The organism is Flavobacterium facile (assembly GCF_036321945.1).
GTDB classification, from domain to species: domain Bacteria; phylum Bacteroidota; class Bacteroidia; order Flavobacteriales; family Flavobacteriaceae; genus Flavobacterium; species Flavobacterium facile.
The window spans coordinates 57,672-288,357 of the sequence record NZ_JAZAYT010000032.1; the positions used below are offsets into that span (position 1 = coordinate 57,672).

Annotated in this window: 194 protein-coding genes, 1 tRNA gene and 1 pseudogene (2 of these 196 only partly in view); 95 read left to right on the forward strand and 101 right to left on the reverse strand. The window is 31.8% G+C overall.

Going from position 1 to position 230,686, the window contains the following annotated elements:
* The 3 genes in view from UEQ13_RS08075 to UEQ13_RS08085 are tightly spaced (at most 27 nt apart) and all read left to right on the forward strand, a layout consistent with a single transcriptional unit that may run on beyond the window.
* Positions 1–1,884 carry the 3' portion of a peptidoglycan D,D-transpeptidase FtsI family protein gene (locus UEQ13_RS08075; RefSeq protein ID WP_329805848.1) on the forward strand. Its footprint begins 84 nt before the window's first position, so only the last 1,884 of its 1,968 coding nucleotides appear in the window; the start codon falls outside the window, past its left edge; the stop codon is at positions 1,882–1,884.
* Position 1,885: 1 nt separating this feature from the next.
* Positions 1,886–3,142, forward strand: a complete 1,257-nt coding sequence (rodA, locus tag UEQ13_RS08080; protein ID WP_329805849.1) for a rod shape-determining protein RodA — start codon at positions 1,886–1,888, stop codon at positions 3,140–3,142.
* 27 nt (positions 3,143–3,169) lie between these two features.
* Entirely contained in the window at positions 3,170–3,856 is a 687-nt protein-coding gene (locus tag UEQ13_RS08085) for a hypothetical protein (RefSeq protein ID WP_329805850.1), read from the forward strand.
* On the opposite strand, the gene UEQ13_RS08090 is transcribed toward UEQ13_RS08085, so the two are convergent.
* Positions 3,853–4,650, reverse strand: coding sequence for a DNA/RNA non-specific endonuclease (locus UEQ13_RS08090; protein WP_329805851.1), 798 nt, complete (start codon positions 4,648–4,650; stop codon positions 3,853–3,855). The two genes, UEQ13_RS08085 and UEQ13_RS08090, sit on opposite strands and share 4 nt — an antisense overlap.
* A gap of 61 nt (positions 4,651–4,711) precedes the next feature.
* Here UEQ13_RS08090 and UEQ13_RS08095 point away from each other — a divergent pair, with 61 nt between their 5' ends.
* On the forward strand, positions 4,712–5,275 hold the full coding sequence (locus UEQ13_RS08095; protein WP_329805852.1) for a hypothetical protein: 564 nt from the start codon (positions 4,712–4,714) through the stop codon (positions 5,273–5,275).
* Between the two features lie 71 nt (positions 5,276–5,346).
* On the opposite strand, the gene UEQ13_RS08100 is transcribed toward UEQ13_RS08095, so the two are convergent.
* Complete coding sequence (locus UEQ13_RS08100) at positions 5,347–7,578, reverse strand: carboxy terminal-processing peptidase (RefSeq protein WP_329805853.1); 2,232 nt, start codon at positions 7,576–7,578, stop codon at positions 5,347–5,349.
* A 133-nt stretch (positions 7,579–7,711) separates the two neighbouring features.
* Here UEQ13_RS08100 and surE point away from each other — a divergent pair, with 133 nt between their 5' ends.
* Positions 7,712–8,467 (forward strand): 5'/3'-nucleotidase SurE, encoded by a 756-nt coding sequence (gene surE / locus UEQ13_RS08105; protein ID WP_329805854.1) that lies wholly within the window; start codon positions 7,712–7,714, stop codon positions 8,465–8,467.
* Between the two features lie 50 nt (positions 8,468–8,517).
* Here surE and UEQ13_RS08110 read toward each other — a convergent pair whose 3' ends face one another.
* A complete protein-coding gene (locus tag UEQ13_RS08110; RefSeq protein ID WP_329805855.1) occupies positions 8,518–9,552 on the reverse strand; it encodes a LacI family DNA-binding transcriptional regulator in 1,035 nt (344 codons plus the stop codon).
* A gap of 212 nt (positions 9,553–9,764) precedes the next feature.
* On the opposite strand from UEQ13_RS08110, the gene rplM reads away from it, so the two are divergent.
* From rplM to UEQ13_RS08145, 7 genes are all read left to right on the forward strand, one after another.
* Positions 9,765–10,220, forward strand: coding sequence for a 50S ribosomal protein L13 (gene rplM, locus UEQ13_RS08115; RefSeq protein ID WP_166129790.1), 456 nt, complete (start codon positions 9,765–9,767; stop codon positions 10,218–10,220).
* The gene (rpsI, locus tag UEQ13_RS08120; RefSeq protein WP_091310242.1) at positions 10,220–10,606 is read left to right on the forward strand and encodes a 30S ribosomal protein S9; all 387 of its coding nucleotides are present in this window, start codon (positions 10,220–10,222) and stop codon (positions 10,604–10,606) included. Before rplM ends, rpsI begins: the two co-directional genes overlap by 1 nt.
* A 180-nt stretch (positions 10,607–10,786) precedes the next feature.
* Positions 10,787–11,554, forward strand: a complete 768-nt coding sequence (rpsB, locus tag UEQ13_RS08125) for a 30S ribosomal protein S2 (protein WP_166129794.1) — start codon at positions 10,787–10,789, stop codon at positions 11,552–11,554.
* A 138-nt stretch (positions 11,555–11,692) separates the two neighbouring features.
* On the forward strand, positions 11,693–12,517 hold the full coding sequence (gene tsf, locus UEQ13_RS08130; protein WP_166129796.1) for a translation elongation factor Ts: 825 nt from the start codon (positions 11,693–11,695) through the stop codon (positions 12,515–12,517).
* Positions 12,518–12,585: 68 nt separating this feature from the next.
* Positions 12,586–13,479, forward strand: a complete 894-nt coding sequence (locus UEQ13_RS08135; protein ID WP_329805856.1) for a DMT family transporter — start codon at positions 12,586–12,588, stop codon at positions 13,477–13,479.
* 20 nt (positions 13,480–13,499) lie between these two features.
* Positions 13,500–15,296, forward strand: coding sequence for a hypothetical protein (locus UEQ13_RS08140; protein WP_329805857.1), 1,797 nt, complete (start codon positions 13,500–13,502; stop codon positions 15,294–15,296).
* Positions 15,297–15,507: 211 nt separating this feature from the next.
* Positions 15,508–18,393: a T9SS sorting signal type C domain-containing protein gene (locus UEQ13_RS08145; RefSeq protein WP_329805858.1), complete on the forward strand. Its 2,886-nt coding sequence runs from the start codon at positions 15,508–15,510 to the stop codon at positions 18,391–18,393.
* A gap of 87 nt (positions 18,394–18,480) precedes the next feature.
* On the opposite strand, the gene UEQ13_RS08150 is transcribed toward UEQ13_RS08145, so the two are convergent.
* Together UEQ13_RS08150 and UEQ13_RS08155 are read right to left on the reverse strand one after the other, a co-directional pair.
* Positions 18,481–20,541: an insulinase family protein gene (locus UEQ13_RS08150; RefSeq protein ID WP_329805859.1), complete on the reverse strand. Its 2,061-nt coding sequence runs from the start codon at positions 20,539–20,541 to the stop codon at positions 18,481–18,483.
* 11 nt (positions 20,542–20,552) lie between these two features.
* Complete coding sequence (locus UEQ13_RS08155; RefSeq protein WP_329805860.1) at positions 20,553–21,878, reverse strand: M16 family metallopeptidase; 1,326 nt, start codon at positions 21,876–21,878, stop codon at positions 20,553–20,555.
* A 179-nt stretch (positions 21,879–22,057) separates the two neighbouring features.
* On the opposite strand from UEQ13_RS08155, the gene rplU reads away from it, so the two are divergent.
* Positions 22,058–22,732, forward strand: coding sequence for a 50S ribosomal protein L21 (gene rplU / locus UEQ13_RS08160; RefSeq protein ID WP_329805861.1), 675 nt, complete (start codon positions 22,058–22,060; stop codon positions 22,730–22,732).
* A gap of 31 nt (positions 22,733–22,763) precedes the next feature.
* Positions 22,764–23,024 (forward strand): 50S ribosomal protein L27, encoded by a 261-nt coding sequence (gene rpmA / locus UEQ13_RS08165; RefSeq protein ID WP_091310265.1) that lies wholly within the window; start codon positions 22,764–22,766, stop codon positions 23,022–23,024.
* 179 nt (positions 23,025–23,203) lie between these two features.
* On the opposite strand, the gene UEQ13_RS08170 is transcribed toward rpmA, so the two are convergent.
* The 6 genes and pseudogenes from UEQ13_RS08170 to ahcY form a co-directional block, all read right to left on the reverse strand.
* Positions 23,204–24,298 (reverse strand): DUF4407 domain-containing protein, encoded by a 1,095-nt coding sequence (locus UEQ13_RS08170; RefSeq protein WP_329805863.1) that lies wholly within the window; start codon positions 24,296–24,298, stop codon positions 23,204–23,206.
* A gap of 252 nt (positions 24,299–24,550) precedes the next feature.
* Positions 24,551–26,485, reverse strand: a complete 1,935-nt coding sequence (locus UEQ13_RS08175; protein WP_329805864.1) for a M56 family metallopeptidase — start codon at positions 26,483–26,485, stop codon at positions 24,551–24,553.
* Positions 26,482–26,853, reverse strand: coding sequence for a BlaI/MecI/CopY family transcriptional regulator (locus tag UEQ13_RS08180; RefSeq protein ID WP_329805865.1), 372 nt, complete (start codon positions 26,851–26,853; stop codon positions 26,482–26,484). Before UEQ13_RS08180 ends, UEQ13_RS08175 begins: the two co-directional genes overlap by 4 nt.
* A 148-nt stretch (positions 26,854–27,001) precedes the next feature.
* Positions 27,002–27,259, reverse strand: a pseudogene (locus UEQ13_RS08185) (adenosylhomocysteinase); the annotation flags it as partial.
* A gap of 114 nt (positions 27,260–27,373) precedes the next feature.
* Positions 27,374–28,039, reverse strand: a complete 666-nt coding sequence (locus UEQ13_RS08190; protein WP_329805866.1) for a hypothetical protein — start codon at positions 28,037–28,039, stop codon at positions 27,374–27,376.
* Between the two features lie 304 nt (positions 28,040–28,343).
* The gene (ahcY, locus tag UEQ13_RS08195) at positions 28,344–29,660 is read right to left on the reverse strand and encodes an adenosylhomocysteinase (RefSeq protein WP_166129845.1); all 1,317 of its coding nucleotides are present in this window, start codon (positions 29,658–29,660) and stop codon (positions 28,344–28,346) included.
* 147 nt (positions 29,661–29,807) lie between these two features.
* Here ahcY and UEQ13_RS08200 point away from each other — a divergent pair, with 147 nt between their 5' ends.
* From UEQ13_RS08200 to UEQ13_RS08225, 6 genes are all read left to right on the forward strand, one after another.
* Positions 29,808–30,467, forward strand: coding sequence for a 4'-phosphopantetheinyl transferase family protein (locus UEQ13_RS08200; protein ID WP_329805868.1), 660 nt, complete (start codon positions 29,808–29,810; stop codon positions 30,465–30,467).
* 118 nt (positions 30,468–30,585) lie between these two features.
* Positions 30,586–31,302 carry a phosphoglycerol geranylgeranyltransferase gene (locus UEQ13_RS08205; RefSeq protein WP_329805869.1) on the forward strand — a complete coding sequence of 239 codons (717 nt, stop codon included), beginning with the start codon at positions 30,586–30,588 and terminating at the stop codon, positions 31,300–31,302.
* Between the two features lies 1 nt (position 31,303).
* Positions 31,304–31,909: a nicotinamide riboside transporter PnuC gene (gene pnuC, locus UEQ13_RS08210; RefSeq protein WP_329805870.1), complete on the forward strand. Its 606-nt coding sequence runs from the start codon at positions 31,304–31,306 to the stop codon at positions 31,907–31,909.
* Positions 31,885–33,438 carry a DUF4301 family protein gene (locus tag UEQ13_RS08215; RefSeq protein ID WP_329805871.1) on the forward strand — a complete coding sequence of 518 codons (1,554 nt, stop codon included), beginning with the start codon at positions 31,885–31,887 and terminating at the stop codon, positions 33,436–33,438. Before pnuC ends, UEQ13_RS08215 begins: the two co-directional genes overlap by 25 nt.
* Positions 33,438–33,839, forward strand: a complete 402-nt coding sequence (gene arfB / locus UEQ13_RS08220) for an alternative ribosome rescue aminoacyl-tRNA hydrolase ArfB (protein WP_329805872.1) — start codon at positions 33,438–33,440, stop codon at positions 33,837–33,839. The genes UEQ13_RS08215 and arfB overlap by 1 nt, the downstream gene beginning before the upstream one ends.
* 282 nt (positions 33,840–34,121) lie before the next feature.
* Positions 34,122–36,227 carry a TonB-dependent receptor gene (locus UEQ13_RS08225; RefSeq protein ID WP_329805873.1) on the forward strand — a complete coding sequence of 702 codons (2,106 nt, stop codon included), beginning with the start codon at positions 34,122–34,124 and terminating at the stop codon, positions 36,225–36,227.
* Positions 36,228–36,279: 52 nt separating this feature from the next.
* On the opposite strand, the gene UEQ13_RS08230 is transcribed toward UEQ13_RS08225, so the two are convergent.
* Genes UEQ13_RS08230 through UEQ13_RS08240 form a run of 3 tightly spaced genes read right to left on the reverse strand, consistent with a single transcriptional unit; the run spans position 36,280 to position 38,092 of the window.
* Complete coding sequence (locus UEQ13_RS08230) at positions 36,280–36,816, reverse strand: glutathione peroxidase (RefSeq protein WP_329805874.1); 537 nt, start codon at positions 36,814–36,816, stop codon at positions 36,280–36,282.
* 2 nt (positions 36,817–36,818) lie between these two features.
* The gene (locus UEQ13_RS08235) at positions 36,819–37,625 is read right to left on the reverse strand and encodes a hypothetical protein (RefSeq protein WP_329805875.1); all 807 of its coding nucleotides are present in this window, start codon (positions 37,623–37,625) and stop codon (positions 36,819–36,821) included.
* 35 nt (positions 37,626–37,660) lie between these two features.
* Positions 37,661–38,092: a Rieske (2Fe-2S) protein gene (locus UEQ13_RS08240; RefSeq protein ID WP_329805876.1), complete on the reverse strand. Its 432-nt coding sequence runs from the start codon at positions 38,090–38,092 to the stop codon at positions 37,661–37,663.
* A gap of 149 nt (positions 38,093–38,241) precedes the next feature.
* Here UEQ13_RS08240 and greA point away from each other — a divergent pair, with 149 nt between their 5' ends.
* From greA to UEQ13_RS08255, 3 genes are all read left to right on the forward strand, one after another.
* Positions 38,242–38,718: a transcription elongation factor GreA gene (gene greA / locus UEQ13_RS08245; RefSeq protein WP_329805877.1), complete on the forward strand. Its 477-nt coding sequence runs from the start codon at positions 38,242–38,244 to the stop codon at positions 38,716–38,718.
* A gap of 79 nt (positions 38,719–38,797) precedes the next feature.
* A complete protein-coding gene (locus UEQ13_RS08250; protein ID WP_329805878.1) occupies positions 38,798–39,187 on the forward strand; it encodes an HIT family protein in 390 nt (129 codons plus the stop codon).
* A 51-nt stretch (positions 39,188–39,238) separates the two neighbouring features.
* Positions 39,239–40,132, forward strand: a complete 894-nt coding sequence (locus UEQ13_RS08255) for a hypothetical protein (RefSeq protein ID WP_329805879.1) — start codon at positions 39,239–39,241, stop codon at positions 40,130–40,132.
* Here UEQ13_RS08255 and UEQ13_RS08260 read toward each other — a convergent pair.
* Positions 40,129–41,277: a sensor histidine kinase gene (locus UEQ13_RS08260; protein WP_329805880.1), complete on the reverse strand. Its 1,149-nt coding sequence runs from the start codon at positions 41,275–41,277 to the stop codon at positions 40,129–40,131. The genes UEQ13_RS08255 and UEQ13_RS08260 overlap by 4 nt on opposite strands.
* A 104-nt stretch (positions 41,278–41,381) precedes the next feature.
* On the opposite strand from UEQ13_RS08260, the gene UEQ13_RS08265 reads away from it, so the two are divergent.
* The 3 genes from UEQ13_RS08265 (at position 41,382) to aat (ending at position 43,390) form a co-directional block, all read left to right on the forward strand.
* The gene (locus tag UEQ13_RS08265) at positions 41,382–42,257 is read left to right on the forward strand and encodes a flavin reductase family protein (protein ID WP_329805881.1); all 876 of its coding nucleotides are present in this window, start codon (positions 41,382–41,384) and stop codon (positions 42,255–42,257) included.
* 12 nt (positions 42,258–42,269) lie between these two features.
* Complete coding sequence (locus UEQ13_RS08270) at positions 42,270–42,650, forward strand: DUF3127 domain-containing protein (protein ID WP_166129896.1); 381 nt, start codon at positions 42,270–42,272, stop codon at positions 42,648–42,650.
* A gap of 104 nt (positions 42,651–42,754) precedes the next feature.
* On the forward strand, positions 42,755–43,390 hold the full coding sequence (gene aat, locus UEQ13_RS08275; RefSeq protein ID WP_329805882.1) for a leucyl/phenylalanyl-tRNA--protein transferase: 636 nt from the start codon (positions 42,755–42,757) through the stop codon (positions 43,388–43,390).
* 61 nt (positions 43,391–43,451) lie between these two features.
* Here the strand turns inward: aat and UEQ13_RS08280 are convergent, their stop codons facing one another.
* The 4 genes from UEQ13_RS08280 to UEQ13_RS08295 form a co-directional block, all read right to left on the reverse strand.
* Entirely contained in the window at positions 43,452–43,667 is a 216-nt protein-coding gene (locus UEQ13_RS08280) for a VF530 family protein (RefSeq protein WP_329805883.1), read from the reverse strand.
* A 90-nt stretch (positions 43,668–43,757) separates the two neighbouring features.
* Entirely contained in the window at positions 43,758–44,315 is a 558-nt protein-coding gene (locus tag UEQ13_RS08285) for a DNA-3-methyladenine glycosylase I (protein ID WP_329805884.1), read from the reverse strand.
* Positions 44,308–44,976, reverse strand: coding sequence for a queuosine precursor transporter (locus UEQ13_RS08290; RefSeq protein WP_329805885.1), 669 nt, complete (start codon positions 44,974–44,976; stop codon positions 44,308–44,310). The genes UEQ13_RS08285 and UEQ13_RS08290 overlap by 8 nt, the downstream gene beginning before the upstream one ends.
* Complete coding sequence (locus tag UEQ13_RS08295) at positions 44,977–48,744, reverse strand: TraB/GumN family protein (RefSeq protein WP_329805886.1); 3,768 nt, start codon at positions 48,742–48,744, stop codon at positions 44,977–44,979.
* A 195-nt stretch (positions 48,745–48,939) separates the two neighbouring features.
* On the opposite strand from UEQ13_RS08295, the gene UEQ13_RS08300 reads away from it, so the two are divergent.
* Positions 48,940–49,737: a TIGR00266 family protein gene (locus tag UEQ13_RS08300; protein ID WP_329805887.1), complete on the forward strand. Its 798-nt coding sequence runs from the start codon at positions 48,940–48,942 to the stop codon at positions 49,735–49,737.
* A gap of 45 nt (positions 49,738–49,782) precedes the next feature.
* Here UEQ13_RS08300 and UEQ13_RS08305 read toward each other — a convergent pair whose 3' ends face one another.
* The 5 genes from UEQ13_RS08305 to UEQ13_RS08325 form a co-directional block, all read right to left on the reverse strand.
* A complete protein-coding gene (locus UEQ13_RS08305; protein ID WP_329805888.1) occupies positions 49,783–51,888 on the reverse strand; it encodes a prolyl oligopeptidase family serine peptidase in 2,106 nt (701 codons plus the stop codon).
* A 73-nt stretch (positions 51,889–51,961) separates the two neighbouring features.
* Complete coding sequence (locus UEQ13_RS08310; protein ID WP_329805889.1) at positions 51,962–54,172, reverse strand: TonB-dependent receptor; 2,211 nt, start codon at positions 54,170–54,172, stop codon at positions 51,962–51,964.
* A 217-nt stretch (positions 54,173–54,389) separates the two neighbouring features.
* Positions 54,390–54,722 carry a hypothetical protein gene (locus UEQ13_RS08315; protein ID WP_329805890.1) on the reverse strand — a complete coding sequence of 111 codons (333 nt, stop codon included), beginning with the start codon at positions 54,720–54,722 and terminating at the stop codon, positions 54,390–54,392.
* Positions 54,722–55,711, reverse strand: a complete 990-nt coding sequence (locus tag UEQ13_RS08320; protein ID WP_329805891.1) for an aspartate-semialdehyde dehydrogenase — start codon at positions 55,709–55,711, stop codon at positions 54,722–54,724. The genes UEQ13_RS08315 and UEQ13_RS08320 overlap by 1 nt, the downstream gene beginning before the upstream one ends.
* Positions 55,712–55,919: 208 nt before the next feature.
* Complete coding sequence (locus UEQ13_RS08325) at positions 55,920–56,915, reverse strand: TlpA family protein disulfide reductase (protein WP_329805892.1); 996 nt, start codon at positions 56,913–56,915, stop codon at positions 55,920–55,922.
* Positions 56,916–57,051: 136 nt separating this feature from the next.
* Here UEQ13_RS08325 and aspS point away from each other — a divergent pair, with 136 nt between their 5' ends.
* The 16 genes from aspS to UEQ13_RS08405 all read left to right on the forward strand — a co-directional run bounded on the left by aspS (position 57,052) and on the right by UEQ13_RS08405 (position 72,083).
* A complete protein-coding gene (gene aspS / locus UEQ13_RS08330; RefSeq protein WP_329805893.1) occupies positions 57,052–58,806 on the forward strand; it encodes an aspartate--tRNA ligase in 1,755 nt (584 codons plus the stop codon).
* A gap of 72 nt (positions 58,807–58,878) precedes the next feature.
* On the forward strand, positions 58,879–59,079 hold the full coding sequence (locus tag UEQ13_RS08335; protein ID WP_291241430.1) for a cold-shock protein: 201 nt from the start codon (positions 58,879–58,881) through the stop codon (positions 59,077–59,079).
* A 177-nt stretch (positions 59,080–59,256) separates the two neighbouring features.
* Entirely contained in the window at positions 59,257–59,622 is a 366-nt protein-coding gene (locus UEQ13_RS08340; RefSeq protein WP_166129930.1) for an NADH-quinone oxidoreductase subunit A, read from the forward strand.
* A 13-nt stretch (positions 59,623–59,635) separates the two neighbouring features.
* Positions 59,636–60,184 carry an NADH-quinone oxidoreductase subunit B gene (locus UEQ13_RS08345; RefSeq protein ID WP_166129933.1) on the forward strand — a complete coding sequence of 183 codons (549 nt, stop codon included), beginning with the start codon at positions 59,636–59,638 and terminating at the stop codon, positions 60,182–60,184.
* Positions 60,185–60,186: 2 nt separating this feature from the next.
* Positions 60,187–60,714, forward strand: coding sequence for an NADH-quinone oxidoreductase subunit C (locus tag UEQ13_RS08350; protein WP_166129935.1), 528 nt, complete (start codon positions 60,187–60,189; stop codon positions 60,712–60,714).
* A 1-nt stretch (position 60,715) separates the two neighbouring features.
* A complete protein-coding gene (locus UEQ13_RS08355; protein ID WP_329805894.1) occupies positions 60,716–61,954 on the forward strand; it encodes an NADH-quinone oxidoreductase subunit D in 1,239 nt (412 codons plus the stop codon).
* A 56-nt stretch (positions 61,955–62,010) separates the two neighbouring features.
* Positions 62,011–62,541: an NADH-quinone oxidoreductase subunit NuoE family protein gene (locus UEQ13_RS08360; RefSeq protein ID WP_166129939.1), complete on the forward strand. Its 531-nt coding sequence runs from the start codon at positions 62,011–62,013 to the stop codon at positions 62,539–62,541.
* A gap of 4 nt (positions 62,542–62,545) precedes the next feature.
* Complete coding sequence (gene nuoF, locus UEQ13_RS08365) at positions 62,546–63,910, forward strand: NADH-quinone oxidoreductase subunit NuoF (protein ID WP_329805895.1); 1,365 nt, start codon at positions 62,546–62,548, stop codon at positions 63,908–63,910.
* Positions 63,911–63,954: 44 nt separating this feature from the next.
* Positions 63,955–64,974, forward strand: a complete 1,020-nt coding sequence (locus UEQ13_RS08370; RefSeq protein ID WP_329805896.1) for a 2Fe-2S iron-sulfur cluster-binding protein — start codon at positions 63,955–63,957, stop codon at positions 64,972–64,974.
* Complete coding sequence (nuoH, locus tag UEQ13_RS08375; protein WP_329805897.1) at positions 64,974–66,005, forward strand: NADH-quinone oxidoreductase subunit NuoH; 1,032 nt, start codon at positions 64,974–64,976, stop codon at positions 66,003–66,005. The genes UEQ13_RS08370 and nuoH overlap by 1 nt, the downstream gene beginning before the upstream one ends.
* A 7-nt stretch (positions 66,006–66,012) precedes the next feature.
* Positions 66,013–66,558: a NuoI/complex I 23 kDa subunit family protein gene (locus UEQ13_RS08380; RefSeq protein WP_329805898.1), complete on the forward strand. Its 546-nt coding sequence runs from the start codon at positions 66,013–66,015 to the stop codon at positions 66,556–66,558.
* Positions 66,559–66,560: 2 nt separating this feature from the next.
* Positions 66,561–67,064, forward strand: a complete 504-nt coding sequence (locus UEQ13_RS08385; RefSeq protein ID WP_166129952.1) for an NADH-quinone oxidoreductase subunit J family protein — start codon at positions 66,561–66,563, stop codon at positions 67,062–67,064.
* Positions 67,064–67,384, forward strand: a complete 321-nt coding sequence (nuoK, locus tag UEQ13_RS08390; protein WP_091310402.1) for an NADH-quinone oxidoreductase subunit NuoK — start codon at positions 67,064–67,066, stop codon at positions 67,382–67,384. Before UEQ13_RS08385 ends, nuoK begins: the two co-directional genes overlap by 1 nt.
* Before the next feature lie 7 nt (positions 67,385–67,391).
* Positions 67,392–69,272, forward strand: a complete 1,881-nt coding sequence (gene nuoL / locus UEQ13_RS08395) for an NADH-quinone oxidoreductase subunit L (RefSeq protein WP_329805899.1) — start codon at positions 67,392–67,394, stop codon at positions 69,270–69,272.
* Entirely contained in the window at positions 69,272–70,702 is a 1,431-nt protein-coding gene (locus UEQ13_RS08400) for a complex I subunit 4 family protein (RefSeq protein WP_329805900.1), read from the forward strand. The genes nuoL and UEQ13_RS08400 overlap by 1 nt, the downstream gene beginning before the upstream one ends.
* A gap of 13 nt (positions 70,703–70,715) precedes the next feature.
* Complete coding sequence (locus UEQ13_RS08405) at positions 70,716–72,083, forward strand: NADH-quinone oxidoreductase subunit N (RefSeq protein ID WP_329805901.1); 1,368 nt, start codon at positions 70,716–70,718, stop codon at positions 72,081–72,083.
* 260 nt (positions 72,084–72,343) lie between these two features.
* Here the strand turns inward: UEQ13_RS08405 and UEQ13_RS08410 are convergent, their stop codons facing one another.
* From UEQ13_RS08410 to UEQ13_RS08435, 6 genes are all read right to left on the reverse strand, one after another.
* Complete coding sequence (locus UEQ13_RS08410) at positions 72,344–77,188, reverse strand: choice-of-anchor D domain-containing protein (protein ID WP_329805902.1); 4,845 nt, start codon at positions 77,186–77,188, stop codon at positions 72,344–72,346.
* A 374-nt stretch (positions 77,189–77,562) separates the two neighbouring features.
* Entirely contained in the window at positions 77,563–78,711 is a 1,149-nt protein-coding gene (locus UEQ13_RS08415) for a beta-ketoacyl synthase N-terminal-like domain-containing protein (protein WP_329805903.1), read from the reverse strand.
* Positions 78,705–79,982 (reverse strand): adenosylmethionine--8-amino-7-oxononanoate transaminase, encoded by a 1,278-nt coding sequence (bioA, locus tag UEQ13_RS08420; RefSeq protein ID WP_329805904.1) that lies wholly within the window; start codon positions 79,980–79,982, stop codon positions 78,705–78,707. The genes UEQ13_RS08415 and bioA overlap by 7 nt, the downstream gene beginning before the upstream one ends.
* 94 nt (positions 79,983–80,076) lie before the next feature.
* Positions 80,077–80,697 (reverse strand): dethiobiotin synthase, encoded by a 621-nt coding sequence (gene bioD / locus UEQ13_RS08425; RefSeq protein WP_329805905.1) that lies wholly within the window; start codon positions 80,695–80,697, stop codon positions 80,077–80,079.
* An 88-nt stretch (positions 80,698–80,785) separates the two neighbouring features.
* Entirely contained in the window at positions 80,786–81,193 is a 408-nt protein-coding gene (locus tag UEQ13_RS08430; protein ID WP_329805906.1) for a putative signal transducing protein, read from the reverse strand.
* 12 nt (positions 81,194–81,205) lie between these two features.
* Positions 81,206–82,393: an aminotransferase class I/II-fold pyridoxal phosphate-dependent enzyme gene (locus tag UEQ13_RS08435; protein ID WP_329805907.1), complete on the reverse strand. Its 1,188-nt coding sequence runs from the start codon at positions 82,391–82,393 to the stop codon at positions 81,206–81,208.
* A gap of 103 nt (positions 82,394–82,496) precedes the next feature.
* Between UEQ13_RS08435 and UEQ13_RS08440 the strand changes: the two genes are divergently transcribed.
* Together UEQ13_RS08440 and UEQ13_RS08445 are read left to right on the forward strand one after the other, a co-directional pair.
* Positions 82,497–83,000, forward strand: coding sequence for a DUF2975 domain-containing protein (locus tag UEQ13_RS08440; RefSeq protein ID WP_329805908.1), 504 nt, complete (start codon positions 82,497–82,499; stop codon positions 82,998–83,000).
* Positions 83,001–83,002: 2 nt separating this feature from the next.
* Complete coding sequence (locus UEQ13_RS08445) at positions 83,003–83,209, forward strand: helix-turn-helix domain-containing protein (protein ID WP_329805909.1); 207 nt, start codon at positions 83,003–83,005, stop codon at positions 83,207–83,209.
* Between the two features lie 118 nt (positions 83,210–83,327).
* Here UEQ13_RS08445 and UEQ13_RS08450 read toward each other — a convergent pair whose 3' ends face one another.
* From UEQ13_RS08450 to UEQ13_RS08470, 5 genes are all read right to left on the reverse strand, one after another.
* Positions 83,328–83,609 (reverse strand): F0F1 ATP synthase subunit epsilon, encoded by a 282-nt coding sequence (locus UEQ13_RS08450; RefSeq protein WP_329805910.1) that lies wholly within the window; start codon positions 83,607–83,609, stop codon positions 83,328–83,330.
* Between the two features lie 74 nt (positions 83,610–83,683).
* A complete protein-coding gene (gene atpD, locus UEQ13_RS08455) occupies positions 83,684–85,195 on the reverse strand; it encodes a F0F1 ATP synthase subunit beta (protein WP_166130007.1) in 1,512 nt (503 codons plus the stop codon).
* A 152-nt stretch (positions 85,196–85,347) separates the two neighbouring features.
* A complete protein-coding gene (gene glmS / locus UEQ13_RS08460; protein WP_329805911.1) occupies positions 85,348–87,195 on the reverse strand; it encodes a glutamine--fructose-6-phosphate transaminase (isomerizing) in 1,848 nt (615 codons plus the stop codon).
* 12 nt (positions 87,196–87,207) lie between these two features.
* Positions 87,208–89,013 (reverse strand): DUF4270 domain-containing protein, encoded by a 1,806-nt coding sequence (locus UEQ13_RS08465; RefSeq protein ID WP_329805912.1) that lies wholly within the window; start codon positions 89,011–89,013, stop codon positions 87,208–87,210.
* A gap of 5 nt (positions 89,014–89,018) precedes the next feature.
* Complete coding sequence (locus tag UEQ13_RS08470; protein ID WP_329805913.1) at positions 89,019–89,825, reverse strand: glycogen/starch synthase; 807 nt, start codon at positions 89,823–89,825, stop codon at positions 89,019–89,021.
* Positions 89,826–89,921: 96 nt separating this feature from the next.
* Between UEQ13_RS08470 and panC the strand changes: the two genes are divergently transcribed.
* The 10 genes from panC (at position 89,922) to UEQ13_RS08520 (ending at position 98,757) form a co-directional block, all read left to right on the forward strand.
* Positions 89,922–90,770, forward strand: a complete 849-nt coding sequence (panC, locus tag UEQ13_RS08475; RefSeq protein WP_329805915.1) for a pantoate--beta-alanine ligase — start codon at positions 89,922–89,924, stop codon at positions 90,768–90,770.
* Positions 90,771–90,806: 36 nt separating this feature from the next.
* On the forward strand, positions 90,807–91,157 hold the full coding sequence (panD, locus tag UEQ13_RS08480; protein ID WP_166075636.1) for an aspartate 1-decarboxylase: 351 nt from the start codon (positions 90,807–90,809) through the stop codon (positions 91,155–91,157).
* Between the two features lie 2 nt (positions 91,158–91,159).
* The gene (locus UEQ13_RS08485; RefSeq protein ID WP_329805916.1) at positions 91,160–92,119 is read left to right on the forward strand and encodes a lysylphosphatidylglycerol synthase transmembrane domain-containing protein; all 960 of its coding nucleotides are present in this window, start codon (positions 91,160–91,162) and stop codon (positions 92,117–92,119) included.
* A gap of 40 nt (positions 92,120–92,159) precedes the next feature.
* Positions 92,160–93,380 carry an alpha/beta hydrolase gene (locus UEQ13_RS08490; RefSeq protein ID WP_329805917.1) on the forward strand — a complete coding sequence of 407 codons (1,221 nt, stop codon included), beginning with the start codon at positions 92,160–92,162 and terminating at the stop codon, positions 93,378–93,380.
* A 55-nt stretch (positions 93,381–93,435) separates the two neighbouring features.
* Positions 93,436–94,797 (forward strand): DNA repair protein RadA, encoded by a 1,362-nt coding sequence (gene radA / locus UEQ13_RS08495; protein WP_329805918.1) that lies wholly within the window; start codon positions 93,436–93,438, stop codon positions 94,795–94,797.
* 11 nt (positions 94,798–94,808) lie between these two features.
* Positions 94,809–95,324 carry a hypothetical protein gene (locus UEQ13_RS08500; protein WP_329805919.1) on the forward strand — a complete coding sequence of 172 codons (516 nt, stop codon included), beginning with the start codon at positions 94,809–94,811 and terminating at the stop codon, positions 95,322–95,324.
* 88 nt (positions 95,325–95,412) lie between these two features.
* On the forward strand, positions 95,413–96,177 hold the full coding sequence (locus tag UEQ13_RS08505) for a hypothetical protein (RefSeq protein ID WP_329805920.1): 765 nt from the start codon (positions 95,413–95,415) through the stop codon (positions 96,175–96,177).
* Between the two features lie 11 nt (positions 96,178–96,188).
* Positions 96,189–97,802, forward strand: a complete 1,614-nt coding sequence (locus UEQ13_RS08510) for a DUF4139 domain-containing protein (protein ID WP_329805921.1) — start codon at positions 96,189–96,191, stop codon at positions 97,800–97,802.
* Between the two features lie 25 nt (positions 97,803–97,827).
* Complete coding sequence (locus UEQ13_RS08515) at positions 97,828–98,256, forward strand: hypothetical protein (protein ID WP_329805922.1); 429 nt, start codon at positions 97,828–97,830, stop codon at positions 98,254–98,256.
* A gap of 111 nt (positions 98,257–98,367) precedes the next feature.
* Positions 98,368–98,757 (forward strand): hypothetical protein, encoded by a 390-nt coding sequence (locus tag UEQ13_RS08520; RefSeq protein ID WP_329805923.1) that lies wholly within the window; start codon positions 98,368–98,370, stop codon positions 98,755–98,757.
* 60 nt (positions 98,758–98,817) lie between these two features.
* Here the strand turns inward: UEQ13_RS08520 and UEQ13_RS08525 are convergent, their stop codons facing one another.
* The 5 genes from UEQ13_RS08525 to UEQ13_RS08545 all read right to left on the reverse strand — a co-directional run bounded on the left by UEQ13_RS08525 (position 98,818) and on the right by UEQ13_RS08545 (position 103,222).
* A complete protein-coding gene (locus UEQ13_RS08525; protein ID WP_329805924.1) occupies positions 98,818–99,855 on the reverse strand; it encodes an aldo/keto reductase in 1,038 nt (345 codons plus the stop codon).
* 78 nt (positions 99,856–99,933) lie between these two features.
* The gene (locus UEQ13_RS08530) at positions 99,934–100,389 is read right to left on the reverse strand and encodes a DUF1569 domain-containing protein (protein ID WP_329805925.1); all 456 of its coding nucleotides are present in this window, start codon (positions 100,387–100,389) and stop codon (positions 99,934–99,936) included.
* A gap of 18 nt (positions 100,390–100,407) precedes the next feature.
* On the reverse strand, positions 100,408–101,184 hold the full coding sequence (locus UEQ13_RS08535) for a peroxiredoxin family protein (RefSeq protein WP_329805926.1): 777 nt from the start codon (positions 101,182–101,184) through the stop codon (positions 100,408–100,410).
* A gap of 67 nt (positions 101,185–101,251) precedes the next feature.
* Positions 101,252–102,217: an OmpA family protein gene (locus tag UEQ13_RS08540; protein ID WP_329805927.1), complete on the reverse strand. Its 966-nt coding sequence runs from the start codon at positions 102,215–102,217 to the stop codon at positions 101,252–101,254.
* A 240-nt stretch (positions 102,218–102,457) separates the two neighbouring features.
* Complete coding sequence (locus UEQ13_RS08545) at positions 102,458–103,222, reverse strand: exodeoxyribonuclease III (protein WP_329805928.1); 765 nt, start codon at positions 103,220–103,222, stop codon at positions 102,458–102,460.
* 182 nt (positions 103,223–103,404) lie between these two features.
* On the opposite strand from UEQ13_RS08545, the gene UEQ13_RS08550 reads away from it, so the two are divergent.
* On the forward strand, positions 103,405–105,210 hold the full coding sequence (locus UEQ13_RS08550) for a lysophospholipid acyltransferase family protein (RefSeq protein WP_329805929.1): 1,806 nt from the start codon (positions 103,405–103,407) through the stop codon (positions 105,208–105,210).
* An 85-nt stretch (positions 105,211–105,295) separates the two neighbouring features.
* On the opposite strand, the gene UEQ13_RS08555 is transcribed toward UEQ13_RS08550, so the two are convergent.
* The 26 genes from UEQ13_RS08555 to UEQ13_RS08680 all read right to left on the reverse strand — a co-directional run bounded on the left by UEQ13_RS08555 (position 105,296) and on the right by UEQ13_RS08680 (position 133,196).
* Entirely contained in the window at positions 105,296–105,694 is a 399-nt protein-coding gene (locus tag UEQ13_RS08555; protein WP_329805930.1) for a DUF2752 domain-containing protein, read from the reverse strand.
* Between the two features lie 37 nt (positions 105,695–105,731).
* Positions 105,732–106,115: a DUF4234 domain-containing protein gene (locus UEQ13_RS08560; protein WP_166130083.1), complete on the reverse strand. Its 384-nt coding sequence runs from the start codon at positions 106,113–106,115 to the stop codon at positions 105,732–105,734.
* A 55-nt stretch (positions 106,116–106,170) separates the two neighbouring features.
* The gene (locus UEQ13_RS08565; protein WP_329805932.1) at positions 106,171–107,124 is read right to left on the reverse strand and encodes a 2-hydroxyacid dehydrogenase; all 954 of its coding nucleotides are present in this window, start codon (positions 107,122–107,124) and stop codon (positions 106,171–106,173) included.
* A 218-nt stretch (positions 107,125–107,342) separates the two neighbouring features.
* Positions 107,343–108,347 (reverse strand): tRNA dihydrouridine synthase DusB, encoded by a 1,005-nt coding sequence (dusB, locus tag UEQ13_RS08570; protein ID WP_329805933.1) that lies wholly within the window; start codon positions 108,345–108,347, stop codon positions 107,343–107,345.
* 310 nt (positions 108,348–108,657) lie between these two features.
* The gene (locus tag UEQ13_RS08575; RefSeq protein ID WP_329805934.1) at positions 108,658–109,923 is read right to left on the reverse strand and encodes a murein hydrolase activator EnvC family protein; all 1,266 of its coding nucleotides are present in this window, start codon (positions 109,921–109,923) and stop codon (positions 108,658–108,660) included.
* Between the two features lie 22 nt (positions 109,924–109,945).
* Positions 109,946–110,710 carry a DUF4292 domain-containing protein gene (locus UEQ13_RS08580; protein WP_329805935.1) on the reverse strand — a complete coding sequence of 255 codons (765 nt, stop codon included), beginning with the start codon at positions 110,708–110,710 and terminating at the stop codon, positions 109,946–109,948.
* 94 nt (positions 110,711–110,804) lie between these two features.
* Positions 110,805–112,118 carry a tetratricopeptide repeat protein gene (locus tag UEQ13_RS08585; RefSeq protein ID WP_329805936.1) on the reverse strand — a complete coding sequence of 438 codons (1,314 nt, stop codon included), beginning with the start codon at positions 112,116–112,118 and terminating at the stop codon, positions 110,805–110,807.
* A gap of 43 nt (positions 112,119–112,161) precedes the next feature.
* Positions 112,162–112,704, reverse strand: a complete 543-nt coding sequence (locus tag UEQ13_RS08590) for a hypothetical protein (RefSeq protein WP_329805938.1) — start codon at positions 112,702–112,704, stop codon at positions 112,162–112,164.
* Between the two features lie 113 nt (positions 112,705–112,817).
* Positions 112,818–113,828, reverse strand: coding sequence for a sugar phosphate nucleotidyltransferase (locus UEQ13_RS08595; protein WP_329805940.1), 1,011 nt, complete (start codon positions 113,826–113,828; stop codon positions 112,818–112,820).
* 100 nt (positions 113,829–113,928) lie between these two features.
* The gene (dut, locus tag UEQ13_RS08600) at positions 113,929–114,363 is read right to left on the reverse strand and encodes a dUTP diphosphatase (RefSeq protein WP_329805941.1); all 435 of its coding nucleotides are present in this window, start codon (positions 114,361–114,363) and stop codon (positions 113,929–113,931) included.
* Between the two features lie 54 nt (positions 114,364–114,417).
* Positions 114,418–115,893, reverse strand: a complete 1,476-nt coding sequence (locus tag UEQ13_RS08605) for a lipopolysaccharide biosynthesis protein (protein ID WP_329805942.1) — start codon at positions 115,891–115,893, stop codon at positions 114,418–114,420.
* A 28-nt stretch (positions 115,894–115,921) separates the two neighbouring features.
* Complete coding sequence (locus UEQ13_RS08610; protein ID WP_329805944.1) at positions 115,922–116,365, reverse strand: hypothetical protein; 444 nt, start codon at positions 116,363–116,365, stop codon at positions 115,922–115,924.
* A 2-nt stretch (positions 116,366–116,367) separates the two neighbouring features.
* On the reverse strand, positions 116,368–116,793 hold the full coding sequence (locus UEQ13_RS08615) for a GNAT family N-acetyltransferase (protein ID WP_329805945.1): 426 nt from the start codon (positions 116,791–116,793) through the stop codon (positions 116,368–116,370).
* Positions 116,793–119,138 (reverse strand): S9 family peptidase, encoded by a 2,346-nt coding sequence (locus UEQ13_RS08620; protein WP_329805946.1) that lies wholly within the window; start codon positions 119,136–119,138, stop codon positions 116,793–116,795. Before UEQ13_RS08620 ends, UEQ13_RS08615 begins: the two co-directional genes overlap by 1 nt.
* Before the next feature lie 99 nt (positions 119,139–119,237).
* Complete coding sequence (gene atpG / locus UEQ13_RS08625; protein WP_329805947.1) at positions 119,238–120,095, reverse strand: ATP synthase F1 subunit gamma; 858 nt, start codon at positions 120,093–120,095, stop codon at positions 119,238–119,240.
* A 78-nt stretch (positions 120,096–120,173) separates the two neighbouring features.
* Positions 120,174–121,748: a F0F1 ATP synthase subunit alpha gene (gene atpA / locus UEQ13_RS08630; RefSeq protein WP_329805948.1), complete on the reverse strand. Its 1,575-nt coding sequence runs from the start codon at positions 121,746–121,748 to the stop codon at positions 120,174–120,176.
* Between the two features lie 25 nt (positions 121,749–121,773).
* Positions 121,774–122,301, reverse strand: a complete 528-nt coding sequence (atpH, locus tag UEQ13_RS08635; RefSeq protein ID WP_166130140.1) for an ATP synthase F1 subunit delta — start codon at positions 122,299–122,301, stop codon at positions 121,774–121,776.
* Between the two features lie 9 nt (positions 122,302–122,310).
* Positions 122,311–122,811 (reverse strand): F0F1 ATP synthase subunit B, encoded by a 501-nt coding sequence (locus UEQ13_RS08640; RefSeq protein ID WP_329805949.1) that lies wholly within the window; start codon positions 122,809–122,811, stop codon positions 122,311–122,313.
* 83 nt (positions 122,812–122,894) lie between these two features.
* Complete coding sequence (gene atpE / locus UEQ13_RS08645; RefSeq protein WP_014082777.1) at positions 122,895–123,092, reverse strand: ATP synthase F0 subunit C; 198 nt, start codon at positions 123,090–123,092, stop codon at positions 122,895–122,897.
* A 38-nt stretch (positions 123,093–123,130) separates the two neighbouring features.
* Complete coding sequence (gene atpB, locus UEQ13_RS08650; RefSeq protein ID WP_329805950.1) at positions 123,131–124,282, reverse strand: F0F1 ATP synthase subunit A; 1,152 nt, start codon at positions 124,280–124,282, stop codon at positions 123,131–123,133.
* 386 nt (positions 124,283–124,668) lie between these two features.
* The gene (locus UEQ13_RS08655) at positions 124,669–124,884 is read right to left on the reverse strand and encodes an AtpZ/AtpI family protein (RefSeq protein WP_329805951.1); all 216 of its coding nucleotides are present in this window, start codon (positions 124,882–124,884) and stop codon (positions 124,669–124,671) included.
* A gap of 2 nt (positions 124,885–124,886) precedes the next feature.
* Positions 124,887–126,113 carry an alpha/beta fold hydrolase gene (locus UEQ13_RS08660; RefSeq protein WP_329805952.1) on the reverse strand — a complete coding sequence of 409 codons (1,227 nt, stop codon included), beginning with the start codon at positions 126,111–126,113 and terminating at the stop codon, positions 124,887–124,889.
* A gap of 10 nt (positions 126,114–126,123) precedes the next feature.
* The gene (locus UEQ13_RS08665; RefSeq protein WP_329805953.1) at positions 126,124–126,480 is read right to left on the reverse strand and encodes a bactofilin family protein; all 357 of its coding nucleotides are present in this window, start codon (positions 126,478–126,480) and stop codon (positions 126,124–126,126) included.
* A 3-nt stretch (positions 126,481–126,483) separates the two neighbouring features.
* A complete protein-coding gene (porW, locus tag UEQ13_RS08670; protein WP_329805954.1) occupies positions 126,484–129,159 on the reverse strand; it encodes a type IX secretion system periplasmic lipoprotein PorW/SprE in 2,676 nt (891 codons plus the stop codon).
* 99 nt (positions 129,160–129,258) lie between these two features.
* The gene (gene mfd, locus UEQ13_RS08675) at positions 129,259–132,612 is read right to left on the reverse strand and encodes a transcription-repair coupling factor (protein ID WP_407934655.1); all 3,354 of its coding nucleotides are present in this window, start codon (positions 132,610–132,612) and stop codon (positions 129,259–129,261) included.
* Positions 132,613–132,644: 32 nt separating this feature from the next.
* Positions 132,645–133,196: a hypothetical protein gene (locus UEQ13_RS08680; RefSeq protein ID WP_329805955.1), complete on the reverse strand. Its 552-nt coding sequence runs from the start codon at positions 133,194–133,196 to the stop codon at positions 132,645–132,647.
* Between the two features lie 254 nt (positions 133,197–133,450).
* Here UEQ13_RS08680 and UEQ13_RS08685 point away from each other — a divergent pair, with 254 nt between their 5' ends.
* Positions 133,451–134,404, forward strand: coding sequence for an NAD-dependent epimerase/dehydratase family protein (locus UEQ13_RS08685; protein ID WP_329805956.1), 954 nt, complete (start codon positions 133,451–133,453; stop codon positions 134,402–134,404).
* Positions 134,405–134,439: 35 nt separating this feature from the next.
* Here UEQ13_RS08685 and UEQ13_RS08690 read toward each other — a convergent pair whose 3' ends face one another.
* The 4 genes from UEQ13_RS08690 to rbfA all read right to left on the reverse strand — a co-directional run bounded on the left by UEQ13_RS08690 (position 134,440) and on the right by rbfA (position 137,126).
* Positions 134,440–134,919 (reverse strand): hypothetical protein, encoded by a 480-nt coding sequence (locus UEQ13_RS08690; protein ID WP_329805957.1) that lies wholly within the window; start codon positions 134,917–134,919, stop codon positions 134,440–134,442.
* A 101-nt stretch (positions 134,920–135,020) separates the two neighbouring features.
* Positions 135,021–135,536: a nuclear transport factor 2 family protein gene (locus UEQ13_RS08695; RefSeq protein ID WP_329805958.1), complete on the reverse strand. Its 516-nt coding sequence runs from the start codon at positions 135,534–135,536 to the stop codon at positions 135,021–135,023.
* Complete coding sequence (locus UEQ13_RS08700) at positions 135,533–136,732, reverse strand: ABC transporter permease (protein ID WP_329805959.1); 1,200 nt, start codon at positions 136,730–136,732, stop codon at positions 135,533–135,535. The genes UEQ13_RS08695 and UEQ13_RS08700 overlap by 4 nt, the downstream gene beginning before the upstream one ends.
* Position 136,733: 1 nt before the next feature.
* Positions 136,734–137,126 (reverse strand): 30S ribosome-binding factor RbfA, encoded by a 393-nt coding sequence (gene rbfA / locus UEQ13_RS08705; RefSeq protein ID WP_166130182.1) that lies wholly within the window; start codon positions 137,124–137,126, stop codon positions 136,734–136,736.
* Positions 137,127–137,209: 83 nt separating this feature from the next.
* Between rbfA and mce the strand changes: the two genes are divergently transcribed.
* The 4 genes from mce to UEQ13_RS08725 all read left to right on the forward strand — a co-directional run bounded on the left by mce (position 137,210) and on the right by UEQ13_RS08725 (position 139,378).
* Positions 137,210–137,614 carry a methylmalonyl-CoA epimerase gene (mce, locus tag UEQ13_RS08710; protein WP_329805960.1) on the forward strand — a complete coding sequence of 135 codons (405 nt, stop codon included), beginning with the start codon at positions 137,210–137,212 and terminating at the stop codon, positions 137,612–137,614.
* Between the two features lie 86 nt (positions 137,615–137,700).
* Positions 137,701–137,774: transfer RNA gene (locus tag UEQ13_RS08715), tRNA-Ile, on the forward strand.
* A gap of 69 nt (positions 137,775–137,843) precedes the next feature.
* On the forward strand, positions 137,844–138,077 hold the full coding sequence (locus UEQ13_RS08720; protein WP_329805961.1) for a hypothetical protein: 234 nt from the start codon (positions 137,844–137,846) through the stop codon (positions 138,075–138,077).
* Positions 138,078–138,106: 29 nt separating this feature from the next.
* Positions 138,107–139,378 (forward strand): T9SS type A sorting domain-containing protein, encoded by a 1,272-nt coding sequence (locus UEQ13_RS08725; protein ID WP_329805962.1) that lies wholly within the window; start codon positions 138,107–138,109, stop codon positions 139,376–139,378.
* Between the two features lies 1 nt (position 139,379).
* Here the strand turns inward: UEQ13_RS08725 and UEQ13_RS08730 are convergent, their stop codons facing one another.
* Entirely contained in the window at positions 139,380–139,970 is a 591-nt protein-coding gene (locus UEQ13_RS08730; protein ID WP_329805963.1) for a riboflavin synthase, read from the reverse strand.
* A gap of 46 nt (positions 139,971–140,016) precedes the next feature.
* Between UEQ13_RS08730 and pdxA the strand changes: the two genes are divergently transcribed.
* The 6 genes from pdxA to accC all read left to right on the forward strand — a co-directional run bounded on the left by pdxA (position 140,017) and on the right by accC (position 145,082).
* Positions 140,017–141,066 carry a 4-hydroxythreonine-4-phosphate dehydrogenase PdxA gene (gene pdxA / locus UEQ13_RS08735; RefSeq protein ID WP_329805964.1) on the forward strand — a complete coding sequence of 350 codons (1,050 nt, stop codon included), beginning with the start codon at positions 140,017–140,019 and terminating at the stop codon, positions 141,064–141,066.
* 84 nt (positions 141,067–141,150) lie between these two features.
* Positions 141,151–141,687 carry a YceD family protein gene (locus tag UEQ13_RS08740; protein ID WP_329805965.1) on the forward strand — a complete coding sequence of 179 codons (537 nt, stop codon included), beginning with the start codon at positions 141,151–141,153 and terminating at the stop codon, positions 141,685–141,687.
* A gap of 9 nt (positions 141,688–141,696) precedes the next feature.
* Positions 141,697–141,891, forward strand: a complete 195-nt coding sequence (gene rpmF / locus UEQ13_RS08745) for a 50S ribosomal protein L32 (protein WP_329805966.1) — start codon at positions 141,697–141,699, stop codon at positions 141,889–141,891.
* Between the two features lie 237 nt (positions 141,892–142,128).
* A complete protein-coding gene (locus tag UEQ13_RS08750) occupies positions 142,129–143,118 on the forward strand; it encodes a beta-ketoacyl-ACP synthase III (RefSeq protein WP_329805967.1) in 990 nt (329 codons plus the stop codon).
* Between the two features lie 31 nt (positions 143,119–143,149).
* Positions 143,150–143,638: an acetyl-CoA carboxylase biotin carboxyl carrier protein gene (gene accB / locus UEQ13_RS08755; RefSeq protein ID WP_329805968.1), complete on the forward strand. Its 489-nt coding sequence runs from the start codon at positions 143,150–143,152 to the stop codon at positions 143,636–143,638.
* Between the two features lie 91 nt (positions 143,639–143,729).
* Positions 143,730–145,082, forward strand: coding sequence for an acetyl-CoA carboxylase biotin carboxylase subunit (accC, locus tag UEQ13_RS08760; RefSeq protein ID WP_329805969.1), 1,353 nt, complete (start codon positions 143,730–143,732; stop codon positions 145,080–145,082).
* Positions 145,083–145,128: 46 nt separating this feature from the next.
* Here the strand turns inward: accC and UEQ13_RS08765 are convergent, their stop codons facing one another.
* From UEQ13_RS08765 to UEQ13_RS08775, 3 genes are read right to left on the reverse strand one after another with little or no spacing between them, the layout of a single operon-like run.
* Positions 145,129–145,785, reverse strand: a complete 657-nt coding sequence (locus tag UEQ13_RS08765) for an aspartate kinase (RefSeq protein WP_329805970.1) — start codon at positions 145,783–145,785, stop codon at positions 145,129–145,131.
* 51 nt (positions 145,786–145,836) lie between these two features.
* Positions 145,837–146,202: a YraN family protein gene (locus UEQ13_RS08770; RefSeq protein ID WP_329805971.1), complete on the reverse strand. Its 366-nt coding sequence runs from the start codon at positions 146,200–146,202 to the stop codon at positions 145,837–145,839.
* Between the two features lie 41 nt (positions 146,203–146,243).
* Positions 146,244–147,140, reverse strand: coding sequence for a S66 peptidase family protein (locus UEQ13_RS08775; RefSeq protein WP_329805972.1), 897 nt, complete (start codon positions 147,138–147,140; stop codon positions 146,244–146,246).
* Between the two features lie 154 nt (positions 147,141–147,294).
* Here UEQ13_RS08775 and metG point away from each other — a divergent pair, with 154 nt between their 5' ends.
* Genes metG through UEQ13_RS08790 form a run of 3 tightly spaced genes read left to right on the forward strand, consistent with a single transcriptional unit; the run spans position 147,295 to position 150,678 of the window.
* Positions 147,295–149,352 (forward strand): methionine--tRNA ligase, encoded by a 2,058-nt coding sequence (gene metG / locus UEQ13_RS08780; RefSeq protein ID WP_329805973.1) that lies wholly within the window; start codon positions 147,295–147,297, stop codon positions 149,350–149,352.
* Between the two features lie 11 nt (positions 149,353–149,363).
* Positions 149,364–150,047 (forward strand): HAD family hydrolase, encoded by a 684-nt coding sequence (locus tag UEQ13_RS08785; protein ID WP_329805974.1) that lies wholly within the window; start codon positions 149,364–149,366, stop codon positions 150,045–150,047.
* 7 nt (positions 150,048–150,054) lie between these two features.
* Positions 150,055–150,678 (forward strand): chloramphenicol acetyltransferase, encoded by a 624-nt coding sequence (locus UEQ13_RS08790; protein ID WP_329805975.1) that lies wholly within the window; start codon positions 150,055–150,057, stop codon positions 150,676–150,678.
* 49 nt (positions 150,679–150,727) lie between these two features.
* On the opposite strand, the gene UEQ13_RS08795 is transcribed toward UEQ13_RS08790, so the two are convergent.
* From UEQ13_RS08795 to UEQ13_RS08805, 3 genes are all read right to left on the reverse strand, one after another.
* Positions 150,728–151,162 carry an HRDC domain-containing protein gene (locus UEQ13_RS08795; protein ID WP_329805976.1) on the reverse strand — a complete coding sequence of 145 codons (435 nt, stop codon included), beginning with the start codon at positions 151,160–151,162 and terminating at the stop codon, positions 150,728–150,730.
* Positions 151,163–151,169: 7 nt separating this feature from the next.
* Positions 151,170–151,493 (reverse strand): single-stranded DNA-binding protein, encoded by a 324-nt coding sequence (locus UEQ13_RS08800; RefSeq protein ID WP_329806029.1) that lies wholly within the window; start codon positions 151,491–151,493, stop codon positions 151,170–151,172.
* Positions 151,494–151,613: 120 nt separating this feature from the next.
* Positions 151,614–151,937 (reverse strand): single-stranded DNA-binding protein, encoded by a 324-nt coding sequence (locus tag UEQ13_RS08805; protein ID WP_329805977.1) that lies wholly within the window; start codon positions 151,935–151,937, stop codon positions 151,614–151,616.
* A gap of 363 nt (positions 151,938–152,300) precedes the next feature.
* On the opposite strand from UEQ13_RS08805, the gene UEQ13_RS08810 reads away from it, so the two are divergent.
* From UEQ13_RS08810 to UEQ13_RS08820, 3 genes are read left to right on the forward strand one after another with little or no spacing between them, the layout of a single operon-like run.
* Positions 152,301–152,795, forward strand: a complete 495-nt coding sequence (locus UEQ13_RS08810) for a DUF6265 family protein (RefSeq protein ID WP_329805978.1) — start codon at positions 152,301–152,303, stop codon at positions 152,793–152,795.
* A 15-nt stretch (positions 152,796–152,810) separates the two neighbouring features.
* Positions 152,811–153,158, forward strand: coding sequence for a hypothetical protein (locus UEQ13_RS08815; RefSeq protein ID WP_166130258.1), 348 nt, complete (start codon positions 152,811–152,813; stop codon positions 153,156–153,158).
* Entirely contained in the window at positions 153,159–153,980 is an 822-nt protein-coding gene (locus UEQ13_RS08820) for an NAD(P)H-binding protein (protein ID WP_329805979.1), read from the forward strand. It abuts the gene before it with no gap.
* Here UEQ13_RS08820 and UEQ13_RS08825 read toward each other — a convergent pair.
* The 3 genes from UEQ13_RS08825 to UEQ13_RS08835 form a co-directional block, all read right to left on the reverse strand.
* Positions 153,972–154,892: a GYDIA family GHMP kinase gene (locus UEQ13_RS08825; RefSeq protein ID WP_329805980.1), complete on the reverse strand. Its 921-nt coding sequence runs from the start codon at positions 154,890–154,892 to the stop codon at positions 153,972–153,974. The genes UEQ13_RS08820 and UEQ13_RS08825 overlap by 9 nt on opposite strands.
* Before the next feature lie 235 nt (positions 154,893–155,127).
* Positions 155,128–156,432 (reverse strand): hydroxymethylglutaryl-CoA reductase, degradative, encoded by a 1,305-nt coding sequence (locus tag UEQ13_RS08830; RefSeq protein WP_329805981.1) that lies wholly within the window; start codon positions 156,430–156,432, stop codon positions 155,128–155,130.
* A gap of 39 nt (positions 156,433–156,471) precedes the next feature.
* Positions 156,472–162,939 carry a PAS domain S-box protein gene (locus UEQ13_RS08835; RefSeq protein ID WP_329805982.1) on the reverse strand — a complete coding sequence of 2,156 codons (6,468 nt, stop codon included), beginning with the start codon at positions 162,937–162,939 and terminating at the stop codon, positions 156,472–156,474.
* 124 nt (positions 162,940–163,063) lie between these two features.
* Here UEQ13_RS08835 and UEQ13_RS08840 point away from each other — a divergent pair, with 124 nt between their 5' ends.
* The 5 genes from UEQ13_RS08840 (at position 163,064) to UEQ13_RS08860 (ending at position 170,708) form a co-directional block, all read left to right on the forward strand.
* Entirely contained in the window at positions 163,064–165,235 is a 2,172-nt protein-coding gene (locus UEQ13_RS08840; protein ID WP_329805983.1) for a S9 family peptidase, read from the forward strand.
* Positions 165,236–165,272: 37 nt separating this feature from the next.
* Entirely contained in the window at positions 165,273–166,946 is a 1,674-nt protein-coding gene (locus UEQ13_RS08845; RefSeq protein WP_329805984.1) for a peptide MFS transporter, read from the forward strand.
* A gap of 78 nt (positions 166,947–167,024) precedes the next feature.
* On the forward strand, positions 167,025–168,683 hold the full coding sequence (locus tag UEQ13_RS08850) for a peptide MFS transporter (protein WP_329805985.1): 1,659 nt from the start codon (positions 167,025–167,027) through the stop codon (positions 168,681–168,683).
* The gene (locus UEQ13_RS08855) at positions 168,670–170,187 is read left to right on the forward strand and encodes a peptide MFS transporter (protein WP_329805986.1); all 1,518 of its coding nucleotides are present in this window, start codon (positions 168,670–168,672) and stop codon (positions 170,185–170,187) included. Before UEQ13_RS08850 ends, UEQ13_RS08855 begins: the two co-directional genes overlap by 14 nt.
* A gap of 59 nt (positions 170,188–170,246) precedes the next feature.
* A complete protein-coding gene (locus UEQ13_RS08860) occupies positions 170,247–170,708 on the forward strand; it encodes a thioredoxin family protein (protein ID WP_329805987.1) in 462 nt (153 codons plus the stop codon).
* Between the two features lie 4 nt (positions 170,709–170,712).
* Here UEQ13_RS08860 and UEQ13_RS08865 read toward each other — a convergent pair whose 3' ends face one another.
* Genes UEQ13_RS08865 through UEQ13_RS08880 form a run of 4 tightly spaced genes read right to left on the reverse strand, consistent with a single transcriptional unit; the run spans position 170,713 to position 175,903 of the window.
* Positions 170,713–172,722, reverse strand: coding sequence for a ComEC/Rec2 family competence protein (locus UEQ13_RS08865; RefSeq protein WP_329805988.1), 2,010 nt, complete (start codon positions 172,720–172,722; stop codon positions 170,713–170,715).
* Between the two features lie 6 nt (positions 172,723–172,728).
* A complete protein-coding gene (locus tag UEQ13_RS08870) occupies positions 172,729–173,400 on the reverse strand; it encodes a C40 family peptidase (RefSeq protein ID WP_329805989.1) in 672 nt (223 codons plus the stop codon).
* A gap of 35 nt (positions 173,401–173,435) precedes the next feature.
* Positions 173,436–174,551, reverse strand: coding sequence for a lipid-A-disaccharide synthase (gene lpxB, locus UEQ13_RS08875; RefSeq protein WP_329805990.1), 1,116 nt, complete (start codon positions 174,549–174,551; stop codon positions 173,436–173,438).
* Between the two features lie 38 nt (positions 174,552–174,589).
* Positions 174,590–175,903, reverse strand: coding sequence for a serine hydrolase domain-containing protein (locus UEQ13_RS08880; protein WP_329805991.1), 1,314 nt, complete (start codon positions 175,901–175,903; stop codon positions 174,590–174,592).
* 153 nt (positions 175,904–176,056) lie between these two features.
* On the opposite strand from UEQ13_RS08880, the gene UEQ13_RS08885 reads away from it, so the two are divergent.
* From UEQ13_RS08885 to UEQ13_RS08895, 3 genes are all read left to right on the forward strand, one after another.
* Positions 176,057–179,464: a hypothetical protein gene (locus tag UEQ13_RS08885; RefSeq protein ID WP_329805992.1), complete on the forward strand. Its 3,408-nt coding sequence runs from the start codon at positions 176,057–176,059 to the stop codon at positions 179,462–179,464.
* A 137-nt stretch (positions 179,465–179,601) separates the two neighbouring features.
* Positions 179,602–183,177: a T9SS type B sorting domain-containing protein gene (locus tag UEQ13_RS08890; RefSeq protein ID WP_329805993.1), complete on the forward strand. Its 3,576-nt coding sequence runs from the start codon at positions 179,602–179,604 to the stop codon at positions 183,175–183,177.
* A gap of 79 nt (positions 183,178–183,256) precedes the next feature.
* On the forward strand, positions 183,257–184,003 hold the full coding sequence (locus tag UEQ13_RS08895; RefSeq protein ID WP_329805994.1) for an enoyl-CoA hydratase/isomerase family protein: 747 nt from the start codon (positions 183,257–183,259) through the stop codon (positions 184,001–184,003).
* Between the two features lie 130 nt (positions 184,004–184,133).
* Here the strand turns inward: UEQ13_RS08895 and UEQ13_RS08900 are convergent, their stop codons facing one another.
* Positions 184,134–184,736 carry a 2OG-Fe(II) oxygenase gene (locus tag UEQ13_RS08900; RefSeq protein ID WP_329805995.1) on the reverse strand — a complete coding sequence of 201 codons (603 nt, stop codon included), beginning with the start codon at positions 184,734–184,736 and terminating at the stop codon, positions 184,134–184,136.
* Between the two features lie 266 nt (positions 184,737–185,002).
* Between UEQ13_RS08900 and UEQ13_RS08905 the strand changes: the two genes are divergently transcribed.
* Positions 185,003–185,455 (forward strand): 6-pyruvoyl trahydropterin synthase family protein, encoded by a 453-nt coding sequence (locus UEQ13_RS08905; protein WP_329805996.1) that lies wholly within the window; start codon positions 185,003–185,005, stop codon positions 185,453–185,455.
* Positions 185,456–185,687: 232 nt separating this feature from the next.
* The gene (locus UEQ13_RS08910; protein WP_329805997.1) at positions 185,688–186,632 is read left to right on the forward strand and encodes a tRNA dihydrouridine synthase; all 945 of its coding nucleotides are present in this window, start codon (positions 185,688–185,690) and stop codon (positions 186,630–186,632) included.
* A 104-nt stretch (positions 186,633–186,736) separates the two neighbouring features.
* Here UEQ13_RS08910 and UEQ13_RS08915 read toward each other — a convergent pair whose 3' ends face one another.
* The 4 genes from UEQ13_RS08915 to UEQ13_RS08930 form a co-directional block, all read right to left on the reverse strand.
* Positions 186,737–193,300, reverse strand: a complete 6,564-nt coding sequence (locus UEQ13_RS08915) for an Ig-like domain-containing protein (RefSeq protein WP_329805998.1) — start codon at positions 193,298–193,300, stop codon at positions 186,737–186,739.
* A 368-nt stretch (positions 193,301–193,668) separates the two neighbouring features.
* Positions 193,669–195,534, reverse strand: a complete 1,866-nt coding sequence (locus tag UEQ13_RS08920; RefSeq protein ID WP_329805999.1) for an OmpA family protein — start codon at positions 195,532–195,534, stop codon at positions 193,669–193,671.
* Positions 195,535–195,558: 24 nt separating this feature from the next.
* The gene (locus UEQ13_RS08925) at positions 195,559–196,479 is read right to left on the reverse strand and encodes a PorP/SprF family type IX secretion system membrane protein (RefSeq protein WP_329806000.1); all 921 of its coding nucleotides are present in this window, start codon (positions 196,477–196,479) and stop codon (positions 195,559–195,561) included.
* 65 nt (positions 196,480–196,544) lie between these two features.
* Positions 196,545–202,907, reverse strand: coding sequence for a fibronectin type III domain-containing protein (locus UEQ13_RS08930; RefSeq protein ID WP_329806001.1), 6,363 nt, complete (start codon positions 202,905–202,907; stop codon positions 196,545–196,547).
* Positions 202,908–203,052: 145 nt separating this feature from the next.
* On the opposite strand from UEQ13_RS08930, the gene UEQ13_RS08935 reads away from it, so the two are divergent.
* Entirely contained in the window at positions 203,053–203,808 is a 756-nt protein-coding gene (locus UEQ13_RS08935; protein ID WP_329806030.1) for a UDP-2,3-diacylglucosamine diphosphatase, read from the forward strand.
* A 167-nt stretch (positions 203,809–203,975) separates the two neighbouring features.
* On the opposite strand, the gene UEQ13_RS08940 is transcribed toward UEQ13_RS08935, so the two are convergent.
* The 5 genes from UEQ13_RS08940 to UEQ13_RS08960 all read right to left on the reverse strand — a co-directional run bounded on the left by UEQ13_RS08940 (position 203,976) and on the right by UEQ13_RS08960 (position 209,387).
* Complete coding sequence (locus UEQ13_RS08940; protein WP_329806002.1) at positions 203,976–205,217, reverse strand: MFS transporter; 1,242 nt, start codon at positions 205,215–205,217, stop codon at positions 203,976–203,978.
* A gap of 89 nt (positions 205,218–205,306) precedes the next feature.
* Positions 205,307–207,001, reverse strand: coding sequence for a single-stranded-DNA-specific exonuclease RecJ (gene recJ / locus UEQ13_RS08945; RefSeq protein WP_329806003.1), 1,695 nt, complete (start codon positions 206,999–207,001; stop codon positions 205,307–205,309).
* A 179-nt stretch (positions 207,002–207,180) separates the two neighbouring features.
* Positions 207,181–207,522: a HopJ type III effector protein gene (locus UEQ13_RS08950; RefSeq protein ID WP_329806004.1), complete on the reverse strand. Its 342-nt coding sequence runs from the start codon at positions 207,520–207,522 to the stop codon at positions 207,181–207,183.
* The gene (gene rsmI / locus UEQ13_RS08955) at positions 207,515–208,216 is read right to left on the reverse strand and encodes a 16S rRNA (cytidine(1402)-2'-O)-methyltransferase (RefSeq protein ID WP_329806005.1); all 702 of its coding nucleotides are present in this window, start codon (positions 208,214–208,216) and stop codon (positions 207,515–207,517) included. Before rsmI ends, UEQ13_RS08950 begins: the two co-directional genes overlap by 8 nt.
* A gap of 169 nt (positions 208,217–208,385) precedes the next feature.
* Positions 208,386–209,387 (reverse strand): hypothetical protein, encoded by a 1,002-nt coding sequence (locus UEQ13_RS08960; protein WP_329806006.1) that lies wholly within the window; start codon positions 209,385–209,387, stop codon positions 208,386–208,388.
* A gap of 281 nt (positions 209,388–209,668) precedes the next feature.
* Here UEQ13_RS08960 and UEQ13_RS08965 point away from each other — a divergent pair, with 281 nt between their 5' ends.
* The 5 genes from UEQ13_RS08965 (at position 209,669) to mscL (ending at position 213,736) form a co-directional block, all read left to right on the forward strand.
* Positions 209,669–210,259 carry a thymidine kinase gene (locus UEQ13_RS08965; protein ID WP_166078171.1) on the forward strand — a complete coding sequence of 197 codons (591 nt, stop codon included), beginning with the start codon at positions 209,669–209,671 and terminating at the stop codon, positions 210,257–210,259.
* Between the two features lie 53 nt (positions 210,260–210,312).
* Positions 210,313–210,552, forward strand: a complete 240-nt coding sequence (locus tag UEQ13_RS08970; protein WP_329806007.1) for a hypothetical protein — start codon at positions 210,313–210,315, stop codon at positions 210,550–210,552.
* Positions 210,543–210,860 (forward strand): type II toxin-antitoxin system RelE/ParE family toxin, encoded by a 318-nt coding sequence (locus UEQ13_RS08975; RefSeq protein WP_329806008.1) that lies wholly within the window; start codon positions 210,543–210,545, stop codon positions 210,858–210,860. Before UEQ13_RS08970 ends, UEQ13_RS08975 begins: the two co-directional genes overlap by 10 nt.
* Before the next feature lie 5 nt (positions 210,861–210,865).
* Entirely contained in the window at positions 210,866–213,298 is a 2,433-nt protein-coding gene (locus tag UEQ13_RS08980; protein ID WP_329806009.1) for a bifunctional UDP-N-acetylmuramoyl-tripeptide:D-alanyl-D-alanine ligase/alanine racemase, read from the forward strand.
* Between the two features lie 66 nt (positions 213,299–213,364).
* Positions 213,365–213,736 carry a large conductance mechanosensitive channel protein MscL gene (gene mscL / locus UEQ13_RS08985; protein ID WP_329806010.1) on the forward strand — a complete coding sequence of 124 codons (372 nt, stop codon included), beginning with the start codon at positions 213,365–213,367 and terminating at the stop codon, positions 213,734–213,736.
* Positions 213,737–213,982: 246 nt separating this feature from the next.
* Here the strand turns inward: mscL and UEQ13_RS08990 are convergent, their stop codons facing one another.
* The 5 genes from UEQ13_RS08990 to UEQ13_RS09010 all read right to left on the reverse strand — a co-directional run bounded on the left by UEQ13_RS08990 (position 213,983) and on the right by UEQ13_RS09010 (position 220,868).
* Positions 213,983–217,159, reverse strand: coding sequence for an efflux RND transporter permease subunit (locus tag UEQ13_RS08990; protein ID WP_329806011.1), 3,177 nt, complete (start codon positions 217,157–217,159; stop codon positions 213,983–213,985).
* Between the two features lie 31 nt (positions 217,160–217,190).
* On the reverse strand, positions 217,191–218,258 hold the full coding sequence (locus tag UEQ13_RS08995; protein WP_329806012.1) for an efflux RND transporter periplasmic adaptor subunit: 1,068 nt from the start codon (positions 218,256–218,258) through the stop codon (positions 217,191–217,193).
* Between the two features lie 9 nt (positions 218,259–218,267).
* Positions 218,268–219,605, reverse strand: coding sequence for a TolC family protein (locus UEQ13_RS09000; protein WP_329806013.1), 1,338 nt, complete (start codon positions 219,603–219,605; stop codon positions 218,268–218,270).
* A gap of 12 nt (positions 219,606–219,617) precedes the next feature.
* On the reverse strand, positions 219,618–220,214 hold the full coding sequence (locus UEQ13_RS09005) for a TetR/AcrR family transcriptional regulator (protein ID WP_329806014.1): 597 nt from the start codon (positions 220,212–220,214) through the stop codon (positions 219,618–219,620).
* Positions 220,215–220,331: 117 nt separating this feature from the next.
* Positions 220,332–220,868: a YceI family protein gene (locus UEQ13_RS09010; protein WP_329806016.1), complete on the reverse strand. Its 537-nt coding sequence runs from the start codon at positions 220,866–220,868 to the stop codon at positions 220,332–220,334.
* 146 nt (positions 220,869–221,014) lie between these two features.
* Between UEQ13_RS09010 and UEQ13_RS09015 the strand changes: the two genes are divergently transcribed.
* Together UEQ13_RS09015 and UEQ13_RS09020 are read left to right on the forward strand one after the other, a co-directional pair.
* A complete protein-coding gene (locus tag UEQ13_RS09015; protein ID WP_329806017.1) occupies positions 221,015–221,989 on the forward strand; it encodes a polyprenyl synthetase family protein in 975 nt (324 codons plus the stop codon).
* A gap of 43 nt (positions 221,990–222,032) precedes the next feature.
* Positions 222,033–222,386 (forward strand): hypothetical protein, encoded by a 354-nt coding sequence (locus tag UEQ13_RS09020; protein WP_329806018.1) that lies wholly within the window; start codon positions 222,033–222,035, stop codon positions 222,384–222,386.
* 1 nt (position 222,387) lies between these two features.
* Here UEQ13_RS09020 and UEQ13_RS09025 read toward each other — a convergent pair whose 3' ends face one another.
* Both UEQ13_RS09025 and UEQ13_RS09030 read right to left on the reverse strand, forming a co-directional pair.
* Positions 222,388–223,713 carry an alkaline phosphatase D family protein gene (locus UEQ13_RS09025; protein WP_329806019.1) on the reverse strand — a complete coding sequence of 442 codons (1,326 nt, stop codon included), beginning with the start codon at positions 223,711–223,713 and terminating at the stop codon, positions 222,388–222,390.
* A 62-nt stretch (positions 223,714–223,775) separates the two neighbouring features.
* Positions 223,776–224,336: a hypothetical protein gene (locus UEQ13_RS09030; protein WP_329806020.1), complete on the reverse strand. Its 561-nt coding sequence runs from the start codon at positions 224,334–224,336 to the stop codon at positions 223,776–223,778.
* Positions 224,337–224,455: 119 nt separating this feature from the next.
* Between UEQ13_RS09030 and UEQ13_RS09035 the strand changes: the two genes are divergently transcribed.
* The 4 genes from UEQ13_RS09035 to UEQ13_RS09050 form a co-directional block, all read left to right on the forward strand.
* Entirely contained in the window at positions 224,456–227,224 is a 2,769-nt protein-coding gene (locus UEQ13_RS09035) for a 2-oxoglutarate dehydrogenase E1 component (RefSeq protein WP_329806021.1), read from the forward strand.
* A gap of 62 nt (positions 227,225–227,286) precedes the next feature.
* Complete coding sequence (gene odhB, locus UEQ13_RS09040; protein WP_329806022.1) at positions 227,287–228,501, forward strand: 2-oxoglutarate dehydrogenase complex dihydrolipoyllysine-residue succinyltransferase; 1,215 nt, start codon at positions 227,287–227,289, stop codon at positions 228,499–228,501.
* A gap of 209 nt (positions 228,502–228,710) precedes the next feature.
* Positions 228,711–230,417, forward strand: coding sequence for a helix-turn-helix domain-containing protein (locus tag UEQ13_RS09045; RefSeq protein ID WP_329806023.1), 1,707 nt, complete (start codon positions 228,711–228,713; stop codon positions 230,415–230,417).
* A 137-nt stretch (positions 230,418–230,554) separates the two neighbouring features.
* Positions 230,555–230,686: the 5' end (the start) of a T9SS type A sorting domain-containing protein gene (locus UEQ13_RS09050; protein WP_329806024.1), read on the forward strand. 1,236 nt of this gene lie beyond the right edge of the window; the window shows 132 of its 1,368 coding nt (coding positions 1–132); it begins with the start codon at positions 230,555–230,557; the stop codon falls past the right edge of the window.

Consider the following 230,686-nt stretch of genomic DNA (forward strand, 5'->3'; position numbering starts at 1 on the left):
GACACTTTAAAAATCAAATCGGAAAACAACGCTATAAAAATCAAATACGACTTCCCAGAAAGAGGTTATATTTATGATAGAAATGGTAAACTTTTAGTTGCCAATCAACCATCTTATGATATTATGGTTGTCCCGAACGAAGTTAAAGAAATTGACACGCTTGAATTTTGCAGAATTCTTCAAATCACAAAACCTGAGTTTTTAGAGAAAATTGCTAAAGCAAAAGTTTACAGTCCAAGATTACCCTCTTTATTTCTTCCGCAATTAAATAAAATGGAATTTGCTGGTTTTCAAGAAAAAATCAGAAAATACAACGGATTTTACATTCAAAAACGTGCATTAAGAGAATACCAAACCAAAAATGGTGCAAACGTATTTGGGTTTATCACACAAGTAAACGACAACATTATCGCTAAAAAACCTTACTATAAAAGTGGTGATTTAATTGGAATGCAAGGTGTTGAAGAAGCTTATGAAGAAATTTTACGAGGTGTAAAAGGCGTAAGATATATTTTAAAAGACAAACATAATAAAGAAATCGGTTCTTATAAAGAAGGAAAATTTGATACGATTGCCAAACAAGGAAGTGATTTAACGTTATCTATTGACGGAGAACTTCAAAAATATGGCGAAGAATTGATGATTAATAAGCGAGGTGGTATTGTTGCCATCGAACCAAGTACGGGTGAAATTTTAGCACTTGTTACTGCTCCAACTTACGATCCAGCTTTATTAGTTGGAAGACAACGTTCCAAAAATTACACCAAACTTTATAACGACTCTATCGCGAAACCTTTATACGACAGAGGTTTGTTAGGAGAATTTCCTCCTGGTTCTCCATTTAAAATTTTAACTGGATTAATTGGATTACAAGAAGGCGTAATTAATGAAGAAACTTCATTTAGTTGCGGACCAGGTTTTTATTATGGTCGTGGTGCCTTTATGAAATGTCACTGTCCGGGCGGTCATATTAAACTAAATTTCGGAATTTATAAATCGTGTAATACTTATTTCGCAAATACTTATAAACGAACCATAGAAAAATACAAAAAACCAAAAGACGGAGTTAACGCTTGGGCAAACCATTTAAAAAGTTTCGGATTAGGTAATTTTATGGGTTATGATTTACCTACTGGTAGAAAAGGCCATATTCCAACTTCTAAGTTTTATGAACGTTTTTATCCAAATGGTGGTTGGCGTTCTACAACTATTATTTCCAATTCAATTGGACAAGGAGAAGTTTCTATGACCCCTATTCAATTAGCAAATATGATGGCAACTATTGCTAATAGAGGATATTATTATACACCTCACATCATCAAACAAATTAAAGGCAGAAAAATTGATGCCAAATACACTACTAAACACGTTACTACAATTAACAGTAAATATTTTGACCCAATAGTTAATGGCTTATTTGATGTTTACAATAGAGGGACAGCTTCAGGTTTAGGAGTAGTAGGTTTGGAAATTTGTGGAAAAACAGGTACAGCAGAAAACTTCGCTAAAATAAATGGAAAACGAGTGCAATTAGAAGATCACTCTGAGTTTGTGGCTTTCGCACCAAGAATGCAACCTAAAATTGCTATTGCGGTAATTGTAGAAAACGGACATTATGGAAATACTTGGGCTGGACCAATTGCAACTTTAATGATTGAAAAATATTTGAACAAAAAAATTACCCGAAAAGATTTGGAAAAACGAATGTTAGAAGGAAATTTAAATTGGCAATATCGAAAATTATATCCAGCTAAAGACTCTATAAACAAACCTAAATTAACTAAAGTAGATTCGCTTCGAATGAAGTTAAAATCGAAAAAAGAAATTGAGGAAGAAAAAAAGAATAAAGCAGCAGGTAAGAAAAAAGATTCAGTAAAAAAATAAAATGAAGAACCAAGATATAAGTAATTCCATCGATTGGATAACAATTTTGTTATACATCATCCTTGTTGTTTTTGGATGGATGACTATTTATTCTGTAACGGTTCCGCCAGATCAAGAATATACTTTTGATTTTAGTTTAAATTACGGAAGACAAATGATCTTTATGATCATTGCCATTCCAATTATTTTTGCTATTTTATTTGTCGATTCAAAAATATTCGAACGGTTTTCCTTTGTGTTTTATGGTGTTGGAATCGCGCTACTTTTAGGATTATTTGTATTTGGAGTTTCCAAAAAAGGACAAACCAACTGGTATCAATTTGGCGGATTTGGTTTCCAACCTTCCGAATTTGTAAAAACCGCAGTGGCCTTATTATTGTCTAAATATTTGAGTGATGCACAAGTAAACTTAGGAAAGAAAAACTTTCAATACATTGCTTTTGCTATAATTGGTTTACCTGTTTTTTTAATATTAATGCAACCAGATGCTGGAAGTGCGATGATATTTTTATCACTAATTTTTGTATTGTTTAGAGAAGGATTACCTGGTTGGTATTTATGGACAGGTGCTATTGCTATTGCTACATTCCTTTTGGCCTTAATTATAAAACCCATATTTCTGATTTCATTTATTGGGATTTTCATGGTGATTCATTATATTTTTAATCGATTAATCTCTCGAAATCCAATTGTTTATGGCTTGCTATTTATTGCCATATCCAGTTTTGCTTTTTCGGTAAGTTATATGTACGATAAAGTTTTAGAACCACATCAAAAAGATCGTATTAACGTGCTTTTAGGAAAAGATGTGAATATGAAAAAAGAAGGTTATAATCTAAATCAATCAATGATTGCTATTGGTTCTGGCGGTTTATTAGGAAAAGGTTATTTAGAAGGCACCCAAACTAAAGGTGGTTTCGTACCGGAACAACACACTGATTATATTTTTACAACAGTTGGTGAAGAATGGGGATTTCTTGGAAACTTATTAGTCATGAGTTTATTCGTAAGCTTATTTATTAGAATTTTATACTTAGCCGAAAGGCAAAAAACCAGATTTAGTCGTGTCTACGGTTATTGTGTCGCCACGTATTTATTTACTCACTTTTTTGTAAACATCGCGATGTTAATTCGTTTGTTCCCAACCATTGGTGTACCACTACCCTTTTTCTCTTATGGTGGCTCTAGTTTATGGGCGTTTACCATAATGCTTTTTATCTTTATTAAGTTGGATGCGAATAAAGTGAATGAGTGGTAGAATTTATATCTTATAAAGATGTTTAATATGAAAATAGCCTTAACTATCTTTTTGAGTTTAATTATTAATACTATTTATTCTCAAAAAAATTCAACTGATACAATATCTATTACTTCAAAAAACAAGTACAAGATTGAAGAGCTTTATAATGATTTAAAACAAAAATACAATTACACCTTAGAATATTTAAAAACCGATAATGACCTAACACAATTTAATTGTGATTATATCACAAAATATAATTATGATTCACTTGTAATTAAAGAAATCCCTGTTTTTAAAATCAAAAAAAATATTAATCTTAAAAAAAATATTTTAACTCAAATCGATTTTAAAAACACGAATACTTTCATATATAACATATACACAACTAAAGAATATATAACTACTGCATTTTTCTTTAAATCCTCATACAACGAAATAATAGGTTATAATTGTGAGCCTCTTAATCCATTAGATAGTAATATCATGACTATGATGAAATTAAAACTTCAAGAAAAATATTATATTTTTAAGATTGAAGAATTCTCAAATCTTTTATTTATTATTAATAATGGAATTGTGCATGTAATTACTGAACCAAAACTAAACGGAGATTACAAAAAAACAGAAATAAATCAGTTTTTCAGAGAAAATTATAAATCCAAAAAAACAATCGATAAATCATTATACTACTCTGAAAAATATTTTTTCTCAATAAAACAATCAAACTAAAAACTCCAACCTTTATAATCTCTACTTGCTTCTAATTTATTTTCTGTAGCATCGTCTAATTTAGGAAAAAAGTCAATTCCGGTTTTCTTTTCTAATTCGTCAACAGAAACTACAAATTCATATAACGGTTTATTAGACTTTTCGTGTGGCACTAAAAAAGCAATCATTCTGGTTTTGTCTTTCGTTAATAAAACTTTGTAGAAGTATTTCGGCACAGAAACGTCTTCTTTACCGATAGTTTTTAAATCATCGGTTAAAACACCTCCAGTTACAACATAAATACCGTCATATTTTCCGGCCCAATAACGTACTTTATTTTCTAAACGATTCCAAACTCCAGCATTAAAATCGTATAATTGTGGTGAAGCATTACTTGTAAAAAAGGTTTCATCATACAACTCTTGACTTTGTTTTCTATCACCAGCCGGACACAAATGTCCTTTTGTATACCCTGATTTTTTATAATTTCCCCAATGCGCTGATTCGGTTTTAACTATTGGATCTTGTTCAAAAAGTGGACGTTCTAATTCAGAATATTTCCATTTTCCGTCTTCTAATTCATAGGCCACCCATTCGCTTTGTTCGTGCGATTCTGAATATGAAAACGTATAGCCTTTATGTTCATAAATAGCATTTGTGGTTGAAGTTGGTAAATACGAAAAATCAGTATTATTTGAAGTTGCCTCAAAAGTTGGTACAGTTGTTGCATCAGTGGTTTCTGTTTTGCTTTCATTTTTAATTTGACAAGATGAAAAAGCCAAAACAACAAATATATTTAAAAAGAATTTTCGCATAATTAAGTTTATTATCTTTGTAAAAGTAAACAAAAATATGTTGAACTAAAAAATTGAAATTATGAAAAAAATGTTAATGCTAATGGCATTCGGTTTGTTTGCTACAAACGTAAATTCGCAAGAAATTAAAACTGATTCTATTACCAGAGCAAATGATTCTATTAAAAAAATAGAATTTGCAAAAATTGAAAAAGAAAGATTAGAAGCTTTAAAAAATCAAGAAAAAGCAGCAAAAGATGCTCAAAAAGAAGCTAAAGAGCAACAAAAAGATTTAGAAAAAGCAAAAAAAGAAGCTGAAAAAGAAAAGGAAGCTTTAGCAAAAGAACTTAAAGCTTCAGAAAAAGCAAGAAAAGAAGCAGACAAAGAGCGAAAAAGAATTGAAAAAGAAAGAGAAAAACTGACTGACGCAAGAAATAAAGTTGCCGATTTAAAAAAGGATGTACTTAAAAACAAAGAGAAATTAGATAACGAAAAAACTAAGTTTGAGAAAGACAAAAGGAAAGGAAAATTATCTCCTAATGATGAAATCAAACGTCAGGAAAAAATAGAAAAACTTCTTGAAAAAAGCACAGAATTACAAAATAAATTGGAAAAAGCTCAAATTAAATTAGACAAAATAAGATAAGCAGTTACCAACATATAAAAACAAAAATGCCATTCAAATTGAATGGCATTTTTTATATCTAATTACTTGATTTATTTTGAAGCTAATTTTTTCTCTTTAGTTTTCTTAGCTTTTTTACCTTTCACTAAAGTTGTATTTACATCTTTAGAAGTCAAATCATTTAATACATTTAATGTTTCAGTCATGTACACGTCTTTTACTAATTCAGCGTGCCATCTGTCACGTTTTTCTTTTAGTAATTCATCTTTAGCCATTATTTCTAATTCGTATGGTAAAGAAGTAAATGTTAAGTTGTTTTTAAACTTTTCAATGTCTTTAAATTTCTTAGTTTGAGTTTCAATTTCGGCTAACTCTTTTTTGTAAGCCGTATAATTTAAACTAATTGTATTGTCTTCTTTTCTGTTGTTAATCCATTTTGCATTTTCAGTAATTAAATTGAAACTTTCATTTGAAGCAATCCTGTTTTTACTGTTTGCAATTACTTTATCAAAACTTACATTTAATGGTGTATAAATTGCTGGTTCAATTTTATCCCAAGGCAAAGCGCTTTTTTCATCTTTTTCCCCAGTTTCCATAAAACTAAAACGATCCGGCATAACAATATCACTTTTTACACCTTCTAATTGAGTTGAACCTCCGTTAACTCTGTAAAATTTTTGAGTAGTTGTTTTTAAAGCTCCTAAATCTCCATATTGATTACCGCGAACAAATTCGTTTAATTCAAATACATTTTGAACGGTTCCTTTTCCGTAAGACTGCTTACTTCCGATGATAATTCCTCTTTTATAATCTTGAATTGCAGCTGCAAAAATTTCTGAAGCTGAAGCCGAATAATTATTAATCATTACTACTAACGGACCATCCCATTGTACTTTTGGATCTGTATCTGGAAGAACTTGCGCTTTTCCATTTGCGGGTTTCACTTGCACCACTGGACCTTTATCAATAAACAAACCTGTCATTTTCACTACTGTTTCTAAAGAACCACCGCCATTATCACGTAAATCCATCACAATTCCAGAAACATTCAAGGCTTTTAATCTTTCTACTTCTTGAGCAACATCTTTAAAAGCATCTCTTTCCGATTTGTTATCAAAGGATTGGTAGAATTTAGGCAAGTAGATTACACCAAACAATTTTCCATCTTTATTAACTACTGTTGATTTTGCGAAAGTTTCTTCTGTTTCCACTTCATCACGCATAATTGGAATTACTTTCACACTACCGTCCACTTTTTTAACAGTAAGTTTTACTAAAGTACCTTTTGGTCCTTTAATTTTTTTGATTACATCGTCTAAACGCATTCCAGAAATATCAATTGGTTCTTCGTTACCTTGACCAACTTTTATGATTACATCTCCTTGTTCTAGTAATTTTCCTCTCCAAGCTGGTCCACCACTGATTAATTCAGAAACTTCAATTCCTTCATTTTTCTTTTGTAAACGAGCACCAATTCCTTCGAATTTTCCACTCATACTTACATCAAATTTCTCTTTATCTTCAGGAGAAAAATAATAGGTATGTGGATCATATTGGGTTACAATCGCATTAATATAAATTGAAAACCAATCCTCACGAGTTAATTCTGCAATGAAACTGAAATTATTATTTAGGTTACTTTCTGTGTTTTTTCTTGCCGTTTTTTCTAATTCTTCAAAAGATTTTGGTTCTGATTTAACAGTTTCTTTTTCTTCTTTTATAACAACAGTTTCCCCAATAGTTCCGTCTGTATTTTTTGTTTTTAATGCTTCTTGAATTTCTTCTTTATCCGTAATATCACTCAAAATCGCAAACTCCAATTGCTTTCTCCATCTTGCATTTAAATCAGCTTTTGAAGAAGCGTAAGGCAATTTTTCATAATCCACACTAATGGTTTCCTCATCATTTAAGTTTAATGGTTTCGAAAGAATATTGGTATAAATATCTTTAGACTCTTTCATTCTTTGCATTAATCTTTTGTATGTTAAATCGAAAAAAGACAAATCTTTACTTCTAATCATATCATCAATTGAATTTTCATATTTTTGAAATTCATTAATGTCAGATTGAATGAAATATCTTTTTGTTGGATCTAACGATTCAATATAAGATGCGTACGCTTTTTTAGAGAAATTATCGTTCAATTCAATAGGCGAAAAATGCCCTTTTTCTAACACAAAAGACAAAAGTTCAATTAACATTTTATCTTTATCGTCACCAGATGCCTTCTTAGACGGAATAAAACTCCACAATCCTGCAGCTAATATTCCTACAACCAGTAAAACTCTATAATTTCTTTTCATAAATTCTATTATATTTTTCATTTCTAATTTCTAAAATCGTGCCAAAAGTGCAATCACATCATCATTTAAAATAATGAAAACAAATTTAATATTTTTATCTACAATAAAATCATAAAATATGATAATTTAGCAAATAATTTAACACTTCAACCAAATGAAAAAAATTCTAATTACCAATGACGACGGTATCGCCGCTCCTGGAATAAAAGCCTTAACAGAAGTCATGCACGAATTAGGTGAAATTTATATTATTGCTCCAGATAGCGCGCAAAGCGGAATGGGTCACGCTATAACTATAAATAGCACATTAGAATTAAAACATATACCTGGATTTTTAGGAACTGAAAACGCTTATAGTTGTTCAGGAACACCTGTCGATTGTGTGAAAATGGGCGTACACGAAGTCATGAAAACCAGACCAGACTTATGTGTTTCGGGTGTAAATCATGGTTCGAATTCCTCTATAAATGTGATTTATTCAGGTACGATGAGTGCTGCAGTTGAAGGTGGAATAGAAGGCATTCCGTCTATCGGATTTTCATTATGTGATTATAGTTGGGATGCGAATTTTGAATACATTAAACCTTTCATCAAAAAAATTGCGTTAGAAGTTTTAGAAAAAGGACTGCCAGAAGGCGTGATATTAAATGTAAATTTTCCGAAAACGGATAACATAAAAGGAATCAAAATTTGTCGTCAAGCGAAAGCGGCTTGGGAAGAAGAATTTGACAAGCGCACGAATCCAATGGGAAAAGAATACTATTGGTTAACTGGGAAATTTGTAAACCACGACCATGGCGAAGACACAGACGAATGGGCTTTAGCCAACGATTACATCTCCATTGTTCCTGTTCATTTTGATTTAACTGCTTATCACGCGATTCAGCAATTAAATAGTTGGGATTTATAGTTTATTAAACATAGTTACATAGTTTATTTTCTTTCTATGTGACTATGTGTTTAAGATAATTTTCTAACCGAATCTCTTTTTCTTAATTCCGTTTTAATTACTGCGGTTTCAAATATTTTTTCTGATTCAGAATCCGGAATTTCTTCAATGCGCTTGATGATTAATTCAGCTGTTTTTTGTCCGATTTCTGGCGCGTGCTGACTAATTGTTGATAAACTTGGCGTCATTCGGCGCGACCATAAACCATCGGCAAAACCAATTATTGATACATCATCAGGAACGTGTAATCCATTTTTCAAACAAAATTTCATCGCAGTAACAACGGCATATTCGTCAATAGCAAAAATAGCATCTGGTTTTTTTTCTAAAATAAGTGTACCCATTTTTTCATCGAAACCTTCATCTGAATCCGTTAACAAAGCTAAACTTTCCTCAAATTTGATATTGTTTTTTCGCAAAGCTTCTTTGTAACCGTTTTCTCTTAAATCGCCAACACTTAAGTTATTTATAGTAGAAAATAAAGCGATTTTTTTACAATTCGTATCAATTAAATACTGAGTCGCATTCACTGCAGAATCAAAATCATCCACAATTACTTTATCGCATTTTAATTCTTCAGCAATTCTATCAAACAAAACAATAGGTGTTCCGTGACGTAATACATCATATATATGTGTAAAATTATTTTCTTTTTGTGTTTCTTCGGCCAAAGCCAAAATAAAACCATCAATCGCACCATTGTCTAACATTTCAATCATTTGTTTTTCTTTTTCCAAAGATTCGTTAGAAGTACAAGTAATCAAATTATAGCCTTTTTCATTCGCATACAATTCGATACCTGAAAAAACTTTAGCAAAAAAAGGGTTTAATATGTTTGGCAAAACGACACCAATCGTATAAGAACGTTGATTTTTTAAATTTTTAGCAATACTATTGGGCTTATAATTTTTAAGAAGTGCAAATTCCTTTATTTTAATTTTAGTTTGCTCGCTAATTTCTGGACTATTACTTAACGCTTTTGAAACTGTTGAAGTAGAAACGCCTAATTCTTTCGCTAATTCTTTTAAAGTGGCTTTTGCTTTCATTTTTAGAAGTATATCAGATTCAAAAATATAAAAATAGACTATAAAAAACCTATAAAAACGAATATAAATTTGGAAAGTAATTCAATGAGTTCAAAATCAATACAAAAGAAATTTAGGTTAGAGTTTGTAATTTTAATAATTAATTGTACTTTTGCACCCCTAAACCCGAAGTTCGGGAATAGGAATGGAATGTTTAATTAAAAATTAGTATTGTGAACACATTAAGCTACAAGACAATTTCGGCAAACAAGGCTACTGCAGACAAGCAGTGGATTGTTGTAGATGCTGAAGGTCATAACTTAGGTCGTTTTGCTTCTAAAGTAGCTATGCTATTAAGAGGTAAGTACAAGCCAAGTTATACGCCGCATGTTGACTGTGGAGATAACGTGATTGTTATTAACGCAGAAAAAATCAATCTTACTGGAAACAAAATGGATGAGAAAACTTACATCCGCCACACAGGTTATCCAGGAGGACAAAGAAGTCTAACTGCAAAAGTAATGAAGGAAAAAAATCCTGCATTATTAGTAGAAAAAGCAGTTAAAGGAATGTTGCCTAAAAACAAATTAGGGGCTCAATTATTCCGTAATTTAAATGTTAACGTAGGAGATGCTCATAAACATGCAGCACAAACTCCTAAAACTGTTAACCTAAACGATCTTAAGTAATGGGAGTAATTCACAAAATCGGAAGAAGAAAATGTGCAGTTGCACGTGTTTATGTTTCAGAAGGAACTGGTAACATTACAGTTAACAAAAGAGAGTTTGCTGTTTACTTTCCAACTGCTACATTGCAGTACAAAGTGAAACAAGCTTTAACATTAACTAACAACGAAAACAATTTCGACGTTAAAATTAATGTTTATGGTGGTGGAGCAACTGGTCAAGCAGAAGCTGTAAGAATGGCTATTGCAAGAGCAATGTGTGAAGTAGAAGCAGAAAACAGATTGGTTTTAAAACCAGAAGGATTACTAACAAGAGATCCAAGAATGGTAGAACGTAAAAAATTCGGTCAGAAGAAAGCACGTAAGAGATTCCAATTCTCGAAACGTTAATATTGGATTTATTCCTGTATTATTTTTCAGATACATTTTTACAACAAAATTAGAATTTAAAAACAAGTTGTCGATATTTCTTTTTATTGAAAAAGAAATTAGTTTAGCATCTAAATTTTTAAGACATACGCAAGTTACTACTTAAAGATTGCTAGAACACGGAACGTAAACTATTACAAAATGGCAAACAAAATTGACGTTAAAGAGTTATTAGAGGCTGGTGTTCATTTTGGACACATGACTCGTAAGTGGGATCCAAACATGGCTCCTTACATTTATATGGAACGTAATGGTATTCATATCATTAACCTATATAAAACTGCTGCAAAAATTGAAGAAGCGAATGACGCTTTGAAAAAAATTGCTGCATCTGGTAGAAAAATACTTTTCGTAGCTACCAAAAAACAAGCAAAAGATATCGTTGCTGAAAAAGCTGCTGCTTGTAACATGCCTTACATCACTGAAAGATGGCCAGGTGGTATGTTAACAAACTTCATCACTATCAGAAAAGCTATTAAAAAAATGGCTTCTATTGACAGAATGAAAAAAGACGGTACTTTCATGACGCTTTCTAAAAAAGAACGTTTACAAGTTGATCGTTTAAGAGCAAAATTAGACAAGAACTTAGGTTCGATTGCTGACATGTCAAGAATTCCTGCTGCATTATTCGTAGTAGATATTAAAGCTGAACATATCGCGGTAAAAGAAGCAAAAAAGTTAAACATTCCAGTATTCGCAATGGTTGATACAAACTCTGACCCTCGTTTGGTTGAGTACGTTATCCCAGCTAACGATGATGCTTCTAAATCAATCGATAAAATTTTATCTTTAGTAACTGCTTCTATTACAGAAGGTTTATCTGAGAGAAAATCAGACAAAGAAGAAACTACAGATTCTACAACTGAAGCTCCAGTAGCTGAAGCTGAAGAAACTTCTTCTGAAGCATAAATAATATAAATTCCGAAAGTAAAATTCCAAATTCCAAATTAATTTATTAACTATTTGTTGTAAATTATATAAAACTGGAATTTGGATTTTTACGATTGGAATTTCTTTTTTTACATTAATAATCTAAAATAAAATAAAATGTCAAATATAACTGCTGCTGAAGTTAACAAATTAAGAACTACAACTGGTGCTGGTATGATGGATTGCAAAAAAGCTTTAGTTGAAGCTGAAGGTGATTTTGAATTAGCAATTGAAATTTTAAGAAAAAAAGGTCAAAAAGTTGCTGCTAACCGTTCTGACAGAGAATCTACAGAAGGTGCTGTTATTGCTGTTGTTAATGGTGATAATACTGCTGGTGTTGTTGTTTCTTTAAATTGTGAAACTGATTTCGTAGGTAAAAACGAAGGTTTCGTAAAATTAGCAAATGATTTCGCAAACTTAGCATTAAATTTTTCTGATAAAGACGCTTTCTTAGCTGCTGACTTCGGTGGAATCACTGTTGCTGAAAAATTAATTGAGCAAACTGGTGTAATTGGAGAAAAAATTGAAATTGGTTCTTTCGAAAGATTAGAAGGTGCTTTTGTTAATTCTTACATTCACGCTGGAAATGGTATCGCTACTTTAGTAGCTTTATCTGCAAATGTTGAAGGTGGTGCTGAAGCTGCTAGAAACGTTGCAATGCAAGCTGCTGCAATGGCGCCAATCGCTTTAGACGAAGCTGGTGTTGATGCTGCAACTATCGAAAAAGAAATCGAAATCGCAAAAGATATGTTACGTACTGAAGGTAAACCAGAAGCTATGATTGAAAACATCGCGAAAGGTAAATTAGGACGTTTCTTTAAAGATAACACTTTAGTAAACCAAGATTACATTAAAGATAGTTCAATGAGTGTAGCTGCTTACATTAAATCTGTAGATTCAGGTTTAACTGTAACAGGATTCAAAAGAGCTGCTTTAGGATAATATATCTTAAAAATATCTATACCTTTAAGGCTGTCAAATTTGACAGCCTTATTTTTTTATACGCATTTATGGAAAACAAAAATTCAAAATGGTTTATCCTGCTAGTATTAGCAGTAGTTTGGGGAAGTTCATTTATATTAATGAAAAAAGGTTTAGATGGCGGAATGAACGCCTATCAATTAGGCGCTTACCGCATACTCTTCACTTCACTTTTTTTAGGCGTATTTTTCGGTAAAGAATTTTTTAAAATACCGAGTACAAAATTTAAATACATTTTCTTAGCCGGATTACTCGGCAACTTCTTCCCTATTTTCTTATTTGCATTAGCACAAACTGAAATTAGTAGCTCAATTAGTTCTACATTAAATTCGTTTACCCCTTTAAACACTTTAATAATCGGAAGTTTATTTTTCGGATTAACATTTAGCAGAAAACAAATTCTCGGCTTAATGATTGGAATTATAGGTTGCTTAGTACTAGTTTATGCTGGCGCTTCAGGCAATCCATCCAAAAATTATTGGTTTGCACTTTTAGTAATTATAGCATCTTGGTGTTATGCTGCAAATATTAATTTGGTAAAAAAATATTTATCTGATGTTTCACCACTTTCCATTACGGTAGGAAATTTTGCATTTTTACTGATTCCAGCTTTAGTAATTTTACTTTATAACGGATTTGATTTCCAAACCATTCATCCAATATCTGATGGATTAGGTTTTACAGATAACATTCATCCCTTAGTTTATGTTGGGATTTTAGGAATTGTTGGCACGGGAATAGCCAATATTTATTTTTACAGATTAATACAAATGTCGTCACCTATTTTCGCTTCTAATGTAACTTACTTAATACCTATAGTAGCTACTATTTGGAGTATGATTTTTAATGAAGGCGTTACTTTATTACAAATAGCAGGAACTGTAATTATTTTATTTGGAGTTTATATTACGAATAGAAAGTAGACTATTAAAAAAACATGATTATGAATTTAAAAAAAACATTAGTACTAATATTATTTATTACAAATTTCTCTAATGCTCAAGTTGCATTTCCAAAATACAGAGAAGTTATTAATAAACTATTTCTAGAATATGACATAACTGAACTAGATAAAGAAAATGAAGTAATTTTAGAAAAAAGAGAATCTGGATGGTTTGTAAAAACAATAAATAGACACGATACAATTCAACAACTTTATTGGAATAAAATTAAAAATGAATATGAAGAATTAAATCTTCCAACAAAACCTGTCGCAATTTCAGTTTCTGAATTTAACACAGATCATGAAAAAGAAGAAAATGAAGCTGAAATAAAAAAACAACTATTAAACACATATCCCGAATTAAATTACGATATTTTTCCTTACTTCGGCTATGATGGTTGCTTCTATGACAACATCAAATTACTTGAAAAAAAGCCCGAATTAAACGATAATGAAATATACACTTTGGGTTATTCCTATTCGCAATTAGCTTCAAATTTAATTAATTACAATTATGAATTTTACTTAAAAGATTTAAATTACAATTTACAGTTTATTAAAAATTCGATGACTAAAAATCAATTAGAAAAGTTTTTAGAATATTCCGAAAAAGCAATAAACTATCATAGAATCTTATCGCAAAAATCTCCAAATTATAACGCAATTTCTGGTTCAATTAACATTAAATACCAAAACGAGATTGTTTCACTTTATCTCAATTTATTAATTTATCAAAATGAAGAAATTGCTTCAAAATATTTATTACATCACAGTCTTTATTCAGAAAATATAAATTTATATTCTAAACTGATGTTAGATTCTTGCGAAAAAAATGCAATCCTTTTTACAGCTGGAGATAATGACACATTTCCGATATTATTTTATCAATTAAAAAATAATTACAGAAAAGACATACTCATAATTAATACCAGTTTGTTAAATGACCCAAGATACTGTATAATGATAAAAAACGGAGTTTATAACAATCTTGCCAAATATTCTTTCGATGAAGAATTTATTAAGAGTAAATTATCTCAAGTAGTTCTATTCAACTTAAAAAACAATAAATTGATTGACATAGTTCAAATAAAAGATATTATTTCAAAAAACAACATAGAAACAGAATCCGGAACCTACTTAACATTAATTTCGAATAATTTTTCATTTAAACATAAGAACAATAAAATTACATGGAATTTTAAAAATGAAGCATTATACAGAAATCATTTATTACTGATGGACATTATTGCAAAAAATAATTGGGAAAGACCTATATATTTTACTGACTATAATAATGAGGATAATTACTTAGGCTTAGACAACTATTTACAATACGAAGGATTAGTATATAAAATGACTTCCGATTATCAACAAACAGAAAACAGTATAGGCTACATAAAAAAACCTGAATTAATTGAACAATTTTTAGATAAAATTGAGCTAAAAAACACAAATTTATTACCTGTAGAAGAAAAAGAATTAGTAGACCAAATAAGAACAATTTATTTAAGATTATCTAAATATTATTTAGACAACAAATCAAATAGTAAAACATTAATTACTTTGAATAATTGCTTAACCAAATATAACAACAATATTTCACCACTAAATTTTTATAGTCTTGATTTTATAGATTTATACAAATCATTAAATGAAAACGAAAAATCAAAAAACATTAAAAATGAAATATTAAAAAATCTTGAAAATAAAATTCATATCTATCACTATAAAAGTGAAGAATATATAAATGAAAAACTTCAATCTCATATAGAGTACATAAAAAACAACTATAATTAAAAACAAATAGAATAGTTCTTAAAACTCCCAAAAAAGGAAACAAATTCATATTTAAATAAAACAGAGAGCCCGAAATAATATTGGGCTCATTTTATTTCAATTCATCTATAACTTTTCGACTAACTGCCTGATTTACATGACTAAAAGATAAGCATATTTTAAACTAGCAACAGATTATGAGCTATCTTTGTAATAGCTAAATGAAATTGTTATGTGTAAAATTTACTCGACTTCAGGAAAGCCCCTCCACAATCACAACCTATTTAATAAAATTAACAACAGAACAAAACTTTTTAAGTTATTCTGGATATTATTTTTATTGTTTTCATTTCAAATTTCTGGCCAAACTATTGGCGACTATAGGTCTGTCAATCCTGGCGGCCCATGGACAACTTTAAGCAGTTGGCAATACTACAATGGTAGTAGTTGGATAGCCGCCACAACCTATCCCGGGCAAAATCCAACAGGAACAGGTGTCGTTACCATTCTTGGAAGACATTCTATCACAATCGGAAATGCAGGAATAAACACTGGAATAATAAGTTCCATTACCATTGACGGAAATTTAACCCTTTCAGGAATCAATACCGGATCCAATGGAACAGATTATATTTTTAATACGCAATTGATAACTGTCACACCCTATTTAGGCACCATAACATTTATCAATAAGACTGATTTAATGTTACCAAATAATGCAGTACTTTCTGTAACCTCTGACACCATTACAAACCCAGATTATTTCGGACTCATTGGAGATTGTAATCACAATCAAGATATTCATATTGGTTCCTCCGTTTACACCTATTGCAATGGAGGTAGAACAACCGCACTGACTTTTGATGAAGTTATGGTTGGAGATGGTACGTTAAATGCAATACCAAAATCAAACACACCTGTATGTGAAGGTGGTACAATTAATCTTTTAGGAAGTTATGCTGGCACATTTGGAACTACAGTTACATATAGCTGGGCAATAGTGGCGCCTGGAGGGGGAAACAGTACTTCATCTGTACAAAATCCTACTATACCAAATGCAATAGTGGGTGCTTATAACGCTACACTTACTTGTTCAACAACTTACAGTGGAAATACATACAACAATTATGAAACCATTTCAATTGTTGTAAGTCCGAAACCAAGCACTATTACAATAGGTACAATTACTCAGCCAACTTGTGCAATACCAAATGGAAGCGTACAATTAAACAACTTACCATCAAGTAATTGGACCATAAATCCAGGAGCTATTTCAGGAAGTGGAAGTAGCTATACAGTTAGTGGATTAGCTCCAGGAAGTTATTCTTTCACAGTTACCAATAGTAGCGGTTGTATTTCGAGTTCAAGTGTTAATGTTAATTTCACATCTTCAGGTAAAACTTGGAATGGATTAAGTTCTGACTGGTTTTTAGCTTCAAATTGGACACCAAATGGCGTACCAACCGCAACAGAATGTGTAACAATAAGTAATATTGGATTCAGCCCAATAATTTCTGGTCCTTCAGTTGCCTATGCATATGCAGTAAATATCCCAAGTAACGGGAATTTGGAAATAGCCTCTAACGGCACATTAGTCGTAACAGATATTATAAACGTGAATGCTAGTGGTACTTTCGAAATTAAAAACAATGGAAATCTAATTCAAATAAACAATGTAAGTAATACCGGAAATATTTCTATGGAAAGAACAGCCTTTGTTGATACTACTGATTATGTATATTGGTCGAGTCCAGTTGCTGGATTTAGTTCTACAAATATTTCAACTTATTCAAACAATGCTAATTTATATAAATGGGTTCCGACGATTCCTGGAAACGGTATTGGTGAATTTGGAAATTGGGTAAACACAACAGAAACAATGGTACTTGGAAAAGGATATATTGAAAGAGGACTTAATAATGCGGCTATGAATTCACCTGCGAATTTCACCTCAACATTTATTGGCGTACCAAATAATGGAAACATAACCACTCCTATTTCAAGAGGAACTTATAATACTGTTGGGACTTATCCTTCTCCATATTCACAAACAAATGCTACTCAAGATGATGACAATTGGAATTTATTAGGAAACCCATATCCATCTTCTATATCTGCCAATGCATTTTTAACAGCAAACGCCACCAAAATTTCAGGTTTTATAAATATTTGGAGACATGGAATTACGCCAAATACAAATACTTTAGACCCTTTCTACAATAACTATGCATACAATTATGATCCGACTGATTATTTGACGTATAATCTTTCTGGACCTTCTTCTCCATTAGGGTTTGATGGTTACATTGCAGCCGGACAAGGATTTATAGTATTAATGAACCCTTTAAGCGCCTCATCTTCTATGACTGCATCGTTTAACAATTCTATGCGAAGCAGTGGCTACCGAAATGATCAGTTTTACAGAACCGAAAACACCAATATGGACACTTTTCCTGAGGGAAGAATTTGGTTAGATTTAGTATCTTCTAGATCGAGTTGTTCCATGCTTGTAGCTTATGTTAATGGGGCAACCAATCAAAAAGACCAAATGTATGATGCTCAAGCTGATTTAAAAGCTAGTTTCAATATCTATTCTTTATTAGACGGTTATGACAGAAACACCATACAAGGAAGAAGCGTACCGTTTGATCAGAATGACCTGATACCTTTAGCGGTTAAAGTTCCAACTTCCGGTAGTTTTACCATCTTCATTAAAGGAATAGACGGGTTACTGAGTAATCAAAATATATTTTTGGAAGACAAACTATTAAATTTAATTCACAACTTAAGAACTGTTCCTTATACATTCACAGCAAATCAAGGTGAAATTTTAGATAGATTTATATTACGTTTTACAAATCAAACATTATCTACAAATGACAATGTGTACGCGGATCAAGTAACAATTTTTGTGAACAATCACATCAATGTAAAATCGTTAGGTGAATCGATTCAAGAAATCAGTGTCTATGATGTTTTAGGAAAAACAGTTTTGGATAGAAAAAACATCAACCAACAAGAAATCATTTTATCTGAATTAAAAGCTACAACAGACATGTTAATTGTTAAAGTCAAACTTGATAACGATGTGGTTATCACTAAAAAAGTCATTCATTAATATATTCCAAAGCAGAAATTAGAAAATACATAAAACAAAAAAAAGGATTGCTTTCGCAATCCTTTTTTTAATAATCAAATTAAAAATTTATTCAAAATCTTTATCTGTAACACCTTCGTTAATTTTTACATCCTGTGTAATAAATTCTAATGGCATACCTACATCCATAGTTGTTTTATAAGGAACTTTCACTCCTTTAACATCTACGTAATCTGCATAAGAAGTCATTACTTTACGTTTTTGAGCACCTTCACCAGCTTCGCTTTCAGAGGCTGCTCTTAAACCCGTTTTTACATCATAAAAATACTTAGTAGAACCAACTTGAATAACATAAGCATCTTGACCATTAATTGTTTCGATCCCGCTTAAAACTAAAGTTTTATCCGTTAATAAACTTAATTCAACAAACGGAACTGCTTCTTTTTTCTCTTTCGCTAATTCAGCGCCTTCAATATTTTTTTTCTGACCTTGAGCTGACTGGTAACCTGTTTTATCACCAATAACTTGTTTCATAACAGACATTCCCATCATAGATACATCAGTAGAAGCCATTCCTTTGTTAGATACTTTTGAAACCATATCTAAAGTTTGCCCTTGAATAGTTCCTTTTGAAGACACCAACATTGTTTTAACTGCTTTTAAAGCCTTTTCACCACCAATTAAATCAATGTGTTTTTTAATTACAGTTTGAGCGGTTACACCTGCTGGAATTTCTTTTTTTACAACTGGTTTTTCTGCTTTGTTTCCGTATTTATCAAAATAGAAGATTGGCATTTTTTCTTTAGCGCTCATAGCTTCTAATCCTGGTAATACATCTGCAGCTTTACCAACAATTACAACTCTTGTATTATTTGCTAAGAAATATTTGTTAGCTGCATTTCTGATATCTTCTGGAGTTACCGCATTGATGTTTCTTACATAATTTTCGTAAAAATCTTCTGGCAAACCTAAGGTTTTAATGTTTAAGGCATAACGAGCAATAGTTGCTGGTTTTTCAATTTGCATTACGAAGTTACCAATGTATTTTGCTTTTGCATTTTTTAAATCTTCAGCAGAAACTAAATCCGTTCTAATTTTTTTCAATTCGTTGAAAATTTCAACAACTGCACTATCAGTAACCGCATTTCTTACAGAAGCTGTAGAAGAAAATTTAGAAACATATTTACTTGCTCCTAAATTAGAATACGAACCATATGTCCAACCGTGTTTTTCTCTTAAGTTTAAGAATAGACGACCTTCACCACCACCACCAAGAATTTGGTTAGCTAAAAGAGCAGCGAAATAATCTTTATCATTCATTTTTAATTTTGACAAGTTGATTAAAGCAATTTCAGATTGAACTGCATTTGGCACATCAACAAAATTAATTTGAGAATATTGCAAATCTTTTGGATCATTATACGTTAAATTTGGTGCTGTTGCTTTTTTCCAAACATCTGCTCCAAATAATTGCTCTACTTTTTTCTTAACATCTTTCGTTTTAACATCTCCAATAATAACTAAATAAGCATTAGCTGGGACGAAATATGTATTATAATGATTGATTACATCTTGTAAAGTCACATTTTTTAAAGTTTCTTCAGAAGTAAACTCACCGTTATAGTGCTCTTTTCCGTAAGTTAAAACATTTTGAACTCTTGCTGCAATGGCAGAAGCGCTTTTTTCGTCAGATTTCAAACCTTCGATTAACTTCGCTCTTTCCGCATCAAAATCAGCTTGAGTAAATAACGGATTTAAAGCTCCGTCTGCTAATAATTCTAAAATTCTTGCAGAATATCTAGACAAACCATTTGCAGAAGCACCTGATTCGTAAAAGTTAATATTAGCTCCTAAAAAGTCAATTTCTTCATTAAATTTCTCTTTAGAAATAGTTTCAGTTGCGTTACCAATCATAGCACTTACTAAATCAGTAACTCCTTTTTTGTTTCCTTCCGCGAAAGGCGCATTATCTAAACTAAGGTTGTAAGAAACTCTTGGTAATTTATTGTTTTCAACCACTAATACTTTTAAACCATTTTCTAAAACGAAAGTAACTGGTTTTTTAATATTAATACTTGGTGCCGGCCCTTGTTTAGGCATTGGTCTGTCTTGTGCTTGCATAGTTATTGTTAGTAATAAACTGGCTGCGATATATAAATACTTTTTCATTTTTTTAAAAATTATTTAGCTGTTTTTTCTTTTGCAGGACCATAATTCAAAATCAAACGTTGGTTTGGATTTAAATATTTTTTTGCAACTTCTTTAATATCTTCTCTTGTGATAGAACGGTAGATTTCAATTTCAGTGTTTACTAAATTAATATCCCCATATAATAAATAAAAGGAAGCTAAATTTTCTGCGATTCCTTCCACTGTAGAATTTGAACTCACATAATTGTTTTCAAATTTATTTTGAAGTTTTTGAAAATCATTTTCAGAAATTAAATTGTTTTGCATGTTTACAATTTCTTCGTCAATTTCTTTTAATAAACTTTCAGAAGACACATCGCCTAATGGCAAACTGTAAATAATGTACTGACCATAATCTTCTTGAGAATTACTAAAAGCTCCAACTTGCAGTGCAACTTTTTTCTCATCCACCATTTTCTTGTACAATTTAGAACTTTTACCATCAGATAAATAAGAAGAAATCATGTCTAAAACACGTGCATCTTTAGTTTTCATTGAAGGCGTTCTGTAAGCTGCTAATGTCATTGGTAATTGTACATTAGGATCTTCCCAAGTTGCATTAATTGTAGCAGTAATTGGCGCTTCTTCAAATTTTTGTCTTTGAACTGGAGCACCTTTAGGAATTGCACCAAAATATTTTTTAATCCATTCTTTAGCTTGTGCATTGTCAAATTGACCTGCTACAACAAGTACCGCATTATTTGGTACATAGAATTTTTTATTAAACGCTTGAAACTCTTCTAAAGTTGCAGAATCTAAATGTTCCATTTCACCAATTGTTGTCCAACGGTAAGGGTGGTTTTTAAATAAATTTTGTTTAATTGCTTTGAAGATATTTCCGTAAGGTTGGTTGTCAATTCTTAAACGTTTTTCTTCTTTAACTACTTCGTTTTGAGTATCCACACCAATTTGGTTGATTACAGGATGCATTAATCGTTCTGATTCCATCCAAATAGCTAATTCTAAATTGTTCGATGGAAAAACTTCATAATAATACGTTCTGTCATCAGAAGTGTTTGCATTATTTTGTCCACCATTTGCTGTAACTATTTTAAACCACTCTCCTCTTTCGATATTTTTTGTTCCTTCAAACAATAAATGTTCAAAAAAGTGAGCAAAACCAGTACGATTTGGTTGTTCATCTTTTGCGCCCACATGATACATTACTGAAGTAATTATCACTGGAGCAGAATTGTCTTGATGTAAAACAACGTGTAATCCGTTATCTAAATCAAATTCTTCGAATGCTACTTTTTGCGCATTTGCTGTGCTTCCTAACATTGCCATTGTTCCTAAAGCCATTAAAGTTTTTTTCATACGTAAATTTATAATTATAAATGGTGATAATTAGTCGATGAAAGATATCAATTGTTACACAAAAAGTGAAAAACTTCTATTTTATATTTAAATTAAAGAAAAAAGAAAAGTTATGTTGTGTGATTAATAAATAATTGTATATTTGCAAACTGAAAAAATAATAATCTAAACACATTGTTATGTACGCAATCGTAGAGATAGCAGGGCAACAGTTCAAAGTAAGCAAAGACCAAAGGTTATTTGTTCACCGTTTAGCAAGTGATGTAGACGCAAAAGTTTCTTTTGACAAAGTCTTATTAATTGATAACGGAGGAGCATTAACATTAGGCGCCCCAGCTATAGAAGGAGCTTCTGTTGAAGCCAAAGTATTAAAACACCTTAAAGGTGACAAAGTAATCGTCTTCAAAAAGAAAAGAAGAAAAGGATACAAAAAGAAAAACGGTCACCGTCAATCTTTTACACAAATTATCATTGAAAGCATTGTTGCTTCTGGTTCTGTAAAAAAAGAAGCTGCTCCTAAGAAAGAAGCTGCTCCAAAAGCGGAAAAATTAGTTGATGCTCCTGCTGCACCAAAAGCTACTAAAGCTAAAGCTGCAAAAGGTGATGATTTAAAAATTATCGAAGGTATTGGACCTAAAGCTGCTGATGTATTAGTTGCTGCTGGAATTGACACTTTTGCAAAATTAGCTGCTACTGCTGCTTCTGATGTAAATGCAATTTTAGACGGAGCTGAAGCTAAAGTACAACATTTAGATCCTACTACTTGGGCACAACAAGCTCAATTAGCTGCTGATGGTAAAATGGATGAATTAAAAAAATTACAAGATGAATTAAACGGCGGTAAAGCAGTTTAATTTTAGTATTAACTTATAAAACCAAAACGTCATGGCTCATAAAAAAGGTGTCGGTAGTTCGAAAAATGGTAGAGAATCAGAATCAAAACGTTTAGGCGTTAAGATTTATGGTGGTCAAGCTGCAATTGCAGGGAATATCATTGTTAGACAAAGAGGTTCAAAACACAACCCAGGTGAAAATGTTTACATGGGAAAAGATCATACTTTACATGCTAAAGTTGATGGAATTGTAAAATTCCAGAAAAAAGGTGAGAACAAATCTTGGGTTTCTATTCTTCCATTCGAAGCATAATCTTAAGATTACAAATACAAAACCCGTCTTGTTTTAAAACTTGACGGGTTTTTTGTGTTTACATTTTAACACAGAGTTTCGAAAAGATTACCACAGAGAAACACAAATCATTTAAGTTTAACTAATAGAAAGTCTTTAAAATCTGCGTTGCGAAGCATCTGCTAAATCCGCGTACCTAATTAAGATTTAAACTTCGCCAAATAATTCTCCGATTGAATTTTCATTATCTCAGTTGCATTTTTCTTCTTCAAATTATATAGTTCTTTGTCGGTTTTGATTTCCGCATATACTTCATCATAAATAGAAGCATCTGTTTTCTTTTGCAAATCGCGTTGGTAACTATTTTGTTCGATTAATGTTTTATAACTAATTTCAGCATCTTCAACTTTAAAATCGTATTCACTTTTACTAGCTAATAATTTAGCAATAATTGGCGAAGTTTCAATAGCTAAGAATAACAACATAATAAACAAAGAAGGTAAAAATGGTAATTTATCTAACGCATTAATTCTTGCCATTAAACCGTCGAAACTATCAATTATAGGTTGCGAATCGGTAACTTTCTTATCCAAATCAGCTTGTAATGTTTTACTTTTTGTTTCTTTTTCAGCAATTAATTTTCCATTAGAAACTTTTAAAGAATCCAATTGTTTCGAAACCAAATCGTAAGCATCACGCTTTTCCTTGTAAATTGGTCCTTTACCCATTTTCTTGGTTCCGGCCGTTCCTTCCGCTTCAGTAATGTACGATTGATACAAAGCTGACACTTCTTTTTCTTTAACGGTTAATTGACTTTTTAAACTATCAATTGATGCTTGATTTTTATCTACATCTGTTTTAAAGAAATTAGCGACTTGTTTTTTATTCGCAATTGCCATTTCGTTTTTCTCTTTTAATAAAACGGTATCAATTTCTTTTTTGAAGATTTTAATTTCTAAGGGTTTTGAAATTACGATTGCGATAATCATAGCTAACACAATTCGCGGAGACGCTTGAATGAATTCATCCATAAAACTATCACGCTTTTTGATGGTTGAAACAATAAATCGGTCTAAGTTAAAAATTAATAAACCCCAAATTAATCCGAAGAGTGTCGCCATATATACATTGTCAAAAACCGCATATAAAGCGTAAGAACAGGCCACGAAAGCCATAATTGCAGTAAAGAAAACAGTTGCGCCAATTCCGGCATATTTATTCTGTTCTCCGTTGGAGCAAGAGGTAACAATATCTTTGTCCGCTCCAGAACAAAGGATAAAAAATGATTTTAGCATAACAATTCGTTTTACAACCAAAAGCATACACTTATGGTTAGTTGATGATTGATGATGATGATTACAAATTTGTTGCCAAAAATGGTTTTTTGTTACAGGTTTTTGGATTTATTATTGAATAGCTAGACAGAGATGTGCAAAATAGCACAGAGAATCTATTATTTTAAACACAGATTATCACAAATTTTCACAGATTACTATCGATTGTTTTAGAATAAAAAATCCCCAATAAGAATGGGGATTTTAAGTAATTTATTTTTTCTTTTGAGAATTTTTAGCTCTAGAACTTGACATCACGATTGAGTCTCCAGGACATCTTCTCAAATATTTATCCATATTATTATCTTTATAATACTTATGAGTATAAAACCAGTATTGAAATGGTTGCGGATGAGTTTTTGTACGCGCGTTTTTCAAGATAACACTTCCACTAAAATGCACAAAATCAGATGGCTTATAATCCTTTAACTTACTATTAGATACATTTAGACCATCAATCCAAATAGCATACTTTTTAGAATTCTTAAATCCTTCAAACTCTTTAATTGTTGGAGAAATTCTTTTTAAAGGACCTGGTCTACAATATTTAATAAATGTAAATTTTTTAATTTCCTCAGAAGTTAAATCTTCGTATTTCTTATCTAACAATAATTTACCACTTACTAGTTTAGCTTTTACAAATTTTGCATTTTCATAATATAAAAATCGTACACCTTTATAATATTCTGCATCAGATGTTTTATACGTTACATATTCAACTTTTCTTTCTTGCTTATTTCTAACAACTAATTTTTTACTTTTTTTTGGTGATTCAATTTCATAAGCAATGTATGATTTTGCATCCTTATAATTTGCACTTAATATCTTAATAGTATCATTACCAAATTTTAAATGACTGTTTTTTAAATGTTTATCAAAATAAGCATTCGTATATAGTGTGTAATAATAGTCGTTTTTAAATTCCCCTAAATCAGCTCTTCTGTACATTTTAGTATAAGTTTGATGTTTAAAATCAGAAGGTTTATAATTTGCTAATTCTGTGTTTTTAATAAACTTATCATTAATTTTTACAGCTATATCATGGTTTGAAACTAATTTATTATACAATTCATTAGTAACTTTTCTTTCTACTATTGGCTCTTGAATATAATCTAAGAATTGTCTTTTTTCTTCTAAAGTTAACTCTTCATACATTTTATCAATTACCACCTTTTTTTTACTTTCATCTTTCATTATCACTCTTACATTAGAGTAGTAACGATCTCTTTGTTTGTCTTTTAAAGTTGGAGTTATTTTCTCCTTTGCCACAACTTCAATACAGAAAAAATAAATCAATCCAGCAAGAATTGGAACTACAGCAATTTTTTTCAAAACAGCTAATTTTTGTGATGTGTTTTTTGTCATCATAATCAATCTTTTTTTGGTTACTAAATAATTCAAATTACTGGCTAAGTAAACTGTTTGGTTGTCGCTACCTTTTTGTAAAAGCAAATTCTGATAAAACGGAACATTATCATAGGTTTTTACAATTTCTTCATCGGCCAAAAATTCATGATTGAGTTGAATGGCTTTTTTATATAAGATGAATATTGGATTGAACCAAAAAACAACTTTTAAGAACTCAATTAATAAAACATCTAATGTGTGCTTTTGAGTTACGTGAACTAACTCGTGCGCAAACAATTCTTCTTCAATATTTCTGTTTTTATAATCTTCTGAATTAACAAATATCGCATTCAAAAATGTATGCGGAAGTGTTTTTTCTTCCATCAAAACCAATGTGGTGTTTTTATACTTTACTTTAGGATTTGATTTAATTTTAGAAATTAATTTGAGATAATTTTTTCCAAATCGAACAAATAAAAACAAAGTTCCCAATAAATAAGCACTCCAAATTAGATACGGAATGTAGTTTACAGTTTCTTCTACTTGAATATCATTTTCATTAAAAATTATTTTCTCCGGAGATTTCGAAATCGAATAAATATTTTCTGGTTTGATATTCTCTACAACTGGGATAACCTTAATAAATTCAAAAGTCACAAACGGAATTACTAAAGAAATCAAAATTGAAATCAAAAGATAAAACCGATTGAATTGATGCATTTTTTCTCGTTCTAAAACCAAATGATAAAAACCAAGAAACACAATTAAACTAATAGTAGATTTTAATAAGAAGTCGATCATTTTTTCTTTTTTTGAAGTTCAACGTCAATTATTTTTTTCAATTCTTCCAATTCAGATTCCGTTAAATTGGTTTCTCTTGTAAAAAAAGAAGCAAATTGAGAAGATGAATCGTTAAAGAAATTTTTAATTAATCCATTTACATGTTTCGAAAAATAGTCGGTTTTTTTTACCAATGGATAATATTCTCGTGAATTCCCAAATTCATTATAAGCCACAAATTTTTTATCAATCATTCGTTTTAAAAGCGTTGCCACAGTTGTTGTTGCAGGTTTAGGTTCTGGATAAACTTCTAACAAATCTTTCATGAAAGCTTTTTCTAGCTTCCAAAGATGTTCCATTAATTGTTCTTCTGTATTTGATAAAGTCATTTGTTCTACGAATTTAGAATTAACTCTACAAATGTAGAATAATATTTTTATTCTACAAACATAGAGCAAAAATTTAACAAAAAATCCGCAATCTTTCGATTGAGGATTTACTATATTTAAAAATGACTATTTACTAATAACGGTAGTATTATGGCTTAATTGGTCCAGCCACTTCAACCTCAATATATGCAGCTTGATCGTCACGTAACATTTCTAATTCTACTCCAAATTTAGAAAGGTGTAAAGCAGCCACTTTATCTATATGTTTAGGCAACATATACACTTCATTTTTGAAGTTGGCACTGTTTGCCCACAACTCTAACTGCGCTTAAGTTTGGTTTGTTAACGAGTTACTCAATACAAAAATTGGGTGACCTGTAGCACAACTTAAGCTCACTAAACGTCCTATTGAAAAATAACAGATTTAGCCCATTTTTATTTATCCTAGCAATATATTATAATATAAATTTGACAAGTATATTCAAAACTAAAAATAAATTTATGAAAACAGAAGTACTTATTACCTTATTTGATTAATGGTAAAATTACAATCTTCTCTTGCCCCAAGCAGATTCAAACTCACCAAAGTACTTAATACATTAAAACTAATTTTATCACCAGTATTTAGACTTACTAGTGTTGTTACCGTTCTAACAGGAGGCGTAACATTTACCAATGTTACTCCAACGTTAGCAAACGAAGTTCTATTAATTACCGTTCCATTTTTCAAAATGGCTACTCCAAAATTTGTAGCAACCGCAATAAGCGCAGTAGCTTTGATTTGAATCGAAACTTGATAAATCCCATCTTGTTTAGCAGTAAACTCTGATAGCGTTGTATTGAACTCATTGTTTAAGTCGAATTCAACAAAATCAAACCCAATCTTACAAGCATCCGCCAATAAAGTTAGAGTCACATCACTTGAACTATTGAAGCTACCTTTTACACATGATTTTAAATTGCTTTCAAATACCATTTTGGAAGATACTCTTTTTACATTTCCAATATTATCAACCACTAAGATTGAATCTTTAGCAGCGCTAATGTTATTAGTTAAAACTGTTGTTCGAACTCTTAAAGTCCCATTAACATCTAATTGAGCGGTTGGTGTTGTAGTGCCAATACCTACTTGCGCAACTATTACTCTCACCGAAAGTAACAATAAAATTGTTGAAAGTTTTTTCATAATAGTTAAATTTAGTTTAATATAAATTTACTGAATTCAAACTTTATAAAAACAAAACAAATGTTAAATTTTACTTATTTTGTTAAATTTATACTTTATAAACATTAATATAGTTAAAATATTAGTGTATAAATATATAAAACGCAATATTACAACGTATTTATCAAAATCTAAATAAAAAATAAATAATATATTTCAAATACTATCAATAAAAAACCCTCACATTTCTGTGAGGGTTTTAGTATCAAAAAATAAACGGATTACTTATCTCGAAATTTCAGGACTGTAAACTATTTACCAATTTTTAGTATCTGTAGTATTCTGGCTTGAATGGACCAGCCACTTCAACTCCAATATATGCAGCTTGATCGTCACGTAATGTTTCTAACTCTACTCCTAATTTAGAAAGGTGTAAAGCAGCCACTTTTTCATCTAAATGTTTAGGTAACATGTACACTTCATTTTTGTAGTTGGCACTGTTAGCCCATAACTCTAACTGCGCTAAAGTTTGGTTAGTAAACGAGTTACTCATTACAAAACTTGGGTGACCTGTAGCACAACCTAAGTTTACTAAACGTCCTTCAGCTAAAATAATAACTTCTTTTCCGTTTACTGTATAAATATCAACTTGTGGTTTTACTTCGTTTTTAGTGTGTCCGAAGTTTCCGTTTAACCAAGCCATATCAATTTCGTTATCGAAGTGACCGATGTTACAAACGATAGCTTTATCTTTCATTGCTTCAAAGTGACGACCTAAAACGATGTCTTTATTTCCAGTTGTAGTAATTATGATATCAGCATTAGCAACCACTGAATCTAATTTTTTAACTTCGAAACCATCCATTGCTGCTTGTAAAGCACAAATTGGGTCAATTTCGGTTACAGTTACAATAGAACCAGCTCCACGGAATGAAGCTGCAGTACCTTTACCAACATCTCCATATCCACAAACTACTACTCTTTTTCCTGCTAACATTACGTCAGTTGCTCTACGAACTGCATCTACTGCAGATTCTTTACAACCATATTTGTTATCAAATTTAGATTTAGTAACTGAATCATTTACGTTGATAGCTGGCATATATAAAGTTCCTGCTTTCATTCTTTCGTATAAACGGTGAACTCCAGTTGTAGTTTCTTCAGATAAACCTTTAATTCCTTTTACTAATTCAGTGTATTTATCAAACACTAAGTTTGTTAAATCTCCACCATCATCTAAAATCATATTTAAAGGCGCACGCTCTTCACCAAAGAATAACGTTTGCTCAATACACCAATCAAATTCTTCTTCATTCATACCTTTCCAAGCATAAACCGGAATTCCAGCAGCAGCAATTGCAGCAGCAGCGTGATCTTGAGTTGAGAAAATATTACAAGAAGACCAAGTAACATCAGCTCCTAAAGCCACTAACGTTTCAATTAAAACCGCAGTTTGAATTGTCATGTGTAAACATCCAGCAATACGAGCACCTTTTAAAGGCTGGCTTGCACCAAACTCTTCTCTAAGCGCCATTAATCCTGGCATTTCAGCTTCTGCTAATAAAATTTCTTTTCTTCCCCATGCTGCTAAAGAAATATCTTTAACTTTGTATGGTACGTAAGGAATTGTTGTTGTACTCATTATATTTGTATATTTATTTTAATTTAAGTCCGCAAAGGTACAACATAAGTTTTAAATTCAGAAATAAATAATTGATATTTATGTTTTATCCACATCGCTAAACCACTGAATAACAATTATATAAAATTTTCATAACTCAAAAGAAATATGCCTTTTTTTCAAGAAATCAAGATTAACGAACAAACAACCGCTTATTTTTGGAAAATTTCCGAAGATATCGATTGGCTTTTTGAGAATGTTCCACTTAATGAAAAGTCAAGTTCTAGATTGGAAACGATGAGTTCCATCGAACACAAAAAAGGATTTTTAGCGGTGAGAATGCTGTTGCAACATGTTGGTTTTACAGATTTTGATTTGTTTTATGATGCATTCGGGAAACCGCATTTAAAAGATAAAAGTAAAAAGGTAAAAGGTAAAAGTACACTAACTCAACACATCTCAATATCCCATTCCCATGAGTTTTCTTGTATTTGTATTAGCAATCAGTCAATTGGAATTGATTTAGAAAAACGCAAAGAAAAAACCCTAAAAATCGCACCCCGATTTATGGATATTTCGCATTTAGAAAACCTTTCAGAAGCAGATAAAATTGCAAAAGCAACTGTTGTTTGGGGCGTAAAAGAGAGTGTTTTTAAATTGAAAAACGAAAAAGGCATTAGCTTTCCAAATCATATTTCCGAATCGCCTTTTCATCTTGAAGACAAAAAAGGAAAGGCTCATTTGAATTTTAATAACGCATCAGAAGATTTTCAATTTCAGTTTGATTTTGTAGACGATTATGTTTTCGTTTGTGTCATGAATGTTTAGCTATTTCACAGAGTTACGCAGAGTCAACACAGAGATTCACAAAAATTAAAAAACTTCGTGAATCTTTGCGAAATCTCTTTGCGAATCTTTGCGTTATAATTCTTACTTTCGCAAAGCAATGAAAAACATCTACCAAAATATTTTAGCTACCAAACAAGTAAACAAAAAATTGTTGGCTATTTTGATTGATCCAGATAAGACTAAAGTCGGCGAAATTGAAAATTTATCTCAAAAAATCAATGAATCTCCAGCCACTCATATTTTTATCGGCGGTAGCATCGTAGAACAAATTTGTATCGATTCTCTAATTATCGAAATCAAAAAATATTGCCACTTACCTATTCTTATTTTTCCAGGTCATCCATCTCAAATTTCAAATGAAGCGGATGGGATTTTATTTTTAAGTTTACTTTCAGGCAGAAATCCCGATTATTTAATTGAACATCATATTAATTCGGTAGACATTTTAACCAATTCAACTTTAGAAATTATTTCAACCGGTTACATTTTAATCGATGGCGGAAACGAAACGGCTGTACAACGCGTTAGTCAAACTTTACCTATCGAAAATACGAATATCGAGTTGGCATACAAAACCGCAAAAGCAGGTGAATATTTAGGCAAAAAACTCATTTATCTAGAAGCTGGAAGTGGCGCCAATCATCATGTTTCAATAGAAATGGTTTCATTTGTTGCTAAAAACATTTCTGTTCCTTTAATAGTTGGTGGCGGTATTAGAAATCTAACAAAAATAGAAGAAATTTTTAAAGCTGGTGCTGATTTAGTAGTAATTGGAACAGCTTTTGAAAATGATTCTAACTTTTTTACTACATAACATGTTCGAAACCATAATCAATCAATACAAAAGCATTCCAAATTGGCAAATTGGCATTGAAATTATCGTATTTATATTCGGAATTTTAAGCGTTTATTTTGCTAAAAAAGAAAATATCTTAGTGTATCCAACCGGAATTATCGCAACAGTTATTTCTATATATATTATGTTCAATGCTAAATATTTTGCCGATATGAGCATTAATATTTATTATTCCGTAATGAGCATTTACGGCTGGTATGAATGGAAAAAAGTCACAAATGGAACTACGCTTTCAATTTCCAGAACCAACACTAAAGAAAAAATTATTGGGGTCATACTGTTTATAATAACAGCAATAGTTTGCGTTTTTATTTATCAATTTTTCGATTATAAACTACAGACTAACAATTATTTAGACATTTTTACAACAGCATTATTTTTCTCAGCTATGTGGTATATGGCTCGTAAAAAAATAGAAAATTGGACACTTTGGATAATTGGTGATGCGATTTGTGTTTATATATTTTTCGATAGACAACTCTATATAATTGCCTTTCAATACATAATTTTTACTATTTTAGCCATCTCAGCTTACTTAGAATGGAAAAAATATTTAGCGAAATAGATTTAAAACAAATAGTTACACGCGGAAATTCTCTTGAAAAAATCATGCAACAATTGCATTATTTCAAAAACGGAATTCCAAATATAAACTTATATAAAATTGCATCATTAAAAGATGGAATTTTTCAATTTTCTGAATCGGAAATAGAAGAATTTTGTACCTATTTCGACAAACACAAAGACAAATATACTATAGAAAAATTTGTTCCTGCAAGTGGCGCAGCAACGAGAATGTTTAATTCTTTAAACGAATTTCTAAACGCTTTTAATCCAAAAAAAGACACGATAAATTCTTATGTTAATCTTAATAAAGACAAGGATTTAAGCTTATTTATTGTCGGCTTAAGAAGTTTTCCTTTTTATAAAGATTTAAAAGAAAAAACAAAAGCACTTTTTACAGATTATCCAAGCTACAATTCCGATCAAAAAGTGTATGTGATTGTCAAAACATTACTCACAGAAGACGGCTTAAATTTCGCCAATAAACCAAAGGGGATTTTACCATTTCACATTCAGAATAATGAAATTTTAACACCAATAGATGAACACGTTTTTGAAACCGATTTCTATAAGAAACCGAATGAGAAATCGAAAATACATTTCACCATTTCAAAAGAATTTGAAAACGATTTTTTGAACATCACCAATAAATATGACAACCTAGAAATTACGTTTTCCTATCAAAATGAAACTTCCGATACGATAGCCGTAAATGCCGATAACTCTCCATTTCGTACGGAAGAAAATGAGTTGTTTTTTCGCCCTGGCGGACATGGCGCTTTGATTGAAAATCTTAACCAATTGCAATCAGATGTAGTTTTTATCAAGAATATTGATAATGTTTCGCAAAATAATAGAGAACTTATTCTAAGTTATAAAAAATTAATTGGCGGGATTTTACTTTACACCAAACGCCAAGTCGAAATCTCATTAAAAAAACTAGTAAACAACGAAATCAACGAAAACAATATTAAAGAAATTATTGCTTTTGTTGAAGAAAAAATGTCGTTTCCATTACCAGAAGAAATTAAAATGTTTCAATTTGAATACCAAAAAGAATATTTAATTAAAATCCTAAACCGACCGATTCGTGTTTGTGGAATGGTAAGAAACGAAGGAGAACCTGGTGGCGGACCATTTTGGGTTCAAGACGAAAAAGGACGTCATAATTTACAAATTGTGGAATCTTCTCAGGTAGATTTAACAAATGAAAACCAACGCAAAATTTTTAAAAATTCCACACATTTTAACCCTGTTGATATCGTTTGTAGTATCAAAGATTTTGAAAACAACAAGTTTGATTTAACCAAATTCGTAGATGACAAAGCCGCTTTTATTACGGAAAAAACAAAAAACGGAAAACCTATAAAAGCCTTTGAATTACCGGGATTATGGAATGGTGCCATGGCAAAATGGACGACTATTTTTGTCGAAGTTCCTATTGAAACCTTCAATCCTGTGAAAAAAGTAAACGACTTATTAAAGCCAGCACACCAACCTAATAATTTAGATACTAATTCTGCTTTATAATGAAAGTTGAAATATTAAATTCTGAACTTAATTTTAAAGCCGTAAGAAGCAGTGGCGCTGGTGGACAAAACGTAAATAAAGTTTCCTCAAAAATGGTTTTAATATTTGATGTAGCGACTTCACAAGGTTTAGATGATGCTGAAAAACTTCTACTTCAAACCAAATTAAAAACAAAAATTTCTCAAGAAAATTTACTGATTTTAACCTGCGATGAAGACCGAAGCCAACTCAAAAACAAACGAATTATCATCAAACGATTTTTCGAAATTTTAGAAAAAGCATTAGTAAAACCTAAAAAAAGAATAGCTACAAAATCAACAAAAGGCGCTAACGAAAGACGCATTCAAGAAAAGAAAAAAGCCGGAGAAATTAAGGCTGGTAGAAAAAAATTAGATTTTTAAACTTTTAACTTGGAAGTTTAAAATAAAGAGTCATATCTTTGCCCCGTCTCAAAGGGGTGCTTGTTTTTACAGGCTGAGATTATACCCATAGAACCTGAGCAGGTAATGCTGCTAAGGAAAATAGAGAAAACAAACTTTTGTAATTCCGAACGGAGTGCGAATTCTCACCAACATTTATTAACTAATTATTTTTAACCAAGAGTAATTACCCCTTTTATTCGTATTTTTTTACGAATTATGTTTTCATTTAAAAAGAGTTTTACACTCACTGCATTTTGCCTTTTGCCACTCGCATTAAGCGCTCAAGAACAACCAAAAGATTCTGTTAAATCAATTGAAGAAGTCTTGATTTCTGGCGTTAGAGCCAAAGACAAAAGCCCAATTACCTTTACCAACGTTTCCAAAGCACAAATTGCTCCGAGAAACTTAGGTCAAGACATTCCCATTTTATTAAATTATTTACCTTCTGTAGTGACCTCAACCGATGCTGGTGCTGGAGTTGGTTACACTTCCATGCGTGTTCGTGGTTCTGATGGTTCTCGAATTAACGTGACTTTAAATGGTGTGCCGTTTAATGATAGCGAAAGTCAAGGAACGTATTTTGTAAATTTACCTGATTTTGCTTCTTCATTAGAAAGTATTCAGTTACAACGTGGTGTTGGAACATCTACAAGTGGAGCTGGTGCATTTGGGGCGAGTTTAAATTTACAAACCAAAGCCTCTCAACCAAATGGTTATGCAGAATTAGCCAATTCAGCAGGAAGTTTCGGGACAAGAAAACACACGTTAGCTTTCGGAACAGGTTTACATGATAATTTCGAAATGAACGCTCGTGTTTCAAAAATTGATTCAGATGGTTTTATTGATAGAGCTTCTTCTAATTTATTTGGTTATTATTTCGATGCCAATTATATCACAAAATCTACTATTATTAAAGCGATTGCATTTGGTGGAAAAGAAAAAACGTATCAATCTTGGAATGGTTTAGAAGATGAAGAAAAGCTAAGAAACGATAGAACGTATAATTCGGCCGGACAATATACTGATGCAAATGGAGAAACACAATTTTACGGAAATGAAGTCGATAATTACGGTCAAAATCATTTTCAATTGCATTGGAATCAAAAATTAGCTTCAAAATGGCAATCAAATGTGGCGCTACATTACACTTCAGGAAAAGGTTATTTTGAACAATATAAAGAAGATGAAGCTTTTGCAGATTACTTTTTACCAGATTTTGGAGCAGTAACCACAACAGATTTAGTTAGAAAACGTTGGTTAGACAATGACTTTTTCGGAACTACTTTCTCTTTAAATTATAAAACAGAAAAAACAGATGTAATTATTGGTGGAGCGGCTAACAAATACCAAGGCAAGCATTTTGGAGAAGTCGTTTGGACACAATATTACATTCCAACAACCAACAAATATTACGATAATTTTGGTAATAAAAACGATGTGAATTTCTATTCAAAAGCATCGCAACAAATAGGAAAAATTAATGTATTTGCCGATTTACAATATCGAATGGTTTTCTATCAAGCGAATAGTATCAAATTTAATGATGTAAATGACACGTTTCGTTTCTTCAATCCGAAAGCGGGAATTACTTACACATTAAACACAGCAAGTTCTATTTATGGTTATTTCGGAATTGCTAATAAAGAACCAAGAAGAGATGATTATGAAGATAAGGCTAGCAAACCTAAAGCTGAAAACTTACAAGATTTCGAATTGGGTTATAAATTCAAAAACAATAAAGCTACCGTAAACATCAATGCTTTCTACATGAAATACAAAGATCAATTGGTAGCCACTGGTGCGTTAAATGATGTTGGAAGTCCAGTTTTTGAAAATAGCGGAAAAAGTTACCGTTTAGGTATAGAAATAGAATCGGCAATTAAGCCTTTAAAATGGTTAACTGTTGCACCGAACATTACTTTAAGCACCAATAAAAATGAAGATTTCGAATTTAAAAGAGATGGTGTTTTAACCAATTTAGGAAACACTAACATTGCGTATTCTCCAAATTTAGTTGTTGGAAATAATATCACATTTACACCAGTTAACGATTTACAAATTTCTTTCTTAACGAAGTTTGTAGGCGAACAATATATGGGAAATATTGATGCTAAAAAATCAGTTTTAGCTGATTATACCACATCAGATTTTAATATTACTTACGAATTGAAAATTAACGAAGGAATCAAATCTATTGTGTTTTCGGGAATGATAAATAATATTTTCGATAGAGTTTACGAATCAAACGGATATTTTTATACGTATGATGACAACTGGAGTGGCCCAGGCATTACAACCATTGAAGGCGTTGGATATTATCCGCAAGCAGGAATCAATCTCTTATTTGGAATCAACTTGAAGTTTTAAGTATTTTTATATAGTTATGTTTTTAGAAAGGTTAGAAGAAATTCTAGCCTTTTTATTTTCCTTCAATCCAAGCCGTAATACTTCTGTCGTCTGGTTGCGTTTTTGGCGAAATGACTTTTTCTAATTCGCCATTTTCATTTAGCAAATACTTTTGAAAATTCCATTTTACAGTAGAATCTTTCACACCATTTTTCGATTTCTTAGTTAAGAATTCATAAACAGGATGCATAGAACTTCCTTTTACAGAAATTTTCTCCATCATTGGAAAAGTAACGCCATAATTGATACTACAAAATTCCTGAATATCGTTGGAATTTCCTGGTTCTTGCCACAAAAAATTATTGGCTGGAAAACCAATTATTTCAAAATTTTCAGATTTATATTTATCGTAAATTTTCTGTAGTTTTTCGTACTGAGGCGTTAACCCACATTTTGAAGCTGTATTTACAATCATCACTTTTTTTCCTTTTAAAGTGGAGAAATCAAACTCGTTGCCTTGTAAATTCTTAACTACAAAAGAATGAATGGAACCTTTTGGATAGGATTTGGTATCTTTTTTGAAAAAAGAAAATAATTTTAGAAAATTCATGTCTAGTTATTGATATACGAATCGAAAAAATAATCTGCTCTAACAAATACATTTTCAACATTTTTAGTTGCGCTTTCAAATTGCACTAAGTAAAAAACATTATTTGTTTTAATTATTTTAGCTTTTCCATTAATTGTCATTACTTTATTTTGTATTTTATACTTAAACATATCATTATTTATAGAATAAGCATTAACATTAGAATCAATTAAATCTTTAGTATTGTTTTCCCTGATCTTTTTCCAATCTTCTTGTAGTTTTTCTATAGAAGTTTTCATTTTATAAATAACAACGCTTTCGTTTTGGGTTGATCTCAAAAACAAGACAACTGTTTTATCGTCATTCAAGTTACTTAAAGAATAATATTCATTGGGAATTGTAACAGAAAATCCTTTGTCAATTTTTACAATTGAATCTTTTGTAGTTTGAATTATTCCAAGTTCTTTAGCATCTTCTGAAGAAATTAAACTCATTTGATCAACCTCTTGCATCTCTTCTTGAGTTGGCATCTGGCTTTCAGTTTGTTCAAATTGATTCATTTCTAAAAGATTATTTTGTTCAACCTCTTTTCTTTTGGAACAAGAATTCGATATTCGAACTATAGAAAAAACGATAATTGCTATGGAAAGTAAAATTCTCCAAACGGGAGTATTTGAGCTATTTGATTTTGAACTGGTTGCTCCATAGGAAGCTTCTGGACGACTTTCATCGTATTCAAAAGTAGGACATTGATTTTCAAAATTAGGAATATCATCCGTTAGTTTACAAACCATTCCTCTAGCTACAGTTAGATTTCTATGTTTGCACATTCTGCAAACTTTCAATTGAGTTTCATTAATCATTATTAATTATATACTTTAATTGTTGTTGCATCTATCACTTGAACTCTATAGGCTTTCATAGGATATTGTTTTCCTGCAGACAAACCTGTGAATAAACTATATTCAGCGTTATCACAAGCACATTTTGCATTAATTCCATTAATTGTCATGGTAGAACAATCGGTTAATGCCTGATTTGGACAAGCCGCATCATAAGCCAAATAATTTCCACTTCCTGCATTAAAAACAATTACACCTCTAATTCCAGCTCCAGCTGAATTCACATAAACAGCACTTGAAGGAAAAGCTAAAGTTGCATATTGAGGAAAACTCATATTCAACGTAACTTCAAACGAATAATTTGGCAAATACGGATTGCTAGTGTTTGTTTGCTTATCCTTTTCACAAGATAAACTAGCTAGAAACAAAACAAGTAAGCAAAAAAATCTTTTCATTTTTTATTTTTATTTGAATTATCAAATTTAATTTATTTATATTTGACAAACTAATATAGTAAACGAAAAATAGTTAAATAAATTATATCTTTGCAAAAAGGGAATCCCATAGTTGTGGGATTTTTTCTATTTTATAAATTAATGAAGTTATGAGTACAGTATCTTACTACACAGCAGAAGGATTAAAACATTTAAAAGACGAGTTAGACCAACTTAAATCTATAGAACGCCCCAAAGCATCACAAGCCATCGCAGAAGCAAGAGATAAAGGCGATTTATCTGAAAATGCAGAATACGATGCAGCCAAAGAAGCACAAGGTTTATTAGAAATGCGTATTTCAAAAATGGAAGAAGTGGTGTCTAATGCAAGAATTATAGACGAATCAACTTTAGATGTTTCAAAAGCATTGGTTTTATCGAACGTAAAAATCAAAAATCAATCTAACGGAATGGAACTTCAATATAAATTAGTTGCAGAAAGTGAAGCCGATTTAAAAACAGGAAAAATATCAGTAACCTCTCCAATTGGAAAAGGATTATTAGGTAAAAAAGTAGGTCAAATTGCAGAAATTAATGTACCAAATGGTGTATTAAAATTTGAAGTTTTAGAAATTACACGCGACTAATTTAATGTGTCGATTAGTCAATTGGTCAATGTGCCAAAAAAATGACTAATTGAAAATTGGCTAATTGAAAATTAAAAAAATGAGTTCTATTTTCACAAAAATAATCAACGGAGAAATCCCTTGTTATAAAATTACAGAAAACGAAGATTTTATTGCTTTTTTAGATGTGAATCCGAATGCAAAAGGACATACTTTATGTGTGCCAAAGCAAGAAATTAATAAAATTTTCGACATGGAAGAAGATTTGTTTTTAAGGCTAATGGCGTTTTCAAGAAAAGTAGCCATTGCTTTAGAAAAAACGGTTCCTTGTAAGCGAATTGGTGTGGCAGTTGTAGGTTTAGAAGTACCACACACTCACGTGCATTTGATTCCGTTGCAAGATATGGACGATATGCGTTTCCAACGAAAAACAACTTTAACACCAGAAGAATTTTCAACACTAGCAGAACAGATTGCTGAAAATTTATAAAACATATCTCCACAAATTCTAAATGAGTTTGTGGTTTTTTTTTGCTGACTTATGAAAAAAATCATCTTCCTATTACTATTCACAAATCTTATCTTTTCACAAGAAATTGCCTCTGAAAATTATTTTTGGTCGTTTAATTACGAAGGAAAAACAGAAGCAGCAATAGGTGTGAAAAATTGCTATGTCCGACAAGACTCCACCACAAACAGTCAATTATTAGATTCTTTACAAATTGGAAATAAAATAAAAGTCTTAAAAAACACAACAGAAAACTTAAACATTAAAGGACTGAATTTATCTTGGGTGGAAATTGAGTATTCCAAAAACAATCAAATTAAAACCGGTTTTCTTTGGAAAGGATTCATCGCTGTTGGAAATGCAACTAAAGGAAACACCACGTTCTTAACCACAATAGATTCCAAATACAGCAAAAAAGTACAACGAGATGATTACGAATACGAGAGAGATTTTTATAAAATTTCTGTAAAAGCTATAAATTCAGAAAATCAAATTATAAGCGAAAAATCATTTTCAAAAGAACTTACCGAAAGTCATTTTTTCCAAAACTCCGCTATAAGTAGTTGGGGCTTAAAAGATTTAAATTCTATTTACAGAATTTCGTTTAGCGGTGAAGCTTGTGGCATTCCAACTTTGTATTATTATTTCGGGTGGAACGAAAAAGAATTCTTAGAACTTCCTGAAAAATATGATATGGGGGACGCCGGCGTTTTTTATCATTCAGAAGAATTTGTTTTCCCAAAAGAGAAAGGCGGACAAACGAACACCATAATTAAAACCATTAAAGAAGCTGAAAACACAGATGAGAATTCAAATACTTATGATTTCTTAGTTACAAAAACAACGGAATATTATTCTTGGGATGGAAAAAATTTCAAACTAATTAAGACCAAAAAATTAAAACCTTACATTGAAAAAGAAAATTAACTTTCTTTCTTAAAACTGATTTGCATCGTAGTTCCTTTTCCAATTTCTGAATTCACGACTCTAATTCTACCTTTGTGATATTCTTGTACAATTCGTTTAGTAAGTGACAAACCTAATCCCCAACCACGTTTTTTCGACGTGTAACCTGGTTCAAAAACGGTTTTAAATTTATTTTTCGGAATACCACTTCCACTATCGGTAACGGTGATATAAATAAATGAATCGCCTTCCACAATTTCTATAGAAAGTTTTCCTTTTCCTTTCATCGCATCTATTGAATTCTTTACTAAATTTTCAATCGTCCAACTGTGTAAAGTAGGATTTAGTGAAACATAAAGTGGTTTGCTTGGTGCTCTAAATTCGAAACTAACTTGCTTTGATGTTCTTGCTTGTAAATATTCGAATGATGATTTTGTTTCTTCAACAATGTCTCTTTTTTCTAAAATAGGCTCGCTTCCAATTTTTGAAAACCTATCGGTAATGGTTTGCAAACGATTGATGTCTTTTTGAATTTCTTCAATCGTACTTTCATCAATATTTTCTAATTTCAACAATTCTAACCAACCAATTAAAGATGATAACGGCGTACCGATTTGATGCGCGGTTTCCTTTGCCATTCCAGCCCAAAGTTTGTTTTGCGTAGCCATTTTCGTAGCGCGGTAGAAATTATATACTACGCCACCAAATAAAAACGCCACCAACAATAAAGCGATTGGATAGTATTTTAGTTTATTTAACATAGGAGAATCGCCATAATATACCAAATTGTAATCGTCCGCAGCGAATTGTACTTTTATTGGATTATTCTGATTTTTAATTGAGTTTAGAAATTCTTTGACTTTAATGCTATCATTCGTAATCTCTCCAAGATTCAAATCACTTAAGATTTTTCCTTTTTTATCGGTAAGAATTAATGGAATATTTTTATTGTTTTCCATTATAAAAGTTGGCAATTCTAAGTCGGCATCAAGTTCTGCATTTCTTACATTTTTCAAAGCAGTAGCCCATAATTCCATTTTATTACGTTCTTCTTCTTTAAACGTTTGGAAAAAGATATAGGTATTCCATAAAATTAAGGAAGCAATTAAAAACGAGGAAATAATGATAATCCAACGTGTAAGATTTCTTTTTTCAGAAAACTGCATATAAAGTATTTTGAGTAAAAATAGTGAAATTTTAGAATTAAGAACAAAGTAAAAAGTAAAAAGATAAAAGGAAATTCGACTATATTTGTAAAAAATTAGAATTTATGTTAAGCATTGATCCAAAAGAAATTTCACCAGCAAAATTACAAGGGTATTTACAAAGTGCTGTAGCGCCTAGACCAATTGCTTTTGCTAGTACTTTAGACATTCACGGAAATCCGAATTTGTCGCCATTTAGTTTTTTTAATGTGTTTAGCAGCAATCCGCCGATATTGATTTTTTCGCCTGCGCGAAGAGTTCGAGACAATACGATTAAGCATACTTTAATCAATGCTCAAAACACAAATGAAGTTGTAATCAATATTGTAAATTACGATATTGTACAACAAATGAGTTTGTCGAGTACGGAATATCCTGATGGTGTAAATGAGTTTGAAAAAGCTGGATTTACGATGCTGCCTTCGGATATTGTAAAACCATTTAGAGTAGCTGAAAGCCCGGTTCAATTTGAATGTAAAATTAACGATATTATTGCTTTGGGAGACCAAGGAGGAGCTGGAAATTTAGTGATTTGTGAAGTAGTAAAAATACATATTCACGAAAGTATCTTAGACGAAAACCAAATGATTGACCAACATAAAATTGATGTGGTTTCTCGTTTAGGAGGAAATTGGTATAGCCGAGCAAATGCTGGATTGTTTGAAGTCGAAAAACCCTTAACAACTTTAGGAATTGGTGTAGATTCGATTCCGAATTTCATTAAAGAAAGTGTTTATTTCAATGGAAATGATTTAGGAAAATTAGGAAATATAGAAGCTATTCCAAATGAAGAAGAAATTACTATATTTGTAAAAGAAAATTTTGAAGTCAAAGCCGTTTTAAGTTCTGACGATTTAGATACAAAATTCGCGAAAGCAAAAGAATATTTAGACAACAATCAAGTTTTAAACGCTTGGAAGTTATTATTAGCAGAAAAATAAATTATAGAGATTATGGAAGTTATTGGAAAAATCAAAATGATTGGCGCTACTCAAGACGTTAGTGCATCATTCAAAAAAAGAGAATTAGTTGTTACTACTGAAGAGCAGTATCCACAACATATTATGGTTGAATTTACGCAAGCAAAAGTGGACGATTTAAATTCATATCAAGTTGGAGAACAAGTGAAAGTTTCTATCAATTTAAGAGGAAGAGAATGGGTAAATCCTCAAGGTGAAACTAAATATTTTAACTCAATACAAGGTTGGAGAATTGAAAGAATGGCTGCTGCTGCACCTGCTGGAGCTCCAGAAATGCCTCCGATGCCAGCTGCTGAAGCTTTTGCGCCTGCCACTAACTTTAAAGAAGAAGAACACGACGATTTACCTTTCTAAAAGATAAACGTTAGATATCAAAAGTCAGAAGTTAAGAGTTTACTTAATTTCTGGCTTTTTTTAATATTTCTAATTTGAAATTGATTTTTTTTGAAATTAACAAGATGTATTTTTTAACACCCGAACTTTATTTTCCACCAGCTTCTGAAACTTCACCAGAAGGCATAATTGCTGTTGGCGGCGATTTGTCTCCAGAAAGATTATTATTGGCGTACCAAAACGGAATTTTTCCATGGTATAATAACGACGAACCGAAACTTTGGTGGTGTCCGGAAGAAAGAATGGTATTGTTTTTCGAAAATTTACGAATTACGAAAAGCATGAGAAACGTTTTAAATAGAAACGAATTTCAAATCACTTTTAATACCGCTTTTAGAGACGTAATTTCCAATTGTCAGCAATCACCAAGAAAAGACCAAGACGGCACTTGGATTTCCGATGAAATTATAGAAGCGTATTGCAAACTACACGAATTAGGTCATGCCAAAAGCATAGAAGTTTGGCAAAATAAAGAATTAGTTGGCGGTTTATACGGCATTGATTTAGGCGATGTATTTTGCGGAGAAAGTATGTTTTCTAAAGTTCCAAATGCGAGTAAAGTGGCTTTTATTCATTTAGCAAAACAATTAGAAATTGCGAATTATAAACTGTTAGATTGTCAAGTTTATAACGATCATTTAAATAGTTTAGGCTGTATTGAAATTGATAGAGACGAATTTTTAGCGATTCTGAAAAGTTAAATATTACGCAGAGATGCGTGAAGTTATATTTAAACACAGATTATCACAAATTGGCACAGATTTATCTTGCATCAAATTTCTTCAAACTTCTTACATATAATTCTTCGACTTTTTTACGCGCCCATTCGGTTTTTCGTAAAAAAGTTAAACTTGATTTTATCGATGGGTTTTCTTTAAAACATTTGATATTTATCAATTCACCAAGCGTATCAAAACCATAGAAATCAACAAGTTTTTCTAGTATTACTTTTAACGTTATGCCGTGAAGTGGATCCATTTATTTACGATTTTTGATTTGGGATTTACGATTAAATGTAAATACTAATATTTTTTTTAACTATTTTTTTTTGAAAACTACAACTGATCACTAACCTCTCACCCAACAATCTTCCACATGATCATTAACCATTCCGGTGGCTTGCATGTGTGCATAAACTACGGTTGAACCCACGAATTTGAATCCGCGTTTTTTCAAATCTTTACTTAGTTTATCTGAAACTTCAGTCGTTGCTGGAACGTCACTTAATGTTTTTCGATTATTATCAATTGGTTTTCCATCTACAAAAGCCCAAATATATTTAGAAAAACTTCCAAATTCTTCTTGTACTTTTATGAAAGCTTGTGCATTAGTAACCGATGCTTTTATCTTTAATTTATTTCTGATAATTCCAGTATCTTCCGCTAAAACTTGCAATTTTGCATCGGTAAATTTCGCTACTTTTTGTACATCAAAACCAGCAAAAGCTTTTCTGAAATTATCTCGTTTGACCAAAACCGTATACCAACTTAAACCTGCTTGAAACGTTTCTAAAATTAGAAATTCAAATAAAGTCGCATCATCATAAACGGGTTTTCCCCATTCGTTATCGTGATAGTCTTTATATAAATCGGTTTTTTCGCACCAAGCGCAACGTTTCTTAGTCATTTACTATTGGTTTTTCGTTGTTGTGAATGTATTTATTAATCAAAAAATGACCTAAATAGATTAATGGCGTTAAGCAAATTGCGATGATTAATTTAAAAGAATAACCTGTTAAAGAAAATTCTATATATTGTTTAGTGTTCCAAATTCCGGGTAAATAAAACGCAATTCCGCCCACAATAAAAGAATCGATTAATTGAGAAAATACGGTTGAACCTGTGCTTCTCAACCAAATCATTTTTTCGCCCGTTTTCTTTTTGAAATAACTAAAAATAGTTACATCTAAAAATTGTGAGACCAAAAACGCAATAATCGAACCTACAATAATTAAATTACTTTGTCCGAAAACGGCAATAAATTGTTCATTAGAAACTGGACTTATTCCTTTGGCTTCAGGAATTTTCATCGAAAAAAACAAAACTACGAAACAATAAGCAATTAAGCCAGCAGTAATATAACTTAATCTTTTTACGCCTTGTTTTCCGAAATATTCATTTATTAAATCGGTAGTAATAAACACAATTGGCCATGGTAAAATCCCCATACTTAATACAAAAGGACCAACTTGAATGAGTTTTCCTCCAATAAGTTCGGCAGTGATGGCATTAGTTATAAAAATTCCTGCCAATACAACATATACTATTTCCTTTTTGGTTCTTAGCATTTATTCTTCGTAATACATTTCTTCATCATAACCATCACCACGACCGTTAGAGAAACTCACACGCAAATGATTGTCGTTTAACGATTCGTTAATCATCGTTTTCATGATGTGCTCTATTTCTTTGTCTTCGATGAATTTTTCTTTGTCGAATCTTCTAAACGCTTTTAAATTTAGCTTATTATTTTCATCGTGAACAAAAGCTATTGCGGTTAACTTTTCAGAATTTTTACCGTAAGAATCCTTTTCAATATCAATTTTTTTATAGAAGAAATAAGAGATTTTTTTATCTTTTACCGTGATTACTTTTTCTTCTAACATTACAATTGAATCGTTTTTCTCATTGAAATCCTCGTAAAAATGAATGGCCATTTTTACAATTGAATCTCTATTAAACTTATTTAATTCGTCGTTTTGTTTGTTATGGTACAACATTTGAAAAGCCGTGTATTTTGTTTTCGGATTTTCAATTAATTTTTGAATACTGTTTTTATCTAATTTTTTATTTCTGGCCAATTCTCTGTTAGCAATCGCAACATTTAAATCGTCGATATCTAATTTTTCCGCTTTTTGATACAACTGACTGATATCTTTTTCGTTTTTAAACGGATATAAAATAGACAAATAACTATTTAAAGCATCGACTGGCGCACCATCTTCGTCGCTATAATCATATTCATCTTCTTCACTTGCTTCGTCTTCAGATTTCCAACTTAATAAACGCTTGTATTCTAATTTTGCATTTGTCAACAACATTTTCTTGTACGATTTCAGCTTTTTAGATTGTGCTTTTTCTGAATTCAATAACACTTTTACGAAATCAACAATCGGTTCATGAAACTCATTAATACTGTAATATTCTAAAATATTTGGATATAAAACTTGTGAATTTTCAAGATCTGAAGTAAACAAATTAAACAATCCAGAAATCACATACTTATCAGAAATTGGTAAATCGTACTCTAACAATTCTGCAATTTTTTTGTAGGCCGTTTTGCTTTTTTGAAATGTTAATGCTTTTAATATTGAAAATTGCGTTTGAGTAGAAACATCTTGTGCTTTATAGGCTTGCTCTAAAAACGGAATTACTTCTGCTGATTTTAACGCACCAATGCTTTCGTATAACTCGCCTTTGAATTCCATTTCTTCTTTACGGAATTCGAAGTTTTCAATCAAGGCTTTCAATTTAGAAAAATCCGTTTCTTCAATTCTTAAATTATCAAATGATTTTATTGCCGAATATCTAATACTGTCGTGTTCGCTATTTAAATCTTCTTCAAAAAGACTGAATTTATTTTCAAAAAAGGTTCTCGATGTAATTTTATCGTCCACTTTAAACGTGGTAAACACTTTTTCTACAAACGGATTGTCATTTTTATAATTCTTATCCACTAAAGTTGCTAGCGTATAATATTCTCCTTTTTTAAGTACAATTTTATATTTTATGGCTTGTGTACTTTTGGGTTTAGTTGCTAAAACTTCGTACACATAATAATCATTCGCTGCGTCCTTTGTGAATTTTTCATTGGTTAATTCTAATTTTTGATTAGAAGATAAAGTCAATGTTTTATCCCAAGTTGTCGATTTATAATCTAACGGATTAAATTTTTCTTCCTCTTTTTCTTCGTTTAAAGTGGCTACAGAAGTTAGATTTAAAGCATCAGTTGCAGCTACATCAACTACAGTCGCCACATCTAAGTCTGCATAATCATTATTTCTAGAATAATTTTTTGCTTCAAAATCTGTAGAAATGTTTTTCTTAACTTTATTAAAAAGCGAATCTAAAACCGCATAACTTTCATATCTATGTGGTTGAGAATAAGTAATTTCAACTGCATTTTTATTTGGAGAAAATATTTCGAACGTTTTAAATTTAACTTCAAAATGATTGGTTTTATCAGCATCATCATATCGTTTTTTTCTATCGAATTTAAAATCTAAATATTCGTTTTGTTGTTTCGGAACTTCTACTGAAAAATGAGCCGTAGAATCTTTAAACGTTTTGTATACAATTTGTTCTTTTGCATTGGTAATTTCAAACGAATTGAAAAAGGTGTCCACTTTATTTTTAGATGCATTTACGGTTCCTAACAAATAATATTTATTGCCTTTTAATACCGATTTCAAGTGAATATTTTTATCTTTTAATTTAGATTGAGAAGTAAATTCGAACTTGTTTTTATCGAAATGTGTTTGTGTAGAATCTAATTCGTGAGTAGTATAAAATTCATAATGCATTCTTTTCAATTCGTATTCTGAATCTTCCAAATTAGAAATATCCATTAACGTGCTTTCCATTAAGAAATAGTGTGCATTTTCTTGCTCATCGAACGCGTAAATCTCCGTATCTTCTAGTTTTTTATTATCATTTTTATTTCCCACAAACGCATAATACGAAGGCATTTTAACTTTAAAATTTTGTTTGTTTGGTACAATAGTTACAAATTCTTGTTTGTACGATTTGATTTTTATATTGTTATAAACCTCATCTTCGTATTTTCTCACATAATCGCCTTCACCGCTCATAATTACAGCAATAATTTCTAGTGGTGTAATGTAATATCTGTATCTTTCGTTTTTACCCGTTTTGGTTTTACTTTTAATATCGTACACAAAATTATTTTTTTCTTGGTACGCTTTTTTCTCCAAAATTTCACCTGGTATGTTTTCGAAAAACAAACTGTCTAATGTTTTATGATTGAATTTTTCATCTTTTTTACTGATGAAATCTTTTAACAACATGCGTTTTACGTTGATATATCCACCATTTCCTAAATCTGGAGATTCTAAATTTTCATCATTTTTCAATACCAAAGGAAATAAAGGCAATGAAACCATTTCGTCTGAAGTCGTATTCACTTCAAAAACGGGTTTTACAAAATACTCTTCAATTTGTTTTTTAAGTTTTTTTCCTTTTTCCGTATAATCAGAAATAATTGGCGTTACCGTATATCCTTTTTTACGTAACATTTCAATCATACCGTTTTTCCCTGGTAAATGTGCGGCACCAACTGCTGCGAACAAACTTCCTGTTTTCATGATGGAATCCATACTTTTAGACATGATATCATTTCTATCAAAAAGCATCGCTTTATTGTATGATTTTGGAGAAGAAAGCATGTTTAACGTATCAATTAAATCTAAATCTTTTTCTCTATAAGCATCACGTAAAACCTCAGCATAAGAACGTTTTTTTAAGATTTTTAAAAAGGCTTGTTTATTTCCGTCAATTTCACTGATATCCATTTGAGATTGCGCTCTCTCTATATTTAATGTTGTCGTTTTTACGTTTTCTAAACCTAATGTTTTTTTACCATATTTTCTTCCTGTTCTGTAAATGAACATGTCTAAATACGTTTCTTCTTGGTATTCTTGATTTGCTTGATTAGTTCGAGATAATAAGCCAATTAAATTATAATTAGAACCTCTAAAAAGAGAAGACAAATTATCTTTTTCAACAGGTGAAGTATAAAAATTAGAGTAGAAATTTCCACTAGTTTTTGTTGATCTGTAAAATCCAAATAAATCGTATAATTCGGTCCAAGTATTCGGTTCGCTTTCGTTAGCGATAAAATCTGAAGCTAATAATTTTTCGAAAAACGAATCGGATAAATGAAAAGAAACCTTGTCAGAAACGTGCATGGTTCCATACATATATGATTTTTTGGTTAATCCGTTTCCAGAAATTTCCCAAAATAAACTTTGATATTTTTTTTCTTGTGCTGAGGCAGAAATCGACAAAAATGTCAGTAAAAATAAAATCTTCTTCAAAACGAATGATTATTAAGTTAAGTTCCTTCAAATATAACAAATAGAAATAAACTTTTTGAGGATTTAACACTTGTTATGTTGAAAGTTTTTCATTTAATACAATTCCGTGTTTTTACAGATCGAATAATCTAATTTAAAAGTGTAACATTTTAAAAATTCTTCTACTAATTTAAAAAAACTAAAAACTTGAAAATTATGAATGCTCACGAGATAGATTACCATATTTATGGTGAAGAAATGCAATATGTAGAAATTGAATTAGATCCACAAGAAGTTGTAATTGCTGAAGCTGGCGGATTTATGATGATGGAAGATGGTATCAAAATGGAAACGATTTTTGGTGATGGGAGTCAACAACAACAAGCTGGTTTTATGGGAAAATTACTTTCCGCTGGAAAACGTGTTTTAACAGGCGAAAGTTTGTTTATGACCGCTTTTCAAAACCAAGCTTCTGGAAAAAAGAAAGTTTCTTTTGCTGCTCCTTATCCAGGAAAAATTATAGCTATTGATTTAAAAGCGTATCACGGAAAATTCATTTGTCAGAAAGATGCTTTCTTGTGTGCGGCGAAAGGTGTTTCAGTTGGGATTGAGTTTTCTAAAAAAATTGGAAGAGCTTTATTTGGAGGTGAAGGTTTTATCATGCAAAAAATTGAAGGCGATGGAATGGCTTTCGTACATTCTGGCGGAACATTAGCTAAAAAAGAATTAGCACCTGGTGAAGTGATGCGAATTGACACAGGTTGTGTGGTTGGTTATACACAAGATATAGATTTTGATATTGAAATGGTTGGCGGTGTAAAAAACACCATTTTTGGTGGAGAAGGAATGTTTTACGCTACACTTCGCGGACCAGGAACTGTATTCATACAATCCTTACCTTTTAGTCGATTAGCTGGAAGAATTTTAGCTAATGCACCACAAAATGGCGGCGGAAAAGAAGAAGGAAGTGTATTAGGTGGTGTAGGAAGATTATTAAACGGAGATAATTTTTAAAATAGAAAAGGCGGCCAATGGCCGCCTTTTTCAATAGCTGTATTTTTATTTCTTTACTTTTTTGATTCCCATATTGAACAACGTAAACGCTTGCATATCTACTTGTTCGTTAATAATTGCATCAGTTGATTTTCCTGCTCCGTGTCCGGCATTCACATCAATTCGAATTAACATAGGTTGAGAACCTGAATATTTATCTTGTAATTCAGCAGCGAATTTAAAACTATGCGCTGGCACTACTCTATCATCATGATCACCAGTAGTTACCATTGTTGCTGGATAATTCACCCCTGATTTCACATTATGAACTGGCGAATATTTTTTAATGTATTGAAACATTTCTTCACTTTGTTCTGATGTTCCATAATCGTATGCCCAACCTGCTCCGGCTGTAAAAGTATGGTAACGTAACATATCTAAAACACCAACGGCAGGCAATGCGACTTTAAATAAATCTGGACGTTGTAACATCGTTGCTCCAACTAACAAACCGCCATTCGAACCACCTTTTATGGCTAAAAATTCTGATGAAGTATATTTTTCTGCGATTAAATATTCGGCAGCAGCTATGAAATCGTCAAACACATTTTGTTTTTTCAATTGAATTCCTCCATTATGCCATTGTTTTCCGTATTCTCCGCCACCGCGTAAATTCGCCACTACATAAACACCACCATTTTCCAACCAAACGGCATTTGAAATACTAAAAGCCGGTGTTAAACTCACATTAAATCCACCATAACCGTATAAAATAGTTGGATTTTTTCCGTTTAATTTCAATCCTTTTTTATGAGTGATTATCATTGGGATTTTAGTTCCGTCATTTGAAGTATAAAACACTTGTTTCGATTCGTATTTCTCTGATTTGAAATCCACTTTTGGTTTTTGATAAACGGCAGAATTTCCTGTTTTTACATCAAATGAATAAATTGAACTTGGAGTTGTATAATTCGTAAAAGAATAATATAACGTTTTCTCTTCTTTTTTTCCTCCAAAACCTGAAGCTGTTCCTATTCCTGGTAATTTAACTTCTGTGATTAAAGCGCCATCATAATCGTATTGTTTCACAACAGAAATGGCGTCTTTCATATAATTCGCAAAAATATAATTTCCACCTGTTGAAACCGATAAAACGTTCTCCGTTTCAGGAATAACTTCTAACCAATTTGGTAATTCTGGATTATTCGCGTCAATAATCATTAATTTCTTATTTGGCGCGTTGTTGTTGGTAATCACATATAACTTGCTTCCGCGATTGTCGATAATATCATAATCATAAACCATGTTATCAACTAACGTTTTAATCTCAAATTTTGGTTTTGTTAAATCTACTAAATACAGTTCGTTAGAACTTGTGGCATTAGCAGCAGAAATTACCAAATACATATTATCTTCCGTTACACTTCCACCAACATATCTTCTTTTTATATCACCACCAAAAACCACTTTATCTTCCGATTGAGCTGTTCCTAATTTATGATAATATAATTTATGTTGATCTGTTTTGGCAGATAATTCGCTACCTGTTGGTTTGTCGTAACTTGAATAATAAAAGCCTTCATTTTTATACCAAGAAACGCCGCTAAATTTCACATCGACTAACGTTTCGCCAATTTTTTCTTTCGTTACGGCATTCAAAACAATTACTTTTCGCCAATCGGAACCTGCTTCTGAAATTTGATAGGCTAATAAACTTCCATCTTGGGTAAAATTGATTCCGGCTAAAGATGTCGAACCATCTTTTGAAAACGTATTCGGATCTAAAAAAACTTCTTCTTTTCCAGACACGTCTTTTCTAAACAAAACCGATTGATTTTGAAGTCCGTTATTTTTATAGAAATAGGTGAATTTTCCTTCTACAAATGGTGCAGAAATTTTTTCATAATTCCACAGTTTTTCCATTCTGTCTTTTATATCTTTTCTGAATGGAATTTGATCTAAATACTTATACGTTACTACATTTTGAGCCTTTACCCAACTTTCCGTTTCTGCACTTCTATCGTCTTCTAACCAACGATACACATCGGTAACTTCAGTGTTGAAATAAACATCTTTATGGTCTATTTTTTTTGTTTTTGGATAGGTAATTTTATTTTGAGCCATAATTCCGACTGAACTAATTAAAGTTGCAAAAATGATTGATTTTTTCATTCAAATTGTGTTTTGTTGTATTACAAATATAAGTAAACCTACAAGATTTTGTGCTTGTAGGTTTAATTTAGATTTAAAGGTTAAAGTTAACTCCTAAAACAATATTTCTTCCCATATTATATATTCCGTCCGCTTTTAAACGAGACAAATGCGATACATACACTTTGTTCAAGAGGTTTGTAGCTGTTAAATACAGATTGAATTTCGATTTAATCATCTGAATATCTGTTCCAATTCCTGATGAAAGGAGTAAATAATCGTTCGTTTTTGTTTCAAATTCGCTAATATTGTTTTGGTTAAATGTGTAATTCGCTTGTAAGAAAACAAAACTATTTTTTAGGCTTTTCGAAATATCAAAATTCGCTCTAAAATTATTTTTCCATTGGTTAGCAGGAATTAAAGGCAAACTCGAATTATTGTTTAATTGTCCAATTACCATTTCATAACTGCTGGTCATGTGTAACCAATCTATTTCATGCAAATGCAAGTGAATTCCAGTTTCACCACCATATAAAACGGCATTATTTTGTAAATAATCGTACACAAAATTACCGTCAATGGTATTTCCGTTTGGCGAAATAAAAATATAATTATTGATGTTATTGTAAAATCCGTTCGCAAAGAAATCGAAATGTTCCGCGTTATAATCGACATTCAAATCGACTTGAAAATTTTGTTCGTTTTTTAAGTTTGGATTTCCAATTTCGTAACGATTGCTTCCTTCATGTACACCGTTTGAAGATAATTCTGATAAATTTGGTGCTCTGAAACCGGTTGCGATGTTAATTCTTGTCGTAATTTTTTCTGTAATTTCTGTTTTAAATCCGAAGGAAGCATTGATACTTTCGAAATTTTTATCCGATTTTTGAAACGAACCTTCTGTACCGATTTCACCAAATTCTTCAATATTTACGTTTCTAAAATCGTATCGTACCCCAAATTGTAATAGATTTTTATTGAACTTATATTGCGAAGTTCCAAAGAAACCAATGTCTGCAATTTTAGCATCTGGAATCAATCTTTCTTCTCCAAAATTTCTGTTTTCTTGGTTCATTCCTTGAAAACCGATTATCGTTTCAAACTTCCCGAAATCTGGCAAATAATATCTCACATTATAATTAAACGTTTTCAACTTCATAAAAAGAGCAATTTCATCAATGCTTTCTAATTCCTTTCTGTTATTAAAAACATAACCAGCTGTGGCTTCTAATTTAGAGTTTTTAAAGAATACTTTCTGATTAAAACTCAACAAATGATTTTCAATTTTCTGACTTGGAAATAAAGGTGTTCTGAATCTTGAATCTTCAATTTCTTCTTCTGGTAAGCCTAAATTTAAATCGTTATAGTTGTAACGAAAATCGGCTACATAACGTGAAGTGGCAAAAGAAGTTCCGACTTTAAAATCTTTTTCAATGAACCGCGTATTGACTACCGTTTCACCATTTGGAGTTTTATAATCGGCGTGAGTGGTATAATTATTTTGAACTAAAAACTTAAATTTATCTTCCGAAGCTTTTACCGTTACCGAACTATTTGAGCCTTGCGTATTGCTATTTACAACCTGATTGACAGACAATTCCGTTTTATTATTTGCTGCATATTTTTCAGGATTGAAATACAAAACGCCACCCATAGCATCCGAACCATATAATAAAGAAGCTGGTCCTTTTATGATTTCTACACTTTCTTGTCCGTTCGCGTTCAATCCTAAACCGTGTTCTTCACCAAATTGTTGGTTTTCTAATCTGATTCCTTGTGCGTAAGTCAAAACTCTGTTTCCGCTTAATCCACGAATGACGGGTTTTCCAATTGAAACTCCAGTTGAAACTACACTTACACCAGGATTTGTAGCCAAAGCATCTGAAAGATTTATGGCGCCTTCATTCTGAATTTGTTTTAAATTAATGTGATCAATTTTCACCACATTTTCGTTTTGTGTTTTATTAAAAACAGAAGAAACTAAGATTTCATCTATGTGATGTTCTTCATCTTCTAAGATAATATCTAGAATTTTTTGTTCTTGATTTCCGATAGAAATGGCTTCAGATTTAATTTCGAATTTATCTTTTTTGAAAACTAAAATTAATTTTCCAATGGGTAAATTCTTGATTTCAAACTGCCCTTTTTCATTAGATTTTGTTTGAATGGCCGCATCGGAAACCGAAATTTCAACGTTAGAAATAGTTTCGTTGTTTTCGTTTTTAATTGTTCCAGAAACAGAGTTTTGAGCAAAGCCCACGATTGTAAAGCCCATCAAGATGATGAGAAAAATATATTTTTTCATTTTTGTAAAGTTTATTATTAAGTGGTCAAAAATGTATCGCCTATTTTTTATCTGTGTTTATTACACAAACTTTTTTTTGTGGCGATTTCATGTGTATAAGTTTAAAATAAATAGAAATAAACCGTTCTCGATACATTCCGATGAAAAATCGGAACACTCGAACTGACGATTAATAATTAGATTCTAATCCCGAAATTCGGAACAGAATGACAAAAACTTATACTGCAGGTGGACCTCGATGTGAGAAATATAAAAATTCCTTTTCTTTTACAATAGATTCGTAAGTATTCGAAAAATGGAATTTTGGTTGAGGAAAAAATAAATTTAAAACATAAATATCTGAAGACAAAAAGGCTGCGAATTGGAAATCACAGACTGGACAATCTGTATGATTATCAGCTGATATATTCGTTTTAGAAGTATGTTCTTGAGTAACCTCATCATGAAAATGATGGGCTTCATCTGTAAAAATATGTAACGACTGATAGCATATGGCAAAAAGTATTGCCAATGCCATCAGAACATTATATTTTACATAGTTTTTTTGCATTATACTAAGTTATTCGCTACTAAATACTCTGCAATTTGAACGGTATTTGTAGCTGCGCCTTTACGTAAGTTATCGGCAACAATCCACATATTTAAAGTGTTGGGTTGACTTCCATCTCTACGGATTCTTCCCACAAAAACATCGTCTTTACCTTCTGCATAAAATGGCATTGGATAGGTAAATGTATCAATATTATCTTGAACTGTAATTCCAGGTGTGTTATGCAAAAGTGTACGTACTTCGTTCACATCAAAATCGTTATGAAACTCAACGTTTACCGCTTCACTGTGTCCACCAACAACTGGAATTCTTACTGCAGTTGCTGTAATGCCAATCGTTTTGTCGTTTAATATTTTTTGCGTTTCACGTACCAATTTCATTTCTTCTTTGGTGTAATCGTTTTCTTCAAACACATCACATTGTGGAATCGCATTTCTGTGAATTTGGTATTTGTAAGCCATTTCGCCTTTAATACCTGCATATTCGTTTTCTAATTGTTGCACACCTTTTACACCTGTTCCAGTGATAGATTGGTAAGTAGAAACAATAACACGTTTGATTTTATATTTCTTATGTAATGGTGCTAATGCCATCACTAATTGAATAGTTGAACAATTCGCATTTGGAATAATTTTATCATCTTTAGTTAAGATGTCGGCATTGATTTCTGGAACTACTAATTTCTTAGTTTCGTCCATTCTCCATGCTGAAGAATTATCAATAACTGTAGTTCCCGCTGCAGCAAATTTTGGTGCCCAAGCTAAAGAAGTTTCACCACCTGCAGAAAACAAAGCAATATCAGCTTTCATATCTACAGCGGTTTGTAAACCAACTACTTTATATGTTTTTCCGTTGAATTCAATTTCCTTGCCCACAGATTTTTCTGAAGCAACAGGAATTAATTCCGTAACTGGAAAATTTCTTTCTTTTAATATTTGAAGCATTACTTCTCCCACCATTCCAGTGGCTCCAACAACGGCTACTTTCATTTGTTTAGATATTATTTTTTAGAGGTAACAGATATATCACTTTTATAATAATAGGAACTAGCTTTCACAAACCCTTTTTATTAGTGATTTCATCTGAATTTATTTTTTTAACTATGCAAAAGTATAAAACTTATTGTTAACATTTTTTATAAAAAAAGTTAATACTCATAAAAAAACTGCCCGAAAGCAGTTCTTTTATTTTGAAGTCTTATTTTACTAATGAATCTAATAAAGTCACTAATTCTGGTGATGAAGGTCTTGGCGCATCAGCGTTTACAATTTTTCCTTCTGGACTAATTAAAATAAATCTTGGAATTCCGTTGATTTTATATCCTTGTACAAAATCAGATTTCCAATCTTTATCTGCTAATAATTGGATTCCACCTAAGTTTTTATCCTTTACAAATTGATTCCATTTTTCATGATTTTTTTGCTCGTCAATAGAAATACTTACGAATTCAATATTTTTTCCATGATAAGCTTCTTCCGTTTTTTGTAAAAAAGGAATTTCTTGACGACAAGGTCCACACCAAGTTGCCCAAACATCAATATACACATATTTCCCTTTTAAATCTTCCAAAGAAGTAAAACCACCTTTGTGATTTTCATATTTAAAGGAAGGCGAAGCTGATCCGTTTAATTTTTTCAATTCAAAAGCAGCAGATAAATATTGAACCATACCTTTCATACCGTTTTCCACATCTCCTTTATATTTAGCTACAAAACCAGCATCTAAACCTTGAGGCATTGCTGCAAAAATACTTTCTTTGTATTTGGCAATTTCTGCATTTAAAGCTTCTAAATTTTCAGCTTTCATCATTGGATCAAAAGCAGTTTGATCCGCTTGTTTTAAAGTTTCAGCAGCTAAAAAAGTATTTTCATTTGCGCCTTTACCTTTAAATTTAATCGTATTATCAAAATCTTTATAATCTAAAGCAACTTGAATATCAGATGAGTTTGTTAGATATAAATCTGCATATTGCTCATCCACTTCCAATTTAAACATTCCATCAGTAACTTTGAAAGTAGCATTGAAATTTCCTTTTTTATCAGCCACAATCATTTGACTAAAACCTCTCGATTTTACGTAAATTGTATCTGTTGGTTTGTTCGCAATTTTTGCTAAAAATTTAACTTGAGCACTAGCTGTTAATGAAAAAACTCCAGCTACTACTGATAATAAAAATGTCTTGTTGTGTGTCATTTTAGTAATTTTTAAAAATATAAAGCGTAAATATAAAAGATTTAAATATATAAATACCTAAAAAATTGTTAAGATTATTAGCCATTAAACTTAATAAAATTTAAAATTATTATACTTTTGCAAAAAATAAAAAACAATGTTTAGAAGTTTTACTTGTGGCGAATTAAATGCTACACATATTAATCAGGAAGTTACATTAGCAGGTTGGGTTCAAAAAACGCGTGATAAAGGCTTTATGATTTGGATTGATTTGCGTGACCGATATGGAATTACGCAATTAATTTTAGACGAAACTAGAACAGATAAAGCTATTTTTGATAAAGCAAAATCTTTAGGTCGTGAATTCGTAGTTCAAGTAAAAGGAACGGTGATTGAGCGCGAATCTAAAAACAAAAACATACCAACTGGCGATATTGAAATTTTAGTTTCTGAATTAAATATTCTAAACGATTCTTTAACACCTCCATTTACAATTGAAGATGAAACGGACGGTGGTGAAGACATCCGAATGAAATATCGTTATTTAGATATTCGTAGAAATCCAGTTAAAAACAGTTTATTATTCCGTCATAAAGTGGCACAAGAAGTAAGAAACTATTTATCTAACCAAGGTTTTTGTGAAGTTGAAACACCATATTTAATTAAATCTACTCCAGAAGGTGCTCGTGATTTCGTAGTACCAAGTAGAATGAATGAAGGTCAATTTTACGCCTTACCACAATCGCCACAAACTTTCAAACAATTGTTGATGGTTGGTGGAATGGATAAATATTTCCAAATTGTGAAATGTTTCCGTGATGAAGATTTACGTGCAGATAGACAACCAGAATTTACACAAATTGACTGCGAAATGGCTTTCGTAGAACAAGAAGATATTTTAAATCAGTTTGAAGGATTAACACGTCATTTACTGAAAGAAGTAAAAGGTATTGAAGTAGAAAAATTCCCTCGTATCACTTACGAATACGCAATGAAAACGTATGGTAATGACAAGCCAGATATTCGTTTTGGAATGGAATTTGGTGAGTTAAACGAAGTAACCAAGCATAAAGATTTTCCTGTATTTAATGCCGCTGAATTTGTAGTTGGAATTGCAGCTCCAGGTTGTGCATCGTACACAAGAAAAGAAATTGACGCCTTAATTGATTGGGTAAAACGCCCACAAATTGGAGCAACAGGAATGATTTATTGTAAATATGAATTAGACGGAAGTTTAAAATCATCTGTAGATAAATTTTTCGATCAAGAAGACTTGAAAAAATGGGCAGAAATTACAGGCGCAAAACCTGGCGATATGATTTTTGTTTTATGTGGAAATACCGATAAAACAAGAACTCAGCTTTCTGCATTACGTATGGAATTAGCAACCCGTTTAGGTTTGAGAAATCCAAACGAATTTGCACCACTTTGGGTTTTAGATTTCCCTTTATTAGAATGGGATGAAGAATCGGAAAGATACCACGCGATGCACCATCCATTTACATCTCCAAAACCAGAAGACATGCATTTAATTACTACCGAACCAGGTAAAATTAGAGCCAATGCTTACGATATGGTTTTAAATGGAAATGAAATTGGTGGAGGTTCTATTCGTATTCATGATAGAGATTTACAAGCTAGAATGTTCGAATTATTAGGTTTCTCAAAAGAAGAAGCAGAAAATCAATTTGGATTCTTAATGAATGCTTTCCAATACGGCGCACCACCTCATGGAGGATTAGCTTTTGGATTAGACAGATTGGTTGCTATTTTAGGCGGACAAGAGACCATTAGAGACTTTATTGCGTTCCCGAAAAACAATTCCGGAAGAGATGTAATGATTGATGCGCCATCACAAATTGACGATAAACAATTAGAAGAATTAAGTATTAAGTTAAATATCACAAAATAAAAAGACATTTTTCTTGCTTGTGTCAAATAAATTTATATATTTGCTCATTATTAATAATTAAATACGCATATAATGCAAACAGGAACAGTAAAATTCTTCAATGAGACTAAAGGTTTTGGTTTCATCACTAACGAAGATACAGGTAAGGACATTTTTGTTCACGCTACAGGAATCAATGTTGAAAACTTAAACGAGGGAGACCGCGTTAGTTATGAAGAAGAAGAAGGAAGAAAAGGAATTGTAGCAACTAAAGTTGTAATATTAAACGATTAATTTATTACCGTCTAAAAACGCTCCCCATAAAGGAGCGTTTTTTTTGTGCCTTATTCTTTATTTAGAATGATTATAAATGTATTCATTTTAATGAAATTACTATTCTTATTAGGGTTTAAATTTTGATAATACCACAATACAAATTATTTTTGTAGCTATTTTCAAATCAACACTAAAATGCAAAATTCTCAAATCGATTTTATACCTATTCTAATGCAAGTTGTTCTTGCTGTAGGGTTTGTTGCTTTAACTATATTTGGCTCAAGCCTTTTAGGTCCAAAAAGATCCTCTGCAAACAAAGATAAAAGTTTCGAATGCGGAATTGAATCTGTTGGAAACGCACGTATTCCTTTTTCTGTAAAATACTTTTTAGTAGCTATTTTATTTGTTCTTTTTGACGTGGAAGTAATTTTCATGTATCCTTGGGCTGTAAATTTCAAAGAAATGGGCGTTGATGGATTAATTAAAATGAGCATTTTCATGATTTTATTACTAATTGGTTTCTTCTATGTAATTAAGAAGAAAGCATTAGTTTGGGAATAACAAATTGGAACGTATGGAAAAGAATAAAGTAAATATGGTTGACGCTCCAGAAGGGCACGTTGGTGAAGGTTTTTTCGCTACGAAATTAGACCAAGTAGTTGGTTTAGCTCGTGCGAATTCATTATGGCCATTGCCATTTGCTACTTCATGTTGCGGTATTGAATTTATGGCAACAATGGCTTCACATTACGATTTAGCTCGTTTTGGCTCTGAACGTGTGAGTTTTTCTCCTCGTCAGGCAGATATGTTGCTAGTAATGGGAACTATCTCTAAAAAAATGGCGCCAATTTTACGTCAAGTTTACGAACAAATGTCAGAACCACGTTGGGTGATTGCCGTTGGAGCTTGCGCTTCTTCAGGTGGTATTTTTGATACGTACTCAGTACTACAAGGAATTGACAAAGTAATCCCAGTAGACGTTTATGTACCTGGTTGCCCACCACGTCCAGAACAAATCGTAGATGGCGTAATGCAATTACAAGAACTAGTGAAAAGTGAATCTCAAAGAAGAAGACATTCTGCAGAATACAAAGAATTGTTAGCTTCCTATAACATAGAATAATAATGGCTTTAGAATCATTAGACATACAAAACAAATTGCAAGAAACTTTCGGTGAGCATGTAAAGTATTTCAGAACAGAATACGACATGTTTGTTTTAGAAGCAAATGCAGATGTAGTGTATAACGTAATCAAGTTTTTAAAAGAAGAACCTTCTTTGAACTTTAATTTTCTTACTGACCTTTGTGGTGTTCATTATCCAGATAGTGAAGAAAACGAACAATTTTGTGTCGTATATCATTTACACAATTGGTACGAAAACAAAAGAATTAGAGTGAAAACTTTTTTAAACGGAACCACTCCTGAAGTAAAATCTGTAACTTCTTTATACAATTGTGCAGATTGGATGGAAAGAGAAACTTTCGATTTCTACGGAATCATTTTCAAAGGGCATCCAAATTTAGTTCGTATTTTAAATATGGACGAAATGGTTTCTTTCCCAATGAGAAAAGAATTCCCAATGGAAGATTCAGGAAGAACAGACAAAGACGACCGTTTCTTTGGTAGAACCATTAACAATTCAACAATTTAAGATGGGAACAGTAGCATTACCAGCAGATCACAGATATTACAAATACATAGAGGAACGTCATAACGAAGACGGAAGCGAATTAGCTATCCTAAACTTAGGACCTACTCACCCTGCCACTCACGGGATTTTTCAAAACATCTTATTAATGGATGGTGAAAGAATTTTAGATGCAGAACCTACAATCGGATACATTCATAGAGCTTTTGAAAAAATTGCTGAAAACCGTCCGTTTTATCAAATTACTCCTTTAACAGACCGTATGAACTATTGCTCATCGCCAATCAATAACATGGCTTGGTGGATGACTTTAGAAAAATTATTAGACATCGAAGTTCCAAAACGTGCACAATATTTACGTGTGATTGTGATGGAATTAGCTCGCATTACAGACCATTTAATTTGTAACTCTATTTTAGGAGTGGATACTGGCGCGTATACAGGATTCTTATATGTTTTTCAATTCCGTGAAAAGGTTTATGAAATTTACGAAGAAATTTGTGGTGCTCGTTTAACTACAAATATGGGAAGAATTGGTGGTTTCGAAAGAGATTGGTCGCCAAGAGCTTTTGAATTATTAGATACTTTCTTAAAAGACTTCCCAGTTGCTTGGAAAGAATTTGAAGATTTATTTACAAGAAATAGAATTTTTATTGACAGAACAGTTAACGTTGGACCAATTTCAGCGGAACAAGCAATGTCTTACGGATTTACTGGTCCGAATTTAAGAGCAGCAGGTGTGGATTACGATGTTCGTGTCGCACAACCTTATTCTTCTTATGAAGATTTCGAATTTAATATTCCTGTTGGAAAATCAGGTGATACTTATGACAGATTCTGTGTTAGAAACGCGGAAGTTTGGGAAAGTTTAAGCATTATACGTCAGGCTTTAGAAAAAATGCCAGAAGGAAATGTATTCCACGCAGATGTTCCTGATTATTACCTTCCTCCAAAAGAAGACGTATACAATAACATGGAAGCTTTAATTTATCACTTTAAAATTGTAATGGGTGAAGTTCCTGTTCCAGTTGCCGAAGTGTATCATCCTGTTGAAGGTGGTAATGGTGAATTAGGTTTTTATTTAATTACAGACGGAAGTAGAACACCATATAGATTACATTTCAGAAGACCAAGTTTTATATATTATCAAGCTTACCCTGAAATGATTAAAGGTTCAATGTTGTCAGATGCCATTGTAATCTTATCAAGTTTAAATGTAATTGCTGGCGAATTAGACGCTTAATAAATTATAAATGATGAGTTTTAAAATCTTAAAATTCAAAATTTAAAATAAGACAAATGGAAATATCAAATATCAAACAAGAGATAAATATAACTGAAGCGTTAATGACTCGTATTAACGAATTAATCAGTCATTATCCTGCAGATAAAAAGAAATCGGCATTAATCCCAGTTTTGCATGAAGTACAAGATGCTCATGACAATTGGTTAAGTGTAGAATTACAACAAAAAGTCGCAGAAATTTTGGAAATTCTTCCAATTGAAGTGTACGAAGTAGTAACTTTCTATACGATGTTTAACACAAAACCTGTGGCTAAATATATGTTCGAGTTTTGTAGAACCTCTTGTTGTGCTACTCGTGGTGTAGAAGATTTAATGGATTACGCTTGTTCTAAATTGGGCGTGAAAGAAGGAGAAATTACTTCAGACGGCTTGTTTCAAGTAGTTGGTGTAGAATGTTTAGGCGCTTGTGGATATGCTCCAATGTTGCAATTAGGCGATTTTTATCACGAAAAACTATCAAAGGAATCCTTCGATAATTTGATTGAAGATTGCAAAGCAGAAAAAATAACTTTACACGATAAATAATATCATGGGAAAGAAAATATTATTAGACAAAATAAATATTCCAGGAATAAAAACCTATGAAGTATACCGCGAAAATGGCGGTTATAAATCAGTGGAAAAAGCATTAACCATGCAACCAGACGATATTACGGAAGAAGTAAAAGCTTCAGGACTTCGTGGTCGTGGTGGTGCCGGTTTCCCAGTAGGAATGAAATGGAGTTTTATCGATAAGAAATCCGGAAAACCTCGTCACTTAGTTTGTAATGCAGACGAATCTGAACCAGGTACATTCAAAGACCGTTTCTTAATGGAATATATTCCTCACCTTTTAATTGAAGGAATGATTACTTCAAGTTTCGCACTTGGCGCTAATCTTTCTTACATATATATTAGAGGTGAATATATGTGGGTTTACAAAATTTTAGAAAAAGCCATCAAAGAAGCTTATGCTGCTGGTTGGTTAGGAAAAAATATTAAAGGTTCTGGTTTCGATTTAGATTTATACGTTCATGTTGGTGCAGGAGCTTATATTTGTGGAGAAGAAACTGCCTTAATTGAATCTTTAGAAGGAAAAAGAGGAAATCCTCGTATAAAACCACCGTTTCCTGCAATCTCAGGATTATGGGCAAACCCAACTGTGGTAAATAATGTAGAATCAATTGCTGCTGTGCCTTGGATTGTAATGAATTCTGGTGCAGAATATGCAAAAATTGGTTTAGAAAGATCTACGGGTACCAAATTAATTTCAGCTTCTGGACATATTAAAAATCCAGGTGTGTACGAAATTGAAATGGGAATTACAGTAGAAGAATTTATGAATTCTGACGAATACTGTGGCGGTATGATTGACGACAGACCTTTAAAGGCTTTAGTTCCTGGAGGTTCTTCTGTGCCAATTTTACCAGCACATTTAATATACAAAACTGCTGCCGGAACAGACCGATTAATGACTTACGAGTCTTTATCAGACGGAGGTTTCGCAACTGGTTCAATGTTAGGTTCTGGAGGTTTCATCGTTTATAATGATACAACTTGTATAGTTAGAAATACATGGAATTTCTCACGTTTCTACCACCATGAAAGTTGTGGACAATGTACACCATGTCGTGAAGGAACAGGTTGGTTAGAAAAAATCTTATGGAGAATTGAAAACGGTCAAGGTCGTGAAGAAGATATCGACTTATTATGGAACATTCAATCTAAAATTGAAGGAAACACCATTTGCCCATTAGGTGATGCTGCTTCTTGGCCAGTAGCTGCTGCTATTCGTCACTTCAGAGAAGAATTTGAATACCATGTAAGATTCCCAGAAAAAATTAAAGATAGAAACCATTTTGTGAACGAACCTTTTGAAAAAGTACGTCACTTAATTGGAAAACAAACTGTTTAATAAAAATTCAAAAATGATTCCGATAGGAATCAAACATTTATAACATGAAAGTAACCATAGACGGACAAAGCGTTGAAGTAGAACCGGGAACAACGATCCTGCAAGCTGCGCGTATGATTGGAGGCGATTTAGTGCCACCAGCCATGTGTTATTATTCTAAATTAAAAGGAAGCGGTGGAAAATGTCGTTGCTGTTTAGTCGAAGTGGCTAAAGGTAGCGAAGCCGATCCAAGACCAATGCCAAAATTAATGGCATCTTGTGTAACAGGATGTATGGATGGTATGGAAGTGAATAGTAAAAATTCGGACAGAGTAACTGAAGCAAGAAAATCAGTAACGGAATTCTTATTAATCAACCACCCTTTAGATTGTCCAGTTTGTGACCAAGCCGGAGAATGTAATTTACAAGATTTAAGTTTCGAACACGGAAAATCAGAAACACGTTTCATTGAAGAAAAAAGAACTTTTGAACCAGAAAATATTGGTGACAAAATTCAATTACACATGAACCGTTGTATTTTATGTCAACGTTGTACAACTTTAGCTGACCAATTAACAGATAAGAGAGTTCACGGAGTTTTAAACCGTGGAGATCATGCACAAATTTCAACTTGTGTTTCTGCTGCGATTGACAATGAATTTTCTGGAAACATGATTGATGTTTGTCCTGTTGGAGCTTTAACAGACAAAACATTCCGTTTTAAAAGTAGAGTTTGGTTTAACAAACCTTTCAATGCTCACAGAGAATGTACAACTTGTTGTGGAAAAACTACAGTTTGGATGTTCGGAAACGAAATTCAAAGAGTTACAGGTAGAAAAGACCAATATGGTGAAGTAGAAGAATTCATTTGTAATACGTGTCGTTTCGATAAAAAAGAAGTATCAGATTGGACAATTGAAGGTCCGAAAGTATTCAATAAAGATTCAGTTATCAACCAAAATAATTACACGCGTCCTTTGGAAAAAGTAATTATTGATACAGAGAAAAACATATTATTAGGACGTGATGAAGATCGTGTAAAAATTAGTATGTCAGGTGTTCCATTAAAAAATACTCAAAAATAATGGATAGTGCATTTATCATAGAAAAAAGTGTTGTAATTGTAGCCGTTTTTGCATTAACCATGTTTATGGCGATGTATTCAACTTGGGCGGAACGTAAAGTTGCCGCATTTTTACAAGACCGTGTTGGACCAAACCGTGCAGGTTGGGGTGGATTATTACAACCACTTGCCGATGGAGCCAAATTATTTACAAAAGAAGAATTTTTCCCAAATACACCGAATAGATTCCTATTTATTTTAGGACCGGCTATTGCCATGAGTACCGCATTAATTACGAGTGCTGTAATTCCTTGGGGAGATAAAATTCATGTTTTCGGAAGAGATGTAGTGCTTCAAGCAACAGATATTGATGTTTCAATTTTGTATGTTTTTGGAGTTTTATCAATCGGAGTTTACGGAATTATGATTGGTGCTTGGGCATCTAACAACAAATACTCGTTAATGTCTGCGGTTCGTGCTTCTTCACAAATGATTTCTTATGAAGTTGCGATGGGATTAGCGATCATTTCCATCTTAATGATGTCTGGTTCTTTATCTTTAAAAGCCATTACAGAAATGCAAACAACAGGTGGTTGGAATGTTTTGTATCAACCCTTAGCTTTTTTAATTTTCTTAATTTGTTCGTTTGCAGAAACTAATAGAACACCTTTCGATTTAGCAGAATGTGAATCAGAATTAATTGGTGGATATCATACAGAATATTCATCTATGAAAATGGGATTTTATTTATTTGCTGAATATGCGAATATGTTTATTTCGGCAACAATTATTTCAGTTATATTCTTTGGTGGTTACCACTTCCCATTTATGGCAGAATGTAAAGAAGCGATTGGAATGAATTTAACAGCACTAATTGGTTTCTTAGCTTTATTTGCAAAAATATGTTTCTTCATCTTTTTCTATATGTGGGTAAGATGGACGATTCCACGTTTCAGATACGATCAATTAATGCATTTAGGTTGGAAAATATTAATTCCGTTAGCTGTTATCAATATTATTGTAACAGGAATTGTAATGGTTATATTTAATTAGTAAGAAAATGTCAGTACAACAAATATCATTATCAGGAAGAAAAATTGAAGTTTCCAACAAGGAAATGACATTTTTAGAACGAATTTACGTTTGGACGATTCTGAAAGGTTTATGGACCACTTTAAAACATTTGTTTAGAAGAAAAGTGACCATAAAATACCCGGAAGAAGTACGTGAAATGAGTCCAGTAGCACGTTTACAACATATGTTAATGCGTGACGATCAAGGCAGAGAAAGATGTACCGCTTGCGGATTATGTGCTTTATCTTGCCCGGCTGAAGCTATTACAATGAAAGCTGCTGAAAGAAAACCAGAAGAAAAAAACTTATATAGAGAAGAAAAATACGCGGAGATTTATGAAATAAATATGTTGCGTTGTATTTTCTGTGGTTTATGTGAAGAAGCTTGTCCAAAAGAAGCTATTTACTTAACAACATCTAAAAAAATTGTAGCTTCAGGTTATAATAGAGAAGATTTTATCTATGGAAAAGACAAATTGGTTATGCCTTTAGACATGGCTATTAAAAACACCCAATCTAATACAGTAAATTAATCATGTTAGAAATAGTTTTTTATATATTATCAGCCATTACACTAGGAACTGCTTTCTTAACAGTTTTTAGTAAAAACGCTATTCATAGTGCGATTTATTTAGTGATTTGCTTCTTTTCATTAGCAGGTCATTACTTAATGTTCAATGCGCAATTTTTAGCCATCGTTCACATTATTGTATATGCTGGAGCCATTATGGTATTGTTATTATTTACCTTAATGTTAATGAATCTAGACCATGAAGATGAAACTTCAAAACCCTTATTGGCAAAATTCGCAGCTGTTTTTTCTGCTGGAATTTTAGGTTTAGTTTTAATTGCTGCTTTACGTAAGGCACAACCAGAAAATATTGAATATGTGAATTCTGGAGTAGATTATCAATCGATAAAAGTATTAGGAAAAGTGTTATTAAACGAGTATCAAGTTCCTTTTGAATTTGCCTCTATCCTACTTTTAGTTTCTATGATTGGTGCCGTTTTAATTTCTAAAAAAGAAGAAAAAATATAATTATGAATATTTTAGAACACGTTGGTATTGAAAACTACCTTACACTTTCAGCTTTGCTATTTTGTATTGGTGCGTTTGGTCTTTTATACAGAAGAAATGCCATAATCATGTTTATGTCTATTGAAATTATGCTAAATGCCGTAAACTTACTTTTAGTTGCTTTTTCTTCTTATCATGAAGATCCATCTGGGCAAGTTTTCGTATTTTTTACTATGGCAGTTGCCGCAGCTGAAGTTGCTGTAGGATTAGCTATATTAGTTTCGGTATTTAGAAATATTGGAAATATTGACATCGATAATTTAAAAAATCTAAAAGGATAATTCTGAAATGAATACTACTATATTACTCTTATTATTTGCACCACTTGTAGGTTTTTTAACTACGCTTTTCTTAGGAAAAAAGTTAGGAAAAACAGTTTCTGGGGCAATTGGAACTTTAGCCGTTGCACTTTCATTTGTTGCAACTCTAACATTATTTTTCAGCATTAACGCTGACGGAAAAGCAATTACTTTCCATTTAGCAGATTGGTTTTCAATCGGAAATATAAAAATTAATTTCTCCTTCTTATTCGATCAATTATCAGTTTTATGGTTATTGTTTGTAACTGGAATTGGAACTTTAATTCACATCTACTCTATCAGCTATATGCATGAAGACGAAAATATGCACAAATTTTTCTCTTATTTAAATTTGTTCGTATTCTTCATGATCACTTTAGTAGCTGGAAGTAACTTACTAATTATGTTCATTGGTTGGGAAGGCGTTGGATTATGTTCTTACTTACTAATCGGATTTTGGTATAAAAACCAAGATTATAATGATGCTGCGAAAAAAGCATTCATTATGAACCGTATTGGAGATTTAGGTTTCTTAATTGGAATTTTCATCTTAGGTCATACATTTGGTACTTTAGAATTTTTAGAAATAAAAGCCTTATTAGGAAAAGATGTCATCTCTCCTAGCCTATTATCAATCGCAGCTTTATGTTTATTCATTGGAGCTTGTGGTAAATCAGCACAATTACCTTTGGCAACTTGGTTACCAGACGCAATGGCTGGACCAACGCCTGTTTCTGCATTAATTCACGCAGCAACAATGGTAACGGCTGGTATCTTTATGATTACTAGAATGAATTTCTTATTCGACTTAACTCCAGATATTCAAAACGTAATTGCAATTGTTGGTGCTATCACAGCAATAGTTGCAGCATCAATTGGTTTAGTTCAAAACGATATTAAAAAAGTATTAGCTTATTCTACTGTTTCGCAATTAGGTTTAATGTTTTTAGCATTAGGTTTAGGTGCTTATGAAGTAGCCGTATTCCACGTAATAACTCACGCTTTCTTTAAAGCTTGTTTGTTCTTAGGTTCAGGTTCTGTAATTCACGCGTTACACGGAGAACAAGACATGAGAAATATGGGTGGTTTAAGAAAAGTGATGCCAATTACTTTCTGGACGATGATGATTTCTACCTTAGCGATTTCAGGAATTTTCCCATTCTCAGGATTCTGGTCTAAAGACGAAATTTTAATGACAGCTTTCCACGGAAATATTCCATTATGGATTATTGGTTCGATTGCTTCTATTATGACTGCATTTTATATGTTCCGATTGATGTATTTAACTTTCTTCAACGACTTTAGAGGAACTGAAGAACAAAAACATCACTTACACGAAAGTCCAGCATTAATTACTATTCCTTTAGTAATTTTAGCAACATTAGCTGCAATTGGCGGAGCTATTAGCTTACCAGGAAACAGTTGGTTAAATCATTATTTAGCACCATTATTCAAAAAACATGAAGCGCATCATTTAGATGGTCAAGCTTATATGTTAATGGCTATTGCAACTGTTGGAGCTTTAGTTGGAATTGGTATTGCTTATTCTAAATATTTGAAGAAAAAAGAAATTCCAGTAGCAGATTCAGAAGTACAAGGTTTACACAAAGTTTTATCGAACAAGTATTATTTAGATGAAATTTATATGGCAACAATTGTGAAACCAATCTATATGATTTCTAGTTTTGCTAAAAAATATGTGGAGAAATTCATTTCTAAAGCAGTTATTGGTTTAGGTGGTGCCACTTATGCATTATCTATAAAAGGGAAGAAAATTCAAAATGGTAATATTGGTGTGTATTTATTCGCATTCATATTCGGAATGGTTGGGTTTTTAGTTTATGTATTTATAATTCGAGATTTAAAATAATGGATATTAGTATCGTTTTAATTGTATTATTAGTTGGCGCTTTTGTCACCTATTTATCTGGAAACAAGTTCGCTTCTAAAATAGCTTTAGTTTCAAGTATTGCTGCTTTCGGAGCATCACTATTGGCTTTAAATGCTTATCAAGCTGGCGAAAATTTAGATGTAAATTTACCTTGGATTACACAACTAAACATAAACTTCGCTTTACATGTTGATGGTTTATCTTTAGTGATGTTATTATTAACAACAGGTTTGTTACCACTAATTATCTTATCTGGATTTATCACAAAATTTGAAAATTCAAAATCAATATATGCCTTAATGTTGTTCATGGGATTTGCTATGGCAGGAACATTCTTAGCATCAGACGGGTTTTTATATTATATCTTTTGGGAAATTGCTTTAATTCCGATTTATTTCATCGCCTTAAATTGGGGTAACGGAGATTTAGAAGAACGTAAAAAAGCGATTTTAAAATTCTTCATTTACACGTTTGCAGGTTCGTTATTTATGCTTTTAGCATTCATTTACTTATACACAAAAGGGGGAAGTTTTGACATCAATAAATTATATGCTTTACCATTAACTCATGTTGAAAAAACATATATTTTCTTCGCGTTCTTTTTAGCGTATGCGATTAAAATTCCATTAATTCCTTTCCATACTTGGCAAGCTAATACCTATAGCAAAGCACCAGCAGTTGGTACCATGTTATTATCTGGAATTATGTTGAAAATGGGATTATATAGTGTTTTAAGATGGCAATTACCATTGTCTGATAGTGCTGCTAAAGAATATATGCCAATTATTTTGGCATTATCAATTGCTGGAATTATTTACGGTGCTATTGTAACTTTAAAACAAAAAGACATTAAGAAATTCTTAGCGTATTCTTCTTTATCACACGTTGGATTAATTGCTGCAGGTTTATATTCTTTAACTATTGAAGGATTTCAAGGTGCGGTTTTACAAATGGTTTCTCACGGTATTGTAATTGTTGGATTATTTTATGTTGTAGAATTGATTTACAGCAGATATAACACGTACGAAATTAAACAAATGGGTGGAATCAGAATTCAAGACACGTATTTCGCCTCATTATTTATGATTATCATGTTGGCTTCTGTGGCTTTACCAACAACTTTCAACTTTATTGGTGAATTCAATTTACTATATAGTTTATTTAAAGTAAACATTTGGTATGCCGTAATTGCAGGAACAACTATTATTTTAGGAGCGTTTTATATGTTAAGAATGTTTCAAAAAGTAATGTTAGGTTCAGAAACAAAAACGTTTCATAAAATATCAAAACAAGAAAGTATTGTTTTAGTAATTGTAGTAGGTTTAACTATTTTCTTCGGATTATTTCCACAACCAATTATCGATCTAATTACGCCAAGTTTACAATCAATTTTAACACAAATTAAATAATAATCAATTTAAAATGACTACATTAATTGCTATAATAGGAATCGGAATATTTTGTTTATTAGCAGAAATAATGAATCTAAAAAAGATTATTATTCCTGTGTCAATTGTGTCTTTGATGGCATTATTTGGTTTAAATATTACTGGTCAATTACCTGAAATAACAGGCTACGAATCTATGATTGAGGTGAATAAATTCTCAGTTGCCTTTTCAAGTTTGTTCATATTATTAACGGCTCTTTTAATTTTAATGAGTGCGCCGAGTTACGCTAAAAGTTCAAAATTATCTGACTTCATTTCTATAAAAGTATTTATGCTTTCTGGAGCTGTGGCTATGGTAAGTTTCAGTAATATGGCAATGTTTTTCTTAGGTATTGAAGTGTTATCTATTGGATTATACGTGTTAGCGGGAAGCGACAGATTAAACATTAAAAGTAACGAAGCCGGAATGAAATATTTCCTAATGGGTTCTTTTGCATCAGGAATTTTATTATTCGGAATTACGATGTTATATGGTGCTACAGGAACTTTTGATGTAGGAACTTTATACGAAGCTTCTATTTCTGCAAGTACAGAATTTTGGTTTTACATTGGTGTGATTTTAATTACCATTGGAATGTTATTTAAAGTTGCGGCTACTCCAATGCACTTTTGGGCTCCAGATGTTTATGAAGGTGCGCCAACTCAAGTAACGGCTATAATGAGTACGCTTGCAAAAGTGGCGGCTATGGCTTCTTTCTTTAAATTGATTACGATTTTAAACAGTCAAATGTTATACAGTTATACACAAGTAATAGTAGTTGTAGTAATTGCAACGATGTTATTTGGTAACGTAATGGCTTTACGTCAGAAAAAAGTAAAACGTGTTATTGCATATTCTGGTATTTCTCATACTGGGTTTATGTTAATGACATTATTAAATATTAACTCTGCAGAAAACAACCTTCTTTTTTACGCTACTTCTTATGCGATTGCAGGTTTAGCAGCGTTTTCAGTAATTTTATTCGTGGTTAAAAACGAAGACAACGACTTTATTGATAACTTCAATGGATTAGGTAAAAAACATCCTTTAATGGCTTTCGTAATGACAATTGCTTTATTGTCTATGGCAGGAATTCCGATTTTAGCAGGTTTCTTTGCGAAGTTTTTCTTATTGAATCAAATTATTTCAAGCGGATTTATTGGTTTAGCAATTGTAGCGATTATCAACTCGATGATTGCAGTATTTTACTACTTCAAAATTGTGGTGGCGATGTACACGAAAGAACCAACTTACGGTAAAGTTTACGCCAACCATTCTGAATATTATATTGTAGGAATTGTAGCTACTGTTTTATTAGTGCTTATTGGTATCTTCCCAGATGCGATTATGAATTTGATTTAAGACTAAAATAATTTTATAGAAAATCCCAACTTTTAGAAATTAGAAGTTGGGATTTTTATTTTAAAGATCGTGCTGAAAGGCACGCAGCTTTAAAGGATTTGAAGGATTAATTCGAAATGGATTAGTGATGTGGATGGTGTGAGATGCTTACAGCATGACAAGAATGAATTGAACTCTTAAGAAAGACAAACCAATTATAACCAAAAATCCCAACCTGCTTACCAAGTTGGGATTAATTATTAGAATTATAAATCATCTTTTTATTTTATACTTATTTTTTTACTAAAACTTCCGTTAGAAGTTTCCACTTTTACAATATAAACTCCTGTACTGTTTGAAGTCATTGGAATTTGAATGTTAGCTTGATTTTCATTTCTCACATCCCAAGTATTTACCAATTGTCCTACTAAATTATATAAATACACATTCTTTACCGTTACGTTAATGTCTTCATTTGAAATTTGTACTACTTGATTGGTGTTTTCGTAATTTACAACAAGTGTTTCATTTGTATTTTCTTCTTTATTTAAACTATCGTTACTTTGTTTAGCTATAACATTTGATGAACTTCTGTTTGTAAAAGTTAAATAAAATCTATCATTATGAACTCCTACTTCTAACTTAACTTTAAAAGGTTGAGTTTTAATATTATGAAAAATTCCAGTTTCATTATCAAAAATGAATATTTTTCTATTTAAATCAAAATTTTCAACATCATCTAAAACAATTTCTACATAACCATCTTGATTGGTTTTTATACTGATTGGATGTCTTTTTAAAGGATTGAAAAAACCTACACCTTGTATAATTAAATTTGTTTCTTGGCTTCTAAAAAACATATCGTTGGGTTGATCATCTAAATGTATACCATCATAACCAGGATCAAAATTATCTGAAGCTCTTTCATTCATAAATCCTAATAAGATTTGTCTGTGGAAATTATTCGTTGAATTAAATCCTAAACGAATTTTTCCAAATTTACGAACTGAATAAGCATCATTTGCATTTGTTACAACATTCGGATTAGCATGTACACTTTGATTACTATTTTTGAATATCTCAAAAGATGATGGATCATTTTCTTTCACAAATAATCTTTGAGAATTATTAAATGTAATAGTTCCACCTGTAGCACTTCCGAAAACAAAAAACGATTGTCCTACTGGAATAAAACGTTGTGCGATTTTAGTATTTCCTCCTAAACCACTAATTCCAGGTGGTGCAATTGGAGGAGTTCCACCAACTTTTGTATAAGCTGCGTATCCACCTTGATAACCTTGTAATACATGTGTATTATTTAACGCTGACTGTTCCCAGAAATATAAAGTTCCGTTAGTCGCCCCTGAAGGTCCGGCTAAAGAACTTACATTGTCATCAATAAACTTATCTGCATCCAAAGCAGAAGCATAAGGATTGCCACTTAAATTTAAATTATTTGCTGAAATTGGGTTAGTAATTGTACCATTAAATGGTTTTCCTACGAATGTATAATTTTGTTTTGGTGTTAAAGCTCCACTTCCTTTCATTGTAAAACCTTGAGAAGGTCTTAATGTACCTGTTTCTAAAACTTGAGACCAGTTTGCATAAACTCCCGTAACATTTTGAAATGTCCATATCCAAAAACGCGCTACACTTATTGGACTTGTTGGTGCACCATTATAACCACCTACCCAATTGATTGGAGTTGGACTTGCAGGATTGGTACCATCTCTCATTACAGAAGCTACCGTGTAATTATTATTATTAACACTACCGTTAATTGGCCCTACTGGAGAAGACCAGTAATTATAGTTGAATAAGTTTGAAACTCCTTGTTGGTCTCTTTCAATCCAACCATCACTTGTTGGTTCTAAATCACTTTGAGTAGTTTGTACCAATTGTGAACGACCCACTAAATCAACTACTCCATCTAGTAATAAATACCAATCGTTTTGTAATTTGTTATCGTTAGTCATATTAATCGAAACTCCTGGATTTAAAAATAATCCTAAATCTGTTGAATTTGAAGTTTCTGTAATATTATGCGCTACGTTTACAATTGACCAATCGTAATCCATAATATCCATGCCTCTAATTTCTTTTGTTGGACTATTTACAGCTGTTGCGAAATCTCCAGTTCTTTCGGTTAAGAATGGCATAGGCGCTTGTTGTAAATTAATCACTTTATGGTTGAAAATTTTTGTTCCTACCAAATCAATTGCTGGCGTAGATAAATCATCAATAATGTCATCTTTATAAACATCCATTCTGTAATATCTTACCAAATTAACAAATGGTAAAGTCCCTACATCTTTTGGCACTACCTCTCCTCTAAGTTGAGTCGCGTTATTTCTAACTTCTTGGTACACCATTCTTTGTAATTGCGCATCTGTTAATCCGATATTGAAAACACGAACTTCATCCATTTTTCCTCTGAAATAGTTGGTAGCACTAATAGGATTTTTTCCTAACGTTAGTACAGAAACATCTACAGCAATGTTTCCCGCTAATGCTTGAGAAGCTACTTGTAATCCGTTTAAATATAATCTCACACTTCCGCCAGAATAAATGGCTGCCACATGATACCATTGATTGGTATTTAAAGCCGTATTGAATGTAACCGTAGTTCCATTTACAGTAGCTTGTAATCTTTTAATGTTAGATACTTTTAATTGGAAATTATTTTGTCCGACAATTACACCATCAGCATTATATCCGTTAGCTAAATTCACCCACGACATTAAAGTTGCAGAAGGCAAACCACCTAAAACAGGAGTACTTTGAGCGTAATCGTTTCTACCATCAAATTCTAATAATAGTTTTCTGTTTAAATCCCTTGGTGAACCGAAATAAGCCGTGTTGGTATCAAATGCATCAACAATTCCGTCTTTATCAACATCTGTGTTACCATCAATGATCCCGTCGCTATTAGCGTCTAAAGAAGCATAAAGTGTATTGGCAATATCAAAACTTCCGTTGCTTGTTACATCTAAATAATTTGGAGAACCGTCACCATCAGTATCTAAAACATAGTTTAAAAATGGAGCGCTATTTAATCCTTGATCTAAGTTACCATAGACATTAAAACCATAATCGTATAAATCTAAAATTCCATCTCCATAACCTTCATCTACACCATCGCCGTTAGTATCTTTGCTTCTGAAAGTTTCTGTGTCGGCACCATCGCCTTTTCCATCTCCAGTAATATCTCCATCACCATTCACAAAACCTGAAACCGCATTCGCATTTCCAGCACCAGATTCATCTACATCAAAAATGGCATCATTATCAGAATCTAAATCCATATAATTTGCAGCACCATCACCATCAAAATCAGGAGCAGATAAAATTCCTTCGGCACTATCATGTAAACCATTAGCATTAGCATCCATCCAAGCTACATCCATTCTTCCTTTTGCATTGCTTAAATTCCCTAAACCTACTTCAATAATATCTTCAATTCCGTCGTTATCAGAATCTAAATCGAAAACATCCGCCACACCATCTAAGTCTAGATCACATAAAGCTTGTGTAATTAAAATATCATCTAAAGCTAAGTCGTTTCCTAAACCACCCGTTTCGTTATTGATAAAAGTCACGTTAAAAGCATCCACGTTTAAGTTTAAACTTGCTGTAAACTGTACCCAATCTCCAGCTAAATTAGTTGCTGTTGTTGGTGCAATATTACCTGTACTAATTGAAGTTAATAGATTATTATTTGCATCTCTGAATTCTACTCTTACGTTTGGACGTAATCTTGTAGCGATACCAGGCGCATTTGTTCTATCAATATTTAACACCCAAAAACTATAGGTAATTGGAATATTTGGTAAAGCGCCAGTAATAGAAGCCGTGTAAAAAATTCCAGGAGTATAAGAAGCATTAAAAATAGCCATTCTTCCGTTTACATCACCCGTGTGATCTCCACCCATGTGCCAATAGCTTGGTGCCCAAGATGCGATTTGACAACTTGATGCTACGGCATATTCTCCATCATTTAAATCAATTGAACTTAAAGTTGGACAAGCAGCTGTGTTAGGCGCGCCTATTCCGTTTTCATAGCAATAAGTAGTAATAGCGTTATAAGTTGTATTAATTGTTGTTCTTGTTCCTGCGCCAAAACTTTCATTTAAAAATTTATAGTTTACTTTTGGGCCATTGGCATTATTACAGTTTGTTTCTTCAATTGTATCTCGAATCCCGTCATTATCATCATCGATATCTACATTATCAAATATTCCATCTCCATCACTATCAAAAAAAGTTTGAATACAAGTTCCGATTAAACTATAGTTGTATGGATTTTCATTTGAATCGTCATTTACAATTGAAATAGTTGCTGTTTTTGTTCCTATCACCAAAGGATTGAATGTTACTACAAAAGAAGTGTTTCCTCCCGGAGCGACAATTGCAGCAGGAGCAGTTGTAATAGAAAAATCTCCAGGATTAGCTCCTGAAAATGTTATCGCACCTAAATTTAAATTAGCAGCCCCTGTATTGTGTACAAAATAAGTTCTCATTATGCTTCCACCAACAGATGTTGAACCAAAATCAGTAAAATCTACTATTGATGGAGTGATATCCCCATCAACAATAGAATTCCCATTTCCTCGAACATCCATTTCTGGAGCAGAAATAGCATTTCCTCTGATTGCATATACGTAAGTTAAAGCACCTCCATTATTTGTATATCTAACAGTAATAGTAGCGTTTTTGAATCCTGCTGGAGCAGTTGGGGTAAAACGAATTACTAAATTTGGAGAAAAAACAGCTCCTAAACCATTTAACAAACTTCCTCCTGTTGGACCTGAAATAATAGAAAATTGAGCCGCACCTGTACCCGAAATAACAACTGCCGGATTAGCGAAAGTAATTCTTCGCGAACTACTTGTTCCGCCAACTCCATCATTTCTTAAGACAAAAGTATTATCTTGAGTAGAACCAATATTTACATTTCCGAAATCAGTAAAATCTGCTAGACTTGGAGTGATATCACCATTCGCAATAATAGCACCATTTCCAGATATCACTAAATTTGCATTTTGAGAAAAACTTACTGAAGTAAGTAAAAAGAAAACTATTGTAGTTAATAGAAATCTTGTAAAAGGAGTATTTTTTTTAATCATATCCGGGGAAGATTTGAGGTTAAACTAAAGTCAATGCATTTTCTATTATTTTATTGTTACTGAATTATTATTTTATTTCTATTTAAATTAAAAATATTTTAGTTATTATGTTAAAAGTATGTATTTTATTCTATTAAAAAAAGTTAATTCTGTTAAATATTTATATTTTGAATGTTTTGTTTGAATTTTTAATAATTTAATTGTGTTTTGTTAAGATTTTATCTGCTAAAATTTTATAATAGAAAAGAATCGATAATTTGTTTTAGAAATCGAAATAAAACAAATAAAAGATTGATAAAATAAAGAAGTTTATTTTATCAAAGAAAAAGAATCACAACAAAGAGTTGCATTAAAAAAAAATTAAGAGTAAAAAACTATAATTCTATTAAAACAGAAACTGCATTTCCGCCAAAACCAACTGCATTTACCAATATTTTTTTAAGTTTTTTTGAATTAGAATTTTTATAAAAAGGAGAATTTATAAAATGCTGATTTTGTAACATTAAAATAGCTAATTCAATGCTTAATAATCCGGAAGTGGCAAAAGTATGTCCCACTTTCCATTTGTTTGAAGTTAACATAGGTAAGTTATTTCCAAAAATGATTTTTATGGCTTCGAATTCTGTACTATCCCCTTTAATTGTTCCAGGTGCGTGCATCACAATTGCATCAATTTCTTCCAATACATTAGAACCAATAGCCATTTTCATAGATTTTTGAAAACATTTAGCATCTGAAGAAATGGACGTACTACTTGATAAAACTTCCGTTGCAAAACCAATACCTGTAATTTTTGCAACAGCGTTTTCTGAAGAAAGAGACAAAGACAAACAAGCTGCCGCCTCACCTAAAACCATAGTGTTCATGGTTTTTTCAAAATCTAAACTTCTGTTAGCTAAAGCATTTTCTTCATTAGAATAGACTTTTAAAGCAGATAATTGACTTAAGGTAAATGGTGTTAATGGCGCTTCACTTGCTCCAACCAAAAACTGATTGGACATTCCAGATTGCAACCAAGCAATACCATTTAATAAGGCATGCAATCCAGTTGAACACGTTATAGAATGTGAAATTTCTGGACCATCCGTTTGTAAATCGTGTGAAACCCAACTAGAAATATTCCCTAAAGTTGTGGCTGGAGAAGTAAACGTAGAAACGGTTCCTTCATTTATAAAATCAGAATGATGTTTTTCAAATAAAGTCGTAGCACCACGTGATGAACCAAAATTAATTCCGACATTTTTATCTGAAAAATGACTGTTTTCGAAACACTTTCTAGCCACCAAAATAGCCATAACGACTGATTTATCTAGATGTTTGTATTTAGAATCAGAAGTTATTATTTCTTCCAGAAGTTGATTTTCATTTTCTGAAAACTTAGAAACCCAATAGTGTTTCTGGTTGGCATCCATTTTTTGAAACAAAGAATTTTCATGTAAATAATTGTTCCAAATCTCAGCAGAAGTAGTTCCTAAAGCAGAAATGGAAGCAATTGAATTAATAAAAACAGGTTGTTTTAACATGGAATCTCGTTTAATGCTTGTTCGATGGTGTTGTAAATTTGTTGTAAACTTTCTTCAGAAATAATATAAGAAGGTAAAATATAAATGATATTTCCCACTGGGCGCAAAATTACACCTTTCTCAATGAAAAAATTATAAAATTGATTACGTAAATTACTATAATAGTCTTGTTTTTGGGAAACTTGAACTTCTAAAGCAAAAATAACACCTAAAACTCGAGTAGTTTTTACTTTATGATGTTGTGAAATATGTTTTTCAAATTGAAGATGCGAAGCGTTAATCTTAGCTATATTTTCAAAAATTTCTGGATTCTTCAATAATGAAATACTTGCCAAAGCTGCCGCACAACCTGTTGGATTAGCCGTAAAAGTATGCCCGTGAAACAACGCATGATTGACATTATCGCTCACAAATCCATCAAATATTTCTTGTGTAAAAGAGGTAATTGCCATTGGAATGGTTCCACCAGTTAGTGCTTTACTCAAACACATCATGTCTGGCTGGTTTTCCAAATAATCACATGCGAATAGTTTTCCTGTTTTTCCGAAACCTGTCATCACTTCATCTGCGATAGCAAACACATCGTTTTCTTTACAAATTGAAAGCAATTTATCTAATTCCGAAGCTTCGTACATAACCATTCCGGCTGCTCCTAAAACCAAAGGTTCAAAAATAAAAGCTGCAACTTCATTCTCTGAAATTGCTTTTTGTAAAGCTAGTTTAGAAATTTCTTCATTCCCTTTTGTTGGAACTGGAATTCTGATTACATTAATTAAAGCATCTTGAAAAGCTTCTGTAAACAAACCAATTCCACTTACTGCCATCGCTCCGAAAGTATCGCCGTGAAAAGCATCTTCAAAAGCAATAATGGTATTTTTCATTACACCTTTATTATAATGAAATTGAAAAGAAGCTTTTATCGCCACTTCCACCGCAGTCGAACCATTATCAGAATAGAAAAACTTTCTTTGATTGGAAGGTAAAATTTCGACTAATTTCTCTGCTAATTCTACCACAACATTATGTGTAAAACCGCCAAATAAAACGTGTTCTAAAGTGGTAAGTTGTTTATAAATCGCATCGGCAATAAATGTATTACTATGTCCGAACGGATTCACCCACCAAGAAGCAATCGCATCAATATATTGTTTTCCGTTTTCATCCCACAAAAACTCATCTTTACCTTTTACGATGGCTGGAAAATGAGAATGAATTTTATGTTGTGTATAGGGATGCCAGTTGTATAAACTATCTTTTTCTGAAAGTGTCATAGTAATTTTTAGAAAATAGAAAATAGAGGCAAGAAAAAATACTCCTGTAAATTCTAAAATTATTTTGCAAAGATAAAGGCTATTTTTCTATAATCTATCCTATTTTTTGAAGATTTTCTCTAAACAAATCGGCGTAATATTTTATTACATTTTGGTCGAAATACGGTTCGTTGTCAATTCTTCCAATCATAGGAACATTTGTTTTTTCAAGAATAATAGTTTCTGTAGCTTTATTTTCGTCTCCAGAAAAAACAATTCCTGCTACATCTAAATTTCTTGATTTTAATATTTCGATAGTCATTAACGTATGATTGATACTTCCCAAATAATGGCGAGAAACCACAATGACTTTATAATCAGGCTGAATTAAATCGATGACACAATCTGCATTATTTAAAGGAACATAAATTCCACCAGCGCCTTCAACTACTAAATGATTTGAAGTTGTTGGTTCGATAATTTTCTTTAATTCAATTGTAATTCCATCAATTTCAGCAGCTAAATGCGGACTTGCAGGCGTTTGCAAAGCATAAGCGTTTTTATGGAATTTTGTAGTGGTATTTGAGACATACTTTTCTACTTTATTCGTATCGGAATTATCTAAATCGCCAGCTTGAATTGGTTTCCAATAATCGGCTTCTAAAGCTTCTACAATAATTGAAGAGGCGATGGTTTTGCCTACATCAGTTCCAATTCCTGTTATAAATAGTTTCATAAGTTTTATTTAAACGCAAAGTTCGCAAAGAATTCGCAAGGTTCGCAAAGAAGTGTCTTAATGTTTTGTGAAAATTTGGATAATAAATTTAAAATTCAAAATTACAGCTTTCGCATTTGTATTTTTGCTTCGAAAATAATGGCATTGACAGGGTGAGAAGTCCATAAACAAAAGCAAAAAAAGATTTCACATCTTTAATACTAGTTACCATTGTAATGGTAGTAGAGCCACAATTCGGACAAGATAATAATTCACCTTTATCATTAACAGAATATTCCGGAATAGCATCTAAAATTTGTTTGGCTTTCATGACATCTTCAGATTTCACAAATAACTTTACGCCACCAAGAGCATTACTTAATAATGGATCGGTGTTAATTGTGTTTTCATTTTGCAAAAAAACTTCTACACCTTCAGATTCTAATTTTCCTTTAAATAAATACGCTTCAGAAGTGTATTGGTAATTAGCAATTTTGTGAAATTTAGAATTTTCCATAAATAGTTTTCATTAAAAGACTAAGTTACTCAATTCTATCAACACATCTTGCATTTCTTTTTCTGTATTATACGAATGCAAACAAAAACGCAATCTTTCTTGTCCTTCCGGAACAGTTGGTGAAAGAATGGCTTTCACTTCAAAACCTTTTTCTTGTAATTGAGAAGCGATGTGTTTCACTTTTTCATTTCCTGGAATAATAGCAGAATGAATCGCCGACTTACTATATACAAATAAAGGTTTAATACCTAATAATTGCTTTTGTTGATTGAAAAAATTGATATTTTCTTTTAATTTTTGAAGTTCTGTCAATTGATTCAAATTTTGATATGCTACTAAAATTGTTGCTACTGAATGCGGTGAAAGTCCGGTTGTATAAATAAAACTTCTAGCGAAATTGACTAAATATTCTTTTAAACTAGCACTTCCTAAAATTGCGGCGCCGTGACAACCCAAACCTTTTCCGAAAGTCATGATTCTGGCAAATATTTTATCTTGAAGATTTTGAGATTGCACTAAACCTTCCCCTTTATCTCCAAAAACACCTAAAGCGTGCGCTTCATCTACCACTAAAAATACTTTATATTTTTCTGAAAGTTGCACTAAAGTTTCCATATTTGGAGCATCGCCATCCATGGAGAAAACGGATTCTGTGACGATATAAATAGTTTGAAGCTGGAAGCTGGAAGTTGGAAGTTCCCCTTCAACAAGCTCAGGGTGAGAAGTCTGAAATTTACTTAATAAAACTTCTAAATCTTCATAATCATTATGTTGAAATTTGTATGATTTGGCATGACTCATTTGAATGCCATCACGAATAGAAGCGTGACACAATTCGTCATACAGTATAATATCATTTCTTTGTGGAACAGCGCTAAAAAAACCGACATTCGTATCGTAACCTGAATTAAAAATTAAAGCAGTTTCCGATTGATGAAATTCAGCAATATAATTTTCTGTAATAGTATATAGATTATGATTTCCAGAAATTAATCGAGAACCTGTTGCGCCATTAATTTTTATGTCGTTATCTACTAAATATTGGTGAGTCACATCAAATATTTGATCGTTTTTAGCGAAACCTAAATAGTCGTTGGATGAAAAATCGATTCCATTTGTGGGAACAGGCAATTTTCGTAAAGCGTTTGTTTCTGTACGAAGGTTTAATTTATGTTGAAGTGCATTTGGGATTTTTTTCATGAAGTAAAAATACGAAAACGAAAATTAAAAACATAAAATTTAAATTTTTATTGTTATTCGATAATTTTTTATTATTTTTGAATATTAATTTAAACTAAAAATCATGAGAAAACTAAATTTCCTAAAAACAATTGTTGATTATTTGTGGATGATTTCATTAATAACATATCCTCTTTTACTACTATTTTCAATAATTACAATTTTCAATAATGAAGTGTTTGATGTTCCAATAAAACTATATGGTAACGAAGTAATATTAGATTCTGTTATTCATAAAATAGGCTTCCTAATTTTAGTAAGTGGCTTCAGTTTAGTTATCCTAGCAATTTATAATTTCAGAAAATTATTAAGACTATTACAAGAAAAGAAAATATTTGAAACTGAAACTTCTTCCTTGTTTTATAAAATTGGACAATTAATTATTTACTTTTCATTTATAGACATTATTGTTGAGACAATTTTAAATTTATCAAAAAACAATGTGATTCTAAATATTGGTTTTGGAACTTTCTTAAGTTTTCTTTCATTAGGATTGTTTTTTATTGTGTTAAGTGAAGTTTTTAAAATTGGACAAAAAATAAAAGAGCAAAACGAACTAACCATATAGCTATGGCAATTATAATTAATTTAGATGTAATGCTTGCCAAACGAAAAATGCGTTCTAACGAATTGGCAGAAAAGTTAGATATGACTTTAGCGAATTTATCAATATTAAAAACAGGTAAAGCAAAGGCAATTAAATTTTCGACATTAAATTCAATTTGTAAAATTTTGGATTGTAAACCCGAAGATATTATTGAATATATAGAAGATTAGATAATCTCATAGAATTATAAAAAACACCCCATCCTAAGGGCAACCCTCTAAAAAAGGGGAATAAAAAATCCCGATAAGAAAACACTTATCGGGATTGTTATTTTAATAAAAAACTGAATTAGTCTGCTAAAACAATTACTTTATTGTTATTCATTTCTATAGTACCAGAGTTAATTGCTAACCAATATGTTTGCTCGTTTACTTTAGTAAATTTAGCTAAATTGGCTTTATCAATATTAAAACTAGTTGCATTAATTTTTACGTTTCCTTTTTGAAGAATCGAAACTACTGCAGCGTGATTATTTAACATTTGAAACTCGCCATTGATTCCTGGAACCGATACAGATGTAACTTCTCCTGAAAATAAGGTTGCTTCTGGTGATACTATTTCTAAAATCATAATTTTATTAGTTTTCAGTCTCAGTTTTCAGTCTCAGTTACTGCTAACTGATACTGTTTACTGAATACTTATTATTAAGCTTCTGCTAACATTTTTTCTCCAGCTTCGATAGCTTCTTGAATACTTCCTTTAAGGTTGAAAGCTGATTCTGGGATACGGTCTAATTCACCATCCATAATCATATTAAATCCTTTGATAGTATCTTTAATATCTACTAAAACACCTGGAATTCCTGTAAACTGTTCTGCTACGTGGAAAGGTTGAGATAAGAAACGTTGTACTTTACGAGCACGAGATACGACTAATTTATCTTCTTCAGATAATTCTTCCATACCTAAAATCGCGATAATATCTTGTAATTGTTTGTAACGTTGTAAAATTTCTTTTACTCTTTGTGCACAATCATAGTGCTCATCACCTAAAACATCTGGAGTTAAGATACGAGAAGTAGAATCTAATGGATCTACCGCTGGATAAATACCTAACTCAGCAATTTTACGAGACAATACTGTTGTAGCATCTAAGTGAGCAAATGTTGTTGCTGGAGCAGGGTCAGTTAAATCATCCGCAGGTACGTAAACCGCTTGTACAGATGTAATAGATCCTGTTTTTGTTGAAGTAATACGCTCTTGCATTACCCCCATCTCTGTTGCCAAAGTTGGTTGGTAACCTACTGCAGAAGGCATACGTCCTAAAAGTGCAGATACTTCAGAACCCGCTTGAGTAAAACGGAAAATGTTATCTACGAAGAAAAGTACGTCTTTTCCTTGTCCAGTTCCAGCTCCATCACGGAAATATTCCGCAATAGATAATCCTGATAAGGCTACACGAGCACGAGCACCAGGAGGCTCATTCATTTGTCCGAAAACGAAAGTAGCTTTAGACTCTCTCATTCCTGGCATATCTACTTTAGATAAATCCCATCCTCCATTTTCCATAGAGTGCATGAAATCATCACCATATTTAATAATACCTGACTCTAACATCTCACGAAGTAAGTCATTTCCTTCACGTGTTCTTTCTCCTACTCCTGCGAATACTGAAAGTCCACCGTGACCTTTTGCGATATTGTTAATTAATTCTTGAATCAATACTGTTTTACCCACTCCAGCACCACCGAATAAACCAATTTTACCTCCTTTTGCATAAGGCTCAATTAAGTCAATTACTTTAATACCTGTGAATAAAACTTCAGAAGAAGTAGCTAAATCTTCAAATCTTGGTGCAGCACGGTGAATAGACATTCCGTTATCTCCGTCTTTAGGTAATTCCCCTAAACCATCGATAGCATCACCAATAACGTTGAATAAACGACCATAAACATCTGGTCCAATTGGCATTTTGATTGGATTTCCTGTTCCAACCACTTCAGTACCTCTTGATAAACCATCAGAAGAGTCCATTGAGATAGTACGTACTGTATTTTCCCCAATGTGAGATTGTACTTCTAATACTAATTTAGTACCGTCTTTTTTAGTAATTTCTAATGAATCATAAATTTTTGGAAGTTCACCGTTAGTAGTGTCAAACACTACATCTACAACCGGTCCAATAATTTGTGCAACTTTTCCTGTAACTTTAGACATTGCTTATGTATTTATTTAATAGCTATTTATATTTGAAAAAAACATACTTTTTTCAGAGTGCAAAGATAGTTTTTTTAGATGCAATTATGCAATATGTTTTTTAAATTTTTTTCAATAAAAAAGCGAAATAATTAATATTTCGCTTTTTTAGGTTATTCTACGGTCACTGATTTTGCCAAATTCCTAGGCTGATCCACATTACAACCTCTCAATACTGCAATATGATAGGATAGCAATTGCAATGGAATTGTAGTTAATAATGGTGTTAACGGTTCTGAAGTTTCTGGAATTTCAATTACGTGATCTGCTAAAGCTTTAACTTGAGTATCTCCTTTAGTGACTACGGCAATAATTTTTCCGCTTCTTGATTTAATTTCTTGAATATTACTTACAACTTTGTCGTAATGTCCTTTATTTGGCGCAATAACTATAACTGGCATTTGTTCGTCAATTAAAGCAATTGGTCCGTGTTTCATTTCGGCAGCAGGATAACCTTCTGCGTGAATGTATGATATTTCTTTTAATTTTAACGCACCTTCTAATGCAACTGGAAAATTAAATCCACGACCCAAATACAAAGCATTTGGCACATCTTTATAAATTTCAGCAATGATTTTAGCTACATCATTAGTTTGTAAAGCTTCTTGCACTTTTTCAGGAATCATTTCTAATTCTAACAAATAACGTTGGTAATCAGACTGATTCATTGTTCCTTTTGCTTTTGCTAAACGTAATGCAATAAGTGTAAGAATTGTAATTTGAGTAGTAAAAGCTTTTGTTGACGCTACGCCAATTTCTGGCCCAGCATGCGTATAAGCACCTGCATCCGTTTCTCTAGAAATAGAAGAACCAACTACGTTACACACTCCAAAAACGAATGCTCCGTTTTCTTTTGCTAATTTGATTGCTGCTAAAGTATCAGCCGTTTCACCAGATTGTGAAATTGCAATAACTACATCATCTTTATTTATAATCGGATTTCTGTATCTGAATTCTGAAGCATATTCTACTTCAACAGGAATTCTTGCAAATTCTTCGATCACATATTCGGCAACTAAACCGGCATGCCATGAAGTTCCGCAAGCGATAATTATTATTCTTTTCGCATTCGTGAATTTTTCTAAATTATCTTCCACACCAGACATTTGAATAATGCCTTTATTAGCTAATAATCTTCCTCTATATGTATCTTTAATTACGTTAGGTTGTTCGTAAATTTCTTTTAACATGAAATGTTCGTAACCACCTTTTTCGATTTGCTCTAAATTCATTTGCAATTCTTGAACGTAAGGATCTACTAAAGAATCATCTTTAATTTTACGAACTTTCATTGGTTTATTCAAACGAATAATAGCCATTTCTTCATCTTCTAAATAAATAGCATTTGAAGTAAATTCAATAAACGGAGAAGCATCTGAAGCTACAAAATATTCATCTTCACCAATACCAATTGCTAAAGGAGAACCTAAACGCGCACAAACTAACTCGTCTGGCTTATTTACATCAAACACTACAATCGCATAAGCACCAACCACCTGATTTAAGGCAACTTGAACTGCTTTTCCTAATTTCAAATCATCTGTTTTCTGAACGTCTTCAATTAAGTTAATTAAAACTTCCGTATCTGTATCAGAATGAAAAACATACCCTCTTTTAATTAATTCTTTTTTTAATGGCTCATAATTTTCAATAATCCCATTATGAACAATTGCTAATTTTCCAGAATTTGAAAAATGTGGATGCGAGTTTACATCATTTGGTACACCATGAGTAGCCCAACGCGTATGTCCAAATCCAATATGTCCTTCTGTAGATATTTCTTTAGCAACTTTTTCTTCTAAATCGGAAACTTTCCCTTTAGTTTTACAAAGTTTCAAATCTTTACCATCATATAAAACAAGTCCAGCACTATCGTATCCACGATATTCTAATCTTTTTAATCCTTTAATAATAATTGGATATGCTTCTCTATGACCAATATAACCTACGATTCCACACATATATATAAGAGTTTAGTTTGGTTTTGTATAATGAATTGTTAATTTTAGTTTTTTATCTGCATCAGCAGGAGAAGCTGGATTTGTTCCATGTAAAACAACACCTTCTTGTGACATTATTGAAGAAACAGGAAAATATGGAATATTTGGACCAAAAGGAAATGACACAGGAGTTTTATAATAAAAATTAGATGTTAGCGTAATACTTTCAGTAATACAAAGTCCTAATTTTACATTTTTATTTACATTAACATTACTACTATTAATAAGGTTATTAATATGTTGTGTAATTCTAATCTTGTATTTTATTCCTTTTTTAGTTATAGCATCTCTTTTGATTATACCTCCAAAACTCAACTTATTTCTTTTTGGGTTTGAATTGTTACTCGTATCAAAAGAATAATCAATTAAAGCTCTTTGATTGGTTGCGTCAAATAAATATAACCTTTCAGCCTCAACTTGATTCGCACCACCCATAGCTGTTTGATCTATATAAAATTCTAAATATGCATCATTAATCAACCAACCTTTTAATCTTAAAACATCTAATTCATCTGGAACACCATTTCCTGGGAGACCTGTACTTGGGTTTGTATATGGTAACCCATCTTTCCCTAACACATCAGCATCACCAAAAACATCCATATACACTACCGAACCCTTGCCACCTTTTAAAAACAAATTAGAATCTGAACCAAAAGTAGGATTTGTTGCTGACGCAGTTAACCCTGTATCGTAAGCACCTGAATAAGAATAATCTTGCAAGGAAACTGAATTTCCTCCTACATTCGTTCCTAAAGTCATGACAAGTGTTTTAGAAGTTGCAGCTGTTCCAGCAATTGCTCCAACATCAACAGAACTATAAAATAAATTTAATTTGGCATTATTAAAATTTAACATAGCCATAGCTCCTTCTTCACCAACAACTTGTTCTGTTTTGAAAAACAAACCTTTAAAATATTGTCTAAAATTATTATTATTAAACAAACTACTTGCTGACGCATCTAATATTTTCTTTTTGAAAAATTCTTTATTTAATGTTAGATAAATTCCTGGAGACAAACGTTCTTTAACAATTCTTAGAGATACATTATTTTGATCAGCTAAGACAACATCATTAGCATCCACGTATTCTTGAACTAAAGTCGTTGTATTAAATTTAGTTTTATAAATTACAATTTCTTCTTTATTAAAAAAGAATTGATCATTCTCCGCAAGATTTGGACTGTCATTTAATCGTGTTCCATTTTGAACAGAATTACCGCTACCATCATTCCCTCTTTTTAAATTATCAAAATCAATAGCACCGTTATTAGATGAACCATCCGTATGATAACGCTGATTAGTTTGAAAATCAGTATTTGAATCAAAACTATTTAAAAAATATCCGTTTTCGTATACACTTAATTTTATTTTACTTTCATTATCAGTACCAAAAATTGAATCTAAAGCATATTCTTTTGAACCGTCAGAATTTACAGTTTTAACACTACTAAAATAAGGAACATACAAAGTTACTTTTTCAACTTGCACACTTGTTCCAAATTTAGGTTGCGGACTTGCTAAAGACAATTGCGTTACGAAATTTGCCTTTGTTTCTCCAAAAAATGGATTTTTATAAATTCCAATTGGATTAATTGGCAAATTATTAGTTTGCACCTCATTTGTACGAATAGAATAAGCTTTTAAACCTACTTCATGCGTATCAAAATCAAAATGTTCATCGCCCACTAAATCCGCTCCAATTGTATTAAAATCTTGATCACAAGAAATAAATACCGTTGAAAAAACTAAAAATAAAACTGCTATTTTCTTTTTCATTATAATTATTGTACTTTATTTTTTAAAAACTCTAAATATGCTTCTTTAAACATTTCTTTCGGGGTGAAAGGTAAAAAAGGTTTTTTCGAAGTTTCTATATATTTTGTTAAATCTGCTGACAAGTCATTTGAAGCAATAATAATTCCATCAGAATGATCAATTGTAGCTTTCATTAAATTATTAAAAACCGGTTCTTTGTATACAGAAATAGCATCCGCAGGTAAATTATCAAAAGCTAATTTATTAATCATTTCTACGTCTAAAGTTCCTTCAAAATCATTATTGTATACCGATGTGATAATTTTTGTATCTTCAAAAATACCTTCGTCTTTATAGTAATGTTTTAAATAAACAGGTAATAAAGAAGCCATCCAACCGTGAACGTGGATAATATCTGGAACCCAATTTAATTTTTTTACGGTTTCAACTACACCTTTTGCAAAGAAAATCGCTCTTTCGTCGTTATCCGGATACAACACACCTTCTTCGTCAGAAAAAGTAGCTTTTCTTTTAAAATATTCATCATTATCTATAAAATAAACCTGAATTCTTTCTTTTGGGATAGACGCAACCTTAATAATTAAAGGCATATCCATGTCATTTACAACCAAATTCATCCCAGAAAGTCGAATTACTTCGTGTAATTGATGTCTGCGTTCATTGATATTTCCATATCTTGGCATAAAGATTCTTATCTGCCCTCCTACTTCATTTATCATTTTTGGCAGTTCATAAGAATGTAATGACACTTCATTTTCAGCTAAATAAGGCACTACTTCAGATGATACATATAATATCCTCTTGTCATTCATATAATAAATGTTATATTTTTGTTTAATATGCAAAATTATAAAAATTTATGGACTTATCTACTAAAATAGTAAGTTTGCACTTTATAATAATATCTTATGCACGTTTTTCAGACACAAATAGAGCTTCAATTCGAACTAAATAAAGCAAAAAATCAATCTAAAAATATAGGTTTCGTGCCTACTATGGGAGCTTTACACGAAGGACATCTGTCTTTACTAGAACAATCTTTAGCAGAAAATGAAATTACTGTTTTAAGTATTTTTGTAAATCCAACTCAGTTTAATAATGCCGATGATTTAAAAAAATACCCGAGAACTTTAGAAAAAGATGTAGAATTAGTAAAAAAATTAAATGAAAACATACTAGTTTACGCACCAAGTGTGACAGATATTTACGAAGGAAACACTATTTCTACTTCTTTTAATTACGATGGATTAGAAAATCAAATGGAAGGCAAACATCGTCCAGGACATTTTGATGGCGTAGGAACAATCGTAAAAAAATTATTCGAAATTGTAAAACCTACAAATGCCTATTTTGGCGAAAAGGATTTTCAACAACTTCAAATTGTAAAAAAACTAGTTTCCAAATACAAAATTCCAGTTAACATTGTTGGTTGTGATATTTTTAGAGAAACGACTGGTTTAGCAATGAGTAGCAGAAACGAAAGACTTTCTGAAAGCGCGAGAAATGAATCGAAATTAATTTATCAAATTCTTTCAAAAGCCAAAGAAAAATTTATTTCAAAATCAGCCAATGAAGTGGTTTTGTTTGTGGAAAATGAATTCAAAAAACATTCTAATTTTACACTAGAATATTTTGAAATTGCAGCCGAAGACACGCTTTTAACCTGCAAAAGAAAAGCAAAAAATAAAAAATATAGAGGTTTTATAGCCGTTTTTATTGAAAATATAAGATTGATTGATAATATTTCGTTAAAATAAATTATAAAATTTATTTGAATTAATTAACTTTGCAAAATGCAAATACAAGTAGTAAAATCCAAGATACACAGAGTTTCTGTTACTGGAGCCGATTTAAATTATATTGGAAGTATTACAATTGACGAAGCTTTACTAGAAGCGGCCAATATTGTGGAAGGCGAAAAAGTGGCCATTGTTAACGTGAACAACGGAGAACGTTTGGAAACTTATGCTATCAAAGGACCAAGAAATACAGGAGAAATAACTTTAAACGGACCAGCAGCCAGAAAAGTACATCGCGGTGATATTATTATCATTATCGCATACGGAATTATCGACTTTGAAGAAGCTAAAACATTCAAACCATGCTTGGTTTTTCCTAACGAAAAAGACAATTCTTTAACGTAGTTTTGAAAGCGAAATTAAGCAAAATTGCCTCTTTATTTATTCCGTTACTATTAGGTTTCGGACTTATTTATTATCAATACACCACATTATCCGTTGAAGAATTAAACAAAATTAAATCGTGTTTTCAACAAGCCGATTATTTTTATATTTTTCTATCTTTATTTATTGCCTTATTCGGATATTGGGCAAGAGCTTATCGTTGGAAATATTCCTTACAACATTTGGGTTACCAAACAGATTTTAAAAATGATTTAATGTCGGTTTGCGTTTCCTATTTTATGAATTTAACTATTCCAAGATCAGGAGAAATTACTCGAGCAGCTTTATTAAAAAGGTACGAAAATGTACCATTTGATAAAGGCTTCGGAACAATCGTAGCTGAAAGAATTGTCGATTTACTTATCTTTTTATTATTTGTTGGATTAGCATTTGTATTGCAATTTGAAAAACTATATGGCTTCATTAAACAAAAAATTGCCTTCGAAAAAATAATACTTTTCGGAATCCTCGGATTGATTTTAAGTATCATTTTTCTTTTAGTTTGGATTTATGCCGAATGGGAAATCATCAAAAAACTAAAAAACAAATTATCCGGATTAATTGAAGGGATGTCGAGTATCCTAAAAATGAAAGATAAATGGAAATATATTTTCTTTTCTTTCTTCATTTGGTTTTCGTATTTAGTGATGTTTTATGTCACTATTTTTGCTTTACCAGAAACTTCAAACATTGGTTTTGACATTATAATTATGGGCTTCATCTTTGGAAGTTTAGCAGTAGGCTTCACTAATGGTGGTTTAGGTGCTTATCCTTTAGCCATTGCTATGATTTTTTCTTTATACGGAATTTCGAATGACATAGGAACTGCATTTGGTTGGTTGGTTTGGACTTCACAAACTATTTTAACCATATTACTAGGTTTGTTATCTTACGCTTTTTTACCGCTCTACAATAAAAAATAATTAGTATATTGCTACATTATTTTTATTAAATCAATTTATTATGAAGATTAAATCTATCCTACTATTTTTAATGATTTCTATTGCTGCTTTTGCTCAAAAAGTGGACGAAAAAATTCATTCTAAAAAACTAAATGAAGAAAGAACTTTTTCAGTAATCACACCTGCTTCATATGAAAGTAATCCAACGAAAAAATATCCTGTTTTATTTTTATTAGATGGGGAATATTTAGCAGATCCTTTTTCTGGAATTTTAAAATACGGAAACTATTGGGATGATTTACCAGAAATGATAATTGTTGCCGTAAATCAAAATTATGGCGAAACACGTTTTAACGATAGCAACTACGGAGAAGACGGTTTACCAGCTGAATCTGGCGCGAAATTTTTCGAATTTATTGGTTTCGAATTGCTACCATACGTACAACAAAAATACAGAACGCTACCTTTCAGAATGATTGCCGGACATGATACTACAGCAGGATTTTTAAATTTCTATTTATATAAAGACGATCCAATTTTCAATGCTTTTATCTCGTTAGCTCCAGAAATGGCTCCAGCTATGGAAGATAGAATTGCGGAAAGATTAGGTAAAATTCAAAAACCAATTTTTTATTACCATGCTACTTCTACAGGCGATTTAGAAGAAATACAAGAAAAAACTAAGAAACTAGATGATGTGGCAAAAGATATCAAAAATCCAAATATGATTTACAGATATGATGTCTTCAAAAACACCTCTCACTATTCGTTAGTAGCAGAAGCTATTCCAAGTGCTTTTTACTTTATTTTCAACGGATATCAACCAATTTCAAAATTAGAATTCACTGAAAAAATTCTGAAATTAGACAAAGGATACGCCCAATATTTAATTGACAAATACGATTATATCGAAAAGAAAATCGGTATAAAAATACAACCCAGAATGTCTGATTTCAAAGCGATTGAAGCGGCAATTCTAAAAAATAAAGCCTACGATGAGTTTCAATTATTAGCAGAATATTCAGACAAGCAATATCCAAAAACGATGCTTGGAACCTATCAACGTGGTATGTATTTTGAAAAAACAGGTGATAGTAAAAGAGCCGCTAAAGAATACATGAAAGCGTATACACAAGAACCAATTGGCGATTTAACTAAAGACTATTTACTAGACAGAGCGGAAGCTTTAAAAGGTAAAAAAGACGAACCTAAAGTGGAAGAAGTTCCAACTGATGCGCCCGTTGAACCCGTTCCAACAGAAGCACCAAAAAAAGACGAATAATTCTGAAATAAAATATTATCAAGATTCTGAAATTAATTCAGAATAAATAAAAAAAATGGCTAAACTTAAAACTTCTTTCTTTTGTCAAAGTTGTGGGACTAACTATGCGAAATGGCTAGGACAATGTACATCATGTAAACAATGGAATACAATCGTAGAAGAAATTATTCAAAAAGAAGAAAAACAAGCATGGCGAAGTCCTTCATCTGAAGCTAAAAAAGTTGCCAAACCATTAAAAATAAATGAGATTTCCACTTCGGAAGAAGTACGAATGAACACCACTGACGGCGAATTAAATCGCGTTTTAGGTGGCGGATTAGTACCGGGCTCGTTAACGCTTTTAGGTGGCGAACCTGGAATTGGAAAAAGTACGCTATTACTTCAAATTTCATTAAAATTACCCTACAAAACCTTATATGTTTCGGGAGAAGAAAGTCAGAAACAAATAAAAATGCGTGCCGAAAGAATTACAGGTCAAACCGATAATTGTTTCATTTTAACCGAAACCAAAACACAAAATATCTTTCGTCAAATTGAAGAAATTAAGCCAGAAGTGGTGATTATTGATTCGATTCAAACCTTACATACTGAATATATTGAATCTTCAGCAGGAAGTATTTCTCAAATTAGAGAATGTACCGCTGAACTGATAAAATTCGCTAAAGAAACCAACGTTCCAGTGATTTTAATCGGGCATATTACGAAAGACGGAACCATCGCTGGTCCGAAAATTTTGGAGCACATGGTCGACACTGTTTTGCAATTTGAAGGCGACCGAAATCACGTATACAGAATTCTTCGCGCACTAAAAAACCGTTTTGGTTCAACCGCAGAACTAGGTATTTATGAAATGCTAGGAAACGGATTAAGAGAAGTAAGTAATCCATCAGAAATACTAATTTCTAACAAAGACAATTATTTATCAGGAACTGCAATTGCTACTACAATCGAAGGTATGCGTCCGTTAATGATTGAAATTCAAGCCTTAGTCTCAACAGCAGTTTACGGCACACCTCAACGCAGTACAACAGGTTATAATCTGAAAAGATTAAACATGATTTTAGCTGTTTTAGAAAAACGTGCTGGTTTCCGCTTAGGCGCGAAAGACGTGTTTTTAAATATCACTGGTGGAATTAACGTAGACGATCCTGCGATTGATTTAGCAGTTGTTGCCGCCATTTTATCTTCTAACGAAGACATTACCATTGATAAAGATTTCTGTTTTGCTGGAGAAGTTGGTTTAACTGGTGAAATTCGTCCGGTTAATAAAGTCGAGCAACGCATTCATGAAGCAGAAAAATTAGGTTTCTCCACTATTTTCGTATCAAAACACAATAAAATCAACCCAAAAGATTTTAAAATTGATGTTCGAATGGTCAGTAAAATTGAAGATTTAGTGGAACAATTGTTTGGGTAAATTATTTCAAAATGAAATCTAAATCAGAAATAGTTCAACTACTACAATCTTATCACGAATTAGGTGAAACAGAAGCCGCTGCCTTATTTTTATTAGAAGAATTCGACATCAAACATCCTAATTTTAAAGGTTTTGCCTTTAGAGAAAAAGCAGAACCCAATTTCATTTTATTCACAGCTGAAGGCGAAATTGGCGACCCACAAATCATACGAATTCCAGAAAATGCTTTCGAGTTTCCGTTTGAATTAGTCATTAATTTGTTGGCTCACGAAATGGTTCATGTTATTCAGAAATCAGCCGCATATAAAATTCAAGATCGAAACGAACGCGAATGGCAAGCGTATTATGAAATGTGTTTTCACGAAATTTTCCCAAAAGTTCCAAATGCTTCCAAATTCCAAAGAAATTTTTTCGCAAACAAAGCTTTAGAATATTATAATCGAATGGAAAAAGATGGTGAATTACAAAAAAAATACTTCAATCAAAAGATTGAAATTGAGCAGTTTATAAAAAATATAGAAAAATAATTCAATCCCTTTCCAACCTTTTCATTCGAATTGTAATCTATATAATTAGAACTTCAATTTAATGAGTTTTAATTTGAAAACAAGTATTATGAAAAAACAATTTTCCCTAGAAATACAAAATCCGTGTGAAGCGAAATTTAGTGAAATGACTCCAAATGCTCAAGGCTCATTTTGCAGTTCATGCGCAAAAAATGTAATCGATTTAAGTCGAAAAACCAATTCTGAAGTTGCGAAAATTTTAGCCAATTCAGAAGATTCTTCTATTTGTGCGCGTTTAAAAACTTCGCAACTAGAACAAGTTTTTGAACATAATGAAGCTTCAAAATTAACTACTTTCAAATATGCATATGCTATTGCTGCTTCAGTTTTATTGACTTCAAATATAGTAGCTCAAGAAAAAGAACCTGTGAAAATTGAAGTAGATTCTACCAAACCTCAACGAGTTATTATGGGGAAAATCGCTTACAGAGAACCTGTAAATAAGGTAATCTCAGTTACAATTCATGGAAAATTGTTAGATAGTAAAACCAAAAAACCTATTTCTGAAAAATTATATCCGAACTTATCCATTTACATCAATGGTGCTTCAAAAAACATAAAAATTGATGCGAAAACGGGCAAATTTGAAATTCCGGTTTTACTAAACGATGATACGAAAGAAATTAGCGTTCACATTAGTAATGATGATAAAAATTATAACAATACGTTTCAAATAGATTTGAAAGCAATTAAAAACAACAAATTGAATTTAAATATCAATATCAAACCCGAAGAAGAATTACAAAACTATATGATCATGGGTGGTTTAGGTATCAAAAATCACACATCCAAAAATAACAATTCAGAATCTTAAAAGTATCACTCATGAAAAAACTAATCTTATCCCTAACCTTTTTGGTCACAGCAATTTCATTTGCACAAAAACCAATTTTCACTTCAGCAAAAACAAAAGCGGCAACGGTTTATTTTTCTGGAGCTGAATTGTCTCAAACTACATCGGTAAACTTACCTGTAGGAACTAGCGAAATCGTAATTAAAAACGTAGCCGATTATTTAAATGAAAGTACGGTGCAAATTGGCGCACCAAATAGCTTAACGGTTTTATCCGTTCAGTTTACACAAAATTATATTTCGGAATATGAAATCGATGAGAGCAATCCAGCAATTAAACGTGTTCGAGATAGTATTACTTACGTTCAAAAAGAAATTAAGAAAATACAAATCGATAAATATTCGCACCAACAAACCATTGAAATGTTAGACCAAAACAAAGCCGTTGGTGGCGCTAACACAGGTTTAAATGTTGCGGAATTAATGAAATTGGTAGAATACTACAAAGCCAAAAGAACGGAGTTAGACAATGCCATTGTGACGTTATCAGAAAGAGAAACCAAATGGAACAAAACGCTTACGGACTTAAACAATAAATTAGTAATTAACACTCAAAAAGAAGACAAATCATCTAAAGGAAAACTGATTTTACAAGTCATGAATGAAGTGGCTGGAAATGTAAATTTAGATGTGACGTATATTACGAATTCCGCATCATGGCAACCTTTTTACGATTTACGTGCGGAAAATATCAACTCGCCAATTAATTTAATGTACAAAGCCAAAGTCGTACAAAGCACAGGAATCGATTGGAAAAAAGTAAAACTAACACTTTCAAGTGGCAATCCAAATCAAAACAATGTTGCGCCGTTGTTACAAGCTTGGTTTTTAAGATATGGTTATCCTGCGAATTATGGATATCAGAATTTTGACGCTCAGTCAAATCAATTAGAGGCAGTTACAATTCAAGCCAATGGAATTAAAAGAAAAAAAGCAGAAGTATCATCTGTTTCAAATTACACAGAAATCATTGAAAATCAACTTAATGTTTCCTTCGATATTGATATTCCTTACGATATTTTATCTAACGGAAAAGCACACAGTGTTGCGTTAAAAGATTTGAAATTACCAGCGACTTACAAATATTACGCGGTTCCAAAAGTAGAAAAAGAAGCCTTTTTATTAGCTGAGTTGAACGATTATTCAAAATACAATTTATTACCTGGTGAAGCAAATATTATTTTCGAAGGTATGTATGTAGGAAAAACGATGATTAATCCAAATCAAACGCAAGACACGTTGAATTTAAGTATGGGAAGAGATAAAAAAATCTCGATTAAACGTGAAAAAGTGGTAGATAAATCGGGAACAAAATTCTTATCTTCATACAAAGAACAAACGTTTACATACGATATTATTGTTCGAAACAACAAAAAAGAAGAAATCAATATGTTGTTAAAAGACCAATATCCGTTAAGCACAGATAAAGAAATGACGGTGGAACTTTTAGATAAAGATGGCGCAAAAGCCAATGAAGAAACAGGCGTTTTAACTTGGGAAATTAAACTAAAACCTAACGAAACCAAGAAATACAGAATCAGTTATAAAATTAAATATCCGAAAGATAAAGTGATAGGGAATCTATAGAAAACCACATATTAAAACCAATCCTATGAAAACGATTTATACAATTTTAATCTTACTATCTAATTTGACGTTATTCTCTCAAGTAGATAAAGTTATTGGCGATTACCAACTTTTATTTAAATATAAAGAAGGTGATTTAAAAGAATGGAAATTGACTTTAAACGAAGATGGAACATTTTTCTTCCACTATTATTCAAACGTAAAATTTGACGTTCCGACAGAAAAAAACATATATGGTAAAGGGACGTGGACTATGGAAAACAATGTGATTTCTTTCTTTTCCGATAAACAAAAAGACATGGATAAAAAAAACACTTTGGACTTTACAAATTCCAAAGCAAGATTTATAACAAAGTCTCCTAAAAACAAAACGGATCAAATAATTAAAACAAGACTTCAATTCTTAAAATCAGATATATTTTGGATGAAAAGAACTGAATTATTTAAGATCTAAAAGTTAGCACGCCTCACAACAGCAACCGAAACGTTAAACCGATTTTTCAACTAACCCAATAAGTTTTACTACTTGTTGGGTTTTTTATTACTTTTGAAAGAAATTCCACTCATGAACCAACCTTTTATCATTCCAACCATAACCACAAATGAAAATGGGATTTCTATTTTTAAAGATATAGACTTTTCTGTACAACAACGTGGTGGTTTATTTATAAGTGATCAAATTGGCGCACAAAATTTCCGATTACGAAAAAGTGATGTAGGTTATACCACAGATTTTCATTTAGCTGGTGATGCGACTTTTATTAGTATCCAAAAAGGAAGTTTAAAAATAGAATTGCAAAATGGCGATTTTAAAATTTTTATGCCTGGAGATTGTTTTATTGCGAAAGACAATTTACCAGAAAACATAGAATTCAATAGTGAAATTCACGGACATAAGGCGAGTGTTGTTGGCAACGAATCGCTTCAAGCTATTCATATTAAATTGAGTATTTAAAAACACCTCAACTAACACTAAAAAAACTCTAAACTAAAAACTAACAACTATTAACTCTTTTTAAGGTGCCGGATTTGGAATTAATTCCTGTATTTTATTAATTTCTTCTAAAACCGCATCCGTTAGCATCACATCAAAAGCATTAATATTTTCTTCTAATTGATCGATGGTTGTTGCACCAATAATAGTAGAACAAACAAATTCTTGATGGTTGACAAATGCGATAGCCATTTCAGTAATCGTTAAACCTAAACTATGGGCTAAATCTTGGTATAATTTTGTGGCTTTGTAGCAGTTTTCATTTGTGTATCTTACGAAATTCGGAAATAATTTCATTCGAGAATTTTCTGGAGTCCCATTTAAATATTTTCCAGATAAAAATCCGAAACCTAAAGGAGAATAGGCTAATAAACCTACATTTTCTCGCAATCCAATTTCTGATAAACCGACTTCGTACAATCTGTTTAATAAAGAAAACGGATTTTGAATCGTAGCAATTCTTGGTAAATTGTGTTTCTCGCTTTCGTTTAAAAACTTCATCACGCCCCATGGATTTTCGTTAGAAAGGCCAATGTGTTTTATTTTTCCTTCTTTGATTAATCCGTCAAAAATAGTTAAGACTTCAAAAATATTTTCTTGCCAATTCGTGTCAATTTTTTCCAAACCTCTTTTTTGAAACATATTCATCACACGTTCTGGCCAATGTGTTTGGTACAAATCGATATAATCTGTTTGTAGATTTTTTAAACTTAATTCGACAGCTTCCGTGATACTTTTCTTAGAAAAATCAAGTGGTTGACGAATGTATGTCATCCCTCTATTTGGTCCAGCAATTTTCGTAGCTACTACCAAATCGTCTCTTTTATGTTTGTTTTTCGCTAACCAAGTTCCGATATACCGTTCCGTGCTTCCAAAAATATGTTCGTTTCCGCCAATTGGATACATTTCTGCTGTATCAATAAAATTAATGCCACGTTCTACGGCATAATCCAACTGAAAATGCGATTCCGCTTCAGAGTTTTGATTTCCGAAGGTCATGGTTCCTAAACAGGCTTTACTAACTTTTAAATGGGTATTTGGAAGGGTTGTGAATTTCATTTTGTTATTCTGATTTTTTTTGAATGGCGAAGTTACGAAGATTCGTAAAAAGAAAAATCGAAGTCGTATAGATTTTATTTATCTCAAAATATCTTCAATAATTTTTAAGTGGTGTTTGGTATGAATGGATAAGAATTTTTCCGTTTTAGAAGCATTAATATCACCAAAAAAAGGATGCTTGAAATGCGCATTTATTGGAAAAGAACTTAGTTTTAAAATGTTAGTTTTAGCCAATTCTATTTTCGATTTCAATTCATTTGCTGTTGCCACATCAACGGGCATTACAATTTTAGGTGCTCTGGCTTTTCCACGTGGAATTTTACCTGTTGTAAAGACTATAAACTTGGGTAAATTAAATTTAGGTTGAAATGCTGACGGATTAGACACTTCTAATTGATCAACAATTCCGTTTATGACTAACAAACAATGATCAATTTGCCAACCAATAGAACTGCTTGAAATTTTAGAATTGGTTTTTTCCAAATTTGGAATGTGACTTTCTAATTGCAGAAGTAACTTGTGAAGTGGGTTCATGATTTTAGCGTTTAAAGATTATTTTAAATATTCATTTATCATTTTTTCAATTTTATTCATTAAATCAAAAACTAATAAATCATCAACAAGATGTATTTTTCTCTCTTTATCAATTATAATAGTTGTAGGATAAGCATTAACATAAAATTGCCTAATAACATCTCTACTGTTAGGTACTAAAGTAAAATTAAACTGCTTTTTTTTACCAAATTCCTCTAATTTTTTTTTCGAATCGAAGGTAATTGCAAAAAAAGCAACATCTTTATCTTTAAATTTTTCATGAATTTTATTTAAATCCGGAATTTCTTCCACACAAGGTTTACAGCCTATAAACCAAAAATTTAGCACAATTACTTTTCCTTTTAAGCTATCCAAAGTAAAATTATTTTCGGCAATATCTTTAAAGTTTAATTTTTCTAAAACAGTTTCGTGTTGTGACTTATACTTTTTCCGATCGTTAGTGATTTCATTTTTTCGGCTTACTTCTAACTGTTTTTTTTCCTTTGTAGAAAGTTTTTTATAAACTATATAAAACTGTTTTTTATTTTCACTTAGAAAATATTTCTTAGAATAAAAACCCAACAACTTATTGGTTTCTAAAGAATCTTTTATTTGTTTATTAAATTCAATGCCATTTTCCAAAAACATTTTTACTAATCTAAGTGTATCAGAAGTGGCGGTTTTTAAAAAAGCTTCTCTTTTTGTTTCCTTAAATTCTTTTGGTATAAAATTATATTCTTGTGACAAGCAATTATAACTAGAAAATAAAAACAAAAAAAATATTAATCTATTCATATAAATTTAGATATTAAAAAACCTAACAACTCGAAAATTGTTAGGTTTAATGATTTCAATTTGAAAATTAAATTTCGTTTAACAACTTAGACAATTCGTCTAATTTTGGCTCTAAAATAATTTCAATTCTACGATTTTTTGCTTTCCCTTCAGCTGAATCATTACTTAACAAAGGCGCAAATTCACTCCTTCCAGCAGCTGTTAAATTCGCTTTATTTACTTTAGGATTTCCAATTAATATATTTACAATTGACGTTGCACGTTTTGTAGATAAATCCCAGTTATTTTCGATACCACCAGCTAAAGTTCCTGTTATTTTATCATTATCCGTATGCCCTTCAATTAAAACTGATAAATCAGGATTATCACCTAAAACTTTACCTACTAAATCAACAGCTTTTTTTCCTTCACTTCCTACAGTATAGCTTCCTGATTCGAAAAGTAATTTGTTTTCCATAGAAACGTAAACTTTTCCATCTTTTTCAGTAACTGTTAATCCTTTTCCTTCGAAAGCTTTTAACGATTTAGATAACGTCTCTCTTAATTTTTTCATAGCTGCTTCTTTGTCAGCCATAATTTTTTCTAATTCTGCTAAACGCGTAGATGATTTTAATAAATCGGCTTTCAATTTATTTAATTTGTCTTGCTCCGCAGTCATCGCTTTTTGTTTGGCTTCTAATTCTGCTAACAACTCACGATTTTTCTTAATATTCGCATCTAAAGCTTCATTACTGTCTTTTTCAAGCGCCGCATATGACGACTTTAAATTGTCTAAACTCTTTTTAGTTGCTGCATAATCTGCGGCTAATTTATCGCGTTCCGCTTTTAATTTTTCTGCTTCGGTTTTATATTTATCTAAATCGGTTTTTAAAGTTCCGTTTTCTGTTTTTAAACCATCATTTTCATCTGATAACGTATTACGTTCTTTTTTAAGTTCGGCAAACTTATTTTCTAAATCTTGATAGATTTTTTTAGAAACACATGATGTACTCACGGTTAATACCAATACGGCTAGGGCTACTCTTCTTATCATGTTATAAATGTTATAAATATATGATTCCGCTAAAAATATGTGATTCCGCTGGAATCTGGTTTGTGAATAATTGATTTTGTTTATAAATATATGATTCCGCTGGAATCTGGTTTGGTGACTTAGGCTTACGAAGTCACTTTTGTTTATCTGTTAGACGTTTATTTTTTCTATTTGGTTGGTTATAAATATGTGATTCCGCAGGAATCGGTTTTATTAATTGTTAATCTCTTTATTCTAATTCTAAAATTCTAATTCTACTAAAACTGGGCAATGGTCTGAATGTTTGGCTTCTGGTAAAATTAAGGCTCTTTTGATTTTATCTTTTAACGGTTCGGCGGCTAAACAATAGTCGATTCTCCAACCTTTATTATTATTTCGGGCATTCGCTCGATAACTCCACCAGCTGTAATTATGTGGTTCTTTATTTAAATGACGAAACGTATCAATCATTCCTGTTTTCATAAAACCATCTAACCAAGCGCGTTCTTCTGGCAAAAATCCAGAAGTTTTTTCATTTCCTTTTGGGTTATGAATATCAATCGCTTCGTGACAAATATTATAATCGCCACAAACTACCAAATGGGGAAGTTCTTGTCGCAAATTCACGATATATTGTTGAATATCATCCATGTATTGAAACTTATATCCCAATCTATCATTATTTGTTCCCGAAGGCAAATACATGCTCATTACAGACAAATTATCATAATCGACACGTAAATTTCTACCTTCAAAATCCATTGCATCCAATCCGGTTCCGAAAACTACATTTTTTGGTTCGGTTTTACATAAAATAGCGACACCACTATATCCTTTTTTCTGTGCGGAAAAATAATATTGAAAGGGATAACCAGCAGCTGTAATTTCTTCTGTAGGAATTTGATCCTCAGTCGCTTTAATTTCTTGTAAACAAATCACATCTGGATTCGCGCTTTGTAACCATTCAATAAATCCTTTGGTTATTGCGGCTCTAATACCATTTACATTATAGGAAATAATCTTCATTTTTATTTTTTCTAATTCTCAAAAATAGAAAAAGTTTTCAATAAAACGGCTTATTGAAGAAGTATTTTATAAATATTTTAGCAAACCCTACTTATTTTTAAATTGTTAGCAATTGTGCATTTTTGATGGCACAAAATTCAATAGAATTGTTATCTTTGTTACTTGCTCAAAACACAAAATAGATGGGATTAGTTACTGCAAAAGAAGTAGCCAAAGCAATAAATACGGACAAATACGGAATTTTCGGAACATTTTCTGGGTGGTTACTCATGAAAGTACTTAAAATTTCCACACTTAATAAAATCTATAATCGAAATAAGCACTTAAGCGATTTGGAGTTTTTAAATGCGATTTTAGATGAGTTTCAAATTAAGTTTGAAATTCCCGAAGAAGATTTAAAACGCTTACCAAAAGACGGCGCTTATATTACCATTTCAAACCATCCTTTAGGTGGAATTGATGGTATTTTATTATTGAAATTAATGCTAGAACGCGAGCCGAATTTCAAAATAATTGCTAACTTTTTATTACACAGAATTGAACCGATGAAACCGTATATTATGCCGGTAAATCCGTTTGAAGATCACAAAGATGCTAAATCTAGCGTGGTTGGAATTAAAGAAACCTTACGTCATTTAAGTGACGGAAAACCATTAGGGATTTTTCCTGCTGGAGAAGTTTCAACTTATAAAGACGGGAAATTAATTGTAGACAAACCTTGGGAAGAAGGCGCTTTGAAAATTATCAAAAAAGCTAAAGTTCCTGTGGTGCCAATTTATTTTCATGCACACAACAGTAAATTATTTTATCGTTTGTCTAAACTAAACGACACATTGCGTACTGCAAAATTACCAAGTGAATTGTTAACTCAAAAACACCGAGTAATTAAAGTTCGAATTGGTAAACCGATTTCTGTAAACGAGTTAAACGAACATGAAACGATTCCAGAATTTGGAGAGTTTTTAAGAAAGAAAACCTATATGCTTTCTAAATCTTTTGAAGAAAAAGAAGAAGAAAACTTTAAATTAACTTTTCCGAAATTTACTAGTAGTCCAAAAGCTGCTAAACAAATTGTAAAACCTGCTAATCACGAACAAATTATTGAAGAAATTAATTTCTTAAAAGAAGGCGATTATCAATTATTACAAAGTAAAAACTACAGAGTATTTTTAGTAACCGCTGAAAAAATTCCAAATATTTTACACGAAATTGGCCGTTTACGTGAAATTACATTTAGAGAAGTTGGCGAAGGAACTAACGAAGCGATTGACTTAGATAAATACGACCAATATTACCACCATATGTTTTTATGGGACGAAGATGCCCAAATGATTGCTGGTGCCTACAGAATGGGATTTGGTTCAAAAATATTTCCAAAATACGGTTTAGAAGGTTTCTATTTAAATGAACTTTTTAAATTCGAACCAGAATTAAACGACATGATGAGCCAATCTATTGAAATGGGTCGTGCTTTTATCATCTCGGAATACCAACAAAAACCAATGCCTTTGTTTTTACTTTGGAAAGGAATTGTACATACGACTTTACATTATCCAGAACATAAATTTTTAATTGGTGGCGTGAGTATTAGTAATCAGTTTTCAGAATTTTCTAAATCGTTAATGATTGAATTCATGAAGTCTAATTATTACGATCCGTATGTGGCGCAATATATCAAACCTAAAAAAGAATACAAGGTAAAACTAAAAGATGCCGATAAAGATTTCGTATTTAATGAAGCGGAAGCCGATTTAAATAAATTCGATAAAATTATTGATGAAATCGAACCAGGTTCTTTACGATTACCTGTTTTAATTAAGAAATATATCAAGCAAAACGCTCGAGTTGTAGCTTTTAACGTAGATCCAATGTTCAACAATGCCATTGACGGATTGATGTATATTAAAATTTCGGATATTCCTGAAAGTACCGTAAAACCAGTAATGGAAGAATTTCAAGCAGAATTAGAAAGAAAGCACAAAGGGTAATTTTTCGGATGGAGAAATGAGCGATTTGAGTAAATTATATGATACTTACTTAACACTCGACTCTTTTTACTTGGCTCTTTATAAATTACCTCCAAATAGATTCTTTTAAAATAGAATCCCACGAATTATTTTTTATAAAAAGTACAATTCTAATTAAATGATATACAATTAAAAGTGCGACAAAAACATACGTCCACTTTTTTTTGTTGAATGTATTTGCGAAAAACGGTTTCTTGTAATATAATTCTAAACTTAATTTGATTAAGAAGTATATTGATAAAACCAATACTACTGGTCCAAACAAGTGAAAAGTAATGCTTTTAAGTAAATCTCCTTCGTATAAATACACTAAAGATTTCGTAATTCCACAACCTGGACAAGGAAAACCCGTTAGCATTTTAAACGGACAAAAAGATTGTTCGCTTTCTAAACTTCCATTATTGGTTAGGAGTATAAAAAAAGGAATAATTAGTACGAGTAACACACTAATTATCCCTATAATTCTATATTGAATAAATTTATTAATTGTATAATTTATTTAATTCCGATTGTACAATCATGGCAGCAATCATAGGAAAGAAAAATCCTAAAATTAATAACAAAACCGAATCATCTTTTTGTGGTTGCCCTGTTAATTGGTAAATTCTTGGTAAACCATCTCTACCAACTAACCAGTAAAAAAACAAGTTTAATCCACAACATCCTGTAATTAATGCTATTGTTGGCGACACTACTTCTTTTTCATTAGCGGCGTTAATTACTTCTGCTGCTTTCACATTCCAGTAAATCAAATACAATCCACAGGTTAAAAATCCAAAAATAAGAACCATTACTGGATCTACTTTAAAAAAAGGAAGATTTGGCTTTTGCGTATTCCATTCTTCTTGTTTAGTAACTTCATGCATAATTTTATAGTTTTAGTTTTTAGTTATAATGTTAGTAGTGAATTATTAACATTTGTTACAAATACAAACTAATTATTTTATTTACAATGACTTGTGCTAATTTTTCTTTACTTTCAATTGTCCAACCCGCAATATGTGGAGTTAATATTACATTATTTGCATGAAGTAAATATTCGAAAGCTTCTGGTTTCTCGCCCTCAAATAAAGTTTCGAAAGATAATTTTTCGTATTCTAACACATCTAAACCCACTCCTAAAATTTTTCCAGATTGTAAGGCAGCTACTAAATCGGCAGTAACTACACTTTTTCCTCTTGCTGTATTAATCAACCAAAATGGTTTAGCAAATTGATTGATAAAGGTTGCATTTACCATTTTATCCGTTTCTGGTGTCCAAGGAATGTGCAAACTCAATACATCTGCTTTTTGTTGTATTTCTTCCAGAGAAACTTGTTTCGCATTTTCATCACCCACATTTGGCAAAATATCATAGCCTAAAACTTCCACATCAAAACCTCGTAGTTTTTTGGCGAAAGATTTCCCCATATTTCCGTAACCGATAATTCCGATAGTTTTTCCGTCTAATTCGGTTCCACGATTACTTTCTCGGTTCCAATGTCCGGATTTGACTTCTTTATCCGCAATATTTAATTTATTAAAAAGTGACAAAATCATTCCTAAAGCGTGTTCACCAACTGCATTACAATTTCCTTCTGGTGCTGCAATAAGTTTGATGTTTTTACTTACTGCGTACTCACAATCGATGCTTTCTAAACCTGCTCCAACTCGGGCAATAAATTGTAAGTTTATTGCTTTATCTATAAAGTTTTTATCAATTTTAAATCGGCTTCTAATGACAATTCCGTGGTAGTTTTCAATTTTGTTTTCCACTTCTTCTTTGGTGGAAGTGAAATCGGCTTCGTTACTGAAACCTGCTTTTTCTAATTGCTCCCAAAGTAAAGGATGATTAGAATCGATATGAAGAATTTTAACTTTTGACAAATCTGACATGGCGTTGTGTTTTAAAACGGAAAGTTAGATTATTTCGCAGAGAAACGCAAAGATTCAGAGAAAAACGCGAAGATTTGAACACAAATTATCACAGATTTCACAAATTGATTAGTTTGTAAAGTTTGCGTAAGATCCTTTCAGGATGACAAACTAAGTGGTGAGTTTTAACTGAAAGAATAGTAGAGAATCTGAAACGAGTTTAGATTGACAAAAAAATCTTATTGCCCAGTTAAAGCATTATCGTAATTCGCGTACACTTCTTTTATTTCATTAAAAACATCAAATAATTCGTTGTGTCCGTCGGAAGTTACTAAGCGTTGCTTGTATTGTTTGAAGTCTTGAATACCTTTGAAGTAATTAGTGTAGTGACGGCGCATTTCTACGATTCCCACGCGTTCCCCTTTCCATTCCATTGACCAGATTAAGTGGTTTTGAGCCGCTTCTACTCTGTCCGCAACGGTTGGTGGCGCTAATTTTTCACCGGTTTTGAAAAAATGTTTGATTTCGTTAAAAATCCAAGGATAACCGATGGCAGCACGACCAATCATCATTCCGTCTAAACCGAATTTGTTTTTATATTCTAAAGCTTTTTCTGGAGAATCGATATCACCATTTCCGAAAATCGGCATGGAGATTCGAGGATTGTTTTTGATGCGTTCAATATGTGTCCAATCGGAATGACCTTTATACATTTGAGCACGCGTTCTGGCGTGAACTGTTAAAGCTTGCACACCAATATCTTGTAAACGTTCAGCGACTTCATCAATATTGATAGAACTTTCGTCCCAACCTAAACGGGTTTTCACCGTTACTGGAAGACTTGTTCCTTTAATAACTGCTTTTGTTAAGCGCACCATTAAATCGATGTCTTTTAAAACTCCAGCACCAGCGCCTTTACAAACTACTTTTTTTACGGGACAACCAAAATTAATATCTACTAAATCAGGTTGAACGGTGTCTACAATTTTAGCAGACATTTCCATAGCTTCTTCATCACCACCAAAAATTTGAATACCAACTGGACGTTCGTAATCGAAAATGTCTAATTTCATTTTGCTTTTCATGGCATCACGAATTAAACCTTCTGATGATATAAATTCAGAATACATCAAATCGGCTCCGTGCATTTTACACAAACGGCGAAATGGCGGATCGCTTACATCTTCCATTGGAGCAAGAAGTAAGGGATAATCGGGCAAAATGATGTTTCCTATTTTTGGCATGGTGCAAAGATAATATAAAGTTGGAAGTTGGAAGTTGGAAGTTGGGATTTTTTTTAAAAACACATAGGCACATAGATTTTTAGAAATCGTTTAGACGCTTCGTTTAAAATAAGAGCATATAGAAAACTGCCGATTGAACGAATTTTGTAAAAAAGTATTCTGAAAATGATAGTTGTAATCTAGCCCCGATAGTAGCGGCATCTTTTTTAAAATTGTTCCTTTAGATTCACGAAAGGAACAATTTTAAAAAAATATAGCGGATAGCGGGACGTTTAGTCTTTTGAAAAGAAATGTGCTGCTTCTAAAAAAATTATTTAGGTGCAATCCAACTTTTAGGATTTAATACGGTAGTATTTTGATTGATAACAAATTTTAATACAGAATTTCCTTTAGCATTAGTTTTGATTTTACCTAAAACTTGTTTGGCTGACACTTTATTTCCAACCGAAACCGAAACGTTACTTAAGTTACTATATGCCGTGAAGAAATCTCCGTGACGCACAAGAACCGTATAAGTATTAGTAGTTTGAGACACTTGAACTCCAGATACTTCACCACTAAAAACGGCCATTGCAGAAGAACCCGGATCAGTTGTAATATCGATTCCACTGTTATGAATGACGATATTTTTATAATCTGGATGCGGGACATCTCCGTAACCTGTTGAAATATAACCTTTAGCAACTGGCCAAGGTAATCTACCTTTATTAGCTTTAAAACTGTCTGAAGATAATTTACCTTCTGGTGTTAATTCAATTTTTGTAGAAGAAACAGGTGTTACTTTTACAGGAGTTGTAACGCCGTTCTTTTTAGCTGCTGCTTGTTGTTCTGCTTTTCTTTTTTTATTTTCTGCGGCAATCGCATCGTTAATCATTTTTTTGATTTTCTTATCGATAGCTTTACGCTCTTTATCCATTTTAGCAATTTCTGCTGCAATTTTTTTCTTGTCTTTTTGGATTAATTTTGCGGTTTGTTCTTTTTCTTGCTTTAGTTTTTCATGTTCCGCTTTGATTTTTGTTTTTTCAACAATCACCACTTCTTTCTCCTTTTTGTTGGTTTGTAAACTAGTAACCGCAACACCTAATCTGGTTTGTTTGATTTTAATTTCTTCCGCTTGACGTTTTCTATACCCTGCATATTGCTTCATATATTGCATGCGCTTGTAGGCTTGCAAAAAACTATTTGAAGACAACACGAACATAATTCGGCTTTGTTCTGAACGGCTTTTATACGATTTTACCATCATTTTCGCATAATCTTCTTTCATGATTTTCAAATCCTTATTCAACTTATTAATTTCTAATTGCGTTAAATAAATATTGTCATCTAAAATTCGAGCTTGTTTGGCGATAGTAGAAATGATTTTTTCAGAAATTTTAATTTGCGCTTCCTGACCAGCAATTTCTTTTAAAACTGATTTCTCTTTCTTCTTTTCGTTCTGAAGTTTAGTTTTGGCTTCAGACAATTCTCTTTGTAATTGTTCTTTTCTTTGTTCCAACTTTTCTTTCTCGTCAATTTGCGCAGAAACGGACAAGGTGAAAAACACAACGAATAGGGTTAAAAGAAATTTGTTCATGCTAGAATTTTTTTTTGCGAAATTAATCTATTTTTATTTTAGAATACCCATCTGGAATAGAATAAGGATACGATAATGCTTCATTAAACGTAATTTTTTTATATTCTACCTCAATTTTCACCTGATCTTGCTGATTGGCTAAAATAGAAACGCCAGTTGGTAGGAACATATTGTCCTGATTCGTAAAAGACGGATAATTTACCAATACATTTCTGTTTTTAGAAGTTTGGTTGATGAATTGCTTCTTTAATAAATAATTTGCAGTTTCAAAACTGAATGCTTTTTCGATATCTGTTTTATTTTTCGATTTCAATTGAAATAAATTATCGGCAATTTCTGCGATAAATTCTTCTTTCGTTAAATTATCAATTGGTCTTCCTAAAAGTAAATTTTGCACTTTTTGAAAATCTAAATCGGTACCTAACATTTTAGTTAAGATAGAATAATCTCCATCAAAATACGTGTTGTTTATTTTTTCATAATAACTCACACGTGTTGGTGTGATATATGCTTTTGCCATTGGAATTCCGAAAAATTTCAGGTTAATCCAAATGATTTCATCTTTTTTAATTCTGATATCCGCATTAATGGAAATAGATTGTTTTTTATCCTGATATTCTGCAGAAGAACGAATAGAAGCGGTTTGAAAATTCAGCACATTTTCATAATGTTTTTGAATGATTTCTTTGGCTCTGTTTTTTGATACTGCTTGTTCTGCAACTGCTTGTTCTGCAACTGTTTTTTTTGTTTTGCAAGAAAAAGAAAGACTTGCTACTACAACAAGCAATAAAAATCTATTCTCGATACATTTTTTACTCCTTCCAAAAAAGGAATAAATAATACTCGAACTGACGTTTTTTATTTTATTTGAATTTTTCATATTATTTTTTAGATAAGGCATCTAATCTTTTTTGATAGGTTTGTTTCATTTTTGTGTCTGATAATCCGTCGGCACAAATTATAAATTGTTTGCAAAATCCGGCATCTAAATTTGGGTTATCAATTACGTATTCAATTCCCATTTCTAAAAAGTCTTTTGCTTTTTTAAAGTTTTTCAAGTTGTTATTTCCTTTTCCTGCGTAATAATACAAATTGGCTTTGGTTGGAAATAAGTCGATATATTCTTCAGATTTCTTGGCCATTTTTTCATATTGCTTGTTGAAATCGTAAATATTCAAAAGCAAATCGATGGCTTCAATATCATTCCCATTTGACTTTTCCACGTATTTTTGAGCCAATTCGAAATTATTTTTATTGTAAAAAAACTTTCCTAATTCTTTGTTGACATCCATTCCAATAGTATTGTCGAAATACGTTAACGTATTGTCAATTTCTGTTAGCAATTGTGGGTTTTTTGTCGCAAAAATCAAAAACTCGTTTAATACTCGGTGTTTGATTTTAAAGTCGATTTTATTGCTTTTCACTACTCTTTTATACGATTCTGTAGCTTTCGGAATATCGTTGGCATTGATGTGGAATTTGATTAGACTTACGTGTACTAAATCGGAATTTGGTATTTCTTTTTCTAGTAATAAAGCCGTTTCAAATGCTTTTTGTTCTTGATTTTCTGTGGAATATTGATAAATTAAATCGATATAATTTTGCTCCGATTTTGGATTGCTTTTTATGGCGGCTTCTAAGTCGGCAACTTTTGGTTTTACACCATTCGACATACTTTGAATTTGCATTTGGTAGGTTTCCATGGCTTTAGTCAAAGTTCCTTTGCTTTCAATATCGTCAATTACGATTTTGGCTTTATCAAATTGCTGCGTAGTCATGTACAACGACACCAAATCTTCTTTCATATTTGCATCGAAAGTTACTAGTTTTTCGACAATTGGAATAGATTTATTGAAATTTTTAGTTTGGTAATAGACGTCGTACAAACCGTTCCAGTACCAACGTTGTTTGGGTTCTAAATCGACTGCTTTTTGAAAGGCCGCTTCCGCTTCCACATAATTTCTTTGGTTCAAATAATTAACCCCTAATTGATAGTGAACTTCTGGATTATTGGGTTCTTTTTGCAAACATTTCTCTAATGAAATAATGGCTTTGTCGTAATTTTCAATCGCTTTTTGTTTTAAAGCTTCATAAAAATTAGTTTCAAATTCATTTTCCGCAGTTTCCACTTCTTCTGGATTGACTTGTCCGAAAGAAAGTTGAAAAAGAAAAAGAAATGCTATTATTTTTTTCATGTTTTGTTGTTACGCAGATATTACTAAAACTTCAAAGCGTTGATTAATTTAACTTAATTTTTAATTTTTTAATAATTCCTTTTTTAGCAAGTTCATAGTCGTCGCCTACAAGAAAATATTTTCCGTTTTTATTTATTACTCTATTTTCAAAATCTTCATTAACAGAACAGAAACCTTTTGTTTTAGCCACTTCTTCCCATTCTTTATTTTTGAAAGTCCAAATATAAATATCATACCACCAACCTTCATGCGTTTTTGAAAATATTATGATTTCATTACTTCCATCTTCATTGACATCAATTGTTTTTGCAATACAAATTGCTTCACAAGGATAAAAACCCATTTCGAAATCATTATTTGAAAACTTGATGTTTATAATATACTCAACAACTTCATTTGGATCTGCATCTTTATCTTTATACATATCAATAATAGCATAATCATTTATTTTATTATTATCCACATCACCAATATCAAACTTTACGGTTTTATGAATTGAATCTTTATATGCGATTTCCACTTCCTCCAGATTGACTTGTCCGAAAGAAAGTTGAAAAAGAAAAAGAAATGCTATTATTTTTTTCATTTGTTTATAGGCACGCTGATTTTACTGATGCTTCGCAACGCTGATTTATTGGATTTTATTTTTTATTCGGATTATGAGATTGCTTCGTTCCTCGCAATGACAAGTATCAAAAATTATTCCATTGTTGAATAGTCGCCTAAACTTACGCTGGTGAAATCGCCATTATAGTTTACGTGATTTCCAATCATGGCGTTATCTAACTTTGCATTTTTAATATGTGCGTGTGTCTGAATTAAGCTGTTTTTGATTTTACTATTCTGAATATGTGAACCTTTTCCGATAGAAACATTTGGCCCAACAACTGAATCAATGATATACACATCTTCATCAATAAAACAAGGTTGAATGATTTGAGAATTGTCTAAACGAACATCTACAGCCACTAAATCTTCACCATCTTCTTGTAAAAATCCTAACATTCTGTTATTCGTATCAACAGTAACATCTTTATTTCCACAATCCATCCATTCATCTACTTTTCCTGGTACGAATTTCATTCCTTTCGCCATCATTTGTTTGATACCATCATTAATTTGGTATTCGCCACCGTGAATAATGTTGTTATCTAAAACCGCTTGCAATTCATTTTTTAAAACCGCAACATCTTTGAAATAGTAAATTCCAATTACGGCTAAATCCGATACAAATTCTTTTGGTTTTTCAACTAATTCTACAATTTCGTTGGCTTCATTTAAGTTGATTACACCAAACGCTTCTGGTTGCTCTACTTGTTTCACCCAAATTACAGAATCTGCTGTAGCATCTAATTCGAAATCTGCACGAATTAAAGTATCTGCATAAGCGATAACAGCTGGTCCGGATAAAGAATCTTTCGCACACATGATGGCGTGACCAGTTCCTAAAGCTTCGTTTTGGTAATAAATAGTTCCTTTTGCTCCAATTTTTGTAGCAATTGCCAGTAAATTTTTTTCTACAATTTCACCAAAACTTTCGTGAATGATAAACGCTACTTCCTCAATAGGTTGATTAATCACCTTGGCAATATCTTCCACCAAACGATGTACGATTGGTTTTCCTGCGATTGGAATTAATGGTTTTGGAATAGTTAAAGTATGAGGACGAAGACGAGATCCACGGCCTGCCATTGGTACGATTATTTTCATATGTTTTTTATTTTTTTACCGCAAAGTCACAAAGATTTTTCGCAAAGTTCGCAAGGTTTTGTTTATTTGTTTAAGACGTTAAGTCTTTTAAACTGAACACTTATTTAATTCCAGTACTTCCAAATCCGCCTTCGCCACGAGAAGTTTCTGTTAGTTCGATAGTTTCTTGCCATTCGGCGCGTTCGTGTTTGGCGATGATAAGTTGTGCAATTCTTTCTCCGTTTTCAATTACGAAATCTTCATTTGATAAATTTACTAAAATCACACCAATTTCACCACGATAATCGGCATCAACTGTTCCTGGAGAATTCAAAACGGTGATTCCTTTTTTGAAGGCTAAACCACTTCTTGGTCGTACTTGAGCTTCGAAACCAATTGGTAATTCAATAAAAAGTCCGGTTTTCACTAACGTTCTTTCTAATGGTTTAAGTGTGATTGATTCGGTTAAATTGGCACGTAAATCCATTCCAGCTGAAGCGTTAGTTTCGTAATTTGGCAATGGATGTTGCGATTTATTTATGATTTTTATTTGCATGATTCTTGAATTAAAATCTGACAGGTCATGAATACCTTTCAGGTTTATTTGATATTATTTTCGTTTAATAATTCTTAAAATTACTTCTCTTTCGTTTTTGTAAATATAATAACTAAACCCAATGATTGCAAGTATTCCGAAAATGTAGGTTTGTCTTAAAATATCTACATAAAATGAAATACAAGCCAAAGTTATCGAAGCAAAAAGGTAGATTAAAATCTTTTTCATTTCGAAAGGAATTGGATATTTTTCTCTTCCTAAATACCAAGAAATGACCATCATGCTTCCATACGCACAAATGGTTGCAATGGCAGAACCTACGTAGCTCATGTCGAATTTTACAATTAAAACATAGTTCAAACTTAAAGTAATTACGGCTCCAACTACTGAAATATAAGCCCCAATTATAGTTTTATCAATTAACTTATACCAAACGGATAAACTCGTGTAAATCCCTAAAAAGAAATTGGCAATGATGATTAATGGAACAATATTCATAGCTTCCCAATATTCTGGTTGTCTGACTAAAAAAAATTTCACAACATCTGCAAAAACAACGACAACTAATAAAATCAAAGAACCTAAAATGACAAAATATTTTGTTACTGTGGCGTAAGTTTGTGGTGCATTCGCATTTCCAGCTTGACTGAAGAAAAAAGGTTCGATACCCAAAGTATAAGCGGTTCGAAACAAAACCATAAACAAACCAATTTTATAACAAGCGGAATAGGCTCCAACCGCAGCTTTTGCAGTAGCTGGATCTAACCATTCTGACAATAAAATTTTATCTAAATGTTCGTTAATTCCGAAAGCCAAACCTGCGAATAAAATAGGCCAACCATATTTAAGCATTTGTTGCCAAAGCTCTTTATTAAACAACCAATTCGGTTGAAAATAATGTGGCATAAACAACACAAAAGTGAATAAACTTGCAATTAAATTCGCTAAAAAAACATAACCAATTTGATAGTCTTCAGAGTAAAAAGTACTCCAAAATCCTTGCGGATTAGCATGTGCTAATTTTGGTAAAATGGCCAATAAAAATACGTTCAACAACATATTAATAATGACATTTGAAATTTTTAAAACCGAATATTTGATTGGTCTTTGCTCTGCTCGAAGTTTGGAAAAAGGAATGATCACTAAGGCATCGAAAGCTAAAATCCAAATGGCGTAGTTGACGTATTCTTTATCTACGTTTAACAATCCTGCAAGTGTTTTTTGGAATAAAAGTGTGATGCATAAAAACAAAATCGTACTCCAAAATATAGAAACAGTTGCTGTGCTGATTACTTCTTTTTTGTTTTCTTGTTTATGATAAAATCTAAAAAAAGCAGTTTCCATTCCGTAAGACAATACAATATTAAAAAATATCATATAAGCATACAAAATTGTAACCTCTCCATACATTTCAGGTTTAGGCATGTAATTTGTATGCAAACCCACCAATAAAAAACTGATTACACGAGGCAATACAGTTGCAATACCGTAAATAAGGGTTTGTTTTAAAAGATTTTTATTAGCGCTCAATTTTTATTTTTTAGAACAACAAAAATAGTTAATTATTTCTTGGTTTTGCAGACGGATACACTAACATTGGTAATTCTTTTACATCATCTAAAATCACGCTACTTTCTTTTCCATCAATTTTAAAAAACACTTTGGCTTGGTTGTGTTTTAAATCGGTTATGATTGTTGGTGTAGGGACAGTTTCTTTCATATTATCAAATCGTCTGATTGAGGCTTGATAGGATAAATCTTCTACTTTTGTAATAATTCCTTCTCTTTCTTGAAATTGAATTTTTATTAATTCAATATTTGATGGTAAACTTTTCAATAGAGAAATATTTAAAATAGTTCCGCCACCAGCACCTTTTACGCCTCCAACCCAATTTTGATAGGTTATTTTTTCTATATATTGTTTTCCTTCTTGACTCAATTTTTCTGAAGAACAAGAATTCATATTTAAAAAAGCTACTATAATTAAGACGAATATTTTCATAATTATGAATTTAAAACTTTAACAAAATGAAAACCTTTTGGTTCAAATCCGTGATTGATGTAAAATTTTCCTGCTGCGAAATTGGTTGTAAACGCATCTAATACAATCTGATTTGCGTTAACTTTTTTCGCAATTTTATGTACTTCTTCAATTAAAATATCACCAATTTTTTGACCTCTAAAAGCTTCATGAACCACAAAACTGTCGATTTCAATATATTTCCCTGACCATAATTTCGTTCCAATCCAAACTCCTGTTAAAGCAATCGTTTGGTTGTTTTTTGTAACGATAATTTGTTGGTAATTAGCATTTAACATATCGTCTAAAAGCCTGCCATATTTTTCAATCGTAAAATCAGGATATAATTGTTTTACCATATCCAAATGTTGTAACATTTCTGTTTTTTGAGTTAAAATACGAATTTCCATTACTTTTTATCTAATAAATTTTCATTAAATAATTCTAAAATTCTTCTGTATTCATCTGTCCAAGAATACGATTTTAGAAAACCATGTGCTTCCACAGGAAAAACAGCTAAATCCCAATCTTTTTTTCCTAGTTCAATAAAACGTTGAGTGATTCTTACAATATCTTGAAATTGTACGTTGTCATCCACCATTCCATGAAGCATTAATAATTTGTCTTGTAAGTTATTAGCAAAATAAATGGGAGAACTTTTTTTATAAGCATCTGCATCTGTTTCTGGAAAATTTAAAATATTTGCCGTGTAACCTTGGTTATAATGTGCCCAATCGGTAACTGAACGTAAAGCTGCACCTGCTTTGAATTCTCCTGGTTTAGTTAACAATCCCATTAAAGTTATAAATCCACCATATGAACCGCCGTAAATTCCGACTTTATTCGCATCAATTCCTAATTTTTCCACTAAATATTTTTTTCCATCTAATTGATCTGATAAATCTTTTCCACCCATATGACGGTAAATTCCTGTTCTGAAATCGCGTCCGTAACCATCACTTGCTCGGTAATCGATATCTAAAACCGTATAACCTAAATCGGATAACATATTGTGAAACATGTATTCTCTGTGATACGTACTCCAATACTTGTGGGCGTTTTGTAAATATCCTGCGCCGTGAACAAAGATGATAGCCGCTTTATTTTTAGTTTCTACTTTCGGATTATAGACTCTTGCATAAACATCAGTTCCATCAGTGGCTTTAAAAGAGATAACTTCTGGTGTTTTCCAATTGTATTTTTTGAAGGCATCAGAAGTTGAAAACGTAATTTGTTTTAAAGTTGGATTCGATTTATTTTCAGCCACATAAATTTCCCAAGGTTTATTGATGTACGAATAACGTATTGCCAATTTGGTTTCATCTGGTGATAATTCAATTTCAAAAGCTCCGTCATTGGTTAGAATTGGTGTTTTCTTACCCAAATTAATATCCAATTTATAAAAAGACCGATTTCCTGGATGTGTTTCTGTAGTTGTAATGTAAAATGAATTAGACAATTTTGATAAAACTACCTCACGTACTTCCCATTTCCCATTGGTTAGTTGGGTTTTCTTTTTAGTTTCTAAATTATAAGTGTACAAGTGAGAAAACCCTGTGGCTTCTGATTGAAAATAAATCGTTTTGTTATCTGCTAAAAAACCTAAAGTTCCGTTACTGAAATTGTATCCTGGAATTCCTGGACCACCAATCCATGCTTCGTCGTGTTGGTACTCTAATTCTGTTATTGTAGCATTTTCTAGGTTTAATTGAAGAATCCAACGGTCTTTATTGTCTAAACTTCTCGCTTCAAAAACCGCTAAATTACCAGTGGCGTTATACACTGGAGCTTGCATAGTTATAGCTTTTTCAACCGGTTCCAAATCCTTTAAATTTTCATATTCTTGATAATACTTTGGAAAAGTTTTAATTCCAGTTAATTTAGAAAATGAGATTTGAAAAAAAGTATCTTTTTCTACATTATAGACATACATTTTGTGTTTACTAATGTTATTTACTGAAACCTTTTCACGTGCCGATTTATTTTTGGTATACCCATCACTTGTAATAAAATGTTCAACTTTTGTGTCTTTAGAAGTTGGATAATCCGATAATCTATAGGTTACGAATTTTCCGTTTGGATTGATTTTAATAGCTTCTACTGTATTAGAACCATAAAAAATCTCAGAAGGGAATTTTAATTTATTTTCTTCCGATTGCTTTTCGTTCCATTTTGATTTGGCGTTTTCTTCGTTTACAAATTGGAACAATTCCTTTTGTTGTAAGTTTAGAAAATTGTCTTTACTCGCATCGGAAGAAGCTGTACCGCTTTTGAAGTTAGTCAGTTGTAATAATTGAAAATTAACAACATTCAATTGATACATGTTTCTGTTTTGTTGAAAATAAATGATATTCGGGTTGACACTTCTTTGAATCGAATTGATAGTAGAAGTGGTTTGATAGATAACTTTATTTTCTTTTGTCTTTTTATGGTACGAAAACAAAGCGCCTTGATTGGTGTAATACACAACATCAAACTTCTCTTGTCCTTGATACTGAATTTCAGAAAAATTAATATCTGATTTTGGAAGCAATTTTGGTTCAGTGAAACCGTGTTGCCAATAATACGTTTGATCGCCAATTTGATTTTTTGGATTCCAATCGAAATAAATGGTTTTTCCATCTACCGACCAACGTGGATTAGAAGGTTGTTGTCCAATAAATTCATTGCCTTTCATAATTTCTTCTAATTGAAGATTTTGTGAAGATAATATTGAAGTAAATGCGAAAAGAAAAGCTGTAAAAAAATATTTCATAGTAGTTATTGGTCTGTTTCCACAAATATATAAAATAAAAAAGTCTCAATAAATTGAGACTTTTAGTATTTATAAAAAAATTAACTTTAAATAAGAATATTAGTTATTTAAGGCTTCAGCACCACCAACAATTTCTAAGATTTCTCCAGTAATTGCAGCTTGACGCGCTTTATTGTATGTTAACTTCAATTGGTTTCTTAAATCAGTTGCGTTGTCTGTTGCTTTATGCATAGCAGTCATACGCGCACCGTGTTCCGCAGCGAAAGAATCTCTTACCGCTTTGTACAATTGCGTTTTTAACGATTTTGGTATTAATTCTAAAACAATTTCTTCTTTTGATGGTTCAAAAATGTAATCCGATGAAATTGCGCTAGCCCCTTTAATTGGTGCTAATGGTAAAAACTGTTCGTTTACAACTATTTGAGTAGCCGCATTTACAAACTGATTGTACACTAATTCAATTTTATCATACTCACCATCTAAAAACAAATGTGTTAATGATTGTGCGATTTCAGCTGTATTATCAAAAGTTAAATCATCAAAAAGATCACTTCTGTTAGCAATTACATAGTTTGTTTTGTGTAAACCATCATTTGCTTTTTTACCAATGGCAAAAATACCAACATTATCGTGACCGTATTTTTCAGTTAAAATTTTAACTTGTTTTAATACATTTGAATTTAAAGCACCACACAAACCTCTGTTTGATGTAATAGCCACTACTAAAACTTTTTTTACTTCTCTTTGAGTCGTATAATTAGCAGCAACATCACCTTCTAAAGAAGCGCTTAGACCTTGAATTAACTCTGTTAATTTTTGAGAATAAGGTCGCATTGCAGTAATAGCGTCTTGTGCTTTTTTTAATTTAGCAGCCGAAACCATTTTCATAGCAGAAGTGATTTGCATCGTTGACGATACAGATACAATTCTATTACGTATTTCTTTTAAGTTTGCCATTTTATTAATGTGTCAATTTGACAATTATCAATGTGCCAATTAATTGAATAATAGGCACATTGGCTAATCGAAAATTAATTAGTATTTTGCAGAAATTTCTTTTGCAGCAGCTTCTAATACATTTGTGATGTTATCATCAAATTTACCAGCTTTTAATGCATCTAAAACATCTCTATGTTTTAAAGTTAAGAATTGAATATAATCTTTTTCGAATTCTTTTACTTTATTAACAGGAACATTTCTTAATAAGTTTTTCGTTCCAGCATAAATAATTGCTACTTGGTTTTCTACAGCGAACGGATCATTTAAACCTTGTTTTAAGATTTCCACGTTACGTTTACCTTTTTCAATTACGTTTAAAGTAACAGCATCTAAGTCAGATCCAAATTTCGCGAAAGCTTCTAATTCACGGAATTGTGCTTGGTCTAATTTTAAAGTACCAGATACTTTTTTCATTGATTTAATTTGTGCGTTACCTCCAACACGAGATACAGAAATACCTACATTAATTGCAGGACGTACTCCAGAGTTGAATAAATCTCCATCTAAGAAAATTTGTCCATCCGTAATCGAAATTACGTTTGTTGGGATATATGCAGAAACGTCACCCGCTTGTGTTTCGATAATTGGTAAAGCTGTTAATGAACCACCACCTTTTACAATTCCTTTTAAAGAATCTGGTAAATCATTCATGTTTTTAGCGATATTATCATCGTTAATTACTTTACAAGCTCTTTCTAATAAACGAGAGTGTAAGTAGAAAACGTCTCCTGGATAAGCCTCACGACCTGGAGGTCTTCTTAATAATAAAGATACTTCACGGTAAGCAACTGCTTGCTTAGATAAATCGTCATAAATAATTAAAGCAGGACGACCTGAATCACGGAAATATTCACCAATTGCAGCACCTGCCATAGGAGCATATACTTGCATAGGAGCTGGGTCAGAAGCATTTGCAGCAACAATAACCGTATAAGCCATTGCACCTTTTTCTTCTAATGTTTTTGCAATTGAAGCAACTGTAGACGCTTTTTGTCCAATTGCAACATATATACAGAATACTGGTTGTCCAGCATCGTAAAATTCTTTTTGATTTAAGATAGTATCTAAACAAACTGATGATTTACCAGTTTGACGGTCACCAATAACTAATTCACGTTGTCCACGTCCAACAGGAATCATCGCATCGATAGCTTTGATACCAGTTTGTAATGGTTCAGTTACGGGTTGACGGAAAATAACTCCAGGAGCTTTACGCTCTAAAGGCATTTCGTATAATTCACCACCGATTGGTCCTTTACCATCAATTGGTTCACCAAGTGTATTAACTACACGACCAACCATTTGTTCACCAACTTTTAAAGAAGCAATTCTGTTAGTTCTTTTTACATTTGAACCTTCTTTGATTCCTGTTGATGGTCCTAATAAAACCACACCAACATTGTCTTCTTCTAAGTTCAATACGATAGCTTCTAATCCGTTGTCGAATTGCACTAACTCACCGTATTGAGCATTTGATAAACCATATACACGAGCAATACCATCACCAACTTGTAGTACAGTACCTACTTCTTCTAACGTAGCACCAGATTGAAAATCTGATAATTGTTTCTTTAATATTGCTGAAATTTCAGCTGGTTTAATTTCTGCCATTTTATATATATTTAATGGTATTTATTTAATATGTAAATTCTCTTTTTAACTGTTGTAATTTATTAGCAACAGAAGCATTGTATTGTTTATCTCCGATTCTTAAAACAAAACCTCCAATAATTGAAGCATCTACTACATTCGTAATAGAAATTGTGTTTGAAGAAAATTCTTTCAACTTATTTTTAACTAAGACTTCTAATTCGGCAGTTAAAGGAACAGCTGTAGTAACAACAGCTTTTTCAACACCACTTGCAATGTCAAATAAATTATTGAATTGAGTTGCTATTGCAGACAAAATTTCAAATCTTTTATTTGCTAACAACAACTGAAACAAACCTTTAGTTTCCGTTTGCAAAGATGGGAAAATTTCGCTTAACGCATTCATTTTTACCGTACCATTAACAATCGGGTTAGATAAAAAGTCTTTTAACTCTTCACTTTCTTTGATTGCAGAAACAATGGTTTTCATATCGTTATTTACAGCAGTAGTATTATTACTTTCTGTAGCGATTTCTATAATTGCTTTTGCGTATCTAATCGCAGCTCTTGACATAACTTTAGATTAGTTTAATTTAACATCAGCTAACATTTTCTCAACTAATTTAGTTTGAGATTCTTTGTTAGATAATTCTTCTTTTAATAATTTTTCAGCGATTTCTAAAGATAATGAAGACACTTGATTTTTGATTTCAGCAACAGCATTATTTTTTTCGCTTTCGATTGTAGCTTTCGCTTGTTCAATCATTTTTGCGCCTTGATTTTGAGCTTCAGATTTAGCATCGGCGATCATTTTTTCTTTGATAGCAGTAGCTTCTTTAATCATCATATCTCTTTCAGCACGAGCATCATCTAATAATTTTTGGTTATCAGACTTTAAAGCCATCATTTCTTTCTTAGCATTTTCAGCAGATAATAAAGCATCTTTAATACCTTCTTCACGCTCAGTAATAGTATTCATAATTGGCTTCCAAGCAAATTTAACCATTAATAGTATCAATACTACTAATATTATTAATTGCCAGAAGAATAATCCGAATGAAAAATCGTTAATTAACTTATCCATTTTATATTTGAGTTGTAATTAATTTAATTTTTTAGAATAAAACAAACCTGCAACCAACCGTTGCAGGTTTTGTTTGTTTTTAATTAAGCTTTACCTAAGATTAAAGCAGCGAATGCTAAACCTTCTAATAATGCAGCAATAATAATCATTGCAGTTTGGATCTTACCTGCAGCTTCTGGCTGACGAGCAATAGCATCCATTGCAGAACCACCGATTTTACCTAAACCTAAACCAGCACCGATTACCACTAAACCTGCACCTACTAACATTGGAATGTTCATAATATATATATTAAAATTAAACTTGTATTAAAAATCTATTAATGATGATCATCATGATCATGTTCTTGTACCGCCATACCAATAAATAATGACGATAACATTGTAAAAATAAAAGCTTGTAAAAACGCAACTAAGATTTCAATAACAGAGATAAACAATGTCAACCCAATTGAAATAGGTAAATCAGAAGCCAAATTTTTACCAACAAATATCATTGCAATTAAACTCATAATCACAACGTGACCAGCGGTAATATTTGCAAACAAACGAATTAATAAAGCGAATGGCTTAGTTAATGTCCCTAACAATTCAATAGGCATTAAAATAATTTTCATTGGAACTGGCACACCTGGCATCCAGAAAATATGTTTCCAATAATCTTTATTAGCACTAAATTGCGTAATGATAAAAGTAAACACAGCTAAACAAATTGTTACTGCTATATTTCCAGTTACGTTAATTCCTAGTGGAGTCATCCCTAATAAGTTCAAAAGCCAAATAAAGAAAAACACAGTTAACAAATAACCCATAAATTTTCTATATTTTTTCTCTCCGATATTTGGAATTGCGATTTCGTCTCTAATAAAAATAATTAGTGGCTCTAAAACTCTACCAAAACCACTTGGCATACTTCCGTTTTTCTTATATGCTCTAGCTAAACTAGTAAACATAAAGAAAACCATAAATGCCACAAATAACATTGAAACAACATTTTTTGTAATAGAAAAATCTAAAGGCATTTTATTTAAAGGATGTTGTTTCGCATCTAAATTCAACGAACCCTTAGCGTCAGAAACGTAAATTTTACCATGATGTAATTTATAAAAAGAACCATCAACATTTGCTACTTCTAATTCGTTATGAAATTTTGAAGAAGAAAACATTTTCAACTCATTATCCCATAGAATTACAGGTAATGAAAAACCATAATGTTTTCCTGTTTCTCCATCTGAGAAAAAGTTAAAATCATGTGAATCTTGTAAGTGATGCTCAATGTAAGCTGAAACTGCATCTGGTGAATTCACAGGACCAACAACATGGTGACCTTCAGTTTTGTGAGCATTTTCAACAGTCTTTTTCTCAGTAGAATGAACTAAAGTGTCATTCTCTGCATTAGAAAAACCAAGAAAAGGCAATATTGAAATCGCTATCGCTAAAAATAAATTCAGTGGTTTGTTAGAAATCACCATTTGAGATATTGTATTTTATTGTTTAAATTTTTTTGCAAAAGTACAAATTTTATTAATATAGCAAGATTGAAATGAGATTTTTTTAATATTTTTTAGTTTCACTATTTAATTTTGGTTTTTTAACAATTTTGACACAAAAAAAACTTCTAAAACCACAAAAAACATATATAAACCGCAAATAAAAATCTTATCTTCATAATAAAACTTATAAAAACTCAACAAAATGTATTGTAAAAAAAAGTAAAAAAGAATAGTTTTTAAGGTTAAAACAAATAAAAACCAAAATCCTAAATTATCTTCTTTCGATTTAGACAAAAACTTTAAAACAAAATAACCTAATAAAGTAGATCCTAGCAAAAAAAGAAAACTGTATATGTAAAAACCCATTATTTATCTGAATTTATTTTATTAACCTGACGAATTATATTATATAACGATAGTGCTACTCCGAGTAATGTAAAAACTAAAAACCAAATATTATTTTTATTAGGATAATTTTCATCAATATACATTCCAATTTTAGCAAATAAGAATATTATTACACCCATTTGAGCGGGTATACTGATTAATTGCATCCATTTATTTGAGGGTCTACTAGCCATACTTATAATTTACAAAAAGTAATGATATCACCAATTACTTGTTTATCCACTTCTCCTTTTACAGCATATTCTTCTGGACTTGGCGTACCTTCACCAGCAATAAACAAATGATTTAATTTTGGATAACTGATAAATTGAGCTTTAGTTTTCGCTAAAGTCTTTTTCCATAAATTAAACTCTTTCATAGTTACTTGATAATCGCGTTCTCCATTTAGAATTAATAATGGAATAGCAACTTTCTTAACTTCTACAAGAGGCTTATAATTTAATAAAGATTGCCAATATTTTGCAGATAAACCTAGAGGAAGTTGATCATTCTTAGTATTTAAATCAAAAGCTTTTGAATGCAAAAATTCAATTTGCTTAGAAACTTTTTCAACTTCTTTAGCTCCTTCTTCTGAAGGATGTAATGAATTCAAATACACGTATTGATCTATAATCACATCTTGCAAACCCCTTGCATTTCCAGCCATCATTACTGCTTTATCTAAAGAAACAGAATTAGCAATTTTTGGCATCATAAAAGCACCTAAACTATGACCTAAAACAATTATTTTATGGTTTTTAAATTTTTCAGAACTTCTAAAATGATTTACAATCGCAACAGCGTCAACTACAACTTCATCTTCAACTGTACTTTCATCAGAAAAAGTTTCTGGATTAGATTTTGTTCTTTTATCAAAACGATAAGAAGCAATTCCTTCTTTTTGAAAAGCTTCTGCCATATCTTTAAAAGGCTTATTCGGGCCAATAGTTTCATCTCTGTCATTTGTGCCAGAACCATGAATAAAAACAACTAAAATAGAAGATTTTTCAGCTTCTAATAAAGTTCCTTTTAAATCAATTGTTCCACTTTTAATTTTATAATCGTTTGCATTAACCTCTTGATGTTGTTTTAAAAAGAAACCTACAATTTTATCTTCTTTAAAACTTATATCAAAATCTAAAGCCATGTTTTTGAATTGCGTATAATACGAAAAAACATCACCTTTATTTGTAACAGAAATTGTGTTTTGATAGGCGCCTAATTGTGCATCTAATTGATTTGAAGTTTTAGACAAAAAGTCAACTGTAACCTTATCTTTTATGGAAGCATCTAAAAAAGTTAATGCTTTTTCGAAGTTTTTTTGTTTTAATAAAATTTCAATAAAGTTTTGACCAATTTCTTGGTTTTGAGAAAAAGAAAGTAAAGATAACAATAGTAATAAAACAGATAATGTTTTCTTCATTTTGGTTTGATTATTTAGATTTCATCTCACAACTGGCTTCGAAAATCGCACCTGGTTCGATAGCTAATTTCCCAACTGTAACTTCGCCAGATATTTTAGCTGTTTTTTTGATTCCAAGTAATTCTTCCACCACTAATTTACCATTAAACTTTCCTTCAATATCTATGTTTTTGCAAGTAATATTTCCTTCAACCTTACTTTTCGGACCTAATACAATTTTTCCTTTACAAGTTATGTCACCAATTAATTCGCCATCTAAGCGCAAATCGGCAGCACAAACTATATTTCCTGTAATTGTAGTTTGTTCTACAATTCGGTTTGTTTTTCCTAGTAAATCGTAGTCGGCTTTTTGTTTTTTATCTAGCATAGTTTACTTGATTTTAGCTAAATATTCTTCTAAGTTTTTCTTGACTTGCACCACTTTATAATCTTCATTTGAGATAATTACAGGCGTATCTTTTAACTTATAATCTTTATGTTCTTTTAGATAATTCGCCACTGATTCTGCTGTCATTTTATTTAAAATTCCATGTAAAACGATCATGTTTTTTTCTACACTATAAATATCATTCGATACTTTAATTTTAGCATCACCAGACTCTTTAGCGTATTTGTTTAATTTCTCCATTAAGTTTTTATGCGAAGTTTCGTTTGGATAATTCGTTACAAAAACTAAATTAAATGATTTAGGAGTTGCTCCAAATTCCAAAGCTTCTAAAGCTGGAATATCAGATGTCAAAATCGATTCAATCTTTTTAGTCTCTTCTCCTTTAGGATAGTTTTTTACAATTTTCTGCAAAGCCGTTTTATATGCCGAAAGTCCGAATAGTCTAGCAGAAATTTTAGCTTTTAATACGTCAAATTTCGCATTTAACTCATCGCCATCGTATTTTTTCACCAAAGCATCAACCTCAACATTTGCCTCTCTAAACAAACCTTTTTCAACCTTAGAATATAAAGTGTTAAATTCAGAATTTGCTGTGACATCAGCATTTATAGCCGTGTTATTAAATGCAGAAGCATATCTACTTTCTGGATATTCTGAAATAATTTTTTGTTTATAAGCTGTAGCTTTTTCACCATTTTCAGAACCAAACAATTGATACAAATTATAGTATGTCGGCAAAACTAATTTGCTTTCTGGCTTATTCACTAAAATATCTTCAAATGAAGTGATAGCTAATTTATTTTCTTTTAATTTTTCTTTAAAAATAGAACCAAGTTGAAAACGCGCATAATTCGCTTCAATGTTTAAACTATCTAAAACTTTAGAATTTTTTGGTAATTGCTCAATATAAAATGCGGTTGTATATTTAGGTTCTACTACAACATCTTTAATTTTATCTTGAATGTCATCTTCTACTATATCAACTGTATTAGTAGCGTCTATTAAATTCTGTTTAGATGTCGCTATTGTATTCCATTTGTCACCTAATTTTCTATCTCCCCATTTTTTCTTAAAATTTAATTTTCCTTGCGCCAATGTAGCTGGATTATAGAAATAAAAACTACTTTGCACTCCGCCAGCATTTGCAATAAAATCCGCAGGAGTGTTTTTTGTTAATGGAGGTTCAATTACAGGGTTTTTGAGAGGCGACATTGTTGGCGGAGGAAACGACCCACCAGCACCTGGAGGCAACAACATATTTTCGTTTGGCAAGTCTGGCGACTTCATATCCGATTTCGAATTTTGATTCGTTACACTTCCATTTATAGATAGTTTTTTTGCGGCAATTGAATCTGAAATTTTTAGTTTATCGATATAATCTTGATAATATTTATTTTTTTCCGATGGTGACATTTTTGAAACCACAATTACACTATCAGCCTGACGGATAATGTCTTGATACTTGACCACATCTGTTAGGATTTCTAACTTCTTTTTTAAAGACTTAAACTCATTACTTTTCTCAGTCAAATGAATTAAAGTGGAATCTAAATATTTTTTTGAAGTGTGAAAATTTTTCTTTCTGTAATAGATGTTGGATATATTTCTGAAATTTGAAGCCGCCAAATACCTGTCGGTAGACATATTTTTCAACGATTTGTTATAATGTACAATTGCCAATTTATCATTCCCTTTTTTATCATAAAAAGCGGCTCTTTGATGATGAATTACATCTCTAAAACCTTTATTTTCTATGTTTGCCAGCAATTTGTCTAATTTTTTATGAAAGGCAATTGAGTCACCCGTTTCAAAATCAAATTGTGTCGACTGTTTTAAATGCGAATAAATAGTATAGTTACGAGGTGATTTTCGTTTCATATCAATTACTTCTTGATAGGCCACAAAAGCGCTGTCTTTGTAATTTAATTTCTCGTATAATTGTCCTAAAATAAACGTGTAACGCGCTTTTTCTTCTTTTAATTTGGTTTCTTTTTTTGAAATTTTAACCGAAGCGATAGCACTATCTAAAACATTTGTAGTAATATAAGCTTGTGCCAAAACCGCATTTATATCTGCTAAATCTTGACCTTTAATTTTTTTCTGACCTTTTAAAGTTCTATTAAGATTTTTAATAGCTAATTGTTCGTTTTCTAATTTTAAGTTTACTTTTTCTCGCCAAACTTGTGCTTGATATACATTATTGCTATTTGGATATTTGTATAAAATATAATTAAAAGCTTCCATTGCTGGTAAATACCTGTGTTCGTAGTATCTAGCTTTACCCAACATTAAATACGATTCGTCAATTTGATTGTTTTTTTCATAACCGCCAATATTCATGGAATGTTTCTGAATCGCTTTAGTAGCCTTGGTTTCGGCACGTTCAAAATTTGGGTTTTTAGTATCGCCTGGTTTTTGTTCTTCTTCCGTAATTTGCATTCGTTCTAGCGGAAGCACTTCCCAAAAATTATCAGAATAGGTAGCTTTAACATCTGTAATTCCTTTTTGTAAGGCAAGATCTCCATTATAATGCACATTGTATTCCGTATTAACAGAGTGCCATTTTCTATTTACAAAATTGTCTTTTTTAGTAGAACATGCCAAAAGAATGGCAATAATACCAAAGGAAAGTATATATTTTAATTGAGTCTTTTTCAATGTCATAATTTTTATAAATAACTATAAATTTGGTTATTTAGTATGCTAACGTGTAAAAATAAGTTTTTTTTTTGAAAGATGCTCACAACTTTTTTAAGATTATATCATTTCAATTAATTCCAACGCCTTGTTGATACTTTTTACGTTTTCGAAAGTAATTAAAAGTCGTAATCCGTTTTTAGTTTCTTTTTCCTTCACTTTACATAAATTTACGTTTTGTTGTGCGAATTTCATCACATGCATAAATCGGTTACTTTGGTAAAAATTAGATTGCTGATCACCAATAAAATAACCCACCATTTTGTTTTGTTTCAGAATCAATCTTTCTAAACCAATTTGTTTCGCTTTCCATTTGATTCGAACGCTATTTAAGAGAGAAACTGCTTCTTTTGGCAACGGTCCGAATCGGTCAATTAGGCGTTTTTCGTAAGCTTCTAAATCTAGAATATTTTTCACAGCACCTAATTCGCTATACAAACTCAATCGTTCCGAAATATTATTAATATATTCATCTGGAAACAGCAATTCGAAATCGGTGTCAATTTGAAATTCTTTTACGAATTCTTTCGTTTCGATGTCGTTTTCTTCTTTATATAAATCGGCGAACTCATTTTCTTTTAATTCGTCAATAGCTTCATTCATGATTTTCTGATACGTATCGAAACCAATTTCATTGATAAAACCACTTTGTTCCCCACCTAATAAATCTCCAGCACCACGAATTTCTAAATCTTTCATCGCAATATTGAATCCGCTTCCTAAATCTGAAAATTGCACCAAAGCATTGATTCGTTTTCTCGCATCATCTGTCATTACAGAATCTGGCGGCGTGATGTAATAACAAAAGGCTTTTTTATTGCTTCGCCCTACTCTACCACGCATTTGATGTAAATCGGACAAACCAAAATTATTCGCATTATTGATGAAAATTGTATTCGCATTGGGTACATCTAAACCACTTTCGATGATGGTTGTTGCGACTAAAACATCAAAATCGCCTTCAATGAAAGCTAACATTAATTCTTCCAGTTTTTTTCCATCCATTTGTCCGTGACCAATTCCGACTTTCGCATTCGGCACCAAGCGCTGAATCATTCCTGCAACTTCTTTAATGTTTTCGATTCGATTATTGATGAAAAATACTTGTCCGCCACGCTCAATTTCATACGAAATCGCATCACGAATGGTTTCTTCACTAAAACGAATGACATTAGTATCAATTGGATATCTGTTTGGCGGTGGCGTTGTAATTACAGATAAATCTCGCGCTGCCATTAACGAAAACTGTAACGTTCTTGGAATGGGAGTTGCGGTTAAAGTAAGAGTATCAATATTAGCTGCAATCGTTTTTAATTTATCTTTTACGTTGACACCAAATTTTTGTTCTTCATCCACAATTAACAAACCTAAATCGCGGAATTTCACATTTTTATTTACCAATTGATGTGTTCCAATTACAATATCCACTTTTCCTTCTTCCAAACCTTTTAACGTTTCAGCTTTTTGTTTTGCAGAACGGAAACGGTTCAAATAACTGACCGTAACGGGCATGTCTTTTAACCTTTCGGTAAATGTTCTGTAATGTTGATAGGCTAAGATGGTTGTTGGTACTAAAATCGCTACTTGTTTTCCATTATCAACTGCTTTAAATGCGGCACGAATCGCCACTTCCGTTTTTCCAAAACCGACATCACCACAAACTAATCTGTCCATTGGACGGTCGTTTTCCATATCCATTTTCACATCGTGAGTCGCGGTAATTTGATCTGGTGTATCTTCGTAAATAAAAGAACTTTCCAATTCTTTTTGCATGTACGAATCTGGCCCGAAAGCATAGCCTTTATCCAAACGACGTTTCGCATACAATTGGATTAAATTGAATGCAATATGTTTAACACGGGCTTTTGTTTTTTGCTTTAAAGCTTTCCAAACGCCGCTTCCTAACTTGTAAATTTTTGGTGGCGCACCGTCTTTTCCAGTATATTTTGAAATTTTATGAAGTGAATGAATACTCACATACACTATATCATTATCGGCATAAACCAGTTTAATTGCTTCTTGAGTTTTGCCTTCAACTTGAATTTTTTGTAAACCTCCGAATTTCCCAATTCCGTGATCGATGTGCGTCACATAATCGCCAATTGACAAAGCGGTTAACTCTTTTAATGTCACCGTTTGCTTTTTGGAAGCGTTATTTTTGATAGAAAATTTATGATAACGTTCAAAAATTTGATGATCGGTATAACAGGCTATTTGTAATTCTGTATCAACGAAACCTGAGAATAATGGAAAAACGATAGTATCGTATTTGTCTTTTACATTTTTAGCGGCGTCTTCATCAATGTCTTTAAAAATTTCTTTGAATCTTTTGGCTTGACTTTCGTTTGAAGAAAACAGAAAATTCTTGATTCCGTTATGGTAATTATCGTTCAAATTATTCATCAACAAATCGAATTGTTTGTTGAACGAAGGTTGTGGTTGTGTATGAAATTGAACCACTTTTTCCGATTTAAAAACCGGACTTTTATCTAATTCAATAACCGAAAAATCTAAAGCTCTTTTTAAAAACGTTTCCTGATTGACAAATAATTCTTCGGGTTTAGAATGATTTATCGTGAGTGTTAATTTCGAATACGCTTCTTTTGCCTTATCGTATAATCGGTCTAATTTACTTCCTAATGAATCGGTATTTTGAAGAACAATTACGGTTTTCTCTGAAATATAATCTAAGAAATTTTCACGTTTTTCTTGTAAAACTTTATTTTCTACGTTGGGAATAATGGCAATTTTAGACACTTTTTCTTTCGACAATTGTGTTTCAATATCGAAGGTTCTAATGCTATCAACTTCATCACCAAAAAATTCAATTCTGTATGGAATATCGTTTGAAAATGAGAACACATCAATAATTCCACCACGAACCGAAAACTCTCCCGGTTCTGATACGAAATCGACACGTTTAAAATTGTATTCAAACAGCGTTTCATTAATAAAATCGATAGATAATTTATCGTTTACACTAACTTTTAAGGTGTTTTTATCTAATTCTTTTCGAGTTACTACTTTTTCAAAAATTGCATCCGTATAAGAAACAATTATGGCTGGTTTTTTTCGAGAATTGATTCTATTTAAAACTTCGGCGCGCAACAAAACGTTAGCGTTATCAGTTTCTTCAATTTGGTACGGACGACGGAAAGAACCTGGATAAAACAACACATCTTGATCATTAATCAACGTTTCTAAATCGTTTAAATAATACGCCGCTTCTTCCTTATCGTTAAATAATAATAAAAAAGGCAATTCAGATTTTTTAAACAAAGCATCCACTACAAAAGATAGTGAAGAACCTACCAAACCAGTAGCATTTATTTTTTTACGAGACGCAAAAAATTCAGCAATTTGTCCAATTTTAGGATTTTGCTGATATTTTTGAAGGATTTCTGATTTACTCAAAGTGTTTTATTTTGTAAACCGGAATTAAAAAATTAATTATAAACTTTTTTTAAATCGGGTTTCTTATTTTTATCTAATATTTGTTGCTGCTCTAAATCGTCAAAATTTATAGCTTTTGCATTTCTGGTTGTATCGCTTACGCTGATAATTCTTGGTTCGCCAATTTCAGTTGGAATTCTACTTTTTACTACAATTTCTTCACATTGCATGTAAAAAGCGGTCATTTCTTTATTTATCGCTGCAATTAAATCTTGCACTTTTTCGTGAGGCACAATGTCCAAAGAAAAATAGGTATCTAAAGCTAAAATTTTGGTTTGTAGGGCTACAATTCTGCTTCGTACTTGTGGTTCGTTAAATCTTGATGGCACATTTAAATGTAAACTATCCGATTTGGAAACTAAATTTAGAACTTTTTGTTTGAACGCGCTAATGGTTGATTTTGGTTTTTGTTTGATTTCTTGTTCAAAACTTTGCCATTCTTTCCATTGGTTTAATACCGAACTTACTTCAATACTCGCATTTGGAATGTTTAACATCCATGCTTTATTGATTTGTTCGAAAGATTCTCTGTTTTTTTTCTCCATTTTTTCAACTAGCAATAGCTGCTCATTTTCATCTTTACAAGAAAAAAACAAAAGACTGCTAAAAACAGAAAGTATAAGTATTTTAAAAAAATTCATTCTTTTTGGAATTATGAATTGCAAATTTACAAATGTTTATAGTATTATTTAGAAAATTGCGTTAAATGTTTGTTATAACACAATTCGGAAAAAACAGACAAATAAATGAGTTATTATTAAGGTCAATATTTTATATTTGTGCAACAAAACTACGAACTATGCAAACCAAAATATTAATCATTGGCGCTTGTGGACAAATTGGCACCGAACTTACTGCAAAATTACGTGAAACCTATGGCGTTGAAAATGTTGTGGCTTCCGATATTAGAAAATTAGAAAACGACGTTGTAAACAATGGGATTTTTGAAGTGGTAAACGCTTTAGATTACAATCAGATTGAGCAATTAATTGAAAAATATCAGATTACTGATGTCTATTTAATGGCAGCTTTATTATCTGCAACTGCCGAAAAAAACCCAGCATTTGCTTGGGATTTGAACATGAATTCTTTATTTCATGTATTAAATTTAGCGAAAGCGGGAAAAATTAAAAAAATATTTTGGCCTTCAAGTATCGCGGTTTTCGGACCAACTACTCCAAGAGAAAACACACCACAATATACCGTTATGGAACCAAGTACTGTTTACGGAATTTCAAAACAAACTGGTGAACGTTGGGCGGAATATTACCATAAACAATATGGTGTAGATATTAGAAGCATTAGATATCCAGGTTTAATTAGTTGGAGTACCGAAGCTGGTGGTGGAACTACAGATTACGCTGTGGATATTTATCACAAAGCGATTACCGATGGAAAATTTACGAGTTTTTTATCTGAAAATTCGGCTTTACCGATGATGTATATGGACGATGCGATAAAAGCTACGATTAGTATTATGCAAGCGGATGCCGATGATATTAAAATTCGTTCTTCTTATAATTTATCAGGAATGAGTTTTACTCCAAAACAATTGGCTGAAGAAATTACGAAACATTATCCAAATTTCACGATTACTTACGAACCGGATTTCCGTCAGAAAATTGCCGACAGTTGGCCAGCAAGTATTGATGATAGTTCTGCAAGAGCAGATTGGGGTTGGAAAAACGATTTCGATATGGATAACATGACCGTTGACATGTTTAAGAATTTAAAAGAAACGATTTATAAATAGCATACAAAAAAAGCAACTTTTAAAAAGTTGCTTTTTTATTTAATGTCATATAAAGATTTATCTGTTTTCTTATCTAATAATATTACGGAACGTTGCGGATTAAAATTCCAATATTTTACTATATAATTATAACCTTCTTTTGCATTTGGATATTTTAAATCTGAATTTTCGAGTGGAGTAAAAAATTTTTCATACTTATTACCATCTACATAGTATGTATAAAAACTTAAAGACTTAAAACAATTAGTATTATAGGTATTTAAATAACCAATTGCGAAACTAACTTCTTCTCCTTTTAAAAAAACGGGTTCGTAATCATTTACTTTATTGATAGATGGATTATCTTTTTCAAATTCAACGATAAACTTTTCACCATTTTCAGAATCTAAACCTGTTTCAGCTTTATATATTTTTCCTTTATAATTAAATTCAACAATATCAGATTTAGGACCGCGACCAGTAGTTCTTCCATTTACACAACCTACAGTTTTTATTATGTTTTTTTTGGGGTTCATAGAAGAATAATATAAATATAATGACACTACAAAATAAATCGGCAAACCATATATTATTATATTAAATAGTAGCCCTAAAAATTTATTTCTCATTTGATATTTTACTCGCGTTTTTTTAGTTTTTCAATTTCCTTATCTTCAATCAAAGATTTTATTTTCACGACTTCATTTACATTGTCATTTGGAACCGTCATAGACAACACATAATGTTTGATTTTCCAGTCTCCGTTTCCTTCATCAACTAAAACACCGCTTCCGCGACAAATTTTCATTTGTGTGTTTAGTAATTCATCAAACCAAGCCATTTTTAAATCTGAAGTGAAATAAATATTTCGATCTAAAGCTGTAAAATTCCACGCTTTACCTCTATCAAAATAAGGTTTAGCAAACTTTATAAATTCTTGTTTATTCCAGTTTTCAGTTGGATCCGTTCCGATGTAAATAGCATCTTCTGACATCGCACCAAAATAAGCCTCGAAATTTGCTTCAGCTGCCGCTTTATGCCAATCGTTTAAAATTAAATTAAGTTCCATTTCTTGATTCAATCTATAAGTTGGTTGTGAAGATTTACATCCGAATAAAACCAATCCAATTACTACAATTACAATTTTTCTCATTCTAATAATTTTTTAGATACGGTGCTACTAGCAATTTTAGAAGCTATGAATCCTAAAATTACAATCGTAAACAATACAATTAATATGTTTTTGGTTTCGAAAACAACTGGATAGGCTAATGAAGGTGTGATCATGATTAATTCAAATTGTTGTTGAATTAAAACTACGATAATTCCTAAAATTAAACCTAAGATTCCACCAAATATAGAAATGATATTTCCTTGAAATAAGAAAATGTTTTTTAAATATTTAATTTCCGTTCCTAAATTGTATAAGGTTTTCAGATTGCTTTTCTTTTCGATAATCATCATAATAATCGCACCAATTAAATTGAATAAGGCGATTATAATTACTAAAGTAAAAATAAGATATACTGCAATGTTTTCCGTATTCAGCATTTTATACAAAGCATCATTTAATTGCGCTCTATTTTTGACTTTTACTTGATTTGGGAATATTTTATTAATGGTTGCAATCGCATCTGATTCGGATACGTTTGGCGCCATTTTAAAATCGATATAGGTTAACTGATTCGGTTTGTAATTTAGTAAACTTTGCGCTAACGGAATGGAAGAAAAAATATATTTTTCATCAATATCTTCGCTAACCTGAAAAATTCCAGAAGTCAGTAATGGTGCTTTATTAAAATCGTCTTCAGGATTTTCAATCATTCCCGAACCCGGTTTTGGCATATATACTTCTAATACATTATTAAAGTCGAAAAGTCCTAAAGCCAATTTTCTCGAAATACCAGAACCTACTACAACTTGATTTGTGTTGGGTTCTAGCCAATCTCCAGCATATAAAAATTTATCAAAATTATTAACCGATCTAAAATTATTATCTACACCTTTTAAATACGCCACATGCTCCTTATTATTATAGTAGAACAAAGCGCGTTCTTCAACAATTTTAGAATACTTAGCAAATTCTTTAGAAGATTTTAACTGAGTTTCTTGAGTTTCAGAAATGAAGAAAGATTTCCCTTTTAAGGTTTCGATGCGTAAATCAGGATCAGTAGCATTGGTGAAACTTAAACTGAAATCGCGCAAGCCGCTAAAAACAGAAAGTACAACAAAAAGTGCCATGGCTCCAACTATAATTCCAAAAGAAGCTATAAAAGTTATTACGTTTATAGCGGTAGTTTTAGACAAACTAAAAGCATATCTTTTGGCTATGTAAAACGGAAAATTCAATTTATGATCTTTTTCTTTTTTCTAATAATTCTGGGTTTTCAATTGGGTTTTCTTTTCCTGAAAGTGCATTGTCAATTTTTTCAATATAATCCAAACTATCATCAATGAAGAAAATTAAATTTGGTACTCTTCTTAATTGCAATTTAACACGTTGCGATAAATCGTGCTTAATTAAAGGCGCATTACTTTTAATAGCCGCCAATAATTCTGGTCCTTTTTCTGAAGGAAAAACACTTAAATAAACCTTCGCAATTGATAAATCTGACGTAACATTCACTTTTGATACTGAAATAATTAGGTTAGAAATAGAATTTTTTCTAATCTCACCTTGTAAAATATCAACTAAGTCTGTTTGCAATAATGCGCCAATTTTTTTTTGTCTATTTGTTTCCATGGTGCAAAAATACAATTTTTACAAACAAAATAAGCAGATTTAAATTTTTGAATGATTATTTTTGCATATTAATACGTAAACAAATGAGAAAAATAGAACATATTGGTATTGCTGTTCGTGATTTAGAAAATTCGAACGAATTATTTTCAAAACTTTTTGGTCAACCTGCTTACAAAACAGAAGAAGTGGAAAGTGAAGGTGTAAAAACATCTTTTTTTATGTGTGGCCCAAATAAAATTGAATTATTAGAAGCCACAAATGAAAACAGTCCGATTGCTAAGTTTTTAGAAAAAAAGGGGGAAGGAATTCATCACATAGCCTTTGATGTAGAAAATATATATACAGAAATTGAACGCCTTAAAGGTGAAGGATTTACAGTTTTAAATGAAACGCCAAAAAAAGGAGCTGACAATAAACTAGTTGCCTTTCTTCATCCTAAAAGCACGAATGGTGTTTTAATTGAATTATGTCAAGAAATTGTTATTTAACAACAAGTTATCGTTAATTTTTAAATATCTTTAAAAAAAAATTTGCACCTAATGCAAATAAGCCTTAATATTGCACTTTCAAAACTGGTCCTATAGCTCAGTTGGTTAGAGCACCTGACTCATAATCAGGTGGTCCCTGGTTCGAGCCCAGGTGGGACCACTTTTTTTTTAAAAAAAAAGTAAAAAATAATTGCTTTTAACATTTTATTTTATATTTTCGTAAAATCAAATGTTAAAAAAAACAAAAAATAACATGAAAAATAATTTTACCCAAATCTTTTTTCTTTTAGTTTCGGCTTTAAGTTCTGTGCAAATACTTGCAGCAGTTACTCCACCGCCTCCACCTGCACCACCACCAGTAGGTGTTCCGATAGACAGTGGAGTCGTTGTGTTATTTTTTATTGCATTAATAACAGGATACTTTATTACACAAAAATTATACAATAAGAAAACTCCTAATTAGGGGTTTTTTTTGCTTTAAAACATATCGCTATGAAAAAACTGACTTTACTTTTTATATTAATTTCAAATTTTCTGACAGCGCAAACTTGGCAACCGTTACCAGGAATTGCAGTATTGGTTAATAACATTAATAACCAACGTTTTGATGATGTTTTTTTCTTAAACGAAAACTTAGGCTGGGCGGCCAATGGCTATTATTATGGAGTTTACAAAACTACTGATGGTGGTGCAAATTGGATTTCACAAACCTCTGGCAGCATGTTAGATAGCCCCCATTATTTTAGAAATATTGAATTTTTAGATGAAAATATTGGGTTTTTAGGGACTTTAAATCAGAAATTTTACAAAACTACTGATGGTGGAACTACTTGGAACTTAGTTACAAACATAACTCCAAACCCAGTTGCAATTTGTGGTTTAGACTGTGTTGGCACTTCAACTATTTATGGATGTGGCGCTTATTTCACTCCAGCATTTGTTATTAAATCTACAGACAGCGGAAACACTTGGCAATACATTGACATGTCAGCTTATGCTGATGCATTAGTTGAAATATCTTTTGCTGACGAAAACACAGGTTATGCTTTAGGAAACAAATCTAATGGAGGAGTAATTTTAAAAACTACAAACGGAGGCTTAACGTGGACAGAAATTTTAAATTCAGGAACTGTTGGCGATTATTTTTGGAAATTTCAAATTTTAGAATCAAACCCTAATGTAATGTTTAGCGCTGTTGAGGCTGTAACTCCAAATCCAGGAAGACTAGCTAAAAGCATTGATAGTGGTGCAACTTGGACTTTTACTAACGCACCAGAAAGCGTTGTGCAGGCCGTTGGCTTTTTAAACGAAAATCGCGGATGGATGGGTGGTCACACTACTGGTTTTCATGAAACTTTAGACGGAGGTTTAACATGGACTAACACAGGAATTGGAAACAATCTAAATAGAATATTTTTTATTGGCAATACTGCTTATGCAAGCGGTACAACAATTTATAAATTCACAAATAACCTTTCAAATATTGAATTTACAGATAGAGAAAGAACACCTCTAAAAGTAATAATTTCTCCAAATCCAGTAACTGATAAATTAAATATTGAAATAGACTTCTTAGCCGAAGATCATATTTTAATTGATTTATATGATAACAACGGGAAATTAGTAAAAAAACTTATTAAAGACGATATTAATTCAATAGGAACAAAAAAATACACTTTTGATTTTCCTTTTCCTTCTGGTACTTATTTTATCGATTTCCATAACAATACAGGAAGACAATCTTCAAAAATTATAAAAAAATAAATTAATTCTGAAGTTCATACATTCTTGCAATATACTTACCCACAACATCAAATTCTAAATTTACTTTTGTACCAATTTCAAAAGTATGAAAAATGGTGTTTTCATAAGTATATGGTATAATCGCTACACTAAAACTATCTTTTTTAGAATTCACAACAGTTAAACTTGTTCCATTTACAGTAATCGAACCTTTTTCAATAGTGATATTATTTAAAGTCGAATCGTACTCAAAAGTAAATACCCAACTACCTTCTTTATCTTCAATATTTTTACAAATTGCCGTTTGATCTACATGGCCTTGCACAATATGTCCGTCCAATCTGTCTCCTAATTTCATAGCTCTTTCGATATTGACTTTATCACCAATTCTCCATGACCCTAAAGTAGTTTTATCAATAGTTTCTTTTATGGCAGTTACCACGTGTTTATCGTCAAATAAATTCACAACTGTCAAACACACACCATTATGTGCCACACTTTGATCAATTTTCAATTCATTTGTGATATTTGTTTGAATTGTTAAGTGTATATTTTCCTGATCTTTTTTAATATCTGAAATTATTCCAAGAGTTTCTACGATACCTGTAAACATATGACGGTTTATTTTTATAAATTTGCATCAAAATTAAGAAATAAAAATGGTAAAACATTCCGAAAATATAATTGTTGGTGTTTCTATTGGAGACATGAACGGCATTGGACCAGAAGTAATATTAAAAACATTTGAAGATACTCGAATGTTGGAGATTTGTACACCTGTTATTTTTGCCAATGCTAAAATCGTTTCGTTTTTAAAAAAATCATACCATTTAAATGCCTTCATTCAAGGAATTGACAAGCTAGACCAAGTAGTTTTAGGAAAAATAAACGTACTGAATGTATGGCGCGAAGGTGTTAATTTAGAATGCGGGAAATTGGATGAGGAAATCGGAAAATACGCTATAAAATCTTTTCAAGCAGCTACAACAGCTTTGAAAAACAACCAAATTGATGTTTTAGTTACGGCTCCAATCAACAAATACAACATTCAAGCAGACGATTATAAATTTGCTGGTCATACTGATTATTTAAACGAACAATTAGAAGGTGATGCGTTAATGTTCATGATTCATGAAGACATTAAAGTAGGTTTAATAACTGATCATGTGCCAATTGCAGAATTATCAAAACATATCAATTCGAAATTAATTGAGAAAAAAATCACTACAATAAACCGTAGTTTAGTTGCTGATTTTAAAATTAATAAACCAAAAATTGCTGTTTTAGGATTAAATCCACATAGCGGTGATAATGGTGTCATTGGAAAAGAAGACGATGAAATTGTAAAGCCAAGTTTAGAGAAAATTTTCAAAAGTGGCATCCAAGTTTTTGGTCCATTTTCAGCAGATAGTTTTTTTGGTTCGAACCAATATAAAAATTACGATGCGGTTGTGGCGATGTATCACGATCAAGGATTAATTCCTTTTAAAACCCTGTCATTTGGTGAAGGAGTGAATTTTACAGCAGGATTAAATAAGGTAAGAACATCACCAGACCATGGAACTGGTTTTGATATTGCTGGAAAAAACATAGCGAATGAAGGTTCGTTCCGAGAAGCCGTTTATAGTGCGATTGATATCCACAAAAACAGAATCGAATATAATGAACTAACCAACAATCCATTAAAAAAAGCATCTGGAAAAGTTTAATTTAAAAAAAAGCAAAGAAAATTATTGTAATTCCAATATTTTTGTATCTTTGCACACCCTTATAAAAAGGGGAAAACTGATAGTATGGAAAAATTAAAAGATTTTTTAATCCCATTTTCAGGATTAAAACTGGGTAAACACCAGTTTGAGTTTCAAGTAAACAATACGTTCTTTACTCATTTTGGATATGATGAATTTAACAGTTCTGACATCAAAATGAAAGTCATATTAGAGAAAAAAAGCAATATGCTTGAACTGAATTTTTCACACAAAGGAACCGTAAATGTTGCTTGTGATTTAACCAATGAAGATTTTGATTTACCGATAAAAGGGAAAATGAAATTGATAGTTAGATTTGGAGAAGAATTTAATGATGAGAATGATGAATTTATCATCTTACCTCATGACGAGTTTCAAGTAAATGTTGCCCAGTATATTTATGAAATGATTGTGTTGTCTGTTCCAACAAAAAGAATTCACACCGGCATAAAAGACGGAACATTACAAACAGAAGCATTACAGAATTTGGAAAAATTTTCTCCTACTGAAACAAAAACAACAGAAATAAAAGAAATAGACCCTAGATGGGACGGTTTAAAGAAACTATTAACGGATAAATAATTTTGCAAAATGGCACATCCAAAGAGAAAAATCTCGAAAACTAGAAGAGACAAAAGAAGAACGCATTACAAAGCATCTGCACAACAGATTGCAACTTGCGTAATTACAGGTGAAGCTCACTTATACCACAGAGCTTACTGGCATGAAGGAAAAATGTATTACAGAGGTCAAGTTGTTATCGACAAGACTGAAGCAATGGTATAATTACATTAAAATAAATGAGAAACTCTCACTCACGTGAGAGTTTTTTTATTTTAAGTAAAATTATATAATAGTATTTTAAGAAAATTCCGAAATATTTCGTAATTTTCGCCTCTTTACGCACATAAATTTGCAAAGAAAATTATTTATTTATGAAATCGCAACAGACACTTTTTTTCGAAAGAAAATTCAAATCAAAATGCGATACATATGTTACCAAAAAAAATAACATTAAAACATATGAATAAAATTACTGCCGCAATTACTGCAATTGGCTCGTATGTACCAGAATACGTATTATCAAATCAAGTTTTAGAAACTTTAGTTGATACAAATGACGAATGGATAACATCTAGAACCGGAATAAAAGAGAGAAGGCTTTTAAAAGAAGAAGGCAAAGGAACCTCTTTCCTTGCCATAAAAGCTGCTCAAAATCTCTTAGAAAAAGCAAAACTAGACCCTAAAGAAATAGATTTGGTAATCATGGCGACTACCACACCAGATATGCCTGTGGCATCAACTGGTGTATATGTTGCAACTCAAATTGGCGCAACAAATGCTTTCGCATACGATTTGCAAGCCGCTTGTTCCAGTTTTCTTTTTGGAATGTCAACCGCTGCTGCTTTTATTCAGTCTGGAAAATATAAAAAAGTTTTATTAATTGGAGCGGATAAAATGTCTTCAATTATTGATTATACCGACAGAGCAACTTGTATTATCTTTGGAGATGGTGCCGGGTGTGCTTTGTTCGAACCTAACTACGAAGGTTTAGGATTGCAAGATGAAATTCTTAAATCGGACGGAATTGGTAGAGAGTTTTTAAAAATCGATGCAGGTGGTTCAATTTTACCTCCATCTGAAGAAACAGTTAAAAACAAACAACATTTTGTGTTTCAAGACGGAAAAACGGTTTTCAAACATGCCGTATCTGGAATGGCTGATGTAAGCGAAAAAATAATGGAACGCAATAACTTATCTCACGATGATGTTAATTGGTTAATCGCACATCAAGCAAACAAAAGAATTATTGACGCAACTGCTAACAGAATGAACTTGGACGAATCTAAAGTATTAGTAAATATACACAGATACGGAAACACCACTTCTGCCACTTTACCGTTACTTTTAGCAGATTTCGAAGATAAATTTAAAAAAGGAGACAATTTAATTTTTGCCGCATTTGGTGGAGGATTCACATGGGGATCTATTTATTTAAAATGGGCATATTAACAATAACAAACTATAACTAAACAACTTTATTATGGATTTAAAAGAAATTCAAAACCTAATCAAATTTGTATCTAATTCTGGAGTAGCAGAAGTAAAATTAGAAACTGGTGATGTGAAAATTACAATTAGAACTACTTTAGAAGGTAATTCTCCTGATATTACTTATGTACAACAAGCACCAATGCAACAAGCTATTCAGCAAGCTGCACCTGTTGCTCCTGTTGCTGCCGCTCCTGTTGCTGCAACACCTGCAGATACAACCGCTGAAGATAACGCTAAATATATCACTATCAAGTCACCAATGATTGGTACTTTATACAGAAAACCATCTCCAGACAAACCAATGTTTGTAGAAGTTGGAAGTACAATTAACAAAGGAGATGTAGTTTGTGTAGTAGAAGCTATGAAATTATTCAACGAAATTGAATCTGAAATTTCAGGTAAAATTGTAAAAGTTTTAGTTGACGATTCTTCTCCAGTTGAATTTGACCAACCATTATTTTTAGTTGACCCATCATAAAAAGTTAGAAGTTAGAAGTTAGAAGTTAGAAGTTTTCTTCCTTCATTAATTGTCTAATTGACACATTGTCTAATTATCTAATTATAAAAATATGTTTAAAAAAATATTAATTGCCAATAGAGGTGAAATCGCTCTACGTGTTATTCGTACATGTAAAGAAATGGGAATTAAAACAGTTGCTGTTTATTCTACTGCTGACGCCGAAAGTTTACACGTAAAATTTGCTGATGAAGCCGTTTGTATTGGACCACCACCAAGTAATTTATCTTACTTGAAAATGTCTAATATTATTGCAGCAGCAGAAATTACTAATGCAGATGCCATACACCCAGGTTATGGTTTCTTATCTGAAAATGCAAAATTTTCTAAAATCTGTCAAGAGCATAACATCAAATTTATTGGTGCTTCTCCGGAAATGATTGACAGAATGGGTGATAAAGCTTCTGCTAAATCTACCATGATTGAAGCTGGCGTTCCTTGTGTACCAGGTTCTGTTGGAATTTTAGAATCTTACGAACAAGCGGAACAATTAGCTGCTGAATTCGGATACCCGGTAATGCTAAAAGCAACTGCTGGTGGTGGTGGAAAAGGAATGCGTGCTGTTTGGAAACAAGAAGATTTATTAAAAGCTTGGGAAAGTGCTCGTCAAGAGTCTGCTGCCGCTTTTGGTAATGACGGTATGTATTTAGAAAAATTAATTGAAGAACCAAGACATATTGAAATTCAAGTTGTTGGTGATTCATTTGGTAAAGCCTGTCACCTTTCTGAAAGAGATTGCTCGGTTCAAAGACGTCACCAAAAATTAACAGAAGAAACACCTTCTCCATTCATGACAGATGAATTAAGAGAAAAAATGGGTCTTGCTGCAGTAAAAGCTGCTGAATACATTAAATATGAAGGTGCTGGAACTGTTGAGTTTTTAGTAGACAAACATAGAAATTTCTACTTCATGGAAATGAATACTCGTATCCAAGTAGAACACCCAATTACGGAACAAGTAATTGATTACGATTTAATTCGTGAGCAAATTATGGTTGCAGCAGGAATTCCTATTTCTGGAAAAAACTATTTACCTCAATTACACGCAATCGAATGTCGTATTAATGCTGAAGATCCTTATAACGACTTCAGACCTTCACCAGGAAAAATTACAGTTTTACATTCGCCAGGCGGACACGGTGTTCGTTTAGACACGCACGTTTACGCAGGTTATACGATTCCACCAAATTACGACTCAATGATTGCAAAGTTAATTACAACAGCGCAAACAAGACAAGAAGCTATCAATAAAATGAAGCGAGCTTTAGATGAGTTTCATATTGAAGGAATTAAAACTACTATTCCATTCCACAGACAATTAATGGATCATCCTGATTATGTTGCTGGAAATTACACAACTGCCTTTATGGATACTTGGGTAATGGACGCCAAAAAAGAGGAATAAGAAGTATATAAAAAAAGCTGATAAAATTTTATCAGCTTTTTTTTATTTATTTTTTTAAATCTTTTATCACACTAAAAGCAATATCAATCTGATTTTCGTTGACAATAATTGTAAACTCATTACTTGTCGAAATTACTTCATTAATTATAACACCTTCCCAAGCTAACGATTGAAAAATATAATAATACACACCCGGAACAGAAACGTTCTCTTGAGGTAATTTTACTGTTATTGAAGATAAATTTTCGTTTTTACTTAATAACTTTTCATTTTTTAAACATTCTTCAACTAAAGAATTTACTTCAGAACTTACTACGATATTGGTTTCACTTACACCTCGAGAAGAAGTGTAAAATACATTTTTATTCGTTTTAATTTCATACATCAATTTCGATTGATTTTCTAATAACGTATCTGAAATCTCATAAGAATAATCGGTTAATGAAGAACGAACCGTGATTTCACCAAGGTTTTGCAAAATTTTTGTAATTCTATTACTAATTTTAAAATCTAATTCTTCAGATATTCGTTTTAATGCCATCACTACGGCACCTTGCTTAATATCTTTACCTAAATGCATTTCTATTTCAGGCATTATAATTCTAGCTAGAGAAGTTAAATTTATTATCCCTTCAGATAAAGAACTCAATAAAAAAGGCTTTGTTTTTAAATATTTTTCAACTACCGATGCAACTGTTTTCATTTGTCTTATATTTTTTTTACAAATATAAAAAACAAATTGTTATATTTATAACTAATTGTCAAAATAATAAAAAGCTTCTTCTAAATGTTCTACTTCAAATTCTTTTCCTTTAGCGTGAATGGCAATAATATCAAATCGAACTTCCACATCTAAATCGTTAGATATAACATATTCATTTATAGCTTTTACCAATAATTTTATCTTTTTTGGTTTTACGAAATCTTGGGGCGAACCAAAATCAACACTACTTCTAGTCTTCACTTCAACAACCGCTAAAATGTTTTCTTTTTGTGCAATAATATCCACTTCTGCTTTTTGAAAAGTCCAATTCGTTTCTAAAATTTCATAACCTTTCTCAGTCAAAAAATCAACCGCGAATTCCTCACCAATTTTTCCTAATTCGTTGTGTTCTGCCATAGTTCAATAAGTCAATTATAAATTTGTCAATGTGCCAATTATTATTCGAAAGACAACTTAACTTCTTTATCATTTACTTCAAAAGTTACTTGACTTCCAAGCACTAAAGTTCTATTATCTTTTTGATGGCCGGCACAAAATTCAAAAGCAATTGGAATATTTAATTCTTTAGAAATTTCAGTAATTAACTGTACTTCATTTTGTCCGAAAGGAATATCATTATCATGCATATCTCGCATACTTCCCACAATAATTCCTTTCACATTTTTAAAATAATCATTGCGTTTCATGTTTTGTAACATGCGGTCTACATGATATAAATATTCATCTAAATCTTCAATAAACAGAATTTTATCTTTCGTATCAATTGATGATTTCGAACCTAATAAACTATAAATAATAGATAAATTTCCTCCAACTAATTCACCTTTAGCCACACCTTTTTTATCATACGATTTTGAAGGAATGGTGTACGAATTTTTAATACCGAAAAGAGCGTTTTTAAAGGTTTCTTTCACAGGTTCAGGCGCTTTCGGAACAGTAAATGGCATAATCGAATGTAAAGTCGCCACATTCAAAGTATTAATATGACTATGCAAAACCGTAACATCGCTAAAACCCATCACCCATTTGGGATGTTTTTTGAATTTCGAAAAATCGATCCTATCAATAATACGAACCGTTCCATAACCGCCACGAGCACACCAAATGGCTTTTATATTATCATTATCTAATTGATCCTGAAAATCGGCTACGCGTTCCGTATCTGTACCTCCAAGTTGACAACTATCTAACCCAATTGTTTTACCTAATTTCACTTTCAATCCCCAAGATTCTAATAAATCAATAGCTGGTTTCGCTTCTTCTGGAAAAAATTTACGAGCGGTACAAACAATAGCAACGGTGTCGCCTTTTTTTAAATAAGGTGGGATTTTCATTTTGTGTTGAGAATATGAAATTAAAGAAAGAAAAAATATTAAGAAATATCTATTCATGAAATGTTTTAAATGTTGATTTCAAATTTAAACAAAATCAAAATAAATTCGCCTATTACTGTGTAAAAACTTATTTTTGCATTAAATATAATTTCAAATGTTACAAAATCCAAAAAGATATACCATTACAGCGGCATTGCCTTATACAAACGGACCAATTCATATTGGCCATTTAGCAGGTGTTTACGTTCCTTCAGATATTTATGCTAGATATTTACGCCTTCAAGGCAAAGATGTCGCATTCATTTGTGGAAGTGACGAACATGGTGTAGCCATTTCAATGAAAGCCAAAAAAGAAGGAATTACTCCACAAGAAGTAATCGATAAATATGACGGAATTATCAGAAAATCGTTTATTGATTTCGGAATTTCGTTTGATAATTATTCTAGAACTTCCTCTGAAATTCATCATAAAACGGCTTCAGAATTTTTTAGAAAACTATACGATAAAGGTGATTTCATAGAAGAAGTTACCGAACAATTATACGATGCCAAAGCCGATCAGTTTTTAGCAGACCGATTTGTGACAGGAACTTGTCCAAAGTGTGACAATCCAGAAGCCTACGGCGACCAATGTGAAAAATGTGGTTCAACTTTAAATGCTACTGACTTAATCAATCCGAAAAGTACTATTACTGGTGAAACGCCAATTTTAAAAGCAACCAAACACTGGTTTTTACCTTTAAACAGATACGAATCTTTCTTAAGAGAATGGATTTTAGAAGGTCATAAAAACGACTGGAAACCAAATGTGTACGGACAAGTGAAATCTTGGGTTGATGGCGGTTTAGAACCAAGAGCTGTAACTCGTGATTTAGATTGGGGAATTGACGTCCCTGTTGAAGGTGCAGAAGGAAAAAAATTATACGTTTGGTTTGATGCACCAATTGGTTACATTTCATCAACGAAAGAATGGGCTGCCAAAGAAGGAAAAGACTGGGAACCGTATTGGAAAGATGCAGATACAAAATTAGTTCACTTTATCGGAAAAGATAATATTGTATTCCATTGTATCATTTTCCCAGCGATGTTAAAAGCGGAAGGAAGTTATATTTTACCAGATAATGTGCCAGCCAACGAATTCTTAAATTTAGAAGGAAATAAATTATCGACATCTAAAAATTGGGCGGTTTGGTTACACGAATATTTATTAGATTTCCCAGAAAAACAAGATTCTTTGCGTTATGCGTTAACAGCAAATGCGCCGGAAACTAAAGATAACGATTTCACTTGGAAAGATTTTCAAGCAAGAAACAATAATGAATTAGCAGCAATTTTCGGAAATTTCATAAACCGAGTTGTCGTTTTAACGAATAAATATTACGACGGAATTGTTCCAACGCCAAATGAATATTCAGAAGTTGACTTACAAACATTAGCGGAATTGAAAGCGTATCCAGCCGTAATTTCAAGTTCGATTGAAAGATACCGATTCAGAGAAGCTTTAGGTGAATTAATGAACGTAGCACGTTTAGGAAATAAATATTTAGCAGATGAAGAACCATGGAAAATGGTGAAAGAAAATCCGGAACGTGTCAAAACTCAAATGTATGTCGCGCTACAAATCGCCACAGCCTTACAAATTTTATGCGAACCCTTTTTACCATTTACATCTGAAAAATTAGGAAAAATATTGCAAAGCAAAGTATCGTCTTGGAATGACGTTTCAACTAAATCGGATTTATTAGAAGCGAATCATAAAATCGGTCAAGCCGAAATATTATTCGCACAAATTGAAGATGCAGAAATTCAAAAACAAATAGACAAATTGGAAGCTACAAAAACAGCCAATCAAATTGAAAATGCAACCGTAACACCTCAAAAAGAAACAACCTCTTTTGAAGATTTCGCTAAAATTGATTTACGAATTGGAACCATCATCGAAGCGGAAAAAATGCCAAAAGCCAATAAATTATTGGTTTTAAAAGTAGATACTGGAATTGACGTAAGAACAATAGTTTCTGGAATTGCTGAACATTTTACACCTGAAGAAGTCATTGGAAAAAAAGTAACCGTTTTAGTAAACTTAGCACCAAGAGCTTTACGCGGTGTTGAAAGTGAAGGAATGCTTTTATTAACCAATACACCAGAAGGAAAATTGGTTTTCGTAAATCCAGATACAGATGGTGTGGATAATGGTGCGGTAATTGGGTAAAAAATAAAATCATGATACAAAAAACAATCGCATTTGATGCTGACGACACGCTTTGGCACAACGAACCTTATTTTGATGAGGCACAAGCAAAATTTTGCGAATTGTTTCAAAATTTTGCGTCTAAACAAGAAATTTTACAGTTGATTTTAAATCACCAAGTCAAGAATTTACCTTTATATGGCTTTGGAATTAAAGCATTTACATTATCCATGATTGAAGCGGCTTTGAAATTAACCAACCATCAAATTAATGGAACCGCAATGGAAAAAATAATAAACATTGGTAAAGATTTATTACAAAAACCAGTGGAATTATTACCCAATGTAACCGAAGTTTTAGAACAATTGAAAGGATCATATAAATTGGTTGTGGCAACAAAAGGTGACTTAAAAGACCAACATAGAAAATTACACGATTCTGGTTTAGGACTTTATTTTCACCACATTGAAGTTATGAGCGATAAAACCGATTTGGATTACAACAAAATGTTACACCGTTTAGAATGTGATCCAAAAGATTTTATAATGATTGGAAATTCATTAAAGTCGGATGTGTTACCTGTTTTAAATATTGGTGGAACTGGAATCCATATTCCGTATCACACGACTTGGGAATATGAAAAAATTGATTTTGAAATTCAACACGAAAATTTTAAAGCGATTGCTAATTTAACCGAACTTTTTGAGATTTTATAATTAAAAAATGAAGCAAAAACTCGACATAACAACTTGGAACAGAAAAGAACATTTTGAGTTTTTCTGCAAATTTGAAGAACCTTTTTTTGGCACAACCATTCAATTGGATTGCACAAAAGCCTACACCAAAGCAAAAGAATTAGGCGTAAGTTTTTTTACCTATTATTTACACAAAACGTTAGTTGCAGTTAATAAAACAGAAAATTTCAGATATAGAATTCATGATGGAAAAGTATTTATTTATGATAAAATAAACATTTCATCAACGATTTTACGCGACGATAAAACATTTGGCTTTTCAGAAATTGAATACAACGAAAATCTAAATGCTTTTATTGAAAATTACAATACGGAAGCTTCTAGAGTTAAAAACACTTCCGGACTTTTCACAAGAGAATACAACGAAAACATTGTGCATTTTTCAGCGTTACCTTGGATTAATTTTACTTCAATTTCTCATTCCAGAAGTTTTACTTTTCCAGATAGTTGTCCGAAATTTTCTTTTGGAAAAATGACAACTGACAACGATAAAAAATTCATGTCGATGTCCGTTCATGTGCATCACGGTTTAGTTGATGGTTACCATTTAGGTTTGTTTTTCGAAGAATTTGAACGTTTAATGAACGAATAAAAATAAAAAAGAGCAACTATTTATGTTGCTCTTCTTATTTAAACACGATTTACACCGCATTCAAAATTGCTAAAATATCATCTCCAAATTTATTTGCTTTTTGCGGTCCGAAACCTTTAATCTGTTGTAATTCGTCCAGGTTACTTGGCTTATACATCGCTAAATCAATTAATTCTGAATTGTGACAAATCAAATAATTTTTCTGTTGCAATTTTTCCGCTTTATTCGTTCTCCATTCTTTCAAATACATATAAACTTGTTGGTCTTTTGCGGTTAAATCTTCAAATGATTTACGTGCCAAACTCGCTGGTTTTGTTATCTCATTTTCATCATAATGCACAATCACCGACCAATAATTTTCTGTTTCCACATATTGCGTACTAGATTTCTTAAAAGTGACTGTTGCTAAAAATTCATTCAACACATTTTGGTCTTTTTCCAACTTTTCAGCTTCTAATCCTATAGAAAATACCTTAACTTTCATCACCAAATTATTTACTTAACAATAAGATTTCGTTTATTACAACTTCAGTAATATACCGTTTGTTGCCTTCTTTGTCGTCGTAACTTCTGTGCGTTAATTTTCCTTCTACGGCAACTTCTTTTCCTTTTGTAACATATTTTTCAATAATCTCAGCTGTTTTTCCCCAAGCAGTAACTCGGTGCCACTCCGTTTTTTCCACTTTGTCGCCGTTTTCTTTATAATACACATCGTTGGTAGCAATGGTAATATTCGCTAATTTTCTTCCTGTTTCTAAAGTTTTAATTTCTGGTTCCTGACCAACATTTCCGATTAATTGTACTGAATTTTTCATAATGGCGTTTATATTTAATTTGAATGATGTAATTCGCATCTAACTAAGTTTTCAACTTAGGAAATGCTCATTTTATGGCTTGTAAATTTAATTTTGTTTAAATACTTAGTTATGTTCTTATTAATTACTTCCTAATAAAAGAATTTCATGAGCAACAATTTCCGTTACATAACGTTTGATTCCGTCTTTGTCTTCGTAACTTCTATGTGATAACTTTCCTTCAATGGCAATTTCTTTTCCTTTTGAAACATATTTTTCAATGATTTCAGCCGTTTTTCCCCAAGCAGTAATTCTGTGCCATTCGGTTTGTTCTACTTTTTCTCCTTTCGCATTCGTATAATTTTCATTTGTTGCGATAGATAAATTGGCTAATTTTCCGTTTTCTAAATTCTTGATTTCTGGCTCCTGCCCTACGTGTCCGATTAATTGTACTCTGTTTTTCATAATGGCGTTTATTTATTTGTTATTTAATTTGAATTATGTAATTCGTATCTATCTTAGATTTTGCCTAAGGAAATACTCATTTCATGGCGTTTAAAATTTAAATGTTTATACTAATTAAAAATGATTCTTTTTTAAAACACAGATTTAAGAAATTAAAGAAATCCCAAAAATCTTATATTTATTTTAAATCGAATTGAATCTTGATATTGTTATTGAACTTGTTGTTTCATTTCGACACTGCAAAGATGTGGCGCGTTCAAAAGGTTATTCGGTAATTATTCATTTACTATCGGTTGTAAGTGATTGTTGTCGTTTGTAATTGGAAAAGAAATTGTATATTTACTTGAAATTAAACGCACTACTATGAAAACTACTACTTCAAAAAAAATCATTTTACTTTTTGTGTTTTTTGTTACTTCCATTGGGTTTTCTCAAAACACCTTACAATATAACGATGAAAAAGGTTCGCCAAACGCTACATTAGAAGATGTAAAATGGTTGGCTGGAAACTGGAAAGGTACTTCTTCATTTGGAGTTTGTCAAGAAAACTGGGACGTTCCAAGTGGAAAAACCATGATGTTTTGTTTCAAAATGATTAGCGACAACAAAGTTTCTTTTTACGAATTCGGTCAAATAATTGAAAAAGACAAAACCATTTTAATGCAAATTAGACATTTTAGTGGCGACTTAAAACCATGGGAAGAAAGCACACCTGAAACATTTAAATTTATAAAAATTGAAAATAACCGCATATACTTTGATGGATTAACCTATGAGAAAATTGGCGAAACTTCAATGAATGTATATGTGTATTTAGAAGAAAGTAAGGAAGAAATAAAATTTAGTTTTACGAAATAAAAAAAATTATACGCCATGAAAAACTGCTTAGAATGCCACGAAAAAATTGTTGGTCGAGAAGACAAAAAGTTTTGCAGCGACGGTTGCAGAAACGCCTACAACAATAAAATGAATAAAGATCACACCAATTTAATGCGCAACATTAACAACAAATTGCGTAAAAATTATAGAGTTTTATCCGAATTAAACCCAGAAGGCAAAACCAAAACCACTAAAAACAAACTAATTAGTAAAGGTTTCGATTTCGATTTAATTACTTCCGTGTATACCACAAAAACTGGAAATGTTTATTATTTCGTATACGATCAAGGCTATATGGCAGTGGAAAATGAAGGTTATGTATTGGTTAAAAAAGAAATGTAAATGAAAATAAGTATATTAGGTTGTGGCTGGTTAGGATTTCCTTTAGCCCAAAAATTAATTGAAACTGGTTTTGAAGTAAAAGGTTCTACAACTTCTGAAAGTAAATTAGACGTTTTACAATCTCATAAAATTGAACCGTTTTTAATTCGATTAGAAGAAAATCAAGTTACTGGAACTGTATCTGAATTTTTAAACGATTCTGAAATTCTGATTATTGATATTCCGCCAGGATTGAGAAAAATTACGGAAGCAACTTCAGAGAAAACGTTTGTAAATAAAATCAAAAATCTGATTCCATTTATTGAGAATACTACTATTGAAAAAATAATTTTTATTAGTTCGACTTCTGTTTATAGTGAATCCGATTTGATTCCGACAGTTACAGAAGAAAGTATTTTACATCCCGACACAGAAAGCGGGAAACAACTAGTGGATGTCGAAAATTTGTTACGAAATAATTCTAATTTTCAAACCACAATAATCCGATTTGGTGGTTTAATTGGTGAAGACAGAAACATAGTAAAAATGTTATCCGGAAAAACCAATGTTGCCAATCCGGAAGCGCCGATCAATTTAATTCATCAAGAAGATTGTATTGGTATTATTAGCGAGCTAGTGAAACAAAACTGTTGGAATGAAACTTTCAACGCAGTAGCACCCAATCATCCGACAAGGAAAAACTATTATACCGAAAAATCTAAGCAGTTCCATTTGATTGCTCCATTATTCACAGAAAATGAAACTAATATTGGAAAAATTGTTTCCAGTGAAAAATTGGAAAAGGTTTTGGGGTATAAGTTTAAGAATCTATTATTAGATTAATATCATTTCCTCATACGTCAAAATAGTATCATAACCTTTCGAAGTAAAATAGTGTGTTGGATTTTCTTTGGAAAGTACCATTACGAAATCGCCGCCCCAAGCACCTAAACTTTTTATGGTTCCTTTGAAATCGTGGAATAAGCGTTCTTTTACGGTTTCTATTTCTAAAATATCACTTAAAATGATTTCATGATGGTCTAACAAACCGGTTGTGGTTTCGAAATTTGGAGAAAGCGCCATTCGATTCGTAATTTCAGAAATTGTAGCGGTTTTTTTAGTTAGAAATTGTTGCTTATTCATATAATTTTGAATCGCATGGCGACTATTTTGCTTCTTATTTAAATACACAAAATAAATATTTTCCGTGTAATTTGGAGTAAAATTAACGACCTCAACAATAGGTTTTTCTTCTGCATCTAACTGATACGTTATTGCCGAATTGTGTTGCGCGCAAGCAATATCGTAACCACTTCCGCCAAAACTTTTTCGTAATAATTCGAACGCATCAATTTGCAACCATTGCGCAATATTATTGATTAAGGTGGAAGACGTTCCTAAACCCCAATTTCTTGGAAATGTCAATTCCGTTTCAATTTTATAACCCGTTTCCGAAGCTAAAAAATCAGGATTCTGAAGATTCGCTTGATGTAAAATTTCGACTAAAGTGTGTTTTATAGTATGTTCTTCTTCAAAGTCTTTTCGTAAAACAATGTCTTCAAACGAAAGTTCGGTTTCAAACCAAATGCTATTATCTGTGTCAAAACTAGTCCAAATTATTTTTTTTTCTACCAAAGGAGAAACGATTAACGATTGCCCAAATTTAGTAGGCAACGCTAAAGCTTTGGCGCCATTTAAAACCAAATATTCTCCTGTGATTAGGAGTTTTCCGTTAGAGTAGAATTTTTTCATCATAATATTTAACCGCAAAGCTCACAAGGTTTTACGCAAGGCTCACAAAGGTGTTTTTTTGTTTGTGTTAATTGGCACGCTGATTTAACAGATGCTTCGCAACGCTGATTTTTGTTTTTTTTCTTTGTTTAACCGCAAAGCTCGCAAGGTTTTACGCAAGGCTCGCAAAGATATTTTATTGGATTCTTTTAACTTTTTACTTTTTACTTGGCTCTTTTTACTTGGCTCTTTTTACTTTTTACTTGGCTCTTAAACTCTCTAAAAAATCCACCACTAAATTATGCGAAGCGGTTTGGTTTTCAAAATGCGCGATAACTATTTGTTTTTCTTCTTTTGTGGCTTGGTGTTGGTTTAAAATGTTGTTCAAGTGCATTTTCATATGTCCTTGTTGAATTCCAGATGTGGTTAACGAGCGTAAAGCTGCGAAATTCTGAGCCAATCCGGCAACGGCTACAATTTCCATTAATTCTGTTGCAGAAGGATGTCCTAACATTTCCAAAGAAAACTTTACTAATGGATGTAAATTCGTTAATCCGCCAACGGTTCCTAAAGCTAAAGGAACGTCTAACCAAAAGGTGAAAATTCCGTTTTCAATTTTAGCGTGCGATAAACTGGCATATTTTCCATCTTTACTAGCGTAAGCATGAACACCAGCTTCTACAGCACGGAAATCGTTACCTGTTGCTAAAACCACTGCATCGATTCCGTTCATGATGCCTTTGTTGTGCGTTACGGCTCTGTAAGGTTCTACTTCTGCAATTTTAACAGCTGTTAAAAACTTTTCTGCAAATTCGCTTGATGTGATAGTTGCATCTTCATTTAGTTCCGAAACTGGACAAGACACTTCAGCTCGAACGACACAATTCGGAACAAAATTGCTTAAAATACTCATCACAATTTGAATCGAATCTATACCAAATTCTTCTGATTTATTTTTGAACGTTTTCGCAAATTGCTCTAAACACGAGTTGATAAAATTCGCACCCATGCTGTCTTTCGTTTGGAAAGTCGCGTGTAATTGGTAGTAATTTTCTAAAGCTTCGGTTTTATCTACTAATTGAATATCGGAAATTCCGCCACCACGCTTTTGCATGTTTTTGGTAATACCTTCCGTTTCTGAAAGTAAAAAAGGTTTTACGAAGTTAAAATATTCGGTTAATTTTTGTTTGTCGCCTTCATACATAAAATGCACTTGACCAATTTTTTCTGTTCCTAAAATAGTAGTTTTGAATCCACCACGAGCGCCCCAAAATTTGGCAGCTTTACTTGCAGCTGCAACCACTGAACTTTCTTCTATCGCAAATGGAATAGTATAATTCTTTCCATTGATGGTGAAATTTGGCGCTACACCTAATGGCAAATAAAAATTTGTTAGTGTGTTTTCTATAAATTCATCGTGCAGTTTTTGAAGTGCTTCATCAGAATTTTTATATTGATGTAAAACGGCTATCGCTTCATTAGGATTAGCAAAATGGTTTGTGGCTATCCAGTTTATTTTTTCTTCTTTACTTAGTTTTGAGAAACCTATTTTATTTTGAGTCATTAGTATCGTATTGAATTGCAAAGGTAATAAAAGTTGCTTTTAAAGTGTTTTAATCCATTTTAAAAGTTTGGTGTCAAAAAGTTCTTTATCTAATGGTTTTACCACAAAATCGACCATTCCGATTTCCAAACATTTTTCTCTTTCACCTGTAAATATTCCTGCCGTTAAAGCAATAATTATGGCTTTCGGATTCATTTGTAAAATTTCTTCTGCAGCCTCATATCCATTTTTAACTGGCATTTGAATATCCATTAAGGTCAGTTGCGGATTTTGTTTTGCATATTTTTGAATCGCTTCTTCACCGTTTTCGGCTTCAATAATCATGGCGTTTTTAAATTGTTTTAAAATTAAAGTTTTGGTTAACAACATATTTATCTTATTGTCTTCCACAATTAAAATTTTAATTTTTTTGCTGTTTTCAAATTCTACATTTTTTTCTAAGTTAATTCGTGCAACTGGAGCTGTAGTTTTTAAATTATTCAATTCTTTTTGTAAAGCATCAATTTTAAAAGGTTTTAGCAAGATTTTAATTTTCTCATTTAGTAAATTTTCAACATTACTTGAAATGATAGGCTGCATAATATACAGATAGAAATTATCCGTTTTTTGTGCTAGTAAAATTTGTTGCCACTGTATTTCAGACAGAGAATGATAATCTACAAACAGTGCGTCATTTTCATTTAAATAAATTTCTTTAAACTTATTATGATAAGCACTGTTTATCCCATATACGTTTAATAAATCATTTAAAATAGTTCCGGCTTTTTTGTTACTATCAATTACTAAGGCGTTTTCAATAATTTTGTTTTGAAGTTTATTATGTGTTTTACAAAATTTTGCATCAACAACCAGCTCGAAATTAAAATTACTTCCTTGACTAACTTCGCTTTCAATAACTAATTTTGAACCCATTAAATTTAATAATCTGTTCGTAATAGAAAGCCCTAAACCAGTTCCGCCATAATTTCGAGTAGTGGAAGAATCTTCTTGAGAAAAAGCATCTAAAATTTTAGATTTATTTTCATTTTTAATACCAATTCCGGTATCAATAACTTCAAATTTTAAAATTGTTTTATTGTCTTTTGAGCCTTGATTAGAGATGATTAATTCAATTTGTCCTTCATGAGTAAACTTAACGGCATTGCTTAGCAAATTGATTAAAATTTGTTTAATTCTAATGTCATCAACAACTACATCGCAAGGCGTATCACTTTTAATATCTACAATTATTTCTAAATTTTTCACGTTCGCATTAAACTTAATTAAGTCTATTGCTTGGTAAACCATTGGGTATAATTTTGTTTTCTTTAAATCTAAAACGAGTTTACCCGCTTCAATTTTCGAAATATCTAATATGTCGTTTACAATATCTAAAAGAGATTCTGCCGATTGGTTAACCGTTAACAAATATTCTTTTTGCAACAAATCGATATCTGTATTTAACAACAACTGACTAAATCCGATAATTCCGTTTAATGGTGTACGGATTTCGTGACTCATATTGGCTAAAAACTCCGATTTCGATTTGTTGGAAGATTCTGCTAATTCTTTTTCAATAACAGCTTTTTCGGCTTGTTTTCTTTCCGTAATATCAATTAATACGCCTTCAAGATACTCTACTTTTCCGTCTTTTAAAATTCCTTCTCCGTATTCTTCTACCCAAACAATTTTGCCGTCTTTTCTAATAATTCTACAGGTAACTTTATAAGGTTTTTTCTCTTTTAGGGCTTTCTGAATAATTTTTATGGCATTTTTTTTGTCTTCCGGATGATACAAATTATAAATATGGAAATCTGTATTTAATATTTCTAGTTTATTATATCCCGTTAAAACTTCAATTTCATCATTAATGAAAATGATATTTCTTTTCTCATCTTCTTTAATTAAATAAACTGTTGCTGGTATGTTATTTGCTAAAAGTTTGAATTTCTCTTCACTTTCTTTTAGGATTTTTTCGTTTTTAATTTTAATTAAAGTCGAAGAAATATTGTTGGCTAAAATTTGAAGCGTATTGACTTCTTCTTCTGTCCATTCTCTTTCTACCTTTTTATCATCGAAACCAATTAAACCGATTAGCGAATCATCTTTAAAAATCGGGATTATTAATTTAGATTTAATTCCGTTTTCTATCAGGAACTTATACATAACTCCCATTTTACCTTCTTTTTCAATCTTAGAAACTAAAGCTTTGAAAGGTTTGTTTGTTAAAAGTGTATCGATAAATTCAGGATAAAAACTATGTGGTACGTTTTGAAATAAGGGATCATTAACTTCGAAAGCATTGTTTTCAACTTTCCATTCAAATTTGTGACTTAACAAGTTGTTTTCGTCATTTTCATAATAATAAAAACGGTCGGCTTTTATGACTTCACCAATGAAATTATTTGCGTTTTTAAATACTTGTAAAATATCATTACTGGCTAAAAGATGTTCTGTAAACTTCGTAATTTCAAATAAAATTTCACTTTTATAAATGGCTTGTTTCTCTAAAGCTTTTCTGTTATATGATTCTATAGAAATAGCAATAATATCAGAAATGGTTCTAGCAAAATTTATCTCATCATCATCCCATTCATAATCTGTAGTCGTAGTTTCAAAACAAACCACACCTTGTAATTCTCCTTGTAGATAAATTGGAAAATCTAAAAGTGATTTAATATTAAATTTATTGGCATATTCTTTAATAAAAAACGATTCTTGTGGGAATTTTTCAAACGAATTAATTTCAACATAGTTTTGATCAGTCAAGGCATCGAAATATTCTTCAGAATCTTTTTTGTATATTATAAATTCATTATGAGGTTTAATTTCATCCGTATCTAAAATGCATTTCAAAACAATTTTATCTGAATAATTTTCCCAATAACTGAGTGAATCTACTCGAATACTTTTATAAGTTTCTTTGAAGATTTCGGTAATAATTAAATCTATTGAAGCGTCATCTGAGAAATTTTTGGTGCTTAAAATATTTAATGTTTTATTGAAGTTTTCTAGTTTTAATTTTCGAATGTTTTCTAGTTTTTCAATCTCCTTTATTTTGGTCACATCTCTTACAATAGCAGAAAAACCAAAAATTTTATCGCTTTCTGTTTTTTTGATACTTACTTTTTGTGAAAACCAAAATATTTCGTTTTTCAAATTTCGAATTGGGAAATCTAAAATATCAAATTCGGTTTGATCATCTTCAATTTTACTGTAAAAATCAATAACTCTTTGTCTGTCTTCCACTAAAATTAAATCGGTAAAATGAGTGCCTATAATGTCGTCATTTTTACAACCCAGAATTTTCAGCCCGAATGGGTTAACGAATGTGAAATTTCCATATTTATCAATTTCATAAATAATATCGGAAGCAAATTGTACCAAGTTTTGATATTGTTTTTCTACCTCAACTTTTTCAGTGATGTCATAACCAGATGCGATAAAAAGATTATCGCCATATTTGGCATCACTCCATTGAATATATTTGGTTTCGCCCGATTTTGTTTTTACTTTTCTAACAAAAATAGAGTTCGGTTTAAAAATATCATTATAATCTACTTCTCTAAAATCCGGATCTCCCGTTAATTTCCAAAATTGTTTACCTAAAATTTCTTCTGGTGTATACCCTAATATTTTGGTTATGGAATTGCTACAAAATTTTACATTCCCTAAGTTATCACAAGCTAAGGTTATACTGTTTGATTGATTAATAATATTATTGGTAAAAATTAACTTTTCATTCGCATTTAAGGAATAAGAACGTCTTGAAAAATTGATAATTAAAACGATGACGTTTGCAATAATTAAAATTAAATATATTTCTCTGTTCCCTTTTATGGTTAAGAAAAGTACAAATAAAGCCATTAAGATAATTGCAGAAAAAATAATGTACGATTTAAATTTATCAAATACATTATACGCAAAAAACAATATCAATAAAAATTCAATAGTTATGTATAACGGAATGGTATTTAAAGATAAACTTTGGAAACAAATAGCCGCTAACAAACCAAAATAAGAAATGAAAATATATTTTAAATTCTTTAATACAATGTTATAATTTGTTAAAAAATAAAGCAGTAAACAAGAAGATCCAAAAATTATTCGTGTGACAAGTTGGTTTTCGTTAATTATTTTCAAGTAAATATAAAACACACCCGTTAGGATAACTATAATACCGAAGTACAACAAATAGTTTCTTTTGTATTCTATAAAGTTATTGTCTGAAAGTGATTTGATATATTCTTTATTGAATTTTAAAGATTTTTGGAAGGTAAAATTTAAAATCCCACCAAAAATTAAAGCTAAAATGGAAAAAAACCACCAAGAACCATAAAAAGGTTCTTTTATAGAAAAGGGATAAGTTGTAACAATACCTGTGTTATTTGAAAACACATCAACTTCTCTCATTTTTAAAATATAATAACCTGATGATAAATTACTGAATGAAATTTCATTACTAGATTGTGGTTTACTCCACTGCTTATTGTAGTTTTCTAATTTATACGAATAATATATCTTTTTATTAATTTCACTGGTAGAATACCCTAATTTAAAAGTTAAGAAATTTTGATTGCTTTCAAATTGGTGGTTTTTTTCGGGAACATTAAACCATAAATTATCTGAAACAAACTCATCATTAAAAATAGATAATGAGGTGATTTTTAAAGTGTTTTTTTGGGCTGTTTTTGGATAAACATAGGTGATATATTTATACAACCCTTTTACCGTACCAAAATACACATTGCCATATTTATCAACATGACCTGAATTAAAATTAGTTTCTAAACCATCAAATCCGTTAAAAATATTTAGTGTTTCAATTTTGTCAATTCCACCATTTTCTGTAACCTCAATTTTATCAATTCCTTTATTTGACCCTACATAAAGATATTGTTTATGAGCATTTAAGGTATAAATTAAGGTGGAAGACAGGCCATTTAAAGTAGTGAATTTTTTAACCTCTAAATTCTTGTTTATTGAAGTAATGGAGTTTTCGGTAGCAAACCAAAAAGTTCCATATTGATCTTTGCTTTTTAAAAACGTAATTCCTTTTGAAATTGTTTTTATATAATTTAACTTATTGTTTTTATATTCAAATAAAGTTACACCAATATTTGTAGATACTAAATATTGATTTTGTTTATATTTTTGAACAGAATGAATGTAAATTATTTTCAATTTTTTATTAAAATAATTATCAATGATGTTGAAATTCTCATCTAGCACAAACAACCCTTTTTCTGATGTCCCAACAATATATTTTTTGCTTAATGAATCTTGAAAAATCCCTGTTGTTGGAAAAGAAAATCTATTATTTAATTTTAAACCATCATATTCTTGTAAACCGTTATTAGAAGCAACTAAAAGTTTATTATTTACATTTTTATATAATTCATTAACTCTACTAGAAAACGGAATGGTTTTAATGAATTTTAAATTATTCAAGTCTGTGTTGTCAAATTCTAATATTCCTTTTTTAGAGACAAAAGTGTACAGTTTTTCTTTTAGATCTAAAATATTAAAAATATAAGGTGTACTTAACTGAGGTGTTGCATTGTATTTAATAAAACTTTGTTTTCCAAATTGGAAAAACCCAAGATAATCTGTTCCAATATTTATGATGCCGTTATCAGATAAAATGGATAAATATTCTGAAGCTGGAACACCATTTTTTGAATCTAAAATGGTATAATTTTTGTTACTATACAAAATTCCAATCCCGGTTTCTTTAGTTCCAGTAAACCAAATATTACCATTGGAATTTTGCAAAATATTGGTGATTTTAAAAACAGATCCACTTTTAGATTTTATAGTTATCAAAAACTTACTGCGAATAAGTGACTTTGAATTATAAGTGGTTTCAAAAATATTTCCATTTGAATCTCCAACCAATATCGTTGAATTAATTCCTTTACAAATAGTTACTTCATTAGAAAACTTATGGATTCTGTTTACAGTATTCTTTATGAAATTATATTGAAACAAGCCTTTGTCTGTAGCAAAAAGAACAAGTTCGTCATTTATGGTTTCTGCAGAGGTTATTACAGAAACAGAAAGTTTTTTTAAATCTTTAACTAATGAAACTTTATTTTCATTATTGATAAAATAGATAGTAGAAGTACCAATACCAAAAATTCCTTTCTTTGTATTTACAAATTTTGAGACCTCTGAGTTTACATTGAGTTTAATAAATTTATTTCCTTCAAAAAAAAGAATTCCCATGTATCTTGAAGACAAAACCAACTGCTTATTTTTGTTTTCAATAATATCTGTAACAAATAAATTTTCGTATTGATTTACTTTGTTGTAATTTTTAAATTCATAACCATTATAACTAAACAATCCTGCTCCATCTCCACAAATCCATAACAATCCTCTACTGTCTTTGTACAGTTTATTAATTCTTGAAGAAGACAAACCTTTTTCGTGGTTAATCACATCAAATTTAAATTGTTGAGCAACAGTAAATTGAGCAATCGCAAGAAAAATGAATAGGAGAATATGTTTGTTTAGCTTGGGCATCCAAAACTGTTAAAGTTGAACTGATAAATATATAAAAAAAATGTTAAAATTCAAAATGTCAGTTTTTTTTATGGATATGTCGTAAATTTTCACTAAAATTGGGGGTTTTTTACAAATTATTTACATGAAAAAATCTATACAATTATTATTGCTTTTAGTAACAACTTCAGTATCAGTTGTTGCTCAACAAAAACTAACTTTAGAGGAAATTTGGGGCGGAGCATTCAGAACAAAAGGCATGGACGAATTGAACGCCATGAAGAATACCAATCAATATACGGTACTAAATTTCGACAGAAATACGAAGACTACACAAATTGATTTATTTGATTATGCAACGCTAAATAAAGTTTCAACATTAATCGATACGAAAAACCACAAAGAACTAGAATCTATTGACAGTTACACGTTCGACAAAGCGGAAAAAAAGATTTTAATCGCAACGAATTCGAATCAAATTTTCAGACATTCGTTTACAGCAAATTATTTTGTGTACGATATCGCTTCTAAAAAATTATCAAAATTTACCGAAAAAGCCATTCAAGAACCAACCTTTTCGCCTGACGGGAACAAAGTAGCTTATGCTTTTGAGAATAATTTATTTGTTTTCGATTTCGTATCAAATAAAGAAACAAAAATTACTACTGACGGAAAGAAAAATACCGTAATTAATGGTATTACAGACTGGGTTTACGAAGAAGAATTTGCTTTTGTTCGTGCTTTCGATTGGAATGCAAACGGTACAAAAATCGGTTTCATTCGTTTTGATGAAACTAATGTTCCAGAATTTTCAATGGACATGTACAATCAAGGTTTATATCCTACACAATCCGTTTTCAAATATCCAAAAGCTGGTGAAAAAAACGCAGATGTTTCCTTACACATTTACGATGTAAATGCTTCAAAAACTCAAAAAATTGATTTAAGCAATTATACCGATTTTTATATCGCACGATTAAAATGGACTAATGATGCCAATATCTTAAGCGCTCAAGTTTTAAATCGTCACCAAGATAATTTAGACTTACTTTTTGTAGATGGAAATTCAGGTGCAAAAAAAGTTGTTTTAAACGAAAAAGACAAGGCTTACGTTGATGTTACAGATAACTTAACCTTCTTAAAAGACAATAGTTTTATTTGGACTTCAGAAAAAGACGGATTCAATCATATTTATCATTATGACAAATCTGGAAAACTAAAAAATCAAGTTACTAAAGGAAAATGGGAAGTAACTTCTTATTATGGTTTCGACGAAAAAAACAAAATGATTTATTATCAATCAGTAGAAAATGGCTCAATCAACAGAGATGTGTATTCGATTTCAATTGATGGAAAATCTAAAAAAAGAATAACCATAAAAACAGGAACAAACAACGCTACCTTCAGCCCGAACTTCCAATATTTTATCAACACTTATTCTAGCGCTACTTCAGCGCCTTATTATTCTTTAAACGATTCTAAAACTTCAAAAGAAGTAAAGAAAATACAATCTAACGAAGCCGTTGAAGAAAAATTAGCCAAATACGCTATTTCTCCAAAGGAATTCTCAACAATTACTACAGAAAAAGGTCATGTTTTAAATACTTGGATGATCAAACCCAAAGATTTTGATCCGACAAAAAAATACCCAGTTTTTATGTTCCAATATTCTGGTCCGGGTTCACAACAAGTAGATAATGCTTGGAACGGAACAGACGATTATTGGTTTATGATGTTAGCACAAAAAGGCTATATCGTAGCTTGTGTGGACGGAAGAGGAACGGGTTTCAAGGGTGCAGATTTCAAAAAATGTACACAAAAAGAATTAGGAAAATTCGAAGTCGAAGATCAAATTGATGCCGCTAAAGTTTTTGGAAAATACACTTTTGTTGACAAAACAAGAATCGGAATTTTCGGATGGTCATTTGGAGGTTTTATGGCTTCAAACTGTATTTTTCAAGGCGCAGATACTTTCAAAACTGCCATTGCTGTAGCACCAGTTACTTCTTGGAGATATTACGACAGCATTTACACTGAAAGATACATGCAAACTCCACAAGAAAACGCAACAGGTTACGATAACAATTCGCCAATTACTCACGTAAGTAAATTAAAAGGAAACTTTTTATTAATTCACGGAACAGCTGATGATAACGTGCACGTACAAAACACGATGAAAATGGTAGAAGCTTTAGTACAAGCCAACAAACAATTTGATTGGGCGATTTATCCAGACAAAAATCACGGAATTTTTGGTGGAAAAACACGTTTACAATTGTACACGAAAATGACGAATTTTATCTTAGAAAAACTATAAATTATAAACTAACTTAATACAAATAAATTACTATACTATGAAGGAAACAACAAATCAAGGACATCCAAAAGGGCTTTGGGTATTATTTGGAACTGAAATGTGGGAACGTTTCAATTTCTACGGAATGAGAGCCATCTTAACCTTATTTATGGTAAATTCATTAATGATGAAAGAAGCTGATGCCTCTTTAGTTTACGGTGGATTTTTAGGTTTATGTTATTTAACACCTATGTTAGGTGGATTTGTAGCAGATAGATTCTTAGGAAATAGAAATTGCATCATGCTTGGGGGTTTGATGATGGCTGCTGGACAATTTTTATTGTTTATTAGCGCAACTGTTTTTACTTCCAATTTAGATTTAGCCAAAATTTTACTTTGGGTTGCTTTAGGGATTATCATTTTTGGTAATGGTTTCTTTAAACCAAATATTTCTTCTATGGTAGGAAGTTTATATCCTAAACAAGAAAAAAACAAATTAGACACTGCATTTACTATTTTCTATATGGGAATTAACTTAGGTGCATTCTTAGGTCAGTTAATTTGTCCAATTGTTGGAGATGTTAAAGACGCAGGAGGAATTAGAGATATTCATGCTTTCAAATGGGGATTCTTAGCCGCTGCAATTGCCATGGTTATAGGATCAATGGTTTTCTTATATTTAAAAAATAAATATGTAGTTACTCCTGAAGGAAGACCAATTGGAGGTTTACCATCTAAAAATGACGCTTCAGACTTTGAAGAAGGAGAATCTCAAAAAGCAGTATTCTCTAAAAATGCTTTAATAGGAGCTCTTGTTGCTTTTGTAGGTTTAGGTTTCTTATTCCATTATGCATTCGGTCAGAATATTATTTATGCCGTAATTTATGCAAGTGGATTATCTTTAGCAGGATTAATTATCTCAGATACTTCATTAACTAAAATAGAAAGAGATAGAATTTTAGTAATTTATATTGTTGCCTTTTTCGTTATCTTTTTCTGGGCAGCTTTTGAACAAGCAGGTTCTTCTTTAACTTTTATCGCAGATAATCAAACAGACAGAAATTTCTTTGGTTGGAATATGCCACCATCTATGGTACAAATCTTCAATGGATTATTCGTTGTAATGTTTGCAGTGCCATTCAGTATGTTATGGGACAAACTAAGAGCCAATAATAGAGAACCAATTTCTCCTTTCAAACAAGCTATCGGTTTACTTTTAATTGCAGTTTCTTATTTTATTATCGCTCACAACGTTAAAGATCTTGGAAATAACGGTTTATTAGCTATCAAATGGTTAATCTTACTGTACTTAATCCAAACTTGTGCCGAATTATGTTTATCACCAATTGGTTTATCATTAGTTGGTAAATTATCACCAAAACGTTTTTCTTCTTTATTGTACGGAGTTTTCTTCTTATCGAATGCAGCTGGATATGCGTTAGCAGGAACTTTAGGTTCTATTATGCCTGCAACTGGAGACAAATTCAATAAAGCAAAAGAATTAGGTATCGATTTACAAGCTGTTTTAGATAAAAAAATTGTACCAACTGCAGATCAATTAGCGCTTTTAGATACCAATCAAATTAGTCCAACTAATCCAGTTTTTGCTGGTTTTGAAATTCATAATTTATTTGAATTCTTTATGGTATTTGTAATTTTATGTGGAATTGCAGCTGCAATCTTATTCGCATTAACACCAAAATTAAAAAAAATGATGCACGGAATTAACTAATTCTATTTCAAAATATTTTTTATATCTTTCAAGCCCCGATTACGTCGGGGCTTTTTTTAATTTTAAAACACACCTATTATGTGGAAATCGCATCCTAAAGCATTGCCTTACTTGTTTTTATCTGAAATGTGGGAACGTTTCGGTTATTACTTAATGATTGGAATTTTTACTTTATATCTTAAAGATGTTGAAGCTGGATTCGCCATGACGGAAAAAGAAGCATCCGATTTATATGGAACTTTCATTGCTTTAGTATTTCTTACACCTTTTATCGGTGGTTTAGTGGCTGATAGATATTTAGGCTATAAAAAATCTATTGTGATTGGAGGATTAATGATGGGAGTCGGATATTTTATGATGGGAATTCATAATTTACCAATGCTGTATGTTGCTATGACATTAGTAATTGTAGGTAACGGATTCTTTAAACCAAACATCTCAACTTTATTAGGTAACTTCTATAACGAAGAAAAATATTTAGCCAAGAAAGATGAAGGGTACAACATTTTCTATATGGGAATTAACGTTGGTGCTTTCATTTGTAACTTCTTCGGAGCAGCGCTACAAATTTTACTAGGTTGGCAATATGCTTTTATGGCAGCTGGTTTAGGAATGTTCATTGGTGTTATTGTCTTTTTATTAGGTACGAAACATTACGGAAACAAAACTGAGAAAAAAGGAATTCAAGAAGGTGATATGCCCTTTTCTAAAATTGTAATGTACATTTTAGTACCATCAGTAATATTTGGAATTATTGGTTGGTTACTAAAAGGTGTTGCTTCTGACATTAATACAGATTGCGCTATTTTCGGTTCAGACAGTACGGATGCTTTTATATTTGCTTGTATTCCTGTAGTCTATTTTTATGGAAGTTTATATTTCAAGGCTAAAGCCGAAGAAAAAAGACCAATCGGTGCTTTACTTTCTATTTTCGCAGTGGTAATTTTATTTTGGGCTGTTTTTAAATTGAACGGTTCGGCATTAACCACTTGGGCAGACAGATATACAGATAGAGAAATCAGCGGAACAACTAAAGCAGTTTTCAATAGTTTAAAATTATCAAAAGAAGTAGAATATAAAAAAGATTCAACGGAATTATACGATTCAAGTTTCCGACTTCAAAAAGAAAATGGTGAAGTTAAAAAAGTAGTGGATTATCCTGTTTATTTCAGAAATTCTTCTAAGGAAACCTTACCACAAGAAGGAAACAAAGTAAGTATTTGGGCAACCAATCTAAGTCAATCTATCAATCCAGGATGGGTAATTATTTTGACGCCATTAATTGTAGCCTTTTTCACTTTCTTAAGAAGCAGAAAAAAAGAACCTTCTACTCCAACCAAAATCGCTTTTGGTTTATTAATCTCAGCATTATCAGTTTTAGTAATGGTAGCGGCAGTTCATATTGGAAATAACGGAACAGAAAAAGTATCCGTTTGGTGGTTAGTCGCAAATTACGGAATTATCACAATTGGAGAACTATTTCTGAGTCCGATGGGATTATCAATCGTATCAAAATTATCTCCAAAAAATATTACAGCTTTAATGATGGGTGGTTGGTTTTTATCGACTTCAATCGGAAATAAATTATCAGGCGTTTTAGCTAGTATGTGGGACACGTATGATGATAAAGCTAACTTCTTTTGGGTGAACTTTGGATTACTTATGTTTGCAACCGTATTGATGTTTGCTTTAGTGAAAAACTTAAACAAAGTAATGAAAGATCATGGAATCAACTAGTATGCAAACTATAGAAGAAATACAAAACTTTAAAGGCAAATACCCAAAACAATTGTGGTATTTGTTTTTCTCTGAAATGTGGGAACGTTTCTGTTTTTATGGAATGCGTGGAATGCTTGTAATATTTATGGTGAATCATTTAGCCATGGATGAAGAAGTTGCCAATTTACAATATGGTGCCACCCAAGCTTGGGTGTATGCTTTCACTTTTATTGGTGGTTTATTTGCAGATAAAATTTTAGGATTACGAAAATCGCTTTTTTGGGGTGGAATTTTAATGATAATTGGAAGTGTTATTTTAGCTATTGATCCTAAAACTTTATTCTTTACTGGAATTGGTTTTACAATTGTTGGAACAGGTTTCTTTAAACCGAATATTTCCTCAATGGTTGGACAATTATACAAAGACAACGACCCAAGAAGAGATGCAGGATTCTCATTCTTTTACATGGGTGTAAATTTAGGCGCCTTAATTGGAGGTTACATTTGTATAGCTGTTGCCGAAGGTTCTTTATGGCAATCCATCGTTCCTGAACATTTAAGATGGAATGTAGGTTTTGGTTTTGCTGCTTTAGTAATGATTATTAGTTTGTTGACATTTACTCAAACTCAAAAAAGCTTAGCAAGCATCGGACTTACACCTTTAGCACACCTTGAAGTTTCGAAGAAAAAATTATTGGAAAACTTAACATATCTAGGTTCCATTTTAGTAATTCCGATTGTTATTATAATGGTTGGGAATACGGTTTACACCGATTATTTCATGTATGCTATTGGTCCAATTTCGATTTTGTATTTGTTTTACGAAATGAGAAACTTCTCTTTAGTAGAAAATAAAAAATTATTAGCAGCTTTGGTTTTTATCCTTTTTTCAATTGTCTTTTGGGCATTTTTTGAACAAAGTGGTGGTTCTTTAAGTTTATTTGCAGCTAATAATTTAAATAATACAATTGGCGGAGTTACGTTAAGTCCAAACGGAGTAAATAATTCAGCTAATTCATTATTTGTAATTGGTTTTGCTGCACTTGTTGGATTAGTTTGGCTTTGGATGGCTAAAAGAAAAATCGAGCCAAATACTATCATTAAATTTGGTTTAGCCTTTTTGTTTTTAGCTGGTGGTTTCTGGATTTTCTATTATACTAAGTTTTTCGCAGATGATTTAGGAAGAACCTCTTTAGGCGTTTTTACTTTTGGTTGGTTCATAATTACGTTTGGTGAATTATGTTTATCACCAATTGGGATGAGCGCTATGACCAAATTATCACCACAAAAAACACAAGCAGTTATTATGGGAATGTGGTTTTTAGCCAGTGCATATGGACAATATTTTGCTGGAATTTTAGGTGCAAATATTGCCAAAGCTTCTAAAAACGCAAGTAATTTAGAAAAGCTAAATACCTATGCTGATGGTTATTACCAACTAGCCATTTACGCACTAATTGCTGGAGTAGTTTTAATTGTCATTTCGCCATTAGTTAAAAAATTAATGCAAGATGTTAAGTAACTTACTTTTTTAGGCACACAATTTGTATATATTTGTAAAATAATTTTAAGATAAAGAAAATGAAGAAATTAATCTTAGTATTCGCATTTTTAATAAGCGGATTTATAACTCAAGCACAAGAATTAAATTGGCAAACTGATATGTCAAAAGCTACAGAACTTTCATTAAAAGAAAACAAACCTTTATTGTTGTTTTTTACAGGTTCTGACTGGTGTGGATGGTGTATAAAATTACAAAAAGATGTTTTAAAAACGTCTGAATTTGCTAATTGGGCGAACGAAAATGTAATTTTGGTGGAATTAGATTTCCCAAGAAGCAAACCTCAAGATCCAACTTTAAAAATGCAAAACCAACAATTAGCGCAAACTTTTGGAATTCAAGGATATCCTACTGTTTGGTTTGTAAAACCTATAAAAAGCGAAGACAATAAAGTGAATTTAACTGGTTTAGGTTCATTAGGTTATGACAAATCTGCAACCAATTGGATTACTAATGCAAATGCATTTCTACCAAAAAAATAAAGATTTAGTTCAATCTATAAAATCCCTTTTCGGCAGTGGCATGAAAAGGGATTTTTTCTTGCTCACAAGTCGCTTTCCAAAGTTTTACATAACTTTTATAATTAGAACCATCTGCAATAATTTGCTGTGGTTTTAATGTCGAAATTAATCTTTTCAAATTGATTTTTGGTGATTGAATTAACACTATTACTTCTGGTTTTTGTTTCGCATTATAAACGCCTAAACTGTCAATACAAAGTATCTTTTTCTTAAAAGCAAATACGTTTTTTACAGGTTCAATACGAAAGTTTTTTACAAATTTTCCTCGAGTATATGCTTCAATGGTTTGTTTAGAAACTTTAAAATCATCAGTATAAAAAACAGCTAAATTATTCTTAGTTTCTACAAAAAGATTGTGCTTCATCACATTAAAAACCACGAATTCATTATTCGCTTTTTCTTTAGAATTTAAGAAGAAATACCCCATTTGAAATAAAATTACCGAAAACAAAAGAGGGAGTACAAATTTAATTTTCGGATAATAAATCAGATAAATTACACATCCAATTATGACATATAACAAAACCACTAAAACTTCATGAAAAGCAATATTTCTAATAATAAAAACTTCAAATTGCACAATCCAAGCGGTGAAAGTATTCATCCAATCGATTAACATATTTACGAAAATACTCAAATAAACGGCAACCTTCGGAAGTAAAAAATTAAAAGGAAGTAACACCAAACCAACAACCAAAATAATACTTGAAAGTGGAATCGCAATTAAATTCGCCACCAAAAACAATAATGGAAATTGCCCGAAATAATACAACGTTAAAGGCAACACACCAATTTGTGCGACTAATGAAATTAACAATAAAGACTTCGTTTCTCTTATTACATAATATTTCGAATAACTATATTTTCGAACGAAAGGTTGAAAAATAACAATACTTAAAACCGCTGCAAAACTCAATTGAAAACCCACATCAAAAAGATAATTGGGATTATACAACAACAAAAATAGTGCTGATAAGGCCAATGAGTTATAGATATTAGATTGTCGGTTTAAAATTTTCGCCAATGCTATAATAGAAAACATAACCGCTGCCCGAACAATAGAAGCCGAAAATCCAGCTAAAACAGCATAAAACCACAACACCGATAATGAAATTAAAAAGATGTACACTTTTCCTTTTTTCAAGCGTTGTAAAGGTTTGGTTAGCCAAAGTACAATTCCGTAAATTAAAGCAATATGCAATCCTGAAATTGCCAAAATATGAATAATTCCAGCTTGTGTATAATTGTTACTCAACTCTTTTGACAATTCCGTTTTTTCTCCGAAAAGCAATGCCATCAATAAATTATAATTGTCCGATTTGAAACTATCTATTGGATAACTTTTTAATAATTTCGACTTAATTAAATTAATATAATGATAGAAATTATAATCGGTAGAAACTTCAATGTTATCCGTTTCTTTGAGTTTTATTTCGTAAAAAATATTCTGATTTTGTAAATATTTCGAATAATCAAATTGATGTGGATTAAACGAATTTTGAAGGATTTTTGGTGTTTCAAATACCTTAATTTTATTTCCTACTTCTATGACTTTTTCGGACTTTTTCGGAACATAAAAAATAATTTTACCACTACATTTTTGTTTATTTATCGAATTAGTTTTAAATATAAACTTATCGTAATAAACGGTGGATTTTAGTTTTTCGGAAACAATTCCTTGAACAATATTTTTATCTGAAATGAAATTCAAAAAATGACTTTCGGAATTAATTTCTTTATGCAAATAAGTCGAAAACATCCCAAAAGCAAAACTTGAAATAAATACAAAACTCTCAAAAAAATAAGATTGAAATTTCTTTTTGATATTCAGAAAATAGGTAAATACAAAACCAATTGCACTACAAAGTATTCCAAAAAGAATAGAATTAATTTCTAAATTACAGAAATGTTGTGTTAAAACCCCAATAAGGAAACCAAAAAGTACTGGAACAATTGGAAACTTAATAAATTTCATATGATTTTATTCAAGAATCCTATTTACACCCACAAAAGTTCTTGCATAATAGCCTTCCGCCGTGGAAGAATAAATAACTCCACTACTGGTAGAAGAATGAATAAATTTTAAAATTCCATCATTATTTTCGGTAACAATCCCAACATGACTCACGCCACCGCCACTCGTATTAAAGAAAATTAAATCTCCTGATTTGGCTTCGCTTTTTAATATACGTTTACCAATTCGTGACATTTCTGCAGAACTTCTTGGTAATTCAATATCAAACTGACTCATCGTATAATTCACAAATCCAGAACAATCAAAACCAGCTGGAGTGCTTCCGCCACCGCGATAAGGCGAACCTAAATTTTCTGCGGCAACATTTAAAATTTGTTCTTTAATATAATTAGAAACTTCAAAAGTAGGTGTAAAATCTTGTGGCGTTTCTTCTTCTACAACCACTCTGATTTTTGCTTTTTCTACACTATCATTGTATGCGATTTTTTTGGCTTTTTCAATCGCTTTTAACTCTTTTTTTGTGGGTTTTACAGGTTTATCTAAACCTTCTTTTTCCGTAAAAGAATACGCTCCAACTTTTAAAGCATCATTTTTTGAAGTAATGATAGTTGGTCTTTGCGTTGATTTACAACTATATAAAAAGATAGTTAGTAAAAATATATAAATAGAATTTTTCAAATTTTCAATGTTTTAATGGCTGCGAATTTACAAAATTATTTTTTTATGGCACTTATTATTAATTCAGCGGTTTTTGAACTTGCTCCTTTTCCGCCTAATTTTTGTTCTAAAATAGCATATTGAGATAAAATTTCTTCTCTTTGATTTCCAGAAATAATCTTATTTAATTCCACTTCTAAATTTTTAGTATTTAATTCTTTTTGAATTAATTCTTTTACGACTTCTTTGTCCATAATCAAATTCACCAAAGAAATAAATTTCAAAGTAATAATACGTTTGGCGATTTCATAAGAAATTCGATTCGCTTTATAACATACGATTTGTGGCACTTTGAACAAAGCAGTTTCTAGTGTCGCCGTTCCTGAAGTGACTAAAGCCGCATGAGAAACACTTAATAAATCGTAGGTTTTATTGCTTACGAAGTTTACGTTTTCTGTCGTTAAAAATTGCTTATAAAACTCATAATCCTGACTAGGTGCACCAGCAATTACGAATTGATATTCTGAAAATTTATCAACAACAGATAACATGATAGAAAGCATTTTTTCAATTTCTTGTTTTCGACTTCCTGGCAACAAAGCGATGATTGGTTTTTGTGACAACTTATTTTCAGCTGTGAATTTTTCAAACGTAGTTTTTTCTCTGTTCGAAATCGCATCAATTAAAGGATGACCTACAAATTCAACTGGAAAATGATGTTTTTTCTCGTAGAAATCTTTTTCGAAAGGCAAAATCACATACATTTTATCGACATCTCTTTTGATTTCTTTGATACGATTTTCCTTCCAAGCCCAAATTTGAGGCGAAATATAATATTGATTTTGAATGCCTAATTTCTTAGCCCATTTCGCAATTCGCATATTAAATCCAGGATAATCAATGTAAATTATTGTATCTGGTTGAAACTGAAGAATGTCTTTTTTACAAACAGAAATATTACCTAAAATGGTTCGCAAATTCATAATGACTTCTGCAAAACCCATAAAAGCTAAGTCGCGGTAATGTTTCACTAAAGTTCCGCCCACATTTTGCATTAAATCGCCACCCCAAAAACGAATTTCGGCTGTTGGATCTTTCGCTAAAATAGATTTCATTAAGTTGGAACCGTGTAAATCGCCAGAAGCTTCACCAGCTATTATGTAATATTTCATTTTTTTCTGCAAATATATTTTGGCTAAGATAAAGATTTCTATTCTTTCGTAAAATTAAATTTTTTGCCACCTTGTTTTAAAACGAAAGTTGTTCCAGAAGTAAATTCAATTTCAATTCCCGCTTGAGCGAAAACGAACACATCTTCACTTGAAAAAGTTAATGAAAAACTTGGTTGTCCAGTTGCTTGAGCTGATAAATTTCCGTCTTTTTCAAAAATATTAATTTTTAAAGGAATGTCTTTTGAAGCGAAATTACCAGAATATTTTTTAATCAATTCAGCATCCAACTTGGCGAAATTTGGAAACGGAAAAGGCAATTTGTAGTAAATACTCAAAATTCCAATCATAATATCATTTTGACTATAATTTTCTCCGTTAATTATTAGAGAAATCGACATGTCATCTTTTTCATAATAACCCATTGAAGATGCAAAACCTTCAATTTTTCCATTATGACCGAAGAATTTTCTTTCCCCAAATGGAAAACGAATTAATGCCATTCCGTAAGTATCTTTTAAGGTTTTCATTAACTCAACCGAAGGCAATGTAACCAAACTTCCTTTAAAAAGTTCGCGAATAAATTTTGTTAAATCTTCCGGAGTTGAAATAATTCCACCCGATGAAAAAGCGATATCGTTATTCCATTCTTCCACTTTATCCCAATATTCGCCATTAAACGTGTACGAATAACTTTCTCTTTTTGAAACGTCTGTTTTTTCGGTAGTATAATATGTATTTTTCAAACCTAACTTATCTGCAATTCTCTTTTTTAAATTATCAGCGTAGGTTTTCTTCGTAACTTTTTCAATAATTAAACCTAAAACAAAGTAATTAGAATTACTGTATTCATGTTTAGTATCTGGTTCGAATAATGACGTGTAATTTTCAATTTTCTTTAGAACTAATTCCTTCATATTTGGTTTGCCCAAAACATCTGTTAACGTCGCATCAGCGTTGGCATAATCTTTAATTCCAGTTCTTTGATACAATAAATGTTCGATAGTAATTTTATCTGCATTTTCAATTTTTGGGAAAAATCGGCTCAATTTGGTGCTTAGAAGAATCTTTTTTTCTTCTACCAATTGCATAATCATAGTTGCCGTGAACGTTTTTGAGATAGAACCAATTTTGTATTTCGTTCCTTTATTTGCTCTTACGCCTTTTGTGGTTTCCAAATAGCCATAAGCTTCACTAAAAACCACTTCATCACCTTGTCTGATACAAAGTGAACCCATAAATTTATCGTTTTCGTTTAAATAATTTAATAAACTATCAATACGAGCAAATCTGATTTCTTGAGCAAATGTTACTACTGAAAGAAATAAAAATAAAATGGAAAGTTGTTTTTTCATTGTTATATTGTTTTATAATATATGTGTGTGTTTTACCAAAAATGTTACGTGTTGATTTTTGAAACATTACTATCTATAACGAAATTAAGCAAATAGAATTGCATACAAAAACGAAAATTTTCTCGTTTATACAAATATCAGTACTTTTACCCTATGTTTAAACAGCTATTTCTTTTTTTATTTTTATGTACGATTTCTGTTGGCTTTGGTCAAGAGAAAAACCAGGCATTTAAAACTAGAAAATTTGTGTATTCAAAAACGGAAATTCAAATTGACACAATAGCGTTAAATCCGAATTCATTTAAAATCTATAACTTTAATAATCAGGAAATTGATACTTATTTTTATGCCTTCAATTATCAAACCAAAAAGCTGCTTTTTAAAAAAGAATTTCAAGATTCAGTAAAAGTAACCTATTACCAATTGCCGAATTTCTTAACCAAAACCTACACCATTTACGACGAAAAGAAAATTGTTCCTAATGAAAATGGGCGATTATTGACATTTTCAGAAAACAATAAAAAACCAACTTCCATTTTTAATGGCTTACAAACCAATGGAAGTATTTCTCGTGGAGTGACCATTGGAAACAATCAAAATACGGTTTTAAATTCGAATTTAGATTTACAAATTTCTGGAAAACTATCGGATAATGTGACTTTAAAAGCATCTATTCAAGATAGTAATATTCCGTTGCAAGAAGGCGGTTATTCTCAAAAGTTAGATGAATTCGACCAAATATTTATTGAACTTTCTTCTAAAAATTGGAACGTTCGTGCTGGTGATTTATTTTTAGAAAACAGAAAAACTTCTTTTTTAAATTTTAACAAGAAAGTCCAAGGTTTATCCTCTCATTTTAACTGGGGAAATACGAATAAAAACGATTTGTTTTTTGCAGCTTCGTTGGTGCGTGGACAATATGCACGAAGCAATTTTACTGGTCAAGAAGGAAATCAAGGTCCATATAAATTACGTGGCAATAATGGTGAATTATATGTGCTAATTATTTCAGGTTCGGAACGCGTTTACGTGAATGGAATTTTAAAAGAACGTGGTGAAAACAAAGATTATATAATCGATTATAACGCCGGTGAAATTATTTTCAATGCTACTTTTCCCATTACTTCCGAAATGCGAATTGTAATGGAATACCAATATTCGGATAGAAACTTTACGCGTTTTTTAAGCTATGGTGGTTTCAATCATGAAAGGGAAAAATTCAGTATTGGTGCGTATGTGTATTCAGAAAATGATGTGAAAAACCAACCTTTACAACAAAGTCTGTCTGAAGAGCAAGTTCAAATTTTACAAAACGCTGGTGATGATTCCACTTTAATGAATGCACCTTCTGCTTATGAAGATTCGTATTCTGAAAATAAAATTTTGTACAAAAAAACACGAATAGGTCCAACAGAAATATTTGAATTTTCTACAGATGAAACTCAAACTTTATATCAAGTTAAGTTTACTTTCTTAGGAAATAATTTAGGAAATTACGTTTTAGCAAGTAACAATACGATTGGAAAAATTTACGAATATATAGCGCCAATTTCTGGAATTCCACAAGGAAATTATGAACCAATAGTGAAATTAATTGCGCCCACAAAAATTCAAATTGCGACGATTGTAAGTAAATATTCGCCTTCAGACAAAACAGAAATTGAAACCGAAATTGCGATTTCTAACAACGATAAAAATTTATTTTCTGGCTTAGACGATGCCAATAATCAAGGAATTGCTTCGAAATTGCACCTCAGACAACAATTGTTTTCAAAAGGAATTAATGTACAATCATTTGCGAACATCAATTACATTCAAGAAAATTTCAAACCGATTGAACGTTTGTATAATATTGAATTTAATCGCGATTGGAACATTACCAATCCTTTAGGAAATCAGCTTTTAATTGTGGGTGGCTTTCAATTTAATTCGGTTCAAAAAGATTCTGTAAAATGGCAAACTTTCGGAAAATATCAATTTGAAAAGTTGGATTATTCTACTAATTTTTCTGGAAACAAACATGTTTTTCAAGCTGTAGCGAAGAACAAATCTTTAGTCTTTCAAACCCAAACGAGTGTAATGAATAGTCAAAGTGATTTGAGTAAATCGGACTTTTTTAGAAATCAGAATGTAGCGAAATACCATTTTAAGAAAAACTATATTGGTGGAAGTTTTAGAGCAGAAAACAGTAAAGAATTGCTAACTCAAACGCAAACGTTAAGTAATTTCAGTCAGCGCTTTACCGAATTTGGAAATTTCATTGGTCGTGGTGATTCTACAAAAGTTTTTACAGAAATTGGTTATTTGGCGCGTCAAAACGATAGTATTCAAAACAATGTTTTACAACGAGTGAATGCTTCTTTTTCTACTTATTTGAAATCGCAAATCATCAAAAATGACAGAAGAAATTTAGGTGTTTTTATCAATTATCGAACCTTAAAATTTACCGATAATCGTGCGACGGAACCTTCGATAAATTCGAGATTAAATTATTCGGATTCGTTTTTTAATCAGCTGATTCAAATGACTACTTTTTACGAAAATAATTCGGGAAGTATTGCCCAGCAAGAGTTTACTTATTTAGAAGTCGATCCTGGTCGAGGTGTTTATATGTGGAACGATTATAACAATAACAACGTTCAGGAATTGCAGGAATTTGAAATTGCCACATTTCCGGATTTGGCGAAATATGTGAAAGTTTTTTTACCGAATCAGAAGTTTATTCGCACGTATCAGAACAAGTTAAGTCAGACGTTAACTTTCAACGGTAATGCTTGGCAAAACGGAACAGGTTTCAAGAAATTTCTATCCAATTTTTACAATCAAACTTCTTTAATAATTGATAAAAAAGTAGCTCGAAATTCTAATTCTTTTGAGTGGAATCCGTTTTCAAAAAGCGAAAAAGATTTAATTGGTTTGAATAATAATTTTAGAAATAGTTTGTTCTTCCATAAAGGAAAACAGAGAAATTCCGTGACATATACATACAATTCAAGTTCGTTGAAAAATTTACTGAATTTCGGAAGTCAAGAAAATTATATTAAAAGTCATCAACTCCAATATGCGCATTTGGTGAAAAAGTTTTGGTTGTTTCAAATGCAAACCAATACTTCTAATTCGGAAAGTATTTCTGATAATTATGCTAGTCGAAATTTCAACATTGATGGCTTAGAAGTGGCTCCAAAAGTGTCTTATCTTTTCTCTAAAAATGCGAGTTGGGATATTTTTTACGAAAACAGTACTAAAGAAAATACGCTCGGAAATTTAGAACGTTTAAAACAAAATCAGTTTGGAAGTTCCTTTAATTGGAATACCGAGAAAGGATTTTCTATGAACGGAATTTTCACTTACATTAATAATGATTTTACAGGAAGTGCTTCTTCACCAGTTGGCTTTCAATTGTTAGAAGGTTTACAAAATGGAAAAAATACGACTTGGCAATTGTTATTTCAGAAAAACATCACTCAGTTTTTAGATGTTTCGATAAATTATAATGGTCGAAAATCAGAAACTAGCAAAACAATTCATACGGGAACGGTACAATTGAGGGCGTTTTTCTAAAAAAAAATTAAATTCAAACAATTTGTTTTAAAATTTATCAAAACAGTAAACAAAACTTAACATAATCTTATTTTTAGGCTTTAAAAGTTTGTTTTTAGTAAAAATAGAATAAATTTGTTGTAAAATAATAACCATAAATGAAAAATTACCTACTACTATTATCCATTTTTACTTTTTTTACAACTCAAGCCCAATTGAGTAGTAAACACTGGTTGCCGCCTTTACATTCTAGAGACGGGTCCGCTATTGAAGAACAATATTTATACTTATCTACAGCAATTACAACACCTTTTCAAGTAACTATTACAACTGGTAACGGTATTCCAATTGCTGGTTCGCCATTTACCCTATCTAATACTACACCATTAGAAATTTCGATTGGTAACGGTCAAGGGCCAACAACTCCAATGTTTTTAGAAGATTTTGATGTTAATATTGTTAAAGCTGATAAAGGTTTAATATTAGAAGGACCAGAAGATTTTTATGTAAGTTTAAGAATGAGACATCGTGTTCATGCAGAAACTATAATATCAAAAGGAATTCCTGGTATAGGTACCCGATTTAGATTAGGTTGTATGATAAACGAAGGTGTTGATCGTAGAAAATCCTTTGTTTCAAGTGTAATGGCAACGGAAAACAATACTCAAATTACTTTATCAGAATATGACACAGGAGTTGTTTTTGCGTCTGGTAGTGGTGATATTACTTCTGATACACAAAATTTCACGTTAAATGCTGGAGAAAGTATTGTGTTCTCTGGTTATAGTGACGTTCCTGCTAATTTAAATGGTATTATTGGTGCCTTACTAACGGCTACAAAACCTGTAACTGTTATAACAGGAAATATGTTAGGAGGAATTCGAAACAATAGTGCCGACATATGTTTAGATCAAATTGTTTCTTCAAGTCAAATTGGTACGGAATATATTTTTATTGAAGGAAATGGAAGTCCAGAAATGGAATTGCCTTTAATAGTTGCAGATGAAGATAACACTGAAATTTTTGTAAATGGAAATCCAACTCCAGCCATAACATTAAACGCAGGTGATTATTATTTAGTTCCTAATTCAGAATATCAAGGCACAACTAACAAAAATATTTATGTAAAAACTTCTAAAAATGTTTTTGCATATCAATTACTTGGTGGCGGAGAATCCTCAGCAACATCAGGACTAAATTTTATACCGCCCTTAAGTTGCTTTTTTCAAAAATCGGTTAATGTGCCTGCTATTGATAAAATTGGTAGCGCCAATTCGGTATACAATGCAGATATAATGATATTGACTTATTCTAATGCTACAATTACAATAAACGGAACCCCTATAAATACTTCACAAGCACAAGCTGTTTTAGGAAATACAGATTGGGTTACCTATAGGATTTCAGGTTATACGGGTAATATTAACGTGATTTCAACTGGTCCACTTGCTGTAGGAGTTTTCGGATTTGGAGGAGAATCTACCAACCCTGGTGATCCACCTGCAGCAGGTTATGCAGGTTATTATTCAGGATTTGGAAGTATTCCTAGAGACACAAATGTTATAGTTTGTACCTCGACAACTAAAGATTTGTTTGATGCAATTAATGGAAATCCTGAACCAGGTGGAACTTGGACTTTGCCAACAGGCGGAGCTTCTCTAACTGGAAATGGAAACGTTTTTGATCCTGCAATAAACGCGGTAGGAGAATATATTTATTCTTTTACCAAAATTTGTAATTCATCTTCTGCTCCTTTTAATATAAAAGTAACTGTTGCTACAGAGCAAGCCAACAATGTAGGTACGAGTACAACAAAAAACACATGTAAAAACCAAGCTTCTTTTAATATGTTTCCATTATTAGGAACTGGTGCTACAACAGGTGGAACTTGGTCTTTTAACGGAACAAACAGACCGAATGGCAATTTTAATCCAGCAACAGATATTTCTGGCGATTACAAATATAAGATACCAGCAAGTGGCGCATGTCCAGAATTATTTGCAATTGTAACAGTAACTAATTATGATATTCCAACTTTACCAACTACACCTATTGCAGATTTAAAAGTATGTGATGATGCTATAGATGGCAGTGATACAAACGGACAAACTACATTCAATTTAACAAGAAAAACGAATGAAATTTTAAATGGTCAAACCAATGTAAATGTAACTTACCATTTACTAGAGAATGATGCTAAGGCAGATATAAATGCCATAACTTCTTACTCTGGATTAGATAAAGTAATATATGCTAGATTAGAAAACACTACTACAACTTGTTATAACACGACAAGTTTTAAAGTGGTGGTAACTGCTTTACCAATTATCGATAACGATGTTGAATATAAGCAATGTGATATAAATACCGACAGAATTGCTAATATAAATTTAAGAGAAGTAGAAGAAAAAATTGTAACAGGTGATACAACGTTGTTTACTTTTAGATATTTTACCAATCCTACAGATGCATTAAATAATACAAATGCAATTTCTAATGATTTATTGGTAACTCCAAATGACCGTGTATATAACGTTAATCAAACCGGAACCGTTTGGGCTCGAGTTGAAAATCAAGATGGTTGCTCAAGAATTTCTCAAGTAAATTTAACTGTTTCGGCAACACAATTACCGGCAACATTTCAAAAAATTGTTTTGCAAGAATGTGATGATTTTATTGACAATTTAGCACCAATTGCTGACGAAGCTGATAATGATGGTATTGATTTTTTCGATTTAAATGAAGCAACCGATAATCCAACAACTGGTATTTTAGCTCAATTTACTAATCCTGCAAATTTAGTAGTGACCTATTATGTCAGTTATGCTGATGCGGAGGCCAAATTTCCTAAAATAGATACTGATAATCCAGATGGATATAAAAACATAACTCCAAATCTTCAAAGCCTTTGGGTCAGAATAGACAGTAAAGACAATAACGATTGTGTTGGTTTAGGCCAATATGTAGATTTAAAAGTAAACCCTTTACCAGATTTTGACATTCCAACACATGAAATTTTATGTGTACAACCAGGAACTGGAGCTGGAAGCTTTCCAATAAATGCCACTCCTACTACACCTGGAAATTACACTTATTCTTGGACACCTACAAATCCTGACACAACTGCTGGACAAGAAAATGCAATTTTTAACGCGACTGCAAATGGAATTTATACTGTTTTAGTAACTAATACCGCTACGTCATGTACTAAAGAAGATCAAACAGAAATACTAATTTCTTCGGCTCCACAAGCTGTCGAAGCACAATTAGTCTCAGAAATTTTCGCCAGTGGTTTATCAACTATCCAAGCTGTTGTAATTGGTGGATTTGGTAACTATGAATACAGTTTAAATCAAATCGATTGGCAAACAAGTCCTGTTTTTACAAACTTAGAAAATAACATTTATACTATTTATGTAAAAGACATTAATGGTTGTGGAGATGGAAACTCTAATCCAATTACTACTATTTCCTATCCAAACTATTTTACTCCAAATGGAGATGGTTACCATGACACTTGGAATATAAAAGGTTTAACTACGAAATTTGATGCGAAAATTTACATTTTTGACAGATATGGAAAACTTCTTAAACAGATTGATGCCTATGGAAATGGTTGGGATGGAAAATTTAATGATACTGAAGTTCCTTCAACCGATTATTGGTTTAAAATTGAATATAAAGAAGATGGCGTTCAGAAAGAATTTAAATCGCACTTTAGTTTAAAAAGATAATCTAATTCACAAAATAAAAACAACCGCAGCTTCACAGATAAAATTAAAGTCTGAGAAGCTGCGGTAAAATTTTAAAAACATGACAGCTTTCGTAAAACAAGAAATAAAAAACAATATTGGTTATATCACATTTTTTCATCCTGCTGGAAATTCGTTCCCGAGTTCACAATTGCAACAATTGGTGGAAACCATTCAGGAATTAGACAAAAATGAAAACGCTACAATTATAGTCTTACAAAGTGAAGGAAATACGTTTTGTGCTGGCGCATCCTTTGACGAATTATTACAAATTGACAATTTAACAGATGGAAAACAATTTTTCTCTGGTTTTGCAAATGTGATTAATGCGATGCGAAATTGTTCGAAACTAATTGTGGGAAAAGTACAAGGAAAAGCTGTTGGTGGTGGTGTTGGAATTGTTGCCGCTTGCGATTATGCTTTAGCGACAACAAAAGCTGATGTGAAACTATCGGAATTAACGATTGGAATTGGACCTTTTGTAATTGAACCAGCTGTTAGCCGAAAAATTGGACAAACTGCCATGAGCGAATTAACCTTAGCCGGAAACGAATGGAAACCTGCCACTTGGGCATTTGAAAAAGGTTTATTTGCGAAACTATTACAACCTGAAGAATTAGATGCAGAAACTGAAAAATTTGCTTTACAATTAGCGAGCTACAACCCAGAAGCTTTATCAGAAATGAAACAAGTATTATGGCAAAACACGTCACACTGGAGCACTTTATTATACGAACGTGCCGAAATTTCTGGAAAATTAGTTTTGAGTGATTTTACGAAGAAAGCGTTGGAAGGGTTTAAGAAATAGTCTTTTAAAAACAGCTTTTGTATTCTATCCCCGATAGGAGCGGCATCTCCCGATTTTTCTTCGGGAATATAGCGGATAGCGGGACAAAAAGTGAACTGAAATACCAAATATCTGCTTCAAATAAAAAAAACTAACTCGTTTTCAACCAACCTGTAATACTAAATCTTTTTCTTTGAACGGGTTTTACTTCGTGTTCTAAAATTTGGCTTTCAAAAATTACGACTCTACCTTTTAATGGGTAAATTTTAATTTCTTCTTCGGGTTTGTAAATGACTAATTCGCCACCAAATTCGGGTTGCCAATTTTCATCGTTTAAGTAACAAACTATAGATAATTTTCTTCTCGTATCGTTTTTAAAAACATCTAAATGACGTTTGTAAAAAGTACCTTCTGGATAAATGGCATAATGGAATTCTTTGTTGGAAATTCCTAAATAACAAGTTGCATTAATGTAAGCCACAAAATCATTTATTTGATGGAAAAAGGTATCTGAAGCTTCATTTTTATCTTCTTCATTCAGCCAAAAAATATAATCTCCACGAATTTCTTCTTTAACAATTTCATCCGATTTATTTCCAATTGCCGATTTTTTAAAGTCGGAAGTTTCGAATTTATTTTCTAATTCAGCACGCATAATTTGTACGGCTTCTTCTGAAAAAAAAGCATCGCAAACAGCATATTGGTTTTCTAATAAATCGGTAATTATGGTTTCGTAAAGCGGATTCAATTCCATCGGTTGCACATTTAAAGCAAAGATAAAGTAAATATTTCAAGATGAAATTATTTTTGAATTGGTATCGCCACGAATTATCGAATATTTTATGTTTATGATTTGATTTAATTCGAATTATCATCGAAGATGAAACAAATTTTACAATGTTGGCATTTTTAAATTCGTCAATTCGTGGCAAAAATGAAAATTTTAGATAAAAAACAATAGTAAGATTTTTATATTGGACTCATGTTATTTTCGTAATTTTGCAGTTCAATTATCACACCATGAGTAAAATTAGAATTACCAAGCAATTTAATTTCGAAACTGGTCATGCCCTTTATGGTTATGATGGCAAATGCAAAAACGTACACGGACATAGTTATAAACTATCTGTAACCGTTATTGGTGAACCAATTACGGATTCGAATAATGTAAAATTTGGAATGGTAATTGATTTTTCTGATTTGAAAAAAATCGTAAAAGAAGACATTGTGGATGTGTTTGATCACGCGACAGTTTTTAACCAAAATACACCTCATGTGGAATTAGCTAAAGAACTTCAAAACCGTGGTCACCATGTGATTTTAGTCGATTACCAACCCACAAGTGAAAATATGGTGATTGATTTTGCAAATAAAATTATGGCGCGTTTGCCAAAAGACATTCAGTTGCACTCGTTGCGCTTACAAGAAACGGAATCTTCTTTTGCAGAATGGTTTGCTTCGGATAATTTATAGGTTTCTTGCCACTAAGACGCAAAGTCGCGAAGATTTTTTTAAAAGGATTTAATTTCTCGAAAAGACGAAGAGTCGCAAAGTAAAATCCTTTTCATCCTTTCAATCTGGGTGAAAAAAAATAAAGTAAGCAATTGCAGAGTTGATTTGCTTAAATTCCTGTTTTGTTTCACGCAAAGACGCAGAGTCGCAAAGATAAAAACAAAACCTTACCTTTGTGTTTTCAAAATATATTATGAGCGTTACATTATTATCTTCGCCTTTACAAGGTTTTACCGATTTCAGATTTCGAAATGCGTTTCATAAACACTTTGGCGGGATTGACACTTTCTATTCGCCATACATTAGATTAAATGGGAAATTAGAAATTAAAGCTTCGTACGAACGCGATATTCTTCCAGAAAACAACACCACTTTAGAAGTCATTCCTCAAATTATTACAAATGATGCCGACGAATTTTTGTTCGTAGCGAAATATGTACAATCCTTAGGTTATAAAGAATTGAACTGGAATTTAGGCTGTCCATATCCGATGGTCGCAAAATGCGGAATGGGTTCGGGATTAATTAGCAATACTGAAAAAATCAACACTATTTTAGACCGAGCGCACAGCGAAACCGATATTATTGTTTCGATGAAAATGCGAATGGGTTATGAAAATGCTTCTGAAATTTTAGATGTCTTCCCTATTTTAGAAAAATACCCGATAAAGAATATTGCCATTCATGCGAGAATAGGAAAACAATTATACAAAGGACCAGTAGATTTAGATTCGTTTCAACGTTGTTTGGATGTTTCGAAACATAAATTGTATTATAATGGTGATATTACTTCTGTAGAGAAATTTAGAGAAATGCAAGAGCGTTTTCCAAGTATTGATCATTTTATGATTGGAAGAGGATTAATTGCCGATCCGTTTTTACCAAGCATGATAAAAAACAATACGACGGAATATCCTGAAGATAGATTCAAAATTTTCAATGCATTTCATGATGAAATTTATCAGGCGTATGATGCTTTTTTACAAGGCCCAACTCCAATACGAATGAAAATGTTGGGCTTTTGGGAATACTTTTCACAAGTCTTTCCAGATACACAAAAAACATTTAAGAAAATTAAGAAAGCCCAAAACAGCAGAGTTTACGAACAAGCTGTGAAAGAAATTTTTGCTTCTGTATAAAACTACAATTCTATTTTTCCTGAAAGAATTCTTTAAGTTAATTATATAAAAAAACCTCTCACTCTAATTAAAGAGGAGAGGTTTTTAAATTTATATAAACTTGATTAGTTTTTGTAAACTTTCAATTCCGTTATTCCATCCACCGATTGTAATCTTACAATATACATTGCACTAGACAAGTTAGTCATATTCAATTGTACTTCTAAAGTATTTGGTTTCATTTCAATAACTTTTCTTCCTGTTAAATCATAAACATCTACTGAAATAATTTCTTTGTTGTATTTTACATTAAAGATATCTTTCACTGGATTTGGATAATAATTTAATTGAGATAAATCGAAACTTGCATTTCCTAACACAACAGTTACTGTTACAGCTAAAGTTGTACTTCTACAAATACCGATATTTGTAACTCCGTAGTAAATGTTACCATTAACTAATTGAGTTCCTACTGGTAATGCATTAATATTTAAAGCTGCATCAGATGATGAAGCAAACCAAGTTACTGTTCCATTTGTTGTTACTACAATATCTTCAATTGTAACATCTGCAGCAACTCCTCCATTAATTACTTGAGTTGTAGCTCCTGAAATTGTAGCTGTAGTAATTGTTAAATTTAACGTTCTTGTCACACAAGCTGTTGTAGAAGTATAAGTTCCACTTGTAGTGTAAGTTGTTCCATTTGCTGCCCATGTGTACGTATCACAAACTGAAACTACTTCTGTTGGCAATGATGAACTTGGTGTAATTGTTAAATCTAACGTTCTTGTTACACAACTTGTTGTTGAAGTATAAGTTCCACTTGTTGTATAAGTTGTACCGTTTGCTGCCCATGTGTACGTATCACAAACTGAAACTACTTCTGTTGGCAATGATGAACTTGGTGTGATTGTTAAATTCAACGTTCTTGTTACACAACTTGTTGTTGAAGTATAAGTTCCACTTGTTGTATAAGTTGTTCCGTTAGCAGCCCAAGTATAAGTATCACAAACTGAAACTACTTCGTTTGGTAATGATGAACTTGGTGTGATTGTTAAATTCAAAGTTCTTGTTACACAACTTGTTGTTGAAGTATAAGTTCCACTTGTTGTATAAGTTGTACCGTTTGCTGCCCATGTGTACGTATCACAAACTGAAACTACTTCTGTTGGCAATGATGAACTCGGCGTAATTGTTAAATCTAACGTTCTTGTTACACAACTTGTTGTTGAAGTATAAATTCCACTTGTTGTATAAGTTGTTCCGTTAGCAGCCCAAGTATAAGTATCACAAACTGAAACTACTTCGTTTGGTAATGATGAACTTGGTGTGATTGTTAAATTCAAAGTTCTTGTTACACAATTTGTTGTTGAAGTATAAGTTCCACTTGTTGTATAAGTTGTTCCGTTAGCAGCCCAAGTATAAGTATCACAAACTGAAACTACTTCGTTTGGTAATGAAGAGTTAGCAGTTACTGTTACATCTACAGTAGCAGTAGTTTCACATCCTGTTACAGGTGCAGTAGCAGTAGCAGTATAAGTTGTTGTAGCAGCAGTTGCTGATTTTACATATACAGTAGGAGCGTTTGTTCCTCCAACATATGCAACTGTAGCAGCTGCATCTGTATATAAATCAGTAATTGGTGACCATGTAATTGACGTTGCCACAGCACTACTCCAATCAAATGTTGTATTTAATCTTTTCAAACTTAAAGTTCCAGCTGGATTAGAAGCTACATAAGCATTTGAATCTGGAAAAGTTGTTGATGTAACCGCTGAAACTGTTTTATTATCTGGTGTTGCAGTATAATATGTACTTGCATTTAATGCTAAATCAACACCAGTACTTCTAATATCTACAATAATATTTGAAGTTCCATCCCATATGTAAGGTGTATTAAACACAATACTATTAACACCAATTGCTTGAGTATATGTTGGCGTAGCATAAACTTGAGATAATCCAGAAGGTACAAAACCTGTTAAAGTACTCAATGCCGTATTACCCATAAAAACTCTAAAATCTGTAACATTTGGAGCAGAACCAATTGTAGTAATATTAAATTTAACACCATTGATGTTACCAGCTAATATTCCTGCTGCATTTAACTCAGCTGCAGTAAACACCATTTGCATCCAATAATGTTTAAATCTATTATTAAATGCTGTTGGCTCAGTACCATTGTCAGTTGTCAAAGTAGTTGCTGTTCCAATTGGAGTAGAACCTAAAGAACCAATAGTTCCTCCAGTTGCAACTAATGATTGAATAGAATTCACACAAGTTGAAGCTGGTGATGGTGTTATTGTTATTGCAGTTGGTTTTGGATTTACCGTTATATTAACCGCAGCAGTTATCTCACATAATGCTCCTCCAGATTGAGACGCTGTTAATGTGTAAGAAGTCGTAGCAGAAGGATTAAAAGTCCAACCAGTTACTGAATTTCCACTAACTCCTGTTAAAGGTGTCCAAACATAAGTGTCATAATCTCCTGCACCAGCAGTTATTGTAACTGGACTCGATGAATTACCTGCACAAATAGCAGCAGCAGATGTACTTAAAGTAAATACTGGCGGAGCCGTTACCGTTGCTAAAACTGGTACTCTAGGAGATTCACAAATTGCTTGACCTGAAAAAACAACATTTAATCTATTTAAAGATGTAGTTCCAGTTGTTGTAGAACCTGTAAAACCAGTTGCCCATAATACTTTATTATCAGTTGTAGCAGTATAATAAGTTAGAGAGTTATTTGTTGCGTTGGCTCCGTCATGAGTAACATTAACAACAATATTAGATACTCCATCCCAAACATATGGCGTAGCAAACGTAATTGTTTGCAATCCACTTGCCGTATGTGTATAAGTTGAAGGACCATAAACCGTAGTATATGTAGCTGTTGACAAAAATGTTGTACTAGCAAAAGATGACCCAGCAACTGTTCCAATTTTAACAGTAAAATTAGGATTTGTTGCAGCATCACCTAAAGTTGTAATGTTATATGACATTGAAGCAATATTACCTGCGCTATATCCTGCGGCATTTAATTCTGCAGCTGTATAAATAGTTTGACTCCAATAATTTGTCCATCTGTTACAAAATGCAGTTGGTTGTGCAGTTGCCAGTGTTAATGTAGTTGCAGTACCTATAGTTGCCGATGCTGGAGATGAAGTTGAGGCTGCAGCATAATAAGTTGTATTTGTACTTATTGAAGGTGTAACAAAAGATGTTCCTAAAGCCAAAGAAGCACCTCCTGAAGCATTTGCAAACCAATTGATTGAAGCTCCAGAATTTGGAGTAGCACCTAATGTTACAGTTCCAGCACCACATCTAGTTGCAGGAGTTATTCCTGTTACACTATTTGTAAATGTAATTTGAATAGGAGTTGATGTTCCTGAAGCAGGACCAGTCGCACAAGTTACTATACATTGATAATAGGTTACTTGAGTTGGTGTTGCTAAATAAGTTAAAGTAGTAGCTCCAGAAATATCTGAATAACTTACACCATCAGCAGAACTTTGCCATTGATAAGTCAATCCTGAACCTACTGGATTAGAAGTAATTCCTAAAGTTGTACTTCCGCCAAAACATACTGTTGTTGAAGTTGCTGTAGTTGCTCCTGGTGTTGGAGTGCCAGAACATGCATTTGAAACTGCATAAGATAAAAACCCTGTATAATTTCCACTTAAAACAACAGCATTTGACTGAATTGTATTTGGTGTACCAGCTGCAAAAGTTGCAGTACTACCAAATGAAGTTGTATATAAACCCGCTGCCGCATTAGCCTGAACAGGAATATTCCCATTTACTAGATTAGTATCACCCAGTTTAACATTAATATTTGTAATTGTTCCAGACGTCAAAGGGGCTTCCCATCTTCTATTTGCAGCAAGTGAAGTAATTGATGGATCAGCAGTTCCTAAGTTACTATCAAAAGCTTCCGCTTTCATAATAGAAATGCTTGTTGTTGCTGGAGCTAAAGATATTGGTGCATAAGCTGTTTTACCAACAGGATATAATATATAATTTGTATTAGCATTTGCAGTAGCAATTGTTCTTGCAAATGGTCCATTAATATAAGATGTTGCAGAACCTCCTGTTAATGTTCCAGCCGCTGAAGCTGTACCTAAAGAAAGTAAGTTAGCTGCACTTGTTGTAAAGTTTCCTGCAGTTAATGTTAAATTTCCAGAAACTTCTAAATTACCACCAGAAATAGTAACTCCATTTGTATTATTTAAAGTTACGTTTGTAACTGTTCTTGATGGAGGAATTTCGTTTGTTGCTGTATATGCATCACACTGAGAATATAATAACGTAAAAGTTCCAGTACCTAAATTCCAAGTTGGAGGAGAAACAAAAGCACCTCCTGGTCCAACTAAACCAGCTGAACCTACTTGAACAACACCTGCTAATGCTAATCCAGTTCCTATAGTCAAATTGTTACTTCCTGTAATATTCCCAGAAAATAAATTTGCTCTTAAAATTGTAATTGGACCTGCCTGTGAAATTGTTAAACCACTAGTGTTATTTAAAGAAATTGTATTTAAAGCAGCACTTATAGTTCCTGTACCATTCCATGTTTGTGCAATTGGCACAACAGGAAAAAAGTATAAAGTACTAGCTGTTGCACTATTAGGACCATTTATTGAACCATTATTGGTAAAAGTAGCTCCACGTTGTACATAAAGTCCAGCGGCTATAGATAAATCAAAAATACTACCTGAAGCAATCACTGTATTACCTCCTACGATTACTGTTCCTGCACCTGAAAAAGGTGAATATCTACCAGCTAACACATTTACATTACCAAGAATATTTAATGTTCCAGAAGAGACTGTTCTAAACTGACCAGTACCAGTAGTAACTGATAAGTTACCTTTAATAACAGCCGTTGTTGTAGTAGTGAAAAAAGGATAACTTCCTGTTAAAGTAGGACAGTTAAATACTATATTTCCGAATGACTGATTGTTATTTGTTGGTGCAGATGTAGATGTTGTTAAACCACTAATTGTTAACGTTGCATTAGTACCCCAAGTTGCTAATGGAACGTTTGGCGCTCCAGTTGTAGCTCCAGATACATTATAAGCACTTCCGTCTAAAAAAGACAAACTCGCAACAGATCCTGTTACTCCTGTTGCACCTAAGAAAGAATTATTAATAATACCTGTAGCTGCTACAGTCACTAAAGTACTTGTACCTCCTGTAGAATTAAAAGTATTTGCGGCAGCGCCACTAATATTTAATGTTCCTGAAATTAAACCTGTATTTCCTGTTCCAGAAAAGGCAATTGCAGTAGCATTAGTAGCATTGTTTAAATTTAAAGTACTTCCAGCTTCAATTACAAAATCATCACTAGGCGCTCCATTTATTGTAATAACTCTAGCAGTAGCATTATTAGATTGTAGTGTTACGTTTGTATTACTATTTATTATTAATTGACCAATTGTAAAACTTGCTAAATCAACATTTATAGTAGTTGAACCACCTGCTGTTGTTCCATCTCCATCAATAATAAGTATATCAGATGAAGACACAACTGCTCTAGTTGAACCTGAGTTGTTAGCAACTGTATTCCAGTTTGCAGGTGTATTCCAGTTACCTCCTGTTGTTCCTACCCAATAATAAGATAGTGCTGCAGCAGTTGATTGAGAACCAGTAATACCAGTGCTTGGTAAAGCTGCTTCTGTAGCAGACTGAATTTTATAATAAAAAAGAGTTGAAGATGCTAATCCAGTTTGAGCGACATTATATGCCGTCCCAGTTGTTAGACGAGTAGTTGAATTTACAAGAGTAGTCACTACATTTTGTGTAAACGCTGCGTCTGTAGCACGTGTTACAACAAAGTATGATTCATCTGTACTGTTATCAACCCAATTAGGCGTGATAGTACTAGATGATACTGCTGTAAAAGTTAAAGTTGTAGGATCCAAAGGAACGGTGTTTGGCGGAGTAAAACGATACATCCTTCTTGAGCCATCGACTGTTGAATGAAGATTCGCGATATTAGTACTAGCTGTATAAGAGTTAACATTAAATGTTGCTCCATTACTAACCGTATTAGTAGAAGTAGTTATAGATGCAGTTGTATTTAAAACTGTACCTACTGAGAACCCTGAATTTATAGCAGTTGCAGTAGTAGTACTTGCATTTTTAAACATTGAACCATAAACATATTCAATGATACCTGAATTTTCATATAATCTAACTTGATAAGTACCATCATTAGAACCTGGAGTACCAACATATGTAATAGACATATTATTAAATTCAACTACTAAACATCTATTTGGCGCGGTACCAACAACTTTATAATGTACTTTTCCACTAATTCCTGTTCTTAAATCAGCTGCTAAAGCACCTATTCTTGGTGTTGTTGTAGACCCACCAGACAAAACATATGTAGCTGTTCCGACTTGAGAACTACCCAATTGAATTACTCCATTACTATTTGTCGAAAATTGAGTAAATAAATTTCCATACATGTAAAAACTAAATCCAATGTTAGTAACTGGTGATGCGGAATCATCTAAATCAGCCGCAACTAATTGTGTAGTTCCAACTGACATGTCAACTGCGTTGGCGTTGGCATCAAGCACTAACGAACCTGTCGTATTTGTTGTAAAAGCGTAATTAGCAGTTGATTGTGCCCATGAAAGCTGACCAATAGTCAACATCATAAACATAATTAATGCCATACACTTAAATTTTCCAAATAATGAAGTTAAAGTCGACATTGAGTCAAACTTTTTGCTCTCTTCAAAATTTGAGTTGAAATTACTTTCAACATCTTTAGAATTGTAATAATTCACCATAAGAGTAGATAATTAATTAATAATAGTTGGATTTAAGGTTTTTTGTTAAAAAAAATTAAAAACATTTACTAAAGTAGTTTTTTTTAAACAAATCATCACAATACATCGATGAAATCACTTATTCATCGACGAAAAGCATAAAAAGCAGAAACCTCTCATTTGAGAGGTTTCTGCTTTTTAATAAATGAAAAATTTTATATAATGAAAGTTAAAAGATAGATTAAAGAAATTTACCTTTTATAGTCACTTTTTTATTTCTTCAAAATCAAGAACTCACTACGTCTGTTTTGAGCGTGTTGTTCTTCCGTACAGTCTGTACAAGCTACTTTTGGTTGAGTTTCTCCCATTCCGCTACCTGTAATTCTGTTTTTTGCAATTCCTTTCGAAACAATGTATTGAACCGTAGATTTTGCTCTTCTGTCAGATAATCTTAAGTTGTAATTATCTGCTCCACGACTATCTGTGTGTGATTTCGCATCGATAACCATATTAGGATATTCGTTCATTACTTTAACCAATTTATCTAACTCTTCTGCACCTTCTGCTGTGATGTTAGATTTGTTGTATTCAAAGTAAATCGCTTGTAAAATAACTTCTCTTTCTGTAATGATTGGTTTGATTGGCGTCATGTTTAAAACTATGGTTTTTGCTCCATTTTGAGATTTTTCCATAGTAGCTGTTCCGTTTTCATAACCTGATCTTGAAGCATTAAACATTGCAACTTGCTCACAATCAACTCCGAATTTCGCTTCTCCCATTTCGTTTGAAACTTGATTGCCTTTTTCGATTCCTTTATTATTCACTACTGTTACGTTTGCTCCTGAAAGCAACCTTCCTGTTTCCGCATCCTTAACTAATACAGTAGCATCCACTCCACAAACTGCATTAGCTTGGTAAATGTCATCGTTTCCTTCTCTATTACTAGAAAAATAACCTACATTTTTTTGCAAGTTGTATGAAAACGCGAAATCATCTTTTTGTGAGTTTACAGGTTCACCAACATTTGAAGCATTTCCATGTGTAACTGTATTGTATTTAAAAACATCATAACCACCAAAGCCTTGTCTACCATTTGACGAAAAGAACAACATATCATCATCTTGGATTGAAGGAAAACTCTCATTAGCTTCAGTATTTACGAATGAACCTAAATTTACTGGCGTTCCATATGTTTCTCCATCTACACTTACTTTCCAAATATCTTCTCCTCCTAATCCACCTGGCATATCTGAAGAAAAATATAATGTTTTTCCATCTTTACTGATACTTGGGTTTCTTACAGAATATTCTTTACTATTAAATGGTAATGGTTTTGAGTTCGCCCATTTCACTCCATCTTTTGTAGCTTTGTATAAATAGATTTGACCGAATTTTAGCTTTTTCTCTTTGTTCTTTTGGAATTCACTTTCGTTAAAACTTTCGCTACCATAATAAATAGTAGTTCCATCAGAAGTTATACTTGCTGGTCCGTCATGCCATTTGGTGTTTAACTCCGCAACTTCTGTAGCTTGACTTAATGTTCCATATGCATTTCTAGTAGCTTTGTATAAATCTAAATAAGGTTCATCGTCCATACCACTTGATTTTCTTGCAGTATTTCTAGCACTTGTGAAAAACACTTCGTTATTATTTGTTAACACCGCACCAAAATCAGATTTATCACTACTTACATCAGATTTTACAGCATCGTATTGTTTACTCTGGCTTTTTAAAACTGTTAAATAGTTTGGGTTGTTTTTAAATGCTTTAGCTCTGGCATCATTAGGCTCCATTTTTGCAAATTGTTCCATTTGCACTTCTGCAGCTTTGATATTTCCTTCTGCTTTTAACATTTGAGCATATCTAAAATGCGTTTCTGCATCTTGTGAAGTTTCTATTGCTTTGGCATACCAAGTAACGGCTTCTTTTGTATTAAAAACATTGAAGTAACTATCACCTAATTGTTTGTAAACATATCCATCTGCTTTGTTTTTTTCAACTAGTTTAGAATATGCTTTTGCTGCATCTACATACTCCAGTCTTTCAAACAATTTGTCCGCTTCTTTAGTATCTTTATTTTGTGCTATTAAACCTGTTGAAAGCAATAAAGCACTTGCTAATATATATATATTTTTCATGTGTATTTTTCTTTGTTGGATAGATTAAAAATAACGAGGTGAACGTGATACTTTTTTACTAAAGTTAACATCAAACAACAAGATGACCTCGTGTGATGATGGTGTCGTTACTTTTAAATCTGAAACGATATGATCGTAGGCATAACCAATTTTTAAAGTTGGCGTAATCGCATAATTTACCATAGCGCCAAAACTATCATCTAACCTGTAAGTTCCGCCAATTTCGAATTTATCGTAAAACATAAAATTAGTAGATACATCCAAAGAAGCTGGTGCTTCAAAAGAAGATTTAACCATAAAAAATGGTTTGAATTTTACATTTTGATTAATATCAAAAACATAACCTCCTGTTAAAAAATAATGGCTAGATTCATTTCCGTATGTTTTACCATTAAAATCTAAATGCGTAGCCTTTAACATGTTTGGAACTGACAATCCTAAATAATATTTATTCGTGTAATAAAAAGCTCCTGTACCAAAATTAAAATAATTGTTACTAACATTTGCGCCAAAAGCACCATCGTTTTGTTGTGGTAAACTTGGTGATATTTTTGTTAAATAATCAACATTATGTAATGTCAATCCTGCTTTTAATCCCAAGGCTAATTTATGCTCCCCTCCTAATTTTAACGTGTAAGAGAAATCCCCATAAACATTATCTTCTTGTACAGGTCCAATTTTATCTGAAATTACTGATAATCCTAAACCTACATTTTTTCCTACTGGACTGTGTCCGAAAAAAGTACTTGTTGTTGGTGCATCTTCTAATTCAATCCATTGTCTTCTGTGTAAAAGTCCTAATGATAAACTTTCTTTACTACCAGCGTAAGCAGGGTTCATCACACTCATGTTATACATGTATTGTGTATAATGCGGATCTTGTTGCGCTGATACTTCTGAAAGCAATCCAATTGTCAACAATAAACCTAAATATATTTTTTTCATATTGATGTTGTTTAATAAAAACTACTCTTTTACCACCTTGATAAAAGAGTAGAATTATTTTCTTCTTATTGTTCTCTATTAATATAAATCCAACCTGTTTTCTTCTTACCAGAAACTAACTCAATAACATAGTAATAAGTACCGTCTGGCATATCGCCTCCGCCCATAAATTGACCATGCCAATCGTTATTGTAATTGGTTTTAGAATAAACTTCTTTACCGTATCTGTTGAATATCTCAACCTTATTAGCTTTTAACTTTAAAAAATCATTCTTGTCATCTCCATTCGGTGAAATACCTTTTTGAATTTCACATAGTTCAACTACTACAGTCATAGTTGTTGGGTTCGCACATTCAGTAGCATCAGGTGTAAAAGTATAAACCATTGAACCTTCTACTGAAGTATCTACAACAGCTGTTGACCAACTTCCATCAATAGAATTTGTAGAAGTAGTTGGTAATGTAACATTTGCATCTCCAACACATAAATCTAAAACTGGAGCGAACGTTGGAGTTACTCGAGGAATAATCGTTACTTGAATTGGCAATACACTTGAACATTGATTTGAATTTGGAGTAAATGTATAAGTAAATGTACCAGCATTTGTAGTATTAATTGCTAATGGATTCCAAATTCCTGTAATACCATTGTTTGAAGTTGGCAGTAAAAGAGGTGCTGTATCTCCTTGACAAATATTAGCAATAGGACTAAATACAGGAGCAACAATTGGATCAATAGTAATATCCATAGTAGTACCAACTCCACATTGTCCTGAATTAGGTGTAAATGTATAGGTTGTAATTCCCACGGCACTTGTGTTAATAGGTGCATTCCATGTACCCGAAATATTATTATTAGATAACAAAGGTAAGTTTGGCGCAGTTGTATTTTGACAAATATTTGGAATTTGTGTGAATGTAGCCGTTACAAAAGGGGCAATAGTTATTGTAGTATTGCTTGAATTTGCGTTAATACAACTTGCTAAATTAATTGGGTAATTGTAAGTCACCACATATGTTCCCGCAGTACTTGTTGCTAAATTGATAGAACCATTAGTAGTATTTAAATCTAATACAGAACCAACCGCTCCAGTATAACTAAAAGTACCACCAGAAGTAAATCCGGCCGCTAAAGTTGGAGTTGGATTTGTTGTATTTGTAATACAAACAGGAGTTGTGTAAGTGAAGCTTGTAACAGCTGTTGTATAAGGCACTGCATTTATTGTAAATGATATAGGTGCAGAATAACAATTGTTTATTAAATCATGAACAATAAAAGTATGAGTACCTGGAGTTAATCCTGTAAATGTTGTACTTGTTTGATAAGTTCCTCCATCAACACTATACTCATAACTTGAAGCATTAAGCGTGTATTGACCTAAATTTGAATAATTTTCTGGATCAAGAGCAGTCCATTGTGAAGCATTCCAAGTTGTACTTGGAAGTGGTGTAGCACTTGCTAATCTTCTGTAAGTATATCCTGGTTGACCTAATGGTGTAAAAACTGTGTTAGTTCTTGATCCCCAAATATCTAATTCAACATTCCCAATAGTAGTCAATCTAATGTTATCATTATTATCAACACCAGAATTTGGAATTGGTAAATCATGAACTACGCCTGGAATACTTGGGTCATTACTAATTTTAATAACAAATGATCTGTTATTTGCAATTGTTCCTGACAATGTTTGTTGCCAAGTTGGTGCAGCGTTTCCGTTATTATACATTTTTAATCTATAATTTACTAAATTAACAGTAACTCCTGTAGCGTTAAATAACTCTACATAAGATACCGCACCTGAATTTGCATCAGTAACTTCAGAAATAAATAAATTATTTGGAACCGTACCTCCAACTGAAACAGGAGCAGTAATATTAATAGAACCTGTTTGTATGGCACAAGTAGGTTGTGTTAAATAATCGAAAGTTGGTGTTGGAATACTTACAATATTTACATTAAATGAGTCTTGTGAACTACAAATACCATTTGTAGTATAAATGTAAATAGTTTGGTTTGTAGAAATAACATCACCAGCATTTAAAGCTGTACCTGTACCGCCAGTTGCTGTAAAATAATTCCCAATAGTTAAAGCAGGTAATACATAACTATTACAAGCATTAACATCTTGTGTATATGGAATAATTGGAGAACTTAATATCTCAACTATTCTATTTGTTGTATATAAACCACATCCGCCATTAGCAGGAACTGTCATTGTAACAGTATAAATACCTGGTTGCGCTAAACTTGGAATTATACTTCCAGTAATTGGATCTAATGCATATTGCAAACCTGTAGGTGTTGACGAATAGATTGTATTAGGACCTGAATTCCCTGTAATAATAACTGGATGAGAAACAGAATCAGAATTACAAAAAATCGCACTGTTAGCATAAGTAATTGTAGCATCAGCAGGTTGCGTAACTGTCACCAAAACACTGTGCTCTATTGGGTCATTAGTGTAAGGAGGTAAATTATTTGGAGTAACGGTATTAGTTACAACATATGTACCCGCAGCACTTGCTGCAAAATTAATTACACCTGTAGCTGGGTTTATTGATAATCCTGCCGGAGTAGCTGTAAATGTACCCGCAGAACCACCGCTTACATAAGTTGGAGAAGCTGGTGCTTGATCTTTACAAAATGCTGGAGCTGAATAATTAAAATCCGCATTAAAACATGTTGGAATAGGCTGATTCGTTACAATAGAGATTGTACCTGGATCATTTTCGTAATTTGTAACCATTAATATATAGAATTGTCCAGCAATAACAGGTAATGAAAAGTTCTCTACCGCCGCTGCAGAAAAACTACATCTTATAGGTGTTTGATTTGGGACATTATTACAACCAATTTGTTTTGTAGTATATGGTCCCCAAAGTGCATAATCAACATCCCCAGAAGTTTGTGAAATATTACATGTATATGTTCCTGTAACACCCGCTTGAATGAAAAAGAATTTTACATTAGGAGAAGTTCCTAAACACTGATAATTACCAAAATTGATGACATCCGTAGAATTAGTATAAGTAACACCTGCACATAATGGATCCGCACCTGAACAAGACACAGAACCAATACACAATTTAAAAGGTATTGATGTTGCTGTAGATAAATTAGTTACTAATCTTATATAATAAGTTTGTCCAATAGTTAATCCATTGGCAACATGACCTTCGATTGCATTACCTATAACAGTTGGTCCCTGAACAGTTGCAGTTGTTCCACATTGGATCAAAGTTAAACTTGAACAAGTTCCTGAATATAAAGCTAAATCTATTGAGCCCATCAATCCTGTTGGACCTTCCATTTGAACAGTATGTGTAGTACTTATGGCAGTAAATTTATACCATGTGTCATTTGCATTTGCATTACAAGATCCAGTAGTGATACTTGGCGTAGCACCTTTTAAATCAACAAAATTAGGATTAGTACATTGTAAATCTGTATTTACAATCGCCTGTGTAGCATTAATACAATTATCATTTACTGGAGTTGTTGAAAAATTAATTCCATCAGTCCAGAAACTTTTATCTGTATTAGAACAAATAGCTCTTACATAAACTGTATAAGCTGTTGAAGGAGACAATCCTGGGAAAGTTATTGTTGTTGTAGAAAAATTATTTCCCGTTACAGAAAATGCTGGAACATTTGACCCTGCTGGCACTACCAACACTTGCCAATCTGATGCACTTCCTGATTCCGTCCATGTTAAATCAATTGACGTAGCTGTTATGTTTGAAATTACTACTGAAGTTGGTTTTGGACAAGTAATTGGAGGTGTACAATAAATTGTAGCATCCCATCCAGCAGCTGTTGTAGTTCCGTTAGAAGTAAATATAAAAGTTAAACATCCAGTTGCAGATGTTGATGTAAATGAAGGTGGTAAAGTTGTACCTGTATAAGTCCCAACAACTGGTGAAGTTGGTAAATTACCATTTCTTATTTGTAAAGTATCTCCTGCATCAACATTAAAATTATTAAACACTACAGTAACAACATCTCCAGCATTATCTGGACATACAATTGATGTAATATTTTGATTATTTTGATAACTACCTGCTATTCCACCTGTATCATAAAAATGATCTCCGGCACAATAGTTTGGTGTTGTACAGAAATTTACTGGTACAGACCAAACACTAAAATCACTTGGTCCACATTTAGCTCTTACATAAACCGTATAACAAGTTACTGAAGTTAAGCCAGAAATTGTAAATGGACTTGTCCCTGGTGTTCCAGCAGTACTTGCAGTTGGTGCAGGTGAACCTGTAGGTAATACCAAAACTTCCCACGCAGTTTCTACAGCACCATTTGCCCAAGTTACTTGAGCTGTATTGTATCCAATATTAGAAATTACAAGATTTCCTGGTTTAGGACAAGTGACTAAATCTAATTTTATGTTATCAATTGCAGCTGGTGGCTGAACTCCACCTGTAGCGTCATTTGTCCATTCAAAAACCACTCTCATATTACTTCCTGCATAAGGAGTTACGTTAAGAGTATGATTTCTTGTAATAAAATTCGAATTTCCAGTTAAATCTCCAGTTACATTTATTTTATTTGCTGCAGCACTAATTGGTGCACCAGCAGTAATAGTTGTTGCAGAAGGAACTGTCCAAACTCTTAAATAATCTGTAGCTTGTCCAACCGATCTCCAATCAAAATTTAATTCTACTTGAGTAGCCCCTGCAGGAATAATAAAATCTTTATAAGCATGAGAAACTGAAGTATTAGTAATATTATAGGCATTCGTTACACCATTAGACTCGGAAATATATAATGATTTAGTTCCGCCATTATTTACAGCATTACCTAAAGCCCATTTATTTGTTTGAGTTCCGTTATTTAAAGTCCACCCTGTTAAAGTTTCTAAAGTATCAATAAAATTTAAAGCTGTTGGAATTTGAGGCGTGCTAAATGTAAATGGTCCAGACCAAATACTAAACGTACCATCATTACAACTTGCTCTAACATAATATTGATATACTACACCTGGTACTAATCCAGTTGCAGAAAAAGGCACTCCTGTTGTTACACCAGCAACTGTTGGCAAACCATATGGAGCTGGAGCATAAGAAACTTCCCAAGATGTAATTCCTGGAGTTACGCCCCATGATAAATCAGCAGAAGTTGCAGAAGTTGTTACAGCTGTTAATGCTGGAGGTTGAGTACAAAATACTTGTTGTATAGTTAAAGTATATCCAACCGTTTGTTGTGTACTTACTATTGGCGTTGTTCCTACATACGAAGAAATAATAACATAATAGGTTTGCCCAGCTGTTACTGCAAATGGATTGATAGTCCTAATACTTGAGTTGGTATTTCCTCTTCCTGCTAAACATGTTGCTCCGGGAGTTCCTGGACACCCACTATAAACGTGAACACTTGAAAAGTTAGCTGTTGGCGATAAAGTTATTGCAATTTCTCCAGTAAAAGTAGGAGTAAATGAATAAAACACATCATTACCATTCATATAATTTGCTGCATTACCAGTACATAAAGTAGGTGCTTGAATATCGTTTGGATCACTAAAATTTGCTGTATTATTTGTTGTTTGATAAGGTAAGGTAGTAACAACAATTGGATCGTTACAAGCTTCCCCAAACGAATTTGTTAAAAAGATAACTGGATCTGACCAATTACTTGAAATTCCAGTTGAACACACAGCTCTAACTCTATATTTATAAGCTGTGTTTTCTTGCAAACCTGTTTGAATGTAACTATTTGTAGCTACAAAAGTTCCAGTACCTGAAAAGTTATTTAAAGAAAGTACTGTTTCAACTTCCCATTGACTTGCTCCTGCAGGTCCTGTCCATCCTAAAGTTGCAATTGATGCACCTACATTAGAAACAGCTAGAGCTGTTGGAACATTACAAGCTGCATTAATATTTATATTATCTATTAACCAACCGTCTCCATCATCTGTTGTAAGAACAAATGCAAAATACAAGGTTTGTCCTGCATAAGCCGCTAAGTTAACCTCAACATCAGCATAACCAGTATTTGTACCGAAAAGCGCAAGCTCTCCCCATGTTTGAAAATTGGTAAAAGTTGCTGGATTAGTTTGTGATGTAGAAGAAATTTTTAAGGCATAATTACTTCCATAATTTGCTCCAGGGAAAAATTTTCGATTATAAAATTTTAATACCCCGTTTGCTGGAACTGTTACAGCTGGTGTTACTAACCAGTCTTCCGCAAAAGTACCATCTGGCACATCTTCTGGATAAACATAGGCAGACTGTAAGCCTTGATAAATATAAGCTGGTGTTGTATTTTCAATACGCCAGTTTTCTGTTGTACCAATACCATTGGTAAATGTTGTCCACCCTGTTGGCGGAAATGTTGCGCTTTCAAAATTTTCGGAAATTTGACCGAAAACATTTAAACCAGCGAACATAAATAATAATAAAAGTAGTTTTTTCATTATAGTTTATAGTGATTAATTAATTTCTTTAACTATACAAAAATATAAATTACAAGGTAATATTGAGATTATATCGATGAAGTGTAAGTTTTTATCGGTAAAAAGCTTTATTTAACTAAAATATTTTCTTTAAATTTGTAAAAAAATCAACGTTTTGAGTACAAAAAAAATATACTTCGCTTCTGACCAGCATTTAGGAGCGCCAACTCCAGAATTAAGCTTCCCAAGAGAGCAAAAATTTGTGCAGTGGCTAGACGAAGTTAAAAAAGACGCAGAAGCTATTTTTTTATTAGGTGATTTATTCGATTTTTGGTTCGAATATAAAACGGTTGTACCAAAAGGTTTTGTGAGAGTTTTAGGAAAATTAGCTGAAATTAAAGATGCTGGTATTCCAATTTATTTTTTTGTAGGGAACCACGATTTATGGATGGGCGATTATTTCGAAAAAGAATTAAATATTCCCGTTTATCACGATAATAAAGAATTCACTTTTAACGGAAAAACTTTTTTAATTGGTCATGGTGACGGAAAAGGTCCTGGCGACATGGGTTACAAACGAATGAAAAAGGTATTTACCAATCCGTTTTCTAAATGGTTGTTTCGTTGGTTGCACCCTGATATTGGTGTAAGTTTAGCACAATATTTATCTGTCAAAAACAAATTGATTTCAGGTGCTGAAGATGTTACTTTTTTAGGTGAAGATAACGAATGGTTGGTTCAATATTGCAAACGCAAATTAGAAACCAAACACCATGACTTTTTTGTTTTCGGACACCGACATTTACCAATGGAAATTCAATTAAATGAACAATCAAAATACATCAACTTAGGCGATTGGATTGGCTATTTTACCTATGGTGTTTTTGATGGCGAAAAGTTTGAATTGAAAAAATACGAATAACCAAATTTCCTCAGAAACGTGAATTTGCGTTAGGGATGGAAGCGGCATCCTTTTATGTTTTTATTTTTTGTTTATTAAAACACTTCGACTCCGCTCAGTGTGACAGTGCGAAAAAAAACATAAAAGATATAGCGTACAGCCCGACCCTTGTGGTAACGCCCAAAAACTTACTTTTCTATTTCTAAATCCCTGAATTTTGGTGACGCAACTGCTGTGGTTCCTACAACTAACAAAGTCATAATTCCACCAAACACAACGGCATTTACTGCGCCAAATAATTTGGAAGTTAAGCCACTTTCAAATGCTCCTAATTCGTTAGATGAACCTACGAAAATCGAATTTACAGAAGAAACTCTACCGCGCATATCATCTGGTGTGTAAATTTGAAGAATCGTAGAACGAATTACTACAGAAAAACCATCGGTAACGCCACTTAAAAATAAAGCAACGACTGAAATCCAAAAATTTTGTGACAAGCCGAAAACGATAATACAAATTCCGAATCCAAAAACGGCTAACAATAATTTTTTTCCTGTATTTTTTTCGATAGAAAACATCGTAGAAGCCAACATCGTTAATAACCCACCAATAGCAGGTGCGGCGCGTAAAATTCCGAAACCTTCCGAACCGACTTTTAAAATATCTTGAGCGAAAATGGGCAATAATGCTACTGCTCCACCAAATAAAACCGCAAACATATCTAAAGAAAGGGCGTTTAAAATAATTTTATTTTGAAAGACAAATCGGAGTCCGGCTTTTAAACTTTCAACAACGGGTTCGCCAATTTTTTTATTTAAAATAGGTTTCTTACTAATTTGTAACAACACAATAATTCCAATAATAATAGAAATCGTAACGAAAATCATGGAGTTGAAAACACCAATTCCTCCAATTAAAAACCCCGCCAAGGCTGGACCAATAACTGCCGAAACTTGCCAAGAAGAACTACTCCAAGTGGCCGCATTAGTAAATTGCGATTTCGGAACAATTAATCCTAACAAACTGAAAATAGAAGGAATAATAAACGAACGAATGATTCCGCCTAAGAAAACCAAAGCGTAAATCGCATATAAAAAAGGTTGTTTTCCAATAGCTAAAACGGTTTCTGGATGCACTAAATAGCAGAATAAAACACTGATAGTTAAAGTTCCTAAAAAGCATTTTAATAACATGCTTCTTTTTTCGGATTGATCTACAATATGTCCGGCAAACAAGGCCATTGTTATGGCAGGAATCACTTCCATTAAACCAATTAATCCAAGTGACCACGGGTTTTTAGTAATTCTATACACTTCCCATTCAATCAATACAAATTGCATCGACCAAGCTAAAACGATAGCTAATCGCATCAGGATAAACCAACGAAATTCGGGAATTCTTAAGGACGAGAAGGGATCTTTTTTTGTCATGTTTTTTAACCACAAAGGCGCGAAGATTTTGGCAAAGGTCGCAAAGATTTTATTATTTAACGCTTATTTTACGGGATTCTTTTTACTTTTTACTTGGCTCTTATATCTCGTAATTGTAATTGCAAACTTACGTTTCCGTTCCATTCGTTTTCTTCTACTACATAAACGGCGTCGAACGGATTTTTATTTTTTACGATGTCGATTTTCTTTCCTAATCCGAAACCAATGGCATTGAAATTTGGTGAATGGTTTTGTTTTACGAAGACTTTTAAAAGTTCTGCCTCATTTCCTAAGGTTTTTGCATAACCGGAATCGACTACATTTTTCGACATAAAAACGGGTGTCATATTTTCAGGTCCGAACGGTTCGAATTGTTTTAGAATCCGCATGAATTTTTCATTTATATCTGAAAAATCCAATTCAAAATCTACTGCAATTTCTGGAATTAATAAATCGGGGTGAATGGTGTTTTTGACTTCCGTTTCAAATGCATCTTTAAATTTCTGGTAATTTTCTTCTTTTAATGTCATTCCTGCCGCATACATATGTCCGCCAAATTGCTCTAAATGTTCCGCGCAAGCTTCTAAGGCATTATACACATCAAAATCTTTAACCGAACGTGCAGAAGCTGCCAGTTTATCGCCGCTTTTTGTAAAAACGATCGTTGGACGATAGTAATTTTCTACTAATCGAGAAGCTACAATTCCGATCACGCCTTTGTGCCAACTTTCTTGATACACGACTGTTGAAAAGCGGTCTATTTCATTATTTTCTTCAATTTGAAGTAAGGCTTCTTTGGTAATTTGCTTGTCTAAATCTTTTCGATCCGAATTATACCCTTCAATTTCAGAAGCAAATTGTTCGGCTTGTTCTAAGTTATATTCGGTCAAAAGTGCTACGGCTTCATTTCCGTGTTTGACTCTTCCCGCAGCGTTTATTCTTGGTGCGACGATAAAAACCACATCGGTAATCGTTAATACTTTCTTTTTTACATTTTGAATTAGCGCTTTAATTCCTGGTCGTGGATTGGTGTTTATCACTTCCAAACCAAATTTGGCTAGCACACGATTTTCTCCAGTCATTGGTACAATATCTGCAGCAATGGCAGTGGCGACTAAATCTAAATACGGAAGTAAATCTTCAATGGTTTGGTTTCTGTTTCCGGCTAAAGCTTGAATCAATTTAAAACCTACTCCGCAACCGCATAATTCGTCATAAGGATAAGAACAATCGGCACGTTTTGGATCTAAAACCGCAATTGCATCTGGTAAAGAATCGCCAGGTCGGTGATGGTCGCAAATGATAAAATCGATGTTTTTGGCTTTCGCATAATTGACGTGGTCGATAGATTTAATTCCGCAATCGAGTGCGATAATTAAACTTACATCGTTGTCTTCTGCATAATCAATTCCGACATAGGAAATTCCGTAACCTTCATTATATCGGTCTGGAATATACGTGGCAACATTTGGATAATAACTTCGCAAATAACTAGAAACTAAAGAAACGGCTGTAGTTCCATCGACATCGTAATCGCCAAAAACTAGAATGTTTTCGTTATTGGCAATGGCTTTTTCGATACGAATTACAGCTTTATCCATATCTTTCATCAGATACGGATTGTGTAAATCGTTTAATGTAGGTCGGAAAAATGTTTTGGCTTGTTCATAGGTTTCAATTCCTCTTTGAACTAATAAAGTAGCGACAGTTTCATCAACTTGAAGGGCATTTTGTAAGGCTTGTACTTTTTCTTTTTCTGGCTTTGATTTGATGGTCCAACGCATAGTGATTTTGGATTTATGAGTTACGATTTATGATTTTTGGCGAATAGTATTGATTTGTAAATATATTGAAATTTTATTTAACCGCAAAGGTCGCAAAGATTGCGCAAGGGTCGCAAGGATCTTTAACTTATCCCTTTTGCCTTTTCACTTTTTACTTTTTACTTGGCTCTTTTTACTTTTTACTTGGCTCTTAATACCTCAACTTCAAATTGAATGCCTTCCCAACCAAAAATCATAAAATTTCTAATGTTTTGATGGTCTGTGGCGTTTGGTGTGTTTAATACATCTTGATAGAAATCACCGAATAAAGACAATGTTTCTTCTTTGGTTAATTGGTGCAATTGTGCAAAAGCAAAAATTTTACACGAACCATTGTTTTCACCAGCGGTATTAATTTGATTCCCGTTTTTGAAAGTCGTTGGTGTAAACGTATAGTTTTCATCGATGTGAGCGATGGTTTCTGGGAAAGAAACGAATTGGTTATTCTTTATTTTAACTAAAAGATTTTTCAAACTATTCATCTTTTGATTTTTTTTCTTTTTCTGAAATTTTCCCGGCCAAAACCACTACAATTTCTCCTTTTGGTGGTTTCGCTTCAAAATGTTTTAGGACTTCTTCAGCCGTTCCACGAATGGTTTCTTCATGTAATTTTGAAATTTCTCTGGAAACAGAAACTTGTCTGTCTGCGCCAAAATATTGGATAAATTCCGCTAAGGTTTTAACTAACTTATGTGGAGAAACGTATAAAATCATGGTTCGTGTTTCTTCGGCTAGAGCCAAATAACGCGTTTGTCTTCCTTTTTTATCAGGTAAAAAGCCTTCGAAAATAAATTTATCGTTGGGTAAGCCGCTATTTACCAAAGCGGGTACAAAAGCTGTCGCACCTGGCAAACAATCTACTTGAATATTATTTTCCACACAAGCGCGTGTTAATAAAAACCCAGGATCAGAAATGGCTGGCGTTCCGGCATCGGAAATAAGCGCAATAGTTTCACCGCCTTTTAAACGGGCAATTAAATTTTCTACGGTTTTGTGTTCGTTATGCATGTGATGACTGTGCATGTGCGTAGAAATTTCAAAATGCTTTAGTAATTTTCCGCTTGTGCGTGTGTCTTCGGCTAAAATTAAATCGGCTTCTTTTAGTACGCGAATGGCACGAAAAGTCATGTCTTCTAAATTACCAATTGGTGTGGGAACTATATATAATTTGCTCATAAAAGTGCTTAACGGAAAATGTTATTATTTGCCACGAATTCTCGAATTAACGAATTTTTTTAATCTTTATTATCAATCGAATTACTATCGACTTTGTCGAAAATTTAAAACACAGATTACACAAATTTTCACTGATTATTTTGTGTGAATCTGTGGAATCTGTGTTCATTTATTTAAATTTATTTTCAACAATTTCTAAAAATCGAACTTCAAATTCTTCTTTATTATCCCAATTGTTATAATCTGGTTTTACGAAATCTAAGACGAAAGATTTTGCTTCGTCCCAATTGGTGAAGGTGTTTAATTGTGATAAAACGCGTTGTAAATCGTCACCATTTCCGGCAAATAAGTTTTTCTCAAAAGCAATTTTATCGTTTAAACCTAAAACAATTGCCTTTCCTGTTGGAATTGGTTCTGTTTTGATTTCTTCTTTAACAACAAGTTCTTCTTTTACAACTACTTCTACTGCATCAGACTTATCTAATTCTTCTTTTACTTCTCCAGAAATTTCTTCTGGTTGAACCGCTTCAAAAACAGGTTCTTTTATTAATTCTTCAATAATAGGTTCGTCTTTTTTTACGAACATCGTAGCTTGATAATCGTGCACCAAAATATCATCCATTGAAATTTGTTTCGAAACTTTCGTTCCAATAATTTCAGGATTTGAAGTAATTTCTTTCTTTTCTTCTTTAACCTCTACTACTGCTTCAACAACTGCTTCTTCTTTAACTTCTTTTGCAGGAAACTCTTCATGAGATATGTCATTTTTCTCGAAAAGTTCTTCTGTAATTTGTGCAATATGTTCTTTAGAAGCCATTTCTATTTCATTCTCTCCATTACCAGGAAATGTTTCATGAGAAATGTCGTTGTTCTCAAAAAGTTCTTCTTCAATTTGAGCAATATGTTCTTTAGAAGCCATTTCCATCATTTCTTCTTCCTCATCTTCCACTTCAATAGTTCCCACCACAATTTTAGCTACTTTCTCTTCAAAAACAGATTCAGAAAACTCTTCATTTACTATAGCTGTATTGGCTTCGTAAAATTTCAATAACGTTAATTGTTCATACAATTTTTTAACTTCTTCATGTAATTGAACAGTTTCTGTATGGTTTTTTAGCTTTAATAATCGGTGCGCTATGCTAATTAATTCGCCTTCAATTTTTTTCTTCATAACTTTTTGTTTGTGTTGAACGTTTATAGCGGTGATTTTTATATTTTTGTTATCATTACAAAGGTAAAAGAAAAAACGTGTTTCTGTTGTTGTAACAATTATTTTTAATTGATTTTTTTCAACACAGATTTTATTTCATGGTTTGTTTATTTGTTATTAGTATTCAATGATTATAATTCACAAATTTGCACAAATTATACGTTTCATCTGAGTTAATCTGTGGAATCTGTATTTTTATTACCCTTCACTGATAGTTAATTAATTTTGATCAAAAAAAGAAAATGTTTTTAGAAAATACGGTAAATCAGGAAGAACAGTTTGGTTGGATAGAAGTTATTTGCGGTTCGATGTTTTCGGGTAAAACCGAAGAGTTGATTCGCCGACTAAAACGTGCCCAATTTGCCAAACAAAAAGTGGAGATTTTTAAACCTGCGATTGATACGCGATACGATGATGAAATGGTGGTTTCGCACAATAAAAATGAAATTCGTTCTACTCCAGTTCCTGCTTCTGAAAACATTAGAATTTTAGCACAAGGTTGCGATGTGGTTGGTATTGATGAAGCCCAATTTTTTGATGATGAAATTGTAAATGTTTGCAATGAATTAGCGAATAACGGAATCCGAGTAATTGTTGCCGGTTTAGATATGGATTTTAAAGGTAATCCGTTTGGACCTATGCCAGCACTTATGGCAACTGCCGAATACGTTACTAAAGTTCACGCCGTTTGTACCCGAACAGGAAATTTAGCCCATTATAGTTTTAGAAAATCGGCTGATGAAAAATTAGTCATGCTTGGTGAAACGGAAGAATACGAACCTTTGAGCAGAGCCGCCTATTACAAAGCAATGCGTGAAGAAAAAGAAGAGTAAATAATATATTGTAAAAATCAAAGTATTTTTATAAATTTGATTAAAAATTGGTTATGAATATTGAAGCAAGAAAATTATCGCTAATTCAAGAATTTCTGTCTATACAGAATGAAAGTTTTATTGTTAAATTGGAAAAACTAATTAACAAAGAAAAAAAGACAGTTGAAAACGATTTCAAACCTTTTACAATTGAGGAATTTAACAAACGTATTGATAAATCTCTTGACGATTTTAAAAATGGGAGAACAATAAACCATGACGATTTAATAAAAGAAATTGAAACATGGGAATAGTGATAATCTGGTCTGAATTTGCTAATTCTCAATTAAAATTCATTTTTAAATATTACAAAACCAAAGTGTCACTTCAAACTGCAAAAAAAATAACTTCAGAAATCTCAAAAGAAGTTACAAAATTAAAATTTCATACAGATTTAGGACAAAAAGAAGAATTACTAATTTCTAAACCTGAAAAATACAGATATTTGGTCAAAGGTAATTACAAAATAATTTACACATTTGACGAAAAGAATAATACTATTCGAATAATAGATATTTTTGATTGTAGACAAAACCCAGAAAAAATACAGCAATCAAAATAATTCAGATGAAAATAACTTCAGCAATATTAACTTCAGCCCATTTAAATTTTTCTAATTCAGCTATTGAATTTGATCATATTTCTATTGATAGTAGAAGTTTACAAAACGGAAATTTAACTTTGTTTTTTTGTTTGAAAGGACAAAACAACGATGCTCACATTTATATTGAAAGTTTAATTGAAAAAGGCGTACAACACTTTGTGGTGGAATATATTCCTGAAAATGTAGATGGAAAAGCCCATTTTTTCGTAGTTGAAAATACTACAGATGCCTTACAAAATTTAGCGAAAGCCTATAAAAACCAATTTCAAATTGAAACGATTGGAATTACTGGAAGCAACGGAAAAACCATCGTAAAAGAATGGCTGAACTTTTTATTGAGTCCGGATTTTTCTGTGGTTCGAAGTCCGAAAAGTTTTAATTCGCAAGTCGGCGTGCCTTTATCGATTTTTGGAATTAATGAAAATCACACCTTAGGTATTTTCGAAGCTGGAATTTCTTTAAAAGGCGAAATGGAAAAATTAGCGGAAATCATCCAACCTAATATTGGAATTTTCACACATTTAGGTAACGCGCATCAAGAAGGTTTTACTACTGTTGAAGAAAAAATCATAGAAAAATGCCAATTGTTTAAAAATTCTGAAATCGTAATTTTAGAAAAAAACGATTGGATAGAGAAACATATCACAACTCCAACTTTTACATGGAGTTTTGAAGATCCGAAAGCGAATGTTTTTGTGCTTGATAAAGTCAAAAACAACTTAAAAACAACATTAGAAATACAGTTTGAAGCACAAACCTTTAAAGTTTCGCTTCCATTTACTGATGACATTTCTATTGAAAATGCATTGACTTGTGTTTCGACATTATTGTATTTAAAAACGGATATTTCGACGATTATTGAAAGAACTTCGAAATTATATAATATAGAAATTCGCTTACAAGCTAAAAAAGGAATTAACAATTGTTTGCTAATTGACGATAGTTTTTCAAGCGATTATCAATCCTTAAAAATTGCGTTAGACTTTTTAGAACAACAAAAACTGCACCAGAAAAAGACGATTATTTTATCCGATATTTTTCAGAGTGGCTTGAATGTAAAAGAACTTTACAGTAACGTTATCAAGTTGTTACAACAAAATAACATAACTCAAATTATAACCATTGGTGAAGTGATTGGAACTTATTTCCAAGACATCCCTCACGTGATTTCATTTGCAAATACGAATGCTTTTTTACAACAATTTAATACCGATTCGTTTAACAATGAAACCATTTTAATTAAAGGTGCACGTAGTTTTAATTTTGATGAAATTGTTGTTTTATTAGAAGAAAAAGTCCACGAAACGGTTTTAGAAATTAATTTAGACGCACTGACTTCAAACTATAATTTTTACAAACAAAAACTTGAAAATTCGACCAAAATTATGGTGATGGTGAAAGCTTTTGGGTATGGAAATGGTGGTTATGAAATTGCGAAACAACTCGCACATTTAAAAGTAGATTATTTAGGTGTGGCTTTCGCCGATGAAGGAATAGCGCTTCGAAAAGCTGGAATTACTACGCCAATTATGGTCCTAAATCCAGAAATTAGTAGTTATAAAGCCATGATTGCTTATAATTTGGAACCTGAAATGTACAATATTTCTGGTTTGACTTCCTTTATAGAATTAGCTAAAGAAAAAAACAGCAACGCGTATCCAATTCATTTAAAAATTGATACCGGAATGCATCGTTTGGGATTTGAAGAAGAAGACATTTCGGAATTAATTACTTTATTGCAACATAATAATTTTGTGAAAGTCACGAGTATTTTTTCTCACTTAGCTGCAACAGATAATTTTGATTTTAGAGATTTTACGTTACAACAAATTCAATTATTTGAAACGATTTCTAAACAAATTGCAACCACATTAAACATTCAACCGATTCGTCATATTTTAAATACTTCTGGAATTTTTAATTATTCTGAATATCAATTTGAAATGGTTCGATTAGGAATTGGAATTTATGGTGTTGGGAATTCTGAAGACGAACAAAATTTATTAGAAAATGTAAGTACTTTAAAAAGTATTATATCGCAAATACGAACTGTTGAACCAAATGAAAGCATAGGTTACAGTCGAAAATTCATGGTAAAAAAAGAAATGCGAGTGGCGACAATTCCAATTGGATATGCGGACGGAATTAGACGCGCTTGGGGAAATGAAAAAGGATTTGTTTCGATCAATAATCAAGAAGCATCTATTTTAGGTAATGTGTGTATGGACATGCTAATGGTGGATGTCACAAACATAAATTGTAACGAAAGAGATGAAGTTATTATTTTTGGAGAAAATCCACATGTAACTGAAATTGCTAGAGTTTGTAATACTATTCCTTATGAAATATTAACTAGCATTTCACAACGCGTTAAAAGAATTTTTTATAAAAATTAAAAATTATGTTAATTTTTTTTTAACTTCGTGATAAACAAAACTAAAATTAACTAAAAAATTAAGAGTATGGGAATGGTTTCAGAATTTAAAGACTTTATTGCAAAAGGTAATGTAATGGACTTAGCAGTCGGAGTCATTATCGGTGGTGCTTTTGGTGGAATTGTAAAATCACTTGTTGATGATGTAATTACGCCAGCGATATTAAATCCAGCATTAAAAGCAGCTCAAGTTGAAGATTTAGCTGGTTTAAAAACAGACGGCGGAATTTTATATGGGAAATTTTTAGCAGCTGTTATTGCCTTTTTAGTAATCGCATTTGTTATCTTTTTATTGGTAAAATCGGTTAACAAAATGAAAAAACCAGAAGAAGCTGCTGCTCCAGCTGGACCATCTCAAGAAGAATTATTGACACAAATTAGAGATTTATTGAAAAAATAATTTCTATTTAAAATAGTTGTAAGAAATCCGAAGGCAGTTTGTTTTCGGATTTTTTTTTGGTTTATAACACAGAGTTTCACAGAGAAGTCACAGAGTTTCGCTAAGGTTTTGTTGCAATATAAGGTATATAAATTTAGTGTTTCTTTGCGCAAAAACTTTGTGAATCTCTGCGTAACAAAAAAAAAGAGGCTGCATTACTACAACCTCTTAATTACAAATAAATTAAACTAAAACTTATAGTTTCGATTACATTTCGTGTTTCGGGTTAAAACCGTCTTCACTCAATTCTTTATGCACGTAATCCGCAACCATTTCTGCTTCGTAATCTGTTTTTTCTCCTTTAGAGAATTTAGCTATAATTTTCTCCATGATTTCATAAATTACAGGAACAATAACAAGGGTTAAGAATAACGAACTTATTAATCCTCCAATAATTACCCAAGCTAATCCGTTTTTCCATTCTGCTCCAGCTCCACTTGCTAATGCAATTGGGAACATACCAAATACCATGGCAATTGTGGTCATCAAAATTGGACGTAAACGAGCGTGATTCGCTTGAATTAATGCAGTTCTTATTGATTCACCTGCTTTTCTTCTTTGGTTGGTATAATCGACAAGCATGATGGCATTTTTACATACCAAACCAATCAACATAATAATACCCAAGATGGTAAAAATATTTAATGTTTTATTCGTTAATGCTAAGGCTAACATCGCACCAATAAATGAAAGTGGAATCGCAAATAATACTACAAATGGATGCACAAAACTATCGTATAAACCAACCATTACTAAATATACTAATATAATAGCGGCTAATAATGCAATACCTAATGTTCCAAAACCTTCCGATTGATTTTCTTGATCACCTCCCCAAATATAGTTTACACCAATTGGTTTCTCTAAAGTATCAATTCTTTCTTGCCATTGTGTTACGATGGTTCCTGTAGGCACACCCACATTTTGACCTTGAACCGTAACCGAAGCCGATTTATCTCTACGCTCTAACTGACTTGGTCCTGAACCTTCCGTAATGGTGGCAAATTGAGCCAATTTAATTTGTTGACCTGCACTATTAATAAAGATCAGATTACTTACATCATCAATATTTTTTCTATCAAAAGCATTGTATTTGATATTAATATCGTACTCATATTCTCCAGCACGGTATTGTCCATCTTTATTTCCACTGTAAGCCGTTTGCATAGTCATACCAACTGTTTGTAATGACAATCCTAAAGCAGCCATTTTATCACGATCTACTTGAACATTTACTTCTGGATTTCCATCTTCAACGGTTAATTTAATTTCCGTAGTTCCAGGAATTTTTCTTAATTCTGCTTCAGCTAATTTCGCAAATTTCATAGCACTTGCTACATCTGGACCAGTAACAACTAATCCTAACTTCGCATTTTCAGCTGTTCCCATAATACCAACAGGAACTGTTTTTACTTTGGCACCAATTAAAACTTTTTCTAATTGACGTTTTATTTTTGCAGCATAAACAGAAGCATCATCTGTACGATCTTTTTGATCAATCATTTTAATGTTAATCTCCGCTTTGTATGCTGTAGCTTGTGAAGCTCCCATTCCTTCAGAAGTTTGACCAACTGTAGTAATTTGACTATGAACATATTCTTGTTTTTTCAAATAAGCTTCTGCTTTTTGTGTCATGAAGTTCGTTTGTTCTAATGAAGCATCTTTTGGCATTTCAATTTGAACTAAAAACTCACCACTATCTGATGATGCGAAAAACTCACCACCAATAAATCCACCGCCCATTAATCCGACAGTTGAAGTAAAGAACAATACTAAAACTACTATAATTGTTTTAATATAATGATCTAAACACCAAACTAATATTCCAGTAACCCAATTTGTAAAACGAGTTAATAAATTTTCGAAGGCCAAAATTGTTTTTCCGAATAAGTTTTTACCTTCAATATGTTCTAATTTTCCGAAACGAGAAGACAACCATGGAATAATTGTAAATGAGGTTAAAAGTGATAATAAGGTAGAAATTACTACCGTCATACAAAACTGCGTAATGATGTTAGATACTAATCCAGAACTCATCGCAATTGGTAAAAATACTACCACAATAACTAAAGTAATTGAAGTTACCGTTCCACCGATTTCAGCAGTTCCATCATAGGCTGCACGAACACGGTTTTTACCCATTTCCATGTGTCTGTAAATATTTTCTAATACTACAATCGCATCATCCACCAGAATACCAACAACTAACGAAAGCCCTAATAAACTCATTAAGTTAAGTGTATATCCTAAAAAATAAATTCCAATAAAAGTGGCAATTAATGAAGCCGGAATCGATACCATTACAATTAATGAGTTTCGAATACTATGTAAGAAAAACAACATGACTATGGCTACTAAAAATACCGCGATTAATAAATCGTGAATTACTGAGTCGGCCGCTTCAAGCGTAAAAACCGTACTATCTTTAGCTGTTTCTAATTTTAAACTATTGACTTTATAATCGCTTTCTAATTTTTTAATTGTAGCGGCAACAGATTCACTTACCGCAACTGCATTGGCATCAGATTGTTTGATAATTTGTAATACAATAGCACTTTTTTGATTTACACGTGCGATTTTTTCTGCAATTTTTTGTGTATCTTGAACATCGGCAATATCTTGTAAACGAACTTGAATTCCGTTATTTGAAGAAACCACTAAGTTTCTTAATTCATCCACCGATTTATATTTTCCTGCTAAACGAATTAGAATCTTTTTATCACGCGTTTGAATGTTTCCTGTAGGGAAATCTAAATTAGATGCTAAAATAGTTTGTTGTACTTGAGGCACAGATAAACCATAACCTTGCATTTTAGTTGCATCTAAATTTACTTGAATTTCACGTTCTTGACCACCAATAATATTTACTTGAGCGACACCTTGTACACGAGATAAAACTGGAGTAACCTTTTTATCAATTAAATCATAAAATTCAGCTTCATCCATTTTTCCATAAGCACCAAGCGTAATAATTGGCATATCGCTTAATGAAAACTTATTTAATCCTGGTGTTTTGGCATCATCAGGTAAATTACTAATAATGGCATTAATTTTTCGTTGTGCATCATTCATAGAAACATCAACATTCGCATTAGAAGTTAATGTGATAGAAACTACAGAAAGACTTTCGTATGATTTCGAATCAATTTTTTTAATATTTTCTAAAGACGCAATGGCATCTTCTACTTTTTTAGTTACGGTATTTTCTACTTCACTTGGAGATGCTCCTGGATAAACTGTAGAAACCGTAATTACATTCATATCAAATTTAGGAATTAACTCATAGCCTAATTGATTGTAACTGAACAGTCCTCCTAAAGTTAGAATTGTAAACAATACAATTACTAACGAAGGGCGTTTTATTGATATTTCTGCTAATTTCATATATGTATCTTTAAAGATTTAATAAAAAACCTTATTTAATAATCTCTAATTTTGTTCCGTCAACAATGTTAAGTTGTCCGGTAACCACTACTTGATCGCCATTATTAAGTCCTTTAACAATTTCAACCTTATCACCTATAATTCTACCCGCAGTTACATTTTTAAGAACAGCCACTCCGTTTTCATTTACAAAAATTTGGTTACTACTAACACTTCCAACGAAAGCATTTCTAGGAACAACCATTAAGTTTTGTTTTTGTTGATTAGATGCGAATTGAGCCGTTCCGTACATTCCTGCTTTTAAATCATTTGAAGCATTATTTGAAATTTCAATTTCAACTGGGAAATTTAAAGTTGCATCCGCTTTTGGAGCTACGAAAATAATTTTTCCAGAAAATATTTTTCCAGGATAAACATTTGAAGTTACGTTGATAACGTTTCCTAATTTTAAACCTGCAACCTGACCTTCATTAGCTGTAACTTTTAATTTTAATTTAGAAACATTTACAATTTCAAACATTTGACTTGGAGGCATTCCTGCTAAAATTGAACCTGGTTCAATCATTCTTTTGTTAATTACACCACTAATTGGTGCTTTTAATCGTGTATCTCCAACGCTAATTCTAGCTTGAGTTAATCTAGCTTTAGCATTTACCATACCTAATCTGGCTTGGTCAACTTGTTGTTTGGTAACGCCACCTGTTTTATACGCATTATCAAATCTGTTATAATCAGCTAAAGCATTTTGGTAAGCAGATTCTGCAGTTTGTGCTTCTACATTAATAACATCACTTCTAACAATTGCTAAAGTTTGCCCAACACTTACTCTTTCTCCTTCTTTAACTAAAACGCTTACTACTTTTCCAGATTTTTCTGCACAAACGATTAATTCTTGAATAGGTTTAAAAGTACCATTAGAACTAAAATCTAAAGACACTTCTTCCGTTTTTACTGTTTCCACTTTTACAGAAACTGATGCGTTTGTTTCAGCAACAACTGCGACTTTAGCTGCGTTTTCCTTTTTATTATTATTTAAAATAAAAGCTATTACTGCTACAGCTCCTAAAACAACTAATACGGTTATAATATTTTTTTTCATGGTTCTTAATTATTTGATTAATGTTTTTAGTTCTCCTTTTGATTTAATTAATTGAATTTCAGCAAGTTTATACTCTAAAATAGCTGATGTATAATTGTTTTGCGCTTCCACCAATGCGTTTTCTGCATCTAATAAATCCGTTAAAGAAGCTAAACCTTGTGCGTAATTGTTATTGGTATTGTTTAAAACATCTTGTGCCAATTGTGCATTTTCTTTCTGATTGGCAATTGTTATTAAACTATTTTCAATTTGTTTTTTAGAATTTTCAAAAGCTAAGTTTAACGCTAATTTTGTATCATCAATATCAACTTGAATACTTTTTAAAGAATTATCAGCTTGTCTTACTCTAGCTCTTGTTCCGAATCCAGAAAAAATGGGCACTCTTAAATTCAATCCTACAGTAGCATAATCAGACCAATACACTCCATCTGTTGGTTTTGCAAAATATGGCACTTCTGGACCTTGACCGATATAATTATAACTTCCGCTTAATGAAAGTGTTGGATAATAACTTGCTTGAAAAGATTTTTTCTGTAACATTAATAATTGTTCTTGTTTTTTTAGCAACAAATATTCGGTTCTGTTAGTGACATCTGCGCTAGACATTAAATCTTGTGGTGTCACTTCAAATGCTGTTTTTGGAATGATAATTTTATTTTCCATTGGCATTCCGATATAAAACTTCAACGCGTTTTCTTGTAATGTAATGGCATTTAAAATTTGTTGACGCATAGAATTAATATTATTTACACGAACACTAATTCTATCTAAATCGATTTTTTTAGCCAAACCATTATCAAATTGACCTTTGATTATCGTTTTAACTTTGTTAGTGTTTTTTAAATTATTTTCTACAACTATAAGTCTTTGTTGTTGCACATACACTTGATAATAAGCATTTGCCACACGTTCAATCACTTGTTCTTCCGTTAATTGCTCATTAATTTGATAAAATTCTCTAGTTGATTTCGCGGCTTTTAAACCTGTAAAAACAGATTGATCGAACAACGCTTGTGATAAAGAAACACCAGCGCCAGAATTCCATTTTTGTCCAAAAGCGGCTTGAATAGTAGTTCCTGGTGCGCCAAAATTATCCCCATCAATAACTGTTGTTTGTAGAATTGGGTTGTAATTTAAACTTCCATTAGCTGAAATTTGCGGCAAGGCTCTTGAACGAACTTCTTGTATTTTATATTCGCTATTTTCAACTTGCAATTTTGCTTTTTTTGCTTCAGCTTTATTCTCTAAAGCATATTGCAAAACCTCTTTCAAATTTAAAGTTTTTACTTCTTGTGCATTCGCATAAGAAACCAAAAACAATAATGAAATGATAATTTTATTTCTCATTCTATTGTTATATTAATTATTATTTAATTGTAATTGTTTTTCTAATTCTATAATTCCAGCTAAAGTTGCCATAGCTCTGGTATGATACTCTAAGGCATCTAACTCTAATTCTAATGCTTCCTTTTCTGAAGCAATGGTTTCGTTAATCGTAAATATTAACATGTAATAAAATCTAATATATTTTTCAACGTCTAAATTTTCTCTATACAAACCTTGAGAAATTCCTTTAACGATATTCTGTCTGAACATAACGTTACAATCGTCCAGTTTGTTTGCCATCATTTTAGAATAAATTTCTGGATAATGCTTTTTTAATTGATAAATTGGAGAATCGTTTACCGATTTAAACATCTCTTTGAACATTTTTCTAATCTCAAAATTTTCTTCAATGGCGTTATAGTCTTTGGCTACAATTTCATCAATAATTTTATAAACTTCATTATGCATTGCAGATGTTCCTTCTTCAATTAAAACTTCTTTGTTGCAAAAATATTTGTAAATGGTTTTTTTAGAAATACACATTTCACCAGCAATGTCATCCATAGTTACACTTTTGAAACCTAATTTCAAAAACATATCTGTCGCTTTTTTGATGATTTTATCTTTCATTTTTATTAGGGTATTTTGTAATAGATTCTTTTTATGCTTCTTGTTTTAGATTGCAAAGATATTACGGAAACTTTTGATACTAAAATAGTTTCCTTAATCTTCACATAAATTTAACATTTAATTTAAAGTGTTGGTAGTGAATTCTAAATTGGCCGTTAAGTTTAAATTATAACCAACCAATAAACCATTATTTTGTAAATTAGAATTGGAAAACAAGCCAAAATCATGACGGTTGATTTCTCCAATTATCTCTACTAAAACTTTTGAAGAATTGTTTGTGTTTTCTAGTTCCACAATTTTCGCATCTAACTCTACAACCTTTGTAATATTATTTATCGTTAAATAGCCTTTTACGAAATTGATATTCTCATTTATTTTTTCGTAAGAAATGGATTTGAACTCAACCAAAGGATATTCTTGTAGGTTCATATAATCTCTTAATTTTAAATTGCTATCTATATGTTCCAATTTACCTTCCTTCTTATTCACATCTAAAACAAATTCCAAATTCGCATTCGTCAGTTGATTGTTCTCAATATCAATAGAACTTGAAAGTTGATTAAATGAACTGTCCAAATAGGCAATAATTGAATTTTTTGCTCTAACCATGAAATCAGATTGATTTACATTTAGGTTCCATTTTGTATTCGTCATTTTGTAAGATGTTAAATTTTATTGGGCAAATGTATGAAGGAAACTTTTAACACTAAAATAGTTTCCTTGATTTTCACATAAATTTAACATTTGAATAAGTGAGCTTTTTTGCAATTATTAGTTTAAATTTACCAAAAATTACAAGTATGCTTTCATTATCAGATTACCAGAATGTTATTACAGAAGAGTTTTCTAACTTACATATTAACAAACAACCAAAAAATTTATACGAGCCGATAGATTATATTTTGTCACTTGGTGGAAAAAGAATCCGACCAGTTTTAACGTTAATGGCCGCTGATATTTTTGATGGTGATCATAAAAAGGCAATTTCTGCAGCAAAAGCTGTTGAGATGTTTCATAATTTTTCGTTAGTGCATGATGACATTATGGATGATGCGCCTTTGCGAAGAGGAAATGAAACCGTTCATGAAAAATGGAATCTAAATACTGGGATTTTATCTGGCGATGCGATGTTAATTTTAGCGTATCAATATTTCGAAAATTACGAACCGAAAATATTTCAAGCTTTAGCGAAATTATTTAGCAAAACCGCTTTAGAAGTTTGCGAAGGGCAACAATATGACGTGGATTTTGAAACCCGTGATGATGTAACCATTCCGGAATATTTAAAAATGATTGAATACAAAACGGCTGTTTTATTAGGAGCAGCGATGAAAATGGGCGCAATTGTAGCCGAAACTTCAGAAGAAAATGCGGATTTAATTTACAATTTCGGGTTGAATTTAGGAATTGCTTTCCAATTACAAGACGATTATTTAGATGCCTTCGGAAACCCAGAAACGTTTGGAAAACAAGTCGGCGGTGATATTATTGAAAACAAAAAAACCTATTTGTATTTAAAAGCCATGGAATTTTCTAACGAAGCGAACCAACAGCAGTTATTACATTTATTTTCGATTCAACCACAAGACAATACAGACAAAATCGAATCGGTTAAAGCGGTTTTCAATGCTTCTGGCGCGAGTCAAGCCACACAAGATGCCATTTCAAATTATACAGAAAAAGCTTTTGAAACGTTAGAAAAAATGCATTTATCGGAAGATAAAAAAATGATTTTAAGATTGTTTGGTGATAAATTAATGAACAGAAAAGTGTAATTAATGTGCCAATTTTCGATGTGTCAATTTTCAATTTAACAAAATGAGTTACTTACCACCTGCAACAATTGACGCTTTAATAAACGAAGCCGAAGAACAACATTTGTATTTTAAATTAATAGAGCAAACCAACAAAGATTTTGCTTTAGCGAATGAAAATATAGATATTCCTTTGGATATTTTTCCGTTTGAATTAAAGCTTTTAGTTCAAGAGAAAATTCTAAAATTAATCAACCACAAATTTGCTGAATACTTAAACTTACTTTACATCATTGATGTTTCAGAAGAACAAATTAAAAAACTTGACGGTTCAGATGTTTTTAAATTATCAGAAGATGTTTCTTTTTTAATTTTAAAACGCGAATGGCAAAAAGTTTGGTTTAGAAATAAGTATTAAATTACTCCAACTCTTTCTTTAAAATTACTTTATTCCACAATTCTTTTCCATCTTTATCAAACAAAGTCAATTTCATTTGACGCATTTCTTTTTCACCTGAAAAAGACAAGGTGCCAAAAACGTGTTGTGCAAACAAACTGCCTTCCACTCTGTTTTTATTTTCTTCTTTAGCTACTTTTTCAATATTTCCGTGTCCGGAAGTTAGTGGTGAAACGGTCCAATCATATAAAGAATAAGAATTGCTGCGTTTTAACATAGATAATTCTGTGAAATGTCTGTCGCCAGAAATAAACGTCACGCCTTTTATTTTATTTGCGGTAATTTCGTTTAATAATTGTTCTTTTTCGGTTTTGTAATTTTCGTAATTTTCAAAAACAGCTTCGGTATTTAAAACCTGACCTCCAACTACAATAATTTTAAAACTCGCTCTTGAAGAAACTAAAGCATCAATTAACCATTGCATTTGTTCTGATCCAAGAAGCACTTTGTCTCCAGTAATTCTATCGTTTGGCGATTTAAAAAAACGATTATCTAACAGAAAAACTTCCGCATCGCCCCAATTAAAACAAGAAAAAACACCTTCTTTCTGATTGGAATTTGTTCCATAAAATTTGTTTGCCCAAAAATCTTTAAAGGCTTGTTGCGTTACATATTTATTGTAATACCCTCTATCACTATCATTTGGTCCAAAATCATGATCATCCCAAATGGCAAAATTTTGAGTTTTAGCTAAAAGTGGTTGCATTTCTTTTATTTTTCTGGAATGTGAATATCTGTGATAAATTCCAGTTTGACTGTCCCAATCTGCTTCACGCAAATAAATATTATCGCCACCCCAAAGCATAATATCGGGATTTTTTTGAGCAATACTTTCAAAAATGGAGTAATTAGAACCATAAGGTTTTCCGGGTCTATCTAAAGCCCCTTCGCTTACATAAGAACAACTCCCTAAAGCAATTGTAAAATCGGGAGCATTTTCTCGCCATTGCCATAATTTTTTGGAGGAAAAAGACGTTTCATAAGGTAAAACTATTTTCTTTTTATCAATAAAAATAGAATAATTATATTTTTTTCCAGGTTGCAATTTATCTAAAACTACATGACAAGTAAAAGCATTTTCTTTAGTAGATTGATACTTTTCGCTTTGAAAAATTGGAGAGGAATTATCAACCGAATAATACTCCACGTAAACTGAAGCAGGTTTTTCGGTTTGAAACCAAATCATAGCTTCTTTCATTTCACAATAACCGACCATTGGTCCGGATTGTAAATTGTTTTGTGAAAAAACCGAAATAGAAAACAGTAAGAAAGCTAAATGAATTCGCATATATTTTTTTTGCAAAATTAGACATTTACAAAAGGTTTCAATGTTAAGAAATAATTACTTTTCTAAAACATAATTCTAATAAATGGCGCCCAAGCTTGAGAATACACGTGATTATTATCTCTGTGTAACAAGTTGTACTTCAATCCTATTGTCAAATTTTGTGCTCTATAACCTGCACCTAAAAAGAAAGCAGTGTTCCAAAAAGTGTCATCAATTAAAAAATTGTCGTCAAAATTTCGGTTTACTTTTAACTGTTCTAATTCAGCTGAAAGTTGAATTTCTTCAATTGGATGAACTAAACCAATTAAACTTCCACCAAAAATAGTCGATTTATAACCTATAGAATTAAAATTGGATGGATTCTGTTCTTGTGCCACATAACTTCCTGTTAAACCCACTCCAACAGTAAAGGTTTTATTAAAATTATAATATCCTGTAGGGGAAACAGATACATTTGTAAAACCATTACCTACGGCAAGACCTAAACCTCCTCCAAACTGGACATTTTTCCAAAAAACATGTTTAGCTTTAGGAATACTATCTTGTTGTGAAAATAGTAATGCGGAATTCAAAAAAACAAGTGTGTAAAAAAACGTTTTTAGTATCTTTGCGTGTAATTTCATGGGAATTTTTACTTATTTGTTAATATGAACATAAAAGTATAAATTTCTTTGAACTTTTAGCATAAAAGTTTATACTTTTGCATAAATTTTTTTAACCAAATCGTCATTAAGACAGAATTATGGATAGGTTTTCCTTTTTAAACGCAGCACATACTGCATTTTTTGCAGATTTATACGACCAATATTTACAAAATCCGGATAGTGTAGAACCAAGTTGGAGAAGTTTCTTTCAAGGTTTTGATTTTGCGAATGAATTTTCTAATCCAGGTGAGCAAATTGCACACACGGCTAACGGATCAGCTTCTGGCGGGAATTCTGAGCAACTTCAAAAAGAATTTAACGTTCTTAAATTAATTGATGGCTACAGAACTAATGGACATTTATTTACCAAAACAAATCCTGTAAGAGAAAGAAGAGTCTATGCTCCTTCTTTAGCTATAGAAAATTTCGGATTGTCTCAAGCAGATTTAACTACAGTTTTTGATGCCGCTAAAATGGTAAATATGAAACCAAGTACTTTGGCGGATATTATCAAGCATGTAGAAAATGTATATTGCTCTTCAATTGGTGTAGAATTTATGTACATCAGAGAGCCTAAAGTACAAGATTGGATTAAAAACAGATTAGATGTTAACGACAACCAGCCGAATTTCTCAGCTGATGAAAAGAAAAATATATTAAAAAAATTAAACGAAGCGGTTTCTTTTGAGACTTTCTTACATACTAAATATGTAGGTCAAAAACGTTTCTCATTAGAAGGTTGTGAAGCTGCAATTCCTGCTTTAGACGCTTTAGTTGAAGCTGCTGCAGAAAAAGGCGTAGAACAATTTGTAATGGGAATGGCACACCGTGGTCGTTTGAATGTTTTAGCCAACATTTTTGGAAAAAACACACAAAATATTTTCTCAGAATTTGACGGAAAAGATTATGATGAAGACATGAACTTTGATGGTGACGTTAAATATCACCTTGGTTTAACTTCAGACCGTGTAACCGATTCTGGGAAAAAAATCAATTTAAACTTAGCGCCAAACCCATCGCATTTAGAAACGGTTGGTGCTGTTATTGAAGGAATTACAAGAGCAAAACAAGATAGATATTTTGCTGACGATTTTTCAAAAGTTTTACCAATTGCCGTTCACGGTGATGCGGCTGTTGCAGGTCAAGGTATTGTGTATGAAATTATCCAAATGGCAAAATTAGATGGTTATAAAACAGGTGGAACTATCCATTTAGTAATTAATAACCAAGTTGGTTTTACAACAAACTATTTAGATGCACGTTCATCAACGTATTGTACAGATATCGCAAAAGTAACCTTATCGCCAGTTTTACACGTAAATGCAGATGATGCAGAAGCTGTAGTTCACGCGATGAAATTTGCTTTAGATTACCGTATGGAATTTGGCGGTGATGTATTTATCGATTTATTAGGATACAGAAAATATGGTCATAACGAAGGTGACGAACCTCGTTTCACACAACCAAAATTATACAAAGCGATTTCTAAACATAAAAATTCAAGAGACCTTTATGCTGAAAAGTTACAAAACGAAGGTGTAATTGACGGAACTTATGTAAAAACTCTAGAAGACGCTTATAAAGCTAAACTAGATGAAAATTTAGAAGAATCTCGCAAGAAAAGCTTAACGGTTATTACACCGTTTATGCAAAATGAATGGACAGGTTTCGAAAAAGTTTCAGATGACGTAATGCTTTCTAAATTTGATACAAAATTTGACAAGCAACAATTAACTGATATTGCTTCAACGATTACAGAATTACCATCAGATAAAAAATTCATTAGCAAAATCACGAAATTAATTGGTGATAGAAAAAACATGTTCTTCGAAAAAGACCAATTAGATTGGGCAATGGGAGAATTATTAGCGTATGGATCTTTAATTACTGAAGGGTACGATGTTCGTATTTCTGGACAAGATGTGGAAAGAGGAACTTTCTCTCACCGTCATGCTGTTATTAAAGTTGAAGAATCTGAAGAAGAAGTTGTTTTATTAAACGACGTTAAAAACAAAAAAGGAAACTTTTATATATACAATTCACACCTTTCAGAATATGGTGTAGTTGGTTTTGAATATGGTTACGCTTTAGCATCACCAAATACGTTAACGATTTGGGAAGCACAGTTTGGAGATTTCTCTAACGGAGCGCAAATTATGATTGACCAATACATTTCTGCAGGTGAAGACAAGTGGAACAATCAAAACGGATTGGTTTTCTTATTGCCTCACGGGTATGAAAACCAAGGTGCGGAACACTCTTCTGCTCGTATGGAACGTTATTTACAAATGTGTGCGAAACACAATATGTACATCGCAGACGTTACAACTCCAGCCAACTTCTTCCACTTGATGAGAAGACAAATGAAAACAAAATTCCGTAAACCGTTAATTGTGTTTTCACCAAAAAGTTTATTACGTCATCCACAAGCGGTTTCAACTGCCGATGAATTAGCAAACGGACAATTTCAAGAAATATTAGACGATCCAAACGTTACAGATAAAAAAGCGATCAAGTCTTTAGTATTCTGTACAGGAAAAGTGTATTACGATATTATTGCAAAACGTGAAGAATTAGGTAGAAATGATGTAGCTGTTGTTCGTTTAGAACAATTATTCCCTTTAGCAACGGAGCAAATCAAAGTAATTATCGATTCGTATCCAAATGCAGATGATTATGTTTGGGCACAAGAAGAACCTAAAAACATGGGAGCTTACGGATTTATGTTAATGAATTTCGATTTAGTAAAATTACGTTTAGCATCGCCAAAAGCATACAGTGCACCAGCAGCAGGAAGTTACGAACGTTCTAAAAAACGTCAAGCGAATGCCATTGCTATGGTTTTTGACAAAAATTTATTTCAATAACAGATACAACACATTAATATATTTTAGGTAGCATTTTAGCCTAAAACTAAAAACGAAAGAATATGATTTTAGAAATGAAAGTCCCATCACCGGGAGAATCTATCACCGAAGTTGAAATTGCAACTTGGTTAGTAAAAGACGGAGATTACGTTGAAAAAGATCAAGCTATTGCTGAAGTAGATTCAGACAAAGCAACTTTAGAATTACCAGCAGAAGCTAGCGGAATTATCACGCTTAAAGCGGAAGAAGGTGACGCTGTGGCTGTAGGACAAGTAGTTTGTCATATTGATACTGACGCTGCAAAACCTGACGGAGCTACTGCTGCGCCTGCTGTTGAAAAAGCACCAGAAGTAAAAAAAGAAGAAGTAAAAGCAGCACCAGTTGCTGAAAAAACGTATGCTACAGGAGCTCCATCTCCAGCAGCTAAGAAAATATTAGACGAAAAAAACATCTCTCCTTCTGACATCGTTGGAACAGGAAAAGGTGGAAGAATTACTACTGAAGATGCAGCAAACGCAGTACCTTCAATGGGAACACCAACAAACGGATCTCGTGCTACAGAAAGAGTAAAACTTTCTATGTTACGTAGAAAAGTAGCAGAAAGATTAGTTGCCGCTAAAAACGAAACAGCTATGTTAACGACTTTTAACGAAGTTAACATGACACCAATTAATATCATCAGAAATCAATATAAAGACGAATTTAAAGCAAAACATAATGGTATTGGTTTAGGTTATATGTCATTCTTTACAAAAGCGGTTACAAGAGCATTGCAATTGTTCCCAGATGTAAATTCAATGATGGATGGTGACCATAAAGTAGCTTTCGATTTTGCAGATATTTCAATTGCGGTTTCTGGACCAAAAGGATTAATGGTTCCTGTAGTTAGAAATGCAGAATTATTAACGTTCCGTGGTGTAGAAGCAGAAATTAAGCGTTTAGCTTTACGTGCAAGAGACGGACAAATTACAGTTGACGACATGACTGGTGGAACATTCACAATTACAAATGGTGGAGTTTTTGGAAGTATGTTATCTACGCCAATTATCAATCCTCCTCAATCTGGAATTTTAGGAATGCACAACATTATTGAGCGCCCAATTGCCGTAAACGGAAAAGTGGAAATTCACCCAATGATGTATGTAGCTTTATCTTATGACCACAGAATTATTGACGGTCGTGAATCTGTTGGTTTCTTAGTAGCTGTAAAAGAAGCTTTAGAAAACCCAATGGAATTATTACTAGACAACAATCCTAAGAAAGCTTTAGAACTTTAGAATTTTCATTCTGTCTCGTTCTTAAAAAAGAGATTAGAATAAAAATATATCAAATCCCAAATTCGAAAGAGTTTGGGGTTTTTTTTATGTTAAAAAAATAAGTACAAAAAAATAAAACTATTTTCAAAATAAATTAAAAAAAAGTGTAGTTTTATTCCTTATTTTTAACTCTTCAAAATTTAATAATTGAGCTTTTTCAATTTTTCAAGATGCATAAACTTTTCTACTTTTTTATACTATTTGTAATAGCTCCTACAATGTTTTCTCAAAATTTGAATGAGTTGGAGATCAAAAGAACCCGAAACATACAAGAACTACTTATATCAAATCCTGATAAAGCTTATGCGGAAGCATTGGAAATTAGTAATTCTAAAAAAGAATTATTTAGTTTTTTTGGCAAATATTATATAGCAAATTTTTTCTACAATAAGTCAGAGTATACGCATTCGAAGCAACTTCTCATCTCACTTATAAATAATATTGAAAAAACTGATGCTTCTAAATCAAGCAAAGTACATCAAGATTTGATTGGTATGTGTGTCAATAAACTTTTCTATATTCATAAAAATCTAGGAGAGTATGACTTGGCATTGTTTTATCTTGATAAATATAAAAAGAGTGTACCTGATAATCATTTTAACGAACAATATGGCTCCATAAAAGTAGCTATGGGTGATTATATTAATGGAATTGCTTTATTGAAGAGAGAATTAAAGACTACACCACACCTAAAATTGGGAGTAGGTGAAAAAAAAATAATGAATAAAAAATTATTTGCCGATAAATACAATATCATTGGTGAAGCTTATCAAAAGTATTATATCCAGTCAAAAAAAACTGCCCTTTTAGATTCTGCAAATTATAACTTTAATGTAGCGGCGACAATGATGCTGCAAGATAATTTTTACCCAGAGTATACAAAAGCATTGTTAAGCATGCGAGAAGCAAAAAGTGCCGCTTTAGCAGGGAATTACGTTAAATCATTGTCCTTATATAGAAAAAGAGAAAAATATTCTATTATTCATGATAATATAAGAACAGAACAGTTATTTGATTTAGGAATGGCCGATTGTTTTCATCATTTAAAGCAAGTTGATTCAGCACTTTTCTATTGTAAAAAATACATAAAAAATTATCAAACAACTAAGGTTTCAAAAGAAAATCTTTTAATGACATATAACATAATGACACAATGTTATAGTGAAAAAAAAGACAATAAGAACGCTTATCTCTATGCTCAAAAAAGTTTAGAATTAATTCAATCAATTGGAGGAATAAAAAATAAATCTTTAAATTTTCTTCACAATTATGATTTAAATAAAATAAAAGAAGAGTCTGATAAAATTATTGCGTCTAAGAATTATTTTAAAATTTCTCTTTTTGGAATACTAATCATTTTATCTTCAGTAATTTATAGTTTTTATCATTATCATAAAGTACAGAAAGAAAAGCATTATCGTTTTTTAAAAATCATTCAAAACCTGAAAGAATCAAAAACTTCAGAAATTAGCAATTCACAAATCAACAAAATAGAAACACAACCTAAACAAATAATTGATGATGAGCTTATCGAAAAAATAGCATTAGGTTTAAAAAAATTAGAGCATAAAGAAACTTTTTTAGATCCAAATTTCAAGTTAGCTTTTGTAGCAAAAAAATTAAATACAAACACAGCATATTTGTCACAATACTTCAATCAGGTAATACAGAAAACCTTTTCAGAATACACACAAGAATTACGAATTCAATATGTGCTCCAAAAGCTTATTGACGCACCGCATTTTCGTAAATATACCTTACAGGCTATTGCTGAAGAAGTAGGTTATAAAGATGCGAATACTTTTGTTCGCGTTTTTAAAAGACAAACAGGTCTTTCTCCTAATTATTATATTGAAAAATTAAAAAATACAGATTAAGTATTAAAATCAACAACTTACAAACCATTAAAGCATCTGATTATTTATAAATAGTCAAATGAACAATTTGTTTTGATTGCTCTTATCTCATAGTTTTGGTTGGAAATTTTCAAATTAATTTCATCAAAACCAAAAACATGAAAAGAACAATTACCCTTTTAATATTATTTATATCATTACAAATGTCTGCTCAATGCTGGCAAAGCGTTAGTGCTGGAGATTATCACTCTTTAGCCATAAAAGATGACGGAACACTTTGGGCTTGGGGT

Coding starts and splice junctions, on each gene's coding strand:
- rodA (WP_329805849.1), top strand. CDS start 1,886: ATGAAGAACCAAGATATAAGTAATTCCATCGATTGGATAACAATTTTG.
- UEQ13_RS08085 (WP_329805850.1), top strand. CDS start 3,170: ATGAAAATAGCCTTAACTATCTTTTTGAGTTTAATTATTAATACTATT.
- UEQ13_RS08090 (WP_329805851.1), bottom strand. CDS start 4,650: ATGCGAAAATTCTTTTTAAATATATTTGTTGTTTTGGCTTTTTCATCT.
- UEQ13_RS08095 (WP_329805852.1), top strand. CDS start 4,712: ATGAAAAAAATGTTAATGCTAATGGCATTCGGTTTGTTTGCTACAAAC.
- UEQ13_RS08100 (WP_329805853.1), bottom strand. CDS start 7,578: ATGAAAAATATAATAGAATTTATGAAAAGAAATTATAGAGTTTTACTG.
- surE (WP_329805854.1), top strand. CDS start 7,712: ATGAAAAAAATTCTAATTACCAATGACGACGGTATCGCCGCTCCTGGA.
- UEQ13_RS08110 (WP_329805855.1), bottom strand. CDS start 9,552: ATGAAAGCAAAAGCCACTTTAAAAGAATTAGCGAAAGAATTAGGCGTT.
- rpsI (WP_091310242.1), top strand. CDS start 10,220: ATGGGAGTAATTCACAAAATCGGAAGAAGAAAATGTGCAGTTGCACGT.
- rpsB (WP_166129794.1), top strand. CDS start 10,787: ATGGCAAACAAAATTGACGTTAAAGAGTTATTAGAGGCTGGTGTTCAT.
- tsf (WP_166129796.1), top strand. CDS start 11,693: ATGTCAAATATAACTGCTGCTGAAGTTAACAAATTAAGAACTACAACT.
- UEQ13_RS08135 (WP_329805856.1), top strand. CDS start 12,586: ATGGAAAACAAAAATTCAAAATGGTTTATCCTGCTAGTATTAGCAGTA.
- UEQ13_RS08140 (WP_329805857.1), top strand. CDS start 13,500: ATGAATTTAAAAAAAACATTAGTACTAATATTATTTATTACAAATTTC.
- UEQ13_RS08145 (WP_329805858.1), top strand. CDS start 15,508: ATGTGTAAAATTTACTCGACTTCAGGAAAGCCCCTCCACAATCACAAC.
- UEQ13_RS08150 (WP_329805859.1), bottom strand. CDS start 20,541: ATGAAAAAGTATTTATATATCGCAGCCAGTTTATTACTAACAATAACT.
- UEQ13_RS08155 (WP_329805860.1), bottom strand. CDS start 21,878: ATGAAAAAAACTTTAATGGCTTTAGGAACAATGGCAATGTTAGGAAGC.
- rplU (WP_329805861.1), top strand. CDS start 22,058: ATGTACGCAATCGTAGAGATAGCAGGGCAACAGTTCAAAGTAAGCAAA.
- rpmA (WP_091310265.1), top strand. CDS start 22,764: ATGGCTCATAAAAAAGGTGTCGGTAGTTCGAAAAATGGTAGAGAATCA.
- UEQ13_RS08170 (WP_329805863.1), bottom strand. CDS start 24,298: ATGCTAAAATCATTTTTTATCCTTTGTTCTGGAGCGGACAAAGATATT.
- UEQ13_RS08175 (WP_329805864.1), bottom strand. CDS start 26,485: ATGATCGACTTCTTATTAAAATCTACTATTAGTTTAATTGTGTTTCTT.
- UEQ13_RS08180 (WP_329805865.1), bottom strand. CDS start 26,853: ATGACTTTATCAAATACAGAAGAACAATTAATGGAACATCTTTGGAAG.
- UEQ13_RS08190 (WP_329805866.1), bottom strand. CDS start 28,039: ATGAAAAAACTTTCAACAATTTTATTGTTACTTTCGGTGAGAGTAATA.
- ahcY (WP_166129845.1), bottom strand. CDS start 29,660: ATGAGTACAACAACAATTCCTTACGTACCATACAAAGTTAAAGATATT.
- UEQ13_RS08200 (WP_329805868.1), top strand. CDS start 29,808: ATGCCTTTTTTTCAAGAAATCAAGATTAACGAACAAACAACCGCTTAT.
- UEQ13_RS08205 (WP_329805869.1), top strand. CDS start 30,586: ATGAAAAACATCTACCAAAATATTTTAGCTACCAAACAAGTAAACAAA.
- pnuC (WP_329805870.1), top strand. CDS start 31,304: ATGTTCGAAACCATAATCAATCAATACAAAAGCATTCCAAATTGGCAA.
- UEQ13_RS08215 (WP_329805871.1), top strand. CDS start 31,885: ATGGAAAAAATATTTAGCGAAATAGATTTAAAACAAATAGTTACACGC.
- arfB (WP_329805872.1), top strand. CDS start 33,438: ATGAAAGTTGAAATATTAAATTCTGAACTTAATTTTAAAGCCGTAAGA.
- UEQ13_RS08230 (WP_329805874.1), bottom strand. CDS start 36,816: ATGAATTTTCTAAAATTATTTTCTTTTTTCAAAAAAGATACCAAATCC.
- UEQ13_RS08235 (WP_329805875.1), bottom strand. CDS start 37,625: ATGTGCAAACATAGAAATCTAACTGTAGCTAGAGGAATGGTTTGTAAA.
- UEQ13_RS08240 (WP_329805876.1), bottom strand. CDS start 38,092: ATGAAAAGATTTTTTTGCTTACTTGTTTTGTTTCTAGCTAGTTTATCT.
- greA (WP_329805877.1), top strand. CDS start 38,242: ATGAGTACAGTATCTTACTACACAGCAGAAGGATTAAAACATTTAAAA.
- UEQ13_RS08250 (WP_329805878.1), top strand. CDS start 38,798: ATGAGTTCTATTTTCACAAAAATAATCAACGGAGAAATCCCTTGTTAT.
- UEQ13_RS08255 (WP_329805879.1), top strand. CDS start 39,239: ATGAAAAAAATCATCTTCCTATTACTATTCACAAATCTTATCTTTTCA.
- UEQ13_RS08260 (WP_329805880.1), bottom strand. CDS start 41,277: ATGCAGTTTTCTGAAAAAAGAAATCTTACACGTTGGATTATCATTATT.
- UEQ13_RS08265 (WP_329805881.1), top strand. CDS start 41,382: ATGTTAAGCATTGATCCAAAAGAAATTTCACCAGCAAAATTACAAGGG.
- UEQ13_RS08270 (WP_166129896.1), top strand. CDS start 42,270: ATGGAAGTTATTGGAAAAATCAAAATGATTGGCGCTACTCAAGACGTT.
- aat (WP_329805882.1), top strand. CDS start 42,755: ATGTATTTTTTAACACCCGAACTTTATTTTCCACCAGCTTCTGAAACT.
- UEQ13_RS08280 (WP_329805883.1), bottom strand. CDS start 43,667: ATGGATCCACTTCACGGCATAACGTTAAAAGTAATACTAGAAAAACTT.
- UEQ13_RS08285 (WP_329805884.1), bottom strand. CDS start 44,315: ATGACTAAGAAACGTTGCGCTTGGTGCGAAAAAACCGATTTATATAAA.
- UEQ13_RS08290 (WP_329805885.1), bottom strand. CDS start 44,976: ATGCTAAGAACCAAAAAGGAAATAGTATATGTTGTATTGGCAGGAATT.
- UEQ13_RS08300 (WP_329805887.1), top strand. CDS start 48,940: ATGAATGCTCACGAGATAGATTACCATATTTATGGTGAAGAAATGCAA.
- UEQ13_RS08305 (WP_329805888.1), bottom strand. CDS start 51,888: ATGAAAAAATCAATCATTTTTGCAACTTTAATTAGTTCAGTCGGAATT.
- UEQ13_RS08310 (WP_329805889.1), bottom strand. CDS start 54,172: ATGAAAAAATATATTTTTCTCATCATCTTGATGGGCTTTACAATCGTG.
- UEQ13_RS08315 (WP_329805890.1), bottom strand. CDS start 54,722: ATGCAAAAAAACTATGTAAAATATAATGTTCTGATGGCATTGGCAATA.
- UEQ13_RS08320 (WP_329805891.1), bottom strand. CDS start 55,711: ATGAAAGTAGCCGTTGTTGGAGCCACTGGAATGGTGGGAGAAGTAATG.
- UEQ13_RS08325 (WP_329805892.1), bottom strand. CDS start 56,915: ATGACACACAACAAGACATTTTTATTATCAGTAGTAGCTGGAGTTTTT.
- aspS (WP_329805893.1), top strand. CDS start 57,052: ATGTTTAGAAGTTTTACTTGTGGCGAATTAAATGCTACACATATTAAT.
- UEQ13_RS08335 (WP_291241430.1), top strand. CDS start 58,879: ATGCAAACAGGAACAGTAAAATTCTTCAATGAGACTAAAGGTTTTGGT.
- UEQ13_RS08340 (WP_166129930.1), top strand. CDS start 59,257: ATGCAAAATTCTCAAATCGATTTTATACCTATTCTAATGCAAGTTGTT.
- UEQ13_RS08345 (WP_166129933.1), top strand. CDS start 59,636: ATGGAAAAGAATAAAGTAAATATGGTTGACGCTCCAGAAGGGCACGTT.
- UEQ13_RS08350 (WP_166129935.1), top strand. CDS start 60,187: ATGGCTTTAGAATCATTAGACATACAAAACAAATTGCAAGAAACTTTC.
- UEQ13_RS08355 (WP_329805894.1), top strand. CDS start 60,716: ATGGGAACAGTAGCATTACCAGCAGATCACAGATATTACAAATACATA.
- UEQ13_RS08360 (WP_166129939.1), top strand. CDS start 62,011: ATGGAAATATCAAATATCAAACAAGAGATAAATATAACTGAAGCGTTA.
- nuoF (WP_329805895.1), top strand. CDS start 62,546: ATGGGAAAGAAAATATTATTAGACAAAATAAATATTCCAGGAATAAAA.
- UEQ13_RS08370 (WP_329805896.1), top strand. CDS start 63,955: ATGAAAGTAACCATAGACGGACAAAGCGTTGAAGTAGAACCGGGAACA.
- nuoH (WP_329805897.1), top strand. CDS start 64,974: ATGGATAGTGCATTTATCATAGAAAAAAGTGTTGTAATTGTAGCCGTT.
- UEQ13_RS08380 (WP_329805898.1), top strand. CDS start 66,013: ATGTCAGTACAACAAATATCATTATCAGGAAGAAAAATTGAAGTTTCC.
- UEQ13_RS08385 (WP_166129952.1), top strand. CDS start 66,561: ATGTTAGAAATAGTTTTTTATATATTATCAGCCATTACACTAGGAACT.
- nuoL (WP_329805899.1), top strand. CDS start 67,392: ATGAATACTACTATATTACTCTTATTATTTGCACCACTTGTAGGTTTT.
- UEQ13_RS08400 (WP_329805900.1), top strand. CDS start 69,272: ATGGATATTAGTATCGTTTTAATTGTATTATTAGTTGGCGCTTTTGTC.
- UEQ13_RS08405 (WP_329805901.1), top strand. CDS start 70,716: ATGACTACATTAATTGCTATAATAGGAATCGGAATATTTTGTTTATTA.
- UEQ13_RS08410 (WP_329805902.1), bottom strand. CDS start 77,188: ATGATTAAAAAAAATACTCCTTTTACAAGATTTCTATTAACTACAATA.
- UEQ13_RS08415 (WP_329805903.1), bottom strand. CDS start 78,711: ATGTTAAAACAACCTGTTTTTATTAATTCAATTGCTTCCATTTCTGCT.
- bioA (WP_329805904.1), bottom strand. CDS start 79,982: ATGACACTTTCAGAAAAAGATAGTTTATACAACTGGCATCCCTATACA.
- bioD (WP_329805905.1), bottom strand. CDS start 80,697: ATGAAACTATTTATAACAGGAATTGGAACTGATGTAGGCAAAACCATC.
- UEQ13_RS08430 (WP_329805906.1), bottom strand. CDS start 81,193: ATGGAAAATTCTAAATTTCACAAAATTGCTAATTACCAATACACTTCT.
- UEQ13_RS08435 (WP_329805907.1), bottom strand. CDS start 82,393: ATGAAAAAAATCCCAAATGCACTTCAACATAAATTAAACCTTCGTACA.
- UEQ13_RS08440 (WP_329805908.1), top strand. CDS start 82,497: ATGAGAAAACTAAATTTCCTAAAAACAATTGTTGATTATTTGTGGATG.
- UEQ13_RS08445 (WP_329805909.1), top strand. CDS start 83,003: ATGGCAATTATAATTAATTTAGATGTAATGCTTGCCAAACGAAAAATG.
- UEQ13_RS08450 (WP_329805910.1), bottom strand. CDS start 83,609: ATGATTTTAGAAATAGTATCACCAGAAGCAACCTTATTTTCAGGAGAA.
- atpD (WP_166130007.1), bottom strand. CDS start 85,195: ATGTCTAAAGTTACAGGAAAAGTTGCACAAATTATTGGACCGGTTGTA.
- glmS (WP_329805911.1), bottom strand. CDS start 87,195: ATGTGTGGAATCGTAGGTTATATTGGTCATAGAGAAGCATATCCAATT.
- UEQ13_RS08465 (WP_329805912.1), bottom strand. CDS start 89,013: ATGAAAAAGAAAATAGCAGTTTTATTTTTAGTTTTTTCAACGGTATTT.
- UEQ13_RS08470 (WP_329805913.1), bottom strand. CDS start 89,825: ATGAATGACAAGAGGATATTATATGTATCATCTGAAGTAGTGCCTTAT.
- panC (WP_329805915.1), top strand. CDS start 89,922: ATGCACGTTTTTCAGACACAAATAGAGCTTCAATTCGAACTAAATAAA.
- panD (WP_166075636.1), top strand. CDS start 90,807: ATGCAAATACAAGTAGTAAAATCCAAGATACACAGAGTTTCTGTTACT.
- UEQ13_RS08490 (WP_329805917.1), top strand. CDS start 92,160: ATGAAGATTAAATCTATCCTACTATTTTTAATGATTTCTATTGCTGCT.
- radA (WP_329805918.1), top strand. CDS start 93,436: ATGGCTAAACTTAAAACTTCTTTCTTTTGTCAAAGTTGTGGGACTAAC.
- UEQ13_RS08500 (WP_329805919.1), top strand. CDS start 94,809: ATGAAATCTAAATCAGAAATAGTTCAACTACTACAATCTTATCACGAA.
- UEQ13_RS08505 (WP_329805920.1), top strand. CDS start 95,413: ATGAAAAAACAATTTTCCCTAGAAATACAAAATCCGTGTGAAGCGAAA.
- UEQ13_RS08510 (WP_329805921.1), top strand. CDS start 96,189: ATGAAAAAACTAATCTTATCCCTAACCTTTTTGGTCACAGCAATTTCA.
- UEQ13_RS08515 (WP_329805922.1), top strand. CDS start 97,828: ATGAAAACGATTTATACAATTTTAATCTTACTATCTAATTTGACGTTA.
- UEQ13_RS08520 (WP_329805923.1), top strand. CDS start 98,368: ATGAACCAACCTTTTATCATTCCAACCATAACCACAAATGAAAATGGG.
- UEQ13_RS08525 (WP_329805924.1), bottom strand. CDS start 99,855: ATGAAATTCACAACCCTTCCAAATACCCATTTAAAAGTTAGTAAAGCC.
- UEQ13_RS08530 (WP_329805925.1), bottom strand. CDS start 100,389: ATGAACCCACTTCACAAGTTACTTCTGCAATTAGAAAGTCACATTCCA.
- UEQ13_RS08535 (WP_329805926.1), bottom strand. CDS start 101,184: ATGAATAGATTAATATTTTTTTTGTTTTTATTTTCTAGTTATAATTGC.
- UEQ13_RS08540 (WP_329805927.1), bottom strand. CDS start 102,217: ATGATAAGAAGAGTAGCCCTAGCCGTATTGGTATTAACCGTGAGTACA.
- UEQ13_RS08545 (WP_329805928.1), bottom strand. CDS start 103,222: ATGAAGATTATTTCCTATAATGTAAATGGTATTAGAGCCGCAATAACC.
- UEQ13_RS08550 (WP_329805929.1), top strand. CDS start 103,405: ATGGGATTAGTTACTGCAAAAGAAGTAGCCAAAGCAATAAATACGGAC.
- UEQ13_RS08560 (WP_166130083.1), bottom strand. CDS start 106,115: ATGCATGAAGTTACTAAACAAGAAGAATGGAATACGCAAAAGCCAAAT.
- UEQ13_RS08565 (WP_329805932.1), bottom strand. CDS start 107,124: ATGTCAGATTTGTCAAAAGTTAAAATTCTTCATATCGATTCTAATCAT.
- dusB (WP_329805933.1), bottom strand. CDS start 108,347: ATGCCAAAAATAGGAAACATCATTTTGCCCGATTATCCCTTACTTCTT.
- UEQ13_RS08575 (WP_329805934.1), bottom strand. CDS start 109,923: ATGAACAAATTTCTTTTAACCCTATTCGTTGTGTTTTTCACCTTGTCC.
- UEQ13_RS08585 (WP_329805936.1), bottom strand. CDS start 112,118: ATGAAAAAAATAATAGCATTTCTTTTTCTTTTTCAACTTTCTTTCGGA.
- UEQ13_RS08590 (WP_329805938.1), bottom strand. CDS start 112,704: ATGAAAAAAATAATAGCATTTCTTTTTCTTTTTCAACTTTCTTTCGGA.
- UEQ13_RS08595 (WP_329805940.1), bottom strand. CDS start 113,828: ATGAAAATAATCGTACCAATGGCAGGCCGTGGATCTCGTCTTCGTCCT.
- dut (WP_329805941.1), bottom strand. CDS start 114,363: ATGCAAATAAAAATCATAAATAAATCGCAACATCCATTGCCAAATTAC.
- UEQ13_RS08610 (WP_329805944.1), bottom strand. CDS start 116,365: ATGAAAATATTCGTCTTAATTATAGTAGCTTTTTTAAATATGAATTCT.
- UEQ13_RS08615 (WP_329805945.1), bottom strand. CDS start 116,793: ATGGAAATTCGTATTTTAACTCAAAAAACAGAAATGTTACAACATTTG.
- UEQ13_RS08620 (WP_329805946.1), bottom strand. CDS start 119,138: ATGAAATATTTTTTTACAGCTTTTCTTTTCGCATTTACTTCAATATTA.
- atpG (WP_329805947.1), bottom strand. CDS start 120,095: ATGGCAAACTTAAAAGAAATACGTAATAGAATTGTATCTGTATCGTCA.
- atpA (WP_329805948.1), bottom strand. CDS start 121,748: ATGGCAGAAATTAAACCAGCTGAAATTTCAGCAATATTAAAGAAACAA.
- atpH (WP_166130140.1), bottom strand. CDS start 122,301: ATGTCAAGAGCTGCGATTAGATACGCAAAAGCAATTATAGAAATCGCT.
- UEQ13_RS08640 (WP_329805949.1), bottom strand. CDS start 122,811: ATGGATAAGTTAATTAACGATTTTTCATTCGGATTATTCTTCTGGCAA.
- atpE (WP_014082777.1), bottom strand. CDS start 123,092: ATGAACATTCCAATGTTAGTAGGTGCAGGTTTAGTGGTAATCGGTGCT.
- atpB (WP_329805950.1), bottom strand. CDS start 124,282: ATGGTGATTTCTAACAAACCACTGAATTTATTTTTAGCGATAGCGATT.
- UEQ13_RS08655 (WP_329805951.1), bottom strand. CDS start 124,884: ATGGCTAGTAGACCCTCAAATAAATGGATGCAATTAATCAGTATACCC.
- UEQ13_RS08660 (WP_329805952.1), bottom strand. CDS start 126,113: ATGAAGAAAACATTATCTGTTTTATTACTATTGTTATCTTTACTTTCT.
- UEQ13_RS08665 (WP_329805953.1), bottom strand. CDS start 126,480: ATGCTAGATAAAAAACAAAAAGCCGACTACGATTTACTAGGAAAAACA.
- UEQ13_RS08680 (WP_329805955.1), bottom strand. CDS start 133,196: ATGGAGAAAAAAAACAGAGAATCTTTCGAACAAATCAATAAAGCATGG.
- UEQ13_RS08685 (WP_329805956.1), top strand. CDS start 133,451: ATGCAAACCAAAATATTAATCATTGGCGCTTGTGGACAAATTGGCACC.
- UEQ13_RS08690 (WP_329805957.1), bottom strand. CDS start 134,919: ATGAACCCCAAAAAAAACATAATAAAAACTGTAGGTTGTGTAAATGGA.
- UEQ13_RS08695 (WP_329805958.1), bottom strand. CDS start 135,536: ATGAGAAAAATTGTAATTGTAGTAATTGGATTGGTTTTATTCGGATGT.
- rbfA (WP_166130182.1), bottom strand. CDS start 137,126: ATGGAAACAAATAGACAAAAAAAAATTGGCGCATTATTGCAAACAGAC.
- mce (WP_329805960.1), top strand. CDS start 137,210: ATGAGAAAAATAGAACATATTGGTATTGCTGTTCGTGATTTAGAAAAT.
- UEQ13_RS08720 (WP_329805961.1), top strand. CDS start 137,844: ATGTTAAAAAAAACAAAAAATAACATGAAAAATAATTTTACCCAAATC.
- UEQ13_RS08725 (WP_329805962.1), top strand. CDS start 138,107: ATGAAAAAACTGACTTTACTTTTTATATTAATTTCAAATTTTCTGACA.
- UEQ13_RS08730 (WP_329805963.1), bottom strand. CDS start 139,970: ATGTTTACAGGTATCGTAGAAACTCTTGGAATAATTTCAGATATTAAA.
- pdxA (WP_329805964.1), top strand. CDS start 140,017: ATGGTAAAACATTCCGAAAATATAATTGTTGGTGTTTCTATTGGAGAC.
- UEQ13_RS08740 (WP_329805965.1), top strand. CDS start 141,151: ATGGAAAAATTAAAAGATTTTTTAATCCCATTTTCAGGATTAAAACTG.
- rpmF (WP_329805966.1), top strand. CDS start 141,697: ATGGCACATCCAAAGAGAAAAATCTCGAAAACTAGAAGAGACAAAAGA.
- UEQ13_RS08750 (WP_329805967.1), top strand. CDS start 142,129: ATGAATAAAATTACTGCCGCAATTACTGCAATTGGCTCGTATGTACCA.
- accB (WP_329805968.1), top strand. CDS start 143,150: ATGGATTTAAAAGAAATTCAAAACCTAATCAAATTTGTATCTAATTCT.
- accC (WP_329805969.1), top strand. CDS start 143,730: ATGTTTAAAAAAATATTAATTGCCAATAGAGGTGAAATCGCTCTACGT.
- UEQ13_RS08765 (WP_329805970.1), bottom strand. CDS start 145,785: ATGAAAACAGTTGCATCGGTAGTTGAAAAATATTTAAAAACAAAGCCT.
- UEQ13_RS08770 (WP_329805971.1), bottom strand. CDS start 146,202: ATGGCAGAACACAACGAATTAGGAAAAATTGGTGAGGAATTCGCGGTT.
- UEQ13_RS08775 (WP_329805972.1), bottom strand. CDS start 147,140: ATGAAAATCCCACCTTATTTAAAAAAAGGCGACACCGTTGCTATTGTT.
- metG (WP_329805973.1), top strand. CDS start 147,295: ATGTTACAAAATCCAAAAAGATATACCATTACAGCGGCATTGCCTTAT.
- UEQ13_RS08785 (WP_329805974.1), top strand. CDS start 149,364: ATGATACAAAAAACAATCGCATTTGATGCTGACGACACGCTTTGGCAC.
- UEQ13_RS08790 (WP_329805975.1), top strand. CDS start 150,055: ATGAAGCAAAAACTCGACATAACAACTTGGAACAGAAAAGAACATTTT.
- UEQ13_RS08795 (WP_329805976.1), bottom strand. CDS start 151,162: ATGAAAGTTAAGGTATTTTCTATAGGATTAGAAGCTGAAAAGTTGGAA.
- UEQ13_RS08800 (WP_329806029.1), bottom strand. CDS start 151,493: ATGAAAAATTCAGTACAATTAATCGGAAATGTTGGTCAGGAACCAGAA.
- UEQ13_RS08805 (WP_329805977.1), bottom strand. CDS start 151,937: ATGAAAAACAGAGTACAATTAATCGGACACGTAGGGCAGGAGCCAGAA.
- UEQ13_RS08810 (WP_329805978.1), top strand. CDS start 152,301: ATGAAAACTACTACTTCAAAAAAAATCATTTTACTTTTTGTGTTTTTT.
- UEQ13_RS08815 (WP_166130258.1), top strand. CDS start 152,811: ATGAAAAACTGCTTAGAATGCCACGAAAAAATTGTTGGTCGAGAAGAC.
- UEQ13_RS08820 (WP_329805979.1), top strand. CDS start 153,159: ATGAAAATAAGTATATTAGGTTGTGGCTGGTTAGGATTTCCTTTAGCC.
- UEQ13_RS08825 (WP_329805980.1), bottom strand. CDS start 154,892: ATGATGAAAAAATTCTACTCTAACGGAAAACTCCTAATCACAGGAGAA.
- UEQ13_RS08830 (WP_329805981.1), bottom strand. CDS start 156,432: ATGACTCAAAATAAAATAGGTTTCTCAAAACTAAGTAAAGAAGAAAAA.
- UEQ13_RS08835 (WP_329805982.1), bottom strand. CDS start 162,939: ATGCCCAAGCTAAACAAACATATTCTCCTATTCATTTTTCTTGCGATT.
- UEQ13_RS08840 (WP_329805983.1), top strand. CDS start 163,064: ATGAAAAAATCTATACAATTATTATTGCTTTTAGTAACAACTTCAGTA.
- UEQ13_RS08845 (WP_329805984.1), top strand. CDS start 165,273: ATGAAGGAAACAACAAATCAAGGACATCCAAAAGGGCTTTGGGTATTA.
- UEQ13_RS08850 (WP_329805985.1), top strand. CDS start 167,025: ATGTGGAAATCGCATCCTAAAGCATTGCCTTACTTGTTTTTATCTGAA.
- UEQ13_RS08855 (WP_329805986.1), top strand. CDS start 168,670: ATGGAATCAACTAGTATGCAAACTATAGAAGAAATACAAAACTTTAAA.
- UEQ13_RS08860 (WP_329805987.1), top strand. CDS start 170,247: ATGAAGAAATTAATCTTAGTATTCGCATTTTTAATAAGCGGATTTATA.
- UEQ13_RS08865 (WP_329805988.1), bottom strand. CDS start 172,722: ATGAAATTTATTAAGTTTCCAATTGTTCCAGTACTTTTTGGTTTCCTT.
- lpxB (WP_329805990.1), bottom strand. CDS start 174,551: ATGAAATATTACATAATAGCTGGTGAAGCTTCTGGCGATTTACACGGT.
- UEQ13_RS08880 (WP_329805991.1), bottom strand. CDS start 175,903: ATGAAAAAACAACTTTCCATTTTATTTTTATTTCTTTCAGTAGTAACA.
- UEQ13_RS08885 (WP_329805992.1), top strand. CDS start 176,057: ATGTTTAAACAGCTATTTCTTTTTTTATTTTTATGTACGATTTCTGTT.
- UEQ13_RS08890 (WP_329805993.1), top strand. CDS start 179,602: ATGAAAAATTACCTACTACTATTATCCATTTTTACTTTTTTTACAACT.
- UEQ13_RS08895 (WP_329805994.1), top strand. CDS start 183,257: ATGACAGCTTTCGTAAAACAAGAAATAAAAAACAATATTGGTTATATC.
- UEQ13_RS08900 (WP_329805995.1), bottom strand. CDS start 184,736: ATGGAATTGAATCCGCTTTACGAAACCATAATTACCGATTTATTAGAA.
- UEQ13_RS08905 (WP_329805996.1), top strand. CDS start 185,003: ATGAGTAAAATTAGAATTACCAAGCAATTTAATTTCGAAACTGGTCAT.
- UEQ13_RS08910 (WP_329805997.1), top strand. CDS start 185,688: ATGAGCGTTACATTATTATCTTCGCCTTTACAAGGTTTTACCGATTTC.
- UEQ13_RS08915 (WP_329805998.1), bottom strand. CDS start 193,300: ATGGCATTAATTATGTTTATGATGTTGACTATTGGTCAGCTTTCATGG.
- UEQ13_RS08920 (WP_329805999.1), bottom strand. CDS start 195,534: ATGAAAAATATATATATATTAGCAAGTGCTTTATTGCTTTCAACAGGT.
- UEQ13_RS08925 (WP_329806000.1), bottom strand. CDS start 196,479: ATGAAAAAAATATATTTAGGTTTATTGTTGACAATTGGATTGCTTTCA.
- UEQ13_RS08930 (WP_329806001.1), bottom strand. CDS start 202,907: ATGAAAAAACTACTTTTATTATTATTTATGTTCGCTGGTTTAAATGTT.
- UEQ13_RS08940 (WP_329806002.1), bottom strand. CDS start 205,217: ATGACAAAAAAAGATCCCTTCTCGTCCTTAAGAATTCCCGAATTTCGT.
- recJ (WP_329806003.1), bottom strand. CDS start 207,001: ATGCGTTGGACCATCAAATCAAAGCCAGAAAAAGAAAAAGTACAAGCC.
- UEQ13_RS08950 (WP_329806004.1), bottom strand. CDS start 207,522: ATGAATAGTTTGAAAAATCTTTTAGTTAAAATAAAGAATAACCAATTC.
- rsmI (WP_329806005.1), bottom strand. CDS start 208,216: ATGAGCAAATTATATATAGTTCCCACACCAATTGGTAATTTAGAAGAC.
- UEQ13_RS08960 (WP_329806006.1), bottom strand. CDS start 209,387: ATGAAGAAAAAAATTGAAGGCGAATTAATTAGCATAGCGCACCGATTA.
- UEQ13_RS08965 (WP_166078171.1), top strand. CDS start 209,669: ATGTTTTTAGAAAATACGGTAAATCAGGAAGAACAGTTTGGTTGGATA.
- UEQ13_RS08970 (WP_329806007.1), top strand. CDS start 210,313: ATGAATATTGAAGCAAGAAAATTATCGCTAATTCAAGAATTTCTGTCT.
- UEQ13_RS08975 (WP_329806008.1), top strand. CDS start 210,543: ATGGGAATAGTGATAATCTGGTCTGAATTTGCTAATTCTCAATTAAAA.
- UEQ13_RS08980 (WP_329806009.1), top strand. CDS start 210,866: ATGAAAATAACTTCAGCAATATTAACTTCAGCCCATTTAAATTTTTCT.
- mscL (WP_329806010.1), top strand. CDS start 213,365: ATGGGAATGGTTTCAGAATTTAAAGACTTTATTGCAAAAGGTAATGTA.
- UEQ13_RS08990 (WP_329806011.1), bottom strand. CDS start 217,159: ATGAAATTAGCAGAAATATCAATAAAACGCCCTTCGTTAGTAATTGTA.
- UEQ13_RS08995 (WP_329806012.1), bottom strand. CDS start 218,258: ATGAAAAAAAATATTATAACCGTATTAGTTGTTTTAGGAGCTGTAGCA.
- UEQ13_RS09000 (WP_329806013.1), bottom strand. CDS start 219,605: ATGAGAAATAAAATTATCATTTCATTATTGTTTTTGGTTTCTTATGCG.
- UEQ13_RS09005 (WP_329806014.1), bottom strand. CDS start 220,214: ATGAAAGATAAAATCATCAAAAAAGCGACAGATATGTTTTTGAAATTA.
- UEQ13_RS09010 (WP_329806016.1), bottom strand. CDS start 220,868: ATGACGAATACAAAATGGAACCTAAATGTAAATCAATCTGATTTCATG.
- UEQ13_RS09015 (WP_329806017.1), top strand. CDS start 221,015: ATGCTTTCATTATCAGATTACCAGAATGTTATTACAGAAGAGTTTTCT.
- UEQ13_RS09020 (WP_329806018.1), top strand. CDS start 222,033: ATGAGTTACTTACCACCTGCAACAATTGACGCTTTAATAAACGAAGCC.
- UEQ13_RS09025 (WP_329806019.1), bottom strand. CDS start 223,713: ATGCGAATTCATTTAGCTTTCTTACTGTTTTCTATTTCGGTTTTTTCA.
- UEQ13_RS09030 (WP_329806020.1), bottom strand. CDS start 224,336: ATGAAATTACACGCAAAGATACTAAAAACGTTTTTTTACACACTTGTT.
- UEQ13_RS09035 (WP_329806021.1), top strand. CDS start 224,456: ATGGATAGGTTTTCCTTTTTAAACGCAGCACATACTGCATTTTTTGCA.
- odhB (WP_329806022.1), top strand. CDS start 227,287: ATGATTTTAGAAATGAAAGTCCCATCACCGGGAGAATCTATCACCGAA.
- UEQ13_RS09045 (WP_329806023.1), top strand. CDS start 228,711: ATGCATAAACTTTTCTACTTTTTTATACTATTTGTAATAGCTCCTACA.